The 230686-nt window shown below is 71.6% G+C and carries 174 protein-coding genes and 1 riboswitch (2 of these 175 only partly in view); of the genes, 101 read left to right on the top strand and 73 right to left on the bottom strand.

Features of this window, described 5'->3' with window-relative positions; genetic code table 11:
• From aztB to aztD, 4 genes are all read left to right on the top strand, one after another.
• Positions 1-836, top strand: partial view of a zinc ABC transporter permease AztB gene (gene aztB, locus R8Z57_RS12280; RefSeq protein WP_318354051.1) — the 3' portion only. The gene continues 22 nt to the left of window position 1, outside the view; 836 of the gene's 858 nt are visible here — the last part of the coding sequence; its start codon lies off the left edge, out of view; it ends in the stop codon at positions 834-836.
• Positions 837-897: 61 nt separating this feature from the next.
• Complete coding sequence (locus tag R8Z57_RS12275; RefSeq protein WP_318354050.1) at positions 898-2136, top strand: ABC transporter; 1239 nt, start codon at positions 898-900, stop codon at positions 2134-2136.
• The gene (gene aztC / locus R8Z57_RS12270) at positions 2133-3056 is read left to right on the top strand and encodes a zinc ABC transporter substrate-binding protein AztC (protein ID WP_318354049.1); all 924 of its coding nucleotides are present in this window, start codon (positions 2133-2135) and stop codon (positions 3054-3056) included. The genes R8Z57_RS12275 and aztC overlap by 4 nt, the downstream gene beginning before the upstream one ends.
• Positions 3057-3085: 29 nt before the next feature.
• Positions 3086-4384, top strand: a complete 1299-nt coding sequence (aztD, locus tag R8Z57_RS12265) for a zinc metallochaperone AztD (RefSeq protein ID WP_318354048.1) — start codon at positions 3086-3088, stop codon at positions 4382-4384.
• On the opposite strand, the gene R8Z57_RS12260 is transcribed toward aztD, so the two are convergent.
• Genes R8Z57_RS12260 through R8Z57_RS12250 form a run of 3 tightly spaced genes read right to left on the bottom strand, consistent with a single transcriptional unit; the run spans position 4288 to position 6688 of the window.
• Complete coding sequence (locus R8Z57_RS12260) at positions 4288-4746, bottom strand: MaoC family dehydratase (RefSeq protein ID WP_318354047.1); 459 nt, start codon at positions 4744-4746, stop codon at positions 4288-4290. The two genes, aztD and R8Z57_RS12260, sit on opposite strands and share 97 nt — an antisense overlap.
• Entirely contained in the window at positions 4743-5492 is a 750-nt protein-coding gene (locus R8Z57_RS12255; protein ID WP_318354046.1) for an SDR family oxidoreductase, read from the bottom strand. The genes R8Z57_RS12260 and R8Z57_RS12255 overlap by 4 nt, the downstream gene beginning before the upstream one ends.
• On the bottom strand, positions 5489-6688 hold the full coding sequence (locus R8Z57_RS12250) for an alcohol dehydrogenase catalytic domain-containing protein (RefSeq protein WP_318354045.1): 1200 nt from the start codon (positions 6686-6688) through the stop codon (positions 5489-5491). The genes R8Z57_RS12255 and R8Z57_RS12250 overlap by 4 nt, the downstream gene beginning before the upstream one ends.
• 139 nt (positions 6689-6827) lie before the next feature.
• Between R8Z57_RS12250 and R8Z57_RS12245 the strand changes: the two genes are divergently transcribed.
• The gene (locus tag R8Z57_RS12245) at positions 6828-7985 is read left to right on the top strand and encodes a serine hydrolase domain-containing protein (RefSeq protein ID WP_318354044.1); all 1158 of its coding nucleotides are present in this window, start codon (positions 6828-6830) and stop codon (positions 7983-7985) included.
• Between the two features lie 63 nt (positions 7986-8048).
• On the opposite strand, the gene R8Z57_RS12240 is transcribed toward R8Z57_RS12245, so the two are convergent.
• A complete protein-coding gene (locus R8Z57_RS12240) occupies positions 8049-10766 on the bottom strand; it encodes a cation-translocating P-type ATPase (protein ID WP_318354043.1) in 2718 nt (905 codons plus the stop codon).
• A 61-nt stretch (positions 10767-10827) separates the two neighbouring features.
• Entirely contained in the window at positions 10828-11535 is a 708-nt protein-coding gene (locus R8Z57_RS12235; protein ID WP_318354042.1) for a TetR family transcriptional regulator, read from the bottom strand.
• A gap of 126 nt (positions 11536-11661) precedes the next feature.
• Between R8Z57_RS12235 and R8Z57_RS12230 the strand changes: the two genes are divergently transcribed.
• The 8 genes from R8Z57_RS12230 (at position 11662) to R8Z57_RS12195 (ending at position 49737) form a co-directional block, all read left to right on the top strand.
• The gene (locus tag R8Z57_RS12230) at positions 11662-13239 is read left to right on the top strand and encodes an FAD-dependent oxidoreductase (RefSeq protein WP_318354041.1); all 1578 of its coding nucleotides are present in this window, start codon (positions 11662-11664) and stop codon (positions 13237-13239) included.
• A gap of 167 nt (positions 13240-13406) precedes the next feature.
• Positions 13407-14570, top strand: a complete 1164-nt coding sequence (gene sucC, locus R8Z57_RS12225) for an ADP-forming succinate--CoA ligase subunit beta (protein WP_318354040.1) — start codon at positions 13407-13409, stop codon at positions 14568-14570.
• Positions 14571-14603: 33 nt separating this feature from the next.
• On the top strand, positions 14604-15506 hold the full coding sequence (sucD, locus tag R8Z57_RS12220; RefSeq protein WP_318354039.1) for a succinate--CoA ligase subunit alpha: 903 nt from the start codon (positions 14604-14606) through the stop codon (positions 15504-15506).
• Between the two features lie 311 nt (positions 15507-15817).
• Entirely contained in the window at positions 15818-46201 is a 30384-nt protein-coding gene (locus R8Z57_RS12215) for a hypothetical protein (RefSeq protein WP_318354038.1), read from the top strand.
• A 132-nt stretch (positions 46202-46333) separates the two neighbouring features.
• Complete coding sequence (locus tag R8Z57_RS12210) at positions 46334-46774, top strand: nitroreductase family deazaflavin-dependent oxidoreductase (protein ID WP_318354037.1); 441 nt, start codon at positions 46334-46336, stop codon at positions 46772-46774.
• A gap of 90 nt (positions 46775-46864) precedes the next feature.
• Positions 46865-47395 (top strand): hypothetical protein, encoded by a 531-nt coding sequence (locus R8Z57_RS12205; protein WP_318354036.1) that lies wholly within the window; start codon positions 46865-46867, stop codon positions 47393-47395.
• The gene (locus tag R8Z57_RS12200) at positions 47392-48960 is read left to right on the top strand and encodes a polysaccharide deacetylase family protein (protein WP_318354035.1); all 1569 of its coding nucleotides are present in this window, start codon (positions 47392-47394) and stop codon (positions 48958-48960) included. The genes R8Z57_RS12205 and R8Z57_RS12200 overlap by 4 nt, the downstream gene beginning before the upstream one ends.
• Positions 48961-48993: 33 nt before the next feature.
• On the top strand, positions 48994-49737 hold the full coding sequence (locus R8Z57_RS12195; protein ID WP_318354034.1) for a formylglycine-generating enzyme family protein: 744 nt from the start codon (positions 48994-48996) through the stop codon (positions 49735-49737).
• Positions 49738-49801: 64 nt separating this feature from the next.
• Here the strand turns inward: R8Z57_RS12195 and R8Z57_RS12190 are convergent, their stop codons facing one another.
• A complete protein-coding gene (locus tag R8Z57_RS12190; protein ID WP_318354033.1) occupies positions 49802-51316 on the bottom strand; it encodes an NCS2 family permease in 1515 nt (504 codons plus the stop codon).
• A 126-nt stretch (positions 51317-51442) separates the two neighbouring features.
• Between R8Z57_RS12190 and R8Z57_RS12185 the strand changes: the two genes are divergently transcribed.
• From R8Z57_RS12185 to R8Z57_RS12040, 30 genes are all read left to right on the top strand, one after another.
• Positions 51443-53119 carry a DUF6350 family protein gene (locus R8Z57_RS12185; RefSeq protein WP_318354032.1) on the top strand — a complete coding sequence of 559 codons (1677 nt, stop codon included), beginning with the start codon at positions 51443-51445 and terminating at the stop codon, positions 53117-53119.
• A gap of 71 nt (positions 53120-53190) precedes the next feature.
• Positions 53191-53790 (top strand): phosphoribosylglycinamide formyltransferase, encoded by a 600-nt coding sequence (gene purN, locus R8Z57_RS12180; RefSeq protein WP_318354031.1) that lies wholly within the window; start codon positions 53191-53193, stop codon positions 53788-53790.
• Between the two features lie 26 nt (positions 53791-53816).
• The gene (purH, locus tag R8Z57_RS12175) at positions 53817-55421 is read left to right on the top strand and encodes a bifunctional phosphoribosylaminoimidazolecarboxamide formyltransferase/IMP cyclohydrolase (RefSeq protein WP_318354030.1); all 1605 of its coding nucleotides are present in this window, start codon (positions 53817-53819) and stop codon (positions 55419-55421) included.
• A gap of 97 nt (positions 55422-55518) precedes the next feature.
• The gene (locus R8Z57_RS12170) at positions 55519-56217 is read left to right on the top strand and encodes a hypothetical protein (protein ID WP_318354029.1); all 699 of its coding nucleotides are present in this window, start codon (positions 55519-55521) and stop codon (positions 56215-56217) included.
• 2 nt (positions 56218-56219) lie between these two features.
• Positions 56220-56957, top strand: coding sequence for a hypothetical protein (locus tag R8Z57_RS12165; RefSeq protein ID WP_318354028.1), 738 nt, complete (start codon positions 56220-56222; stop codon positions 56955-56957).
• Positions 56954-57625, top strand: coding sequence for a hypothetical protein (locus R8Z57_RS12160; RefSeq protein WP_318354027.1), 672 nt, complete (start codon positions 56954-56956; stop codon positions 57623-57625). The genes R8Z57_RS12165 and R8Z57_RS12160 overlap by 4 nt, the downstream gene beginning before the upstream one ends.
• Entirely contained in the window at positions 57622-58515 is an 894-nt protein-coding gene (locus tag R8Z57_RS12155; protein WP_318354026.1) for a hypothetical protein, read from the top strand. Before R8Z57_RS12160 ends, R8Z57_RS12155 begins: the two co-directional genes overlap by 4 nt.
• 79 nt (positions 58516-58594) lie before the next feature.
• Complete coding sequence (locus tag R8Z57_RS12150; RefSeq protein WP_318354025.1) at positions 58595-59296, top strand: hypothetical protein; 702 nt, start codon at positions 58595-58597, stop codon at positions 59294-59296.
• The gene (locus R8Z57_RS12145; protein ID WP_318354024.1) at positions 59296-59916 is read left to right on the top strand and encodes a DNA/RNA non-specific endonuclease; all 621 of its coding nucleotides are present in this window, start codon (positions 59296-59298) and stop codon (positions 59914-59916) included. The genes R8Z57_RS12150 and R8Z57_RS12145 overlap by 1 nt, the downstream gene beginning before the upstream one ends.
• Before the next feature lie 20 nt (positions 59917-59936).
• Positions 59937-60326: a hypothetical protein gene (locus tag R8Z57_RS12140; protein WP_318354023.1), complete on the top strand. Its 390-nt coding sequence runs from the start codon at positions 59937-59939 to the stop codon at positions 60324-60326.
• Positions 60327-60525: 199 nt separating this feature from the next.
• A complete protein-coding gene (locus tag R8Z57_RS12135; RefSeq protein WP_318354022.1) occupies positions 60526-61854 on the top strand; it encodes an RDD family protein in 1329 nt (442 codons plus the stop codon).
• Between the two features lie 49 nt (positions 61855-61903).
• Complete coding sequence (locus tag R8Z57_RS12130; RefSeq protein ID WP_318354021.1) at positions 61904-66484, top strand: FtsK/SpoIIIE domain-containing protein; 4581 nt, start codon at positions 61904-61906, stop codon at positions 66482-66484.
• A 94-nt stretch (positions 66485-66578) separates the two neighbouring features.
• Positions 66579-66872, top strand: coding sequence for a WXG100 family type VII secretion target (locus R8Z57_RS12125; RefSeq protein ID WP_235565690.1), 294 nt, complete (start codon positions 66579-66581; stop codon positions 66870-66872).
• Between the two features lie 105 nt (positions 66873-66977).
• On the top strand, positions 66978-67202 hold the full coding sequence (locus tag R8Z57_RS12120) for a hypothetical protein (RefSeq protein WP_318354020.1): 225 nt from the start codon (positions 66978-66980) through the stop codon (positions 67200-67202).
• An 11-nt stretch (positions 67203-67213) separates the two neighbouring features.
• Positions 67214-68914, top strand: a complete 1701-nt coding sequence (locus R8Z57_RS12115; RefSeq protein ID WP_318354019.1) for an ABC transporter substrate-binding protein — start codon at positions 67214-67216, stop codon at positions 68912-68914.
• Between the two features lie 82 nt (positions 68915-68996).
• On the top strand, positions 68997-70097 hold the full coding sequence (locus R8Z57_RS12110; protein ID WP_318354018.1) for a DUF6177 family protein: 1101 nt from the start codon (positions 68997-68999) through the stop codon (positions 70095-70097).
• Positions 70087-70437: a hypothetical protein gene (locus R8Z57_RS12105; RefSeq protein WP_318354017.1), complete on the top strand. Its 351-nt coding sequence runs from the start codon at positions 70087-70089 to the stop codon at positions 70435-70437. The genes R8Z57_RS12110 and R8Z57_RS12105 overlap by 11 nt, the downstream gene beginning before the upstream one ends.
• Entirely contained in the window at positions 70430-70789 is a 360-nt protein-coding gene (locus R8Z57_RS12100; protein ID WP_318354016.1) for a DUF6507 family protein, read from the top strand. Before R8Z57_RS12105 ends, R8Z57_RS12100 begins: the two co-directional genes overlap by 8 nt.
• 8 nt (positions 70790-70797) lie before the next feature.
• Complete coding sequence (locus tag R8Z57_RS12095) at positions 70798-73242, top strand: hypothetical protein (protein ID WP_318354015.1); 2445 nt, start codon at positions 70798-70800, stop codon at positions 73240-73242.
• A 2-nt stretch (positions 73243-73244) separates the two neighbouring features.
• Positions 73245-73676, top strand: a complete 432-nt coding sequence (locus R8Z57_RS12090) for a hypothetical protein (protein WP_318354014.1) — start codon at positions 73245-73247, stop codon at positions 73674-73676.
• Between the two features lie 10 nt (positions 73677-73686).
• Complete coding sequence (locus R8Z57_RS12085) at positions 73687-74514, top strand: hypothetical protein (RefSeq protein WP_318354013.1); 828 nt, start codon at positions 73687-73689, stop codon at positions 74512-74514.
• A gap of 92 nt (positions 74515-74606) precedes the next feature.
• Positions 74607-75233, top strand: a complete 627-nt coding sequence (locus tag R8Z57_RS12080; RefSeq protein WP_318354012.1) for a hypothetical protein — start codon at positions 74607-74609, stop codon at positions 75231-75233.
• A 594-nt stretch (positions 75234-75827) separates the two neighbouring features.
• The gene (locus R8Z57_RS12075; protein ID WP_318354011.1) at positions 75828-76424 is read left to right on the top strand and encodes a hypothetical protein; all 597 of its coding nucleotides are present in this window, start codon (positions 75828-75830) and stop codon (positions 76422-76424) included.
• Between the two features lie 202 nt (positions 76425-76626).
• The gene (locus R8Z57_RS12070; protein WP_318354010.1) at positions 76627-76881 is read left to right on the top strand and encodes a hypothetical protein; all 255 of its coding nucleotides are present in this window, start codon (positions 76627-76629) and stop codon (positions 76879-76881) included.
• Between the two features lie 59 nt (positions 76882-76940).
• On the top strand, positions 76941-77501 hold the full coding sequence (locus tag R8Z57_RS12065; RefSeq protein ID WP_318354009.1) for an Imm61 family immunity protein: 561 nt from the start codon (positions 76941-76943) through the stop codon (positions 77499-77501).
• A 119-nt stretch (positions 77502-77620) separates the two neighbouring features.
• Positions 77621-79219, top strand: a complete 1599-nt coding sequence (locus R8Z57_RS12060) for an AlkA N-terminal domain-containing protein (protein WP_318354008.1) — start codon at positions 77621-77623, stop codon at positions 79217-79219.
• The gene (locus tag R8Z57_RS12055) at positions 79216-79722 is read left to right on the top strand and encodes a methylated-DNA--[protein]-cysteine S-methyltransferase (protein WP_318354007.1); all 507 of its coding nucleotides are present in this window, start codon (positions 79216-79218) and stop codon (positions 79720-79722) included. The genes R8Z57_RS12060 and R8Z57_RS12055 overlap by 4 nt, the downstream gene beginning before the upstream one ends.
• A 66-nt stretch (positions 79723-79788) precedes the next feature.
• Positions 79789-81762, top strand: coding sequence for a clostripain-related cysteine peptidase (locus tag R8Z57_RS12050; RefSeq protein ID WP_318354006.1), 1974 nt, complete (start codon positions 79789-79791; stop codon positions 81760-81762).
• 396 nt (positions 81763-82158) lie between these two features.
• On the top strand, positions 82159-83997 hold the full coding sequence (locus R8Z57_RS12045) for an ABC transporter ATP-binding protein (RefSeq protein ID WP_318354005.1): 1839 nt from the start codon (positions 82159-82161) through the stop codon (positions 83995-83997).
• The gene (locus R8Z57_RS12040) at positions 83994-85808 is read left to right on the top strand and encodes an ABC transporter ATP-binding protein (RefSeq protein ID WP_318354004.1); all 1815 of its coding nucleotides are present in this window, start codon (positions 83994-83996) and stop codon (positions 85806-85808) included. The genes R8Z57_RS12045 and R8Z57_RS12040 overlap by 4 nt, the downstream gene beginning before the upstream one ends.
• 71 nt (positions 85809-85879) lie before the next feature.
• On the opposite strand, the gene R8Z57_RS12035 is transcribed toward R8Z57_RS12040, so the two are convergent.
• The 6 genes from R8Z57_RS12035 to R8Z57_RS12010 are packed head-to-tail and all read right to left on the bottom strand — an operon-like array spanning position 85880 to position 93508.
• The gene (locus tag R8Z57_RS12035; protein WP_318354003.1) at positions 85880-86791 is read right to left on the bottom strand and encodes an N-acetylglucosamine kinase; all 912 of its coding nucleotides are present in this window, start codon (positions 86789-86791) and stop codon (positions 85880-85882) included.
• On the bottom strand, positions 86788-87759 hold the full coding sequence (locus R8Z57_RS12030; protein WP_404810351.1) for a glycoside hydrolase family 113: 972 nt from the start codon (positions 87757-87759) through the stop codon (positions 86788-86790). Before R8Z57_RS12030 ends, R8Z57_RS12035 begins: the two co-directional genes overlap by 4 nt.
• Entirely contained in the window at positions 87756-90284 is a 2529-nt protein-coding gene (locus R8Z57_RS12025; RefSeq protein ID WP_318354002.1) for a glycosyl hydrolase 2 galactose-binding domain-containing protein, read from the bottom strand. The genes R8Z57_RS12030 and R8Z57_RS12025 overlap by 4 nt, the downstream gene beginning before the upstream one ends.
• Entirely contained in the window at positions 90281-91183 is a 903-nt protein-coding gene (locus tag R8Z57_RS12020; RefSeq protein ID WP_378722783.1) for a carbohydrate ABC transporter permease, read from the bottom strand. The genes R8Z57_RS12025 and R8Z57_RS12020 overlap by 4 nt, the downstream gene beginning before the upstream one ends.
• The gene (locus R8Z57_RS12015) at positions 91180-92172 is read right to left on the bottom strand and encodes a sugar ABC transporter permease (protein ID WP_318354001.1); all 993 of its coding nucleotides are present in this window, start codon (positions 92170-92172) and stop codon (positions 91180-91182) included. Before R8Z57_RS12015 ends, R8Z57_RS12020 begins: the two co-directional genes overlap by 4 nt.
• Before the next feature lie 19 nt (positions 92173-92191).
• Positions 92192-93508, bottom strand: a complete 1317-nt coding sequence (locus tag R8Z57_RS12010) for an ABC transporter substrate-binding protein (protein WP_318354000.1) — start codon at positions 93506-93508, stop codon at positions 92192-92194.
• A gap of 288 nt (positions 93509-93796) precedes the next feature.
• On the opposite strand from R8Z57_RS12010, the gene R8Z57_RS12005 reads away from it, so the two are divergent.
• A complete protein-coding gene (locus R8Z57_RS12005) occupies positions 93797-94819 on the top strand; it encodes a LacI family DNA-binding transcriptional regulator (RefSeq protein ID WP_318353999.1) in 1023 nt (340 codons plus the stop codon).
• On the top strand, positions 94816-96951 hold the full coding sequence (locus R8Z57_RS12000; protein WP_318353998.1) for an alpha-galactosidase: 2136 nt from the start codon (positions 94816-94818) through the stop codon (positions 96949-96951). Before R8Z57_RS12005 ends, R8Z57_RS12000 begins: the two co-directional genes overlap by 4 nt.
• A 118-nt stretch (positions 96952-97069) precedes the next feature.
• On the opposite strand, the gene R8Z57_RS11995 is transcribed toward R8Z57_RS12000, so the two are convergent.
• Positions 97070-98038, bottom strand: coding sequence for an acetylxylan esterase (locus R8Z57_RS11995; RefSeq protein WP_318353997.1), 969 nt, complete (start codon positions 98036-98038; stop codon positions 97070-97072).
• A 160-nt stretch (positions 98039-98198) separates the two neighbouring features.
• Complete coding sequence (locus R8Z57_RS11990) at positions 98199-98651, bottom strand: GNAT family N-acetyltransferase (RefSeq protein WP_318353996.1); 453 nt, start codon at positions 98649-98651, stop codon at positions 98199-98201.
• A gap of 146 nt (positions 98652-98797) precedes the next feature.
• Here R8Z57_RS11990 and R8Z57_RS11985 point away from each other — a divergent pair, with 146 nt between their 5' ends.
• Complete coding sequence (locus R8Z57_RS11985) at positions 98798-101011, top strand: NADP-dependent isocitrate dehydrogenase (protein ID WP_318353995.1); 2214 nt, start codon at positions 98798-98800, stop codon at positions 101009-101011.
• A 76-nt stretch (positions 101012-101087) separates the two neighbouring features.
• On the opposite strand, the gene R8Z57_RS11980 is transcribed toward R8Z57_RS11985, so the two are convergent.
• Positions 101088-103325 (bottom strand): L,D-transpeptidase family protein, encoded by a 2238-nt coding sequence (locus R8Z57_RS11980; protein WP_318353994.1) that lies wholly within the window; start codon positions 103323-103325, stop codon positions 101088-101090.
• A 340-nt stretch (positions 103326-103665) separates the two neighbouring features.
• Here R8Z57_RS11980 and R8Z57_RS11975 point away from each other — a divergent pair, with 340 nt between their 5' ends.
• From R8Z57_RS11975 to R8Z57_RS11945, 7 genes are all read left to right on the top strand, one after another.
• Positions 103666-104868 (top strand): ROK family transcriptional regulator, encoded by a 1203-nt coding sequence (locus tag R8Z57_RS11975; protein WP_318353993.1) that lies wholly within the window; start codon positions 103666-103668, stop codon positions 104866-104868.
• Positions 104869-104947: 79 nt separating this feature from the next.
• Complete coding sequence (locus tag R8Z57_RS11970) at positions 104948-106234, top strand: extracellular solute-binding protein (RefSeq protein WP_318353992.1); 1287 nt, start codon at positions 104948-104950, stop codon at positions 106232-106234.
• Positions 106235-106419: 185 nt separating this feature from the next.
• The gene (locus R8Z57_RS11965; RefSeq protein ID WP_318353991.1) at positions 106420-107397 is read left to right on the top strand and encodes a sugar ABC transporter permease; all 978 of its coding nucleotides are present in this window, start codon (positions 106420-106422) and stop codon (positions 107395-107397) included.
• Positions 107394-108365: a carbohydrate ABC transporter permease gene (locus tag R8Z57_RS11960; protein WP_318353990.1), complete on the top strand. Its 972-nt coding sequence runs from the start codon at positions 107394-107396 to the stop codon at positions 108363-108365. The genes R8Z57_RS11965 and R8Z57_RS11960 overlap by 4 nt, the downstream gene beginning before the upstream one ends.
• Before the next feature lie 43 nt (positions 108366-108408).
• Positions 108409-109362, top strand: coding sequence for an ROK family protein (locus R8Z57_RS11955; RefSeq protein ID WP_318353989.1), 954 nt, complete (start codon positions 108409-108411; stop codon positions 109360-109362).
• A complete protein-coding gene (locus tag R8Z57_RS11950; RefSeq protein ID WP_318353988.1) occupies positions 109355-110134 on the top strand; it encodes a glucosamine-6-phosphate deaminase in 780 nt (259 codons plus the stop codon). The genes R8Z57_RS11955 and R8Z57_RS11950 overlap by 8 nt, the downstream gene beginning before the upstream one ends.
• Positions 110135-110149: 15 nt before the next feature.
• Complete coding sequence (locus R8Z57_RS11945; RefSeq protein ID WP_318353987.1) at positions 110150-110833, top strand: hypothetical protein; 684 nt, start codon at positions 110150-110152, stop codon at positions 110831-110833.
• 14 nt (positions 110834-110847) lie between these two features.
• Here the strand turns inward: R8Z57_RS11945 and R8Z57_RS11940 are convergent, their stop codons facing one another.
• From R8Z57_RS11940 to R8Z57_RS11920, 5 genes are all read right to left on the bottom strand, one after another.
• Positions 110848-112245: an FAD-binding oxidoreductase gene (locus R8Z57_RS11940; RefSeq protein WP_378722778.1), complete on the bottom strand. Its 1398-nt coding sequence runs from the start codon at positions 112243-112245 to the stop codon at positions 110848-110850.
• A gap of 4 nt (positions 112246-112249) precedes the next feature.
• A complete protein-coding gene (locus tag R8Z57_RS11935) occupies positions 112250-112681 on the bottom strand; it encodes a YrdB family protein (protein WP_318353986.1) in 432 nt (143 codons plus the stop codon).
• A gap of 182 nt (positions 112682-112863) precedes the next feature.
• Entirely contained in the window at positions 112864-114819 is a 1956-nt protein-coding gene (locus R8Z57_RS11930; RefSeq protein ID WP_318353985.1) for a sigma-70 family RNA polymerase sigma factor, read from the bottom strand.
• Between the two features lie 428 nt (positions 114820-115247).
• A complete protein-coding gene (gene nagA, locus R8Z57_RS11925; protein ID WP_318353984.1) occupies positions 115248-116402 on the bottom strand; it encodes an N-acetylglucosamine-6-phosphate deacetylase in 1155 nt (384 codons plus the stop codon).
• Entirely contained in the window at positions 116399-117919 is a 1521-nt protein-coding gene (locus tag R8Z57_RS11920; protein WP_318354088.1) for a family 20 glycosylhydrolase, read from the bottom strand. Before R8Z57_RS11920 ends, nagA begins: the two co-directional genes overlap by 4 nt.
• Positions 117920-118085: 166 nt before the next feature.
• Positions 118086-118170: riboswitch (ZMP/ZTP riboswitch) on the top strand.
• Between the two features lie 38 nt (positions 118171-118208).
• Between R8Z57_RS11920 and glyA the strand changes: the two genes are divergently transcribed.
• The 3 genes from glyA to R8Z57_RS11905 all read left to right on the top strand — a co-directional run bounded on the left by glyA (position 118209) and on the right by R8Z57_RS11905 (position 121156).
• Positions 118209-119486 carry a serine hydroxymethyltransferase gene (gene glyA, locus R8Z57_RS11915; RefSeq protein WP_318353983.1) on the top strand — a complete coding sequence of 426 codons (1278 nt, stop codon included), beginning with the start codon at positions 118209-118211 and terminating at the stop codon, positions 119484-119486.
• A gap of 182 nt (positions 119487-119668) precedes the next feature.
• Positions 119669-120550: a bifunctional methylenetetrahydrofolate dehydrogenase/methenyltetrahydrofolate cyclohydrolase gene (locus R8Z57_RS11910; protein WP_318353982.1), complete on the top strand. Its 882-nt coding sequence runs from the start codon at positions 119669-119671 to the stop codon at positions 120548-120550.
• Between the two features lie 63 nt (positions 120551-120613).
• Positions 120614-121156, top strand: a complete 543-nt coding sequence (locus tag R8Z57_RS11905) for a putative immunity protein (RefSeq protein WP_318353981.1) — start codon at positions 120614-120616, stop codon at positions 121154-121156.
• A 63-nt stretch (positions 121157-121219) separates the two neighbouring features.
• Here R8Z57_RS11905 and R8Z57_RS11900 read toward each other — a convergent pair whose 3' ends face one another.
• The 11 genes from R8Z57_RS11900 to R8Z57_RS11850 form a co-directional block, all read right to left on the bottom strand.
• Positions 121220-121867 carry an NAD(P)H-dependent oxidoreductase gene (locus tag R8Z57_RS11900; protein WP_318353980.1) on the bottom strand — a complete coding sequence of 216 codons (648 nt, stop codon included), beginning with the start codon at positions 121865-121867 and terminating at the stop codon, positions 121220-121222.
• Entirely contained in the window at positions 121864-122337 is a 474-nt protein-coding gene (locus tag R8Z57_RS11895) for a MarR family winged helix-turn-helix transcriptional regulator (protein ID WP_318353979.1), read from the bottom strand. The genes R8Z57_RS11900 and R8Z57_RS11895 overlap by 4 nt, the downstream gene beginning before the upstream one ends.
• 79 nt (positions 122338-122416) lie before the next feature.
• Positions 122417-123514, bottom strand: coding sequence for an RNA polymerase sigma factor (locus R8Z57_RS11890; RefSeq protein WP_318353978.1), 1098 nt, complete (start codon positions 123512-123514; stop codon positions 122417-122419).
• A complete protein-coding gene (locus tag R8Z57_RS11885) occupies positions 123514-123894 on the bottom strand; it encodes a YciI family protein (protein WP_318353977.1) in 381 nt (126 codons plus the stop codon). The genes R8Z57_RS11890 and R8Z57_RS11885 overlap by 1 nt, the downstream gene beginning before the upstream one ends.
• Positions 123895-123967: 73 nt before the next feature.
• Positions 123968-124555, bottom strand: coding sequence for a hypothetical protein (locus R8Z57_RS11880; protein WP_318353976.1), 588 nt, complete (start codon positions 124553-124555; stop codon positions 123968-123970).
• An 81-nt stretch (positions 124556-124636) separates the two neighbouring features.
• Entirely contained in the window at positions 124637-125452 is an 816-nt protein-coding gene (locus R8Z57_RS11875) for an HpcH/HpaI aldolase family protein (protein WP_318353975.1), read from the bottom strand.
• Positions 125437-126222, bottom strand: a complete 786-nt coding sequence (locus R8Z57_RS11870) for a 2-keto-4-pentenoate hydratase (protein ID WP_318353974.1) — start codon at positions 126220-126222, stop codon at positions 125437-125439. The genes R8Z57_RS11875 and R8Z57_RS11870 overlap by 16 nt, the downstream gene beginning before the upstream one ends.
• Positions 126223-126373: 151 nt before the next feature.
• Positions 126374-127537, bottom strand: a complete 1164-nt coding sequence (hpaD, locus tag R8Z57_RS11865) for a 3,4-dihydroxyphenylacetate 2,3-dioxygenase (RefSeq protein WP_318353973.1) — start codon at positions 127535-127537, stop codon at positions 126374-126376.
• Between the two features lie 126 nt (positions 127538-127663).
• Positions 127664-129244, bottom strand: a complete 1581-nt coding sequence (gene hpaE / locus R8Z57_RS11860) for a 5-carboxymethyl-2-hydroxymuconate semialdehyde dehydrogenase (RefSeq protein ID WP_318353972.1) — start codon at positions 129242-129244, stop codon at positions 127664-127666.
• A 57-nt stretch (positions 129245-129301) separates the two neighbouring features.
• Entirely contained in the window at positions 129302-130012 is a 711-nt protein-coding gene (locus R8Z57_RS11855; RefSeq protein WP_318353971.1) for a GntR family transcriptional regulator, read from the bottom strand.
• Positions 130009-131526: a fumarylacetoacetate hydrolase family protein gene (locus R8Z57_RS11850; protein ID WP_318353970.1), complete on the bottom strand. Its 1518-nt coding sequence runs from the start codon at positions 131524-131526 to the stop codon at positions 130009-130011. The genes R8Z57_RS11855 and R8Z57_RS11850 overlap by 4 nt, the downstream gene beginning before the upstream one ends.
• 116 nt (positions 131527-131642) lie before the next feature.
• Between R8Z57_RS11850 and R8Z57_RS11845 the strand changes: the two genes are divergently transcribed.
• Positions 131643-133028: an MFS transporter gene (locus R8Z57_RS11845; protein WP_318353969.1), complete on the top strand. Its 1386-nt coding sequence runs from the start codon at positions 131643-131645 to the stop codon at positions 133026-133028.
• 101 nt (positions 133029-133129) lie between these two features.
• On the opposite strand, the gene R8Z57_RS11840 is transcribed toward R8Z57_RS11845, so the two are convergent.
• Positions 133130-134800: a thiamine pyrophosphate-binding protein gene (locus R8Z57_RS11840; RefSeq protein WP_318353968.1), complete on the bottom strand. Its 1671-nt coding sequence runs from the start codon at positions 134798-134800 to the stop codon at positions 133130-133132.
• A gap of 140 nt (positions 134801-134940) precedes the next feature.
• On the opposite strand from R8Z57_RS11840, the gene R8Z57_RS11835 reads away from it, so the two are divergent.
• Complete coding sequence (locus R8Z57_RS11835; RefSeq protein WP_318353967.1) at positions 134941-135249, top strand: hypothetical protein; 309 nt, start codon at positions 134941-134943, stop codon at positions 135247-135249.
• Between the two features lie 142 nt (positions 135250-135391).
• Here R8Z57_RS11835 and R8Z57_RS11830 read toward each other — a convergent pair whose 3' ends face one another.
• A complete protein-coding gene (locus R8Z57_RS11830; protein ID WP_318353966.1) occupies positions 135392-136102 on the bottom strand; it encodes an IclR family transcriptional regulator in 711 nt (236 codons plus the stop codon).
• A gap of 147 nt (positions 136103-136249) precedes the next feature.
• Here R8Z57_RS11830 and R8Z57_RS11825 point away from each other — a divergent pair, with 147 nt between their 5' ends.
• The 7 genes from R8Z57_RS11825 (at position 136250) to R8Z57_RS11795 (ending at position 143419) form a co-directional block, all read left to right on the top strand.
• Positions 136250-138163 carry an FAD-binding monooxygenase gene (locus R8Z57_RS11825; RefSeq protein WP_318353965.1) on the top strand — a complete coding sequence of 638 codons (1914 nt, stop codon included), beginning with the start codon at positions 136250-136252 and terminating at the stop codon, positions 138161-138163.
• A gap of 154 nt (positions 138164-138317) precedes the next feature.
• On the top strand, positions 138318-139787 hold the full coding sequence (locus R8Z57_RS11820; RefSeq protein WP_318354087.1) for an NAD-dependent succinate-semialdehyde dehydrogenase: 1470 nt from the start codon (positions 138318-138320) through the stop codon (positions 139785-139787).
• A gap of 220 nt (positions 139788-140007) precedes the next feature.
• Complete coding sequence (locus R8Z57_RS11815; protein ID WP_318353964.1) at positions 140008-140172, top strand: hypothetical protein; 165 nt, start codon at positions 140008-140010, stop codon at positions 140170-140172.
• A gap of 51 nt (positions 140173-140223) precedes the next feature.
• Positions 140224-141063 carry a hypothetical protein gene (locus R8Z57_RS11810; RefSeq protein ID WP_318353963.1) on the top strand — a complete coding sequence of 280 codons (840 nt, stop codon included), beginning with the start codon at positions 140224-140226 and terminating at the stop codon, positions 141061-141063.
• Positions 141064-141136: 73 nt separating this feature from the next.
• Complete coding sequence (locus tag R8Z57_RS11805; RefSeq protein ID WP_318353962.1) at positions 141137-141364, top strand: RNA-binding S4 domain-containing protein; 228 nt, start codon at positions 141137-141139, stop codon at positions 141362-141364.
• A gap of 104 nt (positions 141365-141468) precedes the next feature.
• Positions 141469-142221, top strand: a complete 753-nt coding sequence (locus R8Z57_RS11800) for a GNAT family N-acetyltransferase (RefSeq protein WP_318353961.1) — start codon at positions 141469-141471, stop codon at positions 142219-142221.
• Between the two features lie 76 nt (positions 142222-142297).
• On the top strand, positions 142298-143419 hold the full coding sequence (locus tag R8Z57_RS11795) for a winged helix DNA-binding domain-containing protein (protein ID WP_318353960.1): 1122 nt from the start codon (positions 142298-142300) through the stop codon (positions 143417-143419).
• Positions 143420-143453: 34 nt separating this feature from the next.
• Here the strand turns inward: R8Z57_RS11795 and R8Z57_RS11790 are convergent, their stop codons facing one another.
• A complete protein-coding gene (locus R8Z57_RS11790; protein WP_318353959.1) occupies positions 143454-144890 on the bottom strand; it encodes a helix-turn-helix domain-containing protein in 1437 nt (478 codons plus the stop codon).
• Between the two features lie 141 nt (positions 144891-145031).
• Between R8Z57_RS11790 and R8Z57_RS11785 the strand changes: the two genes are divergently transcribed.
• Positions 145032-146921, top strand: coding sequence for a phosphoenolpyruvate carboxykinase (GTP) (locus R8Z57_RS11785; protein WP_318353958.1), 1890 nt, complete (start codon positions 145032-145034; stop codon positions 146919-146921).
• 228 nt (positions 146922-147149) lie between these two features.
• Here the strand turns inward: R8Z57_RS11785 and R8Z57_RS11780 are convergent, their stop codons facing one another.
• Together R8Z57_RS11780 and R8Z57_RS11775 are read right to left on the bottom strand one after the other, a co-directional pair.
• Positions 147150-149186: an ABC transporter ATP-binding protein gene (locus R8Z57_RS11780; RefSeq protein WP_318353957.1), complete on the bottom strand. Its 2037-nt coding sequence runs from the start codon at positions 149184-149186 to the stop codon at positions 147150-147152.
• Between the two features lie 25 nt (positions 149187-149211).
• Positions 149212-149427 carry an AsnC family protein gene (locus tag R8Z57_RS11775; protein WP_318353956.1) on the bottom strand — a complete coding sequence of 72 codons (216 nt, stop codon included), beginning with the start codon at positions 149425-149427 and terminating at the stop codon, positions 149212-149214.
• A 273-nt stretch (positions 149428-149700) separates the two neighbouring features.
• Here R8Z57_RS11775 and R8Z57_RS11770 point away from each other — a divergent pair, with 273 nt between their 5' ends.
• From R8Z57_RS11770 to R8Z57_RS11740, 7 genes are all read left to right on the top strand, one after another.
• The gene (locus R8Z57_RS11770) at positions 149701-150642 is read left to right on the top strand and encodes an ABC transporter ATP-binding protein (RefSeq protein ID WP_318353955.1); all 942 of its coding nucleotides are present in this window, start codon (positions 149701-149703) and stop codon (positions 150640-150642) included.
• A 62-nt stretch (positions 150643-150704) separates the two neighbouring features.
• Entirely contained in the window at positions 150705-151580 is an 876-nt protein-coding gene (locus R8Z57_RS11765; RefSeq protein ID WP_318353954.1) for an ABC transporter permease, read from the top strand.
• On the top strand, positions 151577-152404 hold the full coding sequence (locus R8Z57_RS11760) for an ABC transporter permease (RefSeq protein ID WP_318353953.1): 828 nt from the start codon (positions 151577-151579) through the stop codon (positions 152402-152404). The genes R8Z57_RS11765 and R8Z57_RS11760 overlap by 4 nt, the downstream gene beginning before the upstream one ends.
• A 4-nt stretch (positions 152405-152408) precedes the next feature.
• Positions 152409-153179 (top strand): hypothetical protein, encoded by a 771-nt coding sequence (locus R8Z57_RS11755; protein WP_318353952.1) that lies wholly within the window; start codon positions 152409-152411, stop codon positions 153177-153179.
• Between the two features lie 39 nt (positions 153180-153218).
• The gene (locus tag R8Z57_RS11750; protein ID WP_318353951.1) at positions 153219-153893 is read left to right on the top strand and encodes a TetR/AcrR family transcriptional regulator; all 675 of its coding nucleotides are present in this window, start codon (positions 153219-153221) and stop codon (positions 153891-153893) included.
• On the top strand, positions 153890-154504 hold the full coding sequence (locus R8Z57_RS11745; protein WP_318353950.1) for an SRPBCC family protein: 615 nt from the start codon (positions 153890-153892) through the stop codon (positions 154502-154504). The genes R8Z57_RS11750 and R8Z57_RS11745 overlap by 4 nt, the downstream gene beginning before the upstream one ends.
• Positions 154501-155193, top strand: coding sequence for a DUF4166 domain-containing protein (locus R8Z57_RS11740; RefSeq protein WP_318353949.1), 693 nt, complete (start codon positions 154501-154503; stop codon positions 155191-155193). The genes R8Z57_RS11745 and R8Z57_RS11740 overlap by 4 nt, the downstream gene beginning before the upstream one ends.
• Before the next feature lie 64 nt (positions 155194-155257).
• On the opposite strand, the gene R8Z57_RS11735 is transcribed toward R8Z57_RS11740, so the two are convergent.
• The 7 genes from R8Z57_RS11735 to R8Z57_RS11705 form a co-directional block, all read right to left on the bottom strand.
• Entirely contained in the window at positions 155258-156736 is a 1479-nt protein-coding gene (locus tag R8Z57_RS11735; RefSeq protein ID WP_318353948.1) for an MFS transporter, read from the bottom strand.
• Between the two features lie 294 nt (positions 156737-157030).
• Complete coding sequence (locus tag R8Z57_RS11730; RefSeq protein ID WP_318353947.1) at positions 157031-157384, bottom strand: Fe-S protein; 354 nt, start codon at positions 157382-157384, stop codon at positions 157031-157033.
• Between the two features lie 144 nt (positions 157385-157528).
• On the bottom strand, positions 157529-158014 hold the full coding sequence (gene ribH / locus R8Z57_RS11725; RefSeq protein WP_318353946.1) for a 6,7-dimethyl-8-ribityllumazine synthase: 486 nt from the start codon (positions 158012-158014) through the stop codon (positions 157529-157531).
• Entirely contained in the window at positions 158011-159288 is a 1278-nt protein-coding gene (gene ribA, locus R8Z57_RS11720; protein ID WP_318353945.1) for a GTP cyclohydrolase II, read from the bottom strand. Before ribA ends, ribH begins: the two co-directional genes overlap by 4 nt.
• Complete coding sequence (locus R8Z57_RS11715; protein ID WP_318353944.1) at positions 159285-159944, bottom strand: riboflavin synthase; 660 nt, start codon at positions 159942-159944, stop codon at positions 159285-159287. The genes ribA and R8Z57_RS11715 overlap by 4 nt, the downstream gene beginning before the upstream one ends.
• Positions 159944-161029, bottom strand: a complete 1086-nt coding sequence (ribD, locus tag R8Z57_RS11710) for a bifunctional diaminohydroxyphosphoribosylaminopyrimidine deaminase/5-amino-6-(5-phosphoribosylamino)uracil reductase RibD (RefSeq protein ID WP_318353943.1) — start codon at positions 161027-161029, stop codon at positions 159944-159946. The genes R8Z57_RS11715 and ribD overlap by 1 nt, the downstream gene beginning before the upstream one ends.
• Before the next feature lie 333 nt (positions 161030-161362).
• Positions 161363-162322, bottom strand: a complete 960-nt coding sequence (locus R8Z57_RS11705) for a sugar-binding transcriptional regulator (RefSeq protein ID WP_318353942.1) — start codon at positions 162320-162322, stop codon at positions 161363-161365.
• Positions 162323-162417: 95 nt separating this feature from the next.
• On the opposite strand from R8Z57_RS11705, the gene R8Z57_RS11700 reads away from it, so the two are divergent.
• Entirely contained in the window at positions 162418-164145 is a 1728-nt protein-coding gene (locus tag R8Z57_RS11700) for a glycerol-3-phosphate dehydrogenase/oxidase (protein ID WP_318353941.1), read from the top strand.
• A gap of 67 nt (positions 164146-164212) precedes the next feature.
• Positions 164213-165751 (top strand): glycerol kinase GlpK, encoded by a 1539-nt coding sequence (gene glpK / locus R8Z57_RS11695; protein WP_318353940.1) that lies wholly within the window; start codon positions 164213-164215, stop codon positions 165749-165751.
• Between the two features lie 54 nt (positions 165752-165805).
• Here glpK and R8Z57_RS11690 read toward each other — a convergent pair whose 3' ends face one another.
• The gene (locus tag R8Z57_RS11690) at positions 165806-166666 is read right to left on the bottom strand and encodes an Fpg/Nei family DNA glycosylase (protein ID WP_318353939.1); all 861 of its coding nucleotides are present in this window, start codon (positions 166664-166666) and stop codon (positions 165806-165808) included.
• Between the two features lie 89 nt (positions 166667-166755).
• Positions 166756-167322, bottom strand: coding sequence for a GNAT family N-acetyltransferase (locus tag R8Z57_RS11685; RefSeq protein WP_318353938.1), 567 nt, complete (start codon positions 167320-167322; stop codon positions 166756-166758).
• A 265-nt stretch (positions 167323-167587) separates the two neighbouring features.
• On the opposite strand from R8Z57_RS11685, the gene R8Z57_RS11680 reads away from it, so the two are divergent.
• Complete coding sequence (locus tag R8Z57_RS11680; RefSeq protein WP_318353937.1) at positions 167588-168493, top strand: endonuclease domain-containing protein; 906 nt, start codon at positions 167588-167590, stop codon at positions 168491-168493.
• Between the two features lie 354 nt (positions 168494-168847).
• Here R8Z57_RS11680 and trpS read toward each other — a convergent pair whose 3' ends face one another.
• The 7 genes from trpS to sdhC all read right to left on the bottom strand — a co-directional run bounded on the left by trpS (position 168848) and on the right by sdhC (position 175904).
• Positions 168848-169855, bottom strand: coding sequence for a tryptophan--tRNA ligase (gene trpS, locus R8Z57_RS11675; RefSeq protein ID WP_318353936.1), 1008 nt, complete (start codon positions 169853-169855; stop codon positions 168848-168850).
• A gap of 112 nt (positions 169856-169967) precedes the next feature.
• Positions 169968-170834 carry an exodeoxyribonuclease III gene (locus R8Z57_RS11670; RefSeq protein ID WP_318353935.1) on the bottom strand — a complete coding sequence of 289 codons (867 nt, stop codon included), beginning with the start codon at positions 170832-170834 and terminating at the stop codon, positions 169968-169970.
• Positions 170835-170864: 30 nt separating this feature from the next.
• Entirely contained in the window at positions 170865-172268 is a 1404-nt protein-coding gene (locus R8Z57_RS11665; protein WP_318353934.1) for a YihY/virulence factor BrkB family protein, read from the bottom strand.
• A 73-nt stretch (positions 172269-172341) separates the two neighbouring features.
• Positions 172342-173142 carry a succinate dehydrogenase iron-sulfur subunit gene (locus R8Z57_RS11660; protein ID WP_318353933.1) on the bottom strand — a complete coding sequence of 267 codons (801 nt, stop codon included), beginning with the start codon at positions 173140-173142 and terminating at the stop codon, positions 172342-172344.
• Positions 173142-174968, bottom strand: coding sequence for a succinate dehydrogenase flavoprotein subunit (gene sdhA, locus R8Z57_RS11655; RefSeq protein WP_318353932.1), 1827 nt, complete (start codon positions 174966-174968; stop codon positions 173142-173144). The genes R8Z57_RS11660 and sdhA overlap by 1 nt, the downstream gene beginning before the upstream one ends.
• A 40-nt stretch (positions 174969-175008) precedes the next feature.
• Positions 175009-175467, bottom strand: coding sequence for a succinate dehydrogenase hydrophobic membrane anchor subunit (locus tag R8Z57_RS11650; RefSeq protein ID WP_318353931.1), 459 nt, complete (start codon positions 175465-175467; stop codon positions 175009-175011).
• Positions 175467-175904, bottom strand: a complete 438-nt coding sequence (gene sdhC, locus R8Z57_RS11645) for a succinate dehydrogenase, cytochrome b556 subunit (protein WP_318353930.1) — start codon at positions 175902-175904, stop codon at positions 175467-175469. The genes R8Z57_RS11650 and sdhC overlap by 1 nt, the downstream gene beginning before the upstream one ends.
• 239 nt (positions 175905-176143) lie before the next feature.
• Between sdhC and R8Z57_RS11640 the strand changes: the two genes are divergently transcribed.
• The 8 genes from R8Z57_RS11640 to R8Z57_RS11605 all read left to right on the top strand — a co-directional run bounded on the left by R8Z57_RS11640 (position 176144) and on the right by R8Z57_RS11605 (position 185976).
• Positions 176144-177259: a mannose-1-phosphate guanylyltransferase gene (locus tag R8Z57_RS11640; protein ID WP_318353929.1), complete on the top strand. Its 1116-nt coding sequence runs from the start codon at positions 176144-176146 to the stop codon at positions 177257-177259.
• 197 nt (positions 177260-177456) lie between these two features.
• Positions 177457-178578 carry a BMP family ABC transporter substrate-binding protein gene (locus R8Z57_RS11635; RefSeq protein ID WP_318353928.1) on the top strand — a complete coding sequence of 374 codons (1122 nt, stop codon included), beginning with the start codon at positions 177457-177459 and terminating at the stop codon, positions 178576-178578.
• A gap of 92 nt (positions 178579-178670) precedes the next feature.
• Positions 178671-180188: an ABC transporter ATP-binding protein gene (locus R8Z57_RS11630; RefSeq protein WP_318353927.1), complete on the top strand. Its 1518-nt coding sequence runs from the start codon at positions 178671-178673 to the stop codon at positions 180186-180188.
• On the top strand, positions 180185-181537 hold the full coding sequence (locus R8Z57_RS11625) for an ABC transporter permease (RefSeq protein WP_318353926.1): 1353 nt from the start codon (positions 180185-180187) through the stop codon (positions 181535-181537). The genes R8Z57_RS11630 and R8Z57_RS11625 overlap by 4 nt, the downstream gene beginning before the upstream one ends.
• Complete coding sequence (locus R8Z57_RS11620; protein WP_318353925.1) at positions 181534-182826, top strand: ABC transporter permease; 1293 nt, start codon at positions 181534-181536, stop codon at positions 182824-182826. Before R8Z57_RS11625 ends, R8Z57_RS11620 begins: the two co-directional genes overlap by 4 nt.
• Before the next feature lie 199 nt (positions 182827-183025).
• On the top strand, positions 183026-183427 hold the full coding sequence (locus tag R8Z57_RS11615) for a cytidine deaminase (protein ID WP_318353924.1): 402 nt from the start codon (positions 183026-183028) through the stop codon (positions 183425-183427).
• Positions 183424-184761: a thymidine phosphorylase gene (locus R8Z57_RS11610; protein WP_318353923.1), complete on the top strand. Its 1338-nt coding sequence runs from the start codon at positions 183424-183426 to the stop codon at positions 184759-184761. The genes R8Z57_RS11615 and R8Z57_RS11610 overlap by 4 nt, the downstream gene beginning before the upstream one ends.
• A gap of 99 nt (positions 184762-184860) precedes the next feature.
• A complete protein-coding gene (locus R8Z57_RS11605) occupies positions 184861-185976 on the top strand; it encodes an adenosine deaminase (protein WP_318353922.1) in 1116 nt (371 codons plus the stop codon).
• Positions 185977-186077: 101 nt separating this feature from the next.
• On the opposite strand, the gene R8Z57_RS11600 is transcribed toward R8Z57_RS11605, so the two are convergent.
• From R8Z57_RS11600 to R8Z57_RS11545, 12 genes are all read right to left on the bottom strand, one after another.
• A complete protein-coding gene (locus R8Z57_RS11600) occupies positions 186078-186428 on the bottom strand; it encodes a DUF559 domain-containing protein (protein WP_318353921.1) in 351 nt (116 codons plus the stop codon).
• A 742-nt stretch (positions 186429-187170) separates the two neighbouring features.
• Positions 187171-188127: an SDR family oxidoreductase gene (locus R8Z57_RS11595; RefSeq protein ID WP_318353920.1), complete on the bottom strand. Its 957-nt coding sequence runs from the start codon at positions 188125-188127 to the stop codon at positions 187171-187173.
• Complete coding sequence (locus R8Z57_RS11590) at positions 188124-189179, bottom strand: bile acid:sodium symporter family protein (RefSeq protein ID WP_318353919.1); 1056 nt, start codon at positions 189177-189179, stop codon at positions 188124-188126. Before R8Z57_RS11590 ends, R8Z57_RS11595 begins: the two co-directional genes overlap by 4 nt.
• The gene (locus tag R8Z57_RS11585; protein WP_318353918.1) at positions 189176-190561 is read right to left on the bottom strand and encodes an NAD(P)/FAD-dependent oxidoreductase; all 1386 of its coding nucleotides are present in this window, start codon (positions 190559-190561) and stop codon (positions 189176-189178) included. The genes R8Z57_RS11590 and R8Z57_RS11585 overlap by 4 nt, the downstream gene beginning before the upstream one ends.
• A gap of 114 nt (positions 190562-190675) precedes the next feature.
• Entirely contained in the window at positions 190676-191404 is a 729-nt protein-coding gene (locus tag R8Z57_RS11580; RefSeq protein ID WP_318353917.1) for a sulfite exporter TauE/SafE family protein, read from the bottom strand.
• A gap of 3 nt (positions 191405-191407) precedes the next feature.
• Positions 191408-192193 (bottom strand): alpha/beta hydrolase, encoded by a 786-nt coding sequence (locus tag R8Z57_RS11575; protein WP_318353916.1) that lies wholly within the window; start codon positions 192191-192193, stop codon positions 191408-191410.
• 223 nt (positions 192194-192416) lie between these two features.
• Positions 192417-193571 (bottom strand): mannitol-1-phosphate 5-dehydrogenase, encoded by a 1155-nt coding sequence (locus tag R8Z57_RS11570; RefSeq protein WP_318353915.1) that lies wholly within the window; start codon positions 193569-193571, stop codon positions 192417-192419.
• Positions 193571-194008 (bottom strand): PTS sugar transporter subunit IIA, encoded by a 438-nt coding sequence (locus R8Z57_RS11565; RefSeq protein WP_318353914.1) that lies wholly within the window; start codon positions 194006-194008, stop codon positions 193571-193573. Before R8Z57_RS11565 ends, R8Z57_RS11570 begins: the two co-directional genes overlap by 1 nt.
• A 167-nt stretch (positions 194009-194175) precedes the next feature.
• The gene (locus tag R8Z57_RS11560; RefSeq protein WP_318353913.1) at positions 194176-195735 is read right to left on the bottom strand and encodes a PTS mannitol transporter subunit IICB; all 1560 of its coding nucleotides are present in this window, start codon (positions 195733-195735) and stop codon (positions 194176-194178) included.
• Between the two features lie 44 nt (positions 195736-195779).
• Complete coding sequence (ptsP, locus tag R8Z57_RS11555; protein ID WP_318353912.1) at positions 195780-197435, bottom strand: phosphoenolpyruvate--protein phosphotransferase; 1656 nt, start codon at positions 197433-197435, stop codon at positions 195780-195782.
• A gap of 1 nt (position 197436) precedes the next feature.
• Entirely contained in the window at positions 197437-197715 is a 279-nt protein-coding gene (locus tag R8Z57_RS11550; RefSeq protein ID WP_318353911.1) for an HPr family phosphocarrier protein, read from the bottom strand.
• Positions 197716-197769: 54 nt separating this feature from the next.
• Positions 197770-198192, bottom strand: coding sequence for a PTS sugar transporter (locus R8Z57_RS11545; RefSeq protein ID WP_318353910.1), 423 nt, complete (start codon positions 198190-198192; stop codon positions 197770-197772).
• A 128-nt stretch (positions 198193-198320) separates the two neighbouring features.
• On the opposite strand from R8Z57_RS11545, the gene R8Z57_RS11540 reads away from it, so the two are divergent.
• Positions 198321-200258 (top strand): BglG family transcription antiterminator, encoded by a 1938-nt coding sequence (locus R8Z57_RS11540; protein WP_318353909.1) that lies wholly within the window; start codon positions 198321-198323, stop codon positions 200256-200258.
• A 200-nt stretch (positions 200259-200458) separates the two neighbouring features.
• On the opposite strand, the gene R8Z57_RS11535 is transcribed toward R8Z57_RS11540, so the two are convergent.
• Complete coding sequence (locus tag R8Z57_RS11535; RefSeq protein ID WP_318353908.1) at positions 200459-201043, bottom strand: GNAT family protein; 585 nt, start codon at positions 201041-201043, stop codon at positions 200459-200461.
• A gap of 208 nt (positions 201044-201251) precedes the next feature.
• Between R8Z57_RS11535 and R8Z57_RS11530 the strand changes: the two genes are divergently transcribed.
• The 5 genes from R8Z57_RS11530 (at position 201252) to R8Z57_RS11510 (ending at position 206591) form a co-directional block, all read left to right on the top strand.
• Positions 201252-202817: an ABC transporter substrate-binding protein gene (locus tag R8Z57_RS11530; protein ID WP_318353907.1), complete on the top strand. Its 1566-nt coding sequence runs from the start codon at positions 201252-201254 to the stop codon at positions 202815-202817.
• Positions 202818-202916: 99 nt separating this feature from the next.
• On the top strand, positions 202917-203876 hold the full coding sequence (locus R8Z57_RS11525) for an ABC transporter permease (RefSeq protein ID WP_318353906.1): 960 nt from the start codon (positions 202917-202919) through the stop codon (positions 203874-203876).
• Complete coding sequence (locus tag R8Z57_RS11520) at positions 203873-204757, top strand: ABC transporter permease (protein WP_318353905.1); 885 nt, start codon at positions 203873-203875, stop codon at positions 204755-204757. Before R8Z57_RS11525 ends, R8Z57_RS11520 begins: the two co-directional genes overlap by 4 nt.
• Entirely contained in the window at positions 204754-205668 is a 915-nt protein-coding gene (locus R8Z57_RS11515) for an ABC transporter ATP-binding protein (protein ID WP_318353904.1), read from the top strand. The genes R8Z57_RS11520 and R8Z57_RS11515 overlap by 4 nt, the downstream gene beginning before the upstream one ends.
• Positions 205665-206591: an ATP-binding cassette domain-containing protein gene (locus tag R8Z57_RS11510; RefSeq protein ID WP_318353903.1), complete on the top strand. Its 927-nt coding sequence runs from the start codon at positions 205665-205667 to the stop codon at positions 206589-206591. Before R8Z57_RS11515 ends, R8Z57_RS11510 begins: the two co-directional genes overlap by 4 nt.
• Positions 206592-206748: 157 nt before the next feature.
• On the opposite strand, the gene R8Z57_RS11505 is transcribed toward R8Z57_RS11510, so the two are convergent.
• The 3 genes from R8Z57_RS11505 to R8Z57_RS11495 form a co-directional block, all read right to left on the bottom strand.
• Positions 206749-208221 (bottom strand): MFS transporter, encoded by a 1473-nt coding sequence (locus tag R8Z57_RS11505; RefSeq protein ID WP_318353902.1) that lies wholly within the window; start codon positions 208219-208221, stop codon positions 206749-206751.
• A 145-nt stretch (positions 208222-208366) separates the two neighbouring features.
• On the bottom strand, positions 208367-210208 hold the full coding sequence (locus R8Z57_RS11500; RefSeq protein ID WP_412535068.1) for a phospho-sugar mutase: 1842 nt from the start codon (positions 210206-210208) through the stop codon (positions 208367-208369).
• 278 nt (positions 210209-210486) lie between these two features.
• Positions 210487-211320 (bottom strand): purine-nucleoside phosphorylase, encoded by an 834-nt coding sequence (locus R8Z57_RS11495; RefSeq protein ID WP_318353901.1) that lies wholly within the window; start codon positions 211318-211320, stop codon positions 210487-210489.
• Positions 211321-211427: 107 nt separating this feature from the next.
• Between R8Z57_RS11495 and R8Z57_RS11490 the strand changes: the two genes are divergently transcribed.
• Complete coding sequence (locus R8Z57_RS11490) at positions 211428-212885, top strand: NAD(P)H-quinone dehydrogenase (protein WP_318353900.1); 1458 nt, start codon at positions 211428-211430, stop codon at positions 212883-212885.
• Positions 212886-213513: 628 nt separating this feature from the next.
• On the opposite strand, the gene R8Z57_RS11485 is transcribed toward R8Z57_RS11490, so the two are convergent.
• Both R8Z57_RS11485 and R8Z57_RS11480 read right to left on the bottom strand, forming a co-directional pair.
• Positions 213514-215280, bottom strand: a complete 1767-nt coding sequence (locus R8Z57_RS11485; RefSeq protein ID WP_318353899.1) for a biotin carboxylase N-terminal domain-containing protein — start codon at positions 215278-215280, stop codon at positions 213514-213516.
• A gap of 75 nt (positions 215281-215355) precedes the next feature.
• The gene (locus tag R8Z57_RS11480) at positions 215356-216045 is read right to left on the bottom strand and encodes a Maf family protein (RefSeq protein ID WP_318353898.1); all 690 of its coding nucleotides are present in this window, start codon (positions 216043-216045) and stop codon (positions 215356-215358) included.
• Positions 216046-216320: 275 nt separating this feature from the next.
• On the opposite strand from R8Z57_RS11480, the gene R8Z57_RS11475 reads away from it, so the two are divergent.
• Genes R8Z57_RS11475 through R8Z57_RS11460 form a run of 4 tightly spaced genes read left to right on the top strand, consistent with a single transcriptional unit; the run spans position 216321 to position 220730 of the window.
• On the top strand, positions 216321-217685 hold the full coding sequence (locus R8Z57_RS11475) for a class I SAM-dependent RNA methyltransferase (RefSeq protein ID WP_318353897.1): 1365 nt from the start codon (positions 216321-216323) through the stop codon (positions 217683-217685).
• A gap of 9 nt (positions 217686-217694) precedes the next feature.
• Positions 217695-218372: a response regulator transcription factor gene (locus R8Z57_RS11470; protein ID WP_318353896.1), complete on the top strand. Its 678-nt coding sequence runs from the start codon at positions 217695-217697 to the stop codon at positions 218370-218372.
• Positions 218362-219609 (top strand): sensor histidine kinase, encoded by a 1248-nt coding sequence (locus R8Z57_RS11465; protein WP_318353895.1) that lies wholly within the window; start codon positions 218362-218364, stop codon positions 219607-219609. The genes R8Z57_RS11470 and R8Z57_RS11465 overlap by 11 nt, the downstream gene beginning before the upstream one ends.
• Positions 219606-220730 carry a hypothetical protein gene (locus R8Z57_RS11460; RefSeq protein WP_318353894.1) on the top strand — a complete coding sequence of 375 codons (1125 nt, stop codon included), beginning with the start codon at positions 219606-219608 and terminating at the stop codon, positions 220728-220730. The genes R8Z57_RS11465 and R8Z57_RS11460 overlap by 4 nt, the downstream gene beginning before the upstream one ends.
• 452 nt (positions 220731-221182) lie before the next feature.
• Here the strand turns inward: R8Z57_RS11460 and R8Z57_RS11455 are convergent, their stop codons facing one another.
• Positions 221183-221425 carry an acyl-CoA carboxylase subunit epsilon gene (locus R8Z57_RS11455; protein WP_318353893.1) on the bottom strand — a complete coding sequence of 81 codons (243 nt, stop codon included), beginning with the start codon at positions 221423-221425 and terminating at the stop codon, positions 221183-221185.
• Entirely contained in the window at positions 221422-223020 is a 1599-nt protein-coding gene (locus R8Z57_RS11450; protein ID WP_378722479.1) for an acyl-CoA carboxylase subunit beta, read from the bottom strand. The genes R8Z57_RS11455 and R8Z57_RS11450 overlap by 4 nt, the downstream gene beginning before the upstream one ends.
• A gap of 210 nt (positions 223021-223230) precedes the next feature.
• Between R8Z57_RS11450 and R8Z57_RS11445 the strand changes: the two genes are divergently transcribed.
• The 3 genes from R8Z57_RS11445 (at position 223231) to R8Z57_RS11435 (ending at position 226036) form a co-directional block, all read left to right on the top strand.
• Positions 223231-224040, top strand: coding sequence for a biotin--[acetyl-CoA-carboxylase] ligase (locus R8Z57_RS11445; protein WP_318353891.1), 810 nt, complete (start codon positions 223231-223233; stop codon positions 224038-224040).
• A gap of 90 nt (positions 224041-224130) precedes the next feature.
• Positions 224131-224715: a PH domain-containing protein gene (locus R8Z57_RS11440; RefSeq protein WP_318353890.1), complete on the top strand. Its 585-nt coding sequence runs from the start codon at positions 224131-224133 to the stop codon at positions 224713-224715.
• A 172-nt stretch (positions 224716-224887) separates the two neighbouring features.
• A complete protein-coding gene (locus R8Z57_RS11435; RefSeq protein WP_318353889.1) occupies positions 224888-226036 on the top strand; it encodes a polyprenol monophosphomannose synthase in 1149 nt (382 codons plus the stop codon).
• A 239-nt stretch (positions 226037-226275) separates the two neighbouring features.
• Here the strand turns inward: R8Z57_RS11435 and R8Z57_RS11430 are convergent, their stop codons facing one another.
• Positions 226276-227649 (bottom strand): hypothetical protein, encoded by a 1374-nt coding sequence (locus R8Z57_RS11430; protein ID WP_318353888.1) that lies wholly within the window; start codon positions 227647-227649, stop codon positions 226276-226278.
• A 66-nt stretch (positions 227650-227715) separates the two neighbouring features.
• Here R8Z57_RS11430 and R8Z57_RS11425 point away from each other — a divergent pair, with 66 nt between their 5' ends.
• From R8Z57_RS11425 to R8Z57_RS11415, 3 genes are all read left to right on the top strand, one after another.
• Positions 227716-228855, top strand: coding sequence for a 5-(carboxyamino)imidazole ribonucleotide synthase (locus R8Z57_RS11425; protein ID WP_318353887.1), 1140 nt, complete (start codon positions 227716-227718; stop codon positions 228853-228855).
• Between the two features lie 252 nt (positions 228856-229107).
• Entirely contained in the window at positions 229108-229575 is a 468-nt protein-coding gene (gene purE, locus R8Z57_RS11420; RefSeq protein ID WP_318354085.1) for a 5-(carboxyamino)imidazole ribonucleotide mutase, read from the top strand.
• Positions 229572-230686, top strand: partial view of an LCP family protein gene (locus R8Z57_RS11415; protein ID WP_318353886.1) — the 5' portion only. It continues 361 nt past the right edge of the window; 1115 of the gene's 1476 nt are visible here — the first part of the coding sequence; it begins with the start codon at positions 229572-229574; its stop codon lies off the right edge, out of view. Before purE ends, R8Z57_RS11415 begins: the two co-directional genes overlap by 4 nt.

The raw sequence follows: 230686 nt of genomic DNA, 5'->3' as shown, positions 1-230686 counted from the left end.
TCGCCCTCGAGTTCGTGCAGCGCGCCCTCATCGGCGGTGCACTGGTCGCGGTGCTGTGCGGCGTCGTCGGCACGTGGGTGGTCGCCCGCGGCATGGCCTTCCTCGGCGAGGCGCTCGGCCACGGCATGCTCCCGGGCGTCGCCCTGGCCACCGTGCTCGGCCTGCCGGTGCTGCTCGGCGCGGGCATCAGCGCCACGGTCATGAGCCTCGGCATCGGGGCGCTGCAGCGGCGCGCGCGCCTCTCGTACGACATCAGCATCGGCCTGCTGTTCGTCGCCATGCTGGCCGCGGGCGTCATCGTCATCTCGCATTCGGGCAGTTTCGCGACGGATGCCACGGCCATCCTGTTCGGCGACATCCTCGCCGTCTCGGCAGCCGACCTGGTGCTCCTCGGCTGGGCGACCGGGATCGGGCTGGCCGTCGCGGCAGCCGCCCACCGGCCGCTCGTGGCGCTGGCGCTGGACGCCCGGGTGGCCGCCGTCCTCGGCCTCGGTCCGCGGCTGGCGCAGGCCGTGCTCGTCGGGCTCGTGACCCTCACGGTCGTCGCTTCCTATCGAGCCGTGGGGTCGCTCCTCGTGGTGGGGCTGCTCATCGCGCCCGCGGTCGCGGCCTCGCGCTGGACGTCGCGACTGCCGTCCACGATGGCGCTGGCCTCAGTCTTCGGTGTGGCCTCGGTCGCGATCGGACTCGTGCTCTCGTGGCATGCCGGCACCGCCGCCGGCGCCTCCATCGCCCTGACCGCCGTCGCGGCCGCGGGGGCGTCGTGGCTCGCCCGCGTCGCACTGACCGCGCGCACCGCCCGCACCCGCTCCGGCTCGGCGGTCGCCCGTGCCTGACTCGCCACGCCTGCCCATCTCGCGCGGCACCACGCCGCCCGCCCGAGGATTGAAGGAATCCGTGCTCCACCGCTCCCGCCTGCTCACCGTCCTGCTCGCGGCGACGGCGCTCACCCTCACCGGGTGCGCCGCCCCCACATCGCCGGCCGCCGCGCCGGAGGAATCCACCGCACCCGGCGGTCACGGCGACATCGCGGGCGCGCGAGAGCTGAGCGAACCCCCGCTCGCGCTGGTCACCGTCGATCCCGCGGGCGCCGTGCACCAGCTCGATCTGCTGGACGAGAGCGTGGCCGAGCTGGGCGCGGTGCCGGCGCCGACGAACGCGACGACCGACGGCCGGTACGTCTTCGCCGACAGCGGCGACGGCGTCGCGATCGTCGACAGCGGCCGCTGGACGTGGGACCACGTCGACCACTTCCACTACTACCTGGCCGAGCCGGCGCTCCTCGGCGAGGTCGCCGGGCGCGGTCCTGCCACGGTGGCGACGACGATGTCGTCGACCACCGGCGGCACCGGTGTGTTCCTCGCCGGCAGCGGCGAGGCCGTGCTGCTCGACACCGAGGCGCTGTCGAAGGGCGACATCGTCGAGCGCTTCCGCATCCAGACCGCGCCGCACGAGGGGCTCGTCGTGCCGCTCGGCTCGTTCGCGCTCACGACCGAGCCGCGACAGGGGGTGGCGGCATCCGTCATCGTCCGCGAGGAGGACGGGATGCCGGTGCCCGGCGTCTCGGCCGAGTGCGCCGACGCGCGGGGCACCATCACGACGCGCGTGGGCGCGGTCATCGGCTGTGCCGACGGCGCGCTGCTGGCCACGCTCGCGGACGGCGCGGTCGAGCTCGAGCGCATCCCCTACCCGGAGGGCGTCGCGGCACCGAGCGCGACGGCGTTCGCCGGGCGTGACGGTCGCCCGACCGTGGCGGCCGTCGCCGGTGCGCAGGGCATCTGGCTGCTCGATACCCGCGAGCGCGCGTGGACGCTGCTGCCCGTCGACCGCCCGATCGTGCAGGCGACCGCGGTCGACGACGAGGCCGCGCACGTGCTCGCGCTCGCCGCCGACGGGCGCGTGCTCGTGATCGACGGCACCACCGGCGCGCTGGTCGCGCAGACCGAGCCGCTCGTGGCAGATCCGACGGTGACGGATGCCGCGGCCCCGGCCCTCATCGCCGACCAGCATCGCGCCTACCTCAATGCCCCGGCCGAGCGCCGGCTGTACGAGATCGACTACGCCGACGGCGCCCGCATCGCCCGCACCTTCGACGCGCCGGCCGAGCCGGCCTTCCTCGCGGAGACGGGCCGATGACCCGGCTCGGCGCGCGAGCGCTCGCCGGCGCGCTCGCGGCGGTGGTCGCGGCATCCGTCCTCACCGGGTGCGCGCCCACGGCCGACGACCGTCCGCTCGTCGTGGTGTCGACGAACATCCTCGGCGACGTCGTCGCAGAGGTCGTGGGGGAGGAGGCCGAGGTGCTGACGCTCATCCGGCCCGGCGCCGACCCGCACTCGTTCGAGATCTCGGCGCGGGAGGCGGCACGCCTACGTGTGGCCGATCTGCTGGTCTCCAACGGGCTCGGTCTCGAAGAGGGGCTGCAGCAGCACCTCGACGCCGCCGCCGAGGAGGGGGTCGCGGGCTTCGTCGCGGGCGACGCCGTCGCCGTGCTCGAGTACCACGAGGGCGATGCCGCCGGGGTCGTCGACCCCCACTTCTGGACGGATCCGCAGCGCATGATGGCCGTCGTCGACGCGCTGCAGCCCGAGCTCTCGGCGCTCGACGGCGTGGACGGCGCGGCGATCGAGCGGCGCAGCGAGGCGTACCTCGCCGAGCTCGAACGTCTCGACGGTGAGATGGCGACGGCGTTCGCGGGCATCCCGGCCGAGAGCCGCGCGCTCGTGACCAACCACCACGTGTTCGGCTACCTTGCCGAGCGCTACGACTTCCGCGTCGTCGGTGCCGCGATCCCGGGCGGCACCACGCTGGCCGCGCCGAGCCCCTCCGACCTGGCGGACCTCGTGACCGCGATCGACGAGAACGGCGTGGGCGCGGTCTTCGCCGAGTCGTCCTCGCCCGATCGGCTGATGCGGGCGCTCGCTGACGGGGCCGGCGTGCACGTCGAGGTGATCGAGCTCTACACCGAGTCGCTGACCGACGAGCAGGGCGGCGCCCCCGACTACCTGACCATGATGCGCGAGAACACGCAGCGCATCGTCACCGGGCTCTCGTCCTGAGGCCCCCAACCCCGAAAGGGATCCATCCCATGCGCACACACATGCTGCGCCGCGCCGGCCTGATCGCCGTCGCGGCCGGAGCGGTCGCGACCCTCGCGGCCTGCTCCACCCCCGTCGCGGCTCCGGCCGACGCCGGTGACTCCACGCCCGCGGCGGTCAAGGCGGGCTCGCGGATCGCGGTCGCGTACGAGGGCGGCATCCTCGTCCTCGACGGCGAGACCCTCGAGACGGTCGCCGATCTCGACGCCGAGGAGTTCACGCGGCTGAACGCCGCCGGCGACGGACGCCACGTGATGGTCACGATGAGCGAGGGCTTCCAGGTGCTCGACACCGCGGCCGGCACCACCGGCGAGCCGGAGCTCACCGACCTCGTGTTCGAAGCCGACACCCCGGGCCACGTCGTGCGGCACGGCGGCAAGACCATCCTCTACGCCGACGGCACGAGCGACACCACGATCTTCGACACCGACGCCCTCGCGACGGCGGGCGGCGACGGCGAGCTGCCCGACACCGAGACGGTCCCCGGTCTCGAGGCGCACCACGGCGTCTCGGTCGTGCTCGAGGACGGCACCTTCCTCACCACGGTGGGCGACGCCGACGGCCGCACCGGGATCTCGGTGCAGGACGCCTCCGGCGCCCAGGTCGCCACGAGCGATGCCTGTCCGGGCGTCCACGGCGAGGGCACGGCGGCCGACGAGGCGGTCGTCTTCGGGTGCGAGAACGGCGCGCTGCTCTACCACGACGGCGAGATCGTGAAGCTCGAGGCTCCCGACCAGCCCTACGGCCGCATGGGCAACGCGTACGTGAGCGAGACCAGCCCGCTGGTCGTCGGCGACTACAAGAGCGACCCCGACGCCGAGGGCTACCTGCTCGAGGCGGTCACCGTCATCGACACCGAGGCGCACACGCTCGAGGTCGTCGACCTGCCCGAGGGTGTCTCCTACACGTTCCGCGACATCGCCCGTGGCCCCGAGGACCTCGCCTATATCCTCGCCAGCGACGGCTCGATCCACGTGTTCGACCCCGCCACCCGCGAGATCACCGACGCCTACCCGGTCGTCGAGGCCTGGGAGAGCCCGGTCGAGTGGCAGGACCCGCACCCGGCGATCCTCGTCGACGGCGACATCGCCTACGTGACCGAACCGGCGGCGAACGCCATCCACGCGGTCGACCTCACCACCGGCGAGATCGTCTCGTCGGCCACGCTCGACGTCACGCCCAACGAGATCGCTCAGTCGGCGGGCACGAACAGGGCGACGGTGTCGGCCACAAGCGCGGGCCGGGACGACCCGTCGAGTTCGACGGTGGTGCGCAGGCCCACGCGGTAGCCCTGGGCGGTGGATTCGGCGCTGGTGACCTCGGTCACCGCGCGGACGCGGGAGCCCGTGGTGACCGGCTGCAGGAACCGCACCTTGTCGAGCCCGTAGTTCACGACCATCGCGGCGCCCTCGACCGAGAGCAGTCCCTGCGTGAGGCGGGGGAGGAGCGACAGGGTCAGGTAGCCGTGGGCGATGGTCGCGCCGAAGGGCCCGGATGCCGCGCGCTCGGCGTCGAGGTGGATCCACTGCCAGTCCTCGGTGGCGTCGGCGAACGCCTGGATGCGCCGCTGATCGATGGTGAACCAGTCGCCCGTGGCAGTGCTGCCGATCGCGTCGGCCAGGGCGGCGGGGGAGTCGGCGACGATGCTCATGCGCGGGGCCCGCCCGCCACGTAGAGCACCTGGCCGGAGACGAAGCCGGCCTCCTCCGAGCTGAAGAACGAGGCCGCGGCGGCGATGTCGTCGGGGGTGCCGGCACGGCCGACCGGGATCTCGGCCGCATTGTGGGCGATGAAGTCCTCGAACGAGACGCCGACGCGCTCGGCGGTGGCGCGGGTCATGTCGGTGACGATGAAGCCGGGCGCGATCGCGTTGGCGGTGACGCCGAAGCGGCCGAGCTCGATGGCGAGGGTCTTGGTGAAGCCCTGCATGCCGGCCTTGGCGGCGGCGTAGTTCGCCTGGCCGCGGTTGCCGAGCGCCGAGGTGCTGGAGAGGTTCACCACCCGGCCCCACCCCTCCTTGACCTGGTGCTCCTGCACGGCGCGCGACATCAGGAACGCGCCGCGCAGGTGCACCGCAAGCACGGCGTCCCAGTCGTCCTCGGTCATCTTGAACAGCAGGTTGTCGCGGATGATCCCCGCGTTGTTGACCAGGATCGTGGGCGCACCGAGCTCCTCGGCCACGCGCGCGACGGCACGCTCGACCGACGCCGCGTCGGCGACGTTCGCGCCGACCGCGAGGGCCCGGCCGCCGGCATCCGCGATCGCCGTCACCGTGTCGGCGCACTGCGCCTCGTCGAGGTCGAGCACCGCGACGGCGTGCCCGTCGGCGGCGAGACGCTTCGCGGTGGCGGCGCCGATGCCGCGCGCGGCGCCTGTGACGATGGCTGTCCTGGTCATGCGGGGGTCCCTTCGATGGTGGAGCCGGGTTCGGTGGTCGAGTCGTGTTCGGTGGGGGAGTCGGGTTCGGTGGGGGAGCCGGGATCGAAGACGATCAGCTGGCGCAGCTCGCCGCCCGCGGCCAACCGGTCCATGGCGGCGTCGAGGTCGTCGAGGCGGATGCGCGACGACACCAGGCGCTCGAGCGGCAGCCGCCCGGCACGCCACAGCTCGACGTAGCGGGGGATGTCACGGCTGGGCACGGCCGACCCGAGGTAGCTGCCGATGATGGTGCGGGCCTCGGCGGTGAGAACGAGCGGCGAGACACTCGCCCGGGCGTCGGGGGCAGGCAGGCCCACGGTCACGGTGGTGCCGCCCGGCGCGGTGACGGCGAGAGCCGTCTCGAAGGCGCGCGCCGCGCCGGCCGCCTCGATGACGACGGGAGCGTGGATGCCGTGGTCCACGGCATGGGCGGGGGTCACGGCGTCGATCGCGCCGCACGCGAGCGCGTGCTCCAGCTTCGCTGGCACGGTGTCGACGCCGATCACCTCGTGCCCGAGCGCCACGGCCACCAGCAGCGCCGCCATGCCCACGCCGCCGAGGCCCACCACGATCACGCGATCCTGTGGCGCAGGACGGGCGGCGTTGATCACCGCACCGCCACCGGTGAGCACGGCGCACCCGAGGAGCGCGGCGATCTCGGGCGGCACGTCGGGGTCGACCGGCACGACCGACGCGCGGTTGACGACCGCGTGCGTGGCGAAGGCCGACACGCCCAGGTGGTGATGGACGTCCTGGGCGTCGCCGTCGCGCTCGCGATGCAGACGGATGCCGCCGCCGAGCAGCGTGCCGGCGGCGTTGGCCGCCGAACCCGGTGTGCACGGCAGCCGGCCGTCGGTGCGGCATCCATCGCAGTCGCCGCAGCGCGGCAGGAAGGTCATGACGACGCGCGTGCCGGGGACGAGGTCGTCGACGCCGTCGCCGACCTGCTCGACGATGCCCGCGGCCTCGTGGCCCAGCAGCATGGGGACGGGGCGGACGCGGTTGCCGTCGACGACGCTGAGGTCGGAGTGGCAGACGCCGGCGGCCTCGATGCGGACGAGCAGTTCGCCCGGCCCCGGCGGATCCAGCTCGAGGTCGCCGACGGTGAACGGATGCGTGCGGGCGAACGGAGCCTCGGCGCCCGTCACCTCGAGCACTGCTGCCGTGATCCTCATCCGACCTCCTCGTCGTCATGCCCATGCGCGGCACGCCACCAGCTTCTCGCGAAACCGGTGTGGCAAGCATACCGACCGCGCGGTATGTTTGCATCCACGCGCGGCGACGGTGCCGTGCAGCCGCCCGAAGGAGACGAAGATGTCCAGCAGCCACGCATTCCCGGCGTCCGTCCAGGGTGACGCCGAGCCGCGGTTCTCGGGGCTCGTCGAGCTGTTCCGCGAGAACCTCGCCGGCGGCGAGGAGCTGGGCGGATCGCTGTGCGTGCTCGTCGACGGCCGGCCGGCCGTCGACGTCTGGGGCGGCTGGAGCGACGACGCGCGCTCGCGGCCGTGGGAGAGCGACACGCTCACGAACGTGTGGTCGCTCTCCAAGACCGTCTCGTCCCTCACCGCCCTGCTGCTGATCGACCGAGACCTCGTCGATCCCGACGCGCCCGTGGCGACGTACTGGCCGGAGTTCGCCGCGAACGGCAAGGAGGAGGTGCGCGTGCGGCACGTGTTGACTCACTCGTCGGGCGTCTCGGGTTGGGACCAGCCCGTCACCGCCGACGACATCCTGGACGTGGATGCCGCGACCGACCGGCTGGCGGTTCAGGCGCCCTGGTGGCCCGCCGGAACGGCGTCCGGCTATCACCTTCTCGACTACGGTCACGTGGTTCACGGCCTTGTTCGCGCGGTGGATGGCCGCAGCCTCGGTGAGTTCGTCGCCGCCGAGCTCGCTGCGCCCCTCGGGGCGGACTTCTGGCTGGGGCTGCCGGCCGCCCAGGACCATCGGGTCTCGCCGGTCGTGCCGCCACCCCCCTCGCAGCTCGACCTGTCGGCGCTGTCGCCTGACTCGCCCGCCGTGCGCACCTTCACGGGCCCGGTGCTCGGCGCCGAGGTCACCTGGACGCCGGCCTGGCGGGCCGCGGGCGTCGGCGGCGCCGGCGGGCAGGGCAACGCGCGCGCGGTCGCGCGGCTCAATGCCCTCGTCGCGGGCCGGGGTGAAGTGGACGGGCTCCGGCTCCTGTCAGCCGACAGCGTCGAGCGCATCTTCGCCGACCCGGTGGACGGGATCGATCTCGTGCTCGGCCTGCCTCTGACCTGGGGGCTGGGGTGGGGGCTGCGGCATCCGCTCTCCACCTCGTACATCCCCGAGGGGCGCGTGGCGTTCTGGGGAGGGTGGGGCGGATCGCTCGTCACGGCCGACGTCGATCGCGGGGTGACGTTCGCGTACGTGATGAACCGCATGTCGGACGGCATCCTCGCCTCGGAGCGCGGCCGCACCTACCTGCGCGCCGTCTACGACGCTCTCTGAGGCTGCGGAGCGCGGAACGCCCGCCACTCGGTGACCGGGTGGCGGGCGTTCGCACAGGCGTCCTCAGGACTGGGCGGCGCGGCGCCGGAGCCGCGCGCGGCGGATCCACTTCTCGAGCTCGATCAGCACGGGCACCAGCAGTGCCAGACCGAGCGCGGTCAGCCACTCGTCGCCCGACAGGCCGACGGTTCCCACGAGGCGCTGCATGAACGGCACCTCGACCGCCACCACCGTGAGAGCCAGCGGGATCGAGAGCCATTTCACCGCGGCGAGGATCGGTGCCGCAAGACCTGATTCGGGGTCGCGGCGCATGACGAGCCCGCCGAAGATCGAGCCGAGTGCGCAGACGACGAACGCCATCGTCACAGGAACGTTCGGTTCGGTCGAGCTGAGCAGGTCGGGGTGGATCAAGAGCGGCACGAGCGTGGTGATGAAGATCAGGCCGCCGTAGACGAACCACAGCGTGACGGCCGCGGGGTTGGCGATCGTCTTCTTCGGATCGCGCGGCGGCTTCAGCATGATGCCGTCGGGAACCGGATCGAGGAGGATCACGATCACGGGGAAGATCGCGATGAAGAAGTTCAGGAACAGCACCATGATCGGCGTCAGCGGGACGCCGTCGTTGATGTCGAAGATGCTCGCCACCAGGAAGAGCAGCACCAGTGAGAACAGCTGCGACATCTGGAACCGCACGTAGCTGACGATCTTCTCGTAGATCGAGCGGCCGAGCCGCACCGCCGTGACCAGCGTGCCGAAGTTGTCGTCGACGAGGATCATCTTCCCCGCCTGCTTGGTGACGTCGCTGCCCGAGCCCATGGCGACGCCGATATCGGCCTGCTTGAGCGCGGCGGCGTCGTTCACGGCGTCGCCCGTCATCGCCACGACGTCGCCCTGCTCCTGCATCAGCCTCGCCAGACGCAGCTTGTCTTCAGGGGTGACGCGGCCGAACATGTGCAGGCGCGGCAGCGCCGCCTTCAGCTCGTCGTCGCTCATCGCCTGGATCTCGGCGCCGCTGGCAGCCCCTTCGCCGAGACCGAGCTTCCCGCCGATGGCCGCGGCGGTGATCGCGTGGTCGCCCGTGATCATTCGCACTTCGATGCCGGCCTCGCGTGCGATGCGCACCGCCTCCTTCGACGACGGGCGCAGCGGGTCGATGATGCCGACGAGGCCGACGAAGGTGAGGTCCGACACCGCGGCCATCGGGTCGTCGGCCACGGTGGCGCCGGGCGCGAACCGGCGGAAGGCGAAGGCGAGGACGCGCAGCCCCTGCTCCGAGAGCGAGCGGTTCGCCTCGAGGATCGCGTCGCGCTGATCGGCGATCGGCACGACGCCGTCCATGGTGGCGACCGAGGTGCAGCGGTCGAGCACGACGTCGGGTCCGCCCTTGACGTAGCCCACGAGGGTCTTCACGCCCTCGACGGGGATCTCGTGGAAGGTCCCCATGAACTTGTAGGCCGAGTCGAACGGCACCTCGGCGACGCGCGGGAACCTCGCCCGCGTGAGCTCGGCGTCGGCGCCGAGCTTGGCGGCCAGCACGACCAGGGCGGCCTCGGTGGGGTCGCCGATCACGACGCCGTCGTCGGAGACCGTGGCATCGCTGCAGAGGGTGAGTCCGAGGGCGAGCTGGTGGAACTGCGGCACGGGGAGGCCGGCGACGTGGCGCACCTCTCCGGTCTTCTCGTAGCCCGAACCGGCGACCGTGAACCAGTCGCCGCGGTAGTACAGCGACTCGACCGTCATCTCGTTCATGGTGAGCGTGCCGGTCTTGTCGGAGTTGATGGCGCTCGTCGCGCCCAGTGTCTCGACGTCGGTCAGGTTCTTGACCACGGCCTTGTGCTCGGCGAGCTGGCGCGAGCCGTAGGAGAGCATGGCCTGCACGAACGAGGGCATGCCGGTGGGGATCGCCGAGATCGCCATCGAGATGCCGAGGAGGATCACCGAGGCGATCTCCTGGCCCCGCAGCAGTCCGGTGACGATGATGATCGCGACGGCGCCCCAGGCGATCCAGCCGAGCACGCCGGTGAGCGAATCGAGTTCGCGCTGCAGCGGCGACTTGGCGGGTTTCACGGCAGAGAGCATCGAGGCGATCTGGCCCATCTGCGTCTGCATGCCGGTGTCGGTGACGACGACTGTCGCGGTGCCACGTGTCACCTGGGTGTTCTGGAACACCATGTCGGTGCGGTCGCCGAGCGTGGTCTCGGGGTCGGTGAGCGTGCCGGCATCCTTCGGGATCGGTGCGCTCTCACCGGTGAGTGCGGCCTCCTGCGTCTCGAGCGTCGCCGATCGCACGATGCGCCCGTCCGCGGGAACGATGTCGCCCGCCTCGAGGGCGACGAGGTCGCCGGGCACGAGAGTCGTGGCGTCGACCTGCATGAGAGAGCCGTCCCGCACGACCTTCGCCTGCGGGATCTGCATCTTGGCGAGAGCGTCGACGGAGGCCTTCGCCTTGAGCTCCTGCCGCGTGCCGAGCACGATGTTCAGCACGACGAGGGCGCCGACCAGGATGCCGACGCTCACCTGGTTGATGAAGAGGCTGATCACCGCGACGGCCACGAGCATCACGTTCATGGGATCGGCGAGCTGCTGCAGCGCCACCTGCCAGGTCGACGGGGGCTTCTCGGCGGCGATGGAGTTGGGACCGTGGTCCGCGAGCCGCTGCGCGGCGTCGGCGGCGGTCAGGCCACGCTCCCGGTCGCTGCGCAGCGCCGCGACGACGGCCTCGGCATCCTGGGTGTACCACGGGGTGGCGGGCCTGTCGGCCGCGGTCTCCACTGTGCTCATGGCTCGAACATAGCGCCCGGGGACGCGCCCCGGCATGCACTGACGGCGCTTGTTTCGGCCCTCAGTCGTCGAGGCGCTCGCGCAGTCGGCGGGCGAGCTCGGCGGACGGCATCGACCGCGGGAACACCGCCACCACGACGTCGTCGGCCGCGGCATCCGCTTCGCCGTCGGGGAGGACTCCGAACCGCCGGCGCGCGTCGTCGAGGGCCGCTCGCAGCACCGACGCCGGCACCTTCTTCGGGCCGCGGATCAGGCGCCGCAGCACGTGGTTGTGGATGGCCGTTATGAGAGCCGAGAAGCCCACCGCGTCGAGCGGATCCAGGCCCGGCAGCGACGACCGCAGGTACTCGTCGAAGAGGCGCTCGTAGCGGAACACCGTGACGATCTCGCGATCGCGCAGCGCCGGCACCCCGCGCACGACGGCATACCGGCGGCGGGCCAGCTCGGGGTCGGCGGCGAAGTGGGAGTAGACGAGGAGGGATGCCTCGCACACGGCCGCCCACGGATCGCGATGCGGCTGCGCCAGGAACGCCCGCAGCCGGTCGATCAGCACCTCGTGGTCGGTGAAGACGACGTCGTCTTTGCCGCCGAACTGGCGGAAGAAGGTCGACCTCGAGACGCCGGCCGCCTGTGCGATCTGCTCCACCGACGTCTGGTCGAAGCCCTGCTCGGCGAAGAGCTCGAGCGCAGCGGCCACGACGGCCGCCCGGGAGGCGGCCTGACCCGCGATCGGGCTCGGAGCGGCGGAAGCGGCGGCGTTGTCGGTCATCTCGGGGAGAGCCTAGTGCGCCGCACGGCAGGGGTCGCGGCATCCGTCGCGCGCCGCGCCCTCACCGCTCCGCCTCTCGCTGTCAAGCCGCTCGACGCGTGTCGATGCGGCGTCTTCACTGGGGAGATGACGCCGATCTGGAAGCGGGACGCCGAACGTGTCGTGGGCACGCCCTTCGAACCGGGACGGCGGCGCGACGTCGTCGTGGTCGGTGCGGGTCTCACCGGCCTGGCGACCGCGCTGCTGCTCGCCCGGGAGGGGCTGGACGTCGCCGTGATCGAGGCCGGGGAGGTCGGCGAGCTGGCGTCGGGGGCGAACACCGGAAAGCTCACCCTGTTGCAGGGATCGGTGCTCTCGAGCCTGAGGCGCCATCACTCGGCGCGGTTGACCCGCGCGTACGTGGAGGCGAATCGGGACGGCGCGGAATGGCTGACCGCCGCAGCCGACGAGCTCGGCGTGCCGTACTCGCGGCGCACCGCCTATTCCTACGCCCAGACCCCCGACGGTGCCGAGTCGGTGCTCGCCGAGCGCGACGCGGCCGAGGAGGCGGGGCTGCCGGTGCGCCGCGTCGAGCCCGATCAGCTGGCCCAGTCGTCGTTTCCGATCGTCGACGCCGTCGCCCTCGACGGCCAGGTGGCGATCGACCCGCAGCGGATGGTCGTGGCGCTGGCGAAAGAGTTCCTGCGCGCCGGCGGCGTGCTGCACACCGGTGTGCGCGTCACACGCGTGCACGCCGTGCCGAGGGCGGGCGTCGAGACCACGGCGGGGTACGCCGAAGCGCGTCAGGTGGTGCTCGCGACCGCCACCCCGATCACCGACCGCGGGCTGTACTTCGCCAAGACCCGCGGCCTGCGCTCATCGTGCGTGGCGTTCACGACGACAGGGCCGCTGCCGGAGGGGCTCTACCTCGCGATCGACGGCGAGACGAAGTCGGTGCGGTCGATCACCCCCGAGGACGGACCGGCGGATCTCGCACAGCTCGTCGTCGGAGGGAACGGCTTCCCGGTCGGGCGTGCCGAGTCGGCGCAGCGGAGCGTCGATGCGCTCGTGACGTGGACGCGCCACCACTTCCCGGGTGCGGAGCCGGTCGCCTCCTGGTCGGCGCAGGACTACCAGTCGCACGACCTCATCCCGTTCGTCGGCGCGATGCCCCGGGGCCTCGGCCACGTCCGGTTCGCCACGGGCTACGCGAAGTGGGGTCTCTCCAACGCCCCGGCCGCCGCGCTCCGGATCGCCGCGGAGATCACGCGGATCCCGCGCCGTGAGCGCCCCGACTGGATGAACGTCATCTCGACGCGGTTCACCGTGCCGGCCGATCTCGCCCGCGGCGGCGTGGAGAACCTGCGCGTCGGCTGGCAGGCGGCGTCGGGGTGGATCGGCGCGCAGACCGTGCCCGCGCCGGTGCGCCGGCCGCGCGAGGGCGAAGGCGTCGTCGCCAGCCGCGCCGGGCACCCGGTCGGCATCTCGACCGTCGCCGGCACCACCCGCGCCGTGAGCGCCGTCTGCCCGCACCTCGGCGGCGTGCTGCGGTGGAACGACGCCGAACTGTCGTGGGACTGCCCGCTCCACGCGTCGCGATTCACGGCGGAGGGGCGCCGCATCGAGGGTCCGGCCCTGTGCGATCTGGCCCGCCTTCCCCGGGTTGCGGGCGAAGAGGTCGACGGGGACGAGCCCGTCGCGGCGGCACCCGCAGCGTCGCACTGAGGTGCGCGGCGTCGCGATCCGCGCCCCCTCCGCCGAAGCGTCCGGCGCGTCGCTGCGGTCGGGAGCGCCCGGCGAGCGGTAGTAGGCTGAGGTACTGGTCGATATCTCGACGTCGAGACGCTTCAGCGTCGTTCCCCACCCCATTCGCTACAGCGAAGGACTGCACTGTGGATCTGTACGAGTACCAGGCACGAGACCTTTTCGAGAAGTACGAGGTGCCGGTGCTCGCCGGCATCGTCGCCGACACCCCCGAGGAGGCGAAGGCGGCGGCTGAGAAGCTCGGCGGCGTCGTGGTCGTCAAGGCGCAGGTGAAGACCGGCGGCCGCGGCAAGGCCGGCGGCGTCAAGGTCGCCAAGACCCCCGACGAGGCCTTCGAGGCGGCGCAGGCCATCCTCGGCCTCGACATCAAGGGCCACGTCGTCAAGCGCGTGATGGTCGCCGCAGGCGCCCGCATCGCCAAGGAGTTCTACTTCTCGGTGCTGCTGGACCGCGCGAACCGCTCCTACCTGTCGCTGGCGTCGGTCGAGGGCGGCATGGAGATCGAGGAGCTCGCCGTCGAGCGTCCCGAGGCGCTCGCCCGCGTCGAGGTGAACCCCGGCACCGGCATCGACCAGGCCAAGGCGCTCGAGATCGCCCAGGCCGCGAACTTCGACGACGAGCTGGCACCCAAGGTCGCCGACGTCTTCGTCAAGCTCTACAACGTGTACAAGGGCGAGGACGCGACGCTCGTCGAGGTCAACCCGCTCATCCTCTCCGAGGATGGCGAGGTCATCGCCCTCGACGGCAAGGTGACGCTCGACGAGAACGCCGAGTTCCGTCACGCGAACCACGCCCTCCTCGAAGACAAGGCCGCCGCCGACCCGCTCGAGGCCAAGGCCAAGGAGAACGACCTCAACTACGTCAAGCTCGACGGCCAGGTCGGGATCATCGGCAACGGCGCGGGCCTGGTCATGTCGACCCTCGACGTCGTCGCCTACGCCGGCGAGAACCACGGCGGTGTGAAGCCCGCCAACTTCCTCGACATCGGCGGCGGCGCCTCGGCCGAGGTGATGGCGGCGGGTCTCGACGTGATCCTCGGAGATCCCCAGGTCAAGTCTGTTTTCGTGAACGTCTTCGGTGGCATCACGGCGTGCGACGCGGTGGCCAAGGGCATCGTCGGCGCGCTCGCCGAGCTCGGGTCGACCGCCTCGAAGCCGCTGGTCGTCCGCCTCGACGGCAACCGCGTCGAAGAGGGGCGCAAGATCCTCCAGGACGCGAACCACCCGCTCGTGACCCTGGCCGCCACGATGGACGAGGGCGCCGACAAGGCCGCCGAGCTCGCGAACGCCTGACCCGTCACGGGCTGGAATCAAAGGATTAGAGAAATGTCGATCTTCCTCACCAAGGACTCCAAGGTCATCGTCCAGGGCATCACCGGCGGCGAGGGCACCAAGCACACCGCGCTCATGCTCAAGGCCGGCACGAACGTCGTCGGCGGCGTGAACGCCCGCAAGGCGGGCACCACGGTGCTGCACAAGGACAAGGACGGCAACGACGTCGAGCTGCCCGTGTTCGGCTCGGTCGCCGAGGCCATCGAGAAGACGGGCGCCGACGTGTCGATCGCGTTCGTCCCGGCCGCGTTCACCAAGGCCGCGATGGTCGAGGCCATCGACGCCGAGATCCCGCTGCTCGTCGTCATCACCGAGGGCGTGCCCGTCGGCGACTCGGCCGAGGCCTGGGCGTACGCGACGGAGAAGGGCAACAAGACCCGGATCATCGGCCCGAACTGCCCCGGCATCATCACGCCCGGCGAGGCGCTGGTCGGCATCACGCCGGCCAACATCACCGGCAAGGGCCCCATCGGCCTCGTGTCGAAGTCGGGCACCCTCACGTACCAGATGATGTTCGAGCTGCGCGACATCGGCTTCTCGACCGCCATCGGCATCGGCGGCGACCCGATCATCGGCACCACCCACATCGACGCGCTCGCCGCGTTCGAGGCCGACCCCGAGACCAAGGCGATCGTCATGATCGGCGAGATCGGCGGCGACGCCGAGGAGCGCGCGGCCGACTTCATCAAGGCCAACGTCACCAAGCCGGTCGTCGGCTACGTGGCCGGCTTCACCGCGCCCGAGGGCAAGACCATGGGCCACGCCGGCGCCATCGTGTCGGGCTCGGCGGGCACCGCGCAGGCGAAGAAGGAGGCCCTCGAGGCCGCCGGGGTCAAGGTCGGCAAGACGCCCTCCGAGACCGCCGCCCTGATGCGCGAGATCGTCGAATCGCTCTGATCGAACGGTGACGGCGGGCTCCGCCCGTCACGAGAAGGCCCCGCTCCGGCGGGGCCTTCTGCGTTCCCCGGATGTATTCCAAAACGAGAATCCGGCTCTTACCTTGTGGAATTTCGTCCGGACGGTCTACATTCCTCCTCGGAGGCGCATCGCGGTCACGTGATGCGCAGGGGGTGGGGATTTCTGTAGGACGAATGGGCAGAAGGGGCCCCATGAGTCGGAGATCCCCCGTTTTCGGGGTTTCGCGAGAGCAGCGTCGTGCTGATGGCACGTCGCTGCGTGGAGTGCACGATCGGCGGAGGACCGCGGTCGTGGTCATCGTCGCGTCCGTCCTCGTGGCCGCGCAGGTCATGTGGGGCGGAGCGTTCGTGGCTCCGAGCGCCTTCGGCGAAGACGGCAGCGGCACCGCAGGCGCGGTGCCGTGGGGCCTCGGCTCCGGTGCCGGGACGCCGGGCGACGACTCGTCCGGCGAAGGCTCCGGCGAAGGCTCCGAGGACGCCGAGACGCCCGCCGAAGAGGTTCCCGAGCTGCTCGTGCCGCCCGCGACGAACCCCCGCGACTACTCGCTCGTCATCGTCCTCCCGGCCGATCCGCGCCGCACGGCGCCGGCGGCTCCGGGCAACCCGTACGGGCCCAACTGCCGCGAGGTGACCACGAACGACGGGTCGGGCTCGACGAGCACGACCCTCGTGTGCGGCCCCGGCAACGGCCCCGGCTCGGGGAACGGACCGCAGGCTCCGGCGATCCCCGCGATGCCGGGACTGCCGACTCCGCCGCAGCCGCCGGCCGCGCCGACGGCTCCCGCGCCGCCGACCGGGCTGCCCGGCATCCCGACGCCCGGCGTTCCCGGACCGGCGGTGCCCGAGGTGCCCGCGCCGCCGGCGCCGCAGCCGGCCCCCGGGACGCCGCAGAACCCCGGTTCGCCCGTCCCCCCGGAGGTTCCCGAAGAGCCTCCGGTGCCGAACGTCCCGGAGCAGCCCGTGGCGCCCGGTGCGCCCGAGACGCCGGCGACGCCGTCGCCCGACGAGACCACCGGATCGGCCGCGTTCCTCGACGTGCGTCCGTTCACCGCCGCGGACTCGTCCGAGGCGTCGCCCGAGACCGGCGCAGAGGCGGCAGAGGTCGCACCGCTCGCGGAGGGCGCCACCGAACCCGAGGCCGCATCGCTGGCAGCGGGCGACCCGGAGCCGGTCGAGGTGCCGGAGACGCCCGAGACCACCGAGCCGCCTGCGGTCCCCGCGCCCGAGGCGCCCGAACCCACCGAGGCGCCTGCTGCTCCCGAGACGCCCGCCGAGGGCTCCGAGCCCGAGGGCGAGACCCCCGAGGCGCCGGCCGAGCCGGAGGAGCCCGGCACCCCCGGCGAGTCGCCCACCACGCCGGAGCCCGCCGACCCGACCGAGACCGAGACCGAGACGCCGGAGACCCCGGCCGCCGACGTCGAGGTCGACCGCGACGTCGACGACGAGGAGATCCTGCTCTCGCAGAACGCCGACGGCGACCTCGTCATCACGACCAACGACGGCGACCAGATCGTGGTTCCCGCCGGGGCGGTGCGGATCCACACGACCGGCGCCCGCGCGATCATCCGGATCATCGGCGCGCTGCTCTTCGCCGGCATCGACTTCGACCTGCGCGCCGCGCGCATCCTCATGAACGGCGCGTCGCTCACCGGCGGCGACATCCTGCTGCACGCCCTCGCCGAGCTGCTCGAGGCCGCTGAGCCCGAGCCCTGCGACGCGGAGCCGTGCGAAGAGCCGCCCGCGCCGACCACCCCCGACGAGGTCGAGGCCGAGATCGTCATCGACGGCGGCTCGAGCGTCACGGGCGAGAACGTCGTGCTCGTCGCGCAGGCGAACAACGAGACCGACGAGTCGGCCACCGCGAGCATCCAGGTGACCGGTTCGACGATCACGGGCACCGGCTACGTCGGCCTGCACGCCGCGGCCACGACCGTCGGGAGCGATGCGACCGCGCAGGTCCTCCTCGACGGTGCGACGATCGCCGGCGAGGACGTCGTCGCGCGAGCCCACGCGATCGTCGCCCACACCGAGACCGAGGAGTCGGACGACGCGGTCACCTCGGCGCTCGGCGAGGCGAACGCCATCGCCCGCGTCCTCGTCTCGGGCGGCTCCATCCAGGCGACCGGCGCCGACGGCGACGTCCACCTCTCGGCCAAGGCCGAGCTCGACCTCACGGTCACCGCGACGGGCACGGGCACCGACGACGTCGACGCGGCTGCCGCGTACGCCGACGCGACCGCGACCGCCACGGTCGAGGTCGAGGGGGATGCCGCGGTCACGGCGCCCGGCGACATCACCCTCCTCGCGCAGACCGACGCCGACGTCGACACCACCGCGACGGCGCAGGAGGCCGGCGGCGCGATCGCCGTGAGCCGCGTCGCGATCGACACGCGGGCGGAGCTGACCACCACGGGCGCGGTCGACGCGGGCGGCGTGCTCCACGTCGAGGCCGGCAGCGTCTACGACATCGACACCACCGCGACGGCGAGCGAGGGCGGCGCCACGCAGAACGGCACCGACCCGGGCACGACGACCGATGGCAACGCGACGACGCCGGACGGCTCCGTCGATGTCGCCGGAGCGCTGGCCTACACCGATCTCGACGTGACCACCCTGGCGACCATCGGCGCGGCCGCGGCCCCGGTCTACGCCGCCGACGGCGGCGTGATCCTGGTCGCCCGGTCGCACGGCTCGGCGGCGACGACGGCCGACGCCTCCGCCGTCGCGGCGGACGCCCCGGGCGTGGGCGTGGCGGTCGCGGTCAACTCCGCCGAGATCGACACGCGCGCGGTCGTTGACGCCGTCTCGCTCACCGCGCCGTCGCTGTCGGCCTACGCCATCGCCGGATCGCCGTCGGGTGCGCCGGCGAGCGAGTTCCGCGCGAATGCGACCTCCGGCGCCGGCTCGGCCGAGAGCTTCGGAGCCGCCGGCGCGCTCGCGATCGCCCTCACCACCCGCATCACGCAGGCGCTCCTCGGTGCCGGCCCCGTCGCGTTCCAGGCCGCACAGCCGGCGGACGCGGCCTTCGAGGCGTACTCGTCGGCCGCGACGTCGGCGTCGGCGACACCCGGCACCGAGGGCGGCGTCGCCACCGGGCTCGGCGCCCATGTCGCGCTGGGCATCGTGAACGATGCGACCACGGCCGCGGTGACGAGCACGCAGGTCACCGGGCTCGACGATCTCGCCCTCCTGGCCACCGTCGTCACGCCGCTGACGGTCACGGCGACCGGCGGCGCGGCATCCGATGCGATCTCCACCGTGCTCGCTCTGTCGGTCTCGAACGCCGCCGCGACCTCGCGCCTCGCGCCCGCCCCCGATGCCCTCGTGCTCGCCGGCGACCTCACGATGCGGGCGACGCTCGTCGCTCCGGTGAAGACGACGGCCCGCGGCGATGTCACGGCCGGCGACGGTGCGGCCGTCGGCGTGGTCCTCGCGCTCACGTTCGCCGACCACGTCGCGAGGATCGACCTCGGGCGCGACGTCATCGCGGCCGGCGACATCGTCCTCGCGGCGGAGGCACGGGGCTCGTCGGCGACCATCGCCGCCGCATCGATGACCGGATCGCCGGGTGCGGCATCCGCGACCGGCTCGGGGTCCGACCCGTCCGCGCAGATCACGGGTGCGCGCGACTGGGCGGACGGTGCCACGGCCGGGGAAGGCACCGGGTCCGTGCCCGCCGCGCCGAGCCCCGCGACCCCGCAGGGCGCCGTCATGGCCGCTGCGGCCGTCGCCCTCGGCATCCACGACCTCACCAGCGACGTCGTCATCGCCGGTGTGTCGCTGAAGGCGGCGAACGCGTCGTTCACGGCGCTCGGCAACCTGCAGGCCGACTCGACGGCGACCGGCGCCCCGGCGGACCGCGGGCCCCCGGCCGAAGGATCCGAACCGGCAGCCACCACGATCGCGGCAGCCCTCGCGATCACCCTCGCGGACGCCCGAGTCCGCACCGCGCTCGCCGCCGACGCCGACGTCGACGCCGCGAGCCTCAGCCTCACCGCCGGAGTCGCCCCGCTCACCGCGAGCGGCGTGAACGACCCGGTCCACCGCATCGCCGCGACCGCCACGGGCGGCGCCGGATCAGGCGGCGACCTCTCGGTCGCCGGATCCGTGGCCCTCGCCCTCTCGAGCGTCGAGACCTCCTCCGCTCTCCAGGGCACATTCGACGGCGCGACGCTGACGCTCGCCGCCACCGGGGTCGCCGAGACCGCGGCACGCGCGCTCCTCGCCACCGACGGCGGCACGGGCGCCACGACCGGTGTGGGCGCGTCGTTCGCCCTCGCGAAGAGCGACACCGTGACAACGGCGGCCCTGGCGGGCCTAGCCACCGGCACCGCCGGCATCGTCGTCACGGCCACCGGCACCGACATCGTCCGCGCCGAAGCGAGCGGATCCGCCGCGGGCGCCGACCTCGCCGTCGCACCCTTCACCGCCGTCGCGATGGGCACCGCGCGGACGGTCGCACAGGTCGAGGGGGACGGCGCTCTCGCGGTCGAGAACCTCACGGTCACCGCCGCGCAGCGCGCCGAGACGCATAGCGTCGCGAAGGCCTCGGTCGCACCGGCGGGCGATGCCGCCGTCGGCGTCGGTCTCGCCCTCACGCTCGCCGACCACGCGGTGCAGGCGACCCTTGCGCGGGACGTGGTCGCGGCGGGCGCCGCCGACGGGTCCGCCGACGTCTTCGTCGGCGCGACCGGCGTGTCGAAGGCGACGTCGGATGCCGCAGCCTCGGCGTCGGGTGCGCCCGAGAACTCCTCCGGCGGGGCGGCCGGCACCGGCGTCGACGGGCAGATCGCCGGGGCCCAGAGCACGGCCAACGCCATCGCCGCCGAGTCCGGCGGGACCGGGAACACCACCACGCCCCCGAGCGCGGAGACCAGCGAAGGGGGCGTCAACGCGGCCGCAGCGGTCGCCGTGACGGTCGCCCGCGCCTCGGTCGCCGCGACCATCGACGCGACGGTCACCGCCGACACCGCGACGGTCGTCGCCGGCGAGCACACCGACGCGACGTCGAAGGCCGACGGCCGCGCGGCGCAGGGCACCGACGCGACGATCGGGGCAGCGGTCGCCGTCACCGACTCCTCTCTCGCGGCGAGCGCCGTCGTCGCCGCCGGCGCCGACATCACCGCCCCGGTCACGGCGATCCACGTCCGCACCGTCGCCGACGGCGCGGACGCCGTCTCGACGACCGGCGCCGCATCCGTCGCGGGCGCAGGCGGCGGTGACGTCTCGGTCGCGGGCTCGGTGGCGATCGCCCTCGTCGACCGCGACCTGCGCGCCGCGCTCGCCGGCGCAGTGAGCGGTGCGACCGTCACCGTCGCGGCGAACGGCAGCAGCGCCACCACGGTCACGGCGCTTCCCGCCGGCGCCGGCGTCTCCGACGCGGGCGATCTCGGGGTGGGGGCTTCTTTCGCGCTCGCCATCGTGACCGCCGCCACCATCGCCGAGGTGGCCGCCGGGGCTACTCTCACGGGCGTCGGCGCGCTCACCGTCGACGCGCGCTCCACCGTCGCCACGACGAGCGAGGCGCGGATGGGCGCCGCGGGCGGCGGCGTGACGGTGACGCCGGCCGTCGCCACGACGGTGTCGACGGTGCGGACCGTGGCACGTCTGGCCGAGGGCGACGCCATCGTCCTGACGGGTGCCCTGCGCCTCACCGCCCAGCAGCGCGCGACTGCGAACGCGACGGCGGGCGCCATCGCCGTCTCCACCGGCACCGCCGCCGTCGGCGCGTCGCTCGCGCTGACGATGGCCGATCACGCCGCGCAGGCGCAGCTCGCCCGCGATGTGACGGCGGCCAGTGCCGCGCTCGCCGCGCACGCTGTCAGCAACGCGACCTCCGGCGCCACGGCCTCCGCCGCCGGAGCGCCCGAGAACGCCGCCGACTCGGGCGACGCGGCGAACCCGGGCGGCGCGGCCGGCGACGGCGTCGACCAGGCGGTGCAGCGCCAGCGCGACCACGCCGATGCCACCGCCGGGACCCCCGCGCTCGCCGGCACCGGCACCCCGTCGGCGGCCACGTCGCAGGGCGGCGTCGCGGTAGCTGCCGCCGTCGCCGTCACGCTCGCCGATCTCTCGGCGGGCGTCCTGCTCGCAGGCGACCTCGCGGCCACGGGCTCCGTCGTCATCGACGCGGCGACCCACTCCGACGTGATCTCCCGCGCCGACGGCTCAGCGGCGCAGGGCGCCGATGCGACGATCGGCGCCGCGGTGGCCCTCACCCGGGCGGACATCTCCACGACCGCGGTCGTGCCCGCGGGCGTCGCGGTCACGGCCGGCAGCCTGCAGCTGTTCGCCCGCGCGCTCGAAGACGGCGGCGACACGACCTCCGCGCTCGGCGCCGAGTCCGTCGCCGGCGCCGGCGGCGGCAAGGTGTCGGTCGCGGGATCCGTGGCCATCGGCCTCGTGAACCACTCGACGCGCGCCGCCGTCGACGGATCGGTCACGATAACCGGCGGGGGAGCGGTCACGGCCTCCGCGACGAGCGACGTCGCCACCACGGTGACGGCGTTCCCGCACGAGGGCGGCGTGACGGGCGCGGAGTCGCTCGGCATCGGCGCCTCGTTCGCCCTCGCCGTCGTCACCGGCTCGACGCTCGCCGAGCTCGCGGCGGCGGGCACGATCACGGGTGCCGGAGACATCACGATCTACGCCAACGGTGCGAGCGCGACGAAGGCCGAGGCGAAGATGGGTGCCGCGGGCGGGGCGGTCGCGCTCACGCCCGTCGTCGCGACCGCGCTCTCGACGGAGGCGGCCGAAGCGCGCGTCGTGGGCGGCGGCATCCTCGCGCTCACCGGCTCGCTCCGTCTCGACGCCGTCCTCGACGCGGCATCGACCGCGAGTGCGACGGCCGACGTGACGAACGCGAGCACCGCAGGCGTCGGCGTCTCGCTCGCGCTCGCGATGCCGGACCACCGCGCGATGGCGACCATCGCCCGGGACGTGAACGCCGGCGGGGACGTGCTCGCCCACACCTTCCTGACATCGAAGGCCACGACTACCGCCGTCGCCTCCGCCGCCGGGGCGCCCGAGAACGCGGGTGGCGGAGGCGACGGCGGCGACGGCGTCGATCAGCAGCTCGCCGGGGAGCGGGCGCACGCCGACGGCGTCGCGACGACCGCCGGCGGCGCCGCCTCGCAGGGCACCGCGCCGAGCGCAGAGACCAGTGGCGGCAAGGTCAACGCGGCCGCGGCCATCGCGCTCACCCTCGCGATGGCGGTGAGCCGCGCGACGATCACCGGCGCGACGGTCGTGGCCGCCGGCCAAGTGCGGCTCGCCGCGCTCGAGAACGCCGATCAGTCCGCGAGCGCCGACGGCTCCGCGGCGAACGGGGCGACCGCCACGATCGGGGCCGGCGTCGCGCTCACCCGCGCGACCGTCTTCACCGAGGCGATCCTTCCCGCGGGCACCACCGTCACCGCCGGATCGCTCCAGCTCTCCACCGCGACGCTCGTCGACGGCGACGACGCCGCTTCCGTCACGACCGCCCAGTCGGCGGCCGGCGCCGGCGACGGCAAGATCTCGGTCGCCGGATCGGTCGCGATCGCGCTCCTCACCCACTCGTCGCTCGCCTCCCTCCGCGGCACGGCGAACGTCGACGGCGCCGTGCTGATCTCGGCGGCGAACCGCAGCGACATCGTCGCCAAGGCCCTGCCGCACGGCGACGGCGTGAGCGGCGCCGCCACGCTCGGCATCGGCGCCTCGTTCGCCCTCGCGATCGCGACGGGCATCACGACCGCCGAGCTCGCCGACGGCGCAGCGCTGGTGGGTGCCGATGCGCTCACCGTGTTCGCGAGCGGCCGGAGCACGATGACGGCCGAGGCGCGCATGGGGGCCACGGGCGGCGGCGTGGCCCTCACGCCGGTCGTCGCGACGGCCCTGTCGACCGAGAGCGCGCTCGCGCGGATCGGCACCGGTGCGGACGTCGCCGTCGGCGGCGCGATCCGGCTGGATGCCGTGACGGATGCCGCCTCCCACGCCACCGCGACGGCCGAGGTCGAAGGCGCGGGCGACGCCGGCATCGGCGTGGCCCTGGCACTGGCGATGCCGCAGCACCGGGCCATCGCCGAGGTCGCGCGGAACATCTCGGCCGGGGGAGCCGTGGGCCTTGCCTCCTTCCTCACCTCCACCTCGGGCTCGACCGCGGTCGCGTCGGCGGCGGGCGCGCCCGAGAACGGTGCGGACTCCGGTGACGCGGCGAACCCCGGCGGCGCGGCGGGCGACGGCGTCGATCAGCAGCTCCAGGCGCAGCGCGAGCACGCCGACGGCGTGGCGGCGGCGAACGGCGGCGCACCGTCCGCGGCCGGGGCGACCGCCCCGAGCGCCGAGACGAGCGAGGGGGGCGTCAATGCCGCGGCGGCCATCGCCCTGACTCTCGCGACGGCGATCAGCGAGGCGCGCATCCTCGCCGGCGCCACCGTCACGTCGGCCGGCGCGGTCACGCTCGCGGCGCTCGACGACGTCGACCGTCTGGCGAAGGCCGACGGCTCGGCGGCCGACGGCGGCACCGGAACGATCGGCGCCGCGGTCGCCCTCGCGAAGGGCGACGGCGGGACGCGGGCATCGGTGCTCGCCGGCGCGACCGTCGAGGCGGCGAGTCTCCAGGTGCTCACGTCGGCACTCGCCGGCGGCGCGTCGACGCTCACCGCCGAGTCGGCCGCCGGCGCGGGCGACGGCAAGATCTCCGTCGCGGGATCCGTCGCGATCGCGCTCACCACCCACGAGTCCACCGCCGTCATCGCCGGTGCCGCGCGGCTGTCGGGTGACGCGGTGGTCGCGGCGTCGAGCGTCCTCGAGGCCACGGCCAAGGCGCTGCCGCACGGTGAGGGTGTGAGCGGCGCCACCACGCTCGGCATCGGTGCGTCGTTCGCCCTCGCGATCGTCACGGGCAGGACGACGGCCGCCCTCGGCGACGGCGCGACGCTGACCGGCGCGGGCAACCTCACGCTCACCGCCCACGGCCGCAGCACGACGACGGTCGAGGCCAAGATGGGAGCGACCGGCGGCGGAGTCGCCCTCACCCCGGTCGTCGCGGTCGCGCTGTCCACCGAGACGGCGCAGACGATCCTCGCTCCCGGCGCCGCTCTCGCGCTCACCGGTGCGCTGCGCATGGACGCTGTCCTCACCGCCACGGCGAACGCCACGGCGACCGCCGCCGTCGAGGGGGCGACCGACGCCGGCATCGGCGTCGCGCTCGCCCTCGCCATCCCGAACCACTCGGCCCTCGCGACCCTGGCGCGGAGCGTCACGGCGACGGAGGTGCTGCTGGCGACCTTCCTCACGAGCACCGCCGCGACGAGCGCGGTCGCCTCGGCATCGGGCGCCCCGGAGGACGAGACCCCGGCCGACCCCGATCCCGGCGCCCCGGGCGGCGTCGATCAGCAGCTGGCCGCGCAGCGCGACCACGCCGACGGCGTGGCCGCCGAGAACGGCGCGGCGACCTCGGGCGGCGCGGCCGCCGCCAGCGCCGAGACGAGCGAGGGCAAGGTCAACGCGGCGGCGGCGATCGCCCTCACACTCGCCACGATCCTGAGCGAGGCGGTGATCGCGTCCGGCGTCACCGTGGCCGCCGGCACCGTGCGCGTGGCCGCCCTCGAGAACGCCGACCAGGCGGCCACCGCCGACGGCTCGGCGGCGCAGGGTGCCACCGCGACGATCGGTGCCGCGGTCGCGATCACCGACGCCGACGTCACCACCCGCGCGCTGCTCCCGGCGGGCGCGACCGTCGCCGCCACTGGCCTCGTGCTCACCACGGCGACACTGGCGAACGGCGATGACGCGGCATCCGCTGCCGACGCGACCTCGATGGCGGGCGCCGGCGGCGGCAAGCTGTCGGTGGCGGGGTCGCTCGCCCTCGTCGTCGCGGACCGCGAGAGCACCGCCCGTCTCGCCGGCACCGCCACCCTCACCGGCGCCGCGACGATCGCCGCCCGCAGCACCGCGACCGCCGCCGTCGAGGCGCTCCCGCACGGGGTCGGCGCAGAGGCGGAGACCGGCGGCATCGGGTTCGGGGCGTCCGTGGGGCTCGCGATCATCCGGCACGACACGCTCGCCGAGCTCGCCGACGGTGCGGCGATCACCGGCGCGACCGACGTCACCCTGATCGCGACCGCCGCCGACACCACGACGGTCGAGGCGAAGATGGGCGCTCAGGGCGGCGACGTCGCCCTCGCGCCCGCCGTCGCGATCGCGCTCTCGAACGTCACGACGACCGCCCGTCTCGGCGCCGGATCAGCGCTCACCGCGAGCGGCGACCTGGCGCTGCACGCCGTGCAGGAGGCCGTGGCCTCGGCATCCGGCACGTCGTCGGTCGCCGGGGCGGCGGACGCGGGCATCGGCATCAGCCTCGGGCTGCCGATCGCCAACCACACGGTGACCGCCCGCGTCGAGCGCGAGGTGGTCGCGGGCGGAGATGTCACGCTGCGCACCGCGAGCGTCTCGCGCACCACGGCGTCGGCGACGGCTTCGGCGGCCGGTACTCCGGCCTCGGAGGAAGAGCCGCCCGCGGGCGAGCCGAGCGGCGTCGACCAGCAGATCGGTGAGCAGCTCGCGTTCGCCGACGAGGTCGGCTCGGCCGAGACCGGCAGCGGCACCGGCGGAGCCCAGGCGCCCGCCGCCGAGACGAGCGGGGGCGGCGTGCAGGCCGCCGCCGCGATCGCCGTCGCACTGTCCACGGTCGTGTCGGAGGTGGTGGTCACCGTCGGCGACCTCACGGCCGGCGGCATCGTCACGCTGCAGACCGAGGCGAACACGGATGCCGCGGCCACCGCGGACGGATCCGCGACGCAGCCGGCAGGCGGCACCGCGACGATCGGCGCGGCCGTCGCGATCACCCTCTCGGACGTCCGCAACGCCGCCGTCGTGCCGTCCGCACTGACCATCACCGCGCACGACCTCGTCGTCCGCGCGCAGACCACTGTCGACGCCGACGATCACACCGCCACCATCGGCGCGAGCGCCACGTCGGGCGCCGGCGGCGGGGACGTGTCGGTCGCGGGCTCGTTCGCCCTGGCCGTGGTCGACCACCAGACGCGCGCGGCGGTCGAGGGCACGGTCGTCCTCTCCGGGGGCGATGTCTGGATCTCCGCCGCGAGCGATGTCGCCACCACGGTGAGGGCGCTGCCCGCCGGCGAAGGCGTCACCGAGGCCGGCGACCTCGGATTCGGGGCATCCGTCGCTCTGGGGCTCATCACGCACCGCACGGTCGCCGACGTCGCCGACGGCGTCGCCATCTCGGGCGCCGACGACGTGACCCTGCAGGCGACGGTGACGGATGCCGCGACCACCGAGGCGCGCATGGGCGCTGCCGGTGGCGGGGTCTCGATCGCCCCGGCGGTCGCGACGACGCTGTCGAACGTCACGGCCGCCACGCGCCTGGGCACCGGCACGCTCGACATCGCCGGATCGCTGCACCTCGCATCGGCGCTCACCTCGACGGTCACGAGCACCGGGTCGGCGGCCGCCGTGACGGGCGGCGACGCGGCGATCGGCCTGTCGCTCGGTCTCACGATCGCCAACCACGCCGCGACGAGCGACCTCGCGCGGATGGTGGAGGCGGGCGAGGACATCGTCCTGCGCGCCACCGCGATCTCCGCCGCCACCGCGTCGGCGACCGCGTCCGCGGCCGGGGCGCCGGAGGAGGACACCAGCGCTCCCGACACCGATCCCGACAACACCGGTGTCAACGAGCTCATCAACCGTGAGCAGGATCACGCCGACGACCAGGCCGCGGAGAACGGACTCGAGACGTCGGGCGGCGCCGACCAGCGCGCCCCGCAGGCGGAGTCGAGCGAGGGCGGCGTCAACGCGGCGGCCGCCGTCGGCGTCAGCCTGTCGAACCCGGTCGTCCGCGCGGGCGTGACCAGCGCGGTGGCGGACCTCACCGCCGCGGGCACCATCGCGTTCATGACGGCGGCGAACACGGACTCGTCCTCCACCGGCAACGCGTCGGCGGTGGACGGCGGGACGGCCAACATCGGCGTCGGCCTCGGCATCACCCTCATGGATGTCGTGAACACCGCGACGGTGCCGGCGCACCTCACGGTGCGCGCCCACGACCTCATCGTCCAGGCCGATGTCGCGTCGGACGGCGACGACACCACCTCGACGATCGAGGCGATCGGCTCGTCGGGTGCCGGCGGCGGCGACTTCGCCGGGGCCGGCTCGCTGGGGCTCGCGCTCGTCAACCACCTCACACGCGCGGCGATCGACGGCACCGTCGTGCTCACCGGCGGCGACGCGGCGGTCACCGCCAAGAGCGATGTCGCGACGACGGCCAAGGCCCTGCCGCACGGCGAGGAGCAGGACCCGGCCTCCTCGCTCGGCCTCGGCGTGGCCGTGGGCCTCGCGATCGTCACGCACGACACCGTCGCCGAGGTCGCCGACGACGTCGTCGTCTCGGGCGCACGCAACCTTGTGGTCACCGCCGACGCGAAGGACGCCACCGCGGTCGAGGCGAAGATGGGCGCCCAGGGCGAGGTCGCGATCACCCCGTCGATCGCCATCGCGCTGTCGAACATCGCGACGCTCGCGCGGCTCGGCGCCGGGGCGACGCAGCAGCTCACGGGCACCCTCGCCCTCACCGCGACGCAGAAGGCCGTCGCCGACACCGTCGCCTCGGCCGCCGCGCTCGACGCCGCCGACGCCGCCGTCGGATTCGGACTGGCCCTCACGTACGCGAACCACGAGTCGACGACGGTCCTCGGCCGCGTGGTCGTCGCCGGCGGACACGTGCTCCTGCGCGCGTCGAACATCTCGGAGTCGAGCGCGCTCGCCGAGGCCTCGGCCGCCGGCGCGCCCGAGAACGAGCCGTCCGGCGACCCGGAGAACCCCGGCGGCCAGTCCGGCGACGGTGTGGATCAGATCGCGAACGAGCAGCGCGCCTTCGCCGACGGACAGGCGGCGCAGAACGGCGGACGCGGCTCGGGCGTCACCGACAACCCGAAGGCCGAGACGAGTGAGGGCGGCGTGGCGGTGGCCGCGGCCGTCGGCATCGTCGTCGCCGAGGTGCACGCCGAGTCGCTCGTGCTGCCCCAGGTGGAGACCATCACCGCGGGCGGGCAGCTGCGCATCGAGTCGGCGGCGAACACCGACGCGCGCTCGGGCGGCGACGGCTCGTCGGTGTCGTCGGGCGGCGACGCGAACGTCGGCGCCGGCGTCGCGCTCACGCTCGCGACGACCGTGAACCGGTCGGTCGTGCCCGCGACGCTGTCGGCCACCGCGGGCGATGTCGTGGTCTCGGCCACGGTCGCCGCGGACGGCGACGACGTCACCGGCACGTACGGGGCGGCGGCGGCCTCCGGTGCAGGAGGCGGGAACGTCTCGGTCGCCGGGTCGGTCGCCATCGCGATCATCACCACCGAGACCCTCGCCGCCGTCTACGGCATGCTCGCGCTGACCTCCAGCGATGTCGCGGTCGTGGCCCGCAGCGCCGTCGAGGGCACGGTGACGGCCCTGCCCCACAAGGAGGGCGACGAGGACGGCGACGGCGAGGCGGAAGGCGCGGGCAACGAGGACTTCGTCGGCGGCGTCTCGACCGAGGGCGACTTCGGCCTCGGCGCGTCGTTCGTCCTGGTGCTCGACACGCACGAGACGAGCGCGCTGATCGGCGACGGCGTTGTCATCTCCGATGCCGAGGACGTCGTGGTCTCGGCCGAGGCGACCGACGCCGTCACCGCCGAGGCGAAGATGGGCGCGAAGGGCGGCGGCGTCGCCATCGCGCCCGCCGTCTCGATCGTGCTGTCGAACGTGACCACGACGGCGCGCATCGGCACCGGATCGCTCGAGGCCACCGGCGACGTCTGGCTGCGGGCCACGCAGACGGCATCCGCGCTCAACCAGGCGACGGCCGCCGCGATCGCGGGAACCGACGCTGCCGTCGGCATCTCGTTCGCCCTCACGATCCCGAACCACGAGGTCCTCGCGGAGCTCGCGCGCACGGTCGACGCCGGCGGCTCCCTCACCCTGCAGGCGTACAGCCGCTCGGCATCCAGCGCGAAGGCGACCGCGTCGGCGGCCGGTGCACCCGAGAACGAGGCCGACAGCGGCTCGTCCGACCCCGACAACCAGGGCGGCGCGGCCGGCACCGGCCTCGACCAGTTCGCGGGACAGCAGCGCGACTACGCCGACCAGCGGTCCACGGCTTCGGGTGGCGCGGGATCGGGCGACGCCGAGACGCCGAACGCCGAGACGAGCGCGGGGCCGGTCGCGGTGGCCGCGGCGGTCGGCATCATCGTCGCGACGATCCAGCCCGTCGCGCGCATCACCGAGGACGTCACGGAGCTGACGGCGGCCGGCGCCGTGCGCATCCTCTCCTCGCACAACACCGACGTCGCCACCGCCGGCGACGGATCGTCGGTGTCGGACGGCGCCTCGGCGACGATCGGCGCGGGCGTCGCGATCAGCTGGGTCGACGTCGTGAACCACGCGATCGTCCCGGAATGGCTCACGATCAGGGCGGGCGGCCTGGTGGTCGGCGCGACGACGACGGCCGATGACACCGGCGACCGCGCGTCGACGATCTCAGCGGATGCCGCATCCGGCGCGGGCGGCGGGAAGATCTCGGTCGCCGGCTCGGTCGCGATCGCGCAGGTCGATGCCGACACGCTCGCGGGCGTCTACGGGGATGTCATCCTCACCGGCGACGACGCGGACGTCATCGTCATGGCGACCGACGCGCTGAGCACGTCGGTCAAGGCGCTTCCGACCGGAGACGGCGTCGCGTCGACGGGCAATGTCGGCGTCGGTGCCTCGTTCGCACTCGCCCTCGTCTTCAGCGAGACGCATGCGCTCATCGCCGACGGCGTCGCGGTGACCGGAGCCGACGATCTCACCGTGGCCGCGGCATCCGAGAGCCGCACCGTCACCGAGGCGAAGATGGGTGCCAAGGGCGGCAAGGTCACCGTCACGCCCGCGATCGGCATCACCGTCTCCGAGATCTCCACGACCGCCGTCATCGGCACCCTGCCGGAGGCCCTCGAGGCGTCGGGTGACGTGTTCGTGATCGTCGAGCACGCCACGACCGCGCGCACGACGACCGATGCCGAAGCGGGTGAGGCAGCCACCGCGGTGGGCGTGTCGCTCGCGCTGAACTTCGCGTTCGACGTCGCGTTCGCCGAGACGCGACGGGACGTCGTGGCCGGCGGTTCGGCGGTCTTCACCGTCACGGGGTCGGCCCTCGCGGGTGCGACGGCCAAGGCCTCGTCGAGCGGCGCTCCGGCGCAGAACGACGAAGGCGGCTCGGGCGCCGGAGGCGTGGACGGGCAGATCGCGCAGCAGCGCTCGTACGCCGACCAGCAGACGACTGCCAACCGCGGCTCGGGCATGCAGTCCACCGGCTCGCCCTCGGCGTCCACGAGCGGGGGCAGCGTCTCGGTGGCGGCTGCGATCGCCCTCTCCATCGCCGACGCGAGCTTCACCTCGCACCTCCCCGACGGCCTGTCGATCACCGCGGGCGGTCACGTCTGGTTCCTCTCGCGCGCGCAGGTGGACTCCAAGGTCGAGGCCGACGCGTCGGCCACGGTGGTGAGCTCGGGCGGCGGCGGCGGCGGTGGCGGCGGCGGCTCGTCCAGCACGGCCGTCGGGGCCGCGGTGGCCCTCAACCTCGCGTGGGTGGAGAACCGCGCCTGGCTCGGCGAGGACACGACGGTCGACGCCGACGGGTTCGCGGTCTCGGCGACCATGACCCCGCTCGCGGACGACAGCTCGCACGACTTCGCCGCCGTCGCGAAGTCGGGCGCGGGCTCGCCCTCGGGCACCGGGGTGGCCGGTGCGCTGGGGCTCAACATCGTGACCGACCGCACCGAGGCGTGGATCCCGTCCAGCGCGACCGTGACCTTCGGCACCGGCGACGTCACCGTGGCAGCCGAGAACCTCCGCACCGACACCGCCCGCGCGGTGAGCGATGCGAAGGCCGGCGGCGGCAGCGTGGGCGTCGGCGCGTCGGTCGCGCTCAACGTGCTCGCCACCGACATCACGCGCGCCGAGATCCACGACGGCGCCGACATCACCGGGGGCGCGAACGTCACGGTGCGCGCCGACCACTCCGACGCCGTGGTGAACGAGGTCAAGGCGGGATCGGCGACGACGGGCGGCGGCGCCGCGGTCGCGCCGGCGGTGGGGATCGACGTGGTCCTCCCGGATGTGCTGGCGCGCATCGGCACGGCGGGGCCGCGCGCATTCACCGCGACGGGTCAGGTGCTGGTGCGGGCGACCTCCACCACGACCGTGCAGGCGAACGGCGACGCGGAGGCCGCCGGCAGCGGCACGGCGGTCGGCGCCATCATCGTCATCAACGTCGTGGACGTCGCCGTGAACGCGCAGGTGTTCCAGGACGTCACGGCGGGCTCGCTGTGGCTCGTGTCCAGCGCGACCGTGAGCTCGTCGGCCGTCAGCGCCGCCAGCGCATCCGGCGCGAAGAAGCCCGCGTCCGGCGAGGCGCAGGACGCCGACCAGCAGGCGCAGCAGGAACTCGACGGCAACCAGGCCACGTCGGGCCTCGGACTGGGTCTGCCGAGCTCGCAGAGCGCGGTCTCGCAGGGCAACGGCACGGCGAACAGCCAGTCGGGCCAGTCGAGCGACGGCGTGGGGGTGGGCGCCGCGGTCTCGGTCAACTGGGTCACGGTGCAGAGCCGCTCGATCGTGCCCGAGGATCGCACGATCCGGGTCGACGGCATGTTCGCGCTGCTGTCGTCGGCGCACGTGGACGCGAAGGCGCACGCGACCGGCAAGGCGTTCCCCAGCGGCACCACCGCCGTCGGCGCCGGCATCTCGCTCAACGTCGCGACGGTCGACGATCTCGGCTCGCTCGGCGCCGGGGCCGACGTGGTGGCGGGCGAGATGGCGCTCACCGCGCGGACGCCCGAGGGCGCGCAGAACGACTTCGAGGCGCGCTCCGTCGCCGTGGCGGCACCCGATCCGACGAGCGGGTCCGGCGGCGGATCGGGCGGCGCCGCCGTCGCGGGGTCGGTCGCCGTGCAGGTGCTGCAGCTGCACCACGAAGCGGTGATCGGCGAAGGATCGACGCTCCGGGTCGCCGGCGACCTCACCCTCCACGCGACGAACCCGATGGGCATGCAGGCGATGGCCGTGTCGGCGGCCGCCTCGCTGTCGGGGAGCGGCGTGGGCGCCGGCATCGTCGTGCAGTTCGTCGACGCCGACACCCTCGCGTACATCGCCTCGTCGTTCGCGCGCCCGACCGTCGTCGACGCGGGCGGCGCGATCATCGGCCGCGCGGCCGCCCACCTGACGCCGCTCGCGGCCCCCGACGTCGGCATCGACTTCGTCGACATCCCCGACTTCACCGGCGTCGCCCTGGGCGCGGCGCTCGGCGGCGGCGATGCCGGGGTCGGCGGCTCGGTGATCGTCACCGTCACCGAGCGGAACACGGGCTCGTGGATCGGCGACGGCGCGCAGGTCAACCAGACGATCGGCGCGACCGACGCGAACCAGCACCTCGCGTTCACGGCGAGCGATCAGACCGAGTACGTCGACCTCGCCGGTGCGCTCGGCCTCACCACCGGCAGCGCGGGCGTCGGGTTCGCGCTCATCGTCGGCGTCCACAACAAGGACGTGCACGCGACCATCGGCGAGGGGGTCGCGGCGCGGCTCGGCGGCTCGGTCTGGCTCGATGCGCAGGCCGGCGGGAGCTGGACCGAGGTCGTCGCCGGCGGCGCGGCCGCGAGCAGCGCCGGGATCGCCGGATCCTTCCTCGTGCTCGTCGTGAACAAGGGCGAGGGCGACCCCGGCACGCGGGCGCGCATCGAGAGCTCGGCGCAGCACGCGACCGAGGTGCTCGCCGAGGGCGGCATCACGGTCACGGCGGCAGACCCGATCGGCTCGTCGACCCTTTTCGCGGGTGCCGTGGGCGTCTCGACCGGAACCGCCGGGATCGGCGTCGCCACGGTCGTGTTCGTGCGCGACGCCATCGTCGAGGCGACCGTCGGCGAGGCCGCATGGCTGCGCGCGGCGGGCGGGCTCGGCCTCGTCCTCACGGCCGATCAGAGCCAGGACCTCTGGATGGTCGCCGTGGCGGGCGGCGGCGCCGGCACCGCGGGCGTCGCGGGTGCCATCACGACCGGGGTCTACGACCACGAGACACGCGCGACCCTGGGCCGCGGCGTGACTCTCGACGGCACCTCGCCCGACGGCGAGGCGGGCGCCCGCCTGCGGGCGACCGACCACACCGTGCTGCGCGGCATCGCCGGGCAGGCGGCCGCCGGCGGCACCGCGGGCGTCGGCATCGGCTCGGACGTGCAGGTGATGAACAAGCACACCGAGGCGTCGATGGCGCCCCAGGTGCTGGTCACGGTTCCGGGCGACGTGACGATCGACGCCGCCTCCAGCGAGGATGTCACGAGCATCTCGGCGGGCGGCGCGGTCGGCGGCACGGCGGGCGTCTCGGTCAACGCGGCGGTGCCCGTCTACGACGTCACGACGCTGGCGTTCGTCGGCGAGGAGTGCGCGGCATCCGTCGCGAGCGAGGCGAACTGCGCGCCGTCGCGGAGCATCGTCCTCGCGGGCGGCAGCGTGCGCATCACCGCCAACGAGGTGCTGACGATGGATCTCATCGCCGGCACGATCGCGATCGGCGGCACGGCGGGGGTCGGGGTCGGCGCGGCCGTGCCGGTGCTGAAGAAGACCACCCGGGCCTTCATCGGCGACCTCTCGGTGGTCACCGCGCTCGCGCTCACCGACGGCGTGCTCGGCACGCTCGGCGGCTTCGACATCTCGTACATCGACACGCGATTCGACCCGCAGTTCGCGCTCGACCCCGACGGCTACACGATCGACCTCGGCTACGCGCACGGCATCGAGGACGGCGAGGTCGTCACCTACTTCTCGGGCGGCGGGCAGGCTCTCGTGGGCCTCGGCCGCATGATCGACGGCAACGCCTACGACGGGAACGGCCTGGAGTTCTACGCGCTGGTCGATCCGAGCGCCCCGACCAGGATCCGGCTCTCGCTCACCCCGGGCGGCGCGCCCATCGCGATCTCCCTCCCGGCGCGCCCGGGGCGCTCCCACCGCATCGTCCCGGTCGACGAGGCGAGCGTGCCGGCCGCGCTGCAGCCCTACTTCATCCCCGGGGACGTCAGCGGCAGCACCATCACCCTCCCGTACGACCTGACGGCCGCCGACGGCGAGGTCCTCATCTACACCTCCAACGGCGGCCAGGCGATCGGCGGCCTCGTCGACGGCGAGTCGTACTACGTCGTCGGCCGGTCCGGCAACAGCCTGCAGCTGGCCCGCACCCAGGGCGGCCCCGCCATCGCGCTCGACGCGAGCCAGGCGACCGGCCGTGCGCACAGTCTCGTGCGCCAGGACACGCAGCCCCCGGGCGACCCCGCCCTGGCGACGGGCATCCGCGTGCTGTCGCCGCGCCTCGGCGCGATCCGCGGTGTGGCCGTCATCGCCAACAACAGCGACGAGATCCTGGCGGTCGGCGGCGCCGGTGCCGTCGGCGGCACCGCGGGCGTCGGCGTCGCGGGCAACGTCAACATCGTCACGGTCGACACGGATGCCTTCATCGGGCGTCTCGCCCGGGTCAACGACATCGCCAACGACGAGGCCTCGCCCTTCCAGTCCGTCGCGGTGCAGGCGGGCGGCTCGTTCCGTCAGCTCATGGTCTCCGCCGCCCTCGGCGCCGGCACCGTCGGCGTCGGCGTGAGCGCCGCCGTCGACGTGGTCGACCTGGCGCAGGATGCCGAGATCCGGGCGGGCGCCGTGGTGCGCGCGCAGAACGACGTGGTCGTCGCGGCGACCGGGAACGAGGACGTCACGGCGGCGTCCGCAGCCCTCGGCGGCGGGTTCGTCGGCGTCGCCGCCGCGGTCACCGTCGCGATCGTGAAGGCGCACACGCACGCCCTTGTCGCGGGCGGCGCCACGATCGACGCCGGCAACAACGTCATCGTCGCGGCGATCGACGACAGCAGCTACACCACCGTCACCGGCGGCATCGGCGTCGGATTCGTCGGCGTCGGCGTCGGCGTCGCCGTGGTCAAGACCACCAAGAGCACGGATGCCCGCATCGGCGCCGGTGCGACCGTCGACGCCCGCGCGCTGCGCGGAGCCTTCGGGTCGATCTCCGACGACGCGTTCCTCGGGAAGGGCGTGCTCGGCCTCGCCGTCACGGCGCAGTCGTCGCAGCGACTCTTCGGTCTGGTCATCGGCGCGGGCGGCGGATTCGTCGGGGCGGCCGGCGGTGTGGGTGTCACGCTGCTCGACGTCACCACGAACGCCTCGATCGACAGCTCGTCGGCGGCCCGCACGCGGATCAATCCCGACCAGGCCGGAGCCGGCGCCTGGCAGAGCGTGCTCGTCGCCGCGCACGACACCACCGACACGCTCACCATCGGCGCGGCGCTCGCGGTCGGCGCCGTCGCGGTCTCGGGTGCGGTCGACGTCGGCGTCGCCGACATCTCGGTCACGACGTCGCTGGGAGACTACGCCCAGGTGCGGGCGGCGCACTCGCTGACGATGAAGGCGACGTCCGTGCGCGAGATCCAGACGTTCGTCGCGAACCTGGCCGGCGGTGCCGTCGGCGTCGGGGCGTCGGTCTCGGTGTGGACAGTGGGCGGCACGCCCAGCGGCTCGTACGACGACGGTGGCGACAACGGCCCGCGCGACGCGCTCAGCTCGGCGGGCGGCAGCCCCCAGCAGCAGGCGGACACCGTCGTCGCGGGCGACGGCGACGCGGGCAACGGACTCGGCGGCTTCCGCGACATCCTGAGCGGCGCAGAGGACGAAGAGGGCGCCTCGCAGAACGTCGCGGCGTGGCACCGCCAGAACGGCGTCGCCGCCGCCAACGGCGCGGTGCAGTCGGCCGAGACCGGCGACTCCCTCGTCGCCGACTCGTTCGCCTCGGCGCCGATGCGCGGCACGTCGAGCCGCATCGGAGCCAACGCGTTCGTGCAGACGGGTCGCGGCATCGCGGTGCTCGCCGACGCGGACGACACCTACTTCGGTCTCGCCGGATCCGCGTCCGCCGGCATCGCGGGCGTCGGGGTCGCGGTGCTCGTCGCGACGCTGCGCCCGACGATCGAGGCGGGCGTGTCGAGCGGCACGGTGCTCCGCTCGGGCGGCGACATCACGGTCCGCTCGCGCTATGCGGAAGACACCTACGGACTCGCCTTCGCCGGCCAGGTCGGTGCGGTCGGGCTCGGCGGCCAGATCGTCGTCATCTCGAGCGTCGTCGACCAGGAGGCCCACATCGACGACGGGGCCTCCATCCCCGCCGCCTACGGCACGGTCGCCGTCGAGGCGATCGCCGATCGGACGCTCGACGCCCACACCATCGGCCTGCAGATCGCCGGCGTCGCGGTCGGCGGCTCGGTCGCGATCGTCGACCTGTCGGGGGACGGCGAGACGAGCGACACGATCGCGCGGATCGGCGCCGTCGCCATCGGGACCGAGAGCCCCGTCGGCGGCGTGCGGGTGCTCGCCGACTCCGACATCCGGATCGACGCCTCGGCGCTCGCGCTCTCGGTCGGTGTCGCCTTCTCGGCGACCGGAGCCGGCGCTGACATCGAGATCCCGGGCCGCACCGAGGCCACGTTCGCCGGATCCGCCGTCACGTTCGGCGCCTTCACCGTGCGCGCCGTCGGACGGAACACCGTCAGCACGCTCATCGCCGCCGTGCAGGGCAGCGGCGGGGCCACGATCGGCGCCTTCATCACCGAGGCCGTGATCAGCCGCGACACGCTCGCGTCGACCGCCGTCGGCACCGTCGTCCGCGCGGCCGGCGCCGTGGCGGTGAGTGCGGACTCGCGCAACCACGCCGACGCCTCGATCGCGTCCGGGTCCTTCGCGGGCTTCCTCGGCGCCGCCGTCCAGGTGCAGAGCGCCACCGTCTCGGGGCTGACCGAGGCACTGCTGCGCTCGACCGTCGAGCAGTCCGGCTCCGTCGCCGTGACCGCGGTGGGGGAGAACCGCGCGATCGCCAACGGTGTGCTCCTCGCCCTCGGCGCGGCGACCATCTCGGGCGCACTCATCACCGCGGTCGTCAGCGAAGAAGCCGCCATCCGCGCCACCGCATCCGGTCCGTTCATCCACAGCCTGGGCGTGGTCGCCGTGACGGCGACGGTCGCGACCGACGGCGGAAGCGGCGACCTTGCGGGCGGCAACCTGGCGAAGGCGTATCTGCGAGCCCTGAGCGGCGCCCTCTTCAGCGGATCGGCGTACGGCGCGCGCGCCGAGCTGCGCGGTGCGACCTCGGCCACCCTGGACAGCACCGTCTACTCCTCGAACGGCGTCCAGGTCGTCGCCACCGCGACGAACACCGCCGACGCCGATACCTTCTCCGCGGCGCTCGGCCTCTTCACCGTCGAGCTGCTCGTCGCCGACGCGACGGTGTTCGCGAGCGCGGCGACGCGCGCCCGCGTGCTGCAGAACGTCTACGCGAGCGGCATGAGCACGGTGCGCGCGACCGCGACGAACACGGCGACCGTCGACACCGACACCGCGGCGATCTCGCTGGCGGGCGGGGCGGCGACGCTGCCCGGTGCGCGCATCGCCGCGGCGACGGAGGCGCTCTACGCCGCGGGCCTGGAGGGACGCGGGCTCACCGTCGACGCATCCGCCACCAACCGCGCGACCGTTCTGCTGAACATGCTCATGGTCGGCATCATCGGCAGCGTCAGCCTGTCGGGCGAGTCGTACGCCGACGTGGCCTCCTCGGCCGAGACGCGCGCCGAGATCGCCTCGGGCGGACGCCCGGTGCACGCGCGCGGCGGTGCGATCACGGTGACGGCGTGGTCGCTCAACGCGGCGAAGCTCGACGTCTCGCGCGGCGGCGGCGGCGGCCTCGACCTCTCGATCGTCGCGCCGCGCAGCACGGTCGGCGCGGCCACGATCGCGCGGCTCGGAGCGGCCGACTACACGTCGTCGTCGTTCGCCGTCTCGGCCTCGTCGCAGAACTCGACGGCGACCACGCTCTCGCTCACCTCCATCTCGGCGATCGGCGGCAACGGCGTCTCGTCGACCGCCCGCATCCTCGAGAGCGCCCTCACCACCGCGACCGTCGCCGCGGGGGCACGTCTGCTCGCAACCGGCGCGGTGTCGGTCGAGGCGACGCAGCGAGCTGGCACGGCCGTCTCGGCCGCGATGAACGGCACGGCCGTCGGCCTGGTGGCGAGCATCTCGTTCTTCGGCGTCGAGGCCACCCAGTCCGCCGGCGCGCTCGCGGCGTTCGACGGCTCGATCTACGGATCGGCGAGCCTGCGCGTGCAGGCCACTGCGTCGGGCGCGGCGACGGCCACCATGCGCGCCGCGTCGGGTGGCGCGATCGACGTCACCACCGCCTCCGCCTCGGCCGCCATCGCGTCGACGGCTTCGACGGTCGCGCGGTACGGTTCGGGCGTGCTCGTCGTGAGCGGCGCCGTGAGCGTGGGCGCTGAGCAGACCACCACCGCGAACGCCACCACCGACAGCAACGGCGGCGGCGCCGTGGCCTTCCGCGACAGCACTGCGACCGCCACGATCGACGCGGCGTCGCAGGCGTCGACGGCCGCCCGCCAGACCTTCGGCACCGGCACGTCGGTGCGGGCGACGGCGAACCGCTCCGTGGAGGCTTTCGGCGGCCAGGTCGGCATTTCGCTGGGCGGCGGTTCGTCGCTCGTCTCGACCGCGCGGATCGGCACCGCCGCCCGCACCGAGGCGCTCGTCCTTCCGGGCGCGGTGATCCACGCCCCTGACGCCGCCGTGCTCGTCGAGGCGGTCGCGACCAACAGCGCCGACTCCGGAGCCGGAGCGGTGGGCGTCGGCATCATCGTGAACGTGGGCAACTCCGACCCGCGCGCCGAGATCCTCGGCGCCACCCGCGCGCGGATGGCCGCCGCCATCCCGCTCGCGGCGAGCCTGCGGGTGGAGGCGCGCACCGCGGATGTCGCGCGCGCCTCGCTCGAGAGTCGCAGCGGCGGCCTCATCGAGGTCGGGGACGGCGTGGCGGTCGCGAACGTCGACACCGATGTGACGACGGATGTCGGCGGGGGAGCGGACGCGCCGATCATCGTGCGCGGCGACGCCCACCTCGTCGTCGACTCGCAGCCGCGCGCGGTCAGCGACACGCAGTCGAGCTCGGGCGGTGGTGTGCGGGTGGCGCACAACGCTGCGACGGCGACGAACCGCACCACCGTCGTCCTCGACATCGCCGACGGCACGCCGCTGGCCGCGGGCGGCACCATCACCCTCACGGCGCGGCAGAACACCGTCGAGCAGCCCGGGCCTGCCGGCATGTCGTTCGACGCGGTCGAAGGCGTCGACACCGCCACGGAGCAGATCGTCCTCTCCGGGCACGGTCTCTCCGACCTCGCGCTCGTCACCTACGACGCCCAGGGGCAGACGCCGGTCGGCGGGCTGAACCCGGGCGACTCCTACCGCGTGATCGTCATCGACCCGAACCGCATCGAGCTCGGTGCGCTTCTCTCGGGGGGCCGCGCGACCGGATCGGACGACACGCTCTGGTTCGGCTGGTACCTCAACATCGGCGGGTTCTTCGAGCTGTCGCAGCCGCGCGAGCACGGACTGCGCGACGGCCAGCGCGTCATCTACAACGCACCGGCCGGCACCGTCCCGGGCCTCGTCGCGGGCAAGGCCTACACGGTGCGGATCGTCGACGAGTTCCGCGTCCAGCTCATCGACGCCGACACACCGGTCACGCCGGTGACCTTCCCGAGCTCGTCGGTCAGCGGAGACGGCCTGCGCATCCTGGCGGCGAACGGCTATGCGATCGGGGCCGCGCTCGAGTACGTCGCGCCGACGCCCGCCGCGCGCTTCGCCGGCGCGTTCGTCGAGGCGCGGCAGTGGACCGCGAACGACCCCGCGAACGACCGCGAGGCCGGTCAGCTCATGGTCATCGACGGCAACATCCAGTACTTCGGCACCGGCGACGACTCGATCGCGATCCGCGACCACGGTCTCACCACGGGCCGGGAGGTCTGGTACCAGGCCACGTCGTCGGTCATCGGCGGACTCAGCAACGAGCGCTCGTACTGGGTCATCGCGGTCGACGGCAACCGGATCCGGCTCGCCGACACGTACTGCGAGGCCGTGGGCTTCGCCGGCGACAACACCTGCTTCACGACGGTGCAGACGGGTGTCGACGAAGAGGGCGACCCGGTCTTCGAGGACGTCCCGATTGACGTCAAGGCGCTGGTGCTCGCTGCGCAGTACGGCTCCGACAGCGTCCACTCGCTCTATAACCCGACCGCCAAGCCCGTCCTCGGACTCCGCGACGGCCAGCGCTACTACGTGGTCGCCCGCGACGACGCCGGGTTCAGCGTCTCCGCGACGGCGGGCGGCGCCGCGATCGTGCTCGGCCCCGGCAGCGGAACGAGCTCGTTCCGTCCGGCGGTGGTCGACCTCGGCGACGCCTCGATCGGCCTGACCGACCGCCAGCGCCTCACCATCGACCTCACGACCGACGGCACCGGCACGCAGCAGTTCCTGCCCGGCACCGTCGAGCTCGCGCTCGCCGGTGGCGGCGAGTACACCGAGTCCTTCGTCGACGGCGGCGGCGGCGGCTTCATCTCGACCGGTGAGACCGAGCCCAGCACCACCGTCTCGGCCGACGTGGACGTCATCGTCGGCGACGGTGCGAAGCTCACCGCGGGTGGCAACGTCGACGTCCTCGTCTCGTCGCACGTGGCCGGCAACGCCGAGGCCCGGTCGCGCTCGGGCGGTGCCATCGACATCAGCTCGTCGCGGGCCCGCGTCGACGCCGAGGCGACGACCGACATCGTCTTCGGGGGCGGCAGTGTGGTGGATGCCGGCGGCTCGGTGAACGTCCTCTCGCTCACCCGCGCGAGCGGCAAGGGCAGGTCCGACACGAAGGCCGGCGGCTTCGGCACCGGCGTGAGCGCCTGGGCGCGGCTCTCGCTCATCGCCCTGTCCACGGTCAACCTGAACGGCCGCATCACCACGGGCGACGACATCCGCGTCAACAACCAGTCGGCCTTCTTCGCCGACGCCTGGATGAACGCCAACAGCGCGTCCGTCGGCGGTGCGGCCTCGGGCGGCGAGTGCGACATCCAGGTCAACGGCGGCCGCAACACCGGATGCCACACCTACGGCCGCGCGGCGAACGTGGTGAACGTCGGCGGGAGCGCCTGGCTCGAGGGCGACGACGTCTCGCTGCGCGCGGCGCTGGCCGGCGGGAGCATGCGCGACGAGGGCTACTCGCGCGGCGAGGGCGTCGGCCAGGACGCCGACGCACGGGCCCAGGTGCGGGTCGACTCGGCGAGCGTGATCGAGATCTTCAGCGGCGCCAAGATCATCGGCCGTCAGAGCGTCACCCTCACCGCCGACCAGGGCGGGGAAGGAACCGTCGACCTGCGGGCCCACGCGCGGGCGAGCTGCGGCTGCCTCGGCGGCGACACCGACGCCGACTCCCGCGTGACGTTCAACGGCGATTCCCGCATCACGGCGCACCGCTTCGCCATGGTGAAGACGGCGTCCCTCCTCGTGCGGGCGCTGCAGAGCGCCGTGAGCGTCAACGCGACATCGTCCCGCTCCGGCGCGGCGTTCGACGGCGGCAGCCAGAGCTCGCCCGAGAGCGCGTCGACGACCAGGGCGATCCAGTGGAGCGCCGACGTCATCCTCCACGCGCCCACGCCCCTCCTCGTCGTGGACGAGGACGGTCGCGTCGTCGAACTGCACGGACTCACGGCATCGGCGAACGGCGCGGCGCTCACGGTGGGCTCGCTCGTCGCGTCGGGCGCGGTCATCGAGGTCGCGCCGATCGAGAACAACGGGGGCGGCGAAGCGCGCTTCATCGCCAACCACGGCTCGCACCCGGCGGTCGTGCAGCGGGTGAGCTACGACGGCGTCGCACACGACGGCACCTGGCGCATCCAGAGCACGTTCGACTCGGTCACGATCCGCAACTTCTCGGACCGCGAACTCCGCATCGACCGGATCTCGGTCGTGAACCTCGATGCGAACCCGGCGGCGGACGTCGACATCGTCTCGCCCGACAGCGAGGGCTTCCGGTTCCGGATCGCCAAGCCGATCTTCCTGCCGACGCTCGTCGACATCGCGAACCTCGGCACACCGGGCGATCGCGACCTCGTCCTCGAAGGCCTCATCGACAACCCGATCGGCACGACGATCGTCGTGAACGACGAGGGCGACATCCTCGCGGCCGACACCGGCGCGATCCGCACGAACATCGCGCGCCTCGACGCGCCGCGCGGCACGATCGGCCGCTTCACCGGCAGCGGCGAGTTCGTCGCGCGTGAGCAGATCGACATCACGCTGATCCAGTCGGACTACCTCATCGACGAGGTCGACCCGACGCGCCCCGTCTCGCTCATCGCCGACGCGGCCGAGGACGTCGTCCTCGACATCACCTACGTCGCGCGCATGGCGCCCGACTCGCCGTACATCGCCACCGCGTTCGCACCGCAGCTCGGACCGATCCACGCCGGGCGCGACATCGACATCGTGGTGCACGACTCGCTCACGGGCGCCGACCCGGCACCCTTCACGGCGTTCAGCATTCACGTCGAGGCGCAGGACCCCGGCGCGGCCGACGGCGATTTCGAGGTCTACTACTACCCGGATCAGGCGTGGCCCGGCTTCTCCGACCCGGTGCTCATCGCGTGGGGCACGGCTAACGAGTTCGCCGACTCGGCCTACCTCTTCAGCCTGGCGGCCGGTGACGACATCCGGGTGCTGCACACCGAGACCGCCACGACCATCCCGATCCTCGCCTTCACCGACGTCGATGCGACGCTCGTCGCGATGCGCGACTGGACGGTGCCGTACTCGACGACCGACGGCGACGGCGAGATCACGATGCTCACCAACGGCCTGCTGCGGATCGTCGAGACGGTGGGCGACCTGCGGGTGGGCACGATCACGTCCACCGAGGACGATGTGAACCTGTGGGCGCTCGACCCGTGGGCGTCGATCCTCGACGACGGCCAGATCGACGACGGCACGGCGCGCGTCGCCGGCGGCGTCGTGCAGCTGGTCGCCGGCGCAGCGACCGGCCGCGTCGGCGGCCCCGAGGTGATCGATCCGCTGGTGCGCGACCACCTCGAGATCGACGCGCGCACCCTCGTCACGTCGTTCGCGGGCGGCGACACGCTGCTCGACCAGGTGGCGGGCACGCTCGTCGTCGACTACGTGCAGTCCACCGCCGGCGACGTCGCGATCCGCACGCGCAGCGGCTCGATCCTCGCCGCACCCGCCGACGGGCGCGTCATCGCGGACGGCGGCATCGGCGACGGCTCCATCGACCTCATCGCGATCGGCGGCCGCATCGGCACCGACAGCCCCGATCGGTCCGGCGACCTCATCAGCGACACCGGGCTCTTCGGGCGCCTCTACGCGGTGAGCGACACCGTGCCCGACCCGGCGCCGGAGCCGGAGCCCGAGCCGGGAGAGGACCCCCCGGCGCCGGAGCCGGAGCCCCCGCTGCCCGGACTCGGCGGCATCTTCCTCACCGAGGCGACGGGCACGCTGGTCGTGCTGCGCGCCGAGGCCGACGACGGCGACATCCGCCTCACCGCGCCCTTCGTCGCGAGCCAGGAGCCCGCGAGCCTCTTCGTGATCACGTCGGGCGAGACGATCGATGGGTCGGAGGAGGTCACCGAGGGCCGGATCGTGGCCACGGGCGACATCACTCTGCTCGTGGGCCAGGACGTCTGGGCCCCCGCCGGCACGCTCATCCAGGGCGACACCGTGACCATCCGCGCCTCGTTCGGCAAGCAGACGGCGGCGGACGGCGGGTCGATGCTGTACTTCGGCGGAACGGTCGCCGCCCTGCCGATCGGCATCTACGGCGGCCTCGCCGACGACCGGTTCGTCTTCGACGGCACCCTCCTGGTCGGCCACACGCTGGTCTACGGCGGCGTCGAAGAGACCGGTGAGCTGCCCACGGGCGACGACACGTTCGAGGTCATCCGACTCCAGACGATGACGGGCACGCACCTCATGCCCGGAACCCCGGTCATCCCGCTCATTCCGCTCATCCCCGCCACCCCGGCAGGGGAGGAGCCGGAGGCCGGCGATGAGCCCCCGGTCCTGCCGATGCCCCCGGTCATCGCACCCGAGCCGGTCGAGTGGTTCTCGGGCCGCGCGGTGCGCCACTCGCTCGTGCTCTACGGCTTCGACGGCGACGACGACGTCACCGTGCAGACGTGGGGCGGCGCCGACACCGACCCGCTCGGCCACGACTACCAGATCATCGTGCGCGGCGGGGGAGTGCCCGGGTTCGACACGCTCACCGTCGAGGGCACCGACGAGGCCGACACGTTCCTCTTCCGCGCGCTCGCCGGCGTGCCCGGACACCCGGATGCCTCGCGCCCGGCGTTCGTCGCCGCGGTGAACGAGACGGCCGGCACGGCCGAGCGCATCGTCTACGACCGCGGCATCGCGCGCCTCACCGTGATCGGCGCCGACGGCGACGACACGTTCGCGTTCGACGACACCAGCACCGCCACCACCGTGCACGGCGGAGCGGGCGCCGACACCTTCATCGTCGGGCAGTTCCACCCGGCCCGCCCCGTCGAGCCCGTGGTGCAGCCGGGCGACGCGTTCGCGACCGTCGAGACCGAGTTCGGCTGGCTCAGTCCCGGCGCATCGTTCGCGCTCGTCCTCTACGGTCACGCCGGCGCCGACGTGTTCGAGGTCAACCGGCACCGGGCGGAGCTGCGGCTCGAGGGCACGATCGGGAACGACCTCTACGACGTCCGCGCGGTGCGCACCACCGCCGGCGAGTACCTGCGCAACGGCATGCTGTGGCTCGAGGGCACCGCGAACACCCCCGGCGCCCCCGGGATCGAGAAGCTGATCGTCCGCACCGCGGGCCTCGCCGGCGACATCGACATCCGCTACCTCGCGCAGGAGGTGCTCGTCCGCGGGGCGGGCCTGCACATCCTGACGCGTCTCATGGACGGCGCCACGGTGCTGGCGCAGCCGTTCACCGCGTCCGCGCCCATCGTTCTGCCCACCGACGCGGACCCGTCGCCGTGGGATCTGCTCACCGTGCCGCTCGCGGCGCCCACCACCGCGCTGTCCGACCTGGTGCTCATCACCGAGTCGGGCGGCAGCACGCGCCTGATCACCGGCACGCAGCTGATCGACAGCTACACGATCCGCCTCGCCGTCCCCGCCACCGAACGGGTCTACATCGCCATCTCCGGCGCGTACGCCGGCGGCCGGCTCTTCGGCGAGGTGTCGCTCGACGGCGGCGTGACCTTCTCGAACGGCGCCGTGCTCGTCATCGAGGCGGGCGACGTCGGACCCTTCGAGATCGTCGTGCGCCTGGTGGCGACGACGGCGCCGCACGGCATCGGCCTCTTCGCCTTCGTGCCCACGGCCGAGCCCGGCCCCGGCATGATCGTCCAGACCATGAGCCACGTCGTGACGAGCGCCGACCCGCGCTTCGACGCGACGATCGCCGCGAACGTCTACATCAACCTCCCGCCGCCCCTGGCTCCCGACCCCGACCCCGACCCCGATCCGGGTCCTGGTCCTGGTCCTGGTCCTGGCCCCGGCGGCGACGGCGGCACGGGCACACCCGGAGGCTCCGGGGCGCCCGCCGGCGGCAGCGCCGACGGCTCGCGCGACGGCCTCGCGACGACCGGTGGCGAGTCGGTCCTCCCGGCCCTCGGCCTGGGCCTCGCCGCACTCCTCCTCGGCCTCGGCCTCCTTCTGGCGCGACGCCGCCGCGCCTGAGTCGCGCACCCGGCACGGGCGCGAGGAGGGGACGGATGCCGCGGCCCGGGCTGCGGCATCCGTCCGCCGCTCGACGGGGTGAGGGCGAGCGCCGCGGCCCGCAGGCGGTCGAGACGACCGTACGCTGGTGCCATGCCGCTGACCGGAGAGTACAAGCCGTCCACGTCCGAGTGGGCACGCACGCAGGCCGAGGCGTTCGAGGCGTCCAACGGCGAGAAGGCCAACACGCTGCGGGGCGTGCCGATCATCGTCCTGACGACGGTGGGCGCGAAGTCCGGCGCGCTGCGCAAGACGGCCCTCATGCGCGTGGAGCACGAGGGCCGCTACGCGGTCGTCGCCTCGAAGGGCGGGGCGCCCGACGAACCGAAGTGGGCCGAGAACATGCGCCGCCACCCGCACGTGGAGCTGCAGGACGGCGACGCCAAGCGCGACTACGACGCGCGGGAGCTGTCCGGCGCGGAGCGCGAGGAGTGGTGGGCCCGTGCGGCCGCCGTGTGGCCGGACTACGAGACTTATCAGACCAAGACCGACCGGCTGATCGCGGTCTTCGTCATCGAGCCGCGCGACGCCTGACCGGCTCGGGACGAATTCGCGGATCCTGAGGCGTTGCTGAGGCCGGAAAGCCCCGGCCGCTCCTAGAATCGGCCCCGTCAGGGGGTCAGCGTGACCGGGGACGCACGCGCAGGATCCGCCGCACGGCGGTGGGAGATCGCTCTCGCGTGCGCGGCGGGGGCGCTCGCGATCGGGGCCGTCGCGTTCGCCGCGCTGGTCGCCGTGCCGCCCAGCCTCGCGAACCTGTCGAGCGACGTGTCTGACGGCGCATCAGCCCGCGAGCTCGGCGACGCGTCCGTCGTCGTGCCCGCGGGCTGGCTCGTGACGCGCGACTCCGACGATGCGCTCACCGTCCGCACCCCCGACGGCGCGCTGCGCGCCACCCTCGAGACGGTGGATGAGACACCGGCCGACGTGGTCGACGAGGCGGCATCCGCGCAGGTCCCGCGATCCGAGCTGCTCGCCTCCGGGCTCACCGCCGTGCACGCCGATCTCGACGACGGCGGCGTCGTCGCCGGGGTGGGGGATCCGGATGCCGCGCCCAGCGTGCGCGTGGTCGTCGAGGTCCGTCCGCCGGACGGTGCCGCGCCGTCGGCCTACCGCACGGCGATCGGCGACCTGCTGGAAGGGATCCGGGGATGAGGGCGCGCGCGGCGGCCGTCGTGCTCGCGGTGGCGGCGCTGGCGCTGTCGGCCTGTGCGCCGGCGTCCCGCGGAGACTGGCGACCGCCGGCATGGGCGCCGGAGGTGGTGCGTGTGACGGTCCCGGTCCCCGAGATCGGCGCGGCCGCGGACGGGTCGCTCGGCGCGGGCCTCGTGCCGCTGCGGGTGCGCAGCGACGCCGTCGGAGTGCAGGCGCGTGTGGCGCTGCTGGCCTCCGGCCCCACGGCCGAGCCCTTCAACACCGCGGTGACGCAGCTCGTGCGCGGTGCGATCGCCGACCGCGTCGCCGCGACCGCCACCGCGTACGCGCCCGCAGCCTCTCCGGTCGGCTCGGGTCTCGGCGAGCGCGGCTGTGTGGCGGAGAGCACGCGGCGACCGGCCGCCGAGCTCCTCGCCGATCCCGCGTTCGGCCCCGCCGGCGGCACGGGCACGACCGTGGTCTGCGGCATCGTCGCCGCCGGCGGCACGATGGTGGGGCAGCGCATCCGCGTCGTCGCCGGCGGCCCCGAGGGCGTCCGATCCGACACGACGACGACGCTGTACGGCGACGTGGCGAGCGGAGAGACGTCGGCGGCCGAGGGCCTCTGGGCCGAGGGTGCGGCGCCGGTGCTCGAAGCGCACATCGTCGAGGCGCTCCGCCGCGGGGCGGGCGCCCTCAGCCGGCGACCCGTCGAGGCCGGCGACGAGGCGCAGCTCGCGGCGGTCCAGGCCGCGCTGGCGACGACGGTGCCGTCCGACGGCGGTTTCGTGATCACTCTCGCACCGGGATTCACCGCGCCCGACCTGGCCGCGCTCGGCGCGCCCCCGACCACCGAACCCCTCGAGATCTTCGTGCCCGCCGAGGTCGCCGCCGACCTCGTCTCACCCCTCGGTGCGCGGTTGCTGGCCTCCGCCGGAGAGCCGTACACCGGACCGGTCGCGGCGCCCGCCGGGGCGCGAGCCGTCGACTGCACGCTCGTGCCCTGCGTGGCGCTCACCTATGACGACGGTCCCTCCGCCCACACGACCGGCATCCTCGACGACCTCGCGGCGCGCGACGTCGCGGCGACGTTCTTCGCACAGGGGCAGAACGCGCAGGGCTACGCCGACACGCTCGCCCGGATGACGAGGGACGGTCATCAGCTCGAGGGCCATACCTGGAACCACCCGCACCTTCCGCAGCTCACGGACGCCCAGATCGCCGCGCAGATCGTCGACTCCACCCGCGCGCTCGAGGTCGCTTCCGGTCAGGACATCACCGCGTTCCGGCCGCCGTGGGGAGAGTTCACACCGCGCGTGCTCGCCGCAGCCGGCATGCCCGCGATCCTCTGGGACGTCGACACCGAGGACTGGGCCGGCCCGGCTGACGACGTGCTGATCGCACGGGCCGTGGAGCAGCCGCGCGCAGGATCGATCGTCCTGCTGCACGACGTCCATCCGGGCACGGCGCGGACGGCGGGCGCCGTGATGGACGGGCTTCTCGACCGGGGCTTCGAGCTCGTCACCGTACGGCAGCTCTTCGGCGGGCAGATGCCCGCCTCGGGCGCCTGGCATCGCGCCCCCTGAGCCGCCGCGGTCTCGCCGTGCGATACTGCCGCGGTGACCGACCTCGAGCTCGCCCGCATCCCCGCGGGCACCGTCCAGCTCCACGACGCGCGCCGCAAGGTGCGGTGGAGCGTCGACCTGGAGTCGTACGAGATCGGCGTCTACCCCGTCACGCAGGAGCAGCTCGCCGAGATCATCGGAGAGACGGCATCCCACCCCCGTCGGCCCGCGACCGACGTCAGCTGGCTGCGCGCGGTCCGCTTCTGCAACGCGGCGTCGGAGTGGGAGGGCCTCGACCCCGCGTACGCGTTCGAGGGCGAGGAGGTCACGTGGCACGTCGACGCCGACGGCTACCGCCTTCCCACCGAGGCCGAGTGGGAGCACGCGTGCCGTGCGGGCTCGACCGGTCCGCACTACGGACCGCTCGGCGAGATCGCCTGGACGAGTGCCGACGGCGTGACTGCACCGCAGAACGTGGGCGGCAGGCTGCCGAACCTCCACGGCCTCTTCGACACCCTCGGCAACGTCTGGGAGTGGACCTGGGACCTGCTCGACCCCGCCCGGTACGGCGACTACCGGGTGTTCCGGGGCGGCGGGTTCGCCGACGACGCGTGGAGCGTCCGTGCCTCCACGCGGCGCGGCGGGGCGCCACGCATGCACCACGACGACGTCGGGTTCCGGGTCGCGCGCGGCGGCTTCGACGCCGTCGGCGCCGCTCAAGGCTGGTCGGCCGCCGCCGATGCCGAGCGTGCCGCCTATGACGGCCCGACGCCGCCCGGCTGGACGCCGCTGCGCTGACCTCGCGAGACGCCGGAGGGGACGGATGCCGCGGCCCGCGGCATCCGTCCCCTCCGCAGCGTCGTCAGCCGAGCAGGGTCTCCAGCGGTCCGCGCGCGAAGTACAGCACGAAGCCGGCGGCGACGACCCAGAGCAGCGGGCTGATCTCGCGCGCCTTGCCCGACAGCGACCGCACCACGACCCACGAGATGAAGCCGGCGCCGATGCCGTTGGCGATCGAGTAGGTGAGCGGCATGACGGTGACCGCGAGGAACACCGGCAGCAGGATCGAGAAGTCCGAGAAGTCGATGTAGCGGATCTGCGACATCATCAGCGCACCGACGATGACCAGCGCCGAGGCGGCGACCTCCGTCGGGACGATCGAGACGAGCGGCGTGAAGAACATCGCGATGAGGAACAGCGCGCCCGTGACGACGTTGGCGAACCCGGTGCGCGCGCCCTCGCCGATGCCGGCACCCGACTCGATGAACACCGTGTTCGACGAGCTCGAGGTGAGACCACCCGCCACCGCGCCGACACCCTCGACGATGAGCGCCGACTTGATGCGGGGGAAGTCGCCCTTCTCGTTCGCGAGGCCCGCTTCCTTCGAGAGGCCCGTCATGGTTCCCATGGCGTCGAAGAAGTTCGTGAAGACCAGCGTGAAGACCAGCATCAGGGCGGCCAGCACGCCGATGCGCTCGAACGAGCCGAACGAGACCTGACCCACGAGGGAGAGGTCGGGCACGCTCACGAGCGACGACGGCAGCTCGGGCACCGAGAGGCCCCACCCGCCGGGGTTGACGTCGTCGCCGGCGAACTTGGGGCCGATGTTCCAGATGGCCTCGACGATCACGGCGACCACGGTGCCGGTGACGAGTCCGATGAGGATGCCGCCCTTGACCTTGCGGGCCACCAGGATGCCGGTGAGCAGCAGCGTGAAGACGAAGATCAGCGTCGGCACCGTCGCGACCGAGCCGTTGACGCCGAGGCCGACCGGGGGAGAGGACGCGCCGGTCGACGTCACGAAGCCGGCGTCGACGAAGCCGATGAACGCGATGAAGAGGCCGATGCCGACGGTGATCGCGAGCTTGAGCTGGATCGGCACCGCGTCGAAGATCATGCGGCGGAGGCCCGTGGCGGCCAGCAGCACGATGATCAGACCGTTGATGACGACGAGGCCCATCGCCTCGGGCCACGTGACCTGGCCGACCACCGAGACGGCGAGGAACGAGTTGATGCCGAGGCCCGCCGCGAAGGCGAACGGCAGTCGGGTGACGAGACCGAACAGGACCGTCATGACGCCGGCGGTGAGGGCGGTCGTGGCCGCGACCTGCGTGAAGCCCAGGGTGTCGCCGTTCACGTCGGCGCCGCTGGACAGGATGATCGGGTTCAGGATGACGATGTAGGCCATCGTCACGAACGTCACGACGCCGCCGCGGACCTCGGTGCCGATCGTCGAGCCGCGCCGCGTGATCTCGAAGAACCGGTCGAAGCCGTTCTTCGGCTGCGCGGCGTCCGGGCCGTCGGTCGCGTCGACGACGGAAGATCCGGTGGTGGGGCTCTCGGGGCTCTGGGCCGGACCGGGACGGGCATCGCTCATGTGTTGACCTCCGACGAGAAACGTTAGTCGCTCCCGCGCGAAGCTGGGGATTCGCTGAACGGATGCCGCAGCCCCGCGCGCGGGCGACCGGGGGCGCCCGGCCCGCCGAAGTAGGGTCGATGGCGCATGCATCGCCTCATCGTCGCCCTTCTCGCAACCGTCGACGCCGCCATCGCGGCCGCCGTCGGCCTCGCCGCGACCCTCGCACCGCTCACCCTGCTCTGGGTGTTCGGGTTCGGGGGCGGAGCCGACTGGGGCGTCCTCTGGCCCGCCGGCGTGGCGGTCTGGCAGCTCGGCAACCTGGTCCCGCTGCAGATCACACTGCCGCCCGACTACCTCGCCGTGACCGGCATCGATGCGGACGCGGCATCCTTCGTCCTCTCGCTGGCGCCGCTGGCGTTCGCCGCCTTCACGGCGATCTTCGCCGCGCGCTCCGGCATGCGCGCCTCCCGCGCCGACGCCTGGCTCACCGGTGTGCTGACGTCGACGGCGGTCTTCGCGGCGCTCGCGACCGGAGCCGCGCTCACCGCGGTCAATCCCGTCGCGCACGCCGAGACCTGGCAGGCGATCCTGGTGCCGACGCTCGTCTTCGCGCTGCCGGCGTTCGCCGCCGCTTTCGTCACGGAGTGGAGCGAGGCCGGCACCGGCGCGGTCGCACGGCTGCGCGACCGCGCGGAGGCGCGCCCGCACGGCTGGAGCGAGGCTCCGGCCCTGATCGTCCGCGGGACGGCGGTCGTGGTGACCGGGCTGATCGGCGTGGGCGCCGCCGTCGCCGCCGTCGCCCTGTTCGCCCGCGCCGGGCAGATCGTGGCGCTCTTCCAGGCCGGCGATGTCGACGCGCTCGGCGCGAGCGTGCTCACCCTTGCGCAGCTGGCGTACGTGCCGACCCTCGCGGTGTGGGGGATGAGCTTCGTCGCCGGGCCTGGCTTCGCCGTGGGCGCCGGCACCGCCGTCTCACCCGCGGGCACCCAGGTCGGTGTGGTGCCCGGTCTTCCCGCCCTCGGCGCCGTCCCCGACTCGACGACGACGTGGCTGCTCCTGCTCGCGCTGCTGCCCGTCGCGCTCGGCGCGCTCGCCGGCTGGATCGCGCGCTCCCGCCTCGTGGGCGCCGGCGCGCCGGCCGCGCGGGAGGGACGGATGCCGCAGCCCGCGCGTGCCGACGACGGGGCGCGTGCGCCGATCGACGCCGACAGGACCGCCGCGCTGAGCGGGTTGCTCGCCGGAGCGCGCAGCTCGCTCGACGACGCCGACGACGTCGACGACGGGGACGCCGGCGATCCGGCTGCGGACGAGCCGATCGCGGCGCGGCTCGTGATCACCGCCGGCATCGCGATCCTCTCCGCGGGGGCGGCCGCGCTGCTGGCCTTCGCCGCCTCGGGATCGCTCGGACCCGGTCGCCTCGCCGAGTTCGGCCCTCAGCCCGGGCCGGTCGCGCTGGCGGTCGGACTCGAGGTGCTCGTGGGCGCGGCCATCGTGCTGCTCTCGCCGAGGGCGACGCGCCGCACCGCGGTCGTGAAGGCGGCTGCACCCGGCGACGACAGGGACGATGTCGCCATGGCGCCGCCCGCCGCGGCCGGGGCCGGCGGGCGCGACGCGACGGAGCAGCCGGCGGATCAGGAGGAGGCGGCGCGCCCGGTGCCCGAGTGGCTCGCGCGCCTGCGGGCCGAGGACGAGGGCGGCGACGTCGAGGGGAGCCGCGACGTCGACCGCGCGCCCGCTGAGGCGCCCACCGCGACGCTGCGCGATTCCTCACCCGAGGCGCGCACCGAGCCCATCGACCTGCCGGGTCACGCCGACCGCTGACGCTCCGGCCCGCGCGGCGGGGCGCCGTCACGCCGCCGGGAGCACGCGCCGGCCGCGGCTAGACTGGGCGGGTGCTCACGGTCGCCGTCCTCATCTCGGGCACAGGGTCGAATCTGCGCGCTCTGCTCGACGCGGCGGCCGAACCCGAGTTCCCCGCCCGCGTCGTCGTCGTCGGTGCCGACCGCGAAGCCGAGGGGTTCGCGCACGCCGAGGACTACGGCATCCCCACCTTCATGGTGCCGTTCGCGCAGTTCGCGACGCGCGAGGAGTGGGGCGCCGAGCTCGCGACGCAGCTGGACGTCTGGCAGCCCGACCTCGTCGTGCTGAGCGGACTCATGCGGCTGCTGCCGGCGGCGCTCGTGGACGCGCGCTCGCCGCACATCATCAACACGCACCCCGCGTACCTGCCCGAGTTCCCCGGCGCGCACGGCGTGCGCGACGCGCTCGCCGCGGGGGTCGCGCAGACGGGCGCCAGCGTCATCATCGTCGACAACGGGGTCGACTCGGGGCCGATCCTGGCTCAGGAACGCGTGCCCGTGCTGCCCGGCGACGACGAGCACGCCCTGCACGAGCGCATCAAGCCCGTCGAGCGCCGGCTGCTGATCGACGTGGTGCGCCGCATCGCGACGGGCGACCTCGACCTCGCGGCCGCCGCCGGCGCCCAGCTCTGACCCCCAATCCCCCGAGGAGATCCGCCATGGCCGGACCGAGCCACGACCCCGCCCTGTACCGCCCCCGCGATGTCGTCCCCGTCCGCCGGGCCCTGGTGTCGGTGAGCGACAAGACCGACCTGCTCGCGCTCGGCGAGGCGCTCGCCGCCGCGGGCGTCGAGATCGTCTCGACGGGCGGCTCAGCCACGCTGCTGCGCGAGGCGGGCCACACCGTGACCGACGTGTCGAGCGTGACCGGCTTCCCCGAGTCGCTCGACGGCCGCGTGAAGACCCTCCACCCGGGCGTGCACGCCGGCCTCCTCGCCGACCTGCGGCTCGAGGACCACGAGCGCCAGCTCGCCGACCTCGACATTGCGCCGTTCGAGCTCGTCGTGGTGAACCTGTACCCGTTCGTCGAGACCGTGCGCTCGGGCGCCCAGGGCGACGACGTGGTCGAGCAGATCGACATCGGGGGCCCGGCCATGGTGCGCGCCTCCGCGAAGAACTACGCCAACGTCGCCATCGTCACCTCGCCGTCGTCGTACCCTGCCGTGATCGACGCCGTCCGCGCGGGCGGCACGAGCCTGGTGCAGCGCCGCGAGCTCGCGGCGCGCGCCTTCGCCCACACCGCCGAGTACGATCGCGCGGTCGCGATGTGGTTCGCCGAGGGCACGCTCACCGAAGAAGACCTGCCCGCGCACCTCACGATCAAGGCCGAACGCCTTGCGACCCTGCGCTACGGCGAGAACTCCCACCAGCGCGCGGCGATCTACACGCGAAACGGCGGCCACGGCATCGCGCAGGCCACGCAGCTGCAGGGCAAGGAGATGTCGTACAACAACTACGTCGACGCGGATGCCGCCCTCCGGGCCGCGTTCGACATGGTCAAGCCCGCGGTGGCCATCATCAAGCACGCGAACCCCTGCGGCATCGCGGTCACCGCCCCCAACGCGCTCGACCCCATCGCCAGCGCCCACCTGCGCGCGCACGAGTGCGACCCGGTGTCGGCATACGGCGGCGTCATCGCCGCGAACGGCACCGTCACGCTCAAGATGGCCGAGAACCTCAAGGACATCTTCACCGAGGTCATCGTCGCCCCCGACTTCGAACCGGCGGCGCTGGAGGTCTTCAAGGCGAAGAAGAACCTGCGGCTGCTGCAGCTGCCTGCCGACTGGCAGCAGGAGCGCATGGACGTGCGCCTCGTCTCGGGCGGTCTGCTGCTGCAGGACGCCGACCGCTTCCCCGACGACATCGACTCCGTCGCGACCGACTGGCAGCTCGTCTCGGGCGAGCGTCCCGCGGCCGAGGACATGACGAACCTCATCTTCGCGTGGAAGGCGTGCCGCGCGGTCAAGTCGAACGCGATCGTGCTCGCGAAGAACTCGGCGACGGTCGGCATCGGCATGGGCCAGGTGAACCGCGTGGACTCGTGCCGGCTCGCGGTCGAGCGCGCCGGCGACCGCGCCGCGGGGTCGGTGGCGGCATCCGATGCGTTCTTCCCCTTCGCCGACGGACCGCAGATCCTGCTCGACGCCGGCATCTCGGCGATCATCCAGCCCGGCGGCTCGGTGCGCGACGAAGAGGTGATCGCCGCGGCGCAGGCTGCCAACGTCACGATGTTCTTCACCGGCGAGCGCCACTTCTTCCACTGACCCGAGGTCGGCTCTCTGCGCACGGCGATGGGGACATGTCCCCATCGCCGTGCTTCGTGAAGGACATCTAGGCTCGTCCCGGAGGTGGCCCGTGGGAATGATGTTGCCGAACGAGCTCATCTGGGTGATGGAGAAGCTCGGGTTCGACTGGCCGGATGTCGACGAGGACGAACTGCGCCGCGGTGCCGGGATGGTCCGCGTCTTCCGTGACGAACTGGAAGGCAAGCTGCAGGCGATGGACCGCAAGGTCAACGGCGACATCGCGGCGGCGATGCGCGGCCAGGCGGGACCTGCGTACGTGAGCGCGTGGAACACCAACCGCTCGCAGAACCTCGACAAGCTGCTGGATCTGCTGGGGCCGGTGCCCACGGGGATGGACATCGCCGCCGATGCGGTGTTCGCCCTGAAGATGAAGGTCATCGTCGACGTCACCGCGACGCTCGTGACCCTGGTGGCGATGCTCACGAACCCCCTCTCCGCGGCCGGCGCCGGACCGATGCTGCTGATCAAGAAGAAGCTGCTCAATGCCGCGGTCGACATCGCGATCGAGCAGCTGCTCAACCAGCTGCTGCCGATGGCGATCGAGCCGCTGGCGGAGGAGCTGCCGGTGGTGATCATGGCGGCGCTGGATTCGCCCATCGTCGAAGCCGTCGCGGGCGACCCCGACGAGTTCTACGCGGATCTGCAGGCGCTCGAGCAGGCCGAGGGCGAGATGGAGCAGCACGCCGCCGACGTGGAGACGCTGACCGAACGCCTGATGTCCGACCTGTCCAGCCTGAACATCTCGGGAGATTGACGATGAGCAAGGGAATCGGCGAGGCCGTCATCCGGCCGCTGAAGAACGCGCTGGACGACATGCCGGTGCACGTCCGGCAGCTGTCCGAGCTCTTCCGCAAGCACGGGCAGAAGCAGCGGGGCAACACGAACGACGTCACCGACCTGGACGGCACGAACGTGCCCGACGCGCTGCGGGACGGGTGGAAGAAGGACACCGACTGGACCCCCAACGACGTGGACCAGGCCGGCTGGGGCGATCGTCCCGACCCGAGCGACTACCTGGACGCCGATTACATCGACCAGCACCTCGCGCGGTTCGACGACGGCGCCAGCCGCATCTACTTCTCCGACGCGCTGCACACCTACGGCCCCGGCCAGCGCGACCACGCGACCTTCGTCTTCCCGACCTCGGAGCTGCAGAAGATCCTCGACGACACCGGCGGCAACGCGCATGACGTCGCGGATGCCCTCGGCATCGACGCCAAGTACTTCCACGTCGACAACGACCTCAACCTCCCGCTGAAGGACGTCGAGATCCGTCACTTCGCACCCGAGGAGCTCACCGACCTCCGGATGCCCTCGGGCAACGAGGCGGGTGCCAACGAGAACTGGATCCCGGGCGGGCACCTGCCGACGGGCATCCCTGAGGCGGTGTTCACCGTCCCGGAGACGGCGACGGGTCTCGGTGGCAATCTCGACGGCGATTACAACCCGGGCATGTGGCCGGGCACCGCCCAATCGGTCGAGCTGCACCTGTGAGCGGTGAGGAGCGGTCACCCCGCGAGTGCGCAGCGCTGTCGCGCGACGCGATCCGCACCGGTGCCGTGATCTCCTACTGCGGCGACGAGCTCGTGGTCACCGGCGGAGCCCTCGTCGAGGCGGTGACGGCGGCGCTTCTCGGACCCGCCGCCCCGAAGCCCGGCGGCGACCGATGGCTCACGCCGGAGGTTCCCGTGCTGTCGCGCGGACCCGCGTGGATCGTGCCCCTGTTCTGGTCGCCGTCGACGTCGGATCTCGGCCGGCAGCAGCATGAGCTGCTCGACCGCCGCGGCAGCGAGCTGGGGCAGGCCATCATGAGCGCGTGCTGGTACCTCCGCGGCGAGCCCCTCGGCATCGAGCTCGAGGGCGACGCCGACGGCGGACGCGGCTATGCGGCGGAACTCGTCCGCACCGGGGCGAAGGACGCCTCGTGGTGGGGGTTCGGCGACGACGCGCTCGTGCTGGTGTACTACGGCGACCCGAGCCCGGCGCCCAAGACCCGGATGGCGCTGCACGTCGTCCCGGTGGGCTGGGTCTCGGCGCGTCGCCCCACGCCCGCGAAGAAGATGCCCGCCCTGAACCTGGAATGGGACTGGGCGGCCGCCGTCGCGTTCGCCGAGGCGGATGCGGCCGGTAGCCTTTCAGAGCACAACGAGGAGGGTCCGTGACCGTGACGAGTGCGTTCGGAGACGTCGGCGTGAGCGTGGTTCCGCGTGTGTACGGAGCGAGCGAGCTCGGCGTGCTCTCGTTGACCGCTCCCGGGGAGGCCCATCCGCGCGTCGAGTACGTCGGCGGAGAGCTCTTCGTGGGGCTCGACCGCGCGCAGGACGGCGCGGCGATCACCCAGGGCGAGGCGGAGTCGTGGACGCAGCCCTTCCGCGATGCGGTCACCGCCGCGCTGACATCGTCCGTCGCCGTGCCGGCGCCTGTCGAGGGCGTGGTCGTGATCGAGGACGAGGTGGTCGCGGCATCCGTGCTCGTCCAGCCGTCTCGGGTCGCGGCGGCCGCTCTCACGGGCGCACCCGTGCTGTTCGCCCTGCGTCGGGACCGGGTCGCGATCGTGGGCGCGGACGATGAGTCCGCTGTCGCGCGGGTGCTCGACCTGGCCGAGGAGCTCTACGACGCCGGCGGCCCGCTCGTGAGCGCGCACCCGGTCGCGCTCTCGGAGAACGGCTGGACGCCGTTCGCCTGGCGCGAGCGGTTCCCGTCGATGGAGCTGCGTTTCGAACGGGTGCTGCGCCTGTTCAGCGTGCGCGCGTATGAGGCGCAGTCCGTGGTGCTCCAGCGCCCCGACGTGCACATCGCCGACCCGAAGCTCCGGGTGCTCGAGTCCGGCGCCACAGCGACGTTCGCCACCTGGCCGAAGGGCACGGCGACGCTGCTGCCGGTCGTCGACAACGTGATCATCGCCGACTCCTCCTCCGGTACGGCGAGTCTGAGCGTCGCGACACTGAAGCAGTTCCTCGATGCCGCGGGCGACGCCGTCGTCCGCACGGGACTCTCGCCGGCGCGCTACTTCGTGCCGGGAGAGCCGCCGCGGGCGGCGCAGGCCGGCTGACGGCGGCCATGGGGACTTCTCCCCATGGTCTGCGGCGGGCGTCCGACCATAGGGTCGTGCTGGAGGTGGCGCCGTGGGCATGATGTTGCCGAATGAGCTCGTCTGGGTGATGGAGAAGCTCGGGTTCGACTGGCCGGATATCGATGAGGACGAGGTCCGTAAGGGTGCCACTCTGGTGCGCGATCTCGGGTCCGGGCTGGAAGAGGTGATCCAGGCCGTCGATCGGCAGATGAACGGCGACATCGCGGGGCTGATGCGAGGGAAGACCGGGCCTGCGACGGTGTCGGCGTGGAACGCGAACCGGTCGCAGAATCTGCAGAAGCTCGTGGACATCATGCCGCCGGCCGCGACCGCGATGGACATCGGAGCGGACGCCATCTTCGCATTGAAGATGAAGGTCATCGTCGATGTCACGTCCACGATGGTCACGCTGGTGGCGATGCTCACGAACCCGTTCACGGCTGCGGGTGCCGGGCCGATGCTGCTGATCAAGAAGAAGCTCCTGAATGCGGCCGTGGACATCGCGGTGGAGCAGCTGCTGAATCAGCTGCTCCCGATGGTCATCGAGCCGATGGCCGACGAACTGCCGATGGTGATCGACGCGATCCTGGATGCGCCGATGGTCGAGGGCCAGGCGGGAGACTCGGACGAGTTCTACGCCGATCTGCAGGCGCTGGAGGATGCGCAGTCGACGATGAAGCTGCACGGGGCCGACATCCAGACGCTGACGTCGACCTTCTTCGCGGAGTTCTCCGCACTCGACTTCGGAGGGGATGACTGATGAGCAAAGGTGCACGCGAAGTCATGCGCCGGGTCAAGAACGCGGTCGACGATGCCGGCAGCGATCTCAATCTCCGGCTGGCACAGCTCATGGACAACATCACCGAGCACCTCGACACGGTCGTGAAGAAGGTGAAGGACACCGACAACTTCGACAACACCGTGACCACGCGCGGCCGGAACACGAAGACGACGCACTACGACCCGGCCAACGGACGGCCGGTGCAGGAGGAGGGGCTCATCCTCGACGACTTCGGCGGCACCGAACGCGGCGACAACGCCACTGCGGTCGGAAGGCTCGGCAACCCCGGTGACGACGGCGGACATCTCGGCGCCCACCGCTTCTTCGGCGACACACCGGATGAGGGGATCGTGCCGCAGGTGGCGAACCTCAACCGCGGCGCGTGGAAGAAGATGGAGAGCGAGTGGGCCGACTGGGTCGCCGAGGGATGCCGGGTCGACTACCGCATCCAGGTCGACCCTCCCGGTGCGATCCGACCTGATAACTTCCAGGTGGTGTACGTGGTCTCCGACCCTTCCACCGGGGAGATCCTCGAGACTCGTTCCCCGAGCTTCGCGAACGTCACCGGTGAGACCTTCGACCGAATCCACCAGCGTTGAACAGATCCGAACGGAGCCTCGTGTCAGAAAATGTGACGGCCGATCTCATCCGCGCCCTCGTCGACAACATGGGTGGCCCCGACGTCGACGAGAAGGGGTGGGAGTCTCTGGCGATGATCCTCGAGTTCCCGGACGGCGAGTTCAACGAGGCGCACGGCTACCTCTACTCGCCCGACGGCACGATCTCGGCCGTCGCAGCGGATCCCTGGGCCGTCAAGGCGGCCGTGGACGCCTACATGAGCTCGTACTACAAGCCGGGTGAGTCCCTCCCGGTGCAGATGCTCGTCGAACTCCACCGGACGACCGGGAAGTACCGGGTGACGTTCGAGGACGCCGATGCCACCCGCTGGAAGCTGACGCCGCGCAACCGCAAGGATTTCCGCGAAAGCCTGCGACCGAAGTTCGACTGACGTCGCCTCGCGCGCGGGGCAGGTCGATTCCGCGATCGCGGACACGCGACGCGTCTGGCGGACGTCGGGTCGGGCGCCAGGCGCCCGGGACCTGCGCCGCCGTGGGCGGTCAATCGCAGACGAATCAATCAGATAGGTTGCTTGGCATGGTCGACAACTCTGGCTTCCGATCGCGTGCTCCGGGTGGCATCGGGCGCTGATGATCTGGGAAATCGACGAGCAGGAGCGCCTGCCCGACGGCGTGGACTCCTCCGGGCGTCCCGACCCCGCATACGCGGCGTCGCTCGGCCTGATCCGTGCGCCCTTCGGACGCCGTGCGCTGGCGTTCGCCTGCGACGCGGCGATCTGGCTGATTCTGCAGCTGCCGCTCTGGCTGGGCGCCGTCCCTCTCCTGCTCAAGCTCCTCACGGGCTCGGTCTCGCCCTATGGGTTCGTCAATCACCCCTCCTTCGTGCTCGCCGTGATCATGGCCGCGGTCACCGTCTTCCTCTCCCTGGTGTTCCTCGTCGTCCAGATGGTGCTCGCCGGCCGCCGCGGCGTGACCGTCGGCAAAGGGGTCTGCGGGATCAGGCTGGTGAACGTGCGGACTCTGGAACGTCCCGGCGTCGGCGCCGTGCTGCTGCGCTTCCTCCTCGTGATGGTCGCAGGCATCGTTCCCGCCGGCTCCGCGGTGGTGCTGGCGTCGCCGACGTTCGACGCCGACGGGCGGGGCCGCGGCTGGCATGACAAGGCGACGGGGGTCTGGGCCGTCGACGCGCGCCGCGGGCTCAACCCCTATGACGAGAAGCGCATGCGCATCGCTCGCAAGAAGGTCAAGATCGAACCGATCGCCGAGCGGTCGGAGCTGCCCTCCCTCGCCACACCGCGGGATCCACGGGCGCAGCCGGAGTATCGTCCCGGCAGCCGTATCAGCGCCGGCGTGCTCGGCGTCGCCAGGCCATCGGAGGAGCCCGCGGTCGTCGCAGAGCCGCCTTCCGCGCCTCTCCTGCAGCCGCAGGCCCCGCAGGCGCAGCTGCCGCAGCTGATCGTCCCGCAGGCGCCGTCGCCGTCGTCGCACCCCGCCCCGCAGCCACAGCCGCACGCGCAGTCGCAGCCGCAGTGGCAGCCACCCCCGCTCCTGCCCGATCAGGCACCGGAGCCCGCCGCGTCAAACCCGGTCGCCCCCGTCCCGCCGCCGCCCGCGCCGCCGGCGGCACCGCGCTCGACGCGCTTCGCGCTGCGGTGGGACACGGGAAGCAGCATTCGCGTGTCGGGGCCGATCCTGCTGGGACGCAACCCCGACCCGGTCGACCACCTCGACGCCGACCCGATCGCCGTTCCCGACGAGAGTCGTTCGCTCTCCAAGACGCACCTGTTCGTGCGGCCCGTCGACGGAGGGCTCGAGATCGTCGACTGGCATTCGACGAACGGATCGGGGCTGATCAGCGGCGGCGTCGAGCAGGCACTGCTGCCGGGGCAGCCGACGAGGGCGGTCGAGGGCGACAGGATCCGGCTCGGCAGCCGCGTCGCGGACGTGATCCGCGTATGAGCGGGCGCACGCCGCCGACCGGGCGGAGCAGCCGCAGGGAAGAAGAGCTATGAGACTGAAGCTGACACTGCATCGTCACGCGAACGATCCGGTCGACATCGTCATCACGACGGACTCCACCGCCACGGTGGGCGACGTCGCGCGCCATGTCGCCGAATCCGACCCCGCTCGCTCCATCGCCTTCGGCGACGGCGATGTGCTCACGCTCGCCGTGGCGCCGCCGACCGGCCGGCGGATGATCTCGCTCCCGCCGCACGTCCCCATCGGAGAGGCGCCCATCGGCTCGGGTTTCGCGGCGTCGATCATCAACTACGGTCCCCGGTACACCGGGTCCGACCAGCGCGAGATCCTGGGCACGCTCCGCGCCGTCGCCGGCCCGCTCGCCGGTCAGGAGTTCCCCGTCGCCGCCGGGCACCTCTCACTCGGACGGGATGCCGCCAACGACATCGTCCTGGCCGACCCGATGGTCTCGAAGCACCACGCCCGGCTCGAGGTGGGCACGCACATCGAGGTCGTCGATCTCAACTCCGCGAACGGCGTGCTCGTCGACGGCCTCCAGCTGCAGCGCGTACGGGTCGAGGACGGCGGTTCTTTCGTCATCGGCAGCACCACGCTCGTCCTGGTGCTCGCCCGCACCTTCGACGGCTCGGCCGACGAGGAGCCGATCATCGAACGCGGCGGCGGGCTGCTGTTCAACCGCAGCCCGCGCGTGGAGGTGCGCTACCCGGGCACCAAGTTCAAGCCGCCGCGCCTGCCCACGGAGAAGATCGGCAAGATCTTCCCGTGGGCGATCATGGTCGCGCCCATCCTGATGGGTGCGGCGCTCTACGCGATCAACGGGAACCCGCGATCGCTTCTCCTGATCGTGATGACGCCGTTGATGGCCCTCGGCAACATCGTCAATCAGTCGGTGCAGAGCAGGAAGAGCCAGAACCACGAGTTCCTGCTGTTCGAACGGCAGTACGAGCAGCTCGAGGAGGACCTGTTCCGCGGCAAGCCCGAGGAGGAGAGGGCACGCAACGTCGAGGCGCCGCCGGTGGCCGAGGTGTTCGACCAGGCGATGCGGCTCGGGCCGATGCTCTGGACGAGGCGCCCCGAGCACTGGAACTACCTGGGCCTGCGATTGGGCAGCTGCACGCTTCCCGCCCGCAACACGATCGACGAGGCGGAGACGCCTGAGGGCCTGCCGGAGTTCATCGAACGCGTCGAGCGGCTGCGTGAGCGCTACGACTCCGTCGACGACGTGCCGGTGTTCGAGATGCTGTCGGCCGCGGGGTCGATCGGCATCGCCGGTCCGCGTGCGCTCGTGGCCGACACCATGCGCGGGGTCGCGGTGCAGCTGTTCGGGCTGCACGCCCCCAATGACGTCGTGGCGGTCGCCTTCGCGGACTCGGCGTGGACGCCCGAGCTCGAGTGGCTGAAATGGATGCCGCACACCACCAGCGAGCGCAGCCCGTTCCGCGACAGGGCGCTGGCCGACTCGGCGCCCACGAGCGCCGCACTGCTCAGCTCGCTCGAGGAGTTCGTCAGCCGCGCGGCGGCGGCGGCCGGAAGCGCCGAGCCGCGAGGGCCGTTCAAGGAGGACTGGAACCCGCTGCAGTTCGGCACCGACGTGGCGCGGGCGGCAGGGGAGGGCCCGCGCACCCCGCAGGTGTCGATCATCGTCTTCGTGACCGGGGACGCACCGGTGGATCGCGGCCGGCTCATCGACGTGCTGGAGCGCGGTGCCGACCACGGCGTGCATGCGGTGTTCGTCGCGCCGACGGTCGAGTCGCTGCCCGCGGTCTGCCGCAGCTACATCGAGCTGTCGACCGCTCTGGACGACGCGCGCGTGGGCCTGGTCCGCAACGGAGAGACGTTCGAGCACGTCCGGGTGGAAGGGGTGTCGAACGCGTACATGGAGATGTTCGCGCGGCGCCTCGCCCCCGTCGTCGACGTGAGCACGGTGGTGCACGACGCATCCGACATCCCGAGCGCGGTGATGTTCCTGCAGCTGATCGACCCGGCGATCGCCGCGGACCCGCACGTCGCGATCGAGCGATGGCGGCAGAACACCACGATCACCGACCGCTCCGCGGCTCCCCGGCCCCGGCTGAAGAAGGCGGGAACGCTCCGGGCCATCATCGGTCAGGGCGCGAGCGACGCGATGGCGCTCGACCTGCGCACCCAGGGGCCCCACGCGCTGGTGGGCGGCACGACCGGCGCCGGCAAGTCCGAGTTCCTGCAGGCATGGGTCCTCGGCATGGCGGCGGCGCACAGCCCGGATCGCGTCACGTTCCTCTTCGTGGACTACAAGGGCGGGTCGGCGTTCGCCGACTGCGTCGACCTGCCGCACTGCGTGGGGCTCGTCACCGATCTGAGCCCGCACCTGGTGAGCCGAGCGCTGACCAGCCTCCGTGCCGAGCTGCAGCACCGGGAGCACCTGCTCAATCGCAAGAAGGCGAAGGACCTGCTGGAACTCGAGAAGCGCCAGGATCCGGAGTGCCCGCCGGCGCTCGTCCTCGTGATCGACGAGTTCGCCGCCCTCGCCTCGGAGATGCCCGAGTTCGTCGACGGCGTCGTCGACATCGCCCAGCGCGGACGCTCGCTCGGCATCCACCTCATCATGGCCACGCAGCGCCCCGCCGGCGTCATCAAAGACAACCTGCGGGCGAACACCAACCTGCGCATCGCGCTGCGCATGGCCGACGAGTCGGACTCCCGCGATGTCGTGGACGACGAGATCGCGGCGAGCTTCCCGCCGAGCATCCCGGGCCGGGCGATCGCCAAGACGGGACCGGGACGCCTGGTGCCCTTCCAGTCCGCGTACACAGGCGGCTGGACGACCGACGACGACGCCGCCGTGGCCGAGGTGCGGGTCGCCGAGCTCCGTTTCGGAGCGACCCGGGAATGGGAGGCCGACCGGCCGGCCGAGTCCGACGCGCACGAGCACGATCTCGGGCCGAACGACCAGCGGCGGATCGTGTCGACCCTCGTGCGGGCGAGCGATCTGGCGGGCATCCCGCGTCCGCGCCGGCCCTGGCTCGACGACCTGTCGCCGCTGGTGGATCTGCAGGATCTGCCGAACGAGGGCGACACCCGCATCCCGCTGGCGATGATGGACGTCCCCGAGCGGCAGCTGCAGGAGTCCGCCGTGTTCCTTCCCGACCGCGACGGGTCGCTGGTGGTCTACGGCACGTCGGGCTCGGGCAAGTCGACGCTGCTCAAGACGATCGCGACCGCCGCGGGCATGCGCCCGGATCTCGGGCGGGTGCAGGTCTACTGCCTCGACTTCGCCTCCGGGGCGCTCGGCGCCCTGGCGGCCCTGCCGCACGTCGGGTCGGTCGTCGACGGCGGCGACGTCGAGCGCATCCAGCGGCTCCTGCGCACCCTCGATCAGGAGATGGACCGTCGGGCGGCCGCCTTCTCGGCGGCCAGCGCGGCATCCGTGCAGGAGTATCGCGAGCTGCGGGACCCGGCCATGCCGCGCATCGTCCTGCTCATCGACAACTACCCCGAGTTCAAGAAGGACTGGGAGGTGGCCCCCGGCCGCGGTCCGTTCTACCGCACCTTCATGCGCATCGTCGGCGAAGGTCGAACCCTCGGCCTGCACGCGGTCATCACCGCCGATCGCGGCAACGCGGTGCCGAGCGCCGTCGCCGCCAACATCTCGCGGCGCGTGGTGCTGCGGATGGGGGATCCGAGCCAGTACATGCTGCTCGGCGCGCCGCGTGACATCCTCGACGAGCAGTCCGCCCCTGGGCGAGCGGTCATCGACGGCCACGAGGCGCAGATCGCCGTGCTGGGCGGCACGTCGAACGCCGTCGAGCAGACCAAGGCGCTCGCGGCGCTCGGCGACCGGCTGCGCGCCCTCGGCGTGCGCGACCTGCCCGAGATCGGGGCGCTGCCGACGATGATCCCGGCCGCCGAGATGCCGGTGCACGTGGAGGGGATGCCGGTGTTCGGCGTCGCCGACGACACCCTCTCGCCGCGGGGGTTCGAGCCGATCGGATCGTTCGTGGTCGCCGGCCCCCCGGCATCGGGCCGGACGAACGCGCTGAAGGCCCTCGTCGTCGCGATGGAGCGCTTCGACCCCGGGGTGCGCCTCTACCACTTCGGCAGCCGCCGGGCCGACCTCAAAGACTTCCGGCCCTGGGTGCGCAGCGCGACCCGCCCCGAGGACGAGGCGGAGCTGGCTGCGGAGCTGACCGGCCTGGTGGTCAGCGACGCGCCGGGCGAGCGGATCCTGATCGTCATCGAAGACATCCCGCACCTGGCGGACGGCCCCGCCGACCGCCCCATGCGCGCACTGCTGCAGGCCATGAACAACAGCGAGCACATGCTGATCGGCGAGGCCGAGATCAGCCGTGCCAGCGGCAGCATCGGCGTGCTGGGGGAGTGGAAGTCCGGACGCCAGGGCATCGTGCTCAAGCCCGACACGTACGACGGCGAGGCGATCTTCAAGAACCCGTTCGGGCGTGTCAAGCGCTCGGACTTCCCGGTCGGGCGCGGCATCTTCGTCCAAGCCGGCCGCGCCGTCACGATGCAGGTGCCCTTCGTCGCCGAGCCCGCCGAGCCCGCCGACGGCGAGGAGACACCGGCCGCGGGGGCGACGCGAGCGACGATCAAGCGGGCCGCGACACATGGGTAGTTCTCCCCATGGGCGGTACTGCGAACCTTCGCTAGCCTCATTCTGGTGAGGGTCAGAAAGGCTCGAACAGGACGAACGCTGGGAGGCGGTTTTCATGGCCGGACATGATTTCGGTGCAACGTACAGCGAGATGGAGACGGCGGCGCAGCGCCTGCGCGACGGACGTCAGACCGTCACCGACACGCTGAAGGAACTGCAGGGCATCATCGACGACCTCGTGCAGGACGGCTTCAAGACCGAGAACGCGTCCGACGCGTACGCGACCGCGTACTCCGAGCTGACGACCTCGCTCGACGACGCCTCCGAAGCGGTCAACGACATGGCCGACGCCCTCGACCGCATGGCGGACAAGATCCGCGACACCGACGCGGAGATGGCCGGCGGCTGAGCCGACACGTCGACAGAGGTCGTGGCGCGATCGCAGGATCGTCCACGACCTCTGTCGTGCATCCCCGCCGGTTAGGATCACAGACATGAACGGAGCGCCGCGTCGATGAGGGCATCGCAGAGCTACTGGTACAACCTCACGACGCAGTCGGTGGAGCGCGCCGACGAGCGTCCGTCGGAAGACACGCTCGGCCCGTTCGCCACCGCCGAAGAGGCCGAGGAGTCGCCGGCGATGCTGCTGGAGTACGCGCGGGCCTGGCTCGAGAGCGACGAGAGCGAGAAGTTCCGCGAGCTCGCTGCCGAGAGCGACGACGGCGCCGACTTCGTGTGAAGCGCCGCGAGATGGCGTCGCACCGCCTCGCGACCGCCGCGGGCCTCGCGCTGCTCCTGAGCGGCCTCGCCGCCTGCGCGCCCGGCCTGCCGGCCACCGTCGTGCCCGGCACCCACGTCACGGTGGGGTGGTCGGAAGAGCTCACGTCCCTGAACGCCTCCGCCGCACCGACCCCGGGGAACATCGACGTCGCGGCGGCCACCCGGGGCGGATTCGGCCGGACGATCGACGGCGCGTTCGTCCCCGACGAGAGCTTCGGGAAGGTCTCGATCGTCAGCGACGACCCCTTCACGGTGCGGTACGACCTCGCCGAGCCGGTCTGGTCGGACGGCATCCCGCTCGACGCGGCGGATCTGGCGCTCGCCTGGGCGGCGGTCGCCGGTCGTCTCGGGGACGACGAGAGCACGCCACCCGCTGACGCAGAGACGGACTCGCAAGCCCTCACCACGCTCGACGAGTTCGGCCGGGCGATCGAGATCACCTTCCCCGAGCCGGCCATCGACTGGCAGAGCGCGGTCACCGCCCCTGTCCCCGCGCACGTTGTCGGTCGCCTCGCCTTCGGCATCGACGACGCGATGGAGGCGAAGCAAGCGGTCATCCGAGCCGTCCAGGAAGAGGATGCCTCGGCCCTGGCCGAGATCGCCGATGTCTGGGCGACGGGGTTCGAGGTCACCGAGAAGAGCGAGATCGGCGGGGACCTGCTGCTCTCCAGCGGTCCGTTCCGGGTGGAGCAGGTCGAGCGGGAGGCGGAAGGGCAGACCGTGACCCTGGTCCCCAACCCCTCGTACCGGGGCGCTGCGACCCCTCAGGTCGCGCGGGTGGATCTGGTGCCGTCGGGAGGCGACCCGGTGGCGGCGGTCGGTGACCTGCTGGACGTCGCGCAGGTCGCTCCGACGGCGGAGAACCGTGCGACGATCCGCGATCTGGAGCGGCGCGAGTTCGGCGTGCAGACGACGCATGACGGACACGTCTGGACGGTCCTGCTCGACCCGGCGGGCGTGTTCGCCGATCCGGCGGCGCGAACCGCGTTCCTCCGCACCGTTCCCGCCCGCGCCATGCTGGAGAACGGCGGGGGCGAATGGTCGTCGGCGTACACGGCGACCACGTCGGTGACGACGGCGCCGGACTCCGCCGCGCACCAGATCGTGAGCGAGGACTCCGGGTTCGCAGCGGTGCTCGGCTCGCCGAGCTCGGAGCCGGAGGTGGAGCGCGAGGCGGCCGGCGTCGCCGCGGGCTCGCGGGTGTGCGTGCTCTACGACCGCGGCAGTGCCTTCGCCGCCGGCGCCTTCGCGGCACTGCGCGACGCGGTCGCCGAGGCGGGCTGGAACGCCGTCGACTGCGGCAGCGACGACGTCGACGCGGCCATCGGTCAGCGGGGCTGGGATGCCGCGATCGCGCGCGTGCCGATCGCGCAGACGCCCGCCGAGCTCGCGGAGCAGTGGGGGAGCGGGAGCGAGGGGTCGCTCACGACCCACGCCGACGCCGATCGTGACGCGCTGATCGCCCAGCTCGCGCGGACCGTGGACGTCTTCGACGCGAGAGAGCTGCTCGCTCAGATCGAGGCCACGATCGTGCGCGCGGCTGTCGCCCGTCCGCTGGCCGTCGACCCGCGGCTCACCCTCGTAGACCCGGGCGTCGCGGGGGTGTCGGCGCCCGACGGCGCGGTGGCGCCCCTGCTGGGCGGTGCGGCGCAGTGGAGCGTCGTACCGTGAGCCGGCCGCCGCATCTCCGCGCCCGCGGCTGGTGCAATCGACCTGCGCCATCTGCTTAGACTGGGAGCAGCCTGCCAGAGGCGTGAAGAAAACCGAGATCACCCGCGACAACGACCTGATGACGACGAGCCCTCCGGACTCCCTGCACCCTTTCCTCGACGAGGTGGGGGCGCTCTATGGTGCCATCGCGCCGCAGGCGTCGCTGATCGCCGCCACGGAGTGGCTGCAGGGCGCGATGCGCGACGTCGCGGCCACCGGGCGGCGTCCCGTGCTGCTCACGCCCGACACCGCGCGGCTGACCTTCGCCGCACGCCGCACGCTCGACGTGCTGGGCGGCGTGTGGGTCGTCCACAGCCCCGCGGGTCTCCTGCGCGACGGTGTCACCGGCCGCCGGTACGTCGAGCTGGCCGATGCCTTCGCCCCGGTCGCCCCCGGTGAGGTGGCCGACCCGTCGCACCTTCGCGAAGACGCCGGGGCGCGGCATCCGCGTCTCGTCATCGAGCTGTCGACGGCGCACCGCGCGCGCGCCGAGACCGTTCTGGGGCGCTCCGCCGAGCTTCTCACCGACGCCCTCGTGGGCACCGACGTGCTCGGCTGGGGCACCGCCGAGCCCGCTGCTCTCCATTGGAACCGCGAGAACCTCACCGCCTACGTGCGGTCGCGGATGCCGGAGCCCACGCGCCTGGTCTACTCCGCGCACCCCGCCGCGCACACGTCCGGCACCCTCGTCGTCACGCGCACCTCGTCGGGTGTCACCGAGAACTTCACCCAGGTCGTCGGGCTGCCGGGCGGGCGCGAAGCGTTCGCCGACGCGGTCGAGCGCGCCGTGGATGGCTTCACCCGTGTCGCAGAGGAGCAGCAGCCCCTCGTCGGGGTCGTCAGCGGCACGTGGGGGCGGCTGGACGGCTCGACGCCCGCGCTGCTGCAGCCGCCGACCGCACCGCTGGTGCTGCTGATCGGCCCGCGCGCCGTCCGCGACCTGCGCATCGACATCCGGGCCGTCACCGAGCGGTTCGGCGCCCGTTCGGTGGGCAGACCCCGCATCCCGGCGCTGGTCGTGCCCCTGGCGGCGGACGGGCGGTCGGGCTGGGACGCCTTCCTCGAGCTCGGCTCGACGCTGCGCGCCGAAGATCTCGAGCGTGCGTTCGGCGTCGCCGGAACGGAGGCTGCTCGTGCCTCGTGAGGTGATCGTGGTGTCGCGCCGGCCGCTCGACATGAACGACCGGACGGTGGTGCACCCGGCTGTGGCGAAGGGACTGCACGCGCGTGCGAGGGAGCACGGCGCGGTGACGCAGTGGTGCCGCGCCGACGGAACGGCGGTGCTGACGATGCTCGGTGCCCGCGGCATGGACTACCCCGTGCTGGCGGCCGCGCAGCTGGGCTTCGAGCCGGCGGAAGACGAGCTGTTCTGGTGCGAGGGAGTCGTGCCGTTCGGACCGGATGCCGCGCTCGGCATCGAGGTGCTGCGCGGCATGGCGGCGAATGTGGGTGGACGCGTGGTGGTGGGAGGAACGGATGTCTAGTTACCAGATCTCTGCGGAGGGTGTCGCGGGAGTGCTCACCTCGATCGAGACGCCGCTGGCCGACCTCATGGCGAACTTCGAGAGCCTGAGCGGCGCGGCCCAGACCGTCTTCGACAACGACGGCATGACCGACACCGTCTCAGGTGCGATCGCGCAGCTCTTCGAGGATCAGAAGGGGCGCATCTCGACCATCGGCAACCGCGTCAACGCGGCGACGAGCGGCGCGTACTTCGCGACGCTCGCGTACGTGCAGGGCGACGAGCAGATGTGCTCCGACACGCAGACGGCGGCCGTGCAGGCCTCGCAGACGGGCGATTTCTCCTACTTCGAGGCGCGGGCGGCAGAGCTGTGACTGCGCCGATGTGCTACGCCACGGACGGGCTGATCGTCCCCGCGATGATCCCGTGCAACGGGCTGAACGCCGAGAACATCACGTCGTCGGCCACGGCGTTCCGCACCCAGGGCGGGCTCGTCCGCACGAACGCGTCGACGGTGGCGACCGCGTGGACCGGCCTCGGGCCCCACTACGTGGCGCCGGAGTCGGCGACGCTGCTCGACGTCATGACCCCCGTCTCGACCGAGTCGGACGTGTTCGCGGGCAAGATGGAGAGCGTCGCCGGCATCCTGGACGACTTCGCCGCCGAGGTCGATCCGATCCAGAAGGCTCTCGAGGGCCTCAAGGTCGAGGCGGAGGCGTTCGTCTCCGACGTCCAGGCCGGCGTGTGGGTGGAGCCGTCGAACCCGGACCACCCGCAGTACAGCGCGTACATCAGCCAGTACAGCACCTACGGCGGCGGCAGCTACAGCGGCTCCTGGAACGCGTACGGCGCGACCGAGCCCACGAGCTTCAGCGGCACCACGATCTCGTGGCGCGACCACGGGCCGAGCGTCGACCGCAACCGCGAGCTGATCCACGCGGTCGCCGACCAGTACGCCAAGCTCGACGCCGCCCAGGTCGGCGCGGCCAACCGCATCCTCGCGCTCATGGACAACTCCTGCGGCGTGCCGCTCGAAGCCGTCGAGGCGTGGCAGCTCAAGCAGGACGGCGTGGAGCTGCCCTGGGGCACCGCGGTGGAGAAGAACCGCGACTGCGGCGAGTCCTTCGGGCACGGCATGGGCGAGGCGTTCGTCGGCATGGGCGAGGGCATCGGCTCGCTGTTCGGCTACAACCCGCAGACGGGGGAGTGGGGCGACGGCGAGTGGGCGGGGCAGGCCTGGCGCGGCCTCGGCATGACGCTCGCGGGTGTCGCCACCTTCGGCCCGCTGACCCTGGCGATGCGGTTCGGCCCCGAGGGCACGGTCCCGCGGCCCGTCCGGGACTTCATCACCGAGTCGCAGGACTACGCGCTCAACGCCCTCAAGGGGATCGTGGCGTGGGACACGTGGAGTGAGAACCCGTCCGAGGCCGCCGGCACGGCGCTGGTCAACATCGGCACCTTCTTCATTCCCGGCGCGGGGACGGTCGGCGGCATCCTGAAGGCCGGCGGCGCTGGCGCACGCGTCGCCAGCATCGCGGGCGTGGTCGCCAAGGGCGCCGACGTCGTCGTGCCCGGCGGGTCGTTCGTGGTCAAGGCGCTCGCCGAGGGCACTCTCGCCGCGACCCTGCGATTCGGCCGCGGCCTCGACGACATGATCGACGTGTCGTCCCTGACGAAGGCCGACGACGCCCTGCACGCGAATCCGGGCTCGCTGCTCGGCCACACCGGCGACGACCTGCTCGGTCAGCTGGATCGCGCCGGCGGGGACGCCCCCGGCGGCCTTCCGGGCCACACCACGAACTTCGAGCTTTCCGGCGGCTCGCCGGTCGACCTGCCGGCCGGCTTCGACGGCCCCGGCGGACACATCGATGGAGCGGGTGCGCCGGATGGGTCGGGCGTCGGCGGACACGTGGACGGTGCGGGATCACCGGACGGTTCAGGTGCCGGCGGCCACGTGGACGGTGCGGGCTCGCCGGATGGGTCAGGTGCCGGCGGACACGTCGACGGCGCCGGCTCGCCGGAGCCGTCGGGGGTCGGTGGCCACGTCGACTCCGGGTCGGGCTCGAGCAACACGAGTGCTGCCGGGACCAGTTCGGGGACGCCCGGTCGCGTCTACACGATGATGGACGGCGTCGACCATCGAGCAGCATTCGCTCCCGAGCAGCTCGGCCCGAGCAGGGTTACCGACGTTCTCCTCCAGGCCCACGGCGTCAGTCGTGTGGATTACGTCCGCCTGATCAACACACCCATCGGTTCGCTCACCGCTGCGGAGCGCGGGACGATCAACAGCGTCCGCGACGCGCTCACTGCTCAGGTGACCCCCGACACGGTGTTCCAGAAGGTGATGGATCAGCCGCGCTTCGTGCCCCAGCCCGACGGGTCGGCGAAGGTGGTCTTCGGCCAGGCGGAGAGATTGATCCTCGAAGACCAGACGGTGGTCACGGGCTCGGTGTCTGTCGCCGACGACACAGCCCATCTCGCGACGCCGCGCGATTTCTTCTACGGACTCCGGCTGGACTACCCGAACACGAACTTCTCACCGGGTGACGGCTCGGCATTCGTGCTGCGATTCCAGCTCGACGGTCAGGTGCCCAATGCGATTCGACCGCAGTTGCACAGCTCTATGGGCGGGGACGGCTCGGTGGACTACTACAGCCCGCCTTTCACTGGAAACGGATTTCTGGCCGACCCGACCGACATACTTCCGGAATATCGAGCGAACAGCGTGGATATGCGGGACGGCGCGGAAGTATGGGAAGTTCTCGATGACGGTACTCAGCGGCTCTACGCGGTGCTGCGGGGTCAGGAATGGATACCGCAGGGATGAGTGTGGACGAAATCCCGACCAACGCGACCTTGTACGAGTATCGCGGGGAGACGTTTCTCCGCCACTCCGGAGGCGGGACATACAAGAGGGTCTGGGTCGACGGGCCTCTCACCCATGAGAGGTTTCCGGATGCGCTCGAGTTCAGTTCCGATCCGGGCGAGCCGTGGGTGATGCTGCCGACGGTCGCATTCGATGCCGGCTTCCGCCGGACGGTCTTCGCCAACTGGCATGGAGAGCCCGTCGTCGTGGAGTCGGTGATCCGGATCGGGCTGCGACGGGGGTTGGTGCGCATCGCGTATGTCGGGAATCATCCGGACCAGGCGGTCGCGGCAGGCCTGAGCGGCGACCAGTTCAACGGTTGGAGCGCTGAGGTGCTTCCGTCCGAGCTCGAGGAGATCCACGTCGAGATGTCCGAATTTGCGATCGAGAAATGAAGGTCGGGCGTTGAGCAGGGTCGTCCTGCAGAAGCTCCTCCATCCAGGTCTGTCAGCGATGCTGCTGGATCGAGGTTACGACCAGGTTGCAGGCTTCGTGGTCGAGGCAGCCGCTGCCACCGGATTGCGGACGCCGCAAGCCTTGCGGGCGGCTCATGGCATCGCTGACGACGGTACGCCGTCGTTGGATGTCGTTCGGTTCGTTCTGCCGGTCTGTGCCGCGTTGGTCCCGCCCGCCGCCGTCGCCAGACCTTGGCCGAACTACCCGCACGGATTTCTCAGCCCGGTGGACGACGCGATCGTTCCGGTGTGGAAGTTGTCGACGACTCGTTATCCGCCCGGCGCAGAGCTCTGGCGAATCTACGACGACGGCCATCAGGAGATGGTGTCGGCATACGGCGGCGCCGCACGGGGATGGTCGGGCGCCCGGGAGTGGCGGCCGACATCACGCTATTTCGGCACCCGCGCGGTGTGGAACGGCATCGAGTACGCGGCCGACGTCGCGGGCGATTCGGTCGAACTGACGTCGTTCACGACGCCCCAAGGTGACGGCTGGGCGCAGTATCGCGACGCGACCTGGAGCAGGACAGTTGCCGTGGGCCAGTGCGATGTATATGAGCTGAGCTTCGACGCCGTGCTGGATGATGCGCCGGTCCGCGTGCTCGAGGTCATAGGTGCGAACGTGCGAGTGCAACTGCTCGACGATGACCCCGAGGTCGCGCGCCGGCTCGACGCCGCCATGATCGACCTCGGTGTTTTCGAGCTCTCCGGGATCGCAGGCTCGAGGCTGACGGAGACGCAACTGACAGCAACTCACCTCCTCGCTCCCGACGCGTGAGCAAAACGCACTCGTTTCTCAGGAAGCTGAGCGGATACGAGCGCACCACGAGCGGGGTGAGACAGTGATCGCGTGGAAAGGGTGGAGGTCCGATGAAGCCGCAGGCGGACGCCGGCGCGCTCTTGCGTTCCGTCCTTCAGCACGATCGGCTGTGGGAGGTGGCCTTCCGCGGCAGGAATCCGCGATTGCAGCCGGAGGGCAGCCTGCGCATCGTCCAGACTCGGGCGTTCGACGTCGAGCAGTGGATCGAGGTGGCTCCGGGTGGGGTCTATGAGTACTGGGTCAGCGAGCGCGGGCGGGCGGACCGCCAGTTCCGGACTGCGGATGTCGAGGCCGCCGAGATGTTCCTCCTCCAGTGCGGACTCCGCTCGCAGGGCAAGACCTCGCTGCGCCGTTCACCCTTCGAGCCCCCACCGGGTTTTCGGATCTCGGGCCTGCCCGATGGTGGCGTCGACCTGTCGTGGGGCGATGGGAGATGGGCGGAGTTCTTCGGCCTCGGCATCCTGCAGGAAGCGCTGACGTTCGCCTGGCTGACCCTCGAGGACCGCGTTGTGATCTCGGAAAGCGTGCGCTCACCAGCACACGAAGATCCGCTGTGGTTCAGCGGCTCCTCGCCGGAGCTTCGAGGGCCCACCGGTGTGCCGACGGTGACGGCATGGAAGATGTGGCTCAAGGAGCGGGAACCGACATCCGACCATGACGAATCGGCGGTGTTGTGAGTTGGGTCGCGGAGCTCGTCGCGACTCTGCACGCGACGATGGCCCTTCCCGAAGACGCCTGGCTGGAAGTCGATTCGCGTCGGGTGCGCGTGGTCAGCGACATCGAGATCCAACACGAGGTCACGATGTCCGACGGCATCTACACAGTGAGTCTCGTCGACCGAGGGAAGGTCTCGCCCGTCTTCACGTCGAACGACGAGCGGGCGGTCGTCGCTTATCTCGCCTTCATGGACAGGCTTCCGCGGTCAGTGCGCGGGTGCATCTACCGCCGACCGCCGGGCTTCGTGATCACGCAGGATGCCGGCGAGCCCGCGTTCTTCCGCTGGGGTGAGGATCGATGGGCGGCAGCTCTCGCACAGGATTCCTCACTCGGGCTCGGCCTGGTCTGGGCATGGGTTTTCGCGGCAGAGGATTCACGCATCCGCATGTGGACGTCGCCATCGGGGAACGGCACGCTGCTGTGGCCGGACTCCGCCGAAGAGCGATGCGCGCTGTCGGCCGAGCTCGTCTACGGGATGACCGTGGACGCGTGGGAGGCTTGGCTGACCGAGCACCCCGAATTTGACGGAGGCGACCGTGACGGTCGGCTGTGTCGTGACCCGCTGGGTGCAAGAGGTCGCTTCCCTGGTGCACGCGATGATGACCCTTCCGGCCGGGGCTTGGCTGGAAGTCGACAGCCACCGTCTGCGCGTGGTCAGCGACGTCGAGCTCCAGCACGAGGTCTCTCACTCCGAAGGCGTATTCACCGTCAGTCGCGTCGAGCGAGGCAACGTTTCGCCGCTCTTCCGGTCGAACGACCAGCGGGCGATCGTCGCCCGCCTCGCCCTCCTCGGCCGTTTCCCCGATTCCGTGCGCGGGTGTGTCTACCGGCGGCCGCCGGGGTTCTCGACCACGCAGGATGCCGGCGAGCCCGCGTTCTTCCGCTGGGGTGAGGATCAGTGGGCGGCCGCGCTCGCACAGGACTCCTCACTCGAGCTCGGCCTCGTGTGGGCATGGGTCTTCGCGGCTGAGGATTCACGCATCCGCACGTGGACGTCGCCATCGCGGGACGGCACGCTGCTTTGGCCGGACTCAGCCGGCGAGCGATGCGCGCTGCCCGCCGAGCTCGCCTACGGGATGACTGTCGACGCGTGGGAGGCTTGGCTGATGGAGCATCCAGAACTCGATGGAGGCCGCACATGCTGTCCATGACTGCCGTATGCTCCCCGACGCCGGGGTGCCTCCGGGAGGGGCGATGAGGATCGCGCCTCGCGTCGGCTTGCACGCGATCGTGGACGGGCGCGAGTATCCATTGGAGCGTGCGCAGGGCGGCGGGTGGGAGATCTGGACTCCGGCTACGGCGGAAGCGCCGCCGACCGGCTGGGGTCGCTCCGGCAGTGTCTTCGCTCGGCCCGTGACCGCGACAGATGTCGGCGGTGTGATCCGCATCGACTACGAGGGTGAATACCGGGGCGTCCCGGTGCAGCTCTCGCCGAATTTCGCCGGCGGCTTCGAGCTGTGGTCCAGCCATGTCGAGGACGCGGTGCGCGTAGGCCTCACGCAGACCGAGGCCACCCGCGTGCACGATGCCGTCGCAGCCGACGACCCCGACCTGGTGTACCGTCAGACGCGCGAACCGGTGCCCTTTCCGACCGCTCCGGCCGCATAGTGCCGGCGCTGGGGACGTCGGAATCCGGCTGTGAAAGCGTCCGAGCGGGGAGATCACCGATGGCGAGTGAACACGCCTCGGACGGCGACACCGTCGAACGTGCGAGTCTCGACGCGGCTCTCGAGGACCTCGGGGCCTGGGCGCCGCGGGCAGGGTACGAGCGCTCGGTCGTCGAGGGTGCGATCGTGTTCGCGGACGGGGGCGGGGAGCTGCGCTACTACGTGCGCTTCGACGGGCAGGAATTCACGCTGTCGCACGCGCAGCGCGCGGAAGGTGAGTCTCTGCTTCTCGCGGCGTCCGACCTGGAGGACGTGGAGAGGATGCTCTCGGAGCGCATCGGCGCCGACCTTCGAGCGCAGCGTGGCGAAGCTCCCGTGCCACTGCCGTTCGCGCTTGCGGAGCTCGCGCCCGGCTACCGCCTCGACACCACCGAAACAGGGTGGGCCGACCTGATCGATGAGCGGGTCGACCGGCGGGTGGGACGCTTCCGGCACACGGACGTTCCCTTCGCCGCCGTCTCGTTCTCGTGGTACGCCGGCGAAGATCCCTCGACCCTCCGCGCCGCGTTCGAGGGCGCCGTTGCCGAATTCGGCGGCGCCGAGGCAGAGGGGACTCGGTGACGCTCGTGGATGAGCGGTTGAGCGCAGCAGTGCTCGCCTGAAGCGTGGTCTGCGCCGCGGTCCACGGTCGTGTCCGATTTCCGCGAGCCGATGTCGGGGGAGCGTGTCAGGCTAGGGGTATGAGCCTGGCCATGACGTTCGAGGAGCGGTACCGCGCGATCGACTCGCGCGATGCGCGCTTCGACGGGCAGTTCGTCACCGCCGTGCGCTCGACCGGCATCTACTGCCGCCCGAGCTGCCCGGCCCGCACGCCCAAGGCCTCGAACGTCACGTTCTATCAGACGAGCGCCGCCGCCCACGAGGCGGGGTATCGCGCGTGCAAGCGATGCCTCCCCGAGGCGGCGCCCGGCTCGCCGCAGTGGAACCTCCGTGGCGACACCGCCGGCCGCGCGATGCGCCTCATCGCCGACGGGGTGGTCGAGCGCGAGGGCGTGCCGGGCCTGGCGCGCCGCCTGGGCTACTCGCCCCGCCACCTCACGCGACTGCTCACCACCGAGCTCGGCGCCGGCCCCCTGGCCCTCAGCCGAGCCCACCGCGCGCAGACGGCCCGCATGCTGCTCGTCGGCAGCGACATGCCCGCCGCCGACGTCGCGTTCGCCTCGGGGTTCGCGAGCGTGCGCCAGTTCAACGACACCGTCCGTGAGGTGTTCGGGATGCCGCCGCTCGAGCTCCGTGCGCGGCGCCGGCTCTCTCGCCCGGGCGAGCGGGTGGCCGCCGCACCGACGCCCGGTGTCGCCATCGACCTCGCGCTCCCGCACCGCGGCGCGCTCGATGCCGCCGGGCTGTTCGAGTGGATGAGCGCCCGCGCGCTGCCGGGAGTCGAGACGGCCACGGCGTCGACGTTCGCACGCACGCTGCGCCTCCCGCACGGACCGGCCTGGTTCGAGCTCCGGCTCGACGACCTCGGCCGCGTCCGGCTCCGCGCTGCGCTCACCGACCTCTCCGACCTGTCGACGCTCGTCACGCGGGCGCGGCGGCTGTTCGACCTCGACGCCGACCCGGACGCGGTCGACGAGTCGCTGTCGCGGCATCCGGAGCTCGCGCCGCTCGTGACCGCGCTCCCCGGCATCCGCGTCCCGGGCGCCGCCGACCCGCACGAGATGCTCATCCGCGCGATGGTCGGCCAGCAGATCACGGTGGCCGCCGCCCGCACGGCGCTCACCGCCCTCGCCGCTCGGCTCGGCGAGGAGGTGCCGGCGTTCGAGGGCATGCTCGCCGGTCCGGCCGAGAGCCCCCACCCGGCCGCTGACGCCCCGGGTGCGTCGCGCCTGTTCCCGACCATGGCGGCCATCGCCGAGCGCGGCCGCGAGGTGCTGCGAGGACCGGCCGCCCGCATCCGCGCGATCACCGGCGCTGCCGCGGCCCTAGCCGGTGGTGAGCTGCCCCTCACCACCGGCGACGACGCCGCGGAGCAGCGCGCCGCGCTCCTCGCGATGCCGGGCATCGGCCCGTGGACCGCCGACTACGTGCGCATGCGCGTCCTCGCCGACCCCGACGTCTTCCTTCCCGGTGACGTCGCCGTCCGCTCGGGCGCCGCGGCGATCGGCCTGCCGGCAGAGCCGCGGACGCTCGAGGGCTGGGCCGCGCGCACCGCGCCGTGGCGCAGCTACCTCACCGCCCACCTGTGGCGCGCCGTGCCGCCGCGTCAGCCCGCGCGGCGGGTCGCGGCATCCCGAACATCCCCCTCGCCCGCAGCGACCACCGGAGGCGTCTCATGACCACCGCGACCATCCAGACCGTCGACACCCCCGACGGAGCCTTCACGATCCTCGCCGACGACACCGGGCACGTGCTCGCGTCGGGCTGGACCGCCGACCGGGCGACGATCGTCGCTCGGCTGTCGGAGCGCACGCGTCCGACGACGCTGGCGACGGGGGAGACGGATGCCGCAGCCGCCGTCGCGGCCTACTACGACGGTGACGTGACCGCCATCGACGACGTGCCCGTCGCGCAGCACGGCACGGCGATGCAGCTCGCGGGCTGGGAGGCGCTGCGACGGATCGAGCCCGGACGCCCGCTCACCTACAGCGAGTTCGCGGTCGAGCTCGGCTCTCCGAGCGCCGTGCGGGCCGCGGCATCCATCTGCGCCCGCAACGCGCCCGCCCTCTTCGTGCCGTGCCATCGCGTGCTCCGGTCGGACGGCACGCTCGGCGGCTTCGCCTGGGGGCTCGACGTCAAGCGCCGGCTGCTCGACCGCGAGAGCGGCTCTCGCGCGATCTGAGTGAAATCGCACCCTGACGGCGCGTAGGCGTTGCCGGCAGACGACGGCGCACCCCACGATGGGCGCATGGTGCCCAAGGTGTGGTGGTGGATCCTCGCGGGGGTCTTCGTCGTGATCGTCGCGGTCGGAGCGGTGCGCATCGTCGGATCGACCGAGCCGGCGCAATCGACGGAGTCGGCCGAGGCGTCTGCGCCGGCCGGGCCCATCATCGATCCCGCTGCGGTGGGCGACGTCGAGCGGGCGAGCTGGACGTTCCTCGTCTACATGATCGGCGACACGGACCTCGAGCCCTACGCGCTCGACGACATCGCCGAGATGGCATCGGTCGGCTCGACCGACGACGTCAACGTCGTCGCGCTGGTCGACCGCAGCCCCGACTACTCGACCGACCCCGCCGTGGATCTCGCCGACTGGGAGGACACGGTCGCCCTCCGCGTCGAGCAGGACCACCTCGAGGTGATCGGCGTGCCCGGCGAGCTGAACATGGGCGACCCGCAGACCCTGGCGGACTTCGTCGTGGCGGCGACCGCGTCGTTCCCCGCCGACAACTACGGGCTCGTGCTGTGGGATCACGGAGCCGGGTGGCCCGGGGTCGGCCCCGACGAGACGGACGGCTACGACGTGCTCGAGCTCGCCGAGATGGACGAGGCGCTCGCAGTCGGGCTCGAGCAGGCGGGCGTCGACAAGCTCGACCTCCTCGGCTTCGACGCGTGCCTCATGTCGACGTACGAGGTCGCGAGCGTCATGGCATCGCACGCCGACTACATGGTCGCCTCGCAGGAGCTCGAGCCCGGCCACGGCTGGAACTACGAGGAGCTCGCCCTGCTCGCCGACGACCCGGCCGCCACCGCTGCCGATCTCGGGTCGGCCTTCCTCCGGGGTTACGCCGAGCAGGCGGAGGAGTGGGGGACCGGCGCCGACATCACGCTGTCGCTGCTCGACCTCGCCCAGGTGACGGGCGTGCAGGATGCCGTCGCTCAGCTCGCGGGCGTCTACGAGGCGAACCCCGACGGCCTCGGACCGACCCTGGCCAGGGCGCAGACCGACGTGCTCGAGTTCGGCCGCAACCCCGACCCCGAGCTCGCCACCAACCAGATCGATCTCGGCGGCTACGTCGAGAACCTCGCCGAGGGCGGCGGGCCAGAGGTGGCCGCCGCCGCTGCTGCGGTGACCGGGGCGCTCGACGCCCTGGTGATGGACGAGACGGCCGGACCGGCGACCGACTCGGCGTCGGGGCTGTCGATCTACTTCCCGGAGATCGAGGACTACTTCTCGCAGGACTACGCGGCGCTCACCGACGTGCCGGCGTGGCCGAGCGCACTCTCGGCCTTCTTCGAGAGCGGCGACCGGCTCGCCGACGAGGTGCGCGCCCGCTTCGAGACCGGGGACGACGCCACCGAGGTGGTGTTCGACGATGCGGGAGTCGCCTTCACGGCCTTCCTGCCGCCCGCCTCCGCGGCGGCGCTCGTCGAGGCGACGGTCTCGGCGGGGTACCGGGACGGCGACGACATCGTCTACGTCGCCCAGATGCCGGCCGCGCTCACCGTCGAGGCCGACCAGGCCGCGGTGTCGGCGCAGTACGACCTCACGTTCCTCAACCTGCGCAGCGGCGACGAGGAGATCGCGGTGTACCAGGACGTCACCACCGATCCGGAGACCGGCTACCGCACGATCGACGTGCCGCTGCAGTACGTGGCCGCCGGCGACGACGAGTACCAGGACGCCCTCATCTCGATCATCGTCGACGACGAGGGGACCATCCTCGAGGAGGACTTCTACCTCGTCGACGAGGAGTCCGGCACCTACGGTGCCATGACGCCGGATCCCGATGCCCGGATCTACCCGGTCGCGCTGGTCCTCGTCGACGACGAGGAGTGGGAGTACCAGCGCACCGACGACGACGGCATCCCCGCCGACCTGCCCTCGATCGAGTACCTGCTGGAAGACCTCGAGCCGGGCACGACGCTGGTGCTCGACGCCGACGTGCAGGACTACGGGCAGTCCGCCGACACCGTGAGCGTCGAGGTCGAGATCCCCTGACTCACCGCGAAGTGGAAAGCGCTTGTTGCGCTCAGCGAACTCTCAGGTATACGCTGGAGGGCTGACGTGTCGTTACGAACGGCCGTCAGCCCCCGTCCCGCGAACCTAGGAGGAAGCCATGTCTCAGGCCGTCGTCACCACGAAGCCGATTGTCTTCCTCCGCGCCGCCGGGAACACGCGCGTCGTCTTCGAGGGATAGTCCCCAGCCGACCTCCGCACGATCCGCCGCCTCGGGCGGCAACCAGGCCCCTCGACCGGGCCGGCATAGGATCACCCGCTCTCGCGTTCTGATCGACAGGACGACCCTCCGGCATTCCGCACGACGTCTGTGCGGCCGTGCCGCGCCCGCCGTTCTCCACGGCACCGATTCACCTCGCAACACCACTCACAAGGATCATGACTCCGTCTTCCGCTGAGGCACTCTCCACTCCCCGGGCGCTCGCGCGCCTCTACCCCTTCGTGAAACCCGTCCTGCCGCGCCTGACGATGGGCGCCGCCAGCGCGCTCGCGGCCAGCCTGCTGGCCCTGGCGATCCCGCTCGTGCTCGAGCAGGTCGTGCGGGGGCCGATCGCGTCCGGCGATCTCGCCCTCATCGGCTGGGGCGCCGCGGCGATCCTCGCCCTCGGCCTCGCCGAAGCCGCCATGGTGTGGCTGCGCCGCTGGTTCGTCCTGGCCCCGGCCACGCTCGTCGAGTACGACCTGCGGCAGACGTTCTACTCGCGCCTGCAGAGGCTGCCGGTCGCGTTCCACGACCGCTGGCAGTCCGGCCAGCTGCTCAGCCGCATGATGCAGGACATCAGCATGCTGCGCCGGTGGCTCGCATTCGGCCTGGTGCTTCTCATCGTCAACGTCATCACGATCGTCGTCGGCACGGCGCTGCTCTTCCGCTGGCACTGGGTGCTGGGCACGATCTTCCTCGTCACCTCTGCGCCGCTGTGGTACGCCGGGTACCGGTTCGAGAAGACCTACGGCACCCTCGCGCGCCAGTCGCAAGACCAGGCGGGCGATCTCGCGACCTCCGTCGAAGAGAGCGTCCACGGCATCCGGGTGCTCAAGGCGTTCGGTCGCGGCACGCACGCGCTGCAGCGCTTCACGCGGCAGGCCGAGACCCTCCGCGAGACCGAGCTGCGCAAGGCCCGCGCGGTGGGCTGGATCTGGTTCTGGCTGGTGCTGCTCCCCGACATCGCCTTCGCGCTGTGCCTGGGCGCGGGCATCTACCTGACCGCGCTGGGGCAGCTGCAGGGCGCGGAGCTCATCGCGTTCTTCGCGATGGCCACCGTGCTGCGCTGGCCAATGGAGTCGATCGGCTTCCTGTTCTCGTTCCTCCTCGACGCGCGCACCGCGACCGACCGCATCTTCGAGGTCTTCGACGAGGAGAACACCATCGTCGACCCCGAGGCGCCGGTCTCGATCGAGCGTCCGCGGGGCGAGCTCGCGTTCGAGGGCGCGCACTTCCGGTACCAGGATGCCGCGTCCCGCGAGCGCGACCTGCTCGACGGCGTCGACCTCGTGCTGCGCCCCGGCGAGACCATGGCGCTCGTCGGTCTCACCGGTTCGGGCAAGACGACGCTCACGACGCTTCCGACGCGCCTCTACGACGTGACCGGTGGCCGGGTGACGCTCGACGGCGTCGACGTCCGCGATCTGACGCTGAAAGAGCTGCGCACCCACATCGGCATGGCGTTCGAGGACGCGACGCTGTTCTCGCAGAGCGTGCGCGACAACGTGCTCATCGGGCGCGAGGATCTCGTGCCGGGCAGCGACGAGGCTGAGCGCGTCCTGCGCGAGGCCCTCGGGGTCGCCCAAGCGGGCTTCGTGGACGAGCTGCCCGACGGGGTCGACACGATCATCGGCGAGGAGGGGCTCTCGCTCTCGGGCGGGCAGCGCCAGCGCCTGGCGCTCGCGCGTGCGGTCGCCGCACGCCCTGCGGTGCTCGTGCTCGACGACCCGCTATCGGCGCTCGACGTCGACACCGAGGCGCTCGTCGAGGACGCCCTGCGCGAGGTGCTGCACGACACCACCGCGCTGGTCGTCGCGCACCGCCCGTCGACGGTGATGCTCGCCGACCGCGTGGCGCTGCTCGAGGCGGGCAGGATCACGGCCGTCGGCACCCACTCCGAGCTGCTGCGCAGCAGCGACCACTACCGCCACGTCATCTCGAGCCTCGAGGTGGAGGAGGCGCGCTTGCAGGCGCTCCGACAAGCGCAGGAACCGATGGGGGAGGTGACCCGGTGAGCACCACGGTGACCGGAACGAGCGGCGAAGACCGCTCCGACTACACGCGCGCCGAGAGCAAGGCGATCCGCAAGCGCTCGCTGCGGCTGCTGGGCTCGCTGATCACGCCCGTCCGCGGCCAGCTCGTGCTCGCCGCGGTGGTGCTGGTGATCTCGACCGCTCTGCGGGTGGCGGGTCCCTGGCTCATCGGCGTCGGCATCAACAACGCGCTGCCCGCCGCGGTCGAGCGGATGGACTGGGCCCCGACGATCGTGGTCGTCTCGGTGTACCTCGTCGCCGCCGTCGGCGGTGCCGCGCTCATCGGGTGGTACGTGGTCGTGGCGGCGCGCCTGACGCAGGCGATCATGCTCGACCTGCGCAAGCGCATCTTCCTGCACACCCAGCGCCTGAGCCTGGAGTTCCACGAGTCGTACACGTCGGGCCGCATCATCTCGCGCCAGACGAGCGACCTCGACACCATCCGCGAGCTCCTCGACGGAGGCCTCAACGAGCTCGTGTCGGGCATCCTCTACGGGGCGTTCACGCTCGTCGCGCTGTTCCTCGTCGATTGGCAGTCCGGCGTCATCCTCACCGTCATGGGGATCCCGCTGTTCCTGCTGATGCGCTGGTTCTACACCCGCTCGCAGCTGGTGTACCGCGAGTCGCGCGTGATCAGCGCCAAGGTGATCGTGAAGTTCGTCGAGTCGATGACGGGCATCCGCGCCGTCAAGGCGTTCCGCAAGGAGGTCCGCAACGACGAGGAGTTCGGCGCGCTGGCGATGGACTACCGCGACGTGAACATGCGCTCGATCCGCCTGTTCGGCACCTTCGAGCCCGGGCTCATGGCCGTCGCCTCGCTGACCCTGGCGGTCGTGATCGCGTGGGGCGGCATCCGGGTCGTCGACGGCGCCATGGAGATCGGCTTCCTGCTGTCGGCGGTGCTCTACGTCCGCAACTTCTTCTCGCCGCTGCAGGAGGTCGCGTTCTTCCTGAACTCGTACCAGTCGGCGACGGCGGCGCTCGAGAAGGTGTCGGGCGTGCTGGAGGAGGAGCCGACCGTGCCCGACCCGCGGCATCCGGTCGATCTCTGGCAGGCGAAGGGGCACATCCGGTTCGACGACGTCCTCTTCGGGTACTCGCGCGACCGCGTCATCCTGCCGGACTTCTCGCTCGACATCCCCGCCGGTCAGACGATCGCACTCGTGGGCACGACGGGCGCCGGCAAGTCGACGCTCGCCAAGCTGGTGTCGCGGTTCTACGACCCGACGCAGGGCTCGGTGTCACTCGACGGCGTCGACCTGCGCTCGCTGCACCCGAAGGACCTCCGCCGCGCGATCGTCATGGTCACGCAGGAGGCGTACCTGTTCAGCGGCACCGTCGCCGACAACATCGCGCTCGGCAAGCCCGACGCGACGCTCGACGAGATCAAGGCCGCGGCACGGGCGGTCGGCGCGGACGGCTTCATCGAGGCGCTTCCCGACGGCTACGACACCGACGTGAACAAGCGCGGCGGCCGCGTCTCGGCGGGCCAGCGCCAGCTGATCTCGTTCGCGCGGGCGTTCCTGGCCGACCCGGCGGTGCTGATCCTCGACGAGGCCACGGCCTCGCTCGACATCCCCTCCGAGCGCCAGATCCAGGATGCGCTGCAGACCCTCCTCGCCGACCGCACCGCGATCATCATCGCCCACCGCCTGTCGACGGTGGCGATCGCTGACCGCGTGCTGGTGATGGAGCACGGCCGCATCATCGAGGACGACGCTCCCGACGAGCTGATCGGCGGCGACGGCAAGTTCGCGCAGCTGCACGCCGCCTGGCGCGAGTCGCTCGTGTAGCCCTCGGCGCCCCTGCTCGGATGCCCCGGCCCACCTGTCCACACAGGGCCGGGGCATCCGTCGTCCGCGGGTCAGGCGCGCGCGATCGAGACCGCGGCGGCGAGCGGATGCCCCGGCGCGAGGTCGGCGAGGGCCACGGCCCCGTCGATGCCGTGACCGAGGGGCTCGACGAGCGCCACGTCGAGCTCGCTCGCCGCGATATGGGACGCGAAGGCCTCGCGCAGCTGCGGCGAGCGGAAGACGCCGCCGATCGAGCACACCGAGAAGTGCTCGTCAGGGTCGGAACGGACCCGCCGCAGCGCGGACTCGACGCTGTGCGCCAGCTCGCCGCCGGCGCGCACCGTGATGTTCTGCGAGACCGCGTCGCCGTCGGTGGCCAGGCGCGCCACCGGCTCGGCGAAGGAGGCGATGATGCTCACCCGGTCGTCGGCGGACTGCAGGCTGATGTAGGCCTCCGCGAGGTCGGGCCAGCGCTCCCGTGCGACAGCCGTGAGCGCCGTCGCCGGACCCCTGCCGTCGTACTCGCGCATGACGGCGTCCAGCGCCTCCCGACCGATCCAGTAGCCGCTGCCGGCGTCGCCCATGAGGTAGCCCCAGCCGTCGACGCGGGCCACGCGATCCCGGCCCACGGCGAGGGTCACCACCCCGCCGCCCGCGGCGACCACCGCGCCGCGACCGTCGGCGAGGGCGCCGAGGAACGACGTCGTCGAGTCGTGCGCGAGCACGACCTCGTGCACCGCGGCGTCGTCGATCCGGGCGAGGAGGGCTGCGGCATCCGCTTCCCGCGTGGTGAGGCCCGAGACCCCCGCGGTCACGGCCCAGGCCGGTGCGCCGGTGCGGGCCACCGCCCCGTGGGCGACCGCCGCCAGCTGCGGCAGCAGCGGCTCGTCGGTGCGGATGCCGGGGAACACGATGTCGTGCCCGCCGTGGCGCACCTTGATGCCGGTCTGGCCGGCGTCGATCGCCAGCACGCCCGGGGTCATCGCACCGCCCCCGCCGTGCGTGCCGTGTACTGCTCACGGAGGAAGTCGCCTGCCGGCTTGCCGTACGGGCAGTAGTCGTCGTTGCTCGCGGCGTCGGCGACGTCGTAGAGCCGAGCGGGCCAGTCCCACATCATGAATCCCCCCACCCACGCGCGCTGCGCGCACGCCTCGAACATGACCCTGTAGTACCGCAGCTGCTCGTCGCCCGAAACCGCCCCGGGCAGCGACCAGTCATTCGGACGGTCGGCGGAGCCCTCGCGGGACGGGCAGCCGGCCTCCATGAAGAAGAACGGCTTGCCGGTCGCAGCGACGGTGACCTCGATGCGATCGAGCTCGGCCTCCCACCGGTCGATGGGGTAGTAACCGCTCGAGGTCACTACGTCGACGGCGTCCCACCATGTGAGGCGGTCCTCCTGGTACTTGTCGCAGTTGTAGGTGACGAGCCCCGAGTACTCGGCGCGCACGGCGGCGATGAGCTCGCGCCACTCGGCCTCGCGGGCGTCGGCGCGCACCATCTCGCAGCCGACGCACAGCATCTCGCAGCCTTCCGCTTCGGCGATCCGCGCCGCGTGCACGATGAACTCGCGGTACGAGGTGAACCACTGGCCCCATGTCGGCTCACCGGGGACGTCCTGATCGAAGAAGCCGATGTGCGCGCGCCAGGTGCCGTCGGCGACGTTGACGACCGGCTTCAGGCACACCTTCAGCCCGAGCGCCTTCGCCGCGCGGATGGCGCCGACGATCTCGTCGTCGGTCACCGTCGGCACCTCGCGGAACCGCACCTCGGTCGACTGCGCGGTGTCTTGCAGGGCGGAGTAGGCGAGCGCGGTCCAGTTGACCCCGTGGTCGGCCATCAGGCGGAGGGAGTCGGATGCCGCGGCACCCGTCCACGATCCGCGCACGCCCGTCCAGCCCCAGGTCATCCCCGCCACGTACGGCTCGAGCACCCGGGTGTCGGCGGCGGTCACGACGCGACCAGTTCGTTCGCGGTGCGCAGCACGCGCGGATCCGACAGGGCGGATGCCGTGAGCCCGGCGCCGTCGTGTCGCACGAGCACCGTCGTGCTCTCGCCGGGCAGCAGCGTCACGAGCGCATCGGACGCCGTCGCCGCGGGGTCGACCTTGTCGACCAGCAGCGCCAGGTCGCGCACCAGGTTGCGCGCGCGCAGGGTGACGCGGGTGCCGCCGTCGACCGCTTCGGCGTCGAGATCGACCTCGGCGGCCCCGAGCGCGGAGTCGCGGGGCTCGGCGAAGAACCAGTGGCCGCGCACGTCGCCGACGCCCGCGACGACGAGCTCGCTCGCCGCGGCCCCGGCCGCCGCCACGTCGCCCGGGAGTGCGACCGTGACCGTCTCGCGCGGAGCCAGCGACACCGGCGCGGTGAAGACCGCCAGCTCATCGCCCGCGAAGGCGACGCGGCGCGCCGTCAGCTCTCCGGCCCAGCGCTCGGCGGTGTCGTTCACGAGCACGGCCGCGAGGCCGCCGTCGCGCGGCTGCACCGTGACCAGCCGCGGCGCGAACGCGTTCTTGAGGGCGTAGTAGAGCGGCTTCTCGCGCTCGTCGCCGTCGATCGCCGCCCACGAGGTGACGGGCCAGCAGTCGTTGAGCTGCCACACGATCGCGCCCTGCGTGTGCGGCGCCCACGATCGGAAGTGCTCGAGCGCGGTGCGCACGGCGAGGGCCTGGTTGAGCTGCATCGCCCAGTGCCAGTCCTCCATGGCCTCCGGCATCCGGAAATGGGGGATGAGTCCGTTCGTCAGCTTGGTGTTCCCCTCCATCGCCTTCTGGTGCACGATCATGCCGGGCGACTCGGGGGTGAGCGGCGCGTCCGAGACCGAGCGCGTGAGCGTTGTCCATGCGGGCGGACCCTGCCATCCGAACTCGGCGACGAACCGCGGGCGGTGGTCGCGATAGGTGTGCCAGTCCTGGCGGTTCCACTGCTCCCACAGGTGCATCGAGCCGTGCTGCTCGTCGTTGGGGTGCGGGCCGGTCTGGCGCTCGCCGTCCCACCCGGCGCCGGGGCTGAACGGGCTGCCGGGCGCGTAGGGCACGTGGGGCGCGAGCTCGGCGACGAGCGAGGGGAACAGCTCGTAGTAGTAGTGCGCGCCCCATGTCTTGCCGTCGAGGCGCAGCTTCCAGCCCCAGTCCTCGTACCCCCACAGGTTCTCGTTGTTGCCGGTGAGCAGCACGAGCGACGCGTGGTGGCCCAGGCGCACGATGTTCTCGCGCGCCTCGGCCTCGATCTCGGAGCGCAGCGGCTCCTCCTCGGCGTAGGCGGCGCACGCGAAGAGGAAGTCCTGCCAGACCAGCAGGCCGAGCTCGTCGGCCAGCTCGTAGAAGTCGTCCGATTCGTAGAGCCCGCCGCCCCACACGCGGATGAGGTTGAGGTTCGCGTCGAGCGCCTGCTCGAAGCGACGGCGCAGCCGGTCGCGCGTGACCCGCACGGTGAGGGCATCGTCGGGGATCCAGTTGACGCCCTTGACGAACACCGGTTGGTCGTTGACGACGAGGGTGAACGGGGTGCCCTCCGCGTCGGGCGTCGTGTCCCACCGCACGTCGCGGAAGCCCACGCTGCGATGCGTCGCATCGAGCACGTCCGGTCCGTCGCCGTGAAGCCGCACGTCGACGACGTACAGCGGCTGCTCGCCGTAGCCCGCGGGCCACCACCGCTGTACCGCGGGAAGCTCGAGCTCGACGCGGGTGCGCTCGCCGGTGACCTCGACGATCGTTCCGGGAGCCGACTCCTCGCCCAGCCCGGGACCGCTGACGGTGACACTGACGGAGAGGGGAGCGGATGCCGCAGCCCCGGCACGTTCGAGATCCACGTCGACCGCGATGGTGCCGCCGTCGCCGACGGGGGTCGCGACGACGCGCGTCCGGGCGAGGCGGGCCGCCGACCACGACTCCAGGTGCACCGGCTTCACGATGCCGCTGGTGTAGGTCGCGATGCCCCAGTCCCACCCGAAGCTGCACGCCGACTTGCGGATCGCGTCGTACGGCAGCGGGTACGGACGCTGGCGGGTGCCGAGCGTCACGCTCTGCTCGTTGGCGTACTTCACCGGCGAGCGGAACCGCACGGCGAGTTCGTTCTCGCCCTCGACGAGGGCGTCGCGCACGTCGAACCGATAGGAGCGGTGCTGGTTCGCCGTCGCGCCGAGCTCGCGCCCGTTGAGGAGGATGGTCGTCACCGTGTCGAGGCCCTCGAACACGAGGTCGGTGCGGTCCGCGGCATCCGGCATCCACTCGAACGTGGTCTCGTAGGTCCAGTCGACCAGTCCGATCCAGGCCAGCGCCGACTCGTTGTCGTCGAGGAACGGATCGGGGATGAGCCCTTCGGCCAGCAGATCCGTGTGCACGCAGCCGGGAACGGTCGCGGGCACGACGGCGCCGTCGAGCGCGGTCGGCGCCGGGCCGGCGGCGGCACGCACCTGCCATCCGGAGTGCAGCGGTCGGCGGAGGAGCGCCGCGGTCGCGGCGGGGGAGGGTGCGGTCACTTGACGGCTCCTGAGGTGAGGCCCTTGTAGATCCACCGCTGCAGCAGCAGGAAGGCGATGAGGGTCGGGATGATGACGAGGACGGTTCCGGCGGCGATGACCTCCCACTGTGCGCCGAACGGTCCCTTGAACCGGAACAGCGACGTGGAGATGAGGCCCTCGGAGGGCAGGTAGAGGAAGGGGGCGTAGAACTCGTTGTAGATCGCGATGCCCTTGATGATCACGACGGTGGCGATCGCCGGCTTCAGCAGGGGCAGGACGATGCGCCAGTAGATCGTCCAGCGGTTCGCGCCGTCGATCATCGCCGCCTCGTCGAGCGAGACCGGGATCGACTGCATGAACTGGATGAACAGGTAGATCGCGATGATGTCGGTGCCCATGAAGAGCAGGATCAGCGCGGCCTTGGTGTCGTAGAGCCCGAGTCCGTTGATGAGCTGGAAGGTCGCGACCTGGCTCGTGACGCTCGGGATGAGGGTCGCCACGAGGAAGAGGCCGAACACGAGATTCTTGCCGCGGAAGGCGAAGCGGTCCAGCGCGTACGCGGCCATCGTGCCGATGAAGATCGTGCCGGCCAGCGACACGACGAGCACGATCGTGGTGTTGACGAATCCCTCGAGCATCTTCCCGCTGGTGAAGGCGGTGACGAAGTTGTCGAAGTTGAGCCAGTTCTCGGGCGGGTCGAAGGGGCCCGTCTGGGCGTACTCCGGCGCCGTCTTGAGGCTGGCGAAGAGCAGCACCGACAGGGGGAGGAGGGTCACGACCGAGGCGATGACGAGGCTGAGGTACTTCGCCGTGCTCGCGCTCACGCCCCGCAGGCGCTCGAGGGGCGAGCGACCGCGTGCCGGACGGGCCGGGGTGGTGCGCAGCGGCATCGTGCGCAGCGGTTCGGTGGTGGTCATGTCAGGTCGACCTTCTCGTCGGGGAACACCTTGCGCTGGATCCACGTGACGATCAGCACGATCGCCAGGAGGACCACGGCCATGGCGGAGGCGAGCCCCACCTGCCGGAATGTGAAGGCGGTCTGCAGCGTCTGGATGACGAAGGTCGCCGAGCCGTTCGCGCCGCCGGTCATGATGAACGGGATCTCGAACACGCTCAGGCTCCCCGCGATCGCGAGGATGAACGAGAGTCCGATCACGCGCCGGATGCCGGGGAAGATGATGGCCCAGAACTGCTGCCAGCGGGTGGCGCCGTCGAGCTCGGCCGCCTCGTAGAGCTCGTGCGGGATCGACTGGATCGCGCCGAGGAAGAGCACGAAGTTCATGCCGGTGTAGCGCCACACCGAGGTGCCCGCCAGCGACCAGTTGACGACGTCGGGGTTGCCCAGCCACTGCGGCGGGTCGGCGACGCCGAACCAGCTCAGCACGGTGTCGAGCGTGCCGCCCGGCTGGAAGAGGTAGAGGAAGACGAAGCCGATGGCGACGCCGTTGATGAGGTACGGGAAGAACAGGATGCCGCGGAACAGGTTCGAGAACCGCGTCGAGAAGCTCAGCAGTGTCGCGAAGTACAGGGCGATCGCCATCTGCGCGAACGACGCGGCGAAGTAGTACAGGCTCACCCCGAACACCGCGAAGATGCGCGGGTCGGTGAACACCTGCACGTAGTTGTCGAGCCCGACGAAGTTCTTCTCGAGGTCGATGCCGTCCCAGTCGGTGACGCTGAAATAGAAGAGGTTCAGCGCCGGCCAGTAGGTGAACAGCAGCAGGAGCCCGACGGCTGCCGCGAGGAAGAACCACGGGGTGAGGTGCTGCAGGACGCTGCGTCCTGCCGAGCCGCCCCGCCGGCGGTCGGACCGGCGGAAGGATCCGCCGAACCGACGCGCCCGCGCGGGGGCGGAGAGGACGGCAGGGGCATCCGCCGGTGCCGCACCCGGAGTTGCGATGGCCATGTCTCTGCCGTCCTCCCGCTCAGCCCGCGAGGTTCTCGACCGCTGCGCCCCAGCGCTCGTTGAGCTCGGCGAAGTAGCTCTCCTTGTCGCCGTCGGCCGCGCCGCGGGCGATGTCCACGAGCTTCTGGCGGTAGATCGGTCCGTACAGGTCGATCTGCGACTCGCTCGAGACCTCGTTCAGCAGGCCCTCCTTGCCGGCGGGAGCGGGGTTGATCTCCATCAGCTCGACGCCGGCCGCCTCGAAGTCGGTGAGCGACGCCGGCAGCGGGGCGTCGATGAGCGGAGAGACCATGCCCTGCGCCTCGGTGTAGCCCGAGTCGGCGACGACCCACTGGATCCACGCCCACGCGGCGGCCTTGGCCTTCGAGTGCTTGCTGACGGCGAGGTTGTAGTCGCCGCCGATGACGGCGAGCTGCGTGCCGTCGACGTTGGCCGGGAAGGCCATGAAGCCGATGTCGTCGGCGGAGGCGCCGTTGTCTTCGGCCGCCGCCTGCATCTGCGAGATGGCCCACGAGCCGAGGGGCATGGTGGCGATCTTGCCGGTGCCGAGGTCGACCTTCGACTGCTCCCAGTTGGTGGTGAGCGGGTCGGCCTCGGTGAGACCTGCGGCGACGGTGTCGTACAGCAGGCCGTCGATGGCGTAGATGTCGGTGCCCTCGGTCCAGGGCGCCGGGTCTTCGGCCATCGTGACAGGCGCGTCCGCGTCGTCGGTGATCGCTCCGAGGTTGCCGAAGCTCTGCGTCAGCGGCCAGCCGTCCTTGTAGTTGGTGTACATCGGGATGGCGTCGGTGTTGTCGGCCACCTGCTGCAGCGCCTCGAGCCACTCCTCCTCGGTGGTGGGGAGCTCGGTGACGCCGGCGTCGGCGAAGACCTTCTTGTTGTAGACGATGCCGTTGGCGTTGCCGCCGAAGGCGATGCCGTACTGCGTGCCGTCGTAGCTGGCCGCGGGGAGGAAGCGGTAGGTGTCCTCGAACGAGGACGTGTCGCCGAGCGGCTCGAGGAACTGCTCGTACTGGTCGGGCTGGATGGCGGGGATGCCGATCACGTCGCCGTAGTTGCTGGTGCTCATGCGGGTGAGCATCTCGCCCGAGTAGTCGGTGATGCCCTCGAACGTCACGTTGACGTCGGGGTACTCCTTGTTGAACTCCTCCGCGTACTTCTCGAACGTGCCGTCCTCGACCAGGTCGGTGCGCCACGTGACGACCTTGATGTCGCCCGCGACCTCGCCGTCGATCGTGTTGTCGGCGTCGCTCGCGCCACCGCCGCCCGCGCAGCCGCTGACCGCGACCGCGGCGGTCGCCAGCAGCGCGATGCCTGCGAATGCCTTCTTCGCCATGTGATGTCTCCTTGTCAGGTTCGCCCTTGAACTGCCGGTGCGCGTCGCTGCACCGTTGCGTGGTTCGTCGCGCGGTCAGAGTAAACAGATTCGAAACGGTTCCGCAAGTGCGCGATGGCAGCGCTGTCTTGAGGTGTCCGATCGAGGATGTCTGCACAAAATTTGCTCTTGACCTGGCTTTCGTGTCGCTACTTCGCGTGATTCATGATCTCAATGTCTGTCCAATGTCCTACGTGGACATTCCCTGCCTCCGGCTGCTAGCGTGTAGGCCGACCGCAAGGAGGCGCCATGACCGTGCAGCAGCGCGCGACCCTCGAAGACGTCGCCCGGCTCGCCGGCGTCAGCTCGAAGACGGTCTCCCGCGTGTTCACGCACCGCGACCTCGTCGCGCCCGACACGGTCGACCGCGTGCTCGCCGCAGCGAAGCGACTGCGCTTCCGCCCCAACCCGCTCGCGCGAAACCTGCGCCGCGGGGGGCCGACGAACACCATCGGGTTCATCATGGGCGAGCTGAACAACCCCTTCTACTACAAGCTCGCGGCCGGCATCGAGCGCGAGCTCTCGGCGAACGGCTTCTCGCTGGTCGTGGCCACCACCGACGACACCGCCGAGGGCGAGGAGCGCGTCGCGGATGCGCTGCTCGGCCAGCGGCTGGGCGCGCTGCTGCTCATCCCCGTCGCCGACGACCAGTCCTATCTGGAGGGCGAGCGCCACCTCGGCACCCCGGTCATCGCGATCGACCGCCCCGCCCGCAACCTGGTCGCCGACTCGATCGTGCTCGAGAACCACCGCGGCGTGTTCGACGCGACGACCCGCCTGCTCGAGCGGGGGCACCGGCGGATCGGCTACATCTGCAACCCGGCCTCCGTCTACACCCAGGCCGAGCGCCTCCGCGGCTATCGCGACGCCCTCGCGGCCTACGGCATCGACGACTCGTCGCGCTGGGAGCGCCTCGCGGACGATCTCGCCGTGCCGGCGGACGGATTCATCGCCGACCTGCTGGACCAGCCCGACGCCCCCACCGCGATCATCACCGGCAACAACCGCGTGACCATCGGGGCGCTGCGCGTGCTGCGGGACCGTCGCGACGACCGCACCGCGCTGATCGGCTTCGACGACTTCGACACCGCCGACGTCCTCGGCGTGTCGGTCGTCACCTACGACCCCATCGCGCTCGGCCGCGCGGCGGCCACCCTCGCGATCGAGCGCATGCAGGACCCCGCGGGCTTCACCCGCCAGCTAGAGATGCCGACCTGGGTGGTCGAGCGCGGCACGGGCGAACGTCCCCCCGAAGAGAGGAACCACGCATGACCGCTGGCATCATCCGCCTCGAGAACGAGGGCGTCGGCCTGATCGTCGATGCGCGCGGCGGAGGGCTTCCGCGCGTGCTCCACTGGGGTGCTGCGATGGGCGGGATGACGGATGCCGATGCCGAGGCCCTCGCGGGTGCCCTGAGCCGTCAGACTCCGCCGGGCACGCTCGACGCCGCGTGGCAGCTGTCACTGTCGCCGCAGGAGGGTGACGGCTGGAGCGGGCGGCCCGGCATGCAGCTGCGGCGCGCCGGCGTGACCCACCACGCCCGCTGGCGCGTCAGCGGAATCGAGGCCGACGACCGGTCGCTGACGGTGCAGGCGCGGGACGCGGCATCCGCTCTCCGTCTGTCGATCTCGGTCGGCATCGAGACCGGCGGCGTGGTCTGGGTCGAACACGCCCTCGCACACGAAGGCGGAGCGGATGCCGAACCCGTCGACGTCGACTGGCTCGAGGCGACCCTTCCCGTGCCGTCGACGACCGACACGCTGCTGACCTTCGACGGGCGCTGGACGCGCGAGAAGCGGCCGGTCGTGACGCCGATCCCGGCAGGAGCCACGGTGCGTCAGTCGCGGCGCGGCCGCCCGGGACACGACAGCCCGGTGGCAGCGATCGCGGGGATCGGTGCTCCGCGCTGGCAGGACGGCGAGTTGTGGGGCGTGCACCTCGCGTGGTCGAGCGACCTGACGATGCGCGTGGACCGCGTCACCGATGCGGTCACTCTCATCGGCGCGGGCGAGCTGCTGCGACCGGGCGAGATCCGGCTCGGACCGGGGGACGAGTACCGCACGCCGCGGGCGGCCTTCGTGTACACGACGGCGGGCCTGGACGGCTTCGCGCACCGCGTGCACACCTGGCTGCGGGCGCGGACGCGGCATCCCTCCACGGCCCGGCCGCTCGTCCTCAACACGTGGGAGGCGGTGTACTTCGACCACGATCCGCACCGGCTCGCCGCCCTCGCCGAGCGGGCGGCCGAGGTCGGGATCGAGCGCTTCGTGCTCGACGACGGATGGTTCCAGGGACGGCGCGACGACTCGACGAGCCTCGGCGACTGGGCCGTCGATCGCGCCGTCTGGCCGGACGGGCTCGGCCCGCTGGCCGAACGTGTGCACGCCTTGGGCATGCAGTTCGGGCTGTGGTTCGAGCCCGAGATGATCAGCCTCGACTCCGATGTCGCCCGCGCCCACCCCGACTGGCTGCTCCACGACCCCGGGCACGTCGATCACGATCCGGCGCTCTCGTGGCGGGGGCAGTACGTGATGGATCTCGCGAATCCGGATGCCTTCGCCCACGTCCTGGGGCAGATCGACGCCCTCGTGTCCGAGCTCGGCATCGACTTCATCAAGTGGGACCACAACCGCGACCTGGTCGAGAGCGTGCATGCGGGCAGCCCCGGCGGACACGCGCAGATGGCCGCCGTCTACCGGCTGATCGCCGAGCTGCAGGAGCGGCATCCGTCGCTCGAGATCGAGTCGTGCTCGAGCGGCGGCGCCCGCACCGACCTCGGCATCCTCGCGGTCACCGACCGCGTGTGGGCGAGCGACTCGAACGATCCCGTCGAGAGGCAGGACATCCAGCGCTGGACGGGCCTGCTGCTGCCGCCCGAAATCGTCGGCGCCCACGTCGGCCCGACGACCTCGCACTCGTCCGGCCGCACCACCGCGCTGTCGTACCGGATGGCGACGAGCCTCATGGGCTCGGCCGGGTTCGAGTGGGACATCCTCGCCTGCGACGACGACGAGACCGCCGCCATCGGGCGCTTCGCCGACCTCTACAAGGAGCTCCGGCCGATCGTGCACGGCGGCCGGGTGCGGCACCCCGAGCTGCGCGACCCGGCGTGGCGGGCGACCGCCTACGTGCGGGACGACGCGGCCGTCGTCGTGGTGGCGACGGTCGCGAGCCTCGAGGACGCCCGTGCCGAGCGGCTGCGGCTGCCCGGACTCGACCCGGCGCGCCGCTACCGCGTGCGGGTGCGCCGCGAGATCGGCGACGCCGAGTACGGCTGGATCGCGCCGGAGTGGTTCACGTCGGGCGAGACCGAGCTGCCGGGCGCCGTGCTGGCCGAGGTGGGCCTGCAGCTGCCCACGTTGTGGCCGGTGCAGGCGTTCGTCCTCCACCTCGAGGCCCTCTGAACAGGAGATTTGAACTCATCCGGCGTCGAGATCGCATCTTGTCGTCGAGACACCACGTCCTCGTCGCCGACGACGTGCTGTCTCGTCGACAACGCGCGGTCTCGGCGTCGAGCGACTCTCAGACGAGCGACGCGAGGAAGCGGGCCTGCCGGGGGAACTGGAACGCCTGGCCGCCCTCGTGGCCGTTGTGCGTGTAGACCTCGATCTGCTTCGTCCCGGTCTGGTGGCGGTTGAACGCCGCGTAGACGGTCGAGGGCGGGCAGATGGTGTCCATGAGGGCGACGGAGTACAGGGCCGCGGCATCCGCTCGCTTGGCCATGTTCACCCCGTCGAAGTACGACAGCGTCTCGAACACGCGCTCGTCGGCACCGCGGTGCACGGCGAGGTAGCGCACCACCTCCTGATAGGGATCGTCGCCCGTGAGGCCGACGGCGCGCTCGAAGTGGCACAGGAACGGCACGTCGGGCATGACGGCGACGAGTCCGTCCGACAGGCCCGCCGCCGCGATCGCGATGCCGCCGCCCTGGCTGGCGCCGCACACCGCGACGCGGTCGGCGTCGACCTGCGGCAGCGAGCGCACGGCGTCGACCGCGCGCACCGCGTCGGTGAACACGCGGCGGTAGTAGTAGGCGGCCGGGTCTTCGATGCCCCGGGTCATGAAGCCCGACGACGACGGACCAGTGCCGTGCGGGTCGAGGGTGTCGCCGCCCGAGCCCCACATCGAGCCCTGGCCCCGCGTGTCCATGAAGAGGTGCGCGTAGCCGGCGGCCGCCCACGACAGGCGCTCGCCGGCGAGACCGCGTCCGCCGCCGTACCCCTGGAATTCGACGACGGCCGGGAGCGGGCCCTCCGCGCCGGCCGGCAGGGTTAGCCACGCCTTCACGGGGTCGCCGCCGAATCCCGGGAACGTCACGTCGAAGATGTCGACCAGCGTGTAGGGCGCGTCGACCGCGGTCAGCTCGGGGGCGGCATCCCATCGGCGCGACTCCGTGAGCGTCGTCGCCCAGAAGTCGTCGAAATCCGCGGGTTCGCGAACGTCGGGGGTGTAGCTCTGCAGCTCGGCGGGGGAGAGGTCGAATCTCGGCACGGGCTTACCCTAGCGGGTGCGGCGTAAGCGTTTCGACGCCGAGACCGGAGGGCGACGAGGCCTCGATGGGGGAGGGGTATTCGAGGCCCCGCCGCCGGTCTCTGGAGCGCCGAGGGCGCTGTTGCGGGGAAAGTGCTCGGGTCGTTCGGGTTCCGATGCGTCAGAGACGGATCTCTGCGATCACCTCACCGTACTCGGTCTCGCCGACCGGTGTGAAGCCCACGCGCTCGAAGAACTGCTGCGGTCCGCCCTCGCCGGCCTCGTAGATGACGTCGACGTGATCCATGCCGCGGTTGCGCGCCTCTTCGAGGAGCCCGGCGACCGCGAATCGGCCGACGCCGCGGCCCTGGTCGTCGGCATCGACGTTGATGCGCCACAGCACCGACCGGAAGTGCTCCTGCGGATCTTCCGGGTCGAAGTTGCCGCTGACGAACGCGACGACCTCGTCGCCGTCGAGCACCACGCGCTGCCACGTCGTCTGCGGGTTGACCACGGTGGCGGCGATCCCGTAGCTGACGGGGGAGAGGAACTCCTCCTGCCCGGGCTTGAGCGACATATTGTTGACCGCCACGATCGTGGCGGCGGACAGTTCGACGAGTCGCAGATCACCCATGGAGCACAGGCTAGCCGGGTTGGCGGCATCCGGCATCGTCCGAGCGAGGGTTTTACACGCAGTTCATACGCAGAAGTATCTTGACGTCGAGATATCTCGGCTGCTTGCGATAGGCTGAGGACCGACCCGCAAGAAGGACGTGACTGGTGACCGATTCGACCATCATCTACACCTACACCGACGAGGCACCGGCCCTCGCGACCGCTTCGTTCCTCCCCATCATCCAGGCCGTCACCGGCCAGGCCGGGGTCGACGTCGAGACGCGCGACATCTCGCTCGCAGGCCGCATCCTCGCGGCGTTCCCGCAGAACCTCACGCCCGAGCAGCAGGTGGGCGACGCGCTCGCCGAGCTCGGCGGCCTCGCGACGCTCCCCGAGGCGAACATCATCAAGCTGCCGAACATCTCGGCGTCGATCCCGCAGCTGAAGGCCGCCATCGCCGAGCTGCAGTCGCAGGGCTACGACATCCCCGACTACCCCGACGAGGCCGAGACCGTCGAAGACAAGGACGTCCGCGCCCGCTACGACCGCATCAAGGGCTCGGCCGTGAACCCCGTGCTGCGCGAGGGCAACAGCGACCGCCGCGCGCCGCTGTCGGTGAAGAACTACGCGCGCAAGCACCCGCACCGCAACAAGGCGTTCGCCGAGGGCTCGAAGACCCGCGTCGCCACGCTCGGTCACGACGACTTCAAGTCCAACGAGAAGACCGCGGTGATCCCCGCCGACGACGTGCTCACGATCCAGCACGTCGCCGCCGACGGAACGACGACCGAGCTCAAGACGGGCGTCAAGGTGCTCCCCGGCGAGATCGTCGACGCGACCTTCCTCTCGGCGGCCGCGCTGGACGCGTTCCTGGCCGAGACGCTCGAGACCGCCAAGTCCGACGACGTGCTCTACTCGGTGCACCTCAAGGCGACCATGATGAAGGTCAGCGACCCGATCATCTTCGGCCACGTCGTGAAGGCGTACTACGCCGACGTCTTCGACCGGTTCGGCGACAAGATCGCCGAGGCCGGCCTGACGCCCAACGACGGCCTCGGTGCGATCCTCGCGGGGCTCGCCGAGATCGAGGGCGGCGACGAGATCGCGTCGGCCTTCGCGGCGGCCACCGACACCCCGCGCCTGTCGTACGTCAACTCCGACAAGGGCATCACGAACCTGCACGTCCCGTCGGACGTCATCGTCGACGCCTCGATGCCCGCGCTCATCCGCAACGGCGGCAAGCTGTGGGGCGCCGACGGCGCCGAGGCCGAGACCCTGGCCGTCATCCCCGACTCGTCGTACGCGAGCGTCTACCAGACGGTGATCGACGACGTCGTGGCGCACGGCCCCCTCGACCCCGCCGCGATCGGCACCGTGCCGAACGTGGGTCTCATGGCTCAGGCGGCCGAAGAGTACGGCAGCCACGACAAGACCTTCGAGATCGCCGCCGCCGGCGCCGTGCGCGTCGTGAACCAGGCGGGCGACGTGCTGATCGAGCACACCGTGCAGCCCGGCGACATCTGGCGCGCCACGCAGACCAAGGACGTCGCCATCCGCGACTGGGTGAAGCTCGCCGTCTCTCGCGCGCGCGCGACCGGCGCCCCGGCGGTGTTCTGGCTCGACGAGAACCGCTCCCACGACGCGGCGCTCATCGCGAAGGTGCGCGAGTACCTCCAGGCGCACGACACCGAGGGCCTCACGATCGAGATCCTCGCGCCCGCGGCCGCGACGCAGTACTCGCTGGACCGCCTCCGCAAGGGGGAGGACACCATCTCGGTGACCGGCAACGTGCTGCGCGACTACCTCACCGATCTCTTCCCGATCCTCGAGGTCGGCACCAGCGCCAAGATGCTGTCGATCGTCCCGCTCCTCGCGGGCGGTGGCCTGTTCGAGACCGGCGCCGGCGGCTCGGCGCCGAAGCACGTGCAGCAGCTCCTGGCCGAGAACTACCTGCGGTGGGATTCGCTCGGCGAGTTCTTCGCCCTGGCCGCCTCGCTCGAGCACCTGGCCGACTTCACCGGCAACGTCAAGGCGCAGGTGCTGGCCGACACGCTGGATGCCGCGACCGGCACCTTCCTCGAGAACGACAAGTCCCCGGGGCGCGCGCTCGGAACCATCGACAACCGCGGCAGCCACTTCTACCTCGCCCTGTACTGGACGCAGGAGCTGGCGAAGCAGCAGGCCGACCCCGAGCTGGCCGCGGCGTTCGCCCCGGTCGCCGAGGCGCTCGCGGCGAACGAGCAGCAGATCGTCGACGAGCTCATCGCGGTGCAGGGCTCGCCGGTCGAGATCGGCGGCTACTACCGTCCCGACGCCGAGCTCGTCGCGAGCGTGATGCGTCCGTCGGCGACCTTCAACGAGGTCATCGACGGCCTGTAGGCCCACGGAACAAGAACGGCGGATGCCCCGGCCGGGGGCATCCGCCGTTCTTCGTGTCGTCGGTGCGAGACGCCGGTCAGGCGTGCACCCAGACCTCGGTGCCCTTGGCGGTCCAGTCGTAGACGAACTTCGCGTCGGCGTCCCACATGTTGACGCAGCCGTGGCTCTGCTGGAAGCCGAGCGCGGAGCGGAAGGCCGAGGCGCCGTGGAAGGCGATGTCGGGCGCGAACCAGGTGATCCACGGCACGTCCTCGGTGCAGTAGCTGTTGACCGCCGCCGGGTTGTAGCAGAGCGCACCCATGTCCTGTACGCGGGTGTAGGCGTTGACGGTGAAGCGCCCGGTCGGGGTCGGGGTCGCGTTCCGGCCCGACGAGATGGTGTACGAGCGGATCACGCTCCCGTTCTCCATGAGGTGCGCCGTCTGCGACGACAGGTCGACCTCGATGGTGCGGGCCAGCGTGGTGATGACGGGCTCGACCACGGTCACCGGCACCTGGAACACCGCATTGCCGGTGGCCAGCTGCTCGCTGAAGTCGGCGGCGACCGCGGAGGTGTCGCCCACCTCGCGGCCCGACTGGCCTGGCGCCTCCTCGCGGAGCACCTTGCCGGCCGAGTTCGTGATGACTGCGCCGTTCTCGGCGGGCCGGTTGACGGCCGCGGGCAGACCGTCGACGACGGCCTGGATCGCCGCGGTGTCGGCCGTGATCGCGTACGCCGCGTTCTCGGGGTCGGGCTCGACCGTCAGCCAGGCGGCGAGCGTGGCGCGATCCAGCGGGACGGTGCGCTCCTCGCCGACGTAGAAGCCGGCCGTGTCGAGCATGCCGTTCAGCTGCGCGACCGTCGCGTCGGCCGACTCCGAGGGGATGTCGGCCGGGATCTCGGCGGCAGCCGGCTCGAGCTCGACGCGGGTCTCGCCCGCCTCGAACGCCGACTGCAGCGCGGCCTGCACGGCCGCGACGTCGATGCCGGTGCCCGGCACCGCGGGCGTGGCCACGTAGCTCGCCGTCGCCGCGTCGAACGCCAGCGTCGCGTCCACCGGGTCGGTGTAGAGCTGGGGCGCCGCTTCGCGGAGCGCCTCGGTCGCGGCGGCGGCATCGAGCTCCACCTCGGCGCCCGTCGTGCCGAACCACGCCGTCGGGTTCCACATCGGGTGCTCGCCGATCGCGGCGTCGGCGAGGGCCTGCGCGTCGACGGCCGCACCGAGTTCGGCGCCGGTGATCTCGGCGTCCTCGCCGGGCCCCGTCAGCACGATGGTCGTCTCGGCCAGCTGCTGGTCGATGGCGTCCGCGGCGGCACCGGGGGTGAGCCAGCCGACCGGCACGCCGGCCACGGTCGTGCCGGGCGCGATCAGCAGCACCGAAGACACGACGAGGCCGACGACCGCGACGCCTGCTGCGGCGCTGATCCACAGCGCGGTGCGCTTCTTCTTCGGCTTCTCCTCGGCGGGCGCCCAGGCATAGACCGGCGAACCGTCGAGCGGCGCGGTCGCGGTGGCGGCCGGGGTCGCGGTGCTCTTCGCTGCGGCGGGGGAGTCGACGGACGGTGCCGGGAGCGCGACCGTTGCGGCGGTCGCCGCGGCCGTGGCTGTCGCGGCGAGGACGGTCGTCTCGGCGTCGGCGTCGGCTTCCGTGTCGGCGTCCGTTTCGGTGTCGGCGGGTGCGTCCGGCGCGGCGGCGGCCTCGACATCGGCGGCCTCGACATCGGCCGGATCGTCGGCGGGTGCCGCTGCGGGCTCCGTCGCATCGGTGTTCTCGGTGGCGGCTTCAGCGTCCTCGGCGGAGACCTCGGCAGCCTCCTCGGGCGCACCGGCCGCGTCGGGCTCGACGCTCGACTCGGGTTCCACGCTCGACTCGGGCTCGGGCTCGGCTTCGGGCTCGGGCTCGGGCTCGGGCTCGGGCTCGGGCTCGGGCTCGGCTTCGGGCTCGACGCTCGACTCCGGTTCGACGCTCGACTCGGGCTCGGGCTCGACTTCGGGCTCGGCTTCGGGCTCGGGCTCGGGCTCGGCTTCGGGCTCGACGCTCGACTCGGGCTCGGGCTCGGGCTCGGGCTCGGGCTCGGGCTCGGGCTCGATGCTCGACTCCGGCTCGGACTCGGCGCTCACGTCCGACCCGATCCCGTCCTCGGGGTCCGCAGGTTCTTCCTCTGCGGCGTCCTCGGCCGGCTCCCCGCCGTCGTCGAGGTCGCCCGCGGGGTCCTCCCGGGCCGTGTCCGGCGCAGCGCCGTCCTCCGCATCGGCGCGCGGGCTCTCACCCGGCTGCGACTCGATGTCGGCCTCTGCTTCGGCGGCTCGCGCCGCGGTCTCCGTCTCGTTCACGGCATCCGATTCCCTGGTGTCCGTCCGCGTGGACGTCTCGCTCTCGAGAGCCGGTCCGGCCTCGACGGCGTCATCCCCCGACGCCTTTCCGGCCTGTGACTGAGTCGCCAGATCCGTCACGTCTCACCCCCGACTGTGATCAACGCTTCCCCTAATGGTAGGCGACGACCCGGTGCGCCGAGGTCACATGATCATCACGCACGAACCGCCGGTCACGGCGCGAAAGCGACACGTCCCGCGATGGCGTCATGAGACGGGAAGATCACAGTTTTGTAAACCATCCATGCAAAATGGGGTGAAAAGCTTGCGCACGGGCGGTTCGTAAGGTCTACTAACAAACATGCCGACACCCGAAGTGCGACGCGGCCCTTCTCCGAGTGAGACGCCGCAGGCCCCCGCCGTGAACGGTCGCGCGTTCGCCCCGGGCCGCACGCTGCGGCAGGGCAAGAAGGTGCTGCCCGAGCACGCCCGCGGGCACAATCGGGCGCTCCTGCTGCAGACGCTCTTCCACCAGGGGGCGATGAGCCGTGCCGACCTCTCCCGCGAGACCGGTCTCACCCGAGTCACGATCTCCGACCTGGTGGCCGAGCTCATCGCGGATGGCTTCGTCGCCGAGATCGGCGTGCGCGAAGCCGCCGGGCCGGGCAAGCCCGCCATCCTCATCGACCTCGACCGTGCCGGTCACCGCATCGTCGGCCTCGACCTCTCCGGAAGCGACACCTTCATCGGCGCGGTCCTGACGCTCGACGGCGACATCGTGGCGCGCCGCGAGGTCGCCCTCCCCGCGGCGGAGGATCTCGTCGCGACGGTCGTGGAGCTCGCTCGCGCCCTGGTCGCCGACTCGCACGCGCCGGTGCTCGGGATCGGGGTCGGCACGCCCGGCGTCGTCGACGACCACGGTGTCATCCGCACGGCCCCGAACTTCGGGTGGGCGGGCTTCGACCTCGAGGGCGCGCTGCGCACGGCGCTCGGGCTGCCCGTACTCGTCGCGAACGACGCCAACGCGGCGGTGCTCGCCGAGTACACCTTCGGCGGGGCGGCCGACGACGTCCTCCTCGTCAAGGTCGGCCGCGGTGTCGGCTCGGGCCTGCTGGCGGCCGGGCAGCCCATGCGCGGCAGCCGCTTCGCCGCCGGTGAGATCGGTCACGTCACGGTCGGCACCGACGGCGGGCCGCAGTGCGCCTGTGGCAAGGTCGGATGCCTCGAAGCCTGGCTGTCGGTGCCATCGCTGTCGTCGCGCCTGGCGGGGGCGACGACGCCCGATGAGCGCGAGAGCGTCCTGCGTGACGCGGGGGAGCGGCTGGGCATCGCCCTCGCCCCCGTGGTCGGGGCGCTCGACGTGTCGGAGATCGTCCTCTCCGGCCCCATCGAACTTCTCGGCGGGTCCCTCGCGGACCAGACCGTCGAGACTCTCCGTGCACGCACGCTCGCCCCGTCGAACGATGACGACGGCGTGCGGGTGCGGATGACGGAGCAAGGCCAGGACATCGTCCTGCGCGGAGCGGCCGTCATGGTCCTGTCAGGACAACTCGGGGTGTCCTAACACCGCACCCGATTCCCCCCCGGATGGGCCACACCGGCCCCTCCTCAACCACCAAGAGAACAACGCAAAGGAAGACACCATGAACAAGAAGCTCGGAGCCCTCGCGCTCGTCGGCGCTTCGGCTGTCGTTCTGGCCGGCTGTGCGGGTGGAGGCGACGCAGCCTCCGACGAGCCCTCGACCGGCGACCTGACCGTGTGGCTGGTCGGCACCGACACCCCGGACACCGCTCGGGACTACCTGACCGAGACCTTCGAGAAGGAGAACGAGGGCTGGACCCTCACCATCGAGGAGAAGACCTGGGCCGACGTCTCCGACACGTACGAGGCGGCGCTCTCGTCGAACGACGCGCCCGACGTCGTGGAGGTCGGCAACACGCAGGCGATCGGCTTCGCCGACAAGGGCCTGTTCCTCGACATCTCCGACATCGAGGAGGACCTCGGCGGCGACGACCTGCTCCCGGGTCTGGTCGAGGCCGGCACGTACGACGGCTCGCTGTGGGCCGCGCCGTACTACGCCGGTGGCCGCGTGGTCTTCTACACGCCGCAGATCGTGGGCGACACCCTCCCCGCGACGCTCGACGAGTACGTGGCCCAGGGCACGGCGCTGACCACCGACACCGTCTCGGGCATCTACGCGCCCGGGCGCGACTGGTACAACGCCCTTCCCTACGTGTGGGCGAACGGCGGCGAGATCGCCGTGCAGGACGGCGACACCTGGGACGCCCAGTTCGCCAGCCCCGAGAGCGTGAAGGGCCTGGAGCAGCTCCAGGACGTCTATGAGAACGCCACCATCGCGCCGGTCGACGGCAACGAGCGCCTGGGCAACATCGCCTTCTGCGCCGGCGAGGTCGGCTTCCTCTCCACCCCCGCGTGGGCCGAGGGCAACCTGACCGGTGCCTGGCCGTGGGGTGACGAGGCCGCCGGCGAAGAGGTCTCGAACGGCTGCCCCGAGACGTACGCGAGCGACCTGGGCGCCTTCGCGCTGCCGGGCCTGAAGGAGGGCGAGACCGCCCCGATCTTCGCCGGTGGCTCGAACGTGGCGATCGCCTTCAAGAGCGACGCGCAGGAGAAGGCCAAGGCCGCTCTCGAGATCATGCTGTCGTCGGGCTACCAGGAGCTGCTCGCGGCTCAGGGTCTGGTCCCCGGCATCAAGTCGGCCGCGTCCGCCCTGCCCGACACCGAGTCGGCGAAGGCGCAGGCCGCTGCGCTGGCGAACTCGAAGTTCACGCCGGCGAGCCCCAACTGGGGCGAGGTCGAGGCCGCGCAGATCATCCCTGACGCGCTCGTGCGCATCGCCCAGGGCGAGGACGTCAAGACCGTGGCCGAGCAGCTCGACCAGCAGATCGAAGACATCCTCAACAAGTAAGTCCCCCCGGAGGTGAGGGGTCCCGGTCTTCCGGGGCCGGGACCCCGTCACTCCGGACCGAGCCCCCGGCCGGCTTCAGGAGCCAGCGCTCCTGCGTCCGACCCGGAGAGCGGTCCTCTTCGCACACATCCCGCTTCGCCGGTCGCACCGTCGTGCCCGGCCGCAACACCCAGAGAGGAGACGACATGAGCGACACCGCCACCGCGGTCCGTCCCGCCGAGAAGCCCCGGCGCGCGGCATCCCGCCCGCCCGTCTCACGGGAGAAGGCGCGCGCCCGGCGCGACGCCCGCAGCGCCTGGACGCTGCTCGGGCCCTCCCTCATCATCCTCGGCGTCATGGTCGGCTATCCCGCCGTGCTCATGGTGATCCAGTCGTTCACCGACTACACCGTGCGCAACAAGGTGCAGGGCACGATGCCGGACTTCGTCGGGTTCGAGAACTACATCGAGCTGTTCACGCAGTCGGACTTCCCCGTCGTCCTTCTGCGCAGCCTCGCCCTCATGGTCGTGATGACGGTGCTCATCATGGTGTTCGGCGTGCTGATCGCGGTGCTCATGACGCGGCTCGGCCGCGCCTGGCGCATCACGGTCTCGGTCGGGCTGCTCCTGGCCTGGGCCATGCCGCCGCTGACCGCGACGGTCATCTGGGGCTGGATCTTCGACACGCAGTACGGTCTGGTCAACTGGGCGCTCAACACCATCACGGGCACCAATGACTGGACGAACCACTCCTGGCTGCTCAACCCGTTCTCGTTCTTCTTCGTGCTGACGATCATCGTTGTCTGGCAGGGCGTGCCCTTCGTGGCGTTCACGACGTACGCGGGGCTCGGGCAGGTGCCCGCCGAGGTGCTCGAGGCGTCGTCCCTCGACGGAGCGAACGGCTGGAAGCGCTTCTGGAACATCGTGTTCCCGTACCTGCGCAGCGTCCTCACCGTGGTGCTGGTGCTCCAGATCATCTGGAACCTCCGCATCTTCACGCAGGTGTACGCGCTGCAGAGCCGCGGCGGCATCGCGAGCGAGACGAACGTCCTCGGCACCTATCTGTTCCGCCAGGGCCCCGGCGAGGTCGCCTTCACCGCGGCCATCGGTGTGGTCATGGTCATCCTGCTGCTCATCCTCTCGTCGGGTTATGTGCGCACCACGCTCAAGGAGGAGGAACTGTGAGCACCCAGGTCAGCACCGGCACGCAGCTCGGCATCGTCGGCGTCGATGAGGTCCTCGGCGAAGTCGGCAACGCGAAGACGCCCAAGCGCCGGTCGATCGACGCCCGCCGGCCGTCGCCCAAGCGCGTGGTCACGCGCGTCGTGCTCAACATCGCGGCGCTCATCGTGTTCGTGATGTCGGTGTTCCCCGTGTACTACATGGTGAACCTGTCGTTCACGACGAACGACAAGATCATCAGCCGCGAGCCCAGCCTCTTCCCGGTGAGCTTCACGCTCAACAACTACAACTCCGCGTGGAACCGCGAGGCCGCGCCCGGGCAGACGGACTTCGCGCACGCGCTGCCGGCCACGCTGACGGTGACGGCCGGCGTGCTCGTGGTGACGCTGGTGCTGGCCTTCCTCGCCTCGATCGCCCTCGCGCGCTTCCGGTTCAAGGGCCGCTGGACCTTCATCGTGCTGATCCTCGTCGTGCAGATGATCCCCGGTGAGGCGATGATGTTCACGATCTACGGCATGATCGACGACTGGCGCCTCATGAACACGCTGCTCGGGCTCGGGATCGTCTACGTCGCCGCGGTCGTGCCGTTCACGATCTGGACGCTGCGCGGGTTCGTCGCCGGCGTTCCCGCCGACCTCGAGGAGGCGGCGATGATCGACGGCTGCACCAAGTCGCAGGCCTTCTGGAAGGTGACCTTCCCGCTGCTCGCCCCGGGCCTCGTCGCGACCGGCATCTTCGCCTTCATCCAGGCGTGGAACGAGTTCACGATGGCGCTGCTGTTCCTGCGCGGCTACAACCTCACGCTCATGCCGTGGCTGAACGCCTTCCAGTCGTCATCTGTCGGGGGTGCCGTCAACTGGGGCGCCGTCATGGCCGGTTCGACGATGATCGCGATCCCCGTCGTCATCTTCTTCCTCATCGTGCAGGGCCGCATGACCGGCGGCCTCGTGTCGGGGGCGGTCAAGGGCTGATGGACGCGGGCCATAACGCCGTCTCCCGCAGGGAGGACGGCCGATGAAGGTCGGGCTGGACGTGGGCGGCACGAAGACCGACGCGCTGGCGGTCGACGACTCCGGCACGATCCTCGGGCGCGTGCGCCTCCCCACCGGATGGGGACCGGATGCCGTGGCCCGCACGGTTCTGGATGCCGTCGCCGCGCTCGGCGACGAGGCGGGTGTCGCCCTCGACCGTGTGCGGTCGGTCGGCATCGGCATCCCAGGCCAGGTCGAGCCGGGCAGCGGACGCGTCGTCCACGCCGTGAACCTGGGCGTGGACGCACTCGACCTCGCGGCGATGCTGGCGCCGGAGCTCGGGGTGCCGGTGCAGGTCGAGAACGACGTGAAGGCGGCGGCGCTCGGGGCGCACGCGCTCCACGCCCGTCACGGCGCATCGGCGCCGGCCTCGATGGCGTACCTCAACCTCGGCACGGGCATCGCCGCCGGGATCGTCTCGAACGGCGTCCTGTGGCGCGGCGCGCGCGGCACCGCGGGGGAGGTGGGTCACATCTCGGTGGACCCGAACGGACCGCGCTGCCGCTGCGGCCAGCGCGGCTGCATCGAGGCGTTCGCGGGCGGCGGCGCCGTCGCCGAGCGCTGGGGCCGGCGCTCGGCGCTCCCGGTGCGCGACGTGTTCGACGCGGCGGACGCCGGCGATCCGGTGGCGCGGGAACTGCGCGCGGGCCTCGCGCGGGGTGTCGCGGCCGCCGTGCGGGTACTGGTGCTGACCGCCGACGTCGATATCGTGGTGCTCGGAGGGGGTGTGACGGCCTTGGGCGATCGACTCATGACGGATGTCGCAGCCGAACTGTCCGCCAGCGCCGAGGCATCCCCGTTCATGCGTTCGCTGCACCTCACCGATCGCGTCGAGCTGCTGCCGCCCGGTTCGCCGGCCGCTGCGCTCGGCGCCGCGATCGTCGGCGCGCAGGGCGATGCGACATTCGACACCGAGGAGGCACTGGTTCATGGCTGAGATCGTCATCGTCCGAGACAAGGCGGCTGCGGGCGCGCTCGTCGCCGACCACATCGCGGCACTCATCCGGGAGAACCCCGAGACCGTGCTGGGTCTGGCGACCGGGTCGACGCCGCTGCCGGTCTACGAGGCGCTGCGTCCGCGACTGGAAGGCGTCGACGTCTCGAGGGTGCGCGGCTTCGCGCTCGACGAGTATGTCGGCATCGACCCGGCGCACCCCGAGAGCTACCGCTCGGTCATCACGCGCGAGGTGGTCGAGCCGCTGGGGCTCGACCCGTCGCTGATCCGCACGCCGGACGGCACGCCGGCGGGCATCGAGAACCACGGCGACGAGTACGAGGCGGCGATCCTCGACGCCGGCGGCATCGACCTGCAGATCCTGGGCATCGGCACCGACGGGCACATCGGCTTCAACGAGCCGGGATCGTCGTTCGCCTCGCAGACCCGCGTGAAGACGCTCACCGAGCAGACCCGCCGCGACAACGCGCGCTTCTTCGACTCCATCGACGACGTGCCCATGCACTGCATCACCCAGGGCCTCGGCACGATCCTGCGGGCGCGGCACCTGGTGCTGCTCGCGTTCGGCGAGGGCAAGGCGGCTGCCGTCGCCGGTGCCGTGGAGGGGCCGCTGTCGGCGTCGCTCCCGGGCTCGGCCATCCAGCTGCACGCCCGCGCCACGGTGGTCGTCGACGAGGCGGCGGCGTCGCAGCTGAAGCGCGCCGACTATTACCGCTACGCGTACGACAACAAGCCGGACTGGCAGGGCATCTGACCCTAGGCTGACGTCATGACCGAGCCCGCCGACGTGCCGGAGATGACGGATGCCGCGACCCCCGCGCTGCGCGACGCGCGCCGCGCCTGGATCCTCGGGGGAGCACTGCTCACCGCGTACGCGGTGATGGTGCTGGTCCTCGGCGGCTACCCGGGACTGATCCCCGGTGTCGCCGGAGGCGTCCTGCTCGACCTCCTCTGGGCCGCTGCGCTGCTGGTGCTCGCGCTCGGGGTGCGGCGTGCGGGAAGCGTCGTCGCCCGGCGTCCGCTCGGCGTCGTCGCGCTCGCCGTCGCGGCCGCGGTTCCGTTCGCGTCGATGCTGCTGTGGACCGTCGTGCCGCCCGATCCGCGCGACGACGCCGGCATCGTGATGCTCGGACAGGGACTCATGGTGCTGTCGCTCGCGGCGCTGGTGGTCGCGGGCGTGGTCATCGGCCGCGCCGGGGCCGTGCCCCCGCGCGTGCGCTGGCTGCCGCTCATCGTCATCGCGGTGGCGGCGGCTGCTCAGATCGCCGTGCAGATCGTGGTCGTCGCGGCCGGGACGAACCTCGCGCAGCCCGAGCTGGTCGTCCTCGTCATGGGCGCTCCGATGCTCGGCACCCTCGGTGCGCTGCTGCTCGGCATCCTGACCATCGTCTTCGCGCCCCGCGACGAGCCGCGGCGCGACGGCCCGGTGCAGGTGTACCCGCCCGCTGCCTGACCCCGTGACGCGGGTCAGCGGGTGAAGACCTTGCCGGGATTGAGGATGCCCTGCGGGTCGAACACACGGGTGATCTGCCGCTGCAGCTCCCACTGGTCGTCACCGAGCTCGTCGGCGAGCCACCGGCTCTTCAGCACGCCTACGCCGTGCTCGCCGGTCAGCGTTCCGCCCAGCCGCAGCGCCGCGCGGAACAGGTCGTCGGCGGCGCGCCAGATGTAGTCCGGTGCCTCGATCACGCCAAACTCGTCGGGCTCGCCCGGGAAGATGAAGTTCGGGTGCAGGTTGCCGTCGCCCGCGTGTGCGACCGTGGGGATCACGATGCCGTGCTCGCGCTCGACGCGCGCGATCTCGTCGAACATCGCCGGGAGGGCGCTGCGCGGCACCGACACGTCCTCGATGAGCGCGGTGCCGAGCGTCTCCATGGCGGGGTGCATCGACCTCCGGATGGCGAGCAGACGCTCGCCCTCCTCGCGGTCGTGCGAGACGGCCACCGTGCCTCCGGTCCTCTGCAGCACCTGGGCGATCGCGTCCGCCTCGGCGCCGGCGGCCGGGCCGTCCGTCTGGATGGTGAGCTGTGCGGCGCCGGGCGTCGGCGGCTCGAGCGAGAGGAGCGCGTGGACGGCGGCGAGGGACGCGGCATCCATCAGTTCCATGATCGCCGGCTGCGCACCGGACGCCGTGACGGCGGCGGACGCCTCGGCCGCCGTCCGCACGTCCGGGAAGGTCGCCGCGATCGTGCAGACCTCGCCGGGCACGAGGCGCCGCAGCTTCAGCGTGGCGCCGACGATGACGCCGAGGGTGCCCTCCGAGCCGATGACGAGCGAGGTCAGGTCGAGGCCCGTCACGCCCTTGACGGTGCGGTGCCCGAGCCGCAGCAGCCGGCCGTCGGCCAGCACGAGGTCGACGCCGAGGACGGCGTCGCGGACGACGCCGTACTTCGCGCACAGCAGTCCGCCCGCGCCGGTGGCGATGTTCCCGCCGACGGTGGAGATCGCGCGGCTCGCCGGATCGGGCGCCCACCACAGGCCGTACTCCGCCAGCGCGGCGTTGAGGTCGGCGTTGAGGATGCCCGGCTCGACGACGGCGAGGAGATCGTCGGGGCGCACCTCGATGATGCGGTCCATCCCGCGCACCGACAGCGCGATCTCGCCGGTGCCGGCGTTCGCGGCGCCCGCGAGCCCGGTGCCGGCGCCGCGGGTGACGACGGGGGTGGAGGTGCGGGTCGCGATGCGCAGGGTCTGCTGCACGTCGTCCACGGACCGCGCGTGCACGACGGCGACCGGGTGCCCGGCGGCGGCGTGACCGGACTTGTCGGCACGGGCCGCCGCGAGCGACGCCGGCGACGTGTCGACGCGATCGCCGAGCGCGGCGCGGAGCAGGTCCAGGGCAGCGGTGCCCTCGCTCATCGCCATCCGGTCAGGACAGCCGGCGCCGGCCGGCGATGAGGCCCGCGGTCACGGCGACCACGCCGAAGGCGAGGCCGATCCAGGCGTTGCCCATCATCCACCACGCGACGGTGGCCGAGGCGTACACGAGCAGCTCGACGATCGCGCGGACGAACGGGTGCACGGCGAAGACCGCGCGGGGCGACACGAACAGCGCCCAGGCGAGGATCGCGGCGACCGGCGCGGCGATGCCCGCGACGATGTTCCACGGGAAGGGCCACATGGTGAAGCCCCACAGTGCGAGCGTGCCGAACGCGAAGATCTCGCAGACGAAGGCGATGATGTCGACGGCCGAGAGGGCCGGGCGGGTGCCCGCCGCGGAGGTCGCCTGACCCGGGCTCGCCGGCGCCGCGGGAGCCTGGGATGCCGGGTGCGCGGGGGTGGGGTTCGGCGTGTCGGACATGACCTCCAGTCTACGGCGCGCTGCCTCCCCGCCGACCCGGGGCGTGCGCGGGGTCCGGGGCGTTTCGTCTCGGTCGCTGGCGCTCCCTCGCTCAACGACCGGGGATCTGCCTCCGGCCGTTGGGCGCCCTTCGATACGCTCCGCGAGACGGAACGTGGCTCCGCGACGACGAGCGAATCGGATCAGAAGCCGGGGTCGGCCACAGGCTCGTCCGCGACCTCGGCCTCGGACGGGTCGGCGACGACGGCGGTCTCGTCGGACGTCAGGAGCGGGGAGGCGAAATGCGACCGGAGGGCGAGCGCCGCGGGGCGATTGCCACCGCGCACGGCCGCGGCGTTCTCGGGGAGGCTCTCGGCGCTCTTGCCGTTGGACTGCCCGGTGCCGCCGCCGCCTGTGACACCGCCGTTGCCGTTACCGGTGCCATTCGTCGGTGTGCCGTTGCCGGTCGAGCCGCCGTTGCCCGTGATGCCGCCGTTGCCGTCCGCGGGCGTCCCGTTGCCGTTGCCTCCGGAGTCGCTAGCGGTGCCGCTGTTGCCGCCCTTGCCCGCGTTGCCCGAGTTCCCGGCATTTCCGGAGTTGGGGATGTTCCCGGAGTTGCCGTTGCCGTTGCCGTTGCCGTTGCCGCTGCCGTTGCCGTTGGCGTTGGCGTTGGCGTGGCCGTCGGCGGTGCCCGGCGTCGTCGGCCCGGTCGCCGGAGTGCCTCCGGTCGCGCCGGCCGCGGTGTCGTTTCCGCTCGCAGCGGCGCCGTTGCTCGTTCCGGGTCCGCCGACGGCGCCGGTGCCCGCACCCGCGTCGCTGTCCGCCGCTCCGGAACGCGAATCGGTGGTGCGCGGGGGCAGCGTCGGGATGTCGGCCGGACCGGGGCCGGGCTCGGCCGCCAGGCGCGTCGCGGTCTCCTCGGCGGAGTCCTCCGGCACGAGCGCCGGCGACGCCGGCTGCTCGTTCGTGATGACGGTGGGGGCCGGCTCGGGCGCGGCCGCGGGGAGCGTCACGGCGGCGGCGACGACGCCGGTGACCACGACGAGGCTCGCCGCGGCAAGGCCGGAGGCCGCGCCGATGCCCGCGAGCGCCGATCCGCCCGCGGCAGCGACGGCCGTCCCCACGGCGGTCGCGGCTCCGGCTCCGGCGACACCGGCTCCCGCTCCGGCGGTGGCCACAGCTCCTGCGCCGACCGCTCCCGCGCCGGCAGCTCCCGCGCCGACGCCGGCCGTCGTGCCGGCGCCCGCGGTCACCGCGGTCCCGGCGCCGACGACGCCGCTCGGGGCGACCGTGACGGCACCGTTCACGACGCCGGACGGCATCGCCGCCAGCGCGACGATCGGCGCGCCGCCGCCTTGCACGGTGGCGAGGTAGGCGGCAGTGCCCGCGGCGCCGACGGCGAGCGGCAGCAGCACGAGCGCCAGGCGACTCGAGACCTCCTTGGCCTCGCTGGCGACGATCGAGCAGCGCACGCAGGCGACGAGGTGACGCTCGAGCTTGCCGTGATCGCGACGGCCGAGGTTGTGGCGGGCGTAAGCGCCGAGATGCTCGATGGCCCACTGGCAGTCCGAGCCGTCGGCGACCGAGCGCAGGTGCGCCTGGATCCACGCCTCACGAAGTCCCTCGCGCGCCCGGAACGTGAGCTGGGCGACGGCCGTCGGCTTCATTCCGAGCAGCGGCGCGATCTCGGCGGGCTTCATCCGCTCGATCTCGGAGTACCAGAGCACCTCCTGCCAGCGCGTCGGCAGGCTGCGGAACGCCTGGTGCGTGAGGCTGCGGTCGATGGCGGCCTCGCTCTCGTGCTCGCCGGCTGAGGGATCCTCGACCCCGTCGAGCTCGTCGTACGTCGTCTCGCGGCGCGCGCGTCCCCACGCGGCCGCGGTGTTGCGGATGCTGGTGAACAGGTAGGCGCGGAACGATCCGGTCGGACCGCCACCCGAGGCGATCGAGTCGTAGATGCGTGTGTAGGCCTCTTGCACCAGGTCGTCGGCGTCGAGGCTCGACGTCATGTTGCGGGCGACCGTGACGCCCGCGCGGTAGTGGCGCCGCCACAGCTCGCCGAACGCCTCGGTGTCGCCAGATCGCGTGCGCAGCACGAGATCGGCGTCGGCGACGACATCGGTGTCGATGTCGGCCTCGCGCACCTCGTCGTGATCCATCGGTCCCCCAGTCCCGGGCACGCGCAGCCACGCGGGTTTCGGGTGTGCGCGGCGCGTGGCGCGCCACGACACGGTCCATTGTCGTCGCCGAACTCCGATTTGACCAGTGGTTCCAGGCGTTCACTCGGGTTCGCGGCACCGGCCGGGGACGCGGCATCCGACCGCTCCCGGGAAATTTCTTCACGAACTCGCGTAATAGAACCGCTCCGACATCGTCTCTCTCGTCAGAAGCGGCAGCCGCCCGCGTGTGGGGCACGGGGACCGGCTGCCCCCCGCGGTTTCACCGCGGACATGGCGGGGCACGGAGGTATCTCGGGGGAGGGACCTCCGGCCCCGCCTTCACTTTTCCCGGGCGAGCGCCGTGCTTCCTTCGCGGGCGTTCGCGGGCGAGTGCCCGCGGCCACGGCCGGGCGCATCGCGCGTGCGGGTCAGTCCTCGCGTCCGGCGACCCAGACCCGCCGGACGGTCAGCTCCGCGTCCAGCAGCACGGCGTCGGCCAGCGCGCCGGGGTCGAGGCGGCCGAGGTCGGGGCGTCCGATCGCCCGGGCGGGGCCGGCCGACGCCGCGTGCACCGCCGTCGTCAGCGGCACGCCCGCGCCGGCGACGTTGCGCACCGCGGCGTCCTGCGTGAGCGTGGAGCCGGCGATCGCGCCGCCTTCGTCGAGCCGGGCGACGCCGTCGGTGACCGTCACGGCGAGCCCGCCGAGGTCGTAGCGGCCGTCGCGCGCGCCGGCGGCGGCCATCGCATCGGTGATGAGCGCGATGCGGTCGCCCGCGACGGCGAACATCGTCGCCACGAGCGCGAGGTCGACGTGTACGCCGTCGGCGATGAGCTCGAGCGTCACGCGCTCGTCGCGCAGGCCCGCGACGACCGGGCCCGGTGCGCGGTGATGGATGCCGGGCATGGCGTTGAAAGCGTGCGTGAGCAGGGTCGCCCCGGCGTCGAAGGCGCGGCGCGTGGTCTCGGCATCCGCGTCGGTGTGGCCGACGGCCACGACCACGCCCGCGTCGGCGAAGCGCCGGATCGCGTCGAACGCGCCCGGCAGCTCGGGGGCGAGGGTCACCTGGCGGATCGTTCCGCGGCCCGCCGCGAGGAGCTGATCGACGGATGCCGCGTCCGGCGCGCGCAGCAGCGACGGCGTGTGCGCGCCCTTGTGTCCCGGATCGAGGAAGGGGCCCTCCAGGTGAGATCCGAGGATCGTGGGATCGTCGGCGCAGAGGTCTGCGATCATCGCGACGCGCGTCGCGAGGTCGTCGACCGCGGCCGTGACCAGCGAGACCACCGCGCGCGTCGTGCCGTGGCTGCGGTGCAGCGCCCGCGCGGTGCGGATGGCGTCGGGGCCCGCGTCGAAGCTCGCGCCGCCGCCGCCATGGCCGTGGATGTCGACGAAGCCCGGGACGAGGCATCCACCCTCGCCGTCGACGGTGCGTTCCGCTCGCGGGGCATCGCCTCCCGCACCGACGGCCGACACCCGCCCTCCTTCGAACACCGCCCAGCCGTCGCGGCGGTCGCTGTCGACCGCAGCCGACCCGAAGACCCGGACCGAGTGGACGATCGTCGTCGCGTCGGGCGTCCTGCTCATTCGGAGGCCCAGGGGATCTCGTCGGACGGGTGGAAGCCGATGCCCATGCTCGTCCACAGGGGGCCCATCGCGCCGACCCGCTGCCGGAACGACGACCATGTGCGCAGGTCGCTCTCGCCTGTGGCCGGCGACCAGGCCGCCTCGGCGGCGGCCGCGATGCGCGGGAACGCCATCGTGTCGATGTCGGCGGCGGTGCGGACCGTCTCGGTCCACAGCGGGGCCTCCACGCCGAGGATGCCGGAGTCGTCGACCCCCGGCACGACGTCGGAAGGCTCCCACGCGTACGCGCGCTCGACGCTGGTGGGGCCGTTCGCCCACGTGAGGCCGAGGGCGGGGCCGTTCGGATATTTCATGTCGAGGTAGATCGCGTCGGCGGGGGAGAGGATCAGCTGCGCGCCGTTGTCGACGAACCGCCGGGCCTTCTCGCCGGCGCCCTCCTGCGGCGTCACGAAGCCCCAGTACTGGCCGATGGTGGTGTCGGCGATCTGCGACGCCGAGCCCGCCTCGTGCCATGCGACCGGCGTCTTGCCGAGGTCGGCGATGATCGCGCTCGCGCGCGTCACGAACACGTCGAAGTCCTCGTCGCTGGTGCTGAGCGACTCGTCGCCGCCGAAATGGAGGTACGGCCCCGGGGTCATCGCGGCGAGCTCGCCGAACACGTCGGCCACGAAGTCGTAGGTCGCCTCGTCGTGGATCTTCAGCGACGAGAACCCGACCGCCATCCCGTCGTAGGGCGCACCCGCCCGGGGCTCGTCGCCGCCGTAGTCGCGGATGATGTCGCGCATGTGGTCGCTGATCACGGGAGTCTCGGCCAGCTCGGGATAGGCGAGCCCGACCGCGTGGGTGTGCCCCGGCATGTCGATCTCGGGCACCACGATCATGTGACGGGATGCCGCGTACTCGACGATCTCGCGATAGTCGGCCTTCGTGTAGAAGCCGCCCGGGTCGCCGCCCACCGCGGTGCCGCTCGCGCGCTCGGTCAGCGCGGGCCGGGAGTCGAGCTGGATGCGCCAGCCCTGGTCGTCGGTGAGGTGCAGGTGCAGCGCGTTCATCTTGAGCGACGCCGCGCGGTCAATGTAGCCCTTGACCGTCGCGACGTCATGGAAGTGCCGGGCGACGTCGAGCATCACGCCGCGGTACGCGAAGCGGGGCGCGTCGTCGATCGTGACGGCCGGGATGATCCAGGCGTCGCCGTCGCGCGCGATGAGCTGGCCCAGCGTCTGCACGCCGTAGAAGAGGCCGGCCGCGTCGGCGCCGGTGATGACGACGGATGCCTCGTCCACCGCGATGCGGTACGACTCCGGCTCTCCGCCTCCCGGCGCGTCGACGCGCAGCTCGATGGCGCCCTCTCGGCCGGAGCCAGCCGGGCTCAGCCCCGTGCGGACCTCGACGATCGCGGCGAGGGCGGCCGCGGCATCCGCATCTCCTGTCATCGGAGTCCCGGCGCCGAGCCGGAACGGCGCGCCGGTCTCAGGCTGGATGGCGGCGGGTGCGGGGACGACGGCGGGAAGCGACACGGTGTCTCCATTCTGTGCGACCGGGGCGCACGCTGTCACGGCGGCGAGCGACAGCAGCACGGCCGCGAATGCGGCGGCTACGGCGGCCCGTCCACGGCGACGGTTCATGTAAAGAGTCCTTACAAAAGGGATCGGCCTCAGCTTATCGGCTGTCCGTCCGTTATGCTCGGGATGTCGCGACTGGCGTTGAGGTGGGCCACCACCGGGGAGCGACCGACTACGGCATTCGACCGCACGCCTGGGCCGATGTGGGACACCCCTATCTTCAAGCCGTGAGTCAGGAGATCGCATGACCGATCAGTTCTTCAACGCCCCTCTCGCCGAGGTCGACCCCGAGATCGCCCAGGTGCTCGATCGTGAGCTCGAGCGTCAGCGCGGATACCTCGAGATGATCGCCTCCGAGAACTTCGTGCCCGTCTCGGTGCTGCAGTCGCAGGGCTCGGTGCTCACGAACAAGTACGCCGAGGGCTATCCGGGTCGTCGCTACTACGGCGGCTGCGAAGAGGTCGACGTCGCGGAGGAGCTCGCGATCCAGCGCGCGAAGGACCTCTTCGGTGCCGAGTTCGCCAACGTCCAGCCTCACTCCGGTGCCACCGCGAACGCCGCCGTGCTGCACGCGATCGCGCGCCCCGGCGACACGCTGCTCGGCCTCTCGCTCGACCAGGGCGGCCACCTGACCCACGGCATGAAGATCAACTTCTCGGGCCGGCTCTACAACATCGTCGCGTACGGGGTCGACCCCGAGACCTCGACCATCGACATGGACGAGGTCGCCCGGCTGGCGCGGGAGCATCAGCCCAAGGTGATCATCGCGGGCTGGTCGGCGTACCCGCGTCAGCTCGACTTCGCGAAGTTCCGCGCGATCGCCGACGAGGTGGGCGCCACCCTGTGGGTCGACATGGCGCACTTCGCCGGTCTCGTCGCCGCGGGTCTGCACCCCAACCCGGTCCCGCACGCGCACGTTGTGTCGTCGACGGTGCACAAGACGATCGGCGGCCCGCGCTCGGGCTTCATCCTCACCAACGATGCCGACATCGCCAAGAAGATCAACACCGCGGTCTTCCCCGGCCAGCAGGGCGGCCCGCTCATGCACGTGATCGCCGCCAAGGCCACCGCGTTCAAGCTCGCCAAGACGCCCGAGTTCAAGGAGCGCCAGGAGCGCGTCCTGCGCGGCGCGCACATCATCGCCGAGCGCCTGTCGCAGCCCGATGTCGCCGGCGCGGGGATCGCGGTCCGCTCGGGCGGCACCGACGTGCACCTCGTGCTGGTCGACCTGCGCAACGCCGCGATCGACGGCAAGCAGGCCGAAGACCTGCTGCACGAGATCCACATCACGGTCAACCGCAACGCGGTGCCCAACGACCCGCGTCCGCCCATGGTGACGTCGGGCCTGCGCATCGGCACCCCCGCGCTCGCCACCCGCGGTTTCGGCGACGCGGAGTTCACCGAGGTCGCCGACGTCATCGCGCTGGCGCTCCAGCCCGGCGCCGACGTCGAGGCGCTGCGCGCACGCGTGGCCGCACTGACGGCGGCGTTCCCGCTCTACCCGGGTCTGCAGCAGCACTGAGGGGCCCGGATGCCGCGGCCCCGGGCCGCCGGTCGGCCCGGCCCGCGGCATCCACCCCCGCCACGGCCCGCGAGAGTACTGCTGGTGGACGAGGGAGTGGGTGGTTCCCTACCCTTCGTCCACCACCTGTACTCTCGCGGATCCCGGTGGGGCGATACCGCATGAGGATCGAGGAGATGAGCATGACCGCACACACGCTCGACGGCAAGGCCGCGGCCGCGGAGATCAAGGAAGAGCTGCGCGAGCGCGTCGCCGCGCTCAAGGAGAAGGGGATCACGCCGGGCATCGCCACGGTGCTCGTCGGCGCCGACCCGGCCTCGCAGCTGTACGTCGGCATGAAGCATCGGCAGTCCGAGTCCATCGGCATGAACTCGATCCAGCGCGAGCTGCCGGCCGACGCGACGCAGGAGCAGGTCGAGGCGCTGATCGACGAGCTCAACGCCGACCCCGAGTGCCACGGCTACATCGTGCAGCTGCCGCTGCCGAAGCACCTCGACACCGACGCGATCCTCGAGCGCATCGACCCCGCGAAGGACGCCGACGGCCTGCATCCCACCAACCTCGGCCGCCTGGTGCTCAACGTGAACGCCCCCATCACGACCCCGCTGCCGTGCACGCCGCGCGGCGTCATCGAACTGCTGGTGCGCAACGACTACGACCTTCGGGGCAAGGACGTGGTCGTCGTCGGCCGCGGTGTCACCATCGGCCGCTCGATCGGGCTGCTGCTGACGCGCCGCGAGATCAACGCGACCGTGACCCTCACCCACACCGGCACGGCAGACCTGTCGCACCACCTGCGGCAGGCCGACGTCATCGTGGCCGCGGCGGGGGTCAAGCACATCGTGCGCGCCGAGGACGTCAAGCCCGGCGCGGCCGTGCTCGACGTCGGCGTCACGCGCGAGGACGACCCCGAGACCGGCAAGGCGAAGATCTACGGGGACGTGCATCCGGACGTCGCCGAGGTCGCCGGCTACCTCTCGCCCAACCCGGGCGGGGTGGGGCCGATGACCGTCGCCCTGCTCATGACGAACGTCGTCGAGGCCGCGGAGCGCGCCGCCGGCTGACCACCCGCCCGGTATCCGTCCGAGCACGGCCCGCCGTGACGCGCCACGTGCGAGAGTGGGCGGATGCCGTCGCCACAGTCGCTCACCGACACAGAACGCCGACTCGTCGCGGCGTGGGCTGCCGACTGCGCCGAGCGCGTCCTGCCGCTGTTCGAGGCGGATGCGCCCGGCGATGACCGGCCGCGGGACGCGATCGCCCGCGCCCGCGGATTCGCGCGCGGCGAGCTCGACGCCGCCGGTGAGATCCGCCGGCGCTTCGTCGCCGGCCGGGCCGCGCACGCCGCCGCGGCACCTGCGGCGGTCGCAGCCGCACGCGCGGCCGCGCAGGCCGCCGGGGCGGCGCACATGGGAGCACACGCGCTCGGCGCGGCCGCCTACGCGGCGCGAGCCGCCGGCCTCGCCGCGGCCGACCCGGATGCCGCCGTCGCCGACGAGCTCGCATGGCAGCTCGCCCGGATGACCGACGACGTCTCGGCGGCGCTGCGCCTGCTGCCGCCGCTCGGGAACGACTCCGCCGGTCCGCTGGGCGCAGGCCTGCTCGCCTCGGGCGATCTCGGCGCGCACATCCGGACGCTGCAGGCGGCGATCGGCGTGGCGCAGGTCTGAGGGTCAGCGCAGCGCGGCCGGCCGGGCAGCCAGCGCGCGCGGTCTGCCCCGGCGGTCGGCGCGTCAGCCGACCGCGACCGCCTCGCGGGCCCGGGGTGTCACGGACTCGGCGTCCGTCGCCCCCAGCGACGCCATGCCGCCGACCCAGCGCTCGCGGTCGGTGTCGGCCCGGTGCCGCACCTCGGTGAGGCGCGTGACGGCGCGGACCTTGACGCCGCAGTACTCCAGCGTGGCGTTGCGCAGCGAGCGGATGGCCGCCTCGCGGTAGACCCAGGCGTTCCAGAACGACGGCGAGTCCATCGTCATCACGATGCGCGCGGTGCGTCCGCTGAGCAGCTTGTCCCACAGGCGCCCGGTCGGGCGGTACCGGTGGGCGAAGCCCGACACGAAGACCCGGTCGATCCAGTTCTTGAGCGCCGCGGGGTACGAGCCCCACCACTGCGGGAAGAAGAAGACCAGGTGGTCGGCCCACTCCACGTCGGCGACGGATGCCGCGACCTCCGGAAGCAGCGGCACATCGGACTCGTCGCGGGGAAGGCGCAGTTCCTCGCGTCGCGTCGGCTGAGGCAGGGCGGGCTGTTCGGCCAGGTCGACGACGCGGACCTCGGCTCCGCCGGCGCGCGCGGCGTCGGCATAGGAGTGGGCGAGTGCGTGATTGAGGCTCGCCGCGAGCGGTGTGCCGATCACGACGAGGATGCGAGGGGCGGTCATGCGGAGAACTCCTTCGTGAGTGCGGCGGCAGGCGCCGCCTTCTGCGGGATGAGGGCGGTGAGCGCGACGAGCTGCGCGTTCAGCCGCGGGGCGTCGATCGGGTCGTCCGCGAGGGCGGGGTGGGCGAGCATCGCGGCGAACTCGCGCTCGAGGACGCCGCCCGCGTCGCGGACGAGCGCGGCGCCCTTCGGCGTGAGCGAGAGCAGGACGCTGCGGCCGGCGCCGACGGGGGACTCGGCCTCGATCCAACCGGCGTCGACGAGACCGGGGACGCGCTTGCTGACGGCGGCCTTGGTCACGCCGAGGCAGCGCGCGAGGGTGGTCATGTCGGTGGGCTCGGTGTCGGCGAGCACGGCCAGGAACTGGAAGTGGTTGAAGCTCACGCCGTATCCGGCGCGCAGCACTCCGTCGGCGTAGGCGTCGAGCTCGGCGATCAGCTCATGGAGGGTGAAGGTGAGGCGGTCGGACACGTTACTGAGTAAACCAGTTGACTCACGGTGAGTCAACCAGTTGACATGGTCTGTCCAGCGGATGCCGCAATTCCGGGTGTCAGGCCAGCCGCGCCTCCGCGGCGGCCAGCGCCGCGCGCGCCCCGTCGGTGGGCGCGACGGCGATCAGCCCGCGATACAGCCGCACCAGCGTCGCGACGTCCAGCTCGCCGGTGCGCGCCCGATCGCAGTGCACCGCCTGGATGGCCGCCTCGAGCTGGAACCGTCCGAGCGGCCGGCCGAGCGCCGAAGCCCGACGCAGCAGCGCGGCGGCCTCGGCGATGAGCGTGCGGTCCCAGAGGCCGGCATCCTGCTCGTCGAGTGGCGGCCAGGGGCGGGTGGTGCGCGCCGGCACGCGCGCCTGCGCGTACGTGAGGAGGGCGGCGAGGCCCCACGCCTCGGGCTCATCGGCGAGGAGGCTCGCAGTGAGCACCGCGAGCCACCGCGCCTCGTCGGCCAGAGATGCCCGCGGATCGTCGCCCTGCTCGAGCCAGTCGATCGCGTAGGCGCCGTAGATCGCCTCAAGCACCGCGGGGAGCCGTGCGGGCATGTCGGGGCGCTCCGGGATGCGGAACGGGATGCCGGCGTCGCGGATCCGGCGCTTGGCGCGCACGAGGCGCTGGGCCATCGTCGCCGGCTCGACGCCGAACGCGCGGGCGATCTCGGCGGCGTCGAAGCCGAGCACCGTCTGCAGCATGAGCGGCGTGCGGATCGCCGGATCGATCGCGGGGTGCGCGCAGGCGAAGAGCAGCTCGAGACGCCGGTCGGGGATCGCCTCGCGCCGCGAGAGGACCGAAACGGCATCGGGCGCCCGCTCGTCGGCGAGCGCCTGGGCGATGCCGCCGTCCAGCGGGACGCCGGTGCGATGCGCCGCCGAGCCGAGGGCGTCGCGCAGCCTGTTGCGAGCCACGGTGACCAGCCATCCTTCCGGGTTGGCGGGGATGCCGTCGTCCGGCCACGTCCGCAGCGCTCGCTCGAACGCATCGGCGAGCGCGTCTTCGGCGAGCGGCAGGTCGCGCGTCGACGCGGCGACGACCGCGAGGATGCGGCCGTAAGAGTCCCGGGCCGTGCGCTCGGCGACCGCGCGGGCGTCACCCGCGGCCGCGGCGCGTCCGTCGCGCCCTCCGGCGCGATGCGGACGCGGCACGGGGGCGGGCATCAGTGCGCGAACGGGGTCCAGGCGCCGTCGCGGAAGTGCGTGGCGCTCGGGCGCACCTCGACGGCGCCCCAGCCGACGGACGGTGCGCGGCCGGCCCACGCGATCGCCGCGTCGAGGTCGTCGACGTCGATCACGAAGGTGCCGCCGAGCTGCTCCTTGGTGTCGGCGAACGGCCCGTCCTGCACGCGCGGCGCGCCGTCGGCGGCCGTCACGGTGGTGGTCACCGCCGACGGCTGCAGCACCTCCGCCGACACCAGGACGCCGGCGTCGTCGAGCGCCTTGGCGTACGCGTCGAACTCGCGCATGCCCTCGGCCCAGGCGTCCGGGCCCATGTCGTCGACGGTCATCTCGGGGTAGTGGAGGAGGAGTGCGTACCGCATGGCGTCGTCCTTTCGTTGGGTTGCGACACCCTCATGACGATCGGCGCACCGCCCGATCGACAGGTCGGGCCGATCAGCTGCCGAGCTCGTCGAGCATGCGCCGCTGCTCGTCGGTGAGCCCGTCGTCGCGGGTGCGCCGCTCGGCGCCGGGGGACGGCGCGCCGCCCGGGTAGGTGTCCAGCGGGTCGGCGTCCGCCGGGGAGGCGGCATCCGTCTTCTTCGCCTGCCCGCCGGTCGCACGGTCGTACAGCGCGCCGGCGTGCGACTCGACGCGGTCGTCGATCGCGCCGTAGATCGCCCACCCGACGATGAGGATGACGGGCGGCAGCACCCAGCCCCAGAAGGCGCCGAAGATCCCACCGCCGATCGAGACGCCGGTGAAGACCACCGTCGCGATCCACACCAGCAGGGCCACCGCGAAGGCGAGCAGGAACTCCACCAGCTTCTCGCCGGCCCGGGTGCGCTGGTGCGCCGACTTCGCCGCCATCGAGCGGAACCACTTCTCGACCAGCGGCTTGATCCAGATGACGATCGCTGTCAGGACGATGCCCGCCCACAGCGCTGCCCAGCCCACACGGGCGGGGGTGAGCCAGCCCACGACCAGCAGCACGACGATGTTGAACACCAGCAGCGACACGAATCGGACGACCCACTTCTTCATGGGTTCACTGTGCCACGTCGGGCGCACGCGGGGGGCGGATGCCGCAGCCGCCGCCCGCGCTCGCAGCGACGGCTGCGGGCGTCAGTACGAGGCGCGGTCCGCGGAGCCCGGAGCGGTGCCGGGAGCGGTGGCCCAGCGCGCGGCGAGGGCCTCGGAGCCGCGGGCCAGGAGTGAGACGTCGGCGCCGACGAGGACGAAAGAGGCCCCCGCCTCGAGGTAGGCCTCGGCCACGGCCGGGTCGAAGGCGTTGACGCCGACGGGCTTGCCGGCGCCGCGGACGGCCTCGAACGCGCGGTGCGCGGCGGCGACGACGTCGGGGTGGGTCTGCCGGCCGAGCAGCCCCATCGACGCGGCGAGATCGGACGGCCCGACGAAGACGCCGTCGACGCCGTCGACCGCGGCGATGTCGGCGGCAGCCTCGACGCCGGCCGCGGTCTCGATCTGCACGAACAGCGAGACGTGGTCGTCGGCGTTCTGCAGGTAGCCGTCGACGCGGTTCCAGCGGGCCGAGCGCGCGAGCGCCGAGCCCACGCCGCGGTTGCCGCGCGGGGGATAGCGCACCGCGGCGACGGCGGCTTCGGCATCCGTCCTCGACGACACCATGGGCACGAGCAGATTCTGGGCCCCGAGATCGAGCACCTGCTTGATCGTGACGACGTCGCCGATGGGCACGCGCACGACCGGGGTGACGGGGTAGGCGGCGACCGCCTGCAGCTGGGCGAGCACCGACTCGAGGCCGGTGGGGGAGTGCTCCATGTCGATGAGCACCCAGTCGAGGCCCGACCCCGCGCAGATCTCGGCGACGAGCGGCGAGCCGGAGCACACCCACATGCCGGCGAGCGGGCGGCCGGCGCCGGCGAGCGCCTCGCGGAAGGTCGGGCTCAGACGAAGCGGCATTCGATCACTCCCATGGGTCCGTAGTCGCACCTGACGCTATCGCCCCGCGACACCCAGAGGGGGCGCGTGAACGACCCCGCGAGGATGATCTCGCCGGCTTCGAGCCGCGCGCCGTGCTGGTGGAACTTGTTCGCGAGCCACGCGACGCCGGTCGCGGGGTGACCGAGCACGCCGGCGGCGACCCCCGTCTCTTCGATCTCGCCGTTGCGGCTCAGCACGCCGGGAACCCAGCGCAGGTCGATCTCGTCGGGCCGCTTGCGCATGTCACCGAGCACCATGGCGCCGTAGGCGGCGTTGTCGGCGATGGTGTCGACGATGGTGCGGCCTTCCAGCTCGATGTGGGAGTTGAGCACCTCGAGGGCGGGCACGGCGTAGTCGATCGCAGCGAGTGCGTCGTCGAGGGTGGCGTCGGGCCCTTCGAGGGGCTGTTTCAGCACGAAGGCGAGCTCGACCTCGATGCGAACGTTGGAGAAGAGGTCGACGGGGATCTCGGCGCCGGTCTGGTAGACGGTGTCGTCGAACATCACGCCGTAGTCCGGCTCGGTGATGCCGGTCGCCTGCTGCATCGCCTTGCTGGTGAGCCCGATCTTGCGGCCCACGAGCCGGCGGCCGGCCGCGACGTTGTGGTCGCGCCACACGCCCTGGATCGCATACGAGTCCTCGACCGTCGCGTCGGGGTACCGGGCGGTGATGCGCGGGATCACACCGTGCGCGCGGTCGGCCTCGGCCAGCTCGGCCGCGATCGCCGCGATGTCGTCGGGATGCAGCATCCGTCTCTCCTCATCGAATCTGGCGGGGTGTGTGCGTGCATGTCCCACTTTCGTTCGTTCCCGAGCTCGGTAGGGGTCGAAAGTGGGACATGCTCCACCGAAATCGGGACACGCACTGCCCGGGGAGCGGCAGGGCGGTGGGATGCCGCGACTACAGCTGGTGGCCGAGCTTGTACTCGCCCTGCTTGTACTCGGGCATCGCGTCGGTGTCGTCGGGGCGCGTGTACGAGAAGCCGTCGGCGCCGATCGTCACGGCCATCTCGGAGTCGTCGGTGCGGGCGACCACCGGCTGCGGGTTGCCGTCGAGGTCGAGCACCAGCGACGCCTCGGTGTACCAGGACGGCACGACCGGGTTGCCCCACCAGTCACGGCGCTGGTTGTCGTGCACATCCCACGTGACCACGGGGTTGTCGGGGTCGCCGGTGTAGTAGTCCTGCGTGTAGATCTCGACGCGGTGGCCGTCGGGGTCGCGCAGGTAGAGGTAGAACGCGTTCGAGACGCCGTGGCGGCCGGGTCCGCGCTCGATCGCGTCGGAGCGGCGGAGGGCGCCGAGCTTGTCGCAGATCGCCAGGATGTTGTGCTTCTCGTGGGTGGCGAAGGCGACGTGGTGCATGCGGGGGCCGTCGCCGCCGGTCATGGCGGTGTCGTGGACGGTGGGCTTGCGGCGCATCCAGGCGGCGTAGACGGTGCCCTCCTCGTCCTGGATGTCCTCCGTCACGCGGAAGCCCAGCGACTGCATGAAGTTGACGGCGCGCGGCACGTCGGGGGTCACCTGGTTGAAGTGGTCGAGCCGCACCAGCTCGCCCGGGGTGTGCAGGTCGTAGCGCCACGAGAGGCGCTCGACGTGCTCGGTCTGGAAGAAGAACTCGTACGGGAACCCGAGCGGGTCGGTGACGCGCACCGAGTCGCCGATGCCCTTGACGAAGCCCTCGGCCCGGCGCTCGACGCGGCAGCCGAGCTCGTCGTAGAAGGCGACGGCCTTGTCGAGGTCTTCGGCCGAGCGCACCCGGTACGAGAACGCGGCCACAGCGGCGACCGGTCCTTGGCGCAGCACGAGGTTGTGGTGGATGAACTCCTCCGTCGAGCGCAGGTAGATCGCCTGGTCGTCCTCCTCGGTGACGTACAGGCCGAGCACGTCGACATAGAACTCGCGCGACGCGGCGAGGTCGGTGACGACGAGCTCCATGTACGCGCAGCGCAGGATGTCGGGCGCCGGCGCGGACGGCGTCGGGATCGGGTTGTCGGAGAGGATCGGCGCCTCCTGGCTCACGAAGAAGCCGGAGGAGGTGCGGGTCATCTGGTCACGGTGGGTCATGTCGCGTCCTTGCGTTTACGTGGGTGCGGGGCGTTTCGTCTCGCTTCGCTCGCGCAACGACCGAGAATCCGGTCGTTGAGCGAGGAGCGAAGCGGCGAGACGAAACGCATGAGCGGATGCCGCGGCTCAGGCCTGCAGCTTCGTGGCGGCGGCCGTCTGCTCGGCGTGGCGGTCGGCTCGGCCGAACGTCGGGTTGTGGGCGGGGCCGAGCGTGATGTGCACGGCCTGCTGGTCGGTGTAGAAGTCGATCGAGCGGTAGCCGCCCTCGTGGCCGAGGCCCGATGCCTTCACGCCGCCGAACGGCGTGCGAAGATCGCGGACGTTGTTCGAGTTCAGCCACACCATGCCGGCCTCGATGGCCTGCGAGAAGTTGTGCGCACGCTTCAGGTCGTTGGTCCAGACGTAGGCGGCGAGGCCGTACTTCACGCCGTTGGCGAGGGCGAGCGCCTCCTCGTCGGTGTCGAACGGGGTGATCGCGACGACAGGCCCGAAGATCTCCTCCTGGAAGATCCGGGCGTCCGGTGCGACGTCGGCGAACACCGTGGGCCGCACGAAGTTCCCTTCGTCGAACCCGTCTGGGCGTCCGCCGCCGGCGACGAGGCGCGCCTCGGTCTTGCCGATCTCGATGTAGCTCACGACCTTGTCGTAGTGCTCCGGGTGCACCAGCGCTCCCACTTCGGTCGCGGGGTCGTGCGGGTATCCGACGACGACCCGCTCGGCCTGCGCCGCGTACCGCTTCACGAACTCGTCGTAGATCGGGCGCTCCACCAGGATGCGCGAGCCGGCGGTGCAGCGCTCGCCGTTGAGCGAGAAGACGCCGAAGATCGTGGCGTCGATCGCCGCCTCGAGGTCGGCGTCGGCGAAGACCACGGCCGGGCTCTTGCCGCCGAGCTCCATCGACAGGCCCTTGAGGAACGGCGCGGCGTTGCCGAAGATGATCTGCCCCGTGCGGCTCTCGCCGGTGAAGGAGATCAGCGGCACGTCGGGATGCTTGACCAGTGCGTCGCCGGCATCCTCACCCAGTCCGTTCACGAGGTTGAAGACGCCCTGCGGCAGTCCCGCCTCCTCGAAGATCCCCGCCCACAGCGACGCCGACAGCGGCGTGAACTCCGCGGGCTTCAGCACCACGGTGTTGCCGGTCGCGAGCGCGGGGCCGAGCTTCCACGACTCGAGCATGAAGGGCGTGTTCCACGGCGTGATCAGCCCGGCGACGCCGATCGGCTTGCGGTTGACGTAGTTCATCTGGCGGCCCGGCACCTTGTAGGCGTCGTCGGCCTGCGCGACGATCAGGTCGGCGAAGAACCGGAAGTTCTCGGCGGCGCGGCGGGCCTGACCGAGGGCCTGCGTGATCGGCAGCCCCGAGTCGAACGACTCGAGCTCGGCGAGGCGCGCGTCGCGCGACTCGACGATGTCGGCGACGCGGTGCAGCACGCGCGAGCGCTCGCGAGGCAGCATCCGCGGCCACGGCCCGTCCGTGAACGCGCGCCGCGCGGCCGCGACGGCACGGTCGATGTCTGCCTCCTTCCCGGCGGCGGCCTGCACGTACGTCTCGTTCGTGACCGGGTCGAGCACGTCGAACGTGCCGCCGTCGGCTGAATCGACGAAGGCGCCGTCGATGTAGTGCTGGATGCTGCTCGGCAGCCCTTCGGGCACGTGCCGTGCGGCGGCGGCGCGCTGCGCTTCCCGTGCGGGGGCGGTGTCGGTCATGTGTCGCTCCTTCGTCGGAGATTCGATCGGATGCCGGAGGCCCGGCATCCGCGCGGTTCAGAAAGCGGGAAGGCCCAGGGCCTCGTCGGGGTGCTCGTGGATCATGTAGGCGTCGAGAGTGGCGGCGCGATGGCGGCGTGCCGCCTTCTCGATCTCACCGAGGGGCGCTCCCGCCTCGATGAGCTGGACGATGTTCTCGTGCTCGGCCACCGATTCCTGCGCGCGCCCGGGCACGAAGCTGAAGGTCGAGTCGCGCAGGTGACCGAGCCTGCCCCATTCCGCGTTGACCAGCTCGAGCATGCGCGGGTTGGCGCACTTGGAGTACAGGGTCGAGTGGAACTCGTGGTTCAGCGCGGTGAACGCGCGCGGATCGAAGTGCTCGAGGGTCTCGATCATGAGCTCGTTGATGCGGCGGGCGTTGCGCAGGTCCTCGGCTGTCAGCCGACGGGCGGCCAGCGCCGTGGCGGTGCCCTCGAGGATCGACAGGGCCTGCATGCTGTGGCGGTACTGCGAGTCGTCGACCATCGACACGCGTGCGCCGACGTTGCGCTCGAACGTCACGAGGCCCTCGGCCTCGAGCTGACGGATCGCCTCGCGCACCGGGACCACGCTCATGTCGAGGTCGCCGGCGATGGAGCCGAGCACGAGCCGGTAGCCCGGCGTGAACTCCTGGTTCGCGATGCGCTCCTTGATCCAGTGGTACGCCTGCTGCGACTTGCTGAGCGCGGCGTCATTCGCTGCCGCGGGCAGGGACTCGAGCGGGGTCATGCGCGGCCTGCCTCTCGGGCGTCGTACTTCGCGCGCCATGCGGCGTTCATCGGGAAGAGGCCGTCGACCGGGTGCCCCTCGGCGACGCGCTGCGCGATCCACGCGTCCTCGTCCTCCTGTGCGAGAGCCGCGTCGACGACCTCCTCGGCGATGGCCGGAGGGATCACCACGACGCCGTCCGCGTCGCCGACGATCACGTCGCCGGGCTGCACCGTGGTGCCGCCGCAGGCGATCGTCACGTCGCCCTCCCACGGCACGTGCCTGCGTCCGAGGACCGCCGGATGGGCGCCGGCGGAGTACACCGGAATGCCGACCGCGGCGACGGCCGCGGCATCCCTCACCCCTCCGTCGGTCACGATGCCGGCGGCGCCGCGCGCGTGCGCACGGATGGCCAGGATGTCGCCGAGCGTTCCCGAGCCGGGCTCGCCGCGCGCCTCGATGACGACGACCTCGCCGTCGCCGACCGCGTCGAACACCCGCTTCTGCGCGTTGTAGCCGCCGCCGTGCGAGGCGAACAGGTCTTCGCGGTTCGGGACGAAGCGCAGCGTGCGGGCGGTGCCCACGAGCTTCGCCTCGGGGTGGAGGGGACGCACGCCGTCGATGTGGACGTTGTTCAGCCCCCGCTTGCGCAGCTGCGCCGACAGCCCGGCGACCGGCACGGCCGCGAGCTTCGCCCGCAGGCCGGGGGACAGGGCCGGTGCGCCCGTGTCGTCGGCCGGGAGGCCCGCCGCCTCCCGCGAGCCCCACGCCTCGGTGCGCTGCAGGTCGTCGACCGACGGCAGCGAGCCGAGGGCTGCGTCGAAGGCCGCCTCGCCCTGCACGACCGTGGTCACCAGGCGTCCGGAGCTCGGGCCGCCGGGCACGTCGACCTCGACCTCGACGAGGTCGCCGGGGGAGGCCACCGACGAGCCGGCGGGGGTGCCGGTGAGGATCACATCGCCGGGCTCGAGGGTGAAGTGCTGCGAGAGGTCGGCGACGAGCTGCGTCAGCGGGAAGATCATGCCGGCCGACGTGTCGTCCTGTGCGAGCTCGCCGTTCAGCCACGTCCGTACGCGCAGCGCTTCGGGATCGACCGTGCGTGCGTCGATGAGCGCCGGGCCCAGGGGGGTGTAGCCGTCACCGCCCTTCGACCGCACGTTCGAGCCCTTGTCGTTCGCGCGCAGGTCGTAGAGGCCGAAGTCGTTCGCCGCGGTGACCCACGCCACGTGGTCCCAGGCGTCGGCGAGACCGACGCGGCGGGCCGGCGTGCCGATGATCAGCGCGATCTCTCCCTCGAACGCGAGCAGCTCGGTGCCCGCGGGGCGTTCGATCGTGGAGCCCGACGCCGCGACAGAGCTCGACGGCTTGAGGAAGTACGACGGATGCTGCGGCCGGCGTCCGCGCTGGTCCGCACGCGATGCGTAGCTGAGGTGGATCGCGACGATCTTCCCGGGACGGCCGCCGAGGGCGGCGTAGCGCGGATCGGCCGGGGATCCCGATGGTGCCGGGGTGGCGGCATCCGTCATCTCGTCCATCCGAGCTCCTTCACTCTTGCGTCGTATTCGAAATCGTATATGATCATCGCGCACCCGGCAACCATTCCCCGGTCGCCGGCGACGACGACGTCAGTCCCCGACACAGGAGTCACCCCATGAGCACCACACAGCCCCCGCAGGGCTTCACCCCCACCGGCACCATCGCCACTGCGGCCGATCGGCGCCGCGTCGTCTTCGCGACCGTCGTCGGCACGACGGTCGAATGGTACGACTTCTTCATCTACGCATCCGCGGCCGGTCTGGTCTTCGGGCAGCTGTTCTTCGCCCCTGCGGGCGAGGGATTCGCACAGATCCTCAGCTTCCTCACCGTCGGCATCAGCTTCCTCTTCCGCCCGTTCGGGGCGTTCCTCGCCGGCCACTTCGGCGACCGGTTCGGCCGCCGCGTGGTGCTCATGTGGACCCTCATCCTGATGGGCGCCGCCACCACGCTGGTCGGACTCCTCCCGACGTACGCCGCGATCGGCATCGCCGCGCCGATCCTCCTGATCTTCCTTCGGATCCTGCAGGGCATCTCGGCGGGCGGCGAATGGGGCGGCGCCGTTCTCATGGCCGTCGAGCACGCGCCTAAGGCGAAGCGCGGCATCTTCGGCGCCTCCCCGCAGATCGGCGTGCCGCTCGGACTGCTGCTCGCGTCGGGCATCATGGCCCTGATGGCGCTCATCGCCCCCGGCGACGCGTTCCTCGAGTGGGGCTGGCGCGTGCCGTTCCTGCTGAGCGTCGTGCTCATCCTCATCGGCTGGTACGTCCGCCGTCGCGTCGAGGAGAGCCCGGTTTTCACCGAGCTCGCCGAGCGCAAGGAGAAGGCGCAGATGCCGATCCTGCAGCTGTTCCGCCGTCACGCGCTGCTCGTCATCATCGCCGCACTGGTGTTCGCCGGCAACAACGCCGTCGGCTACATGACGACCGGCGGCTACATCCAGCGCTACGCGACCGACCCCGAGGGGCCGGTCGGACTCCAGACCGCCGACGTGCTGGGCGCCGTGACGCTCTCGGCCGTGTCGTGGCTGGTCTTCACGTGGATCGCCGGGTGGCTGTCCGACCGCATCGGCCGGCGCACGACCTACATCATCGGCTGGCTGCTGCAGCTCACCGGCGTGCTGCTGCTGTTCCCGCTCGTCAACACGGGCGACGTCGTGCTCCTGGCCGTCGGCCTCTGCGTGCTCACCATCGGCCTCGGCTTCACCTACGGGCCGCAGGCGGCGCTCTACTCCGAGCTCTTCCCGGCCTCGATCCGGTTCTCGGGCGTCTCGATCTCGTACGCGATCGGCGCGATCCTGGGCGGCGCGTTCGCGCCCACCATCGCGCAGTGGATCGTGCAGACGACCGGGTCGACCGCCGGCGTGACGTGGTACCTCGCGGGTATGACGGTCATCGGCCTCATCGCGACGCTGCTGCTGCGCGACCGCTCCGGCATCCCGCTCGGCCCCGACCACGAGGCCGAGCAGGAGGTCAGCCCCGTCTACGGCCTCGCGAAGGCCTGACGCCGGCGGCGGATGCCGCGGCACGAGCCCCTTCGCGGGCGCGGGCCGCGGCATCCGTCGTGCGCCCGGCGGCCGGCGCTCTGCGACGGCGGCGGACGGCGTCAGGAGTTCACGCGGATGATCTCCTGCTGGTACGGCGCCACCACGGCGCCGGAGATGCGGCAGTCGAGCACCAGGAAGGGACGGGATGCCTCGGGCTCGGCCGCCCAGGTCGCCAGCCGGTCGAGGTCGTCCAGGGTGCGCACCACGACGCCCTCGGCCCCGACGCCGGCGGCGAGAGCGGCGAAGTCGACCTCGGGGATGAGCATGGGCTCCTTCGCGAGGCCCTTGAGGCCGTAGAGGTTCACCTCGGCGCCGTAGGCGGCGTCGTTCCACACGACCGCGAGGCCGCGCCCGCCGGCGACGCGCACGGCGCTCTCGAGGTCGGCCAGCGCCATCAAGCCGCCGCCGTCGCCCGTCGTCAGCACCACGGTGGCGGACGGCTTCGCGAGCGCGGCGCCCGGCACCGAGGGCCAGCCCAGCCCGATGGACTGGAACGCCGTGCCCACCATCGTCATCCGGTCGGGCGACGCGACGGGCCAGTACATGTTCGCCCAGCCGATGAAGTGGCCGCCGTCCGACACGACGACGCGGTCCTCGGGCAGCAGCCGGCCGATGCGCACGGCGACGCTGCGCGGGTCGAGCCGGCCGTCGGCCGCCGTGCCGTCGCCCGGCTCGTACGCGCGCCGCGACGCGATGTCGACGCTCTCGCGCCAGCCGCTCGGCTCACCGCCGCGGGTCCGCAGCGCGTCCGCGACGGCACGGGCCACGACCGCGGCATCCCCTCGCACGTAGCCGCCCACGTGCGGGTGGGTCGCGGCCGCGGCGACGTCGACCTGGAACACGCGCGTGCCCGGCGCGAACAGGTCGCCGAACCGCATCGTGAACTGGTTGAGCGATGCCCCGAACACCACCGCGAGGTCGGCCTCGCGTACGAGCGCCATCGCCCCTTCGGCGCCGAAGCCGCCGGTCACGCCGAGGTCGAACTCGCCCCGCGGGAAGATGCCGCGCCCGAGTGCGGTCGAGGCGGTGACGGCGCCGGTCAGGTCGGCGATGTCGCCGAGCGCCTCGCCGGCGCCGCAGATCCATGCGCCCCGTCCGGCGAGGAGGAACGGGCGCTCCGCCGACGCGAGGGCGTCGACCAGTCCTTCGACCGCTCCCGCGGCGAAAGCGCCCGCAGGCGTGAGCGGCACGGGGCGGCGTGGCTCCGGTGCCTCGGGAAGCGCCCCGGCGTCGCGGGCCGCGACGTCGTAGGGGATCGCGAGCACCGTCGGCACGCGATAGGTGAGCGCGTGCTCGATGGCGATAACCGTGGTGGCTGCGGCATCCGCTCGCCCGACGGTATAGGTGCGCGCGCCGACGGCTGACGCGAGGGCGATCTGGTCGACGTCCCACGGGCGTGGGCCCGACGTCGGCTCGTCGCCGACCACGAGCACGAGCGGCACGTGCGCCTGCACCGCCTCGGCGAGGGCGGTGAGGGTGTTGGTGAAGCCGGCGCCGTACGTCGCCGTCGCCGCCGCGAGTCGCCCGGACGCGCGGTGATAGGCGTCGGCGGCGACCACGCCGCCGGCCTCGTGGCGGACGGCCGTGAAGTGCACCTCGGTCGAGCGCTCGAGGGCGTCGAGGAAGTACGCGTTGCCGTTGCCCATGACGCCGAACACGTGATCGACGTGGCGGGCGAGGGTGAGGGCGACGTGCGCGGAGACGGACGTGGTGGGCGAGACCGCGGGCATGGCGGGGCCTTTCGAGACGGAACGGAGGATCAGACCGTATGTGTCTCGCGCGTGCGCGCTGCGTGCCCATTTTTCGAGCACCGGCGGGCGTCGCTGCCGCCGGACGAGTCGAGTATAGGACTTCGGCCAAGATGGAAGTCATGAAGACGATCCAGCTGCGCCGGTACACGCTCGTCGAAGGGGAGTACGACGCCTTCGTCGCGTGGTGGACCGAGTGGATGCCGAAGGTCCGGCCCGCGGCCGGCTTCACGATCGAGTTCGCCTACGGCCTGCGCGAGAGCAACGAGTTCGTGTGGGCGGTCAGCGCCGAGGGCGACGAGGAGGCCTTCCTTGCGCTCGAGAAGGCGTACATGGCCTCGGACGCGCGGGCAGAGGCGTTCGCGGGCGTCCCCCAGCGCGTGGCGGAGTACAACATCCGGTTCGTGACCGAGTACCCGACGACGGCCTGACGCGAGCTCGACCCGTTTCGTCTCGAGCGAGACCGGGACGCGGCCCCTGCCGAACTCCACAGATCCGGCGGGCGCCCGCCGCGCCCGTCCCCGATCCGGCCCGGTCCCGCGCAGATCCGTGGAGTTCCGCAGCTGAACCTGGTCAGCCGCCGAGCGCCTCGCGGATCGCCGTCGCCGACACCGCGAGGCGCGCGGCGATCTCCTCGTCGCTGTGGCTGCTCGCCACGAACACCACGGCGATCGCGGCCGGGCCTCGGCCCCGCACCGTGAACGGCACGGCCACCGCGCGCAGGCTCGGGATGACCTCGTCGTGGCTGGTGGCGAAGCCGCGGGCTGCGGCATCCGTCACCTCCTGCGCCAGCTCGGCCGACACGTCGGCGGGCCAGGAAGGCCGGGGGAGCAGCGACAGGATCGCCTTGCCGGGCGCGCCGCGCGTGATCGGATGCCGCGTCCCGGGGCGCTGCGCGACGGGATTCACCGCGTGACGCGGCTCGATGCTCGAGAGCGTCACGCACTCGTCGTGGTCGAGCACCGCGAGGAAGCAGGTGACGCCGAGGTCGCCCGCGACGGCGGTGAGCTCGGGCACCGCCTCGGCCTGCAGGTCATGTGCGACGCCCGCCGCGAGAGCGGCGAGGCGCGCGCCGAGCTCGATGCGTCCGGCGGCGTCGCGCTCGACGAGCCCGTGGTCCTCGAGGGTCCGCAGCAGCCGGTAGGCGACTGAGCGGTGCACGTCGAGACGCTCGGCGATCTCGTCGATCGAGAGCGTGCGGCGCGCGTCGGCGAGCACTTCGAGGATCCGGATGCCGCGACTCAGCGTCTGCGAGGCGGGTGGGGTGGTCGGGGCCGGGCTCATCGATGCTCACTGTCTCGTCGGCCGCAGTCTTGCCGCCGGCGCACGGGTCGTATACGATCTGTTCAATAGTAGAACGGTGTGTTCGAATATAGAACACATGGTTCCGCCTCACAACCTCTGACGTCGACGTCAGGAAGGATGCGGACGATGCAGTTCCATCACCACGGCTACGTCTCCGGCGACCCGCGGATTCAGGATGCGGTCGGCACGGGCATCGACCGGCCGACCGAGCTGCCCGACGAGACGGACGTGCTGATCGTCGGCTCGGGGCCTGCAGGAATGCTGCTCGCGGCGCAGATGTCGCAGTTCCCGGGCGTCACGACGCGGATCATCGAGCGCCGCGAGGGCCGGCTCGTGCTCGGCCAGGCCGACGGCATCCAGCCCCGCAGCGTCGAGACGTTCCAGGCGTTCGGCTTCGCCGAGCGGATCATCGCCGAGGCCTACAACATCGCGTGGATGAACTTCTGGGGGCCCGACCCCGAGAACCCCCGCAACATCATCCGCACCGCGCGCACCGAGGACTATGCCTTCAAGATCAGCGAGTTCCCGCACCTCATCGTGAACCAGGCGCGCGTGCTCGACTATTTCGCCGAGGCGGCGGCCCACGGCCCCGGCCGCATCGTCCCGGACTACGGCATCGAGTTCGTCGGCCTGACCGTGCACGAAGCGGGGGAGTATCCCGTCGAGGTGCGGGTGCGTCACGTCGCCGGTGAGCGCGCCGGCCAGGAGCGCACCGTCCGCGCGAAGTACGTCGTCGGCGCCGACGGCGCGCGCAGCGGCGTGCGCGAGGCGATCGGCCGCACGCACGTCGGCGCGTTCGCGGCCCACGCGTGGGGCGTGATGGACGTGCTGGTCAACACCGACTTCCCGGATTGGCGCACCAAGTGCGCGATCAACTCCGAGGCGGGCAACATCCTCCTGATCCCGCGCGAGGGCGGCTACCTGTGCCGCGTCTACGTCGACCTCGGCGAGGTCGCCGCCGACGACGACCACCGCGTGCGTCGGACGCCGATCGACGAGGTCATCCGCAGGGCCGACGAGATCCTGCATCCCTATTCGCTCGACGTGAAGCAGGTCGCCTGGCACAGCGTCTACGAGGTCGGTCATCGCGTGACCGACAAGTTCGACGATGTCGACGTCGACCAGGGGCACCACCCCCGCGTCTTCCTCGCCGGCGACGCGTGCCACACGCACAGCGCCAAGGCGGGGCAGGGCATGAACGTGTCGATGCAGGACGGCTTCAACCTCGGCTGGAAGCTCGGGCACGTTCTCACGGGGCTCAGCCCCGCCTCGCTCCTCTCGACGTACTCGGCCGAACGTCAGCCGGTGGCGCAGCAGCTCATCGACTTCGACCGCGAGTGGTCGGCCCTCATGGCGCGCAAGCCGGAGGAGATCTCCGACCCGCAGGAGCTCGCGACGTTCTACCTCGGCACGGCCGAGTTCCCGTCCGGGTTCATGACGCAGTACGGACCGTCGATGATCGTGACGGATGCCGCGCACCAGGCGCTCGCCGAAGGCTTCCCGGTGGGCAAGCGCTTCAAGTCCGCAGAGGTGGTGCGGGTGTGCGATGGCAACGCGGTGCACCTCGGCCACCACGCGAAGGCCGACGGCCGGTGGCGGATCTACGCCTTCGCCGACGCACCCGCCGCGGGCGAGGCATCCGTCCTCTCCGACTGGGCCGATGTCATGGCGTCGCAGGAGTCGCCGATCGCCCGCTTCACCCCGGAGGGCGCCGACATCGATGCGGTGTTCGACGTGAAGGTCGTCTACCAGCAGCCGCACGAGGACGTCGACATCACGCGAGTGCCCGAGCTGTTCCTGCCGAAGACCGGGCCGCTCGGCCTCACCGACTGGGAGAAGGTGTACGCGGCGGCGCCGAGCGCATGGACGACCGACGACATCTTCGAGGAGCGCGGTATCTCGCGCGACGGCGTGGTCGTCGTCGTGCGCCCCGATCAGTACGTCGCAGCCGTGCTGCCGCTCGAGGCCACCGCCGAGCTGGGTGCCTTCTTCGCGCAGTCGTTCCTGCCGCAGCACGAGCCGGCGCGCGTGGCCGGCTGACCGTTCCGCCGGGCGAAACAAGCCGCTGCGCTGTACATCGCGTATATCCGCCGCGCTGAGCGGCGGCGGGCAGAATTGGCCGTAGACATCGACAGAACGGATGCCGCGGCCGGCGGCATCCGGAACCGACAAGGGAGTCCCCGTGACCACGACGATCACCGAAACCCGTGAGTCCGAGCTGCTGGCCTCCGTGCCCGATGGGCTGTTCATCGGCGGACAGTGGCGCGCGGCGACCGGCGAGAAGACGCTGAAGGTCTACGACCCGTCCAACGGCGAGGTCGTCAAGGAGATCGCCAACGCGTCGCCCGAGGACGGCATCGCCGCGCTGGACGCCGCGGTCGACGCGTTCCCGGCGTGGGCGGCGACGCCGGCGCGGGAGCGGGCCGAGATCCTGCGTCGGGCGTTCGACCTGCTGCAGGAGCGCAAGGAGGACTTCGCGCTGCTGATGACGATCGAGATGGGCAAGCCGCTGGCCGAGGCCCGCGGTGAGGTCGCGTACGGGGGCGAGTTCCTGCGCTGGTTCAGCGAGGAGACCGCGCGCATCCAGGGCCGCTACGGGGCGAACCCGGAGGGCACCGGGCGGATGATCGTGTCGCAGCACCCGGTGGGCCCGTGCTTCCTGATCACGCCATGGAACTTCCCGCTGGCGATGGCGACCCGCAAGATCGCCCCCGCGCTGGCCGCCGGCTGCACCGTCGTCATCAAGCCCGCAGAGCTCACTCCGCTGACGACCCTCGCGTTCGCGAAGCTGCTCGAGGACGCCGGCGTGCCGGCCGGGGTGGTCAACGTCTTCACGACCTCGACGTCGGGCGCGGTGTCGGAGCCGATCATCCGCGACCCGCGGCTGCGCAAGCTGTCGTTCACCGGGTCGACCCAGGTCGGGCAGCGGCTGCTCGAGCAGGCGGCGCAGGGGGTGCTGCGCACGTCGATGGAGCTCGGCGGCAACGCCCCGTTCGTGGTGTTCGACGACGCCGACCTCGACAAGGCGGTCGACGGCGCGATGCTGGCGAAGTTCCGCAACATCGGTCAGGCGTGCACCGCTGCCAACCGCTTCATCGTCCACCGCTCGGTCGCCGACGAGTTCGCGAAGCGCGTCACCGAGCGGGTGAACGGGTTTCGGGTGGGTCGGGGCACCGAGGACGGCGTCACCATCGGCCCGCTCATCGACGACCGTGCCGTCGCGAAGGCGTCGCAGCTGGTGCAGGATGCCGTGACCCGCGGCGCGACGGTGACCACCGGCGGCAACGAGATCGACGGACCCGGGACGTTCTACGAGCCCACCGTGGTCACGGACGTGCAGCCCGGGTCGGAGATCCTCCGCGAGGAGATCTTCGGGCCGGTGCTCGCGATCATCCCGTTCGATGACGAGGACGACGCCGTGCGCCTGGCCAACGACACCGAGTACGGCCTGGTGTCGTACGTGTTCACCGAGAACCTCGCCCGCGGGCAGCGGATGATCGAGCGCCTCGAGACGGGGATGATGGGCCTGAACATGGGCGTCGTCTCCAACGCCGCCGCCCCGTTCGGCGGCTGGAAGATGTCGGGCCTCGGCCGCGAAGGCGGCGCAGAGGGCATCCACGAGTACCTGCAGACCAAGTACACGCTGACGCCCAACCCGTTCTGACCCGGCGCACAGTCGCGCCGGCCACCCGCCGGAATCGATGACGGGAGCGGAGCGGATGCCTCGGGGAGGGGCATCCGCTCGGCTCTTCGTGCGGCGGGGCCGCTGCGGGGCGGGGGCGGGCGGTCGGGGCGCGACCACCGCGACTGCCACGTGGGATCTGTCAACCCGTTGGAGCCGGCTCTCTCGCGGCCGCAGGCTGGGGGAAAGACGGGAGACGAACATGAGCCACTACGACAAGCCCCACGAGAAGCACTCCGACGACGCCGTCGCGGACGACGCGCCGCCGACGGACGCGGTCACCGACGAGGTGCGTGAAGACGCTGCCCGCACGCAGAACGTGGGCGGCGGCGACCTCCCGGACGAGCCCGCGCTCACCCACCCCTGACCCGAACGACCCTGCCTCCGGTGGTGCGCGGGTCAGTGCGGGTGGTGGCGGGTGCTCGTCGCGCCGACGGAGAGCGACGCTTCCCGGTGCTCGCTCTGGGACTGCCCGTCCCAATATGGTGTGGACATGGATCTCGCGGGCAGGATCACCGTCGGAGCGGCCGTCCTCGTCGTCGGCGGCCTCGTCGCCCTCGCGGCCCCGGCCGTCGCCTCGGCGGCCGGCATCGTCTCGGCATGGGCGCATACCGCGCCGACCGAGGATCCGCCCGAGGCGGAGTCGCCGGCGGATGGCGACGCCGCGCTGGAGAAGGACATGCTGGACGAGCTAAGCGACGGATATGTGTACGTCGGCAACGGCACGGCGATCCCGAAGAACGGCCCTGCCGGGTGCGAGGAGCCGCGCTGGCTGCATGTGGGCGGTGGACGCGCCAGCATCAACGGCGACCTGATCGATCGGGGAGTCAACGACCTGGCCCGGGGTGCCGTCGGGCTGGACGCAGACGGCGACGTGAAGACCTACACGGTCGAACCGGGTGATGCGCTGTACGCGATCGCTGACCGGTTCTGCATCGCGAACGCGCTCGCGATCTCGACCCTCAATCACACGCGCACGATCCAGCCGGGTGAGGTGCTGCTGCTTGCGCCCGACAGGTCGATCCCGTGGGTGGAGTACTTCAATCCGCGGAGCGCGGGGGCGGGCTACCAGCAGATTCCCTACCAGCTCGCCGTCGAAGCGATGAGCGCCGCAGCCTGGGCGGGGGACCTCGAACGGATGCGCGCCATCTTCACGAACGAGCTGCGTGGACTGTACCCCGACCCGGCCGAGGCCGATGTCATCGCCCGGGCGCTCGACGCCGGCGACCTCGACGCGCTGCGCCAGATGTTCGCGTAGCCGGGTGAGCGCCATCGTGGACCCGTCGCTCCGCCGAAGGATGGCTGAACGGTTGCTCGGCTAGCATTCGGGGGTGACGAATCCAGCCCCCATCGACGACGTCTCGATCGGCGGTGACGGCATCCGTCTCGGGCAGTTCGTGAAGTTCGCGGGGCTGCTCGACTCCGGCGGGAACGTCAAAGAGGCCATCATCGACGGCTACGTGCTCGTGAACGGTGAGGTGGACCGCCGTCGCGGGCGCCAGCTGCAGATCGGGGACGTCGTGAGCTTCGAGGGGCGCCGGGTCCGCGTCTGCCCCTGAACGGCCGTGACCGCAAGGGCTTTGCTGCTCGTGGTGGGAATGTCAGGGTGGAACGCACCCGGGCGAAAGAGCCGGGTCGCGAACCGGATCGGCGAGGAGCGGACATGTGGATCGAGTGCTTCGAGCGAGACGCCCGATTCGACGGCGCCGATGCCGAAGCGCTCGTCGAGGAATTCCTCGCGCACGTGCGGGCGGCGCATCAGGTGCCCTACCCGGAGCATGAGATACGTCTCTGGGCGCGCAACTTCGCGGACGCATCCGCGCGTGAGGACGGCCCGGTCGAGCGAGTCCCCTCGATCGGCCCGATCGTCGTGCATCCCGTCACCGAGGATCGCATCGACGATTGGCTCCGGTTCTTCGACCGCGACGCCTTTCCCGACAACCCGGACTGGGGCTCGTGCTACTGCCTGCATCCGCACACCGGTGACGTCCCGGAGCGCCCGTGGCGCGATGTGCGAGCCGACATGGTCGAACGCCTGCGCTCGGGCGCGACACTGGGCTACCTCGCGTACGTGGACGGTCGGCTCGCCGGCTGGGTGAACGCGTCGTACCGGTCGACCTACGCGAAGTACGACGGGCTCGACCCCGACGGCCCCGACCCGGGAACGGTCGTGGGGGTGTCCTGCTTCGTCATCGCGCCGCCGTATCGTCGCCACGGCGTGTCGTCGGCGCTCCTCGATCGCGTCGTCGCCGACGGCCAGGCGCGGGGTGCGCGCTGCATCGAGGGGTACCCCCGCCGCACCGCCCCGGGGACGGACTCCGAGTCCTTCTGCGGACCGCGGTCGATGTTCGACGCCCGCGGGTTCGCCGCCGTCATGGAGCACGACCGGTTCACCGTCGTCCGCAAGCCCGTCTGATCGCAGACCGAGCGCGCGCAGCCCCGTCCCGCCGGCCGTCCGAGCGCGCGTCTGTCCCCTGCGCCATGATGGGCGCATGGCCCCCACCTCGCCTTCCGCCGGAAGCTCGGCGCGGCCGCGCGCGGTCGCGGCCATCCGACAGGAGCGGCTGCGCTCCCATCGCTTGAGCGCGCCCGCGCCGACGATCGCCGAGGCGGCACGCCACATGCTCGCCACGCAGAGCCAGGAGTTCTGGGGTGGCCGGTGGGCCCTCGCGGCCCGCACCCGTGGGCGGATGAGCGTGCGCGATGTCGACGCCGCCTACGACCGCGGCGAGATCGTGCGCAGCTGGACCATGCGCGGCACGATCCACACCGTGCCGACTGCCGACCTCGGATGGGTGCTCTCCGTCACGGCTGAGCGACAGCGTCGGCAGGCGGCCGCCGTCCACCGCGCCGAGGGCATCGACGCCGCCGAAGCCGACCGCGCAGAGCGCCTCGCGCGTGCGGCCCTGAGCGGTGGCAACCGCCTCACCCGCAAGGAGCTGTTCGACGTGTGGGAGCACGGCGGCGTCTCGACCGCGCGCCAGCGCGGCTACCACCTGCTGGTCGCGCTGTCGCTGCGCGCCGTGGTCTGCCAGGGCCCCGTCGTCCCGCGCGACAACGGTCCGACCCGTGAGCAGTACCTGGTGCGGACGGACGAATGGATCACGGATGCCGCCACGCCGGCCGATCCGCTCGCGGAGTTCTTCGTCCGCTACATCGCCTCGCACGGCCCCGCGGGCCCCCGGGACTTCGCGTGGTGGACGGGGCTGCCGCTCGGGGTCTCGCGCAGTGCGGCGGCTGCGGCATCCGATCGCCTCGCCGTCGTCGCGGACGAACCCGAGCCGCAGTACGTGGTCGCCTCCGGTGCGCCGCGGCGGAGCGCGACGGCCCCGGAGGTGGTCGCGCTGCCGCCGTTCGAGGAGTACTACCTGTCGTACGCCGATCGCACCGTGCCGTGCGCGCCCGAGTTCCTGAGCGCGATCGGCCCGAGCATGAACGGGATCGTGCGCCCCATCCTCGTGGCGCGCGGCGAGGTCGTCGGCGTCTGGACGCACTCCATCGCCGTGGGCCGGCATGCCGACGACCCGATCCCCGAGCTCTTCGCGCCGAGCGCCGCGACGGACGCCGAGGTCACCGCCGCACTCGACCGCTACCGCGACTTCATCACGGCGTGACGGCGCGGCCGACCCGCAGCGCGGCGGCCGCGGCTCAGGCGTGGCGGTCGAGGAAGTCGTACACCTCGTTGTCGTCGACGCCCGGGAAGGCGCCGCGGGGGAGCGGCGAGAACATCTGCATGTGCACGCGGGCGCTCGGCCAGGCCTTGCCCGCCCAGCGGTCCGCGACATCGGATGCGGCGCGCCGGCAGCACGACTCGTCCGGGCAGGTCGATGTCGCCCGCTTCTGCGTCTCGCGCCCGCGGAACCACCGCGCGTCGTCGAACGGGACGCCCACCGTGATCGAGAACTCGCCCGCCGACGTGGTTCCGGTCTGCGTCGAGCACCAGAACGTGCCGGCCGGGGTGTCGGTGTACTGGTAGTGCTCGGTCGTGCGGTTCTGCTCGGAGAAGGCGGCGCGCGCGGAGAACCTGCGGCACGCGATCTGGCCGTCGACCGCGCCGGTGACGTCCATCGGCAGCGGAAGGTCGTCGTTCTCGTAGACGCGGGTGATCGCGCCCGTTCCGTCGACGCGGAGGAAGTGGAGGCGGATGCCGAGGTGCGTGGTCGCGAGGTTCGTCAGGCGCATGCCGGCGGCCTCGTGGGTGACGCCGAAGGCGTCGCGGAAGTCCTCGACGGCGAGGTTGCGGTCCTTCTTCGCCTGCTGCAGGAAGGCGACCGAGGCGGTCTCGGGCATGAGGCAGCACGCGGCGTAGTAGTTGATCTCGAGCCGCTGCTGCAGGAAGTCGGCGTAGTCGGTGGGCCGCTTGTGCCCGAGCAGCCGGTGCGCCATCGCCTGCAGCGCCATCGACCGCAGGCCGTGGCCGCCGGGGATGGATGCCGGCGGCAGGTAGATGCGGCCGTGCTCGAGGTCGGTCACCGAGCGCGTCGAGTGCGGCAGATCGTTCACGTAGATCAGCTCGAACCCGAGCTTCTCGGCCATGATGCTGACGGTGCGGTGGGTGAGCGCACCCGAGACGTGCCCCGCGGCCTTGAGCTGCTTCTCGGCGAGCTTCTCGATGTCGGGGAGGTAGTTGTCGCGCTCGCGCATCATCAGGCGCAGCTCGGTGTTGGCCCGGCGCGCCTCCTCGGGGGTGGCGATCGCCTCGCGCTCGCGACGCTGCAGCTCGCGGTGGAGCCCGAGGATCGACTCGATCGTCTCGTCGGTCATCCCCTTCGACACCTTGATCGGCGCGACCCCGAGCTGGCGGAAGACCGAGCCCGTCTGTGCGCGCTCGAGCTCGATCTCGAGCGCAGCGCGGCGGTTGGGCGGCTCGGCCGAGAGCAGGTCGCCGACCTCGACGCCGGTGGTCGAGGCGATCGCCTGCAGCAGCGAGAGCTTGGGCTCGCGCTTGCCGTTCTCGATGAGACTCAGCTGGCTGCCGGCGACGCCGACGAGTGCGCCGAGCTCGTCCAGTGTGTAGCCGTGGGCCAAGCGCTGATGACGGATGCGGTGACCCAGGGTCGACAGCTCGAGGGAGGTGGGGGGCATTCCTTGATGCTAGCGAAAGAATCGCGAGTCTTGACGCCACGTTTCGTGGAAAACGCGGAGGGGTCGCGCGAAAGTAGAGGAAGAGCACGAATCTGCATCGTCGAAACCCATCAGACGGTCGAATCAACGAGGAGCGACACCATGGCCCTTGCCGACATCTTCACCCGGACCGAAGGCTCTGCGTCCGCGCGTCCCGCCGCCGTCGGCAGCGGCCGGACCTATGGCGACCTGCCGACCGTGCAGGGCGAGGGCATGGCCGCGCTTCGCACCTGGGTCGAGGAGATCGCCGCGCTCACGAAGCCCGACCGCGTGCACTGGGTGGACGGGTCGCGCGCCGAGAACGACGCCCTGCTGCGCGAGATGGTCGACGAGGGCAAGCTCATCAAGCTCAACCCCGAGTGGCGACCCGGCTCGTACCTGGCCCGCTCGCACCCGAGCGACGTGGCGCGCACCGAAGGCCGCACCTACATCGCCTCGGAGCGCGAAGAGGATGCCGGTCCCACGAACAACTGGGTCGCGCCCGGCGAGATCCGCGCCACGATCACGCCGCTCTTCGACGGCTCGATGAAGGGCCGCACGATGTACGTGGTGCCCTTCTCGATGGGCCCGGTGGGCGGTCCGCTGTCGCACATCGGCGTGCAGGTGACCGACAGCGCGTACGCCGTCACCTCGATCGGGATCATGACGCGCGTGGGCACCGAGGTGCTCCGCGAGATCGCCGCCGGTGCACCGTGGGTGAAGACGGTGCACTCGGTGGGTGCTCCGCTGGCACCCGGCGAGCAGGACGCCGCGTGGCCGTGCAACGACGAGAAGTACATCGTGCACTTCCCCGACACCCTCGAGGTGTGGTCGTACGGCTCGGGCTACGGCGGCAACGCGATCCTCGCGAAGAAGTGCTTCGCCCTGCGCATCGCGTCGGTCATCGGCCGGAACGAGGGGTGGCTGGCCGAGCACATGCTCCTCATCCGCGTCATCGACCCCGCGGGCCGTGCGTACCACCTGGCGGCCGCGTTCCCCTCGGCGTGCGGCAAGACGAACCTCGCCATGCTCCGCCCGACGATCCCGGGCTGGCGGGTCGAGACCCTCGGCGACGACATCGCGTGGCTGCGCCCGGGGGAGGACGGGCGCCTGTGGGCGATCAACCCCGAGGCCGGCTTCTTCGGCGTCGCACCCGGCACCGGCGAGTCGACGAACGTCACCGCGGTCGAGACGCTGTGGGGCAACACCATCTTCACCAATGTCGCGCTGCGCCCCGACGGCGACGTGTGGTGGGAGGGCCTCACCGACGAACCGCCGGCGGAGCTCACGGACTGGGAGGGGAAGCCCTGGACCCCGGCATCCGGTCGTCCCGCCGCTCACCCCAACTCGCGCTTCACGGTCGCCGCAGCCCAGTGCCCGCAGATCGCCGACGACTGGGATGCCCCGCAGGGCGTGCCGCTCGACGCGATCCTGTTCGGCGGCCGCCGCGCCACGAACGTGCCGCTGGTCGTCGAGGCCACCGACTGGACCCACGGCGTGTTCATGGGCTCGAACGTGTCGTCCGAGCGCACGGCGGCCGCCGAGGGCACCGTCGGCGAGCTGCGCCGCGACCCCTTCGCGATGCTGCCGTTCTGCGGCTACAACATGGCCGACTACTTCGCCCACTGGCTCAAGGTCGGGCAGAAGCTGCGCTTCGACCGCGCGCCGCGCGTGTTCCAGGTGAACTGGTTCCGTAAGGGCTCGGACGGCCGCTTCCTGTGGCCCGGGTTCGGCGACAACTCGCGTGTCATCGACTGGATCATCCGCCGCATCGAGGGCGAGGTGGGCGCCGTCGAGAGCCCGATCGGCCGCCTGCCGCGCACGGAGGACCTCGACGTCTCGGGTCTGGACGTCACGCAGGACGACCTCGACGAGCTCTTCGCCGTCGACCCGACGCTGTGGCTGCACGAGGCCGACCTCACCGAGGAGTTCTACCGCACCTTCGACGGCCGCGTCCCCGCGCCGCTGTGGGCAGAGCTCGCCGCGTTGCGCTACCGCCTGCAGCGCGCCTGATCCCTCCCGTCCCGGGAGGCCCCTCCAGAGGGGAACGGATGCCTCGACCCGCGTCTTCGCAGCGGGTCGAGGCATCCGCCATTCGTCCACGACGCTCCGGGCCCACCCCACCGCGCCCTCTGCCGGGCCCCTCCGCCTGTTGAGTTGGCGTATATGCACGCGACACGCCCGCGTGTCCCGTACATATACGCCAACTCAACGGGGTTTCCGGGGGCCGGGCGGATGTGGTCAGACGAGCAGCTGGTGCTTCGCGAGGTCGCGGTAGAGCGGCGTCGACTGCACGAGCTCGGAGTGCGTGCCCTGCCCGACGACGCGGCCGCGATCCATCACGACGATGTGGTCGCTGTCGACGACGGTCGACAGGCGATGCGCGATCACGATGAGGGTGCGGCCCGCCGCGACCGCGTCGATCGCCTCGCGCATGCGCTGCTCGTTGAGTCCGTCGAGCGACGAGGTGGACTCGTCGAGCAGCAGGATCGGGGGCGCGGCCAGCAGTGCGCGGGCGATGGCCAGACGCTGGCGCTCGCCGCCCGACAGCATGACGCCGCTCTCGCCCACCGGGGCATCCAGGCCGAGCGGGTTGCGATCGAGCACGTCGCCCAGGTTGACGGCGCGCAGCACGGCCTCGCACGCGGAATCGGATGCCTCGGGCGAGGCGAGGCGCAGATTGTCGCCGATCGTCCCCGCCAGGGTGGGGGCGTCCTGCTCGACATAGCCGAGCTGCCCGCGCAGCGCGTCGCGCTCGAGGGCCCGGACATCGGTGCCGTCCAGCAGGATCGCGCCCTGCGTCGGGTCGTAGAACCGCTCGATGAGCGCGAGCGTCGTGCTCTTGCCGGCGCCGGACGGGCCGACGAGTGCGACCCGCGCACCCCGCGGCACCCGGAAGGACACGCCCCGCAGCACCTCGCCGTCGGCGGAGGCGGAGGATGCGGCATCCGTCCCCTCGCGCGTCGAGCCGGTCGCGCCGGCGTCGGCGGCGAACGTCGAGACGTCGACGTGGGCGTTCTCGAGCACCGCCCGCGCCTCCGACTCGGCCTTGCGCCGGGCCGCGACGACGTTCTCGGGGTAGGCGAAGTGCACGTTGCGGAACTCGATCGCGGCCGCTTCCTGCTGCTCGCCTGTCGCGATCTGCTGCTCCTGCAGGTCATTCGTGACAGGTGAGCCAGTGGGGCCGGCGGCCCGGGCGGCGAGGGCGGCGTCGTCCTGGGTCTCGGTCGGGAGGTCCAGCACCTCCTGGATGCGGCCGAGCGCCCCGAGCGCCTGGTTCACCGAGGTAATGGCGCCGAAGAACGAGCCGAGCGGAGCGATCAGCATGAAGAGGAACATGATGAACGTCACGAGGCTCGCGATCTGGATCGCGCCGGTCGCGACGCGGTAGCCGCCGAGCCCGATGACGACCAGGAGCGACACCTGCAGCGCGATGCCGGCGATAGGCACGACGAGCGCCGAGACCTTGGCGATCCGCACGCCCACCGTGTAGGCCTCGGTCGCCTGGCCCGTGACGGCGGCCACCTCGCGCTCGGTCGCGCCGGCCGCGCGCACGGTGCGGATCGAGCCGACGGCCCGCTCGACGCCCGAGGCCAGCTGGCCGACCTTCTCCTGCTGCTCGGTGGACGCCGTGCGGATGCGGCCGCTGAGCGCCACGACGCCGACGACCGAGACGCCGATCACGAGCACGATGATGCCCAGCAGCAGCGGGTCGATGATCGCCATGGCCACGAGCGCGCCGACGAACAGCAGCGCATTGCCGACCGAGTCCGCGAGACCCTGCGTGAGCGCGGCGTACAGCAGGGTCGTGTCGCTGCCGACACGGGAGACCAGGTCGCCCGTGCGACGGGCGTCGAACTCGCTGATCGGCAGGTGCAGGATGCGGGCGATGAGCCGCCGCCGGCTCGAGTACACCACGGCGGTGCCGGTGCGCTGGAGCAGATAGTGCTGCCACCCCGAGATGAGCGAGGCGAGCACCACGAACCCGACCAGCGCCCAGATGAGGAGACCGAGATCCAGGTTCTCCTGCACGCGCGTGATGACCTGGCCCACCAGCAGCGGCTGGACGAGCGACGCCCCTGCGCTGAGGATGCTCAGCACGACCACCACCGCGAGGGTGCGCTTGTGCTCGAAGAGGTACGGCAGCAGCTGCCGGAACGTCGCGCGCGGCCCCTCCTGTGGCGCGCCGCGCCGGCCGCGTCTGCCGCGCGATGGGGGAGGGGCGGATGCCGCGGCCGCGGGGGCGGCGGGGACTTCGTCGAGTTCGGCGGAGGGCATGGGTGTACCTCGTTCGTGAAGGGGCTTACCTTCGACCGTACTTCTTATGGACGGCCTGTCTGCTCACGCCGAGGGCGCTCGCGATCGTCTGCCACGAGAAGCCCAGGTTGCGGGCCTTGCGCACCTGCACCTCCTCGGCGCGGGCGAGCTCGCGACGCACCTCGGCGAGGCGATGGAGTTCGGCGAGCGGCTCGCGTTCGCCGGCCGCCCCGATCAGGGTGGTGAGCTCGTCACCGCTCATGGTGCGCCTCCGGTCTGTGGACGGATGCCGCGGCCCGCGGCATCCGTCGTCAACCGTAGTTGACGGGCGGTCGAGCTGTCAACCGACGTTGACGTGACCCAATGATCGTCTACCGCCGTTGACGGCACGCATCTGCTCCCGCTTCTTGGTTGAGTTGGCGTATATGTACGCGACACGCAGGCGCGTCGCGTACATACACGCCAACTCAGCGGCGCGAGCGAGGCGCGACCCCTCGGGGTGGGTGGTGTCGGACGGCGGCGCTAGGGTGGTCCGGTGCCCGCCCCCGTGATCACCGCCGACAACCTCGTCAAGGCCTATAAGGTCAAAGGCAAGCCCGACTTCCTCGCCGTGGACGGGCTGTCGTTCGAGGTCGCGCCGGGGGAGTCCTTCGGCCTGCTCGGCCCGAACGGCGCCGGCAAGTCCACGACCATGAAGATGGTCGGCGCCGTGTCGACGCGCACGAGCGGAGAGCTGTCGATCCTCGGGCTCGACCCCGACCGCCACGGTCCCGAGATCCGCTCCCGACTGGGCGTCGTGCCCCAGCAGGACAACCTCGACGGTGAGCTCAACGCCCGCGAGAACCTCTACATCTACGGCCGCTACTTCGGGCTGCCCGGCAAGGTGTGCCACCAGAAGGCCGACGAGCTCTTGGCCTTCGCGCAGCTCGAAGACAAGGGCAAGAGCAAGGTCGAGCAGCTGTCGGGCGGCATGAAGCGGCGGCTCACGATCGCGCGAGGTCTCATCAACGACCCGCGCATCCTGCTGCTCGACGAGCCCACGACCGGCCTCGACCCGCAGGCCCGCCACGTGCTGTGGGATCGCCTCTTCCGCCTCAAGGAGCGCGGCACGACGCTCGTGCTGACGACGCACTACATGGACGAGGCCGAGCAGCTGTGCGACCGCCTCATCGTCGTCGACAAGGGGCGCATCATGGCCGAGGGCACCCCGGCCTCGCTCATCCGCGAGCACTCCAGCCGCGAGGTGCTCGAGGTGCGGTTCGGCTCCGACCGCAACGAGCAGGTCGCCCCGCAGCTCGAGGGCATCGGCGACCGGGTCGAGGTGCTTCCCGATCGCATCCTCGTCTACGCGCACAACGGCGAGGCCGCCCTGGAGGCGGTGACGCACCGGGGGCTGACCCCGATCACGTCGCTCGTGCGCCGCTCGAGCCTCGAGGACGTCTTCCTGCGGCTCACCGGAAGGTCGCTGATCGAATGAGCCTCCCGTCCGAAGACGCATCGGGTGAGCCGCCCGCCGGCGGCGAGGCGGCCGGATCACGGATGCCGCACCCCCCGACGCCGAGCGCCACGACGCTCGTCCAGCCCTCGATCGATGAGCTGCGCGCCGAGGCGATGCAGTGGGGCCGCAAGCCACGCGCGTTCGGCACCTGGTACGTCACCGAGCACATGGTGCGCGCGATGCGGGCGTACGGCTGGACCATCATCGTGGGCGCCCTCGGGCAGCCCATCCTCTACCTGCTCGGTCTCGCGGTCGGTCTGGCGGCGCTGATCGACGCGCCGATCACCCAGGACGGCGTCGAGGTGTCGTACCTGGTGTTCGTCGCACCCGCGCTGCTCATGACCGCCGCCATCTCGGTCGCGTCCGAGGAGTTCTCCTATCCCGTGATCGCGGGGTTCAAGTGGCGGCGCTACTTCTTCGGGTTCAGTGCCACCGGGCTGTCGCCCGGGCAGATCGCCGGTGGCGTGGTGGCGGGCGCCTCCGCGCGCATCATCGTGGTGACCATCGCGTACTACCTCTTCCTCTGGCTGTTCCAGGCGGTGCCCAGTCCGGCGACGGGCTGGCTGACGATCCCGATCGGCCTGCTCGCCGGTCTCGCTTTCGGCATTCCGTACATGGCATACGCTGCGTCGATCACCGACGACAAAGGGCAGATCGCCCTGGTGCAGCGCTTCGTCTTCATGCCGATGTTCCTGTTCTCGGGCACGTTCTATCCGCTCGACACCCTGCCCCTGTGGCTGCAGTGGATCGGGTGGGTCTCACCGCTCTGGCATGCCACCGAGCTCGGCCGCGTCGTCACGTACGGGCTGCCGATCGCGCCGATCGCCGTCGTCGTGCACGTGGGATACCTCCTCGTGCTCTCGATCGGCGGCTACGTCGTCGGCCGGCGCTTCTTCCAGAGGAGGCTCGGCGCATGACCGTCGCCACCGGAACCGCGGTCGCCGCCGCCCGGGCGGGCGGGGTGCGAGCCCTGTGGGCCGGCAACCCGCAGGCCGTCGTGCAGCGCGGCCTGCTCGCCGCGCGCTCGTCGAGCTGGGCCGTCGTGCTGTCGGGCTTCTTCGAGCCCGTCTTCTACCTCGCCTCGATGGGCATCGGCCTGGGTGCGCTGATCGGCGACGTGCAGACCTCCAGTGGCGTCGAGGTGCCGTACGCCGCGTTCATCGCGCCGGCGCTCCTGGCCGTCTCGGCGATGAACGGCGCGATCTACGACTCGACGTGGAACGTCTTCTTCAAGCTGAACTACGGCAAGCTCTACGAGGGCATGCTCGCGACCTCGCTCGGTCCCCTCGACGTGGCGCTGGGCGAGATCCTGTACGCGCTGCTGCGCGGCCTGCTCTACGCGACCGGCTTCATGCTCATCATGCAGCTCCTCGGGCTGAACCTCGCCTGGACGGCGATCCTGGCACTTCCCGCCGTGATGCTCATCGCGTTCGGCTTCGCCAGCGTCGGCATGGCCGTCACGAGCTACATGAAGACCTTCCAGCAGATGGACTGGATCAACTTCGTGCTGCTGCCGATGTTCCTGTTCTCGGCCACGCTCTACCCGATTACGGTCTACCCGGAGTGGATCCAGCACGTCATCATGGCCTTCCCGCTGTGGCACGGGGTCGAGCTGGTGCGAGGGCTGACCACCGGCATCCTCACCCCCGAGATGTGGTGGCACGTGCTGTACTACGTCGTCATGATCGCGATCGGTCTCGTGTTCACCACGAAGCGCCTGCGCGCGCTCTTCCTCGACTGACGTCATGCTCGTCGCAGAACTCGTGCTGTGCGCCATCGGCGTGGTCGCCGCCACGGTCGTCACGCTGAACTTCGGCAGCCTTCCGTGGGACGACCACCTCGGCGAGATCATCGGTGCATTCGGGCTGTTGATCGTGATCTTCGCGGTGTTCCTCCGCATCTGGTGGGCGAAGGACCTCGTCCCCCGGCCGCGGTTCATCTGGTTCCTGCCGGCCGCGATGGCGCTGATCCTCACCCCGGGCGCCGTCACCGACAGCGCCGGCCGGTCCGCCGCGGAAGAAGTGTGGCTCCTGCTCCTCGCCGCGTACGGATCGGCGCTGCTCGGCTTCCTCGTGCTCGTCTTCGTATTCGTGCCGCTGGAGATGCTGGGCCGAGGCATCCTCAGGCTGGTGACGGGCAAGCCCGACGGCGGCTGGCTCATCTTCGGCGGCGCGGTCATCGCGCTCACGACGACGTTCGCCGTCGTCGGCGTCTTTGCCGTCGACGACCTGCCGCCGGGCCGAGCCGCCGCGATCCCCATCATCTGCGCCCTGCTCGGCATCCCCTTCGGATACACGGTGCAGTCCGAGACGCTCCTGTGGGTCGCGCGCGGGCTCGCCCTGCTCCTCATCGCGCTGCTCCTCGCGTCGGCGCACTTCGGCGATCGGCGCCGCGCGCGCCGGGTGCAGGCCGACGCCGCAGATGCCGAAGCCGACCGGCGGCGCCGCGATGAGCGCCGCGCCGCGCAGGTCGCCCGCGATCGCGACGCCCGCCGGCGACGGGAGCAGCGCGAATAGGTCTTGAACATGTTCAGAAATCGGCGTACTTTTCTGAACATGTCCAGTTCTGAGGGTGCGACCACGAAAAGCGCCCGCACGCGCGCACTGATCCGCGACGCCGCACTCCGCTCGTTCCGCGAGCGAGGCTACGACCAGACCACCGTCCGGCTCATCGCGCAGGAGACGGGCGTATCGGTGGGGACGACGAACTACCACTTCGCCTCGAAGAACGACCTCGTGCAGGAGCTGTACCTGGACGTGCAGCAGGCGCACCGAGACGCCGCCCTGCCGCTGCTGGCGGACTCGCGCGACCTGGTCGACCGGCTCGGCATCGTGTTCCGCACCGGCATCGCGCAGTTGGAGCCGTACCATCCCTTCGCGCCGGAATTCCTCTCGGCTGCAGTGTCGCCGCGCTCCTCGATCAACCCGCTGGCCGGCGAGTCCGCCGAGTCGCGCGAGATCGTCGTCGGCCTGTTCCGCGACGCCGTCGCGGGTGCCGACGACAGGCTTCCCGCCGAGTTCGATGCGGACCTGCCCGACGCACTCATGCTCGCTCACCTGCTGCTCGCCCTGTTCTGGGTCTACGACTCCTCGCCCGGGCGGCAGCGCACGCAGCGCCTGCTCGATCGCGGCCTGCGGCTGCTGAAGCTCTCGCTGCCGCTGGTGCGGATGCGCGTCCTCCGGCGCCCGCTGCGCGAGCTGCTCGACCTGGTCGCCGAGGTCCGCGCATGAGCGCGCACCCTCAGCGGCCGATCTTCGTGAGCATCCGGATCGCCGCGCCGCTCGAGAGGGTCTGGGAGCTGACGCAGGACCCGGCGCTCCACCCGCGCTGGGACGTGCGGTTCAGCCGGATCACGCCTGCCGCCGCGCTGCCCGGGGGCGGCATGCGGTTCGTGTACGAACGACGGATGCCCGGGCGCACGATCACCGGGAAGGGCACGACGATCGGCGAGCGCGAGCGGCCCGACGGCACCCGCACCTCGGCCCTGCGCTTCGAGCCGGACGACCGGTTCTCACCCCTCGGCGCCGGACGAGGGTACTGGCGGTACCGGCCTGACGGCGACGCGGTCGTGTTCTCGACGGGATACGACTACGACCCCGGCTGGGGGCGCGCGGCCGATCTGATCGTGCGGCCGCTCATCGGCTGGGCCACGGCGTGGAGCTTCGACCTGCTGCGCATCTGGGCCGAGACCAGTGTGCCGCCGGAGCGCTGGCCGTTGTGGACCGTCCTGATGCCGTGGCGCCGTGGACGCCCGCGCGCCGCCCACTGCGCGCGCCGTCCGCCGAGCCGCCGCGTGATGGACGACGCCCCGGCGACCCTCCGAGAGCTGGCACGCCCGTGACCGCCGCAGTCGCGGCCTCGACGTCCGTGTTCGCGCGCGCGATGGGCACGGACTTCGGGCGCCTCCATCCGATGCTGCAGCGGCGGTTCGGCGTGGGTCTCGACGCCGGCTACGCCTGCATCGGCCGCGGCACGATGAGCCGCATCCGCCGCGGCCCGTGGTGGACGATCCCGTTCCTCCAGAACGGCCGGTTCCGCAACATCCTCGTGCCCGAGGTCGGGGTCGGCGTCCCGTTCGTCATCGAGAACTACCCGTATCGCGACCCCCTCGGCCGCGAGACCGTGACGTTCGTCCGGACGTTCTCGATGCCGCGCGCGCGGCGGCGGTTCGACGCGACGATGATCCTCGATGACGACGGCCGCGTCCTGGACTACCTCGGCAGTCACCAGCACCTCGCCGTCGACCTCGACCTGTCGGCCGAACCCGACGGCAGCCTGCTGCTGCGCTCGGGCGAGCAGCGGTTCTACGAGGGGCCGCTGGGCTTCCGGTTCCCGATGCTCTTCAGCGGCCGCGCGGAGCTCCGCGAGAGCTTCGACGACGAGGCCGGCGTCTTCCGGATCCGCCTCGAGGTCCGCAATCGCGTCTTCGGGTTCTTGTTCGGGTACGAGGGGGAGTTCCGGTGCGAGTTCCCGGCGGCTTCGGATGCCCCCGCGCGACTCAAGCCCGTGCGCCACGAGTCCCGGACCTGAGCCCCGACGACGGAGAGCGGATGCCGCGACCGAGGCCGCGGTATCCGCTCTCTGCATGGTGGGGTCAGAGCGAGCCGGTCGCACCCACTCCGAGGTCGGCGTCGTAGTCGACGTCCTTGGTCTCGGGCGAGAGGATCAGCGCGATGAAGGTCAGGACGGCCATCGCCGACAGGTAGAGGCCGACCAGCACCGGGCTGCCGCCCGCCGACGACCACAGCCACACGGCGACGATCGGCGCGAGGGCGGCGCCGAGGATCGACGACACGTTGTAGGCGATCGCCGAGCCCGAGTAGCGCACGTTCGTCGGGAACAGCTCCGGCAGCACGGCACCCATCGGGCCGAAGGTCGAGCCCATCAGCATGAAGCCGAAGATGAGGAACGCCTGCGTCAGCGCTCCGGTGAACTTCGGGTCGAGCTGCGGCGACAGGAACAGGTTGAAGGTGAGGCCGAACACGATGATGAGGCCGGTCACCCACAGCAGCAGCCGGCGGCGGCCGATCGCGTCGGCGATCGGGCCTGACAGCAGCGTGAAGATGCCGAAGAAGACCACGCCGATGATCTGCATCAGCACGAAGTCGGTGTAGCCGAAGCCGAGCCCCGGGTAGAACTGGGCCGCGAAGGCGGCCGGGTCGAAGGCCGTGCCCGCAGCCTCGGCGGCCTTCTGCGCGGCTGCGGACGCCGTCTCGAGGTCGGCCGGCTTGGTGCCGTACGAGAGCGTGAAGTTCGTCATCAGGTAGAACAGCACGTACGTCGCCAGCATGATGAACGTGCCGAGGATCAGGTGCCACCAGTGGTGGCGGATCACGGTGCCGAGCGGGAACTTGCGGATGACGCCCTTCTCCTCGGCCTTGACGAAGGTCTCGGACTCGACGAGGCGCAGGCGCACCCAGAGGCCGATGATCACCATGACCGCCGAGAAGAGGAACGGCACGCGCCAGCCCCACGCGAGGAACTCGTCGGAGCGCTGCGCCGCGCCGTCGGGGTGCGGGAGCAGGTAGTTGATCGCGAGGAACACCGAGTTCGCGATGATGAAGCCCAAGGGCGCGCCCAGCTGCGGGAACGTGCCGTACCACGCGCGCTTGCCCTTCGGGGCGTTCTCGGTCGCCACGAGCGCGGCGCCCGACCACTCGCCGCCGAGCGCGAAGCCCTGGAAGAGGCGGAGGACGAGCAGCAGCACGGCCGCCCACACGCCGATCTCGTTGAAGGTGGGCAGGCATCCGATGAGGAACGTCGCGATGCCCATCGTGAGCAGCGACGCGACCAGCGTCGCCTTGCGGCCGAACCGGTCGCCGAAGTGGCCGAAGACGATCGCGCCGAGGGGACGGGCGACCATGGCCGCGCCGAAGACGCTGAACGACAGCAGCAGCGACGTGGTGTCGTTGCCGGTGGGGAAGAAGAGGATGGGGAAGACGAGGACGGCCGCGGTCGCGTAGACGTAGAAGTCGTAGAACTCGATCGTCGTGCCGACGAGGCTCGCCGTGATGACGCGGGAGCGGGGATTGGCGGGCGCCGTGGGCGTCGCGGCGGTGGTGGGGGAGGACATGGTCACCTTGGGAATTGCGCGGAGCGGGCATCCTCATGGGATGCGGCGGTGGGCGTCCGCGAGTCGCAGGGTGATGCGTCAGGCGGCACTGCACTGGATCACCGTGCACCCGGCCGTTGTCGCCCGGGCACGAAGATCCAGCCTACCCGCGGTCGCGGCCGCGGGCTCCGAAAGCGGAGAGCGGATGATCTCGATACACGAATGAGCCCCGTCGACTCGGTCGGCGGGGCTCATTCGCACTCGATCCGGCGGCCGCGGCCCGGGGCCGCGGCATCCGCTTTCGCATTCGAGAGGTCAGCGCCAGATGACCGCCAGTGCGGCGTTCGTCAGCGTGAGCACGCCCACCGCCCAGAACATCGCGGCGGGGAGCGAGCCCGTCTTGCGCTGGCGTGCCCGGCCGATGCCGAGGAGCGCGCCGATCACCAGCAGGATCACGAGCTTCACGCCGAGCTTGGTGTAGTTGAGGTCGTACTCGATGCCCCACGGGGCGGCGAGCGCGAGCCCGGCGACAGCTGCGATCGCGAGGCCCCAGTCCATCAGGCGGGTGAAGCGGCGCTTGCCGTTCACCGCCTCCACCACCCAGGCGCCGAACAGGACGGCGAAGCCGACGAGATGGACGAGCACGACGACGTGGCGGAGGATTTCCATGCCATCAGTCTACCTGAAGGTTGGTCATCCGTCAGGCTCACGGCAGCCCGACGAACGTGCGAAAGGCGGAGATCCCGCAGGAATCGGTCCTTCGCCCGGGTGCGCGACCGATTCTCGCGGGATCTCCGCCTCTCGCGGTTTCGGCTACTCCTCCTGTCGAAGCGCCCGCAGGACGAGGGCGGTGCGCAGGGCGGCGTCCGCCGCCTCGTACCCCTTGTCTTCCTTCGAGCCCTCGAGCCCGGCGCGATCGAGGCCCTGGGCCTCGTCGTCGAGCGTCAGCACGCCGAAGCCCACGGGCTTGCCGGTGTCGAGCGCCACACGCGTGAGGCCGTCGGTCGCCGCGTTCGAGACGAAGTCGAAGTGCGGTGTGCCGCCCCGGATGATGACGCCGAGCGCCACGACGGCGTCGGCCCCCGCCTCCAGTGCCGCCTTCGCGACCACCGGCAGCTCGAACGAGCCCGGCACGCGCACGAGGCGCCAGGAAGCGCCCGCGGCGTCCAGGGCACGCTCGGCGCCGGCGATGAGGCCGTCGGTGATCTCGTCGTGCCACGTGCCCGCGACCACGACGACGTCGAGGCCGCTGCCGTCGATCACGGTGGCGGTGGCCAGGGGTGAGCCCTTGCCGCTCATTGGTCTGCTCCCTCGTGCATCTGGGCCAGTGCGTCGGCCAGGTCCTGCTCCGCGATGAGGTGTCCCATGCGGTCGCGCTTGGTCTCGAGGTACTGGTGGTTGTTCGGGCCGACCCCGACCAGCAGCGGCACCTGCTCGACGATGTCGAGGCCGAGCTCCCGCAGCTGCTTCACCTTGTCGGAGTTGTTGGTGAGCAGCCGGACGCGCTCGACGCCGAGGTCGGCGAGGATCCCGGCGGCCGCCGCATAGTCACGCGCGTCGGCGGGCAGGCCGAGCGCGAGGTTCGCATCCACGGTGTCGAGTCCGCGCTCCTGCAGCGAGTAGGCGCGCAGCTTGTTGATGAGCCCGATGCCGCGACCTTCGTGGCCGCGCATGTAGACGACGACCCCGCCGTCCTGCTCGATCGCGTCCAGCGCCGCCTCGAGCTGAGGCCCGCACTCGCACTTGAGCGATCCGAAGGCCTCGCCGGTCAGGCACTCCGAGTGCACCCGCACCAGCGGCGCGTCGCTCAGCTCGCCCGACACCACCGCGATGTGATCGGTGCCCGTGATGCGGTCCTTGTAGGCGAGGAAGCGGAACGACCCGTGCGAGGTGGGCACGTGCGCCTCGGCCCGCAGGCTGACCCGGCGCTTGTGGCCACCGCCCGCCGTGGCGGGATCGCGGGGGGCGTGCTCGTCGAGGTGCGCCACGAGCTGCTCGATCGTGATGACCGGGATGCCGTACTCGGCGCCGAGCTCCTGCAGTCCGGGCAGGCGCATCATGCTGCCGTCCTCGGCGACGACCTCGCCGATCACGCCCACGGGCGCGAGGTCGGCGAGCTTCATGAGCTCGACCGCCGCCTCGGTGTGGCCGGCGCGCTCGCGCACGCCGCCGTCGACGGCGCGCAGCGGGAGGATGTGGCCCGGGCGGATGACGCTCGCGGGGGTCGACTCGGCGTCGGCGAGCACGTTGAGCGTGTGGGCCCGGTCGGTGGCGCTGATGCCGGTCGACACGCGGTCGGCGGCATCCACGCTCACGGTGTAGGCGGTGCCGCGGGCGTCCTCGTTGTTCTCGACCATCGGCGGGAGATCCAGGCGGTCGGCCCAGTCGGCGGGCATCGGAGCGCACAGGAAGCCGCTCGTCCAGCGGACGGTCCACGCCACCCACTCGGGCGTCGCGAGTTGCGCCGACAGCACGACGTCGCCCTCGTTCTCGCGGTTCTCATCGTCGGCGACGATGACGGGCCGGCCGGCGCGGAGCGCCTCCAGTGCCTCGGGGATCGTGGCAAGGCTCATCGCGAGCCTCCTTCCGTGGATGCGGACGCGGCCGCGGGGGAGAAGTCGAGCAGGCGCTGCACGTGGCGCGCGAGGATGTCGGTCTCGAGGTTCACGCGGTCGCCGGGCACGCGTGCGCCGAGGGTCGTAGCGGCGAGGGTCTCGGGGATCAACGACACCTCGAACCACGAGTCGTTCGTCGTCTCGCCCGGCACCGGCGCGGGGCTCGACGCGCTCACGGTGAGCGAGACGCCGTCGACGGCGATCGACCCCTTATCGACGACGAGCGGTGCGAACTCGGCGGGCAGCGAGATGCGCAGCACCTGCCATTGCGCGCCGGGCCGGACCTCCTGCACCTCACCGGTCGCGTCGATGTGGCCCTGCACGATGTGCCCGCCGAGGCGGCCGTGCGCGGCCATCGCGCGCTCGAGGTTCACCCGGCGCCCGGGCGCGACGCCGGCGAGCGTCGACATGTCGAGGGTCTGCTTCATCACATCGGCGGTGAACCAGTCGGGCCCCTGGTCGACGACGGTGAGGCAGACGCCGCTGACCGAGATGGAGTCGCCGTGCGCGGCATCCGAGACCGCCTTCGGTCCGCGCACCGTCATTCGCACGCCGTCACCCGACGGTGCCACGGCGGTGACCTCGCCGATCTCTTCCACGATCCCGGTGAACATCACAGGACTCCTTCTCGTTGTGCTTCGCTGCGCGCCACGGTGGCGGGCCCGGAGGGGACGTCTTCGCGCGGCCGGAGGGTGAGCAGCAGGTCGTCGCCGAGCGGGGCGACCGCCGCGAGGGTGAACCGGCGCGCGTCGGCGATGGTCGTGACGTCGAGGTCGTGGAGGGCGAGGCGCTCACCGCCCAGCAGCACCGGGGCCACGTAGACGAGCAGCTCGTCGGCGAGGCCCTCGCGGAGGAAGGACGATGCCAGGGCCGGGCCGCCTTCGACGAACACCCGCTGCGCTCCGCGCGCCCGCAGATCCTCGAGGACCGCGGCGAGTCCGCCCGACGCGGCATCACCCGGAAACTGCAGGAAGCCGTGGGGGTGACGGCGCAGCGCCGCCGACGCGGGGACGGCACGGGTGCCGACCACGACGGGCACCGGCTGGCTCTCGAGAAGCGAGCCGTCCTCGGCCCGGGCGGTGAGCGCCGGATCGTCGGCCAGCACGGTGCCGGTGCCGGCGACGATCGCGTCGGCGGCGGCCCGCCGGCGGTGCACGTGGGCCCGCGCCGCGGGGCCGGTGATCCACTGGCTGGTGCCGTCGGCGGCGGCGGCCCGCCCGTCGAGGCTCTGCGCCCACTTGACGGTGACGTGCGGGCGGCCGAGACGCTGGACCGTGAGCCACGAGTCGAGCAGCGCGGCGCCCTCGGAAGCGAGAACCCCCGCCTCGACGTCGACACCGGCCTCGCGCAGCCGCGCCGCGCCGCCGGAAGAGTGGTCGCCGGGGTCGGCTACGGAGTACACCACGCGCGCGACGCCCGCGGCGATGAGCGCCTCGGAGCAGGGGCCGGTGCGGCCGTGGTGGTTGCATGGCTCGAGGGTGACCACGGCCGTGGCGCCGCGCGCAGCGCCCGGCGCCAGTCGCGACAGCGCATCGACCTCGGCGTGCGGGGTGCCCGCGCCGCGGTGCCATCCCTCCGCGAGGACCTCGCCGGCGGGTGACAGGAGCACCGCTCCGACCTGGGGGTTGACGCCCCGCGGGCCGCGTCCGGCGATCGCCAGCGCGCGACGCATCGCGTCGTGTTCCGCCGTGCTCGCCATGGGGCCCTCGTCTCGTCGTTCTCGACGCTCCGGGGGCGCGGGCAGCGACGGCGCGCGTGGCGCCGCCCGTGCTGCCTCCCATCCGGACTAGCGACGGCGGTCCTGGAAGAACCACGTCGCATCACCGTCGGTTCCGGAATTCCACCGGATCGGCCGCCGCGTCCCTCCCGATCAGGAGTTCTGCGTTGGCTCGCGGACTGTCACCGCCGGTTCGGATTCACACCGACCCCGGAGCACGTTGATGCTCTCGAGTGTAGTCAACGCGGCATCCGCTCGTTCATTCCATGTCCACGGATGAAGCGTCACGGAGCGCAGGAAGCCGGTCGTGGGACGTCAGTCGAGGAGCGCCCGCGCCGTCGCCTCGTCGACGACGAGGTCGGTCGCGATCTGCGCGGCGAGGGCGCCCCGCAGGCTCGCGAGCTTCGAGACGCCCGACACGACGCACAGCCGCCGGGGGATGGCGCGCAGCAGGTCGAGGCTCGGGCCTGTGGCGCGGTCGTTGAGCGCGATGCCGTCGCTCGAGCCGTCGGCGCGATAGAACACGGTCGCGACGTCGCCGACGACCCCCTCGTCGTCGAGCTGGTCGAGCTCGGCGGGCTCGAGGTAGCCGCCGCTGTAGACGTGGCTCGGGACGCGCGACCCGGCCGACCCGGTGCTGAACAGCACCAGGTCCATGGCGGGCAGCATGTCGAGGATGCGCCGCGTGCTGCGCTCGCGCCACATCGCCTTCTTCGTCGCGGGGTCGTCGAAGAACGCCGGCACGGGGAACTGCTGCGCCCGCCCGTCGTAGGCGGCGGCGAAGCGGCTGAGGATCTCGCTCGCATACAGAAGGCCGGTGGAGTGGGTGTTGCCGGATCCGTTCAGCTGCACGAATGTCGTGCCGTGGACGGGCTTGGGCACGAGGTGACGGCTGACCGCCGCGGTGGTCGAACCCCACGCGACGCCCACGGTCATGTCGTCCTGCACGAGATCGAGGAGGGCGTGCGCAGCGGCGACGGCCACGCGCTGCAGCCGGTCGACCTCGGTGGCGTCGTCGGGGACCGGAACGACCTGCGCCGTGACCCCGTACTGCTCGGCCAACCGCTCCTCGAGTCGTTGCGGCGCGGCGAAGGGCGAGCGGATGCGGATGTCGACGATGCCGGTCGCCCGGGCGTGGGTGAGCAGTCGCGACACCGTCGAGCGCGACGTGCCGAGCTCCTGCGCGATCGCGTCCATCGTGCGGTCCTGCACGTAGTACAGGTGCGCGGCGGTGAGTGCGCGCTGCACCGTGCGCGGGTCGGCGGGCTGGTCCATGGGTCCATCGTGCACGTATGTGCATATCGTCTGCAAGGACGTCCACCGGTGTCATGATGGGAGACGAAGGCACGGCACGGCTGATGGGAGAAGCGATGACGACGCGGTCGACGGCACGAGGTTGGACGTCCCTTGCGGAGCGGCCCTACGCCGACGTGCTCATCATCGGCGGCGGCATCAACGGTCTCGCGACGTTCCGCGACCTGGCCATGCAGGGCGTGGACGTGGCGCTCGTGGAGCGCGACGACTTCGTCAGCGGCGCGTCGGCGGCGTCCTCGCACATGATCCATGGCGGCATCCGCTATCTCGAGAACGGCGAGTTCCGCCTCGTGCACGAGGCCGTCACCGAACGCAACGCGCTGCTGCGGATCGCACCGCACTACGTGCGCCCGCTGCAGACCACGATCCCGATCTTCTCGACCTTCTCAGGCGTGCTCTCGGCGCCGCTGCGGTTCCTCCGCCACGGCGGCGGCAAGCACCATGAGCGCGGTGCGGCCCTCATCAAGATCGGGCTCGTGATCTACGACTCCTTCTCGCGTGGCGGCGGGGTGTTCGGTGCGAACACCGTCGCCAAGCACACGTTCCACGGCCGCAAGCGCTCCCTCGCGCAGCTGCCGCAGCTGAACCCCGACGTGAAGTACACCGCGACGTACTGGGACGCGTCGCTGCACGACCCCGAGCGCCTCGCCATCGACGTGCTGCGCGACGGGAGGGCTGCCGCCGGCGAGCGGGCACGCGCGGCCAACTACACCGCTGCCGTGGGCGTGGAGGACGGGCGAGTCCTGCTGCGCGACGCGGTCACCGGCGAAGAGACGCCGTTCACCGCAGCGGTCGTCGTCAACGCGAGCGGTCCCTGGACCGACCTCACCAATGCGGCCCTCGGCGATCCGACGCGCTACATGGGCGGCACCAAGGGGTCGCACATCGTCCTCGACCATCCGGAGCTGCTCGCCGCGACCGGCGGACGCGAGTTGTTCTTCGAGAACGAGGACGGCCGCATCGTGCTCATCTATCCGCTCAAGGGGCGGGTGCTCGTCGGGACCACCGACCTCGAGCACGACATGTCCGACCCCGTGGTGTGCACCGAGCCGGAGGTCGACTACTTCATCGAGCTGATCTCGCAGGTGCTTCCGGCGATTCCCGTCGAGCGCTCGCAGATCGTCTACCGCTTCGCCGGTGTGCGCCCCCTCCCGGGCCACGGCGACGTCTCGCCCGGGTTCGTCTCACGCGACTACCGCATCGAGTCCGCGCCTCTTCCGGGCGGGGATGCCACAGTCCTGAGCCTCATCGGCGGCAAATGGACCACCTTCCGGGCATCCGCCGAGCATCTCGCCGACCGCGTGCTGGAACTCCTCGCGCAGCCGCGCCGCAGCTCGACCAAGGGGGTGCCGATCGGCGGCGGGCGGGGGTACCCGGTGACGGAGCGAGCGCGTCAGCAGTGGATCGCCGCGCACGCGGTGGACATCCCGCCGGCCCGCGTCGCCACACTGCTCGACCGCTACGGCACCGTCGCCGCGTCGGTCGTCGACGCCATCGCGGCCGACGCCGACGACGCGCCGCTGGCGCACCTCCGCGGCTACAGCTCGGGCGAGCTCCGCCACCTCGCGGCGACCGAGGACGTCGTGCACCTCGAGGACCTGCTCCTGCGGCGCACCAGCATCGCGTTCGTCGGCGCGGGGACGGCCGAGGCGGTCGCCGAGGCCGCCGAGGCGATCGCCCCGGTTCTCGGCTGGGACGCGGCGCGCACGGCGCGGGAGGCGGAGCGCGCGCTGGACCGCATCCACGCGGCCGACCCGTCCTGGATCCCCGCCGCCGCGCGATAGCCTGACCGCACGCGCGCGAGCGCGACGATGGCGCGGGCGGTGCCGCCCGCCGAGCAAGGAGACGACGTTGCCCGACCACGTGCTGTCCATCGACCAGGGCACGACTTCCACTCGCGCGATCGTGTTCGACGCCGGCGGCCAGGCCGTCGCGGTGTCGCAGCGCGAGCACGAGCAGATTTTCCCGCGCGCCGGCCGGGTGGAGCACGACCCCGTCGAGATCTGGACCAACACCGAGTGGGTCATCGCGTCGTGCCTCTCGCGCGCCGGGATCACGGCATCCGACGTCGCCGCCATCGGCGTGACGAACCAGCGCGAGACCGCGATCGTGTGGGAGAAGCGCACCGGGCGCCCCGTCCACAACGCGCTCGTCTGGCAGGACACCCGCACCCAGCCGCGCATCGACGAGCTCGCGCGCGAGGGTGGGATCGACCGGTTCGCCGACACCACCGGGCTGCCGCTCGCGACCTACTTCTCGGCATCCAAGGTCGCCTGGATCCTCGACAACGTCGACGGCGCCCGCGCCGCCGCCGAAGCGGGCGAGCTGCTGTTCGGCACGCCCGACACCTGGGTGGTGTGGAACCTCACCGGCGGCGCGCGCGGCGGCATCCACGTCACCGACGTCACCAACGCCTCGCGCACCCTCCTGATGGACCTCCGCACGCTCGACTGGTCCGACGAGCTGCTCGACCTGTGGCGGATCCCGCGCGCGATGATGCCCGGCATCCGCTCCTCGTCCGAGGTGGTCGGCTCGTCGCAGCTCCCGGACGTGCTGCACGGCGCGCCGATCGCCGGAATCCTCGGCGACCAGCAGGCTGCGACCTTCGGGCAGGCCGCCTTCGAGGCGGGGGAGTCGAAGAACACCTACGGCACGGGCAACTTCCTCCTCGTCAACACCGGCACCGAGATCGTGCGCTCGGCGAGCGGTCTCATCACCACGGTGGGCTACCGCATCGGCGACGAGCCCGCCCGGTATGCGCTCGAGGGATCCATCGCGGTCACCGGATCGCTGGTGCAGTGGCTGCGCGACAACCTCGGCATCATCCAGCGCTCGGAAGACGTCGAGACGCTCGCCGCCTCCGTCGACGACAACGGCGGCGCGTACTTCGTGCCGGCGTTCTCGGGGCTCTTCGCGCCGTACTGGCGCCCCGACGCGCGCGGCGCGCTCGTCGGCCTCACGCGCTACGTCAACAAGGCGCACATCGCGCGCGCCGCGCTGGAGTCCACGGCGTTCCAGACGCGGGACGTCATCGACGCGGTCGTCACTGACACCGGACGCACGCTCGACGAGCTGCGGGTGGACGGCGGCATGACGCGTGACGACCTGCTCATGCAGTTCCAGGCCGACATCCTCGGCATCCCGGTCGTGCGCCCGAAGGTCGTCGAGACGACGGCGCTCGGTGCGGCCTATGCGGCCGGCCTCGCGACCGGGGTCTGGCGCGACCTCGACGAGCTGCGGACCCACTGGCGGGAGGACGTGCGCTTCGAGCCGCGGATGCCGGAGGACGAACGGGAACGCCGCTACCGGCAGTGGGGCAAGGCCGTGTCGAAGTCGCTCGACTGGGTGGACGACGACGCGCGCGTGCTGATGGGCACCACTGGCAGCTGAGCGGCCGGTCGGAGTCCGCGGCTCCGGGTCCGGGTCCGCCCAGGCGGACCGGGGCTACTTCAGCAGTCGCGAGAGCCGGCGGTCGGCGAGGATCTTGCCGCCGGTCTGACAGGTCGGGCAGTACTCGAGCGAGTTGTCGGCGAAGAAGACGCTCCGCACCTCGTCGCCGCAGACCGGGCACTTCTCGCCCCGGCGACCGTGCACCTGCATGCCGCGGCGCTTCGCGTCTTTCAGTTCAGCCGGGGGCTTGCCGGATGCCTCGGCCACGGCATCCGTCAGCGTCGCCGTCATCGCGTCGAACAGACGCGTGACGTCGTCGTCGGTCAGCGACGACGCGAGCGCATACGGCGACATCTTCGCGGCGTGCAGGATCTCGTCGGAGTAGGCGTTGCCGACGCCCGCGATGATCGACTGGTCGCGCAGCACGCCCTTGATCTGGGTGCGGCGGCCCTCGATCAGGCCGGCGAAGGTGTCGCGCGTGAACGCCGGGTCGAGCGGGTCGGGCCCGAGCCGCGCGACGCCGGGTACCTCGGCCGGGTCGCGCACAACGTAGTACGCCAGCGACTTCTTCGTGCCCGCCTCGGTGAGGTCGAATCCGGCACCGTCGTCGAGGGCGACGCGCAGCGCGATCGGGGTCTTACCCGGGCGGATCACGGTCTGCGGCAGTTCGTCGTACCACCGCAGCCACCCGGCCTTCGCGAGGTGGAAGACGAGGTACGGGCCGGTGGTGCCGAGCGCGACGAACTTGCCGTGACGCTCGGCGCCGGTGATCTCCTGCCCGTGGAGGGCGTCGATCGGCGGGTCGTACGTCTTCAGCGCCGCGATGTTCGCGACCGTCGCGCGCGCGATGCGCACACCGGTCAGCCGCTCGCGGAGGAAGTCGACGAGCCCCTGCACCTCGGGCATCTCGGGCATGCGCTCATCCTGCCACGCCCGGACGACACCCGGGCCGACGGGTGCCGCTGGAGGGGAGGTCGCGTGCCGCGGGCCCGGCCCCCACGGCCTCAGTGCGCGAGCACCGGCCAGGGCTGCGGCATCCGCTCGTCCGTCGTGAGCAGCGCAGCCAGCCAGCCGTCGTCCCTGCCGTGAGAGCTGACGAGAGCTTGGCGAAGGGTGCCCTCGTAGCGGAATCCCAGGGCCTGGGCCACCTTCGCGGACGCGACGTTGCCGACGACCGCGCGCCACTCGATGCGGGTGAGATCCCCGCCCTCGGAGGAGAAGCCCCAGTCGATGACGGCGTTCGCGGCCTCGCGCAGGCGTCCGCCGCCACGCCGATCGGGCGCGACCCAGAAGCCGATCTCGCCGTTGCCCTGACCGTCGAGGCGGTAGAACCCGATGGTGCCGACGAGCGTCGCGCCCTCGCGGATCACCCAGGTGCGGTGCAGTTCGCCCGCCCACTGCTCGGCGACGGCGGTGATGAACTTCTCGGCGTCGGCACGCGTGTAGGGCGAGGGAACGCGCGTGTACCGCTGGATATCGGGGTCCTGGCACGCCTCGTAGATCGCGTCGACGTCGCCGTCGGTCGGCTGGTCGAGCACGAGCCGCGCGGTGCGCAGGGTCACGGGTTCCACCGGCCCAGCCTATTGGCCCGGTGTCGATCCGCCGGGAGCTCGGGACGCCGCGCCCGTGCAGCGACGGCGAGACCTTGCTGAGCCGCACTGACCGGTTCGCAACTCAGGATGGTTGCCTCCGGAAGGGCCCCGGTGAGCGCGCCGCCGACATCCATCCTGAATTGCGAGCAGGCCCACTCCTCCCCAGGTAGCCCTTCCGAGCGCTGATCCACAGATCGCGGCACTCACCGCCGGCCGGGGCACGGTGTCCGCGAGATTTCTCAGCATGTGGAGCACCCATCAAACCCGCGCCGATCTGTTCTCAGCCGGTTTCTCAGGCCGTCAGATCACAGCGGCCGTCCGCGCTGGTGCGATCGTCCGGGCACGACGTGACCGATACTTGCCGCCCGACGCCCCCGACGAGGTCGTCCGGGCAGTGCGAGTAGGCGGCCGGCTCACCTGTCTCTCGCTGCTGAAGCTGCACGAGGTCTTCGTACTGGCGAACAGCAAGCTCCACGTGCAGGTCGCGCCGCGGATGAGCCGCATGCGATCACCGCACGACCGTTCCCACCGGCTCGACCTGACGAAGCTCCATGGGACTCGGCTCCACTGGCTCACGGCCCGCGAGGACGGAGGCGCTGCCACATGCGCGAGTCTGGTTGAGGCACTCGCCCATGGCGTGCTCTGCCAGGCACCGCGCGCAGCGATCGCCTCGATCGACAGCGCCCTGAACAAAGGCCTGGTAGGGATGGAGGACATCGCGACCATCTTCGCGATGCTTCCCGCCAAGTACGGAGTGCTCCAGCCGCTGATCGACGGCAGGGCGCAGTCCGGCCCCGAAACGCTCGTGCGACTGATGCTCCTGGCGCTGGGATGCGCGGTCGATCTGCAGGTCGAGTTCGACGGCGTCGGCTTCGTGGACATCGTCGTCGACGACTGGCTCGTGGTGGAGTGCGACAGCAGACAGCACCACTCCGACTGGGAACAGCGAGTCAAGGACTACACCCGCGACCTCCGCCTCGCGCAGCGCGGATACGCCGTGCTGCGCCTGACGGCGAAGGACATCATGGAGCGGCCGGAAGAGGTGCTCTCGGCCCTGCGTGGACTGGTCTCAGCCCGGGACCGTCACTCTCCTCGCTCGCGGGGTGCCGCGGCTCCACGCCGCAAGATCCGGTCGCGGTCGCGTTCCTAACTCAGGATGGATGCTCGTAAGAGGTGCCGATGTCGGGGTTCCCGAGCGTTGATCCTGAGTTGCGCACCGGATGGCCGGGGTCATGGGGCGGGGTGGCTCTCGGCAGGGTGGCTCTCTGTTCGTAACTCAGGATGAATGCGCGTGAGGGGCCCTGGACTCAGCCTTCGCGGGCATCGATCCTGAGTTGCGCACCAGGCCGCGGTGAACAGATGCCGCGGCGAGAGTTGCCGCCGCGACTCTTGAGGGGTCGCCGCGGAGAGCGCGGATGCCGCGGAGAGAGCGGATGCCGCGGATCGCTGCCGCTGCGTACCGAGGACGGATGCCGTGGCCGCCGGCCGCGGCGTCCGCTCACGGTCAGCGGGAGCGGCGGAGGAGGCCGACCTTGTCGTAGACGTCGGAGAGAGTGCGGTTCGCCACCTCTTCGGCCTTCGCGGCGTTGACTGCGAGGACGCGGTCGAGCTCGGCCGGGTCGTCGAGGAGTTCCAGCGCACGCGACCGCACCGGCCCGAACTCGTTCACCACGACCTCGGCGAGTCCCTTCTTGAAGTCGCCGTAGCCGCGGCCGGCGTACTCGTCCTCGATGGCCGGGATCTGGCGGCCCGTCAGGGCGGCGTAGATCACGAGCAGGTTCGACACGCCGGGCTTCGCCTCGCGGTCGTAGCGCACCGAGCCCTCGGAGTCGGTCACGGCCCGCATGATCTTCTTGGCCGACACCGCCGGGTCGTCGAGCAGCCACAGCACGCCGGCATCGGACTCCGCGGACTTCGACATCTTCGACGTCGGATTCTGCAGGTCGTAGATGCGGGCCGTGTCCTGCTGGATGACGGGCATCGGCACCTTGAACGCCGTGCCGAAGCGGCTGTTGAACCGCTCGGCGAGATCGCGCGTGAGCTCGACGTGCTGCTTCTGGTCGTCGCCGACCGGCACGATGTCGGTCTGGTACAGCAGGATGTCGGCGGCCATCAGCACCGGGTAGGTGAAGAGTCCGACCGACGTCGCGTCGGAGCCGTAGCGCTGCGACTTGTCTTTGAACTGCGTCATGCGTCCGGCCTCGCCGAACCCGGTGATGGTGGAGAGGATCCACGCGAGCTCCGGGTGGGCCGGCACGTGCGACTGCACGTACAGCGTCGACTTCGACGGCTCGATGCCCGCGGCGATGTACTGCGCGGCCGTGCGGCGGGTCTTCTCGCGGAGGTGCTCGGGGTCCTGCGCGACGGTGATCGCGTGGAGGTCGACCACCGAGAAGAACGCGTCGTAGGACTCCTGCAGGTCGCGCCACTGCATGAGCGCCCCGATGTAGTTGCCGATCTGGAGCGAGTCGGCGGAGGGCTGCATGCCGGAGTACAAACGCGGTTTGCTCATCGGGCAATTCTATTGAACGGATGCCGCGCCCCGACGCGGTGCGGCGGTGCGGGGCGTTTCGTCTCGTCGCTGCGCTTCTCGTTCAACGACCGGGGAGGCCGGCGCGGGGTGGTTACTGGCCGAGCGTGTACTCGGCGACCACGGGGGAGTGGTCGCTCCAGCGTGTGTCCCACGAGGGCGCGCGCACCACGCGGTAGTCGACGACGCGCGCGCCGAGTTCGGGGGTGGCGAGGTGGTAGTCGATGCGCCATCCGGTGTCGTTGTCGAATGCGCGGCCGCGCATCGACCACCAGGTGTACGGTCCGTCGACGTCGCCGTGGAACCGGCGGCCCACGTCGACCCAGCCGAGTCCGCGGCCGACCGAGCCGTCGGCGCCCGTGACGTCGGCCCCCTCGTCGCCGAAGAAACGGTCGAAGTAGGCGCGTTCGCGCGGCAGGAAGCCCGCCTTCTTGACGTTGCCCTTCCAGTTGCGGATGTCGAACTCGCGGTGACCGACGTTGAGGTCGCCCATCACGAGCGCGAGCGGCGAGGCGGCCTGGAGCTGCGGCATCCGCTTCTCCATCGCGTCGAGGAACGCCCACTTCGCATCCTGCTTGGGCGTGTCGGCCTCGCCGGTGTGGACGTACGCGCTGACGACGATCAGGCGCTCGCCGTCGATGTCGAAGTCGGCCTCGATCCACCGGCCCGCGCTGTCGAGCACGTCGGCGGCGTCCTCGGCTGCGGGGCCGAGCACCCGTCGCACGTCGACGGACGGCATCCGGCTCGCGACAGCCACCCCCGCGCGCCCCTTCGCCAGCGCCTCGTCGTTGACGATCTCCCAGCCGGGCAGCGCCGTACGCAGCTCTTCCTCGGTGGCGCGCACCTCTTGCAGCGCCATCACATCGACGTCGGCCTCATCGAGCCACTCGAGCATGCCCTTGCGCGTCGCCGCGCGGATTCCGTTGACGTTGACAGAGGCGATCCGAACTCGACGAGACACGCCCGCCAGACTATCCGGCCCCGCCGACACTCAGCGTTTCGTCGTCGCGTCGGGATCGCCGGGCTCGGACGCGCGCCGTGCACGCGCCCCGCCGGTCTTGCGCGACGGCTTGCCCTTCGCGGGAGGGGGCGTGACCGCGACCGGCGCCTTGCCCGCGACCGGCGCCTTGCCCGCGACCGGCGCCTTGCCCGCGACCGGCGCCTTGCCCGCGACCGGCGCCTTCGCCGCGGCCGGCACGTTCGGCGTCGCAGCCTCCACCTGCCTGAGCTCCTCCTCGGCATCGTGGACGGCGCGGTCGGCCGCCCACGCGCGATACCACGGCGCCTGGGCGCGGGCATCCTGCGCCGTGCGCAGTCGCACCCGGGCGGCCAGCAGGAGCGCCGCGTGCTCCGCGGCGATGCGCTCGGCCTCGGTCGGCGGGAGCAGCACGACGTCGCGGTCCTTCGCGGCGACGGCGATCCACGCGGCGGCCACCAGCATGACGATGCCGAGGAGGCGGAACCACAGCAGCATCCCGATGAAGATCGCGAAGGTTGCGAGCAGGGGGTTGGAGGGCGTGTAGCTGAGCAGGAGGCCCGCACCGAGCTGGAGCACCGAGATGCCGAGTCCGCCGAGCATCGCTCCGGGCCAGATCCGGCGCCACGGCAGCTTCGTGCCGGTCAGGAAGCGGAACAGCCCCACCAGCGCGGTCGACGTGATGACGAATCCGATGAACACCGAGCCGAGGCTCACGGTGATGTCGGTGAAGGCGCTGGTGTCCTTGAACCCGATCAGCGACAGGATCCACTCCACCGCGTAGCTGCCGATGATGCTGAGGGCGGCACCGAGGATGAGCGCCGCACCGAAGATGAGCGCCGCGACGAAGTCGCGCGCCTTGAGCAGGAAGTAGCTGCGGCGATCCGGAGGGATGGCGAAGAGCTCGCGCACGGCACGCCGAGAGTAGGTGACCCAGTCGATCGCGGTCCAGATGAGTGTGCCGAGGGCGATGATGCCCGTCCACCCGAGAACCCCGGAATTGGACGAGGCGATCTCCTGCACCTGTTCGGGAGTGGCGAGGCCGCCCGAATCCGCGATGAGGCCGGGGATGTACACGTTGATCAGGTCGATCAGGCGGTCGACGGCCTCCGTGCTGCCGCCGAGCCAGATGCCCACGATCGCGAACACGAGGTAGATCGCGGCGAAGCACGCGAACAGCGCCACGTAGCTGACGCCCGCCGCGAGCAGGAACCCGTTCTCGATGAGGAAGTGGCGCCACACCCGCACCGGGAACCACGCCATGGTCGCCTGCGTCAGCTTCGTCGCTCGGCTGATCGGCGCGTCGAACCGCTCGCGCAGGCTGTGCTCCGTCGCCTCCCAGCGCTCCCGGAGGGACTCCTCCTCGCGCTGTGCGGCGTCCGCGGCCGCGCGGGCATCGGGCGGGGGCGTGCGGCTCACGAGTTCACCCTAGCGACAGACGGATGCCGCAACGCATCGCGTCGCGGCATCCGTCTGTGAAAGGGGTCGAAGCCTACGGGCGCCCGCGGAGGACCGCCTGCTTGACCTCGGCGATGGCCTTCGTCACCTCGATGCCGCGGGGGCACGCCTCGGTGCAGTTGAAGGTCGTGCGGCAGCGCCACACGCCCTCCTTGTCGTTGAGGATGTCGAGGCGGACGTCGCCTGCGTCGTCGCGCGAGTCGAAGATGAAGCGGTGCGCGTTGACGATCGCGGCGGGGCCGAAGTACTGGCCGTCGGTCCAGAACACGGGGCACGACGACGTGCACGCGGCGCAGAGGATGCACTTCGTGGTGTCGTCGAAGACCTCGCGGTCGACGATCGACTGGATGCGCTCCTTGCCGGCCTCGGGCTGGGAGTTGGCGATCAGGAACGGCTGCACCTCGCGGTACGACGCGAAGAAGGGCTCCATGTCTACGACGAGGTCCTTCTCCAGCGGCAGGCCCTTGATGGCCTCGACGTAGATCGGCTGCGAGATGTCGAGGTCCTTGATGAGCGTCTTGCACGCGAGCCGGTTGCGGCCGTTGATGCGCATCGCGTCGGATCCGCAGATGCCGTGGGCGCACGACCGGCGGAACGTGAGCGAGCCGTCGACCTCCCACTTGATCTTGTGCAGCGCGTCGAGCACGCGGTCGGTCGAGTACAGCTCGACGTCGTAGTCGACCCAGCGCGGCTCCTCGTCGACCTCGGGGTCGAAGCGGCGGATGATGAAGGTCACGAGGAACGACTGGATGCCCGTGTCGTTCGCGGTCTCCTGCGCGCGCTCCGGAGCGTCGGCGTCGGTGCGCTCGATGACGTCGGTGACGGAGGTCGCCATCAGTACTTCCTCTCCATCGGCGGGTAGTTCAACTCGCCCTGTGCGTTCTTCGTGAAGACGACCGGCTTCCAGCCCAGGCTGATGTGGTCCTCGGCGTTGGACGAGTGCGGGTCGCCCGAGAGGTACGCCATCGTGTGCTGCATGTAGTTCTCGTCGTCGCGCTTCGGGAAGTCGTCGCGCATGTGGCCGCCGCGGCTCTCCTTGCGGTTCTTGGCGGTGACGACGACGACCTCGGCGATGTCGAGGAGGAAGCCGAGCTCGACCGCCTCGAGCAGGTCGGTGTTGAACCGCTTGCCCTTGTCGTCGACGTGCACGTTCTTGTAGCGCTCGCGCAGCTCCTCGATGGTGAGGAGCACCTCGCCGAGCGACTCGTCGGTGCGGAACACCTGGGCCTTGCGGTCCATCTCGTCCTGCAGCGTCTTGCGCAGCACCGCGATGCGCTCGGTGCCCTGGTTGTTGCGCAGGCCCTCGATGAGCCCGCGCACCTCGGCGGCGGGGTCGTCGGGGAGCGGCACGAAGTCGGCGGTCTTGACGTACTCGACGGCGTTGCGGCCGGCGCGCTTGCCGAAGACGTTGATGTCGAGCAGCGAGTTGGTGCCGAGGCGGTTCGAGCCGTGCACCGAGACGCACGCGCACTCGCCGGCGGCGTAGAGACCCGGGACGACGGTGGTGTTGTCGGAGAGCACCTGGGCGTCGTTGTTGGTGGGGATGCCGCCCATCGCGTAGTGTGCGGTCGGCATCACCGGGACGGGCTCGACGACCGGGTCGACACCCAGGTAGGTGCGGGCGAACTCGGTGATGTCGGGGAGCTTCGTCTCGAGCACCTCGGCGCCCAGGTGGGTGCAGTCCAGCAGCACGTAGTCGCGGTGCGGTCCCGCGCCGCGACCCTCGGCCACCTCCTGCACCATGCACCGGCTGACGATGTCGCGCGGCGCGAGGTCCTTGATGGTGGGGGCGTAGCGCTCCATGAACCGCTCGCCGCTCACGTTGCGGAGGATCGCGCCTTCACCGCGCGCACCTTCGGTGAGGAGGATGCCGAGCCCGGCCAGTCCGGTCGGGTGGAACTGGAAGAACTCCATGTCTTCCAGCGGCAGGCCCTTGCGCCAGATGATCCCGACGCCGTCACCGGTGAGGGTGTGCGCGTTGGAGGTGGTCTTGAAGATCTTGCCGAACCCGCCGGTGGCGAAGATGACGGCCTTCGAGTGGAAGACGTGCAGGTCGCCGGTGGCGAGCTCGTACGCCACGACGCCCGCGATCTCGGTCTTGCCCGCGGCATCCTTCACCGTGATCAGATCGAGCACGTAGAACTCGTTGAAGAAGTTGATGCCGAGCTTCACGCAGTTCTGGAACAGCGTCTGCAGGATCATGTGCCCGGTGCGGTCGGCGGCGTAGCACGCACGACGCACCGGCGTCTTGCCGTGATCGGCGGTGTGGCCGCCGAAGCGACGCTGGTCGATCTTGCCGTCGGGCGTGCGGTTGAACGGCAGGCCCATGTTCTCGAGGTCGATGACCGCGTCGATGGCCTCCTTTGCGAGGATCTCGGCCGCGTCCTGGTCGACGAGGTAGTCGCCGCCCTTGACGGTGTCGAAGGTGTGCCACTCCCACGAGTCCTCTTCGACGTTGGCCAGCGCCGCCGCCATGCCGCCCTGCGCCGCACCGGTGTGCGAGCGCGTGGGGTACAGCTTCGAGATGACGGCCGTCTTCGCTCCGGGGCCGGCCTCGATGGCCGCCCGCATCCCGGCGCCGCCGGCGCCCACGATGACGATGTCGAACTGGTGGTAGTGGACGCCGTCCTTGACGTAGGAGTCCGCGGTCTGGGTGCTCACGTGTCGATTGCCTCGATTGTCGGTTGCCTGAGGGGCGCGCTCAGCCCTGCGCGCTGCAGATGTCGGTGATGACGCCGGACGCCGTCTCGGGGTCGAACCCGAGGCACGGGTCGAACGTGAAGACGACGAGCGTGCCGAGCACGATGAGGAACGCCGCGGCGAGCCACAGCGCCCACACCAGCACGCGGCGCGTGCCCTGGTGCGTCACGTAGTCGTTGACGATCGTGCGCATGCCGTTCGCGCCGTGGATGAGCGCGAGCCACAGCATCAGCGCGTCCCACCACTGCCAGAACGGGGAGGCGAACTTGCCGGCGACGAATGCGAAGTCGATGCCGTGGATGCCCTCGCCGAGCATGAGGTTGACGAACAGGTGACCGAAGATGAGGACGATCAGCAGCACGCCGGAGACGCGCATGTAGATCCAGCCCCACTTCTCGAGGTTGGGGCCGCTGCGTCGCGCGGTCGTGCGGGGGGCGCGGGGTTCGGCGATGGCGGTCATCAGTGCTCTCCTCCCCAGCCGTAGGCGAAGACGATCGAGAGGTGCCGCACGGCGAAGGGGATCATCGTCGCCAGGAACAGGGCGATGACGCCCCACCACAGCTGCCGCTGGTGGCGGGTCGCCCACGGCCAGAAGTCCACGAGGATGATGCGCAGGCCGTTATAGGCGTGGTAGGCCACGGCGCCGACGAGGACGACCTCGCCGAGACCCATGATCGGGTTCTTGTACGAGCTCATGACGGCGTCGTACGCCTCGGGCGCCACGCGGATCAGCGACGTGTCGAGGATGTGGACCAGTAGGAAGAAGAAGATGGCCACGCCGGTGATGCGGTGCAGCACCCATGACCACATGCCTTCGTTCCCGCGGTACAGGGTGCCGCGGGGGACTCGGGAAGTGGTCTCGGATACCGACGGTGTGACGCGTGCTGGTGCAGACACGTCCGTCCTCCTTGGATCGAAACACGACGGGGCACGCCTCAGAGTGAAGAGGACGGCCCCCGAAGAGGGCCCGGAACGATGCGCTTCGGGCCATCGGCGTCACGCGGGCGCTGAGACCATCCTATTCCCGCATTCCGCGACCGGGCGACGAAGGCCACCCTTACGGTCCCCTCTTCCGGGGGGATCTTCGCGCGCCGCAAGAACCGTGGTTGTTTCGCCCGCGGGATAGCCTGAGTGCCATGTCCGGACCCATCGACGACTTCTACGCCGTGATCCCCGCGGGCGGCATCGGCAGCCGCCTCTGGCCCCTTTCGCGTGCCGATGCGCCGAAGTTCCTGCACGACCTGACCGGCTCCGGCCGCACGCTGCTGCGCGACACCTGGGACCGCCTAGAGCCCCTCGCCGGCGGCGACCGGATCGCCGTGGTCACCGGGCGCGCGCACCGCGCAGCGGTGGAGAAGGAGCTCCCCGGCATCGCCGACAAGAACGTCTTCCTCGAGTCGGAGCCCCGCGACTCGACGGCCGCGATCGGCCTGGCTGCCGCCATCCTCTCCCGTCGCGAGCCCGACGTCATCATCGGCTCGTTCGCAGCCGACCACGTCATCCGGGTGCCCCAGCTGTTCGATTGGGCCGTCCGGCAGGCGGTGGCCACCGCGCGCGAAGGCTACATCTGCACGATCGGCATCCAGCCCTCCGAGCCGTCCGTCGGATTCGGCTACATCAAGAAGAGCGACGCGCTGCAGGTGGACGGCGCCCCCGAGGCGGCCCTCGTGGAGAGCTTCGTCGAGAAGCCCGACCTCGACACCGCGAAGGAGTACTTCGCCGACCGCAACTACCTGTGGAACGCCGGCATGTTCATCACGCGGGCCGACGTGCTGCTCGGCGAGATCGCCGAGAGCGACCCGCACCTGTATGCCGGCCTCATGGACCTCGCCGAAGCGTGGGACGACCGCGATCAGCGCGGACCCGTCGTCGACCGCGTCTGGCCGACGCTCACCAAGATCGCCATCGACTACTCCGTCGCCGAGCCCGCCGCCGCGAAGGGGCGACTCGCCGTCATCCCCGGCCACTTCGACTGGGACGACGTGGGCGACTTCGCCAGCCTGGCCAAGCTCAACTCGGGCGGGCGCAAGAACGACCTGGCGATCCTCGGCGAGAACGCGCGGGTGCTCTCGGACGCCGCCAGCGGCATCGTCGTCAGCCAGACCCGCCGTGTCATCAGCCTGATCGGCGTGCGCGACATCGTGGTCGTCGACACCGACGACGCGCTGCTGGTCACCACGAGCGAGCACGCGCAGCGCGTGAAGGGCGTCGTCGACGCGCTCAAGCTCAGCGGCCGCGGCGAGGTGCTCTGACCGGGCCTGCCCGAGGGAAGCGGATGCCGCGGGCCGCGGCATCCGTTTTCCCCGACGTTCTGCTCATATGAGCGGGATATTGCGTCTTTGTAACCATTCGCGCCGGAGCGCTCGCGGCGCATGCAAGTGCGTCGTCACAGTGGGTAACTTTGGTCAGTCCCCGTGAAGGACGCGGGGCCGTACAAGTGGAGGCTGAGTTGACCATCTCACGCACCAAGAAGCTCGCCGGCCTTGCCGCCGCTGCGAGCATCGCACTGGCCCTCGCAGGCTGCGGCGCCGCTCCCGAAGACACGCCCGCCGACGGCGGCGAGTCCGCGCCCGAGGTCGTCGAGGGCTTCCTGCCCTGCCTCGTCTCGGACGACGGCGGCTTCAACGACAAGTCGTTCAACCAGTCGGCCCTCGAGGGCATGGAGCGCGCGGCCGAGGAGCTGGGCGTCGAGCCGATCGAGGTCGAGTCGAGCTCGGCCAACGACTACGCGCCGAACCTCGAGAACCTCATCGCCGAGGGCTGCACGTTCATCGTCTCGGTGGGCTTCAAGCTCTCCGCCGACACCATCGCCTCCGCGACGGCCAACCCCGACGTCGACTACGCGATCATCGACGACTGGGCCGACGCCGAGAGCGACGGCGAGACCGACGCCCCCAACATCAAGCCCCTCATGTTCGACACGGTCCAGGCCGCGTACCTCGGCGGCTACGCCGCGGCGGCATGGTCGGCCGAGCAGGGTGTGAACAAGGTCGGCACGTTCGGCGGCATCCCGATCCCGCCGGTCACCATCTTCATGGACGGCTTCATCGACGGCGTCGGCAAGTACAACGAGGACAAGGGCGGCAGCGTCCAGACCTTCGGCTGGGACGTCGCGGCGCAGGACGGCTCGTTCACCGGTGGCTTCGCCGCCAACGACACCGCCAAGCAGACGGCGCAGAGCATCCTCGACCAGGGCGTCGACGTGATCCTCCCCGTCGGCGGCCCGATCTACCAGAGCGCCGGTGAGGCCATCGCCGACGCGGGCTCCGACACGGTCATGATCGGTGTCGACTCCGACCTCGCCGTCGTCGACCCCGACGTCGCCGACATCGTGCTCTTCTCGATCATGAAGCGCATCGACGCCGCGGTCTACGAGGCGACCATGCAGGCCGCGAGCGGCGATTTCGACGTCACCCCGTACGTGGGCACGCTCGAGAACGAGGGCGTCGGCCTGTCGGGCTTCGGCACCTTCGAGTCGCAGCTGCCCGAGGGTCTGACCGACGAGCTCGACGCGCTGCGCGAGCAGATCATCTCCGGTGAGCTCGAGGTCACCTCGCCCAGCTCGCCGTAATCCGGACGATGACAGGCTGCGGCCGGGCGGATGCCTCATCCGCCCGGCCGCGGTCCTTCCTCGCCCGCTCACTCAATCGCTAAGGTGCACATATGAAGCTCGAGCTCCGTGGAATCACGAAGCGGTTCGGGTCTCTCGTGGCGAACGACCACATCGATCTGGTGGTCCAGCCCGGTGAGATCCACGCTCTCCTGGGGGAGAACGGCGCCGGCAAATCGACTCTGATGAACGTCCTCTACGGCCTCTACCAGGCCGACGAGGGCGACATCCTGCTGGACGACGTCGTCCAGCACTTCCGCGGCCCCGGTGACGCCATGGCCGCGGGCATCGGCATGGTGCACCAGCACTTCATGCTGATCCCTGTCTTCACCGTCGCCGAGAACGTGATGCTCGGCCACGAGAGCACCAAGGCGCTCGGGGCGCTCGACCTCGCCAAGGCACGGCAGCACGTCCGCGACGTCGCCGATCGCTTCGGATTCCAGGTCGACCCCGACGCCATCGTCGGCGACCTGCCGGTCGGCGTGCAGCAGCGCGTGGAGATCATCAAGGCGCTGTCGCGCGATGCCAAGGTCCTCGTGTTCGACGAGCCGACCGCCGTGCTCACGCCGCAGGAGACCGACGAGCTGATGACGATCATGCGCCAGCTGCGCGACGAGGGCACCTCGATCGTCTTCATCACCCACAAGCTGCGCGAGGTCCGCGAAGTCGCCGACCGCATCACCGTGATCCGCCTCGGCAAGGTCGTGGGCGAGGCCTCGCCCACGGCGACGAACGCCGAGCTCGCCTCCCTCATGGTGGGGCGCGCGGTCGAGCTCACCGTCCACAAGGAGGCGCCGAAGATCGGCGAGGGAGGCCTCGCGATCTCGGATCTGCGGGTGCTCACCCCGACCGGGACCGTCGTCGTCGACAACGTCAGCTTCGATGTGCGGCCGGGGGAGGTCGTCGCGCTCGCCGGTGTGCAGGGCAACGGGCAGACCGAGCTCGTCGAGGCCATCGTCGGCCTCGCCGAGCGCGTCTCGGGCTCCATCCGGCTGGACGGCGTCGAGCTCGTCGGCAAGAGCGTCCGCGGCATCCTCGACGAAGGTGTCGGGTTCGTGCCCGAGGACCGCAACGAGGACGGCCTCGTCGGTGCGTTCTCGGTCGCCGAGAATCTCATCCTCGACCGCTCGGGCGACAGCGAGTTCGTGCGCGGCGGCACCGTCCGCCGTGCGGCGCTCGAGGAGTTCGCCCGGGCGCGCATCGCGGAGTACGACATCCGCACGCAGGGGCCCGACGTCCCTGCCGGCACGCTCTCGGGCGGCAACCAGCAGAAGGTCGTCATCGCGCGCGAGATGAGCCGGGAGCTCAAGCTGCTGGTCGCGGCGCAGCCGACCCGCGGCGTCGACGTCGGCTCGATCGAGTTCATCCACACGCGGATCGTCGAGACGCGGGATGCCGGCGTGCCGGTGCTCGTCGTCTCCACGGAGCTCGACGAGGTCGCCGCCCTCGCCGACCGGATCGCCGTGATGTATCGCGGCGCGATCGTGGGGATCGTGCCGGGCGACACGCCGCGCGACGTGCTGGGGCTGATGATGGCGGGCGAGACGCCGGGGAGCGGGGTGGCCGCGTGAGCGACGACGGCAAGGGCGCGACGCCCGGGACATCGGATCCCACCAGGGGCCTCCCGCCCCAGCAGCTGCCGACGGTCTCCGGACCGCTGACCGGCACGGCTCCGGCCGCGGCCGAGAGCGGCGACGTTCCGCCGCCGCCGCGGCAGAACGTGGTCATCAAGGAGATGCTGCGCAGCAACTGGGTCACCACGATCCTCGCGATCGTCGTGGCGATGATCGTGGGCGGCATCCTCATGGCGCTCACCGACGACGATGTGCGCGAGGCATCCGTCTACTTCTTCGCCCGTCCGCAGGACACGTTCGTCGCCGTCTGGAACTCGGTGTACGGCGGCTACGAGGCGCTGTTCCGCGGGGCGATCTACAATCCGCGCGCTCCTGACTTCCTGACGCAGATCCGGCCGCTGACGAACACCCTCGGCTTCGCGGCACCGCTCATCGCCGCAGCCCTCGGCGTCGCGCTCGCGTTCCGCGTGGGGCTGTTCAACATCGGCGGCCGCGGGCAGATGCTGATCGGTGCCGCGGTGGCGGCGCTGGTGACCTTCAACCTCGACCTGCCGATGTTCCTCCACCTGCCGCTCACGCTGGCGGCCGGCATCGCGGGTGGTGCGATCTGGGGCGGCATCGTCGGCGTGCTCAAGGCGCGCACCGGTGCGCACGAGGTGATCCTCACGATCATGCTCAACTACGTCGCCTTCTACCTCGTGGCGTGGATGGTGCGCACGCCGGGCCTGCTGCAGCGCTCGGCGGAGGACCAGCCGATCTCCAACCCGACGCCGCCCTCCGCGCAGTTCCCCGAGCTGTTCGGCCCGCGGTTCCCCCTGCTGGACTGGGGCTTCGTCATCGTGGTCGGTGCCACCGTCTTCGTGTGGTGGCTGGTCGAGCGGTCGAGCCTCGGCTTCCGCCTCCGCGCCGTGGGCGAGAACCCGCACGCCGCCCGCGCCGCGGGCATCTCGGTGCAGCGCATGTACATCTACGCGATGCTCTTCGCCGGCGGCCTGGCCGGTCTCGCGGCGATGAACCAGATCCAGGGCTCGGTCACGAGCGGCTTCGACGGCTACATCGACGCGGGCATCGGCTTCGACGCCATCACGGTCGCGCTGCTCGGACGCAGTCGTGCCTGGGGCGTGTTCGCCGCCGGCATCCTGTTCGGCGCGCTGAAGGCGGGCTCGTTCACGATGCAGGCCTCGCAGGGCATCCCGGTCGACATCGTGCTCGTCGTGCAGTCGCTCATCGTGCTGTTCATCGCGGCGCCGCCGCTCGTCCGGGCGATCTTCTTCCTGCCGAAGACGGATGCCGAGAAGGCCGCGAAGGCGAGAGCCAAGGCCGCGAAGAAGGCGGTGTCCGCATGACGACTCTCGCTCCCTCGACCGCTGCCGACGGCACCATCCAGCTCGCCACCGTCAAGGTTCGCCACTGGAAGCTCGCCATCAGCCTCGGGATCGCCTCGGTGCTGCTCTTCCTGCTGTTCCTCCTTGTCCCGCGCGGAGGCGTGAGCACCTTCCGGCTCGGCGACCCGTCCTCGTCGATCCAGCTGCCCAACGTCAGCGTGCCGGCCGCGGCCACCTGCTGGGGCGTCCTCGTGGTGCTCGTGCTGCTGACCGCGTGGGCGGTGTGGGACGCCTGGTCGTACCGCCGCACCGGCATCTGGCTGCCGATCGTCTACGGTGTGCTGGCGATCTTCGCGTTCCTCACCTGGGCGGCGGCGTCGGCCGACGCCTCGGTGCCCGTCACCGGCCTGCTGTTCGGCGCGCTGTCGCTGTCGATCCCGCTCATCTTCGGCGCGCTCGGCGGCGTCATCGGCGAGCGCGTCGGCGTCGTGAACGTCGCGATCGAGGGCCAGTTCCTCCTGGGCGCGTTCAGCGCGGCGCTGCTCGCCAGCATCACCGGCAACCCGTTCGTCGGCCTCATCGGCGCGATGGTGGGCGGCGTGCTGGTCGCGTTCGTCCTCGCGGCGTTCTCGATCAAGTACCTCGTCGATCAGGTCATCGTCGGTGTCGTGCTGAACGTGCTGGTGACCGGACTCACCGGCTTCCTCTACGGCGCGCTGCTCGTGCCAAACGAGACGACGCTCAACCGCCCGGTCCGCTTCACGCGGTGGGAGATCCCCGTCCTCGGCGACATCCCGATCATCGGCCCGGTGCTGTTCAACCAGACGTTCATCGTCTATCTGATGTACATCACGGTCGCGCTCGTCGCGTGGGGGCTGTACCGCACGCGCTGGGGTCTGCGGCTGCGGGCCGTCGGCGAGCACCCGCAGGCCGCCGACACCGTCGGCATCAAGGTCAACACCAGCCGGTTCTGGAACGTCTCGCTGGCCGGCGCCATCGCCGGCATCGGCGGCGCGTACTTCACCCTCGTCTCGGTCGGGCAGTTCACCAAGGAGATGACCGCGGGTCTCGGCTTCATCGCCCTCGCTGCGGTGATCTTCGGCCGGTGGGATCCGATCCGGGCGACGCTCGCGGCGCTGCTGTTCGGGTTCGCGACGAACCTGCAGAACCTGCTCACCGTGCTCGGCACGCCGATCCCGAGCGAGTTCATGCTGATGCTGCCGTACCTCGTCACGATCATCGCCGTCGCCGGGTTCGCCGGTCAGATCCGAGGCCCCGCGGCCGCGGGCAAGCCCTATATCAAGGGGTGACGGACGTGCCAGCGAGCGTCGACGGCCGCCGAGCCGCGGCATCCGGATCGGCGACTGCCGACCCTCCTGATCCGGGCCGGGCCGTCCGTCGGCCACGCCCGCTCCGCGCGGCGCCCCGGCGCAGCGTGGAGCGCTCGGGCGCGCCGTCGGCGCGCCCGACCGAGCTGAAACCTGCCACCACTGCGAACGGAGTCCTCCGGTGACCGATATCGACTGGGACGAGCTGCGTTCCGCCGCGACCGAGGCGATGCAGCGGGCCTACGCGCCGTACTCGCGCTACAAGGTCGGGGCGGCCGCGCTCGTGACGGACGGACGCATCGTGACCGGATGCAACGTCGAGAACGCCTCGTACGGCGTGGGCCTGTGCGCGGAGTGCGGGCTGGTGAGCGAGCTGCAGATGTCGGGCGGTGGGGGACTGGTCGCCTTCGTATGCGTCAACGGCCACGGCGACACGATCATGCCCTGCGGTCGCTGCCGCCAGCTGCTGTACGAGTTCGCGATCCCCGGCATGCTGCTCGAGACGGTGTCGGGGATCCGCACGATCGACGAGGTGCTGCCCGATGCGTTCGGGCCCCGCGACCTCGAGGAGGCCGCCCGATGAGCGGCGTCGGCGGCGGCACGACGGCCGCGCAGCCGCGGGACTCCGCCGGGGTGGAGCCGTTCGACGCGGTCGATGTCATCCGCGCCAAGCGCGACGGCGGGTCGGTTCCCGAGGACGCGCTGCGGTGGATGGTCGACGCCTACACGCGCGGCTACGTGGCCGACTCGCAGATGGCGGCGTTCGCCATGGCGGTGCTCCTCAACGGCATGACGCGCGACGAGATCCGCGTGATGACCGACGCCATGATCGCCTCGGGCGAGCGCATGAGCTTTGCGGGACTCGGCAAGCCCACCGTCGACAAGCACTCGACCGGCGGCGTGGGCGACAAGATCACACTTCCGCTCGCGCCCCTCGTCGCGGCGTTCGGGGTCGCGGTCCCGCAGCTGTCGGGCAGGGGACTCGGGCACACGGGCGGCACTCTCGACAAGCTCGAGTCGATCCCCGGGTGGCGCGCGGCGCTCTCGAACGACGAGATGTTCGCGCAGCTGCGCGACGTCGGACCGGTCATCTGCGCCGCCGGGTCGGGCCTCGCCCCCGCCGACAAGAAGCTGTACGCCCTGCGCGATGTCACCGGCACCGTCGAGGCGATCCCGCTCATCGCCTCGAGCATCATGTCGAAGAAGATCGCGGAGGGCACCGACTCGCTCGTCCTCGACGTCAAGTTCGGCTCGGGTGCGTTCATGCGCGACGTCGACCGAGCCCGTGAGCTCGCCCGCACGATGGTGGCGCTCGGCACCGACTCGGGCGTGGCGACGACGGCGCTCCTCACCGACATGAACACGCCGCTCGGCCTTGCGATCGGCAACGCCAACGAGGTGCGGGAGTCGGTCGAGGTGCTCGCCGGCGGCGGGCCGGCCGACGTCGTCGAGCTGACCGTCGCGCTCGCGCGCGAGATGCTCGCTCTCGCGGGTCAGCCCGACGCCGACGTCGAAGCAGCCCTGCGCGACGGACGTGCGATGGACGCGTGGCGCGCCATGATCATCGCGCAGGACGGCGATCCGGATGCCGCGCTCCCGGCTCCGCACGAGACCCACACCGTCACCGCGGCCGAGGCCGGTTTCGTCACGCGCATGGAGGCGCTGCCGTTCGGCATCGCGGCTTGGCGCCTCGGCGCGGGTCGAGCGCGGGCGCAGGACCCGGTGCTCCACGCCGCGGGCATCGACCTCCACGTGAAGCCCGGCGACACGGTCGCGGCCGGTCAGCCGCTGTTCACCCTCCTCGGGCAGGATGCGTCGCGGTTCGACCGCGCGCTCGAGGCCCTCGACGGCGCGTGGGAGATCGGCCCGGACGCTCCGGACCGGACGCCACTCGTCCTGGAACGCATCACCGCCTAGGCTGGGGCAGTCCCGCCGGGATCGCGGAGCCGCTGCGGCGCGGGCCGCGGCATCCCTCACCCTCTCTTTCCACTCGCGATCGCAACCGAGGAGAACTCCATGCCCATCGATCAGCACGGCGACGCCACTCTCGACGGCCTGTCGATCCGCGGCCTGCCGAAGGTCTCGCTCCACGACCACCTCGACGGCGGCGTGCGGCCGGCGACGATCATCGAGCTGGCCGACGCGATCGGGCTGGAGGTGCCGGAGTCCGACGCCGACGACCTCGCCGACTGGTTCGCCGAGAAGAGCGACTCGGGCTCGCTCGTCGAGTACCTCAAGACCTTCGACCTCACCACCGCCGTCATGCAGACGCGCGAGGGGCTCACGCGTGTGGCGCGCGAGTTCGTCGAGGACCTCGCCGCCGACGGCGTGATCTACGGCGAGGTGCGCTGGGCGCCCGAGCAGCACCTCGGCCGCGGGCTGTCGCTCGACGAGGTGGTCGCCGCCGTGCAGGAGGGCATCGAAGAGGGCGAGGACGCGGCCGAGAGCCGTGGCCACGACATCCGGGTCGGGCAGCTCATCACGGCGATGCGCCACACCGACCGCTCGCTCGAGATCGCGCGACTCGCGGTCGACTGGCGCACGCGCGGTGCGGTCGGCTTCGACATCGCCGGTCCCGAGGACGGCTTCCCCGCGTCGAACCACCGCGAGGCGTTCGACTACCTCGCGTCGGAGTTCTTCCCCGCCACGGTGCACGCCGGCGAGGCCGCCGGGCTGGATTCCATCCGCTCGGCCCTCATCGACGGTCGCGCGCTGCGCCTCGGCCACGGGGTGCGGCTCGCCGAGGACCTCGAGGTCGTCTCGCGCGCGGGCGAAGAGGTGCTCGTGCAGTTCGGCGACCTCGCGCGCTGGGTGCGCGACCGCGAGATCACGCTCGAGCTGTCGCCCTCGTCGAACCTGCAGACCGGCGCCATCGAGCGCTGGGGCACCACGATGGAGGACCACCCCTTCGACCTGCTCTACCAGCTCGGCTTCTCGGTCACCGTGAACGTCGACAACCGCACCATGAGCCGCACGTCGCTCACGCGCGAGCTGGCGCTCCTCGCCGAGACCTTCGAGTACGGTCTCGACGACCTCGAGGCGTTCCAGCTCAACGCCGCCGCCGGCGCGTTCCTCCCGGTGGAGGAGCGCGAGGAGCTCATCGACCTGATCGCCGAGGGCTTCGACGCCTAGTCGCCTCACCGGCTCGGAGAGAGCGGATGCCGCGGCCCGCGGCATCCGCTCTCCTCGTTGTCGCTGCGCGCCGGCCGCGTAACTCCACGGATCTGTCGTCGTCACTGAGCTAGGACGTCGCTCGGCGCGCTCCGGCCGCTAGATCTTGTGGAGTTGCGCCGACGTACGCGCCCGGCCTCTCGTGCGGCGAGGATCGCTTTCATCGCAGGGAGGATCTCGTCCGGGTGGTAGTAGATGTCCTCGGCGACGGGGCGGATCGTGGTGTAGCCGAGCCCGGCCGCGGCGATATCGCGCCGACGGTCACGCAGCTGTGACTGCCAGTCCTCATGGTGCGCCCTGCTGTCGCACTCCACGATGAGCCACCCGTCGATGATCAGGTCGACTCGTCCGACACCCGCGAGTTGGACCTGCACCTCGACGCGGCAGCCGAGGGCCCGGAAGAGAAGGCGCATGAGAGTCTCGGCGCCGGACTCGCACCGCATTCCACATCGCGCCAGTGCGCGACCACGCCTGGGGGACGCGCGGGGAGCCGGGTGGTCGCGGGTGTGAACTGCACATGCAGCGGGTGGCGGTCCCGTACGAATACGCCCACGGCGGCGAGGAGCGAGACGCAGTCGAGGCGTCCGCCCAGCGTGCTCGCCGCGACGTGATGCGGGTGCGCGCCGGCCGTCAGGTAGCGGCCCTTGCGCGTGCGAGCGAGCCGCCCCTCGGCGACGAGGCACGCGATGCGGTATCTGCTCAAGCCCTGCTCGGCCAGGGCACGCGAGCTGAGGAATGTAGCCGACAGGAGGTGGCGGGCGGCGGCGCGCGTCTCCCTGCTCGGCATGACATCAGAGAACACCCGCCAGAGGCGACCCCCGACGTCCTCCGCGACATCTGGGGAGAAGATCCTCGCGGCCGGAGATGTGGAGGGGCCGCCCGGCGAACTGCAGAACTCCACGGATCGACCGCCCGCTTGCGCCCCTGAGGGCCCGGATGGGCGCGGTGGCTGCGGTTCTGTGGAGTTCTGCAGATGCGTGTGCGGCGGCCGCGCGCGGTGCCGTGGTGTGGATGACCGCCGGGGGATAGGGAGGACGGGCTGCGGAACTCCACGGATCCGTCGCCGATCTGCAACTCAAGGCCGTGGGTGGGCGTTTTGGACGCGGATTCGTGGAGTTCCGCAGATGCAGCGGCTGCGCCGCGGCGGAGTCCGGGTCAGCGGCGGGCGACGCCGGGGTGGGTGGCGAGGTAGGCCTCGAAGGCTTCGGCCGAGGTCTTGGACGGGATGAAGCCGAAATCCGCCTTCAGGCTCGCGTTCGCGAGCACCGGGCGGTAACGGAGGAAGCCGACCTGCTCCGGACCGTGGACCGTGAGCCGCAGGGCCCGGCCGGCGCGCAGACCGAAGCCGAGCAATCCCGCGGGCACCGTGATGACCGGCTTGCCCAGGCGTCGGGCGATCTCGCGCACGGTCACGCGGCCGTCGCCGGCGACGTTGTAGATGCCGGGCGGCCCGTCGGTCGCGGCGCGCGCCATGGCCGCGGCGACGTCGTCGACCCAGACGAACACGAACGGCGACTCGGAGCCGCGCACGGCGAGGAGCGCGCGGCCGTCCCAGAGTGCGGTGATCTGGTTCTGCACCGTGGGGCCGAGGATGGTGCCGATGCGGAACACCACCTGCTCCAGTTCGGGATGGGCACCGCGATACCCGGCCAGGAGCTCCTCGACGAGCCGCTTGTGCCTGGCGTACGGGAACTCGTCGTTGCCGCGCACGGGGTCGGACTCGCGCAGCCACTCGGGGCTGTCCGCGTGATAGCCGTACGCCGCGCCGGACGACGAGACGACGATCCGCTTCACGCCGGCCTCGACGCAGGCCTCGAGCACGTGGCGCGACCCGTCCACGTCGACGCGGTACTCCGCGGCGTGATCGCGGCCGGGATTGACGATGGCCGCCAGATGCACGACCACATCGATGTCGTGGCGGCGCATCAGCGAGGCCAGGCCCTCCGGCCGTGTCACGTCGCAGTCGTCGTAGACGACTCCCTCGATCGGATGCTGCGGCCGCCGCACATCGCCTGCCACCACGAGCGCCACGTCGGGGCGGGCGACCAGGGTCGCGGCGACGTGCGAACCCAGGAACCCGGCGCCGCCGGTGACCAGCACGCGCCGGCTCACGACGCCTCCTCCGAGCCCGCTGACCCCGGGGGGCCGGATTCGGCGGAGCCCGGACCCGCAGACTCCGCAGCACCGGCAGACCGCGACCCTCCGAAGCCCCCAGCACCCGCGGCACTGCGGGCGTGGCGGGAGGCGTCGCCCTTGGCCGAGCCGGTGCGCCGCTTGGTGTGCCGCGCCCAGAGCGCGGCGACGATGAGCCCGGCGATGATGTCCCAGATGCCCCACCAGCCGGCGACGATCGCCATGCCGCCGAGGCCGCCGAAGAAGGTGAAGACGAGCCCCAGTCCGAGGCCCGCGTTGCGGATGCCGACCTCGAAGGTCATCGCCTTGCGCTCACGGGTGCCGAGTCCGCCGGCGACCGCCGTGGAGTACCCGATGCCGAGGGCCACGGCGTCGTGGATGGTGACGACGAGCACGATCACCCCGAGGAACGCCACGAAGTACGACCAGTTGCCCGCCAGCGCCGCGACGATGAAGCCGACGAGCGCGAGCAGCGAGAACCACTTCACCCAGGGCTGCACCTTCGCGGCGAACGCGGCGAAGCGGTTGCGGATCAGGAGCCCCAGCGCGAAGGGCAGACCGATGATCAGCAGGATGTCGCCGAGCATGGCCCAGGCGTCCAGCGACACCGCCTCCAGCAGCGTGCTCGCCGTCGGATGCAGTCCGCCCCAGAAGGCCACCGACAGCGGCAGCACGAAGATGTAGACGAGGTTCGACACCGCCGTCATCGAGACCGAGAGCGCGACGTTGCCACCGGAGCGGTGGGTGAGCACCTGCGAGATGTTCCCGGGCGGGCAGCAGGCGACGAGGATCATGCCGAGGGCCATCGACGGGGACACCGGCAGGATGAGCGTCAGCCCGAAGGTGACCGCCGGCAGCACGAGGAGCTGGGCGAGGATCGCGATGACGAACGGCTTGGGCTTGCGCGCAACGGCCTTGAAGTCGTCAACCGTGGTGTCGAGCGCGATGCCGAACATGATGAGGCCCAGCACCACGTTCAGCAGCAGGAGCGTCTGCGGGTTGAAGTTGAGGACGACGTCGTCGGGATTCATGCGCGCGCCCTCCCGGCCGTGGCACGCCGACGCCCGACGCTGCGGGTGCCGCGGGCCGCGGCATCCGTCATCAGCATCGCGGTGGCCGCCCGCACCGCGTGGCGGTAGGCATCCTTGTTGACGTAGTACGACATCCGCTCGAGCCCGAGGTACCGGTAGCCGCCGGTCAGGTCCGGCCAGCGCTCGTTCGCCACGCGCGTGCGGAACGCCGCCGCGCGATCGGGGTGGCGCTCGAGCGCTGCCAGGTAGGCGGCGATGAGCTCGGCCTGCTCGTAGCGTCCCTGCCAGCCGATTCCGGATGCCTCGATCATGCCCATGACGGAAAGCCCGTTGAACGACGGTGGGAAGACGTTGAGGAAGAGCCGCGGGGCGAAGCCGGTCCAGGCGAGCTCGGCGCGGTCGACGAAGGGGTAGTCGAGCTTGTAGCCGGTCGCGAGGAGGACGGTGTCGTACTCGCCCGAGGAGCCGTCGCGGAAGTGCACCGTTCGGCCGTCGAAGCGGTCGATGTCGGGCACGATCCGCAGATCGCCCTGGCCGAGGTGGTTCAGGATCAGGGTGTTGACGATCGGGTGCGATTCGTAGATCTTGTAGTCGGGCCGCGGGAATCCGAAGCGCACCGGGTCGCCGGTGAAGGCGCGCAGCACCCGCGTGTCGACGAACTGCTTGAGCCGGGCGGGGAGCGGGCGGCCTTGGTTGAGCGTGTCGGAGGGCTTGCCGAACAGGTAGCGGGGCACGAAGTAGTAGCCGCGGCGCACGCTCATATCGACCGAGGCGGCGTGGTGCACCGCGTCGACGGCGATGTCGCAGCCGGAGTTGCCCGCGCCGATGATCAGCACCCGCTTGCCGCTGAGCTGCGCCGCCGACTTGTACGCGCTGGTGTGGAGCAGCTCGCCCGCGAACTCGCCGCGGAACGTCGGGACGTTCGGCTCGGCGAGCGTGCCGTTCGCGAGGATCACGCCGTCGTACCGGCGCTCGACGACGCCCGCCGCCTCGGGGGCCGAGCCCGGCGCGGAGCACTCGGCTCGCAGCATCCATCCGCCGTCCTCCGCGCGCGTCAGCGACGTGACCTTCGTGTCGAAGCGGAACCGCTCGGTGAGCCCGAAGTGGTCGGCGAACTCGCGGAAGTAGGAGATCAGCTCGCGGTGGCTCGGGTAGTCGGCGGACGTGCGCATCGGGAACTCGGCGAACTCGGTCGTGGTGCGCGACGAGATGAGGTGCGCCGACTCGTACATCGTCGAGCGCGGGTTGTCGATGTCCCAGAGGCCGCCCACGCCGCGCGAGGCCTCGTAGCCGTCGAAGGCGATGCCTGCCTTCTGCAGCGCCCGCGCGGCCGCGAGGCCCGAGGGCCCGGCCCCGATGATGGCATAGCGGTGCGCGCTCATGCGTCCTTCATTCCGTCTCCACACGTCGTCGTGTCGTCGGCGCGACGGTGCCGACCCCAGGTTCGAGAGCAACCCTAAGGGTGAACTGGGATCAACCGAAATGCTGCTCCCGCGTCAGACGAAGAGCGCCAGCATGCCGCGCACGAGGACCACCGTCGCGCCGATCCACGCGATGGCGAGCATGGCGAGCCGCGCGATGCGCGGCGAGACGTTGCGGGAGAGGATCGTGCCGATGGCGATGCCGGCGATCGTCGCGGCGACGAGCACGCCGACGTCCTCGGCGGGGGAGGCAGGCAGTCCGCGCAGGGCCACCGAGGCGATGCCGAAGGCGAGGAAGATCACCTGCACGCTGGCCGCGAAGCGTCGCTGGGGCCAGCGGTCACCCACGGCGTACGCGGCCAGCGCCGGTCCGGACAGGCCGCTCGCCGCGTTCATGAAGCCGGCGGCCGAGCCCGCGACGATCGCGCCGGCGCGACCCGACAGCGATGCCGAGAGCGCCGGGATGCGGCTCGCGATGAGCGCGAAGTACGCCATCGCGGCGATCACGAGCAGGAGGGCGGGTTCGGGAAGCAGGTGCACCACGAGCACTCCGAACGGCGACGCGAGCAGGCCCGGCCAGATCAGCCACCAGGTGCGCCGCCACTCGACGTGCCTCCAGACGAACGGCACCGCGGTGACGGCGGCGACCACCGCGAGCAGCACGGCGATCGTGACCCCTTCGACGGGTCCGTACAGCACGACGATCGGGCCGACGAGCACCAGGACGAACCCCAGACCGGTGATGCGCTGGATCACCGCCGCGACGAAGGTCGCGATCGCCGCGAGGACGAGGGTGAGCGCCACCCGTCAGCCCTGCGCGAGCGCGAAGGGGCCGACGAGCTCCGTGAGCTGCTCGCGCATGTCGTCGTCGGAGATCGTGGCCGTGCCGTCACCGGGCTGCGGGCCGTAGTCGCCGAACGAGGCATGGTTCGCGCCCTCGATCTCGTGCATCTCGGCGTCGCCCGGCAGCAGGTGGCGCGCGTCGGCGATCTTCTCCGGCGTCGACAGCCCGTCCTCGCTGCCCGAGACGCTGATCACGGGCAGGCCCGACTCCGAGAGGTCGGTCGCGCAGTAGGAGCCGAACAGGGCCAGGCCCTCGGCATCCGACGCCAGCTGGCACGCGCGCACGCCGCCGAGCGAATGGCCGCCGACGAGCCAGGTGTCGACGTCCGGAGCCAGCTCGGTGAACGCCGAGAGCGGGCGCAGGTCGAAGAACGCGAGGTTGAGCCAGGGCTTCGTGATGACGACGGTGACGCCCTCCTCGGCCACGAGCCCCGAGAGCTTCGACGCGTACGCCGACGGTTCGACTTTCGCCCCCGGGATGAAGACCAGACCGACGTCGGATGCCTCGCCCGCGGGGGCGAGCACGATGCCCGCGTCGCTGTCGGTGATCTCGATCGCCGGGTCGGCCTGAACCGCGGCGAGCGGTTCCGGCTCGGCCGCCATCACGCCGACCTGGCTCCAGATCAGGATGCCGACGACCGCGAGGAGCAGGAGCGCCCCCACCGAGCCGAGGATCCACCACAGGATGCGCAGCCCGCGGCGGCGGCGGGGCTTCGCGGCGGGATCAGGCGAGGGGCTGGGCGCGGTCACTCATCGAGCGTAATCGCCGCGCGTCCGCCCGCCGAACCCGCGCGGGTGCGGGTGCTCGCGGCGCCGTCCGAGCGGCCCCGCTCCCGGGCCCAGGCGCCCGCCCCGCGGGCCCCGAGCGGTGTCGCACCCGGGCCCGCACGCCGCCCCCGGGCACCGGACGGGCCCCGGCCTGCCGCTGGACGAGCCACGCGCACGCGCCGCGCCGCGGCCGGACCGTCCCGGATCAGTCCGCGAGCTCGGCCTGCCGCGCGCGGACGACCGCTTCGACCTTCGAGAAGAGCGGATGCCCCGGCTCCAGGCCCGTGACCGTGGCCGTGACGTCGGCGGCCTCCTGCTCGCGGAGCATGCGCTGCAGGTCGACCGACTGGGCGTCCTCGCTGTCGTCGAACGCGAGCGCCGCGCCCATCGCGCCGACGAGCGCGTCCACCGACAGGCCGCGCTCGGCGGCCTCGGCGGCCGGGCCGACGAAGCGCTCGTGGCGCGAGAGCTTGCGCAGCGGCTGCCGGCCGACGCGCCACACGGTGTCGGGCAGCGCGGCGTTGCGGAAGCGCCGCAGGATCGTCGCGCGGTACGCCGCCAGCTCCTCGGGGTCGAGGTCGTGCTTGGCGACCAGGAGCGCCGACGTCTCCTGCAGGGCGGCGGCCACGCGCGCGGCGATGGTCTCGTCGGCCAGCGCGTCGGCGATCGCTTCGATGCCGGCCTGCGCGCCGAAGTACGCCGTCGCGGCGTGCCCGGTGTTGACCGTGAAGAGCTTCCGCTCGATGTAGGGCGCGAGGTCGTCGACGAAGTGCGCCCCCGGGATGTTCGGCGGGTCGTCACCGAACGGCGGACGCTCGATCGCCCACTCGAAGAAGGGCTCCACCGTGACGTCGACGCCGGCGCCGTCCGGCTGCGCCGGCACGATCCGGTCGACGGCGGTGTTGGCGAAGACGGCGCGCGAGGCGAGCCCGTCCCACGCGTCGCCCGCGAGCGCCTTGATCTCGTCGCGAAGCAGGTCGGTGGCGTTGATCGCGTTCTCGCAGGCCATGATCTGCAGCGGCGGGCTCGACGGCTTGCGCAGCGCAAGACCACGGACGATGTGCGGGGCGACGAACTTCAGGATGGTGGGGCCCACCGCCGTCGTGACCACGTTCGCCCCGGCGATCTCGTCGACCACCTCGTCGGGGTGCTCGGCGCTGTTGATCGCCCGGAACCCGGTGACGACCGTGTCGCGGCCGCCCTCGCCCACCTCGTGCACCGTGTACCGGTCGGTGGCGTTGATCGCGTCGACGAGCGGGGCGGCGACGTCCGAGAACACCACCTGGTAGCCGCCTTCGTGCAGCAGCAGCCCGACGAACCCGCGACCGATGTTGCCGGCGCCGAAGTGGACGGCCTTCATCACACGCCCGCCGCGGAGACCAGGCCGAACAGCTCCTCGGGCGTCTGCGCGGCCTTGAGCCGGGCGACGTCGTCCTCGTCCGAGAACAGGATCGCGATCTGCGACAGGATCTCGAGGTGCTCGTCGCCCTTGCCGGCGATGCCGACGACGAAGGTCACCGGGTTGCCGTCCCAGTCGACGCCGCCGTCGTAGCGCACCACCGAGAGCGCCGACTCGAGGATCTCGTTCTTCGTCTCGTTCGTGCCGTGGGGGATGGCGAGCTCGTTGCCCATGTACGTCGACACCGTCTGCTCGCGCTGCAGCATCGCGTCGTAGTACCTGCCGGTGACCGCGCCCGCGGACTGCAGGATGTCAGCCGCCTCCCGCATCGCATCATCGCGCGTCGCGCTGCCGGAGTGGATGCGCACCTGACCGATGCTCAGAACCTCACGTGCCATGTCTTCGCCCTTCTCGCTTGTCTCATCGCTCGAGTTCGCTCGTCCTGCCCGACGGGGGACGGATGCCGCACCCCGGCGCTCGTTCCCGGTCCGGCGCTCCCGCCCGGCCGAGCCGAGGGCGGCGGTGCCGGGGGCTTCGCGCACACCCGGCACCGCCGCGGTCTCAGCTACGCACCATCCTGGTGCTGTGCGCGGACGAGGTCCACGACCTCGTCGTATCGCGGCGAGTTCATGAAGTTGTCGACCGAGACGTGGACCGAGTTCGGTGTCTTCTCCCGCGCGCGGTCGGTGAGCTGGTTCTGCGTGATCACCAGGTCGGCCGACGGGTCGAGCGCGGCGATCGCCTTGTTCACGACCGTGACGTCCTCGATGCCGGCCTTCTTGATCTTGTTGCGCAGGACGCTCGCGCCCATGGCCGACGAGCCCATCCCCGCGTCGCACGCGAACACGATGCTCTTGATCTCGCGCTCGGTCATGGTCGCGGGCTCCACCCCGCCACCGGCGGACGTCGCCGCGCCGCCCCGCAGACCGCTGAGCGCGTCGGACGACTTGCCCTTCGCGGCCTCGGTCTGCGTGATCGCCGCGCCGAACGCATCGTCGGTCGCCGCCATGGCCTCGAGATCGCGCTTGCGCGAGGCCCGGAGGATCACCCAGGCGATCAGGAACGTCACCGTGGCCGAGAGGATCACCGACAGGATCACCGCGAGGTAGGCGCCCTGCGCGGTCTGAGCCAGCACGGCGATGATGCTGCCCGGCGCGGCCGGTGCGCGCAGCGCGCCGCCGAGGAGCATGTTCGTCGTGACGCCCGTCATGCCACCGGCGATCAGGGCCAGGATCAGGATCGGCTTCATGAGCGCGTACGGGAAGTACACCTCGTGGATGCCGCCGAAGAACTGGATGACCGCGGCGCCCGGGGCCGACGCACGCGCTGCCCCCAGGCCGAAGAACGTGAACGCCAGCAGCAGGCCGACGCCGGGGCCGGGGTTCGCCTCGAGCAGGAACAGGATCGACGAGCCGTCCTCGGACGCCTGCGCGATGCCGAGGGGCGTCAGCACGCCGTGGTTGATCGCGTTGTTGAGGAAGAACACCTTTGCCGGCTCGATCAGGATGCTCGTGAGGGGCAGCAGGTTGAACTCGACCAGCCACTCGACCGCGCGACCCAGGGCTCCCATCAGGCCGTTGACGAGCCAGGCGATCGGGTAGAACCCGACGATCGCCATGACGAAGCCCCAGATGCCTGCCGAGAACATGTTGACGAGCATCTCGAAGCCCGCCTTGATCTTGCCCTCCCACAGGCTGTCGAGCCACTTCATCGAGTAGGCGGCGAGCGGTGCCAGGATCATCGCGCCGATGAACATGTGCACCTGGTTCAGCTGAGCCGCGCCTTCGGCGAGCCCCTCGTTGAACTTCGCGACGAGCAGATCGGAGCCCGCGATCGCACCCATCGTGGCGATCGACGCCACGACACCGCCCCGGATGCCGTAGACGATGTTGCCGCCGGTGTACGCGATGAGGATCGGCAGCAGATAGTGGATGAACGGGCCGACGATCGTGGCGAGGTCGGCGTTGGGCGTCCAGCCCACGTCGATGAAGAACGCGGTGAAGATGCCCCACGCGATCAGCGCGGGGATGTTCGGCATGATCATGCCGGAGAGGTACGTGCCGAAGCGCTGGACTCCGACCCGCGCCCTGCTGGTGCCCGATGCGGGCACTGACGCCGTTGTCATTTCACTGTCTCCTTGTGTGTGGGTGTCCAGGCCGCCGCGGCGGCCTATCGGGTGGCCGCCGCCTGCGCGGCGGTTCGGGCGGATGCCGCGTCCGACGCGGCGAGGGCGGCCGACGCGATCTCGCGCGCCTGGTCGAGGGTGTGCTGCAGGAGGGTGGCTCTCACGTCGGCGAGCGCCGTGGGCGCCATCGACAGGCTCGTGGCGCCGAGGCCCACGAGCACGACGGCCAGCAGCGGATCCGCTGCGGCCTCACCGCAGATGCCCACCGGCTTGCCGTTCGCGCGGCCGGCGTCGCCGACCTCGCGGATCAGGCGCAGCACCGCCGGGTGCCACGGATCCTGGAACGACGCGACCGAGCCGAGGAGCCGGTCTGCGGCGAGCGTGTACTGCGTGAGGTCGTTGGTGCCGATCGACGCGAAGTCGGCGTCGACCAGGATGCGGTCGGCCAAGAGCGCCGAGGACGGCACCTCGACCATGACACCGGCGGTCTTGATCCCGTAGTCGCGCGTGAGCTCGGTGAAGTACGTCGTCTCCTCGACGGTGGCGACCATCGGCGCCATGACCCACAGGTCGGCATCGGTGGCGGCATCCGCCTCGGCCAGTGCCGTGAGCTGCTCACGCAGGATGTCTTCGCTCGCACGGAGGGCGCGGATGCCGCGGAGCCCGAGCGCGGGGTTCTCCTCGTGCGCGTCGTTGAGGAACGCGAGCGGCTTGTCGGCGCCGGCGTCGAGCACGCGCACCACGACCTTCTTGCCCGGGAACGCCGCCAGCAGCTTCGTGTACGCCTCGCGCTGCTGCTCGACCGTGGGCGCCTGGTTCGAGCTCAGGAACAGGAACTCGGTGCGGAAGAGGCCTACGCCCTCCGCTCCGAGCGCGACGGCGTCGGCCGCCCCGTCGGCATTGCCGAGGTTGGCCAGCAGCGGCACGGCCGTCCCGTCGGCGAGGGCGCCGTCGGTGATCGGGGCCGAGGCGGCGGCCGCCCGGTCGGCGGCACGTCGGTTCGCCCGCTCGAGCTCATCGACGGTCGGCTGCGTCGTGACGACGCCGGCCGCGGCATCCACGATCACGGTCTCGCCGTCGCGCAGGCCCTTCGCGTCGACCGCGCCGACCACGGCCACGATCGACTTCTCCCGCGCGAGGATCGCGGTGTGCGACGTGGGGCCGCCCTCGGTCGTGACGAGCGCGAGCACCTTGTCGAGGTCGAGGAGCGCGGTGTCGGCCGGCGCGAGATCCTTCGCGACGAGGACGAACGGATGCCCGGGGTCGGGCACTCCCGGCGCCGCGACGCCGCGCAGCCGGGCGATGACGCGCTGCGCCACGTCGTCGAGGTCGGCGGCGCGCTCGCCGAGGTAGCCGCCGAGCGCCGTGAGCTGATCGCGGAACGACGCGAACGCGTCGTAGACGGCGAACTCGCCGGTGCGGCCCTGCGCGATGCGGGCGTTCACCTCGTCGGCGAGGCTCGGGTCCTCGGCCATCATGGCCTGCGCCTCGAGCACCTCCTGCGCCGCGCCGCCCGCCTGCGCGCCGCGCGCCTCGAGCTCGCGGGCGACCGCGGCGACGGCCTCGGCCACGCGGGCCTTCTCGTCGTCCCCGCTCAGCGTGCTCGGCGCGTCGGACGGCGCGGGCAGCGGCTCGGCCATGCGTGCGACCGGTCCCTGGGCGACGCCCAGGCCGATGCCGACTCCTCGTAGCTCTGTCATGTCAGGCCTCCGCGTCGTGGTCGGTGGTGAGCAGCTCGGCGAGCGTGTCGAGAGTGGACTCCGCGCCCGCGCCGTCCGCGGTCAGGGTGACGTAGTCGCCCTGCTCGACGCCCAGCGCGATCACGCCGAGGATGCTCGCGGCGTTCACCGGGCTGCCGGCATCCTTCGCGATCGTGATGGGGATGCCGGCATCCTTGGCCGCCTGTGCGAACAGCTTGGCCGGGCGTGCGTGCAGCCCGTGCGCCGATCCGATGCGGACGGTGCGGGAGAGGGGTGGCATGTCGCGGGCTCCTTCGTTGTGGGCGGGGATTCGCTGTTCAGGTCTGCTCACCTGTCACGACTCGCCGCTCTCGGCGGTGCTTCGTGACAGGGGAGCAGAGGTGGGCGGGCTGTCGGGCACGGGTTCCGCGTCCGAGGTGGGTGGGGCGTCCGCGGTCGGAAGCGGCCCCCCGGGGCTTCCGGCCGCGGCGCGGACGAGTGCGAGTGTCCGCGTGCCGTCCCTGTCGGCGAAGATGTCGGACGGCAGCAGCACCACCGTCGTGCCCCGCGCGGCGGCATCCCGTTCGATGCGCTCGAGCGCATGGGCGAGATGCGGTCCCACCAGGACGACATCCACGGCATCGAGATCGATCGGAAGTGACTGCTCGGTGCCGGCGAAGGCGGAATAGTCCAGGCCCTGAGCGTGCGCCGCGTGACGCACGCGCTGTGCGACGAAGGTGCTCGACGCACCCGCTCCGCAGACCACCAGGATCCTCATCGACCCGCCTCCTCATGGCCATTCTTGTGAGAACGCTGAGAGGGGACAACCAGTCCTTCTTCCGCAGGGGCGGAAATGCCGCCGCCGGCGCGGCACCGTCTCGCACGGGCGCATGGTTGACTGGGCGGGTGACCCGAGCCCGGCAAGATCGCGTGCTCGCACTGCTCCTGCGCGACGGCGAATGGGTGACGGCTGGGGCGCTCGCCGACGCGCTCGGCGTGACGCCGCGGAGCATCCGCTCGTACGTCACGGCCGCGAACGCCCGCGTGCACCCGGGCGTCGCCGTCGAATCCGGTCCACAGGGCTACCGCGCCGGAGCGGACGCGTCGGCGGCCCTGCGCACCGGCGGCGACGCCGGCACACCGCGCGACCGTCTGCACACGCTGGTGCGCACGCTGCTCGACGCCCCGGACGGGATCGACGTCTTCGAGACCGCCGACGCGCTCCATGTCTCGCCGGCGACCCTCGACGCGGACCTCGCGCGCGTGCGCGGCCTGCTCGGCGGCACGGAGCTCACGCTGGAGCGATCGGCGTCACGCGCCCGGCTGCGGGGCACCGAGGGCGCGCAGCGGAGACTGCTCAGCACGCTCGCCCACGACGAGATGGACGCCGGGTCGTTCGACCTCGCGGGGCTGCGCCGCACGCTCGGCGAAGGGTCGGTGGGCGCCCAGGCCTTCGGCCCCTTCAAGACCGACCTCGTGGCGCGCCTGGGCGAGCTCGGCTGGTTCGTGAACGAGTTCGGGATCGCCGACGTGGTCATGCACATCGCGATCGCCGCCGACCGCACCGCGCGGGATCGCCCGCTCGACGCGGTGGACGAGGGTGGCCGGCAGGAGCGGCCGACCCAGACCCAGGTGGCCGAGATCATCGCCGAGCTGTCGGAGCGTCACCTCGGCGTGCGGCTGGGCAGCGCCGACCTGCAGCACCTCGCGACGCTGGTCCTCACGCGCGTCGTCGCACCGGACGGGCCGGAGGGCGCGGCATCCGGATCCGCCTCGTCGTCGCTCGATCCCGAGGTGGCGACCGTCGTGCGCGAGGTCGTGACCGCCGCGGCGGAGGAGTTCCTCGTCGACATCGTGCACGACGACTTCGTCGCCCGCCTCGCCCTGCACGTGCAGAACCTGCTGCACCGTGCCCGCGAGCAGGCGTGGTCGCGCAACCCGCTGACCCGGTCGCTGAAGTCGACGTACCCGATGATCTTCGAGGTCGCCGTGTTCATCGCGAGCCGCCTGCAGCAGCGGCTCGGCATCCCCCTGCCCGACGACGAGATCGCCTACATCGCGATGCACGTGGGCGGCCGGCTGGAACGCAGCCGTCGCGCCGACCAGCTGCTCACCGCGACGATCGTGTGCCCCGGCTACTACGACCTGCACGAGCTGCTGCGCTCGAGCGTCGACCGCTCGCTCGGTCAGGCCATCGAGGTGGTGGGCGTCGAGACGCGGGTCGACCCGGACTGGGGCTCCATCGACACCGACCTCCTGCTGACGACCATCGACCCGCCCGCGGCGAGCGACCGCATCGTGCGGATCCAGCCGTTCCTCACCGACGCCGATGTCGAGCGCGTGCAGACCGCCGCCGGCCGCATCCGCCGGTCGCGGCGCCTCGCGCGCCTGCGCGCGGAGCTCGAGCGGTACTTCGAGCCCACCGCGTTCGTGCGCGGCCTCGACGACGCCGCGGGGGAGGAGGCCGTGATCCGCCGCCTGGGGGCGATGCTCCTCGAGCGCGGCGTCATCGACGGCGAGTACGTCGAGCGCACGATCGAGCGCGAGCGCCTCTCGTCCACGGCCTTCACCGACGCGCTCGCGGTGCCGCACGCGCTCGAGATGACGGCATCCCGCACCGCCATCGCCCTCGCGATCGCCGACCCGTCGATCCCCTGGGGCGACAGCCGCGTGCAGGTCGTGGCGCTCGTGGCGTTCTCAGAGACCGACCGCGAGGCGTTCCAGACGGTGTTCGAGCAGTTCGTCGAGGTCTTCAGCGAGCGCGACAGCGTGCAGCGCATCGTCCGCCGGGCCACCGACTTCAACGCCTTCCTCGACGAGCTCGTCGCCGTCATCGACGGCTGAGCCGCGGCATCCGTCTCCGCCTCCCGAGGCTGGACAAGCCTCGAAGCCCGTTCGCAACTCAGGATGGATGAGGATTCGGGCGGCCGTTCCTGCGGCGTTCGGGCGTTGATCCTGAGTTGCGAACCGGGACGGGGCGGAACCGGCGGCGGACGAGAGGCGCGAAACGCGGGAACGAACGGGACGGATGCCGCGGCCCCGGGTCAGCGCCGCGCGAGGCGCTCGGTGAGGCCCAGCCGGACCGCCGGCCACTCCTGCGGGAGGATCGAGAAGACCACCGTGTCGCGGAGCGTGCCGTCGGGGCCGAGGCGGTGGTTGCGCAGCACGCCGTCCTGCTTCGCGCCCAGGCGTGCGATCGCCGCACGGGACTGGCGGTTGTGCCAGTGCGTGCGGAACTCCACGGCGATGGCGTCGCACGCCTCGAACGCGTGCGCGAGCAGCAGCAGCTTCGACGCCGTGTTCACGGCCGTGCGCTGGGCCTCCAGGCCGATCCAGGTGTGGCCGATCTCGACGTGGCGGTTCGGCTGGTCGATGTTGCAGAACGTCGTCTGGCCGACCACCCGGCCGGTGTCGAGCCGGCGCACCGCCCACGGGTTCATGTGGCCCTCGTCGCGCCACGTCAGCCGCCGGGCGATATCGTCCGCGAGGCCGTCAGGCCCCGGCACCGAGGTGTACCAGGCGTGCTCGAGTCCGGCCGCCGCCGCAGCCAGGTCGGCCTCGTGGTCGGGAGAGAGGGGCTCCAATCGCACGAAGGCGTTCTCGAGTGTGACCGGCGCGGTGAGCAGCATGATCCGAGCGTAGAGCCGCGTGCGCACCGCGCGACCTTCCTGGGCAGGGTGCGAAGCCGACGCCGTGCCGGAGCGCCCAAGTGCGCGCCCGTGCGTCGTCATAGTTCGCAATTGTTCGCCTTCGCCGGCCCCGCCCTTTCCGGGCCCGCCTAGGCTCGAACGGTGCGTCCATTCGGTCGCATGCACAGCGAAGAGGATCCCGAACACGATGAAGACGAAGAGGCGACTGCTCGCCCCCCTCGCACTGACACTGGCGGCGACGTTCGGCCTGGCGGCCTGCGCCCAGGGCGGATCCGCGCCCGAGGCCACCAGCGCCGAGGCCACCGGCCAGCTCACCTACGCGATCGCCAGCGACCCCACGTCGCTGAACCCGATCAACGTCGGCGACCGCTGGGGCCTGACCGTCACGAACCTCGTGTACTCGCCCCTCGCCCGTGTCGAAGGCGACGGCACCGTCGTGAACGAGCTCGCCGAGTCGATCGAGCCCGCCGAGGACGGCCTCTCGGTCACGGTCACCCTCAAGGACGGCCTGACCTGGTCGGACGGCGAGCCCCTCACCGCAGACGACGTGGTCTTCACATACACGAACAAGGCGGTCCGCGAGAACGGCAACGCCGACCTGCTCTACGTCGGCGACCAGCCGATCACGGCCGAGGCCACCGACGAGCGCACCGTGGTCTTCCACCTGCCGAGCGTGAGCGCGGCCGCCCTCAGCAACATCGCGACCGAGACGTACATCATCCCCGAGCACGTGTACGGCGACGTCACCGACTTCTCGGTGTCGGAGCTCGACCCGATCGCGGTGGGCTCGGGCCCGTACAAGCTCACCGATTACCAGCGCGGCCAATACCTCACCTTCGAGGCGAACGAGAACTACTACGGCGAGGCGCCGAAGATCCCCGAGCTGACGCTGCGCATCGTCTCCGAGGCCGACACGACGAAGACGGCGCTGCAGACCGGTGAAGTGGATGCCTCGTTCGCGACGCCCGACCAGATCACCGAGCTCGAGGGCGCCGGCCTGAACGTGTACCCGTACGCCGAGGGCCGCGTCGCCTACTTCGGCCTCAACGCCGCGAAGCTCACCGATCCGAAGGTGCGCCAGGCGATCTTCTTCGCGCTGGACCGCGATGAGATCAACACCGCCGCATTCCTCTCCGAGGACTACTACGAGAACGCGTACACGATCCTCCCGCCGGGCAACGCGTTCGCGACCGAGGACGTCGAGAAGTACGAGCAGGACGCGGATGCCTCGGCCGCCCTCCTCGAGGAGGCCGGCGCCGGCGACCTGTCGATCTCGCTCGCGTACGCAGGCGCCGACCCGGCGCAGAAGACGCAGGCGACCCTCATCCAGCAGCAGCTGCAGGACGCGGGCATCACGGTGGAGCTCGCGGGCATCGAGCCCCCGGCCGTGTTCGAAGAGATTCAGAAGGGCGCCGACTCGCAGTACGACGCGTTCCTCGGCGGCTACATCATGGGCCAGGACCCCGACGCCTACAGCCTGCTGTACCGCACGGGTGCGTCGGCGAACTACTTCTCGTACTCGAACCCCGCCACCGACGCGCTGTTCGACGCGGGCGTGGTCGAGCTCGACCCGGCGGCACGCGCCGAGATCTACGCCGACCTGCAGGCGCAGATCGCCGAGGACGCGGTCGTCTTCCCGCTGGCCGACAACCTCAAGATCCTCGCGGTGAACCCGCGCATCGGGGGCGTCGAGGAGGCCAAGCCGGTGCCGATCTACACGCTCGAGAACTTCGGGCTGCTCACCGAGCAGTGAGACGAGACGCCACGGCACCCGCACGGGTGCCGTGACGTCGTCGTGTGAGACGGATGCCTCGGGCCGAGGCATCCGTCCCGTCCGTCCGGAAGGGGAACGATGGCGCGCTACATCCTGCGCCGCCTGCTGCAGGTCGTCCCGATGCTGCTGCTGGTGACGTTCGTGGTGTTCGCGCTGCTGCAGGCAGCGCCCTACGACGTCGTCGACTCCATCACGACGCCGCAGATGTCGGAAGAGACCAAGGCCGCCATGCGCGAGCGGTACGGCCTCGACCAGCCGCTCGTGGTGCAGTACGGCCTGTGGCTCGGGAACGTGCTGCAGGGCGACCTCGGCTACTCGCTCGTGAGCCGGCATCCGATCTCGGAAGAGCTCGCGGTGCGCATCCCGAACACGATCCTGCTGGTCGCGCCCGCGTATCTCACGGCCCTCGTGCTCGCCGTCGTGCTCGGCCTCATCGCGGGCTCGCGCCGCGGCACCGTCGTCGACAAGGCGATCGACGGGCTCGCCGGCATCGGCATCGCGACTCCGTCGTTCTGGTTCGCGCTGCTCGTGATCTACGTCTTCGGGTACCAGCTGCGCTGGTTCCCCATCATCGGCATGCACTCGGTCGGCAAGCAGGGCGACCCCGTCGACTTCCTCCTGCACTTCGTCATGCCGTTCCTCGTGCTCGTGGTCGCCTTCTTCCCCGAGCTCGCCCGCTATGTGCGCTCGGCGACGATCGGCCAGCTGTCGCAGGACTACGTGCTCGTGCAGCGCGGATTCGGCGCCTCCAGGCGGCAGGTGCTCACCCGCCACGTGAGCCGCAACGTGATGCTCCCGATCATCACGCAGCTGGGCCTCGCCCTCCCGATCCTCGTCACCGGCGCGATCGTGACCGAGTCGATCTTCGGCTGGCCCGGCATCGGGCCCTACTTCCTCACCGCGACCCGCAGCCTCGACTACCCGGTGGTGCTGGCGGTGCTGCTCCTGTCTGCGGTGCTGGTGATCGTCGGCAACCTCATCGCCGACATCCTCTACGTGCTGGTGGATCCCCGCATCCGGATCGGAGCGGCCTCGTGACCACGCCGACCGCCTCCACCACTCCGAACGTCGCCGCCGCGATCGACGCCACCACTCTCGTCCACCGCACCCGGTCGTTCCGCTCCGTCTCGGCCGTCTCGGCCGTCGTCTTCCTCGTGGTCGTCGGCGGCGCGGCGCTGCTGGCCCCGCTCCTCCCGCTCGACCCCACGACGACCGACCTCGCGATCCGCTGGCAGCCGCCGAGCGCCGCCCACTGGTTCGGGACCGATGAGCTCGGTCGCGACTACTTCTCGCGGGTCGTCTACGGCGCCCGCATCTCGCTCACCGTCGGCATCCTGGCGATGGCCGCCTCCACCGCCATCGGAGTCCTCGTCGGGCTCGTGGCGGGATTCGCCGGCGGACGCGTCGACGACCTCCTGATGCGCTTCGTCGACTTCCTGTCGTCCATCCCGTGGATGGTGCTCGTCATCGTCGCGAGCGTCTTCCTCAAGCCCGGCCTGTGGACCATCATCTTCGTCATCAGCGTCTTCTCGTGGATGGCCACGGCCCGCCTGGTGCGCGCCGAGACCCTCACGCTCCGCGAGCGGCCGTACGTCCGCTACGCGGGGTACATCGGGGTGGGCCGGCCGCTCGTGCTGTGGCGGCATGTCGTGCCGGACGCCGCCCCGACGATCATCGTGGCCGCCACCGCGAGCATCTCGACCGCGATCCTCACCGAGTCGGCGCTCAGCTTCCTGGGCCTCGGCATCCAGCCGCCGATGGCGTCGTGGGGGAGCCTCCTCGAGACGGCGCAGGGGAGCCTGCAGACCGCGCCGTACCTCGCCCTGATCCCCGGCGTCCTGATCCTCCTCACGGTGCTGTCGTTCAACGTGCTGGGCGACGCGCTGCGGCAGTCGGTCGGCGAGGGAGGGGCGTCATGACCGACGAGTTCGCGACAGATGCCGCGGGGACGGATGCCGCGACCCGCGCGTCGTCCGGTGCGCGCAGCGATCTCGTACACCGCGAGGTGCTCCTCAGCGTCACCGGGCTCGACGTCGAGCTTCCCGCGCGCACCGGCGGACGCGTGCGCGTGCTCGACGACGTGTCGTTTGACGTGCCGCGCGGACGCGTCGTCGGCATCGTGGGGGAGTCGGGCTCCGGCAAGACGATGCTGCTGCGCGCGCTGCTCGGCATTCTCCCCGACGGCGCCACCCCGACGTGGCGGCGCGTGCTGCTCGACGGCCACGACATCACCGCGGAGCTGCCCCGCCGGCGGCTGCCTGCGGCGATGGTCTTCCAGGATCCGATGACCTCGTTCGACCCGCTCGTGCGGATCGGCGCCCACCTCACCGAGGTCGTGCAGCGGTTCCAGCGCGTCGGTCGCCGGCGGGCGGCCGAGCTCGCGCGCGAGGCGCTGGTGGCGGTGCGCATCCCCGACCCCGATCGAGTGCTCACCCGCTACCCGCACGAGCTGTCGGGAGGCATGCGCCAGCGCGCCATGATCGCGATGGCCCTGCTCGCGAACCCCGAGCTGCTGCTCGCCGACGAGCCCACCACCGCCCTCGACGCGACCATCCAGGCCCAGATCCTCGCGCTGCTGCGGTCGCTGCAGTCCGAGCGGGCGCTGACCGTGGTGATCGTCACGCACGACCTCGCCGTCGTCGCGGCGGTGTGCGACGACGTCCTCGTGATGAAGGACGGCCGTATCGTCGAGTCGGGCGAGGTGGATCGCGTGTTCCGCGAGCCGCGCCATCCGTACACCCGCGAGCTGCTGGCCGCCGCGCCCGCTGAGCCGGCCGAGCCCGAGGGGCCGGTCGACCATGCCGCCGGTCCGAAGGAGGCGGACGCATGAGCGCTCCCACGCCCGAAGCAGGCCGCGACCTGATCGAGGTGCGCGGGCTCGTGAAGACCTTCCCGGTGCGCAACGCCTGGGGCCGCACGCAGGGCACGGTGCGCGCCGTCGATGGCGTCGACCTGACCATCCGGCGGGGCGAGACGCTCGCGCTCGTGGGCGAGTCGGGAAGCGGCAAGTCCACGCTCGGACGCTGCCTCCTTCAGATGGACGAGCCGACGAGCGGCGCCGTGACCTACGGGGGCGTCGAGCTCACGTCTCTGCCGCGTGCGAAGCGGGCGCCCTTCCACCGCTCGATGCAGGTCATCTTCCAGGACCCGTTCTCGTCGCTGAATCCGCACCGCAGCGCGCTGCAGAACGTGATGGAGCCGCTCACCGCGCTCGAGCCCGGCGCCGACGCACGGGCCCGCGCGCTCGAGGCGCTCGCGGCCGTCGGCATCGACGGCGACGCCGTCCACCGGCGCCCCCGCGCCTTCTCGGGTGGCCAGCGTCAGCGCATCGTGATCGCCCGCGCGATCGCGGTGCGGCCGGGATTCGTCGTGTGCGACGAACCGCTGTCGGCCCTCGACATGTCGATCCAGGCGCAGGTCACCGATCTGCTGCTGCGCCTGCAGCGAGAGCTCGACCTCACCTATCTGTTCATCTCGCACGACCTCTCGGTCGTGCGAGAGATCGCGACCCGGACGGCCGTGATGAACCGCGGCCGCATCGTCGAGCTCGGCCCGACCGCCGAGGTCTTCGCGTCGCCGCAGCACGCCTACACGCGTCACCTGCTCGATGCCGCGCTCTCGACCGATCCGGCCACCGCGCGCCGCCGGCTCGCGCGCATCTCGAGCCGGCCCGACTTCGAGGCCGCTGAGTCGGACTCGGCCGGGGAGGCCGCGCTCGTCGAGGTCTCGCCGGGTCACCTCGTGCTCCGCTGACCCGCTCGCACCCGGGGCGGGAGCCCGCGTCCAGGGGCGGGAGCCCGCGGACGGGGTGGGAGTCTCCGGCGGCGCCAGGCGCCGGCGCCAGGGCCGGAGCCCGCGTCCAGGGGCGGCAGCCCGCGCCCAGGGCGGCCGCCCGCGTCGGCATCGGCGCTCAGGTGTCCTTGGCGTGCATCTCGGCCTCGACGACGGCGGCGGCCTCGGCGGGGCCCCGCGTCGTCACCTCGGCCGCCCGGCGCGCGGCGGCGATCGCCCGCTGACCCGCGGGCAGCCAGACCGCGAGACCGACGACGACGAACGTGAGCACGCCCGCGGCGATGAGCAGCACCTCGATCGACATGACGTCGGCGAGCGGGCCGAAGGCGACCATGCCGATCGGCATCGCGACGGCCATGACGATGCCGACGAAACCGAAGACGCGTCCCTGCCGCTCGGGCTCGACCGTCTCCTGCAGGAGCGTCATCGACGGCGTCGAGAAGAACGGCACCGCGAGCCCCACGAGGAACATGAAGCCGAAGAACACCCAGAGGTTCGGCGACAGCCCCAGCCCGATCGAGAGCGCGCCGAACACGAGCGACGACACCACGATGAGGCCGATGCGGCTGCGCTTGGCGAAGAACGACGCCACCAGGATGCCGCCGAGCATCATGCCGACGCTGAAGGCGATCTCGAGCACCGCGAGGTTGACGACGTCCTGCGCCTCGCCGGCGGGGAACGAGCGCACCAGCATGAGCGGGGTGAGGTTCGAGGGCGCGACGGTGAGCAGGAAGATGATGGCGAACAGCACCAGCAGCCACCGCACGAACGCGTGGTGGGCGATGTACCGCACGCCGTCGACCAGGTCGGCGAAGTACCCGGTGTGCGCGTCCGCGGCGCGGCGCACCGTGCCCACCGGGATGAGGGCGAGGATGCCGATGCCGATGATCGCCGTCACCACGTCGATGAAGAAGATCGGGATGAGCGAGGCCGCGGTGCCGCCCGACGCCGCCGACGCCCACGCGTAGAGCGCACCCGCGGCCGCAGGAGCGAGGAGCGCCATCGCGGACTGGATCGATCCGTTGATGCCGTTGACGCGGATGAGGTTGCGCGTCGGAGTGATCTGGGGGATGAGCGCCGACACGGCGGGCATCTGGATGCCGGCGCCCGCGGAGCGCACCGCCATCGTGGCGAAGATCAGCCACACCGCGTCGTAGCCGGTCATCATGATGAGCGCCAGGGCGAGAGTCGAGAGGGCGATCGCCGCATCGGCGCCCATGATGAGGAACTTGCGGTTGTGGCGGTCGGCCCACACTCCGCCGAAGATCGACACGACCGCCTGCGGCAGGAAGCCGAAGAGCGCGGCGAGCATCATCACGAGGCCCGACTGGTACGTGATGGTCAGGTACCAGAACACCGTGTACTGCACGAGCATCGAGCCGAACAGGCTCACCGTCTGCCCGCTCAGGAACAGCACAACGTGGCGCAGCCAATGCGGCGGGTCCGCGCTCTCCGCTGCCGGGCCGGCTGCCTCATCGGTCGGCGCGGTCGCAGCGGCGGTCGTTCCGGCGGCACCGAGTGCCGACTCCGCCGGCGGAACGGGCGGTGTCGGGGTCGCGGCATCCGCGTCCTGGTCGTGCCCGCCGCTCATCATCGCTCCTCGTATCGCGCGTTTCCCCACGCGACGCGAACCGACGCCCGACGAGCGTGGGTTCGCGATATATCGCGGAGGTGACTGTAGCACGGGGTCCGGACACCACGCGTCCGGACCCGTGCGGCGGCGTCGGTGAGGGCGCTCAGCCGCCGTACTCGGCGAGGAGCGCGCGGGCGCCGTCGGCCAGGCCCCGGATGCGCGCCGTGGCGTCGTCGTGCGACTCGCCCCGCACGTCGAGGTACAGCTTGAGCTTCGGCTCGGTGCCGCTCGGGCGCACGATCACGCGCGAGCCGTCGGTGAGCCACAGCCGCAGCACGTCACCGGGCGGCAGGTCGCCGACGCCGTCGAGCAGGTCGTCGATGCGGTCGACGGCGGTGCCGCCGACGGATTCCGGATGCCGCGCCCGCAGCGCCGTCATGATCGCGCCGATCTGCGACACGTCCTCCACGCGGATCGAGACCTGGTCGCTGGCGAACGAGCCGAAGGTGCGATCGAACTCGGTCAGCAGGTCGGCCAGCGACTCGCCCCGCTCGCGGGCCTCGGACACCATCCCGAGGATCGCCACGGCCGCCGAGATGCCGTCCTTGTCGCGCACCGTCTCGGGGTTCACCAGGTAGCCGAGCGCCTCTTCGAAGCCGAACACCATGCCCGGCGCGCGCGAGATCCACTTGAACCCGGTGAGCGTGGCGTGGAAGCCGAGCCCGTAGTGCTCGGCGACCGTCTGCAGTCCGGGCGACGACACCAGCGAGCACGCGAGCGAGGCACCGGCGGGAGCGGCGCCGTCGGCCGCGGCGCGGCGTGCGGCGCGCCAGCCGAGCAGCAGCCCGATCTCGTTGCCGCTGAGGCGCCGCCACCCACCCTCGGCACCCTCGTCGGGGAGGGCGACGGCCAGGCGGTCGGCGTCCGGGTCGTTGGCGATGACGAGGTCGGCACCGGCGCTCCGGGCCGTCTCGAACGCGAGGTCCATCGCGCCGGGCTCCTCCGGGTTGGGGAACGCGACCGTCGGGAACGCGCCGTCGGGCTGGAGCTGGGCGTCCACGGGGACGGGAGCCGGGTACCCGGCCGTCTCGAGGATGCGCGAGAAGGTCTCCCAGCCGACGCCGTGCATCGCGGTGTAGACCCACGTGAGCCCCGCGGCGCCCGCCGGCGCCGGCGCGACCGCCGCCGTCGCGGCGACGTACTCGTCGACGACGGCCTCGGTCGCGAGCTCGAATCCGAGCGAGCGAGGGATGGTGCTGATGTCGGCGGCTTCCGCCACCCGCTCGATGTGGGCGGCGATCTCGGCGTCGGCGGGTGCCACGATCTGCGAGCCGTCGTCGGCACCCCCGAGGTACACCTTGTAGCCGTTGTCGTCGGGCGGGTTGTGGCTCGCGGTGACCATGACGCCCGCCGCCGCGCCGAGGTGGCGCACGGCGAACGCCAGCACGGGCGTCGGCAGCAGCCGCGGCATGAGGATGGCCCGCAGCCCTGCGCCGGCGAAGATCTCGGCCGAGTCCCGGGCGAACACGTCGGAGTTGCGACGGCCGTCGAAGCCGATCACCACGATGGGCGCGTCGTCGAGGATGCCCGGGACCTCGGGGCCTTCGGCTTCGAGCGCGTCGGCCGAGGGCGCTTCGGTGAGCTCGGGCGCGGTCGGCTCCGCGTCACCGGGTTCGGCGACCGATGCCGGGACGGCGGCGTCGGAGTCCGCCGCCGCGTCAGCGGCGGCGCCCGCGTCCGAGTCTGAGTCGCTGTCCGCGTCGGTGTCCGGGCCGGCTCCTGCGTCGGTGGGTTGCGCACCGGCTGAGACGGCCTCGTCTGCGACGCCCTCCGGCTCGAGCATCACGGCGGCGTCGGCAGCGGCATCCTCCGCATGCGCGGCATGCTGTCCCTGCGCGTCCGCGTGGCCGTGCGCGGCCTCCACGCCGACGGGAGGGAGCCCCGCTTTCTCGCGCACGTAGGCGGCGAGACCGGCAGCGGCCTGCGCCACCAGCACGCGGTTCATGCGGTTGCTGCCGGCGCCCAGGGCACCGCGCAGGCCCGCCGTGCCGAAGGCGAGGCGCGCCGAGAACCGGTCGGCGAGCTCGGCTTCGGCGTCGGCATCGCCGGCCTCGGCGGACTCGATGAGCGCGCGCAGCTCGGCGCGGGTCTCGCCGTCGGGGTCCTGTGCGAGCCACGCGTGGGCGCGGGTCAGGACGTCTCCGGCGGTCGTGCTCGCCGTCGGCACCTCGGCGGGCGCCGGCTCCTGCACGTCGGGACGCGCGGCCGGCACCTCCTCGCCGCTCACAGTGCCCCGATCACGCGGGCGAGGAGCGACGAGATGACCGGCTCGGCCTCGCGGCCGGCGTCGATGACCTCCTGATGGCTGAGCGGCGTCTTCTGGATGCCGGCGGCCATGTTCGTGATGAGCGAGAAGCCGAGGATCTCCATGCCCGCCTGACGGGCGGCGATCGCCTCGAGGGCGGTCGACATGCCGACGATGTGCCCGCCGATGGTCTTGGCCATCTGCACCTCGGCCGGTGTCTCGTACTGCGGTCCGCGGAACTGGCAGTAGACGCCCTCGTCGAGGGTCGGGTCGATCGAGCGGGCGAGGTCGCGCAGCCGCAGCGAGTAGAGGTCGGTGAGGTCGACGAACGTCGCGCCCTCCAGCGGCGAGTCGCCGGTGAGGTTGATGTGGTCGCTGATCAGCACCGGGCGCCCCGGACTCCAGGTGTGCTTGATGCCGCCGGCGCCGTTGGTCAGCACCATGGTCCGGGCCCCGGTCGCGGCGGCCGTGCGCACGCTGTGCACCACGCGGCGCACGCCGTAGCCCTCGTAGTAGTGGGTGCGGGCGCCGATGACGAGCACGCGCTTGCCCTTGGGCGTGACGACGCTGCGGAGAGTGCCGACGTGGCCGGTGAGCGCGGGGGCGCTGAAACCCGTCACCTGCGTCGCGGGGAACGTGGCGGTCGTCTCGCCGAGGAGCTCCGCGGCCTTGCCCCATCCGCTGCCGAGGGTGAGCGCGATGTCGTGGCGCTCCACGCCGGTGATGCGGGCGATGTCCTCCGCGGCGGTGGCGGCGACCTCGAAGGGATCGGCCGCGGGATCGTCGAGAGGATTGCCGATGCTGACTGACATGCCCCCACTTTAGGAACCGGCGGGCGCGAGAGCCAGCGCAGCCCCCGCGGACCGGCACCCGGGAGTGTCGGCGCGATGGTCGTGGCCGAGGCATCCGGCAAGGAAGAATGGAATCCATGTCGATCAGCTTCGAGACCACCCAGAGCGTCGCCATCCTCGGCGGCGGACCCGGAGGCTACGAAGCGGCGCTGGCCGCCGCCCAGCTCGGAGCCGAGGTGACGGTGGTCGAACGAGCGGGGATCGGCGGTTCCGCGGTGATCACCGACGTGGTCCCGTCGAAGTCGCTCATCGCGACCGCCGACGCGGCCGTCGCGATCGCCGGGGCGGGAGACCTCGGCGTGCAGCTGTTCGCGAAGGGCAAGGAGGGCAAGCCCCTCAAGCCCGAGATCGCGATCAACCTCAGCGCGGTCAACAAGCGTCTGCTCACCCTCGCGCGGCAGCAATCCGACGACATGCGCGCCTCGCTCGTCGAGGCGGGGGTGCGCATCATCTCCGGCCACGGCCGCCTCGAAGGCGATCACGCCGTCGTGGTGTCGACGGGTCCCGGCGGGACCGACTTCGACCGCGTCGAGGCCGACACCCTCGTGGTGTCGACCGGGTCGTCGCCGCGGGAGCTCCCGAGCGCCAAGCCCGACGGCGAGCGGATCCTCACCTGGACCCAGCTGTACAACATGAACGCCCTGCCCGAGCACCTCATCGTCGTCGGCTCCGGCGTCACAGGGGCCGAGTTCGCCGGCGCCTACATGAACCTGGGCGCGAAGGTCACGCTCGTGTCGAGCCGCGACCAGGTGCTCCCGGGGGAGGACAAGGATGCCGCGGCCGTCCTCGAGCGCGTCTTCAAGCGTGGCGGCATGAACCTGCTGTCGAAGTCCCGCGCCGAGAAGGTCGAGAACACCGGCGACCGCGTGGTCGTGACGCTGTCGGACGGCCGCACCGTCGAGGGCAGCCACTGCCTCATGGCCGTCGGATCGGTGCCGAACACCAAGGGCATCGGCCTGGAAGAGGCCGGTGTGCAGATGACCGAGTCGGGCAACATCCAGGTGAACCGCGTCGCACGCACGTCGGTGCCGAACATCTACGCCGCCGGCGACTGCACCACCTTCGTGCCGCTCGCGTCGGTCGCGTCGATGCAGGGCCGCACCGCCGTCTTCCACGCGCTCGGCGACGTGGTGATCCCCCTCGAGCGCCGCCGCATCACGTCGAACATCTTCACCGCGCCCGAGATCGCGACGATCGGCTGGCAGGAGAACGACATCGCCGACGGCCACATCAACGGCGTCGTGCACAAGCTGCCCCTCGCCGCCAACCCGCGTGCGAAGATGATGGGCGTCAAGGACGGCTTCGTGAAGCTCATCGCCCGCGAGGGCAGCGGCACCGTCATCGGGGGCGTCATCGTCGCCCCGCGCGCGTCCGAGCTCATCTACCCGATCGCGATCGCCGTCGAGCGGCGCCTCACGGTCGACCAGGTCTCGCGCGTGTTCGCGGTCTACCCGTCGCTGTCGGGCAGCATCACCGACGCTGCCCGCGCGATGCACGTCGTCGACCACAACGTCTACGGCGGCTGACCCGCCGCGCCCCCGGCTCGCGCGCGCCCCGGCTCGCGCCGCGCCGCCCGGGCCCCGGGGCGCCGCCGCGGCTCGCGTCGCGCCGCCCGGGCCGTCGAGATAGCGCGTTATCGGCGAGACAGCACGTCGTCGGCGCCGAGGACATGCTCGTTCGCCGAGTCACTGCGTTCTCGGCGCAGGGGAGTGGGTGACCGCGCGAGGAGGACGGATGCCCGAGCCCCGACCGATCGGGGATGCCCCCGGGTCTGGGCGCCGCGCCGCCCGGGTCGTCGAGATAGCGCGTTATCGGCGAGACAGCACGTCGTCGGCGCCGAGGACATGCTCGTTCGCCGAGTCACTGCGTTCTCGGCGCAGGGGAGTGGGTGACCGCGCGAGGAGGACGGATGCCCGAGCCCCGACCGATCGGGGATGCCCCCGGGTCTGGGCGCCGCGCCGCCCGGGTCGTCGAGATAGCGCGTTATCGGCGAGACAGCACGTCGTCGGCGCCGAGGGCATGCTCGTTCGCCGACATTGCACGATCTCGACACAGGGTGTGACGACGACGACGAACGACGGACGACGGACGGCCGCCCGGGCCGCCGCGGGGATCGGGATGACGGATGCCTCGGGCCGAGGCATCCGGAATCCGTCAGCTGATGGTGAGCAGCTGGTGACCGGCCGAGACGGTCGTGCCGGGGTCGGCGTTGATGGCGCCGATGACGCCGTCCTTGTGGGCCTGGATGGGCTGCTCCATCTTCATCGCCTCGAGCACCACCACGAGGTCGCCCTTGACGACCTGCTGGCCCTCTTCGACGGCGACCTTGACGATGGTCGCCTGCATGGGCGACTTCACCGCGTCGCCCGAGGCGCCGGCGACGACCGACGGGGCGTGCGAGCGGCGCGACGGCGGCACGGCGGCCGGGCGGCCGGCGACACCCGCCGGGGCGACGACGCGGTCGGGAAGGCTGACCTCGAGGCGCTTGCCGGCGACCTCGACGACGACGGTGTGCCGCGCCTCGGCCGGGGTCGGCTCGCTGAGCTCGCCGTCCCAGGGCGCGATGTCGTTGACGAACTCGGTCTCGATCCAGCGGGTGTAGACGCCGAACCGGCCGTCCTCCGCGGTGAACGCGGGGTCGCGCACGACCTTGCGGTGGAACGGCAGCACCGTCGGCATGCCCGCGACCTCGAACTCGTCGAGCGCGCGGCGCGAGCGCTCGAGCGCCTCGGCGCGGTCGCGGCCGGTGACGATGATCTTCGCGAGCAGCGAGTCGAACGCGCCCGAGACGCTGTCGCCCGCGGTGACGCCGGAGTCGAGGCGGATCCCGGGGCCGCCGAACGTCTTGAACACGTGGATCGGTCCGGGCTGGGGGAGGAACCCGCGACCCGGGTCCTCGCCGTTGATGCGGAACTCGATCGAGTGGCCCTCGGGCTTCGGGTCGTCGTAGCCCAGCTCCTGGCCCTCGGCGAGCCGGAACTGCTCGCGCACGAGGTCGATGCCGGTGACCTCCTCCGACACCGGGTGCTCGACCTGCAGACGGGTGTTGACCTCGAGGAACGAGATGGTGCCGTCGGCGCCGATGAGGAACTCGCAGGTTCCCGCTCCGACGTAGCCGACCTCCTTGAGGATGGCCTTGGACGCCTCGTACAGCACGCGGTTCTGCTCGTCGCTGAGGAACGGGGCCGGGGCCTCCTCCACGAGCTTCTGGTGACGGCGCTGCAGCGAGCAGTCGCGCGTGGAGACGACGACGACGTTGCCCGCGGCATCCGCGAGGCACTGCGTCTCGACGTGACGCGGCTTGTCGAGGTACTTCTCCACGAAGCACTCGCCGCGACCGAAGGCCGTGATCGCCTCGCGGGTGGCGGACTCGAAGAGCTCGGGCACCTCTTCGATGGTGCGCGCGACCTTGAGTCCGCGGCCGCCGCCGCCGTACGCGGCCTTGATCGCGATGGGCAGGCCCACCTCTTCGGCGAACGCGACGACCTCGTCGGCGCCGGCGACGGGACCGGGGGTTCCCGGGGCGAGCGGTGCGCCGACCTTCTCGGCGACGGCACGCGCGGTGACCTTGTCGCCGAGCGCCTCGATGGCCTCGGGCGACGGGCCGATCCAGATCAGGCCCGCGTCGATGACGGCGCGCGCGAAGTCGGCGTTCTCGGCGAGGAAGCCGTAGCCGGGGTGCACGGCGTCGGCGCCCGAGCGACGCGCGACGGAGAGGATCTTGTCGATCGACAGGTACGTCTCTGCGCCGGTCGACCCCTCGAGGGCGTAGGCCTCGTCGGCCAGCCGGGCGTGCATGGCGTCGCGGTCCTGATCGGCGTAGACCGCCACCGACGACTTCCCGGCGTCGCGGGCGGCGCGGATGACGCGGACGGCGATCTCGCCGCGGTTGGCAACGAGAACCTTGGCGATCTGAGGCATGGATGCCAGCCTACCGACGCCGTTGCCCGGACTTTTGAGCGGTTCGTACAAGAACCGACGAGAAACGTGGGACTCCTACGACAACAGCGGTGCGTCGATATCGGCGCCGAGAGACGGGTCGGTCGAGTGCCACAGCGCCGTCCATTCGACGTCCAGTTCCCGCACGAGCCGGCGCAGCGTCGAGACCGACATCCCGACGACCGTCGACGGATCGCCCTCGACGCGCTCGATGAACGCGCCGCCGAGGCTGTCGACGGTGAACGCGCCGGCCACGAGCAGCGGCTCGCCCGAGGCCACGTAGGCCTCGATCTCGGCATCCGTCACATCGGCCGCGAACGAGACGGATGCCGCAGCCGTCGCGTGCACCTCGCGCGGGGGTTCGCCGGGCGAGAGCCGCACGACGGCGTGGCCCGAGTGCAGCACCCCGGTGCGCCCGCGCATCGCCCGCCACCTCGCGGTCGCGTTCTCAGGCGTGTAGGGCTTGCCGAGGATATCGCCGTCGAGCTCGAACATGGAGTCCCCGCCGATCACGATGCCGTCGAAGCCCGGGATGTCGTCCTGCAGCCGCGCCGCCACGTCGGCAGCCTTGCGGCGCGCCAGCAGCAGCACGTGCTCGTCCGGCGCGAGCGTGCGGCCCTCCGCCGACTCGACGGCGGCGATCACCGCCTCCTCGTCGACGTCGGGCGCCAAGGTCAGCGGACGGATGCCGAACTGCCGCAGCAGCATGAGCCGTGCGGGCGAGGTGGAGGCGAGGCAGACGCGCATGCACCCACGGTACGCGGATCGCGCCTGCGTGATTCAGTCCGCACGTGCGTGGCAGCACCCGGTGGCCCCCGAAATACCCGGGTTCGGCATGATCACCGTTGAACGAGGCCGAATCCCGCAGGGCGGCTGCGCGCGTCGTCCGTCGCGCATGCACCCACGGTACGCGGATCGCGCCGTTCGCAACTCAGGATGGATGCTGCGGAACACCGCCTTGCGCGCGCATACGGATCGACCATCCTGAGTTGCGAACAGCGCGGCGGCCGTAGGCTCGACGGGTGAGCGGAACCGGCGACATCATCGACCTCGACATCACGGGCGTCGCCCACGGCGGCGTGTTCGTCGCCCGGCATGAGGGGCGCGTCGTCTTCGTGCCGGACGCGATCCCAGGGGAGCGAGTGCGCGTGCGGCTCACCGACACCTCGAAGAAGTCGTTCTGGCGCGGCGAGACGCTCGAGGTGCTCGACGCGTCGCCGCACCGGCAGCTGCACGTCTGGCGGCAGGCCGACGTCGACGTGCCGCCCGACCAGCGCCCGGGCGGGGCCGACTTCGGGCACATCTCGCTGGCACATCAGCGCAGCCTCAAGCTCGAAGTGCTGCTCGACGCGCTGCAGCGGTTCGGCGGCATCGAGGTGCCCAGCGCCACGATCGCCGAGGCGGGGCCCCTCATGTCCGACGCCGGCGACCCGCTCGACGAGGAGACGATCGACGGCACCGGCTGGCGCACCCGCGTCAGCCTGCACGTCGACGCCGATGGGAGCATCGGCCAGTACGCGGCCCGCAGCCACCGTGTCGTGCCCCTCGAAGACCTGCCGCTCGCGACGGCCGAGGTCGAGCGCGCCGCTCTCGCGCTGCGGACCGGCGAGGCCGGCCGCGTCGATCTCGTGCAGCCGACGGACGGCCGTGTCCGCGTGCTGCCGCGGCCGGAACGGGGGAAGGATGCCGCACGCCGGCGCGGCGGCGACCGCCGCGCTCGTCGCACGCCCGAGGCCGAGGTGCTCGTCGAGACCGTGGGCGGCCGGGAGTTCCGGGTCGACGCGGGAGGGTTCTGGCAGGTGCACCGCCTCGCGGCACACACGCTCAGCCAGGTCGTCGCCGGCTCGCTTCGCGGCCTCCGCGCGGACGGTCCGATCCCGCAGTCCGGCGGTGCCTGGATCGATCCGGACGCCTGGCATCTCGACCTCTACGGCGGCGTGGGCCTCTTCGCGGCGACCCTCGGAGACCTCGGCGGCCCCGCGACCCGCGTCACGAGCGTCGAGTCCGACGCGCGCGCGACAGAGCACGCCGGGGAGAACCTCGCCGACTGGGTCGGTGCCCGCGCCGAGACCGGGCGCGTCGACCGGTGGCTGGCGAAGCTGAGGGACGAGGCATCCGTCACCGAACGAGAGCGGCTGTCGCGAGGGGTCGTGCTGCTCGACCCGCCGCGCTCGGGAGCCGGGCGGGACGTCGTCGAGCGGATCACCGGGCTCTCGCCCGAGACCGTCGTCTACGTCGCGTGCGACCCCGTCGCCCTCGCGCGCGACGTCGCCACTTTCCGGCAGGGCGGGTACGACCTCGCCGCCGTGCAGGCGCTGGACCTGTTCCCGAACTCGCATCACGTCGAGGCCGTCGCGGTCCTCACCCGCGATGACGCACGTCGGTAGGCTGACGGCATGACGCGCGTGGCCCTGATCGACGACCACGAGTCGGTGCGGCTCGGTCTGGCGGCCGCGTGCGCCCGCGCCGAGACGAAGACGGTCGTCTTCTCGGGGAGCACCGTCACCGAGTACCTCTCGTGGCGTGCATCGACACGGCAGGCGCCGGCGGACGTCGTGGTGCTCGACCTGACCCTCGGCGACGGCACCACGGTCACCGAGAACGTGCGGCGCCTCGTGCTCGACGGCTCGAGCGTGATCATCCACAGCGTCGCCGACCGGCCCGCTGCCGTGCGCGAGGCGTTCGCCGCGGGCGCGGCCGGCGTGGTGAGCAAGTCGTCGCCGATCGACGACGTCATCGCAGCGGTCCGCACGGTCGCCCGCGGCGAGCCGCTCAACAACGTCGAGTGGGCCAGCGCCGTCGAGGGCGACCGCGCCTTCGCCGACGCGCAGCTGTCGGCCCGCGAGCGCGACGTGCTGCGGCTGTACGCAGCCGGCCTGCCGCTGAAGGTGGTGGCCGATCGCCTCGGCGTCGCTTATTCCACCGCCAAGGAGAACATCACGCGGATCCGCGTCAAGTACGTCGAGGTGGGGCGTCCGGCCCCCACCAAGATCGACCTGCTGCACCGGGCGGTCGAGGACGGCATCCTGGTGGAACCGTCGGCGGACTCGGGAGACATCGCGCGTGGCCGCTGACGCGCAGACCGGGGTGCTCGACACCGCCTGGGCGCAGATCCCGCACTCGCCGCAGGCGACCACGGGGATCGGCTCGTTCACGCGCGCGCGGGTGGAGCGCATCATCGCCCTCGCCGGCGGCATCGGCTCGGTGATCATCGGCGCGCAGGCCTTCTTCGCCGCGCTGGGGTCGACCGACGAGGCGCCGGAGTGGCACGCGGCGCTCATGATCATCGTGTTCGGCTCGCTGGGCGTGATGATCCTGGCGTGCCTGATCGGCCGGGGGATCCGGGTCGCGGCCGGGGCGTTCGCGCTCATCTACGTGATGGCGCTCGCCGCGTGGCCGGTCGCCACCGCCGGCATCCCCCCGACATCGCTCGACGAGCCGTGGATCTGGTACCTCGTCAACCTCGCGACCCTCGCTGCGGTGCTCGCCTTCCCGTTCCCGCTGCAGATCGCGTGGACCATCCTCGCCCCGGTTCTCTTCGGGCTGGTGCGGATGATGCAGGCGGACTTCTCCCCGGAGTTCTGGCCGACAGTGGCGCTCGACGTGTCGTTCGCGCTCATCCTCGGCGGCGTCATCCTGACGCTCGGCTGGCTGTTCCGGTCGGTCGCCGTGAACGTCGACGAGACGCGCGCCGAGGCGGTGGCCTCGTACGCGCAGGCGGCCGCCGCGGATGCGGCGGAGCAGGAGCGCGTGTCGGTCGCCGCCCTGATGCACGACAGCGTGCTGGCCGCGCTCATCGCGGCCGAGCGGGCCACGACGCCGCGGGAGCGCACCCTGGCCGCGACGATGGCCCGCGAGGCGCTCACCCGGCTCGCCAACACCGAGCAGGACGCGCACGAGGGCACCGACGAGCCGTGGGATGCCGCAGCCATCGCGCACGAGATCACCGAGGCCGCGCTCGAACTCGGCGTGGACGTCGACGTGCAGCGCGAGATCGACACCTCGAGTTCGCCGATCCCCGGCCGCGTCGCCCGGGCGATCGTGCTCGCGGCCACCCAGGCGGTGGCCAACGCGATCCAGCACGCCGGCGGGGCGGGACTCGGGATCGCTGTCACCGCCCACGGGGGGCGCGTGCGCGTGGAGGTTCACGACGCCGGCGAGGGGTTCGACCTGGACGCCATCCCCGACGACCGCCTCGGCATCCGCGCGTCGATCTTCGCGCGCGTCGCCGCCGTGGGCGGCCAGACCGATCTCGAGACCGGCGCCCACGGCACGGTCGTCCGGCTCACCTGGCAGGCGCCCGCCACATGATCAGCGTCAAGAACGTCCTCGTCGTGCTCGCGGTCGCCTTCACGGCCTACCTCGCGGCGCGCGGGCTGACCTGGGGCGCGGCCCCGGTGCCGCAGCCGCTCATCATCGTCGTCACGCTCGCCTTCTATCTGGCGACGACGTGGCTCTGCATCTTCTGGGAGCCCGCCCGACGGCCTGACGAGGCACCGGTGCCGTCGGCGGCCGTGGACGCCGATGCGGCGTCCGCCTCCGCGTCCGGGGCCACGTCCGCGCGGCTCCCCGACCTCGTCGAACGGGTCCGCAGTCCGCATCGCCTCCCGCCCGTCGCCCAGATCCTGGCGCTGGCGTGCGCGGTGATCGTCCCCAGTGCGATCTCTCTCGCCGCCGGCGAGGCCTCCCGGCTGGCGTCGTTCGCCACCTGGTACCTCGGCGGGATCGGCGCCCTCATGACCATCGTCATGGTCCGCCGGCGCCCGTGGACCGCCTGGACGGGGATCGTGCTGCTCGCGATCGCGTCCATGGTGTGGATGGGGCCGCTGAACGCGCTCGCGCTCGGCCTCGTCGGATCGATCGTGTGGGTGACCTGCGCCCAGCTGCTGGTGTTCTCGATGGACCGGGCGGCGCGCGACACCTCCCGCCTGACCCGCCTGCAGCGCGCCGCGACGGCGTGGCAGACGTCGCAGGTGGTGCGCCAGCGCGAGCGGCGCGTGCAGGTGCAGAAGGCGCTCGCGGTCGCGGGCCCCGTGCTCACCCGCACGGTCGCGCAGGGCGGGGCGCTGACCGACGCCGACCGGCTCGAGGCGCGCATCGCCGAGGGGCGGCTGCGCGACGAGATGCGCGGACCCCGCCTGCTCGACGATGACGTGCGCGCCGAGCTCGAGCGCGCGCGCCGCCGCGGCGCCAACGTGACCGTCCTCGACGAGGGCGGCCTCGACGACGTCGATGAGCAGACGCTCTCGATCATCCGCGGTCAGCTCGCCGAGACCCTCCGGTCCGCGAGCTCCGACCGCCTCTACATCCGCACGTCCCCCGACGAGCGCGTCGCGGTCACCGTCGTCGGGCGATCGCCGTCGGTCGGCGGCCCCAGCGACGAGGACGCCGTCGACCTCTGGCGCGAGATCCCGCACCCCGGCGCCGGCTGACCAGCGGCGGTCCCGGCCCGCTCTCAGCGTGCCGCGGCCATGTGCGACGCCCGCTGGCGCCGAGAGCGGATGCCGCGTCCCGCGCCGCTGCGGCGGCATCCGGTCGACGGCATACTCGCTCCCCGTCCGATAGGGGGAGGGGAAACCGGACGGGGAGCGGAGACGAAGAAGGCGAGGGGCGGCGAAGCCGCCCGCCCCTCGCCTGGCGAACGGTTACCCGAAAACCGTTCGCGTGGCCGGATCCGGGACACCCGCAGAACGGATTCGGATCGGCCGAACGCAGAAGCGTTCCAGCGGAACAAGTATCCCGAGATTGCAAGTCTCATGTCTGTAGGTATTTCGGGGGACAAATCCGAGAGCCCATGTCGCCCCTGCGGGCGGTCAGCCGTGTCTCGATACGTTCGCTGGCGCTCACTACTCGACAACCGGATTCGGGTGTCCGCCTTCGGCGGTCAGCCGAATCGGCCCCAGCCGAGATCGCGCCGGAGCGGCTCGCGCAGGGTCCGCTGCGAGAGCGCCCACGCGCTGCGGGTCGCGCGATCGTCGGCGACCGCTTCCGCGGCCTCCCCGACGTACGCCTCGCTCACGACCGCGATGAGCGCCGCGAGCTCCTCCTCCGTCGGGGTGCCCCGCCGCACGTCGATGGTGACGCCGTCGCCGGACGCGGCATCCGTCCCCCCGCGGGCGTCGCTCACAGCGGGATGTTCCCGTGCTTCTTGGGCGGCAGGCTCGCCCGCTTGCCGCGCAGCGCACGCAGCGCCTTCGCGATCGACACGCGGGTGGCCGCCGGCTCGATGATGCCGTCGAGCTCGCCCCGCTCGGCCGCCAGGAACGGCGAGGCGACGTTGTAGGTGTACTCGTTGGCGAGGCGCGTGCGCACCGCCGCGACGTCTTCGCCGGCCTCTTCGGCGCGCTTGATCTCGCCGCGGTAGAGGATGTTGACCGCGCCCTGGCCGCCCATGACGGCGATCTCGGCCGTCGGCCACGCGAGGTTGATGTCGGCGCCGAGCTGTTTGGAGCCCATCACGATGTACGCGCCGCCGTAGGCCTTCCGCAGGATGACGGTGACGAGCGGCACGGTCGCCTCGGCGTAGGCGTAGAGGAGCTTCGCGCCGCGGCGGATGACGCCCGTCCACTCCTGGTCGGTGCCGGGCAGGTAGCCGGGCACGTCGACGAGCGTCACGATCGGGATCGAGAACGCGTCGCAGAAGCGGACGAAGCGGCTCGCCTTCTCGCCGGCCTCGATGTTGAGCGTGCCGGCCATCTGCGAGGGCTGGTTGGCGATGATGCCGACCGAGCGCCCCTCGATGCGTCCGAAGCCGATGACGATGTTCGGGGCGAACAGCGGCTGCACCTCGAGGAAGTCCTCGGCGTCGACGATGCCGCGGATCACCTGGTGGATGTCGTACGGCTGGTTCGGCGAGTCGGGGATGATCGCGTTGAGCGCGCGGTCGGCATCCGTCGTCTCGAACTCGAAGCCCGTCTCGTACACCGGCAGCTCGGCCATGTTGTTGTCGGGCAGGAAGCTCAGCATGGTGCGGACGTAGTCGATCGCGTCGTCCTCGTCCTCGGCGAGGTAGTGCGCGACGCCCGAGCGGGTGTTGTGCGTGTGCGCGCCGCCGAGCTCCTCCATGCCGACGTCCTCGCCGGTGACCGTCTTGATGACGTCGGGGCCGGTGACGAACATCTGGCTCGTCTTGTCGACCATGACGACGAAGTCGGTGAGGGCGGGGGAGTAGACCGCGCCGCCCGCGGCCGGGCCCATGATGATCGAGATCTGCGGGATGACCCCCGACGCCCGCGTGTTCAGGCGGAAGATCTCGCCGTACTTGCCGAGCGCGACCACGCCCTCCTGGATGCGCGCGCCGCCCGAGTCGAGGATGCCGACGATCGGGATGCCCGAGCGCAGCGCGAACTCCATGACCTTGATGATCTTCTCGCCGGCCACCTCGCCGAGCGATCCGCCGAAGGTCGAGAAGTCCTGCGAGTAGACCGCGACGGTGCGGCCGTGGATGGTGCCGACGCCCGTGACGACCGAGTCGCCGTAGGGGCGCGAGCGGTCCATGCCGAACGCGCTGGTGCGGTGGCGCACGTACTCGTCGAGCTCGACGAAGCTGCCGGTGTCGAGGAGCTGCTCGATCCGCTCGCGCGCAGTGCCCTTGCCCTTGGCGTGCTGCTTCTCCTTGGCGACCTCTTCGGGATCGAGGACGGCCTCCTGGAAGCGAGCGCGGAGGTCGGCGATCTTGCCGGCGGTCGTCGACAGGTCGGTCTGATTCGACGGGTGAGTCACGGATTCCACCCTATCGGCGGGCGTGCGGTTGACGTTGGAGGGTTCGCACAAGGGGCCGCGGCATCCGCTGTGGGTCTGCGTCTCCTGCCGGCGCCCGCGCGGACGCTCGCCGCGGGGTTCGGCGAGCGGAACGGATGCCGCGGCCCGCTGTGCCGCGCTCGCACGCCCGTCGTCGATGCCGCGGCGCGAGGTCGCGGGTAGCGTGAGGTCATGACGAACCAGTCCGAGGGATACCCGCTGACGGCCGCCGTCAGCCCGCGCGTGCAGGTGGTCGCGGCCACCGACTCCACGAACGCCGATGTCGTGCGCCACGTGGTCGATGCCCCGCACGACTGGCCGCACCTGTCGCTGCTGCTGACGACCGACCAGCGCGCCGGCCGTGGCCGTCTCGACCGCGACTGGGTCACACCGCCCGGTTCGGCGCTCGCGGTGTCGGTCGCACTGCGCGTCGGCGGGATCCCGGCGTCCGCGCGGGGATGGATCCCCCTCCTGGCCGGAGCCGCCATGACGCGCGCGATCGCCGCGCAGCTGTCGGGATCGACGCACTCGGTCACCCTCAAGTGGCCCAACGACGTGCTGATCGACGGGGCGAAGGTGTGCGGCATCCTCGCCGAGGTCGTGCCCGGGCATCCCGATGTCGTCGTGATGGGAGCCGGCGTCAACACGCGGATGCCGCGCACCGACCTGCCGGTCGAGACGGCGACGTCGTTCGCGGTGCTCGGTCTCACGTGCGACGAGGACCGCCTCCTCGCCGACTACCTCCTCGCGCTCGACGAGCAGCTGACAGCGCTCGCGGTGGCCGGCGGCGATGCGGCGGCCGCGGGAGTGATCGCCGAGATGGAGGCGCTGTGCGGGACGCTCGGGAGCGACGTGTCGGTCTCGCTGCCCGACGGGGCCACGCTGTGGGGCCGGGCGGAGCGCATCGACGCCGACGGCCGCCTGGTCGTGCTGCAGGACGGCGAGTACGAGAGCGTGGTCTCGGCGGGCGACGTCGTCCACGTGCGCACCCGCACGGCCTGAGTTCGGATGCGTCGCCCGGTGCGACCCGGCACATGACCGAAAACGGCGGGTGAGCGCCGAAGTGTCGGCCGGTCATCGCACAATGGACCCATGACGCAGCCGACGAGCTACGGCGGCAGGCCGCTGACGCCGGCTCCCGGCGCGCCCACGCCCGAGCTGCTCGTCGCCCGTTTCCGCGGTCACGCGCGGCGCCTCACCTGGTCGGCACTCGTGCTCATCGCCATCGCGGGCGCGTGCGGCTACTTCTACGGCAACCTTCCGGCGCCGTTCGAGAACTGGATGCTGCTGGCCGCGGCCGCTGCGGTGATCCTGCTGCTCGTCGTCCTCCCTTACCTGTCGTGGCTCGGCCACGTCTACACGATCACGACCCGACGGGTGATGGAGCGCCGGGGAGTGTTCGCGGCGAAGCGCCGTGAGCTCGCGCACGTGCGCGGCTACACGCTGAAGGTGCACCGCGGCCCGCTCCAGCGGATGTGGGGTGCCGGCACGATCACCCTCGCCAACGGGATCGACGAGCCGCTGCGGCTGGCCGACATCCCGACGGTCGAGCTCGTGCACGAGGCGCTCGTCGACCAGGTCGAGGTGAACCAGATCCTCGCGCATCGCGATGCGCAGCCCTTGCCGCCGGGGCCCCCGCCGCCCGTTCCTCCGCAGCCGGTCGCACCTCCCGCCTGATCCGGCGCGTTCGTCGTCCCGCCGGTGCCCGCCGGCTGACGCGCGGCACCATTCCGCCCGGGGGTGGCGTTCCCAGGATCGCAGAGCCTGGTCGTGTAGGATCCCCGTGGCTGGTTCGCCTCCTGGCGCGTGCCACCTTGCCACGTCCGACAGCCGATCTGCGAAGTGAGTGATGGCGAACCTCCCCGAAGTGACCGTGGTCGTACCGACGTTCAACGAGTCGATGAATGTCGCTGAGCTGGTGCGGCGCATCGCCGACGCACTCGAAGGAACGCCGTCGGAGGTGCTGTTCGTCGACGACTCCACCGACGAGACCCCCCGGGTCATCGAGGAGGTTGCGGCGCTCAGTCCAATCAGCGTGCGTCTGATCCACCGTGAGAAGCCGGTCGGCGGGCTCGGGGGCGCTGTGCTCGAGGGCATCAAGAGCGCGCGGAGTGACGTGTGCGTGGTGATGGACGGAGATCTCCAGCATCCGCCTGAGGTGATACCGCTCCTTCTCAACAGCCACACGACGACGGATGCCGACGTCGTCGTCGCGTCGCGATACACCGGGGACGGCGCGGCCGACGGTCTCGCCGGTGCTGTGCGGATGATGGTCTCGAAGGCTTCGACGCTGGCGACGAAATCGATGTTTCCGCTCCGCCTGCGGAACTGCAGCGATCCGATGACCGGCTTCTTCCTCATCGATCGCCGTCGGATCGAACTCCAGACACTCAGGCCTCGCGGATTCAAGATCCTGCTCGAGATCCTCGCCAGGCAGTCGCTCCGCGTGAGCGAAGTCCCGTTCCGGTTCGCCGAGCGTCATGCCGGCGAGTCCAAGGCGTCTCTGCGCCAGGGCGTGCACTTCCTCACGCAGCTCACAGCCCTTCGCTTCGGCAAGATGTCCGGCTTCGCGCTCATCGGCGCGCTCGGCGCTGCGGCGAACCTCGCCATCATGTGGGGTCTCACCCAGGCTGGCGTCGATTACATCGCCGCAGCCATCGTGGCCGCCGAGGTGACGATCATCGGCAACTTCCTCCTTCAGGAGCGGTTCATATTCCGGGAGATGATCGGTCAGGCCTCCACCACGCGTCTGCGCTTCCTCAAGTCGTTCACGTTCAACAACGCCGAGGCCGTCATCCGCATCCCGATCCTGGCGCTCCTCGTCGAGACGTGGCACGTGTCGAGTGTCTTCGCCGCGGGCATCACCCTTGTCGCGGCGTTCTTCGCCCGGTTCTTCTTCCATTCCCTGGTCGTCTACGCGCCGCGGCGAAGCAAGACTGCATCGGCCGATGGTGTGTTGATGCTCCCGGAGGAGAGAGCGTCGCAGCGCTCCGCGTGAACGGCGATCGACACGCCGACCGATGAAGCGATCGAGGCGCGATCGCCCGCGGCCCCCGTCCAAGTCATCGCGCGGATGCCACAGGTACGAGCGGCGTGTGTCGCTCTGCTGCTGACACGTCTGTGGAAGGCGAAGAGCGACACGCGGTATCAGTGCCGTCAGGGGCGCCCTGCCTCCTCCGACCGAACGCCCCTCATACCAGCAGACCATCGCGGTGAGGCGGAGCCCGTCGACTTAGATCATCGGGCGATGCGCTCGCACTGGATCTCGAACGTCCAGTACTGCACGGGAGCGATCGGGATCTCGACGAACTCGTCGCCGGGGGACTCCTCGCACTCCTCACGCGCGTCGCTGAGTCCCTCCGACCACGTCGGCCCGACTGTCCGCAGCGATGGCACTTCTACCCGGTAGTTCACCGCGAAGATCGCGAGGCACAGCACGACGAGCGCGCCCGCGACAGCCCGATGGAATGTGGCGCGTGACAGCTTCTGCCTGCCCACGGCGAGCCCGACGTACGCGAAGAGGAGCATGAGCGGGACGATCGCATACCGCAGGAGCGGGATCCCGCTCAAGAGAGTGCCGCGGTCGGCGGTCGCGAAGTCGAATGCGGAGGACTGGTTCAGGGCATAACCTGCCGTCCAGATCGCGAGGGACGCGACGAGAATCCCTCCGGCGAGAAGCGCGCGGCCGCGCGCTCGCCAGGCCCACCAGGCCGCGCAGAGGACGAACGGGATGATCGCAGCATACGCGGCCGCCCAACCTGAATACGCAACGATCACCGACGCAGCCTGGCCTGTGCCCGATAGTCCGAGCAACGGGACCTGCATGGCGTATCCGTCGAGGATGCTGAGCACGCTCGGCAGCCCGGTACCCCAGGTCTTGCGGCCACCCCCGAGCACCGCGATCGCCTGTATCGCGGCGCCGGCACCCGCCCCGACGATGAGCGGCCAGCGACGTCGGTCCGTCACCCTCCACAGGAGGAGGGGCGTGAACAGCACCGCCTGCACTTCGCTGGTCAGCACGACGAACGAAAGGATGCCCAGCAGCACCGAGGACCACCATCGGGCCGGGCGCGCGAGGAAGAGGAAGGGAGCAAGCCAGAGGAGGAACCAGTGCGCATTTGCGATGTTTCCGATGAGTTCGTAGCTGAGCCCCGGCACGAGGACCGTCGTGAACGCGAGGAGCAGCCGGCCGGGGAGGTTCAGCCCCCATTGCCCGGTAAGGATGAAGATCAGTGCGGCCACCGCCGCCGCGACGGCACAGGCCGCGGCGGTGAAAGCCTGCGCCATCAGATCGATCGGTATGGGGATCGCGTACCAGAGCACCCATGCGACCGACTGCGGAAGAACGTGGACGTAGCCGTCGTACGAGGTGAAGACCGACCAGGGCAGGCTGCTGGGATCCAGCGCCCGCTGCGAGAATATGCGTGCGTCCTCCGCCCACCAGGTGTTGCGGACCGTCGCGGGCATCCGATACCACGCCGCGACCATGGCCACGATGAACACGGCGACCGGCGCGGCGACGGCGAGCCATGGATTTCGTTCGTGGGGTCGAGCGCTGATGGGCTCTGCTGTGGGCATGTGCGAGGAGGTCCAGTCCGCTGCGGCGATCACAGCGCCGATAATTCTTTCACATCCCACCCCGCCGCGAATCGAGGGAAGATGGGCGAGGAGGAACGTATGACGCGCATCGTAGGAGTCGTCGGGGGCGGGCAGCTGGCCCGCATGATGATCGCGCCGGCGGTCGAGCTCGGAGTCGAGATCCGCGTGCTCGCTGAAGACGAGGGGATGTCGGCATCCCTCGCCGCGACCGCTGTCGGCGACTACCGCGACGCCGCCACCGTGCTCGCCTTCGCCCGCGACGTCGATGTGGTCACGTTCGACCACGAGCACGTGCCGCAGGACGTCCTCGCGACGCTCGTTGCCGAGGGCGTCGCCGTGCACCCCGGCCCCGACGCGTTGAAGTTCGCGCAGGACAAGCTCGTCATGCGCGCCCGCCTTCAGGAGCTCGGGATGCCGCAGCCCGACTGGGCGGCCGTCACCGATGTCGCGGAGCTTCAGGCCTTCATCGACGACCACGGCGGCCGGGCTGTCGTGAAGACGCCACGCGGCGGCTACGACGGCAAGGGCGTGCGCGTCGTGTCGGCGGGCACCGAGGCGGAGGACTGGTTCGCGACGCTGGCCGAGGACGCCCGCGGCGGCGCCCTCCTCGTCGAAGAGCTGGTCGACTTCACGCGCGAGCTCGCGCAACAGGTGGCGCGCCGCCCGTCGGGGGCCGTGCGGGCCTACCCGGTCGTCGAGACCGTGCAGCGCGGGGGCGTCTGCGCCGAGGTCATCGCGCCGGCCCCGCACGCCGGGGAACGCCTCCAGCAGGTGGCCGCCGAGATCGGCGTCTCGATCGCCGAGGGCCTCGACGTCACCGGGATGCTGGCCGTCGAGCTCTTCGAGACCACCGACGAGCGGCTGCTCGTCAACGAACTGGCGATGCGTCCGCACAACAGCGGCCACTGGAGCCAGGACGGCGCCGTCACCAGCCAGTTCGAGCAGCATCTGCGCGCCGTGCTCGACCTGCCGCTCGGCGACACCGATCCCGTCGCCGACTGGGCGGTCATGGTGAACATCCTCGGCGGACCGGACGAGGACGCGCTCGACGCCCGCTTCGCGACAGCCATGGCCGAGCATCCGCAGGCCAAGGTGCACACCTACGGCAAGCCGCCGCGCCCCGGACGCAAGGTCGGCCACGTCAACGTGATCGGCGACGACCTCGATGATGTCGCCTACCAGGCCAGGGCCGCGGCATCCGTCTTCCTCGACTCCTGACGCCCCGGCCGGCGGCCTCCGGTCGTTGAACGAGGGAGCGAAGCGACCGAGACGAATCGCTCCGGCGTATCCGCCCGCCCTGACGCCGCGCGCCCACCATGCGTCTTGTCTCGCTTCGCGCCCGCAACGCCGGAAGGGACCGCGCCGTTGCGGGGATCTTCCAGCCTCGACCCCTACCCTTGACGAGTGACTGCGTCCCCCGCCGAAGCGAACCCCCTCCACTCCTCTGAGGCGCCGCTGGTCGGCGTCGTCATGGGTTCGGACTCGGACTGGCGAGTCATGAGCGACGCGTCGCAGGCCCTCACCGACTTCGGCATCCCGCACGAGGTCGAGGTCGTCTCGGCGCATCGGACCGTGGACAAGCTCGTCAGCTACGGCCGTGAGGCTCGCCCCCGGGGTCTCCGCGTCATCATCGCCGGCGCCGGCGGAGCGGCCCATCTTCCGGGCATGCTGGCGTCGCTCACCGCCCTCCCCGTCGTGGGCGTGCCGGTGCAGCTCGCGACCCTCGACGGCATGGACTCGCTCCTCAGCATCGTCCAGATGCCCGCCGGCATCCCGGTCGCGACCGTCTCGATCAACGGCGCGAAGAACGCCGGGCTTCTCGCCGCACGCATCCTCGGGGCATCCGACCCTGCCGTCGCCGACCGCGTCGAGGCCTATGCGCGCGATCTCGAAGCTCAGGTCGAGCAGAAGAACCGGCGGCTCAAGGAGTCGCTGTGAGCGTCATGAGCGCACCGCGCACGCATGCCCGCCCGGCTGGGCCGGGCGTGGTCGAAGAGCGGCCGATGCGGTATCCGGATGCCTCGTCCCGCGCCGTGATGACCCGCCGCGGGTGGTGGCTCATCGCCCTCAACTTCCTCATCCCGGGGTCCGCGCAGGTGCTCGCCGGCAACCGCCGCCTCGGTCGGTTCGGCATCGCGGCGACGCTGCTGATGTGGGTGCTCGCTGTCGTGGCGCTGCTGTTCGCTCTGCTCGCCCCGACCGCCGGGCTCAGCATCATCACGAGCGCTTGGCTGCCGGACTGGCTCGGGCTGCTGCGTCCGCTGCCGCTTCTCATCGCCCAGGGGCTGCTGATCGCCTACGCGGTGCTGTGGGCCGTGCTCACGATCGACACGCTGCGGCTGGTGCGGCTCGTCAAGACCGGCACATGGGCGCGCTTCGCGATCGCGCTCGTCGGCATCGCGCTGATGGTCGTGGCGAGCGGGACCGCCGCGTACGCCTCGAACGCCGTCGGGACGGTGCGCAGCACGATCAGCTCGATCTTCGGCGCGAGCGGTCCGACCGTTCCGCCGGACGACGGCTACTACAACATCCTGCTGCTCGGCGCCGACAGCGGCGAGGGCCGCGATTCGATGAGGTTCGACAGCATCTCGGTGGTGTCGGTGAACGCCGCGACGGGGGCGACCACGATCACCGGCATCCCTCGTGACATGCCGAACTTCCCGTTCGCCGAGGGGCCCATGCAGGACCGGTACCCGAACGGGCACGAGGGCCACGCCGACCCGAGCTGCGGCTGGGGGAGCGGCATCAACCAGCTGCGCACCGAGGTCGAGGTGTGTCAGGACGGCACGGCGCTCTACCCGGACGCGGAGGCCAACGGCTCGGAACCCGCCATCGAGGCGACGAAGGACGCCGCCGAGGGGATTCTCGGGATCACGATCCCGTACTACGTCTTCGTCGACATGCACGGCTTCGCATCGCTGGTGGATGCGCTCGGCGGCGTCGATATCAACGTCACCGAGCGCCTTCCGAAGGGCGGGCCGCCGGAGGGCGTCGACCCGCACGACGTCGACAGCTGGGCGATCGGCTGGATCGAGCCGGGCCAGCAGCA

It is taken from the genome of Microbacterium sp. M3 (assembly GCF_033548675.1).
Taxonomy (GTDB): domain Bacteria; phylum Actinomycetota; class Actinomycetes; order Actinomycetales; family Microbacteriaceae; genus Microbacterium; species Microbacterium arthrosphaerae.
Note: the sequence above shows the minus strand (reverse complement) of the source record. Positions and strands in the feature narration are given on the sequence as shown.

What these genes read in the sequence shown, in the direction of transcription:
- R8Z57_RS12000 (WP_318353998.1), top strand. Translation starts at nt 94,816, where the DNA reads ATGACCGCTGGCATCATCCGCCTCGAGAACGAGGGCGTCGGCCTGATC.
- R8Z57_RS11705 (WP_318353942.1), bottom strand. Translation starts at nt 162,322, where the DNA reads ATGGACCAGCCCGCCGACCCGCGCACGGTGCAGCGCGCACTCACCGCC.
- R8Z57_RS12060 (WP_318354008.1), top strand. Translation starts at nt 77,621, where the DNA reads ATGAGCCTGGCCATGACGTTCGAGGAGCGGTACCGCGCGATCGACTCG.
- R8Z57_RS11800 (WP_318353961.1), top strand. Translation starts at nt 141,469, where the DNA reads ATGTGGATCGAGTGCTTCGAGCGAGACGCCCGATTCGACGGCGCCGAT.
- R8Z57_RS12260 (WP_318354047.1), bottom strand. Translation starts at nt 4,746, where the DNA reads ATGAGCATCGTCGCCGACTCCCCCGCCGCCCTGGCCGACGCGATCGGC.
- aztD (WP_318354048.1), top strand. Translation starts at nt 3,086, where the DNA reads ATGCGCACACACATGCTGCGCCGCGCCGGCCTGATCGCCGTCGCGGCC.
- R8Z57_RS11780 (WP_318353957.1), bottom strand. Translation starts at nt 149,186, where the DNA reads ATGCCCTCCGCCGAACTCGACGAAGTCCCCGCCGCCCCCGCGGCCGCG.
- R8Z57_RS11445 (WP_318353891.1), top strand. Translation starts at nt 223,231, where the DNA reads ATGACGAACCAGTCCGAGGGATACCCGCTGACGGCCGCCGTCAGCCCG.
- trpS (WP_318353936.1), bottom strand. Translation starts at nt 169,855, where the DNA reads ATGAGCAAACCGCGTTTGTACTCCGGCATGCAGCCCTCCGCCGACTCG.
- R8Z57_RS12235 (WP_318354042.1), bottom strand. Translation starts at nt 11,535, where the DNA reads ATGACCGACAACGCCGCCGCTTCCGCCGCTCCGAGCCCGATCGCGGGT.
- R8Z57_RS11435 (WP_318353889.1), top strand. Translation starts at nt 224,888, where the DNA reads ATGGCGAACCTCCCCGAAGTGACCGTGGTCGTACCGACGTTCAACGAG.
- purE (WP_318354085.1), top strand. Translation starts at nt 229,108, where the DNA reads ATGGGTTCGGACTCGGACTGGCGAGTCATGAGCGACGCGTCGCAGGCC.
- R8Z57_RS11760 (WP_318353953.1), top strand. Translation starts at nt 151,577, where the DNA reads ATGACCGTCGCCACCGGAACCGCGGTCGCCGCCGCCCGGGCGGGCGGG.
- R8Z57_RS12255 (WP_318354046.1), bottom strand. Translation starts at nt 5,492, where the DNA reads ATGACCAGGACAGCCATCGTCACAGGCGCCGCGCGCGGCATCGGCGCC.
- R8Z57_RS11940 (WP_378722778.1), bottom strand. Translation starts at nt 112,245, where the DNA reads ATGGCGATGAGCGAGGGCACCGCTGCCCTGGACCTGCTCCGCGCCGCG.
- ptsP (WP_318353912.1), bottom strand. Translation starts at nt 197,435, where the DNA reads ATGACAGAGCTACGAGGAGTCGGCATCGGCCTGGGCGTCGCCCAGGGA.
- R8Z57_RS12250 (WP_318354045.1), bottom strand. Translation starts at nt 6,688, where the DNA reads ATGAGGATCACGGCAGCAGTGCTCGAGGTGACGGGCGCCGAGGCTCCG.
- R8Z57_RS11630 (WP_318353927.1), top strand. Translation starts at nt 178,671, where the DNA reads ATGAAGCTCGAGCTCCGTGGAATCACGAAGCGGTTCGGGTCTCTCGTG.
- R8Z57_RS12015 (WP_318354001.1), bottom strand. Translation starts at nt 92,172, where the DNA reads ATGGCCATCGCAACTCCGGGTGCGGCACCGGCGGATGCCCCTGCCGTC.
- R8Z57_RS12120 (WP_318354020.1), top strand. Translation starts at nt 66,978, where the DNA reads ATGAGGGCATCGCAGAGCTACTGGTACAACCTCACGACGCAGTCGGTG.
- R8Z57_RS11830 (WP_318353966.1), bottom strand. Translation starts at nt 136,102, where the DNA reads ATGAGCCCGGCCCCGACCACCCCACCCGCCTCGCAGACGCTGAGTCGC.
- R8Z57_RS11845 (WP_318353969.1), top strand. Translation starts at nt 131,643, where the DNA reads ATGAGCACCACACAGCCCCCGCAGGGCTTCACCCCCACCGGCACCATC.
- R8Z57_RS11745 (WP_318353950.1), top strand. Translation starts at nt 153,890, where the DNA reads ATGAGCGCGCACCCTCAGCGGCCGATCTTCGTGAGCATCCGGATCGCC.
- R8Z57_RS12045 (WP_318354005.1), top strand. Translation starts at nt 82,159, where the DNA reads ATGACTCCGTCTTCCGCTGAGGCACTCTCCACTCCCCGGGCGCTCGCG.
- R8Z57_RS11590 (WP_318353919.1), bottom strand. Translation starts at nt 189,179, where the DNA reads ATGAATCCCGACGACGTCGTCCTCAACTTCAACCCGCAGACGCTCCTG.
- R8Z57_RS12115 (WP_318354019.1), top strand. Translation starts at nt 67,214, where the DNA reads ATGGCGTCGCACCGCCTCGCGACCGCCGCGGGCCTCGCGCTGCTCCTG.
- R8Z57_RS11840 (WP_318353968.1), bottom strand. Translation starts at nt 134,800, where the DNA reads ATGCCCGCGGTCTCGCCCACCACGTCCGTCTCCGCGCACGTCGCCCTC.
- R8Z57_RS11825 (WP_318353965.1), top strand. Translation starts at nt 136,250, where the DNA reads ATGCAGTTCCATCACCACGGCTACGTCTCCGGCGACCCGCGGATTCAG.
- R8Z57_RS12150 (WP_318354025.1), top strand. Translation starts at nt 58,595, where the DNA reads ATGATGTTGCCGAATGAGCTCGTCTGGGTGATGGAGAAGCTCGGGTTC.
- R8Z57_RS11990 (WP_318353996.1), bottom strand. Translation starts at nt 98,651, where the DNA reads ATGGGTGATCTGCGACTCGTCGAACTGTCCGCCGCCACGATCGTGGCG.
- R8Z57_RS12185 (WP_318354032.1), top strand. Translation starts at nt 51,443, where the DNA reads ATGCATCGCCTCATCGTCGCCCTTCTCGCAACCGTCGACGCCGCCATC.
- R8Z57_RS11835 (WP_318353967.1), top strand. Translation starts at nt 134,941, where the DNA reads ATGAAGACGATCCAGCTGCGCCGGTACACGCTCGTCGAAGGGGAGTAC.
- R8Z57_RS11955 (WP_318353989.1), top strand. Translation starts at nt 108,409, where the DNA reads ATGAAGGTCGGGCTGGACGTGGGCGGCACGAAGACCGACGCGCTGGCG.
- R8Z57_RS11545 (WP_318353910.1), bottom strand. Translation starts at nt 198,192, where the DNA reads ATGAGGATCCTGGTGGTCTGCGGAGCGGGTGCGTCGAGCACCTTCGTC.
- R8Z57_RS11885 (WP_318353977.1), bottom strand. Translation starts at nt 123,894, where the DNA reads ATGCGGTACGCACTCCTCCTCCACTACCCCGAGATGACCGTCGACGAC.
- R8Z57_RS12035 (WP_318354003.1), bottom strand. Translation starts at nt 86,791, where the DNA reads ATGACCCCGGGCGTGCTGGCGATCGACGCCGGCCAGACCGGCATCAAG.
- R8Z57_RS11890 (WP_318353978.1), bottom strand. Translation starts at nt 123,514, where the DNA reads ATGCCCGCCCCCGTGCCGCGTCCGCATCGCGCCGGAGGGCGCGACGGA.
- R8Z57_RS11660 (WP_318353933.1), bottom strand. Translation starts at nt 173,142, where the DNA reads ATGGCGACCTCCGTCACCGACGTCATCGAGCGCACCGACGCCGACGCT.
- hpaE (WP_318353972.1), bottom strand. Translation starts at nt 129,244, where the DNA reads ATGACCGACACCGCCCCCGCACGGGAAGCGCAGCGCGCCGCCGCCGCA.
- R8Z57_RS11905 (WP_318353981.1), top strand. Translation starts at nt 120,614, where the DNA reads ATGCCGTCGCCACAGTCGCTCACCGACACAGAACGCCGACTCGTCGCG.
- R8Z57_RS12065 (WP_318354009.1), top strand. Translation starts at nt 76,941, where the DNA reads ATGGCGAGTGAACACGCCTCGGACGGCGACACCGTCGAACGTGCGAGT.
- R8Z57_RS12170 (WP_318354029.1), top strand. Translation starts at nt 55,519, where the DNA reads ATGATGTTGCCGAACGAGCTCATCTGGGTGATGGAGAAGCTCGGGTTC.
- R8Z57_RS12145 (WP_318354024.1), top strand. Translation starts at nt 59,296, where the DNA reads ATGAGCAAAGGTGCACGCGAAGTCATGCGCCGGGTCAAGAACGCGGTC.
- R8Z57_RS11970 (WP_318353992.1), top strand. Translation starts at nt 104,948, where the DNA reads ATGAACAAGAAGCTCGGAGCCCTCGCGCTCGTCGGCGCTTCGGCTGTC.
- R8Z57_RS11480 (WP_318353898.1), bottom strand. Translation starts at nt 216,045, where the DNA reads ATGCGCGTCTGCCTCGCCTCCACCTCGCCCGCACGGCTCATGCTGCTG.
- R8Z57_RS11440 (WP_318353890.1), top strand. Translation starts at nt 224,131, where the DNA reads ATGACGCAGCCGACGAGCTACGGCGGCAGGCCGCTGACGCCGGCTCCC.
- R8Z57_RS12245 (WP_318354044.1), top strand. Translation starts at nt 6,828, where the DNA reads ATGTCCAGCAGCCACGCATTCCCGGCGTCCGTCCAGGGTGACGCCGAG.
- R8Z57_RS11600 (WP_318353921.1), bottom strand. Translation starts at nt 186,428, where the DNA reads ATGCGCCTTCTCTTCCGGGCCCTCGGCTGCCGCGTCGAGGTGCAGGTC.
- R8Z57_RS11735 (WP_318353948.1), bottom strand. Translation starts at nt 156,736, where the DNA reads ATGTCCTCCCCCACCACCGCCGCGACGCCCACGGCGCCCGCCAATCCC.
- R8Z57_RS11605 (WP_318353922.1), top strand. Translation starts at nt 184,861, where the DNA reads ATGCCCATCGATCAGCACGGCGACGCCACTCTCGACGGCCTGTCGATC.
- R8Z57_RS11795 (WP_318353960.1), top strand. Translation starts at nt 142,298, where the DNA reads ATGGCCCCCACCTCGCCTTCCGCCGGAAGCTCGGCGCGGCCGCGCGCG.
- R8Z57_RS11950 (WP_318353988.1), top strand. Translation starts at nt 109,355, where the DNA reads ATGGCTGAGATCGTCATCGTCCGAGACAAGGCGGCTGCGGGCGCGCTC.
- R8Z57_RS11690 (WP_318353939.1), bottom strand. Translation starts at nt 166,666, where the DNA reads ATGCCCGAGATGCCCGAGGTGCAGGGGCTCGTCGACTTCCTCCGCGAG.
- R8Z57_RS11945 (WP_318353987.1), top strand. Translation starts at nt 110,150, where the DNA reads ATGACCGAGCCCGCCGACGTGCCGGAGATGACGGATGCCGCGACCCCC.
- R8Z57_RS11700 (WP_318353941.1), top strand. Translation starts at nt 162,418, where the DNA reads ATGACGACGCGGTCGACGGCACGAGGTTGGACGTCCCTTGCGGAGCGG.
- R8Z57_RS12005 (WP_318353999.1), top strand. Translation starts at nt 93,797, where the DNA reads ATGACCGTGCAGCAGCGCGCGACCCTCGAAGACGTCGCCCGGCTCGCC.
- R8Z57_RS11875 (WP_318353975.1), bottom strand. Translation starts at nt 125,452, where the DNA reads ATGCCGCTTCGTCTGAGCCCGACCTTCCGCGAGGCGCTCGCCGGCGCC.
- R8Z57_RS11755 (WP_318353952.1), top strand. Translation starts at nt 152,409, where the DNA reads ATGCTCGTCGCAGAACTCGTGCTGTGCGCCATCGGCGTGGTCGCCGCC.
- glyA (WP_318353983.1), top strand. Translation starts at nt 118,209, where the DNA reads ATGACCGATCAGTTCTTCAACGCCCCTCTCGCCGAGGTCGACCCCGAG.
- R8Z57_RS12020 (WP_378722783.1), bottom strand. Translation starts at nt 91,183, where the DNA reads ATGACCACCACCGAACCGCTGCGCACGATGCCGCTGCGCACCACCCCG.
- R8Z57_RS12125 (WP_235565690.1), top strand. Translation starts at nt 66,579, where the DNA reads ATGGCCGGACATGATTTCGGTGCAACGTACAGCGAGATGGAGACGGCG.
- R8Z57_RS11965 (WP_318353991.1), top strand. Translation starts at nt 106,420, where the DNA reads ATGAGCGACACCGCCACCGCGGTCCGTCCCGCCGAGAAGCCCCGGCGC.
- R8Z57_RS12080 (WP_318354012.1), top strand. Translation starts at nt 74,607, where the DNA reads ATGAAGCCGCAGGCGGACGCCGGCGCGCTCTTGCGTTCCGTCCTTCAG.
- R8Z57_RS12135 (WP_318354022.1), top strand. Translation starts at nt 60,526, where the DNA reads ATGATCTGGGAAATCGACGAGCAGGAGCGCCTGCCCGACGGCGTGGAC.
- R8Z57_RS12095 (WP_318354015.1), top strand. Translation starts at nt 70,798, where the DNA reads ATGTGCTACGCCACGGACGGGCTGATCGTCCCCGCGATGATCCCGTGC.
- R8Z57_RS11470 (WP_318353896.1), top strand. Translation starts at nt 217,695, where the DNA reads ATGACGCGCGTGGCCCTGATCGACGACCACGAGTCGGTGCGGCTCGGT.
- R8Z57_RS11460 (WP_318353894.1), top strand. Translation starts at nt 219,606, where the DNA reads ATGATCAGCGTCAAGAACGTCCTCGTCGTGCTCGCGGTCGCCTTCACG.
- ribH (WP_318353946.1), bottom strand. Translation starts at nt 158,014, where the DNA reads ATGAGCGGCAAGGGCTCACCCCTGGCCACCGCCACCGTGATCGACGGC.
- R8Z57_RS11855 (WP_318353971.1), bottom strand. Translation starts at nt 130,012, where the DNA reads ATGACCCCGCTCGAGTCCCTGCCCGCGGCAGCGAATGACGCCGCGCTC.
- hpaD (WP_318353973.1), bottom strand. Translation starts at nt 127,537, where the DNA reads ATGACCCACCGTGACCAGATGACCCGCACCTCCTCCGGCTTCTTCGTG.
- R8Z57_RS11870 (WP_318353974.1), bottom strand. Translation starts at nt 126,222, where the DNA reads ATGCTGCATCCCGACGACATCGCGGCGATCGCGGCCGAGCTGGCCGAG.
- R8Z57_RS12165 (WP_318354028.1), top strand. Translation starts at nt 56,220, where the DNA reads ATGAGCAAGGGAATCGGCGAGGCCGTCATCCGGCCGCTGAAGAACGCG.
- R8Z57_RS11930 (WP_318353985.1), bottom strand. Translation starts at nt 114,819, where the DNA reads ATGGATCACGACGAGGTGCGCGAGGCCGACATCGACACCGATGTCGTC.
- R8Z57_RS11715 (WP_318353944.1), bottom strand. Translation starts at nt 159,944, where the DNA reads ATGTTCACCGGGATCGTGGAAGAGATCGGCGAGGTCACCGCCGTGGCA.
- R8Z57_RS11425 (WP_318353887.1), top strand. Translation starts at nt 227,716, where the DNA reads ATGACGCGCATCGTAGGAGTCGTCGGGGGCGGGCAGCTGGCCCGCATG.
- R8Z57_RS11790 (WP_318353959.1), bottom strand. Translation starts at nt 144,890, where the DNA reads ATGCCCCCCACCTCCCTCGAGCTGTCGACCCTGGGTCACCGCATCCGT.
- R8Z57_RS11570 (WP_318353915.1), bottom strand. Translation starts at nt 193,571, where the DNA reads ATGAAGGCCGTCCACTTCGGCGCCGGCAACATCGGTCGCGGGTTCGTC.
- R8Z57_RS11515 (WP_318353904.1), top strand. Translation starts at nt 204,754, where the DNA reads ATGACCGACGAGTTCGCGACAGATGCCGCGGGGACGGATGCCGCGACC.
- ribD (WP_318353943.1), bottom strand. Translation starts at nt 161,029, where the DNA reads ATGGCGAGCACGGCGGAACACGACGCGATGCGTCGCGCGCTGGCGATC.
- R8Z57_RS11525 (WP_318353906.1), top strand. Translation starts at nt 202,917, where the DNA reads ATGGCGCGCTACATCCTGCGCCGCCTGCTGCAGGTCGTCCCGATGCTG.
- R8Z57_RS11530 (WP_318353907.1), top strand. Translation starts at nt 201,252, where the DNA reads ATGAAGACGAAGAGGCGACTGCTCGCCCCCCTCGCACTGACACTGGCG.
- R8Z57_RS11610 (WP_318353923.1), top strand. Translation starts at nt 183,424, where the DNA reads ATGAGCGGCGTCGGCGGCGGCACGACGGCCGCGCAGCCGCGGGACTCC.
- R8Z57_RS11640 (WP_318353929.1), top strand. Translation starts at nt 176,144, where the DNA reads ATGTCCGGACCCATCGACGACTTCTACGCCGTGATCCCCGCGGGCGGC.
- R8Z57_RS11485 (WP_318353899.1), bottom strand. Translation starts at nt 215,280, where the DNA reads ATGCCTCAGATCGCCAAGGTTCTCGTTGCCAACCGCGGCGAGATCGCC.
- R8Z57_RS12050 (WP_318354006.1), top strand. Translation starts at nt 79,789, where the DNA reads ATGGTGCCCAAGGTGTGGTGGTGGATCCTCGCGGGGGTCTTCGTCGTG.
- R8Z57_RS11975 (WP_318353993.1), top strand. Translation starts at nt 103,666, where the DNA reads ATGCCGACACCCGAAGTGCGACGCGGCCCTTCTCCGAGTGAGACGCCG.
- R8Z57_RS11815 (WP_318353964.1), top strand. Translation starts at nt 140,008, where the DNA reads ATGAGCCACTACGACAAGCCCCACGAGAAGCACTCCGACGACGCCGTC.
- R8Z57_RS11585 (WP_318353918.1), bottom strand. Translation starts at nt 190,561, where the DNA reads ATGAGCGCGCACCGCTATGCCATCATCGGGGCCGGGCCCTCGGGCCTC.
- R8Z57_RS12200 (WP_318354035.1), top strand. Translation starts at nt 47,392, where the DNA reads ATGAGGGCGCGCGCGGCGGCCGTCGTGCTCGCGGTGGCGGCGCTGGCG.
- R8Z57_RS11910 (WP_318353982.1), top strand. Translation starts at nt 119,669, where the DNA reads ATGACCGCACACACGCTCGACGGCAAGGCCGCGGCCGCGGAGATCAAG.
- R8Z57_RS12010 (WP_318354000.1), bottom strand. Translation starts at nt 93,508, where the DNA reads ATGGCGAAGAAGGCATTCGCAGGCATCGCGCTGCTGGCGACCGCCGCG.
- R8Z57_RS11850 (WP_318353970.1), bottom strand. Translation starts at nt 131,526, where the DNA reads ATGGACGAGATGACGGATGCCGCCACCCCGGCACCATCGGGATCCCCG.
- purH (WP_318354030.1), top strand. Translation starts at nt 53,817, where the DNA reads ATGGCCGGACCGAGCCACGACCCCGCCCTGTACCGCCCCCGCGATGTC.
- R8Z57_RS12240 (WP_318354043.1), bottom strand. Translation starts at nt 10,766, where the DNA reads ATGAGCACAGTGGAGACCGCGGCCGACAGGCCCGCCACCCCGTGGTAC.
- R8Z57_RS12130 (WP_318354021.1), top strand. Translation starts at nt 61,904, where the DNA reads ATGAGACTGAAGCTGACACTGCATCGTCACGCGAACGATCCGGTCGAC.
- R8Z57_RS11505 (WP_318353902.1), bottom strand. Translation starts at nt 208,221, where the DNA reads ATGAGCGGCGGGCACGACCAGGACGCGGATGCCGCGACCCCGACACCG.
- R8Z57_RS11935 (WP_318353986.1), bottom strand. Translation starts at nt 112,681, where the DNA reads ATGTCCGACACGCCGAACCCCACCCCCGCGCACCCGGCATCCCAGGCT.
- R8Z57_RS11500 (WP_412535068.1), bottom strand. Translation starts at nt 210,208, where the DNA reads ATGAACCGCGTGCTGGTGGCGCAGGCCGCTGCCGGTCTCGCCGCCTAC.
- R8Z57_RS11730 (WP_318353947.1), bottom strand. Translation starts at nt 157,384, where the DNA reads ATGGAAATCCTCCGCCACGTCGTCGTGCTCGTCCATCTCGTCGGCTTC.
- aztC (WP_318354049.1), top strand. Translation starts at nt 2,133, where the DNA reads ATGACCCGGCTCGGCGCGCGAGCGCTCGCCGGCGCGCTCGCGGCGGTG.
- R8Z57_RS11765 (WP_318353954.1), top strand. Translation starts at nt 150,705, where the DNA reads ATGCCGCACCCCCCGACGCCGAGCGCCACGACGCTCGTCCAGCCCTCG.
- R8Z57_RS11900 (WP_318353980.1), bottom strand. Translation starts at nt 121,867, where the DNA reads ATGACCGCCCCTCGCATCCTCGTCGTGATCGGCACACCGCTCGCGGCG.
- R8Z57_RS11565 (WP_318353914.1), bottom strand. Translation starts at nt 194,008, where the DNA reads ATGGCACGTGAGGTTCTGAGCATCGGTCAGGTGCGCATCCACTCCGGC.
- R8Z57_RS12100 (WP_318354016.1), top strand. Translation starts at nt 70,430, where the DNA reads ATGTCTAGTTACCAGATCTCTGCGGAGGGTGTCGCGGGAGTGCTCACC.
- R8Z57_RS11750 (WP_318353951.1), top strand. Translation starts at nt 153,219, where the DNA reads ATGTCCAGTTCTGAGGGTGCGACCACGAAAAGCGCCCGCACGCGCGCA.
- R8Z57_RS11775 (WP_318353956.1), bottom strand. Translation starts at nt 149,427, where the DNA reads ATGAGCGGTGACGAGCTCACCACCCTGATCGGGGCGGCCGGCGAACGC.
- R8Z57_RS11490 (WP_318353900.1), top strand. Translation starts at nt 211,428, where the DNA reads ATGGAATCCATGTCGATCAGCTTCGAGACCACCCAGAGCGTCGCCATC.
- R8Z57_RS12055 (WP_318354007.1), top strand. Translation starts at nt 79,216, where the DNA reads ATGACCACCGCGACCATCCAGACCGTCGACACCCCCGACGGAGCCTTC.
- sucD (WP_318354039.1), top strand. Translation starts at nt 14,604, where the DNA reads ATGTCGATCTTCCTCACCAAGGACTCCAAGGTCATCGTCCAGGGCATC.
- R8Z57_RS11495 (WP_318353901.1), bottom strand. Translation starts at nt 211,320, where the DNA reads ATGTCAGTCAGCATCGGCAATCCTCTCGACGATCCCGCGGCCGATCCC.
- R8Z57_RS11880 (WP_318353976.1), bottom strand. Translation starts at nt 124,555, where the DNA reads ATGAAGAAGTGGGTCGTCCGATTCGTGTCGCTGCTGGTGTTCAACATC.
- R8Z57_RS12210 (WP_318354037.1), top strand. Translation starts at nt 46,334, where the DNA reads ATGCCGCTGACCGGAGAGTACAAGCCGTCCACGTCCGAGTGGGCACGC.
- R8Z57_RS11535 (WP_318353908.1), bottom strand. Translation starts at nt 201,043, where the DNA reads ATGCTGCTCACCGCGCCGGTCACACTCGAGAACGCCTTCGTGCGATTG.
- R8Z57_RS11510 (WP_318353903.1), top strand. Translation starts at nt 205,665, where the DNA reads ATGAGCGCTCCCACGCCCGAAGCAGGCCGCGACCTGATCGAGGTGCGC.
- R8Z57_RS11680 (WP_318353937.1), top strand. Translation starts at nt 167,588, where the DNA reads ATGTGGAGCACCCATCAAACCCGCGCCGATCTGTTCTCAGCCGGTTTC.
- R8Z57_RS11560 (WP_318353913.1), bottom strand. Translation starts at nt 195,735, where the DNA reads ATGACAACGGCGTCAGTGCCCGCATCGGGCACCAGCAGGGCGCGGGTC.
- R8Z57_RS11550 (WP_318353911.1), bottom strand. Translation starts at nt 197,715, where the DNA reads ATGCCACCCCTCTCCCGCACCGTCCGCATCGGATCGGCGCACGGGCTG.
- R8Z57_RS11650 (WP_318353931.1), bottom strand. Translation starts at nt 175,467, where the DNA reads ATGACCGCCATCGCCGAACCCCGCGCCCCCCGCACGACCGCGCGACGC.
- R8Z57_RS12190 (WP_318354033.1), bottom strand. Translation starts at nt 51,316, where the DNA reads ATGAGCGATGCCCGTCCCGGTCCGGCCCAGAGCCCCGAGAGCCCCACC.
- R8Z57_RS11620 (WP_318353925.1), top strand. Translation starts at nt 181,534, where the DNA reads ATGACGACTCTCGCTCCCTCGACCGCTGCCGACGGCACCATCCAGCTC.
- ribA (WP_318353945.1), bottom strand. Translation starts at nt 159,288, where the DNA reads ATGAGCCTTGCCACGATCCCCGAGGCACTGGAGGCGCTCCGCGCCGGC.
- R8Z57_RS11785 (WP_318353958.1), top strand. Translation starts at nt 145,032, where the DNA reads ATGGCCCTTGCCGACATCTTCACCCGGACCGAAGGCTCTGCGTCCGCG.
- nagA (WP_318353984.1), bottom strand. Translation starts at nt 116,402, where the DNA reads ATGAGCAGGACGCCCGACGCGACGACGATCGTCCACTCGGTCCGGGTC.
- R8Z57_RS12230 (WP_318354041.1), top strand. Translation starts at nt 11,662, where the DNA reads ATGACGCCGATCTGGAAGCGGGACGCCGAACGTGTCGTGGGCACGCCC.